Here is a 230,686-nt window from a genome sequence, read left to right on the forward strand (position 1 = left end):
ACCCCTTTCCATTCCGAACAGGGAAGTTAAGCCCGTTTGCGCCGATGGTACTGCTATACCAAGTGGGAGAGTAGGTCGCCGCCTTCCTTGAAGGCCCTTTACACATGTAAAGGGCCTTTTTTTGTTTATACCCCCTTGTTCTCTTCATCTACATTTAATGGGTTTTCTAAAAATTGATATATTTAGAAAAACAACCTTCCAAACCCAATGAGCAACGATCCTCAAAACAAAAAATTCAAGCAATGGCTTGATATTCTACAGCAAGAAAGTTGGCAATTAGAGCTAATCATTTCCGGTTTTGCGATTTATGGACTGTTCATGGTTATTGAACCGATTGAAATCGCAAGTGCAGAAGCACAGAACAACGATAATATGTATCGCATATTTATGATGCAGGGATTGTTGATTTCGTGGTATATACTTACCATAAACCTGTTGATTCATGTAATTTTAAGAGGTTTGTGGATCGGCGCTATTGGATTACGTTATGTCTCTGGAGACATTGATTATGATGAATTGAATTACAGCCCAAAATTTAAAAATCATCTACTTAAGCGAGTTGGTTCTTTTGATAATTACGTAGCCAAACTTGAAAAATATTGCAGTATTATTTTTGCCGTTACCTTTCTATTACTTTTTTATTTGCTGGGTTTATTGGCATTGTCATTTTTATTTACCCTTCTAGGACTATGGATAGATAGCGAAAATACTTCATATACGATCCGCTATTGGGTTGCGATTCCTTTGATAATAGCTTTAGGAATAGGTACAGTTTTGACTTTTATTGACTTTGTCACACAAGGGTGGTTAAAACGAAAAAAATGGACAAGCTGGTTTTATTATCCAATATATTGGCTGTTTAAATACCTAACCCTGTCATTTTTATATCGCCCAATCGTATACAATTTTTTGGATACTAGATTTGGACGCAGATTAAGTCTGGTTTTGGTACCCTTGTATTTGGGGTTGACCATTTTGGCAGGAACAGGGTTCAGTACCTCCAATTATTGGCATAAAGATTTGAGTTCCAATGCATTTATAGCGAATATGGAAAATTATGATGATTCGGTGTCGAAAAATACGACCTATGTCAATTTAGCTTCTATACCTTCTAAAGTAATTACCGATGGATTTTTGAGCGTTTTCATTGTATATGGGCGTACAATTGAAGACGATGTTTTTTATTTTAATGAGAATCTGAAGCCAGAAAAGGACAAACGTGGCTTACATTCTACCTTTCAAACAGGTAAAATAGGATGGCAAGACCGACGAAAGCTTCTTAAGGAGTATATGGCTACACTAAAAGAAATGTACCGACTTAAGATAGATAGTACCTCATATGACTTTGATTTTGTTTTCACCCAAAATAAAAGGGAACAAGAGGGTTTTGAAACCTTTTTGGATATAGATCAGTTGGTAAATGGAAAACATGTGTTGGAAGTGACCAGAAAAGACCATCAAGAGGATAGTGTTTATTATCGTAAGATTATTACAATACCATTTTGGTATTATCCGGAGTAAACCCGGACAACTATTTAATCATAAAAAAGCTAAATATACCCCACCAATATGTTTAATTTAGAGCAAACAAGTAACCCATGAGAACATATCTAGCCTTCTTTCTAATTTGTTTTAGTATTACCATTAATGCCCAGCAAGGCAAATTAAAAGCCTTGGTCGGTGGAACATTGATAGATGGTTTTGGTTCAGAACCTATAAAGAACAGCGTAATATTAATTGAAGGAGAGCGCATTAAGGCAGTTGGCACCATAGCAACACTTCCCGTTCCAAATAATGCAGAAGTCATCTCAACAGAAGGAATGAGTGTCCTTCCCGGACTTTGGGATATGCATGTGCATACGATGATCAATGGCCATGCAGATTATACGTATTGGGACAAAACCTATCCTCCATTATTTGAAGATGTAATCATGCCATCCTCTGCCCATCAACTTTTAATGGCCGGAGTAACTAGTGCAAGGGATTTGGGAGCACCATTAAAAGAAAGTATCTCGGTACGAGATAGAATCAACAATGGCGAAATACCTGGAGCAACTTTATATGTTTCTGGACCCTTTATCCAACATAAACCTTATCCGGGAACTGAAGATTTTCGCTGGGGAGTCAATAGCCCTGAAGATGGAAAACGAAAAATTAAAAAACTGGCAGATGCTGGTGTTGATGTCATAAAATTGATAGATCAAGACCAAATGACCATGGAAGAATTGAAAGCTGTGGTCGATGAGGCACATAAACATAATTTAAAGGTGGTGGCTCATGGTCATCGACCAGAAGAAATTAGAAGGGGATTAAAAGTGGGAGTTGATTGTTTTGAACATACAGGTTTGTCTTCAGCGCCCAAATATCCGGATGATGTCATGGAAATGATCAAGGAACGGACGGCTCAGATGAACAAAGGGCCGTTATTTTGGTGTCCAACCGTTGAAGGTTTGTACAACTATGAATATGTAAGGGATAATCGTGAAAAGTTAGATGATGATTCATGGCACTTGGGTTTACCTGATAGTGTTATTACCGATATTAAAAACAGCATTAAACACCCGGACAGATTGCCATATTTCCAACTTACACCCTCACGAAAGCCCACTTTAAAAACTAAAATCCAACAACTTTTGGATGCTGGAGTTGTGTTGTTAGTAGGTACAGACAGTGGTATTCCCATGAAATTCCATAGCCAATCTACATGGAATGAGCTTGATGTATGGGTGAATGAATTTGGTATTGACCCCATGTATGCGATACGTTCTGCTACCTATTGGCCTGCCCTTTGGATGGGTGTTGCCGATGATGTAGGCACTATCACACCTGGAAAATATGCCGACATTATAGCGGTAGATGGCGACGTTATGCGATATATTAGTTTGTTGCAAGATGTTGATATGGTCATCAAACACGGCAAACGTTATAAATAGGTTTTTTTGACTTCCAACCCCAAAGCTGTTTTACTAGAAGAAAAATGGAATGCATATTCCCATGCAATGGGAATTGTACTTTCGATTATAGGGTTCATTTTCTTTTTAAAAAAGGATTTAACAAGTACACCCTATTTACACAGTAGCATTGTCACCTATAGTATTTCGTTACTATTGTTATTTTCAGCTTCGACGATTTATCACGCTGTGGAGAATCCAAAACTCAAAAAGAAGCTTCGGATTTTGGATCATATCAGCATATATTATTTAATAGCAGGCACCTATACGCCAGTTTGTTTAACCCTTCTGCCAGATTCAAAAGGCTGGTTGTTATTCTATTTAGTTTGGGGAATAGCCTTATTAGGAACTATTTTAAAATTGTTTTTTACCGGAAAATTTGGGGCTTTTTCGTTGGTGCTTTATGGTGTTATGGGCTGGTTGGTTATTATCGATTTGAAATTTATATTGGAAAACATGTCTTCTCAAGGATTATTTTTATTGGCATTGGGAGGAGCTTTCTACACTATTGGAATAGTCTTTTACGCAATCAAGAAAATCCCATACAATCATTTAATTTGGCACTTTTTTGTGCTAGGTGGTGCGATAAGTCATTGGGCGTTGATTTTAATAGAAATCTTGAGTTGATTTGTTTCAAGATTATATAAAATAAGCAATCCCGACTCCTAAGATTATCACCATCAGTTTTCGCAAATTAAACGAATGTCCCTGAGAACTCTCAAATAGAATTATGGTAGATACATGAAGAAATACCCCAATAGCCAAGGCTGTAAAAATGGATGCATAGGCTTCCATCCAGGAAGATTGCGCCAAATAACTTCCGATTGGGGTCATCAATGAAAAGGCAGCAATAAACAGGATAATGGAACTTTTTTTCAATTTGGAGTTGACCAAAAAGATGCTAAGGATAATGGCTACGGGTATTTTGTGAATCAAGATTCCATATAAAATGGAATTATCGCCATGAATCGGCACTCCTTCAATTAACGCATGCACCGATAAACTTAGAAATAGCAAAAGGGGGAATCTGTTCTTTTCCAAATCTAAATGTACATGCCCGTGTTCGGCACCTTTGGAAAAGAACTCCAAGAAAATCTGAAGTAAAATCCCTGCCAATATAAAAACAGCAATTTTTTTGGGACTTTGGTTTTCATATACCTCTGGTAGCAGTTCAAAAAATGTCAGTGCCAATAGAAAAGCCCCACTAAATGCCAGTAATAATTTAATATTCTTCTTGCCTTTAGGCCGAGATATCCAAACGAAAAGAAAACTGGCCCATACGGCCAAAATAGGTGCTATAAAAATCAAAGCAAAGGGAAAATTCATATGCGGTGTTGAAGGGATAAAAATAGCCTATTTTTACCAAAATATTTTTGCTAATTATGGCAGGTAATTTTAAAATGTTGGCCAAAACCTTCTATGGATTTGAACCTATTCTAGCCAAAGAGCTTCGTGATTTGGGGGCTGGCCATGTAAAGGAAGGGGTTAGGAATGTCACATTCGAAGGGGATACCGGATTTATGTACAAGGCCAATCTTTGTTTACGGACGGCATTAAAAATATTTAAACCGATAGCGACTTTTAAGGTATTAAACGAAAAAGAACTATACCAAAACGTTAATCGAATAAATTGGCCCAAGTATTTTGATTGCGGCAAAACCTTTGCCATTGATACCACTATGCATTCAGATGTGTTCAATAACTCTTTATTTGTTTCCCAAAAAGTGAAGGATGCTTTGGTTGATAAATTCAGGGCGGTCGAGCGGCAGCGCCCAAATGTCAATACCCATGATCCAGATGTTCGAATCAATGTCCATTTGTACAAAAACTTTTGTTCAGTGTCCTTGGATAGTTCAGGCAGTTCATTGCACCAAAGAGGTTACCGAATAGCAACCAACATAGCACCCATAAATGAGGTATTGGCAGCAGGGTTGTTACTGAGCAGTGGTTGGGACGGAGAAACGGACTTTATGGACCCCATGTGTGGTAGCGGTACGTTTTTAATAGAAGCGGGGATGATAGCCTGCAATATTCCCGCAAATATCAATCGGGAAAACTATGCATTTATGCATTGGAATGATTATGATGATGAGCTGCATAATAAAATAGTTGATGCCAGTTTAAATAAGACCAGAGAGTTCCATTATAAGATTATTGGATATGATAAGGCACCTTCCGCGGTTCGCAAAGCCCAAGAAAATGTGGATAATGCCAACCTTTCTGAATATATATCCATTGAGCGAAAAGATTTTTTTAGGACGGAAAAACCCATTGATGCAAAATTGCACATGGTATTTAATCCACCTTATGGGGAACGTCTTCAGATAGATGTTGAAGATTTTTATTCAAAAATAGGGGATACGTTAAAACAACAATATCCAGATACCAATGCATGGTTGATTACTTCAAACTTGGAAGCGTTGAAGTATGTAGGACTCAGACCCTCGAGAAAGATAAAAACCTATAACGGGAAACTGGAGTCCAGGTTAGTGAAATATGAAATGTATGCTGGAAGTAAGAAAGCGAAGTTTAACCCAGATGGGCAGGAGGCAAAATCATAAAATTTTGTCTTTTATTTATTCAAATTATTTATCCGACCAAACAGCAAGCTCATTACCCGAAGGATCAGTAAAATGAAACCTACGCCCACCTGGAAAGGAGAAGATTTCTTTCACCACTTTTCCACCGGCTCCAACAATCTTTTCTTGAATGTGTAAAAGATTTTCATGATATAGCACAATCAATGCGCCATTGACAATAGCTTCATCGCTTGTTTCAAACCCACCTTCGAGTCCACTTTCTGAAAATGCCGTATACGTTGGACCATAATCGGTGAATGTCCACCCAAAACAATGCGAATAGAATGTTTTCGTTTTTTCGAGGTCAGAAGCCTTGAATTCAATATAATTGATTGGGGTGTTTTCGGATTTCATGTTGGCAATTTAATATTAGAAAATTACAGCAGTCCTACGTACAGTAATTTAGTTTTGTTCGGGGTCGGATGGTTCTTCTTTTTTCTTATTTGATTTTTTGTAAAAAGGAATTAAATAGGAAATGGAATAGTTATAGTTTACTCCAAAATTACTTCCATCGGTAACTTTGTTGAATCCAGGAATCCAAAGGTTAGGAAAACGTTCTTCTTCCTTATTGGTCACCAAAAACCCTAAACGAGCACTCATACCCACATAAATGTTGGCAAACAGCTCTACTTTGACACCAGCAACAAATTCGAGCCATGAGGCTGTAAGACCACTGAATTCTTCGCTATTTTGTACTCCTGCTAAAAACCCATCTGGATTAAAGAATCTATTGCTGTCAAAAATGTTGTATTCGTTCAACGTTTGGCTAAAACTTGCAACGGCATAACGTCCACCAATGGTAATGGAATTGTTCATACCGAACCAATTTTCATAGCTATTAATTTCAGCTCCAACCTTTAAGTAACTTCCCGAAGAGGTATAGTTGTAGAGCAGGGTATTTCCCAAACCTTCGTTTTGCGTTTTCTCTTCATTACCCAGTTCGGCCGCCAAATACAACTTTTGAGTTAACCTATAATCTCCTACCAACTCCAGACCTGTATAATCTTCATCTGCAAATGACAAAACCAACTTGCTTATGTCCACCCCGGCACGCAGGCCATACTCCTGTTTATATTCAACGGTATCCTTAGGCTGAAGGTCAATGGGCTTATCTTGGCATATTCCGGTAAAGGAAATTGCAAAGCAAAAGAAGCTAATGAAATATCTTAACATGGATATTATTGGAGTTTTCTATAGTTTGTTGCACAATTGTAATGTCTTGAATCCAATTGGAAGCGCTGGCGGGTAATATCACGTCAATCTCATCATAGTTGGCTACAAAGCCACAAGCTCTGGATACAAAAGCCTCACGCATGTTATAGGAAATTGTAAGAGTGTCTATATTACCTGTTTCATCACCGGTAGTGTCATCATCGGCCGAATTTGTTATAAATGCAAATTGGGTACTTGCGGCATCAATACGCAAAGGAATTCCAATGGAGTCCAAACTGCTTGTGCGATCAGCGATGGTGTTGATATTGCTGTCAAGAATGACCTCTTTTATGCGCAAAGCGGGCACATCTTTGGATTGGGTTGTATCATTTATATCAAAAAAACCAATAACCAAAAGGGGAGTATCCCCAGCTACACATATATCATCTTTTTCACAAGAAGCCACATTAAAAAACAAGAAGGCTATCAGTAAGATGGGAAGTATTTTTTTCATGCTAAAACTAAAAATAGATTTCATCAAAAATTATACCCGTTTTTCCAAAAGTACAACATTTTCAACGTGGTGAGTCTGGGGAAACATGTCAACGGGCTGAACCTTGGTAACTTTGTAATTTTCATCCAAAAGAGCCAAATCCCTGGCCTGGGTTGCGCTGTTGCAGCTCACATATACGATTTTTTTGGGTGCTGCCGATAAAAGTTGTTCCACAACCAGTTTATGCATTCCATCACGTGGTGGGTCCGTGATTACCACATCTGGATTCCCATGTTGTTCAATAAATTCATTATTGAATACATTTTTCATGTCACCAACATAAAATTCAACATTGGAAATATTGTTGTTGACAGCATTTGTTTTGGCATCTTCAATCGCTTCTGGGACTGACTCCACACCAATTACTTTTTTTGCATATTTTGAAACAAATTGTGCAATGGTACCCGTTCCTGTATATAGATCATAGACCAACTCACTTCCGGTCAACCCTGCAAAATCCCGAGTTATTTTATAAAGTTCGTATGCCTGTTCAGAATTGGTCTGATAAAAAGATTTGGCATTTATCTTGAACCTTAAGCTTTCCATTTCTTCAAAAATATGATCTCTTCCAGCAAAGCAGATTACCTCTTGATCATAAAGAGTATCATTTTGCTTTTGGTTGATGACATATAGCAATGCGGTAATTTCAGGGAATTTTTGAGCTATATGATTTAGTAACAGTTCCCTTTTTTCCTGGTCATCATCACGAAACTGGATGAGTAGCATAATCTCTCCGGTTGAAGCGGTACGCAACATCATGGTGCGTAGTAGACCCTCTTGTTTTCTTGGATTGAAAAATGAAAGCCCATTTTCAATGGCAAAATTCCGTATCTCTAATCGGATTGCATTTGAGGGATCTTGCTGAAGATGACATTTTTTAACATCTAAAATTTTGTCCCACATCCCCGGGATATGAAATCCCAGTGCATTTCTGTCTTCAATTGGAATTTCGGAATCGATTTCTTCTTGGGTTAACCAGCGACTATCTGAAAAAGAGAATTCCATCTTGTTTCGATAGAAATATTGCTTTTCGGAACCTAGAATTGGGGTTATTTCGGGTAATTCAATATTACCAATGCGTTTTAAATTATTTTCAACTTCCTTCTGTTTAAAAAAGAGTTGATGTTCATAACCCATATGCTGCCATTTGCACCCACCACATACTCCAAAGTGCTCGCATTGTGGGGTAGTTCTTTTATCAGAAAGCGTATGAAAGTTTGTTGCAACACCCTCAAAAAAGGACTTACGCTTTTTGGTAGTTTGTACATCAACTACATCTCCAGGCACGGCATTGGATAAAAAAATCACCCTTCCATCAGGGGCTTTACCAACAGATTTTCCTTTGGCTCCAGCATCGACAACTTCGACGTTCTCAAACGTTATTCGCTTGTTTTTTCTACGCATGGCGCAAAAGTAAGCATAGGTTTTTATACAGAACTACTAACTTGTATAATGAAAAGGATAAAATCTACATTTTTTTGAACCTTTTTAATAATTCAGCGTCTTTGAGTTATATCCGAGCTAATTAAATGCAGGAAAAAGAACGTATAGTTGATGGTAAACTTGTTGCGGATTTTCAATCTGGTAACAAACAGGCATTGATGACCTTAGTGAAACGTTGGCACAAAAGCTTTTGCGATAAAGCGTATTGGATTGTTAAAGACGCGGATATGGCAAAGGATATCGCCCAGGATTGCTGGCAAATCATTATCGATAAGCTTGAAATGCTAAAAGATCCTGAAAGCTTTGGTGCATGGGCAATGCGAATTGTTTATACCAAGTCTATTGATGCCATCAAAATAAAGAATAAAGCAGATACCATGCGTAATCAATTGGCTCAAGAAAGTATTGAGGAAGTTGAATCATCATATACGGAAAGTCTAAAACAAGACTTGCTAAAGACGGTGAACGCATTACCCGAACATCAACAAATGGTTGTCCGTTTGTTTTATGTTCAGGACTATTCGCTAAAGGAAATTAGCAGAATTTTGGATATTTCGATTGGAACTGCTAAATCCAGGCTGTATCACGCTAGAGAAAAATTAAAAACAATAATTAAAAATAGAAGTCATGAAAACTAATATGAAAGACATAGACAAATTAATTAAAGAGACTTTAACTAAAGAAGAGGCTAAGTTTTATGATGAATTGGATGAGCAAAACCTTTTTCAAATGCTTGGCGGATTGTTTAAAGGAAAAAACTCTTGGCTAGCATTGATTATGAATGTTATAAATGCGGTGGTCTTTGGGTTGCTTATTTATTGCATAATACAAACGTTTGATGTGGAAAACACCAACGATTTAATTCTATGGGTAGGAGGTGTTTTAGTATGTTTTTTAACCATTAGCATGTTAAAAATTTATATGTGGATGCAAATTCATAGGAATGCATTAATGAGAGAAATAAAAAGATTGGAGTTGCTGATATCTGCCCAAGTCCAAAAAAGATAGGATGAATGAATCAAATTTGATGAAATTCCCAAATATTTAATATTTTAGCGGCTCTTCAGGGATGATTTCTCTCCCACGCTGCTTTTTCGAGTCCTCGAAAGAATAAAGGTATTGTAGGAATGGTTGTTTTATTAATTTAATTATAACTAAAATGGCTGTTTTAGAGCATTTAACATCGCAACATGCGATAGATTTAGAAAACAAGTATGGAGCCCAGAACTATCACCCGCTACCCGTTGTATTAAGTAGGGGAGAAGGTGTTTATGTATGGGATGTAGAAGGCAACAAGTATTACGATTTTTTGTCTGCCTACTCGGCGGTTAACCAAGGGCATTGCCATCCAAAGATTATTGCCGCCCTTAAGAACCAAGCTGAAAAGCTTACCCTTACTTCCCGTGCATTTTATAATGATATGTTGGGGAAGTATGAAGAATTTGTGACCCAATATTTTGGTTTTGACAAATTGTTACCGATGAATACCGGTGCTGAAGCCGTAGAAACCGCGCTAAAGTTGGCCAGAAAATGGGCATATGAGAAAAAAGGTGTTCCAACAAATCAGGCCAAGATAATTGTGTGCCAAAACAATTTTCATGGCCGTACGATTTCAATTATTTCAGCATCGAACGATCCTGTGGCCACTGAAAACTTTGGCCCGTTTACTCCTGGTATTGTTTCCATCCGTTATAACGATATCAGTGCACTACAAGAGGCATTAAAAGACGAAAACGTTGCTGCATTTTTGGTTGAACCTATACAGGGAGAAGCAGGGGTTTATGTTCCTGCGGAAAATTATATAGGTGAGGCATATGACTTGTGTAAGTCCCATAATGTACTCTTTATGGCAGATGAAGTGCAAACAGGTATTGCAAGAACTGGTAAACTTTTGGCGGTTGACCATGAAGGTATAAAGCCAGATGTGCTGATTTTGGGCAAAGCCATTTCTGGTGGGGTATTGCCTGTATCGGCTGTTCTGGCCAACAATGAGATTATGGAGGTCATTAGACCCGGTAATCATGGTTCTACCTTCGGTGGAAACCCCTTGGCCTGTGCTGTGGCAACGGCTGCCCTGGAAGTGGTAGAAGAAGAAGGGCTGGCCCAAAACGCATCGGAATTGGGAGAGCTATTTCGTAAAGAAATGGAAAAACTCATTCAAGAAACCAATTTGGTACGTTTGGTTAGGGGAAAAGGTCTTTTAAATGCCATTGTGATCAATGATTCTGAGGACAGTTCCACTGCCTGGGAAATTTGTATGGCTTTGAAAGAAAACGGTCTTTTGGCAAAGCCGACCCATGGGAACATTATCCGATTTGCGCCACCTCTGGTAATGAACAGGGAGCAATTATTGGAGTGCGTTTCCATTATTTCAAAAACACTTCGAGAGTTCGAAAAATAGAAAAAAGCCCCATATGGGGCTTTTTTATTATACTATTTTGCTGTTTTTAGGGAGCAGAATTTCCTTCTTTTGTTCTTGCTCTACGCAGTTGACGTTGGATTTTTCGTATTGCGGACTCAATAGATTTTTCAGGTTCAATGATATTGTATTCCCCCCAAAAATCAGGATCGGAAAATCCTATGGCTTCATCACTTAAAATAATCGACTTTTTAATACGGTCCCTGTTTTTCGGAAGCTCACCGCTTAGGTTCTTTTCCCAATCTGTTACGGCCATTTCAGCGGTCATACTATATACTGAATTGAACAGCTTATCATCCCAGTCCACCTTAAATTCAAGAAGCACATTGCTATAACCGTAATACCATCTTCCGCCTTTTTCTCGATAATCTACCCTATAGGCAACCTCAGTGGGCCATACATCTACTTTTGCGGGTTTTCTTCTCACAAAAAGTTTGGCAGCTTTCACCTTATCGGTAATATTAAGCGTATAGATTGCACTCGTCAACGTCTTTTGGTCAACATCTATGAAAAGTTCACCAGCATAAAGTGGTTCCGAAATAGTCTCCAATTGGTCGAACCTAATCACATAAATTAATTTATCATTGATTCTAGTGGACCTGCTGAAGGTAAACCTGTAATTTTGAATGGATCCTTCGGAAAAAATATATTCTGGATATTTCATAATATCCACATATAAGGTATTGAAAGGTCCACCCTGAAGTTTAAGGGCTACCGTATCAAGTTTGCTGTAATCCGTACTTTTTCTTGCTTTATAAAGTTCCACGGCATCTCTGCGTATTGATGTATAGGGAGATTTATAAATATTTACCACAGCTTCAGACAGCGATACATTCCGCTTTCTCTTTTTTATGGTTTCCCGATAAAAAGCGGTCATCAAAGTAGGGTCGTCAAAATAATTATCCCCTTTACGAGCCAACGTTTCCCTAACCAAGGCTCTGGCATCCTTGGGTGCGTTGATGTTCACTTCGGTAAGCTCGGTAACAGAAACCACAAGCGAAATCTTGTTACGATTGGATTTAAGTTGTGCTATGGGAATGCTTTTGCTTTTATATCCCAAAAAAGAAACTATTACTGTGCCATCTTCTATTATGCTATTTGGAATTTTCAATTGAAAACTACCTTCTGTATTGGTAATGGTACTGATATTAGTTCCTTCAACGGAAAGGGTTGCAAATACAAGTGGTTTATTGGAAGAGGCATCCGTAACTTCACCTTTATATTGTGAGAAACTCTCTTGATCTTGAAATCCAAATGCCTTCGAAGTGCCCATTATCATCATAAGACATATGGAAAATGCCAATGTAAGGGTCTTGTGCTGAGGTTTTAACCATGGTCCATTCATAACAACTGCATTTTTTGATTAAAAAACTATTACTCTAAATTAATGATTTTTAATGATATAGCGAATGGATATGTATTCTATTCAAAATGCTTAAATCCACAAATTCGTATACATTACCATGGGTTAAAATTCCATTATCATGATTTCGCTCCTACCATAGTAGCATAAAAAGTGGAAAACTTAATCTACCATAAAAAGGGCATTGGCAAAAAACAGTTTTCCATTTTCCCAGAATCCTCGAAACAACGGATTGTCAACCATATAGATTACTTGACCTTTTCCAAAGGACTCCACTCCGAAAACCAAAGAGTTGCCCACTTTTTTTTGTGCATCACTTCCCGCAAATCCGGAAACTGGTTTGGTATTGCTCTCAAGATAAACGGCATTACCATTTTTTAAGTAATCGTAGCTCTCACTTCCTAATTTTAGGGTAAAATAATCCGTTCCATAACCATAACCTAAAGGATGGGTGTTGTCCACCTTGGTTTTGAAAATTGCGCCGGTGATGGCATTTTTTATGCGTTCCCTTTGGGTATTTTTGTGTGGCTTGGGCTTGTTTTTGGTAGAATCTTTGGGAATTTCTTTCTTTTTGATACTGAATCCTTTTTCACCATCTATTCCATTAATTGAGCCACCCATTGCTATCAATTTTCCACCACTTTTCACCCATTCCTTCAATTTTTTCAATTGATTTTCAGAAATGGCATTGTTGTAATTTCCTCCTGGAAGAATTAGGATTTGATAATCGTTTAAATCCACTTTTCCCCAATAATCACTATCGATAACAGTAAGTGGATAATGCAGTTGCTGTTCAAAAAAGTGCCAAATTTCTCCAAAACGCAGTGTCGAGGTTGGTTTACCAGATAGGATAGCGACCTTGGGTTTTGTGATCATTTGCACATAAGAAGACCCGAAATCCTTTCCTGAGTCTACAAAACCAGTAGGAGTAGATTGTAACTTGACATAATGCTTGGCAGCTATTTCTGTAAGCTTTGGAATAAAATCGTTTTTGTGTTTATTATCAGCTTTTGTTATAATCAGACTTCCTCTCTGATAAGATTTGCCATCTAGGGTAAAAGGATAATGGGTGTTGCGCACTCTAATGCCAGCGGTCAATAACTCGGCCAGAAATCTGGCATTTTTCATGCTCTTCCATTCGGACATATAGGCGTACGCATCTTGACGGATATCACCGTGATTTGCTTGCGAAACCGATTTATTATCCGGCTGTGCATTGATTTGACTGGTTGAGGCTATTGCATCCAATCCGTAGGCATATGGTAAGGACCAAGCGGTAATATCGTAAGTAAGTGAATCGCTCAATTTGGCATTGGGTTCAAACAGCACCTTTACCAGGGTACCTTTGGTTTGGTTTGTGGAAACCACGAGACTGTTATCGGATATAGCAGCACTCCCATTAGACCCTGTGGCATAATTGAACCCCTTGGCGGAGCCTTTGGACGGAGAACCAAACTTAATTTTATGTTTGTTGAGCAAAGCTTTAAGGGCGTCCATTTTATCGGAATTCCCATTAAGCACATAGCTTTTGTACTTGAAACTTCTGTTTTTATAGAATTTCCTGAACTCTGTATTTAATTTATCTGAATTGTTTGAGGACACTTCAATAGTAGATAAACCAGTGGTGTAGTGATGGGCAATTCTATCTTTTAAGGTGAGTGTATCACCAATTTTAGTTATTACTCCAAGACCTCCACGTCCGCTTCCACCTTGCTCATAGGTCATTCCAATGGCACCATTATAGGTAGGGTAGGTGTCCCCATAACTGGGATAGAAAAGATCAAAGATTTCCTTGGTAAAATAGAACCAGCCGTTGGCATCGAAATATTTGGCGTGGTTTTTTCCTAAAGTAACTTGAAAATCACGTTGAAAGTTGGTAATCACTTCGTGATAAGGCTCTGCCGCAGGCGCAAAATAGTATGGATTGTCCACTCCTTGCTCATGGAAGTCGACATGCACGTGAGGCAACCATTCATTATAAACTTTTATGCGGTTTTGACTTTCCACTTGGGTAAGCCAGGCCCAATCTCTGTTCAAATCAAACATATAGTGGTTGCTCCTTCCGTTCCACCAACCTTCATTATGCTCTTTACTATTGGGATCTACTTGATAGGGTGCATTTTTATATTGATTGTACCAATTGCTATATCGATCACGCCCATCTGGGTTGATACAGGGATCCATGATAACCACAGTATTTTCTAAATAAGAACTTTTGCTTGTCAACAAATCGAAAATGGTCTGCATGGATGCTTCCGTGCTTACACTTTCGTTTCCGTGTACATTATAACTTAGCCAAACTATGGCTTTTGATGAATTTCCCGTGCCTTCTGTATCCTTTAAATGCTCTTGTCTTATACTTTCTAGGTTGGAAATATTCTCTGCTGATGACACATAAACCAATAACAGCGGCCTGCGTTCATTGGTTTGGCCATAAACAGTGAGTTTTACCCTATCTGGCGCCTCTTTGGCCAGGTATTCATAATAATCCACCACTTCGTGGTGTCTGGTAAATTCAGTACCAAGTTCGTAACCCAAAAATTCTGAGGGTGATTGTAGTTGAGCCGTTGATACAATTGAAAACAGGAAGAACGATAACAGTAAAATTCTTGTCATTTAGAGTGAATTAGTCTATCCAAATCTAACAATAAATTAACGAACAAGCGGCCTTCTTTAATGACCATTGTCTGCCGTCTTTGAGCAATTAACGTATTTTTAGGAATAGAAAAAAAGAAGAGGTTTATCTTTAGCCCGATATTTCAACTTTAATGGAAGTAGATTGTATACCGTTTAAGGAAACAGGTTATTTTTCCAAACTTATTTGCGATTATCTGGACCAAGAAAAGGGATTGTCACCCTTTTTTAACAGATTTCCTGATATTAAGAACTTCAAGGATCAGATTGAGGAAAAGGAATCCCATTTTCCTGAAACATTTAGACCCATTTTGGTAAATGCACTTAAAGAGCAGCATCAAAATGTTAAGATTTCCGAAGCGACTGCCAATAATATAGCTCTTTTGGGTAATAAAAAGGCGTTTACCGTGGTCACTGGGCATCAGCTAAATCTATTTACGGGACCCTTGTACTTTTTGTACAAAATTATCTCCACGATAAATCTTACAAGGCAGTTAAAGGAGGCATATCCTACATATGATTTTGTTCCCGTGTATTGGATGGCCACTGAAGATCATGATTTTGAGGAGATCAATTATTTCAACTTTAGGGGAAAGAAGGTACAATGGAATCGAGATGCTGCCGGTGCAGTCGGAAAGTTGAGAACAGATGATTTACAAGTCGTTTTTAATACTTTTTCCTCTGAATTGGGTAGTTCTTCACAGGCAAAACAGTTGAAAGAACTTTTTCAACAAGCCTATTTGAAGCATGCGAATTTATCTGAAGCTACACGTTTTTTAGCCAATGAACTTTTTGGAGAACATGGTTTGGTAATCGTTGATGGAGATGATTCTGAATTAAAAAAATTGTTGACCTCATACGCCAAAAAAGACATTTTTGAACATATTTCTTATCAGAAGGTATCGGACTCTATTGAAGCACTAAAGAAAGTCTCCTCAGATTACACTATTCAAGTTAATCCTAGGGAAATAAATTATTTCTATTTGGCAGAGGGAGTCCGTGAGCGTATTGTTAAGGAAGATGAAAGTTACAAAGTTAACAACACCGATATTCAATTTTCACAAGGCGAATTGGAAGAGGAACTCCAAAATCACCCAGAACGATTTTCTCCAAATGTTATTGCCAGACCATTATATCAAGAAGCGATTTTACCAAACCTCTGTTATGTTGGAGGAGGAGGGGAGCTGGCCTATTGGTTGGAACTGAAGTCGTACTTTGAAGCAATGGAAATTCCCTTTCCCATGCTATTGCTTCGTAACTCGGCACTTGTGCTCACAGAAAAGCAGGCCAAGAGAGTAGAAAAATTGGATTTGAAGGTTTCAGATTTGTTTTTAAAGCAGAATAGTTTTATCAATAAGAAGATTAGAGAAATCTCGAATATCGATATTGATTTTTCAGCCCAAAAGAAACATTTAGAGGAGCAGTTCAGCTCCATGTACCAATTGGCAGAAGCAACCGATAAAACTTTTGTCGGCGCTGTAAAGGCACAAGAGGTAAAGCAGAAAAAAGGATTGGATGCTTTGGAAAAACGATTGTTAAAGGCTCAGAAAAGAAAGTTGAAAGATCATGTCATTCGAATGACAGATATTCAAAATGAGCTATTTCCTAACCAATCCCTGCAAGAGCGTCAGCTTAACTTTTCAGAATTGTATTTGGAAATGGGAGAAACGCTTATTCCTACCCTAATGGATTGCCTAAATCCACTTACAGATAAATTTATTGTGGTAAAGCATTAAATTTTAACCCGATTTAAACAGTTGATTTTCAATATATTGATAATTAATTTTATCAAGAAACGCGGTTTTTCCCAAAAAAAGACTGAAATAAGGTAGGGTATCTTTCCACCGAGTTGTTTTATACTTGAAAATTGCTATGAAATTTTCACAAACATGAGTGGTAAACTCATATGTTTAGGTTGGTTTTGATTTTATTTAAAAGCCCCGGAGTGGTTCCCGGGGCTTTTGTTTTTAATACATTTTTTAAAAGAAATCAGTTTCCACAGTTTGATGGGACATCATCAGCTATGGTTTTGGTGTCAATTAATCGATCAATTGTATTTGTACCTCTAACAGTAACTTCGATATAATCATTTCCGACTTCGGTTACTACACCTGTAAATTGGTTAAAAACAAATTGTGTGGTAATTTCATTCCCGGTTAGGGCCTGTCCGTCTTCTTGATAATTTCCTTTGATTCGAAATCTTTGGACAAACGGAATCTTTATATTTTCATAGGTTTGATAAATATCAGCGACAAGGGTAGCTTTTTGTGAGGGCACAATAATACTCCGCTTGGTGGATAAGGTTATGGTTTCTGAGGTTTCAAAGGCACCCGAAGTGGTACTGGTGCGTGTTTTGGATTCGCTGGCGGTATAAGTTTCGGAAACCGAACTGCTAATGGAAGTGCCGACTCCATAAAATTCAGCAGAAATTTCAGATTCCATCCCCACAGTCAAAGAATATTCTTCACTTGAACTTACCGACATCGACTCTTCCCATCCAAAAATAGATGTTGAGGTACGGGATTCTTCAACGCCCACTTCTTGTGATAATTGTCCACTACTACAATTCACCAGGGTGCTGTTATAGGCAAAAGCAGTTCCTGCGGGGGGAAGAATGGGTTGTAAGTGCTTGTATTCTATGGTTTGTATGTCCCAATTAATATCAAAAGCCATAATTCTAAAATAAAGTGGGGCGTTGTCTGTAGTATTTTCATTGGCATTTGGCAAACCACCATTGTTTTGGGCTATTGGGTTCCCTGTTTTGATAGAGGTAAAGGTGTATTGCCCTAGACCTACTTTCTCAACTTTGAATTTATAATTGTCCCTATCTGCTGTATCTGGAGTGTTGCCCCCATTCAATCTACGATTTTCCACACTTTGTATATTTAATCTATTATCGCCATTTAAATACCAATAATAAATGGCATCCCCATCATGAACAGAGATGTTATATACCCCTGGCTCATTTTCCACTTCTTCAAAGAAGAAAGTTGAATAATATTGTGCAGCACCGGGTCCGTTAGGCGGATCAGTTGAATAATCCAATTGATTTAATGTATATATTACCATAGGTCTGTCAACAAGGTTATCTTGATAATGCCATGATGTTGGCGCACCGTAAATATCACTAATCCCTTCTCGGACAACTTGCAAGTAATACGCAATGTCGTTACGTAAATTTATTTGGGCAAACTGGTCTTCGAGATTTTCATTGTCAATTTCCTGCTCATCTGGACTTGATTTAAAAATTACTTGAGAGATTGATGTTGAGGCCAGTTCATTGCCATTTTCATCTTTGATGACTATGGAAATATCTACACCTTTCAGCTCTTCTTTTGCTTCTTCAGATAATTCTTCATTTTTAAAGGATAGATAGGCGATATTGGTAAAAGGGTCTATGCTAACCGTATTTTCTTTTGGAATATCGCTTGCTGTGGCCGCAATGTTAATTTCTGCACTGGTAGGCTTATACCCTTTTTTGGCTATTTCCCTTGCACTGATGCTGAGGCCAATTTCTCCTTCGTCTTTTTCAATTTCATCTTCTGTGACACCATCACGGGTTTCTATTTTTTTGTTGGTACCATTTGGCAGGTTCTCGCCAGATTCATCTTTAGTACACGCTAGTATCGTAATAAGAAGTAATAAGGTAAAAAATCTACTTAATAATTTAATTGTTGTTTTCATCACTTTTTGTTTTGTGGTTAAACTTTTCTGAATGTTTTGTGTGACTCGCTCGGTAAACGGTCTGCAGCCCTTAGCCGAGCAAGACCACAAAACTTGTTATGTTCAAATGCATAACACCACAAACCTAAAACGCTGATTTAGAGCAATGAAAAAATGAGGGTGGACAACAGGTGGACACCTTAAAAATAAGTATGGGACAATAAGTGGACAGCTTTGTTAAAGCCGATATCTAAAGGCTTAACACCAAATCTTGAAGAGAGTCTTCTGTAGTGATGTCCAACTTTTTGCGAAGTCGATAACGGGCTTTTTTGATGCCTTCTGGTGAAATGTTGAGGATGTTGGCGATCTCTTTTGAGGATAAATTCATCTTTAAAAGCGCCAAAAGACGGAGTTCATTTGAAGTGACTTGAGGGTATTTTAATTTTATATTGCTATTGAAGTCCTTATGGACTTCTTCAAAATAGCGTGAGAAATTTTGCCAATTATTATCGTCCTGTAAATCAAAATTGATTGTTCTGATGAGTTGTTGGTACCCTTTTTTGGATTCTTCATTTTCTTTGAGCTCTTGGGCCTTTTGTTTTAAACTTTCCAAAACCTCATTCTTTTTGGCCAAATGCAGCGCGTGGGTGGTCAACTCCTTCTTTTTGAAGGCCAGTTCTGCATCAACTTTCTCTTTTTCGAGTTTGTTGCGTTTCAATTTTTGACGAATACCATAAAATCCAATGAGAGAAAGTACGAGCAAGCCCCCTAAAAGTATTTTTTGTAGTGTGCTTATTTCCGCTTTTTGTTCCAAAACAGTAATTTCTTTGTCTTGGAGCGCGATTTGTTGTTCCTTTTTTTCAGTATCATAAATGGTGCGCAATTCTTCTATTTGTTGCGATTTTTTTGCGTTGAAAATACTATCATTGATAAATTGATGTTTCTTTTGATCCAGATATGCATTCCTATATTGTTGAAGGTCGTGATATACTTCGGCCCTGTTTAAAGCTACTTCAGATAAAATTTCAGCCGCGTTTATTGAATCGGCCAAAGCAATGGACTTATTAAAATATGTGAGAGCCTGGTCAGCGTCACCTTTTTTCATATAGGTGTGTCCCAATTGCTTTAAATTAAGAGCAAGGTCATCCTTTGTTCCAAACTCCTTGTTTATGGGCAATCCTTCCTTGAGAATGGAAAGTGACTTTTCATAATTGCCCTTCTTTTTGTAAGCTTTTCCTAGATTGACCAAAACATAGCCTCTCATTATAGGAACTTCTTTTTCTTTCGCGATGTCCAGGGTTTTTAAAAAATTTTCGATGGCCAAATCATAATTACCAAGTTCTAAATGCACATTACCAATATCTGAGTAGGTATGGCCCATATGTACAACGTCATCTATTCCATCATAAATAAGTAAAGCTCGGTCAAAGTATTCCAAAGCTTTTTCATAATTCTCTAAACCCATTTCAGCATATCCAACCCGAACCGCAGCGGTGGCGGTATGTATTTTAAGTTGTAATGTGTTGGATTTTGAACTTAAACTGTCAAATAGTTTTAAGGATTCAATGGAGTATTTGACTCCAAGGTTATAGTCTCCCTTATTAATATAAGCCAAGGATTTGTTCCCAAGTCTGTTCGCTAGGTTGTCCCAATGTTTATATTTTCTAGAATAATCAATTCCAATATTATAATATTCGATTGCTTTTTGATAATTCCCTGCGGTGTATTCTACGACCCCCAAGGCATTTGTCATTTTTACTATGTATTCTTCGTGATCAATACGTTTAAAAATGGAAAGCGCCTCATTAATAAAGTATCTAGCAGAATCATTTTTACCGATGGTTTGATAATAACCGGCCCCCAAATAGTAATTGGCGAATCCTTCGCCATCCGCAAAATCCAATTTTTTAGAAAGCTTAAGGCTTTGTTCTATATATTTTTTGGCCTTGCCTGGATCCGTATAAAACTCTTCTAAAAACAGTTCTTCCAAGGTGGCGACTTTTAAGGTGTCATCCTTTTGCGTTTTAAGAACGTTTCGGAGGCTATCCAATCTTTGGTTTTCCTGCGCATTCACCCACAAACTAAAGTTGATCAAAAGAAAGAAGAGGAGTTTGGAGGTTTTCATAGCGGTTGGATTACCTTTTAAAAGTAGGTAATAACTTCCAACTTTTTGAAAAAGAATCAGTTACTTGAAAAATTTTATGTTTAAAGTGATAACACCAAATCCTGTAGGGAATCCTCAGTAGTGATGTCCAATTTTTTACGGAGCCTATAGCGCGCTTTTTTGATTCCCTCGGGTGAAATATTGAGGATATTGGCAATCTCTTTTGAGGATAAATTCATTTTTAAAAGAGCCAAAAGGCGCAGCTCGTTTGAAGTAACTTGTGGGTACTTTGATTTTATATTGCTGTTGAAGTCTTTATGGACCTCTTCAAAATAGCGTGAGAAGTTTTGCCAATTGTTATCATCCTGCAAATCAAAATTGATGGTCCGAATAAGTTGCTGATACCCTTTCTTGGATTCTTCATTTTCTTTGAGTTCTTGAGCCTTTTGTTTTAAACTTTCCAATACTTCGTTCTTTTTGGCCAAGTGCAAGGCATGTGTAGTGAGTTCCTTCTTTTTAAAGGCCAGTTCTACATCAACTTTCTCTTTTTCTAGTTTGTTTCGCTTCAATTTTTGACGGATTCCGTAAAAGCCAATAAGTGACAACACCAAAAGCCCTCCTAAAAGTATTTTTTGCAATGTGCTTATTTCCGCTTTTTGTTCTAAAACGGTAATCTCTTTGTCTTGGAGAGCGATTTGTTGTTCTTTTTTTTCGGTATCATATTTGGTTCGCAATTCTTCTACCTGTTTGATTTTTTTCTGTTCAAATACTGTATCGCTGAGTCTTTTAAATTCTTTGAATTCTGCAAGGGCATTTTCATAGTTCTTCAACCCTTCTAAAGATTTAGCTTTTTCCTTATGAATTGAAAATATGAACCCTGGACTGTTGGCTGCTTCCCTGGCTAGTTCCATACATTCATTAAAAGTTTCCAGCCCCTCTCTATATTGACCATTTGAGTTGTAAGCACTTCCTAAATAATATAATGAACGAACCAAAGCTACGGGCCTAGTGGTCTCTCGATGGATTTTGACTGCTTGTTCCAACCAGGAAATGGCTTCACTATAATTTTCTTCGGCTGCAAAAGCCCGTCCCATGTTTCGTGATGCACCACCTTCAAGCATAGAATTCTTAACTTCTTTTGATAACGCAATACTCTCTTTTAAGTATTTTTTGGCTTTTTCATAATCCTTGAGAGCAACATAATTCTGGCCAACAGCATTGCAAGTAACGGCTTGGTATAATTTGTCGTTTTGTTCCCTATAGATTTCTAGAGCCTGTAATGTGTACTCGTTGGATTTTTTATACTTTCCAAAGGTTCCTTCCAAGCTGGCCAGTCCATTTAAAGCATCTGCTTTGCGAAGAGGTTTATCAATTTTTTCATAAATAGATAACGCCTTAAATATATATTCATAGGCTTTCTCCTTTTCACCCTTATACTCATAAAGCCCCCCAACAAAGTTATATTCCATTGCCAATCCGGCAGAATCACCCAAGACCTTCCTTTTCTCAATGTTGTCCAAGGAAATTTCAAGGGCATAATCATATCTAGCTTCTTCAAACTCTAAAATGGATAAGGCGTAATTCAGTTTTATTTCATCCTGAATATTACCTTCAGTTTTAAAAATATCCAGGGCTGCAATGTAGTTGGTTCGAGCAGAATCCACATGACCACGATACTTATAATAATCACCCAAATCATAATGAGCCTCAGCCACTCCGATTTTAAAGTCCAATTGTTGTGATAAACTTAGCCGCTCATGAGCGTAAGCCTTTGCTTTGTCAACTTCTTTGGTAATGGTTTCATCAAAAAGCTCTCCCAAAATGGACACCTTGAGGGTATCATTCGGCAATTGACTATACACTGAAAGTAAACTATCCAGTTTTTGACTTTCTTGAGCAATAATGTTTAAGCAGAAGCTAAACGAAATGAAGAAGAAGAGTTTTGAGGTTTTCATGGAGGTTGGTTTACTTCTTAAAAATAGAGAATAAAAACAACCTATTGAAAAAGAATGGATTAACTAAATAAATCTGTAAAATGAGCCTTTACCTCAAAGAGTGTCGCATCTTGCATAGTATCAAAACGTAGGTCGGCATTACCAACTCGGTCTTCGGGCCCGATTCCCACACTATAAAACCCACCAGCTTTGGCAGCATCGATACCTTTTTCAGCATCTTCGAAAACAACACATTCCTCCGGCTGAAGGTTTAATTTTTCTGCCCCAAAAAGAAAAATATCGGGTTCAGGTTTACTTTTGGTTACACTATGTCCATCACCAACAATATCAAAATATGGCTTGGCGTTTAATTGTTCAAGTACCTTCTCAGCATTCTTGCTAGAACTACCAAGAGCAACGGCAAAACCTTCAGTTCTTAAATGAGTCAATAATTCTTTGGCACCAGGCAAATAATCGTCCGGTGTCATTTCATCCAAACTTTTTACATAGATGTCATTCTTGATATTGGCCAAATCGGATTTCTCCGAATCATCCAAAGAAATGCCATTGTGAGCAAGTATAACCTGTATGGAGTCTAATCGTGAGATACCACGAAGTTGATCATTTATTTCCCGGTCAAAATTCCAACCCTTTTCATCAGTCAGCGATTTCCAAGCTTCAAAATGCAATTCAGCGGTATCGGTAATTACCCCGTCCAAGTCGAAAATAAACCCTTTAATCATTTTGGTGTGTTTAGTAGCGCAAAGAAATGAGGAAAAATGTTAAGAAAAAAACCACAGCACATTATATTATTAAACTTCCATTAATGGCGATTGAATTTTACCATAACCCCAAATTTTCAAGTTTTTTTTGAATATCTGACACAAAATTTGACGGTGTATTGAAGAAAAGATGGGTCTTGAAAGATAGCCAGAATACCTTTTGAAAACCTTGTGATAAATATCCTTTAAAAGATACTTTTTCAACTGCTGCAAATTACTATTTTTGCCCATGCATAACAACGTACTTATCCTAGACTTTGGTTCCCAATACACTCAGTTGATTGCACGACGCGTCAGGGAGCTCAACATTTACTCAGAAATTAAACCGTATAACAATCCTCCAAAGGATTTATCACAATACAAGGCCGTTATTCTATCGGGTTCTCCATTTTCAGTGAGGGGAGAAGATGTTCCACATCCGGATTTATCCGAGATCAAAGGAAAAATACCTTTATTGGGTATTTGCTACGGTGCACAATATCTTTCTCATTTCCATGGTGGAAATGTAGCTCCTTCCGCTACTCGGGAATATGGTCGGGCCAACTTGTCCTATGTAAAGGAAGAAGAAAATTTTATGGATGGGCTGTCCGAAGGAAGCCAAGTATGGATGAGTCATAGCGATACAATTAAGCAATTACCTGAAGGTGCTGTTCATTTGGCAAGTACCCACGATGTTGAAAATGCCGCTTTTCGCATTGAAGGAGAAAAGACCTATGGAATTCAGTTTCACCCCGAGGTATATCATACCAAGGATGGGAAGCAATTGTTGGAAAACTTTTTGGTTAAAATTGCAGGATTGAACCAAGATTGGACCCCGGACGCTTTTATAGAGACCACAATTGCGGAGCTCAAGGCGAAAATAGGAGATGAAAAGGTAATTTTGGGACTGTCGGGAGGTGTCGATTCCAGTGTGGCCGCTGTCTTGTTGCACAAAGCCATTGGTCCACACCTACACTGTATTTTTGTGAACAATGGATTACTTCGCAAAAATGAGTTTGATGGCGTACTTGACCAATATCAACATATGGGATTGAACGTGAAAGGAGTAGATGCTTCGGCACGCTTTTTGGAAGCCTTGAAGGGAGAATCTGATCCTGAAGGGAAAAGAAAAATTATCGGAAGGGTTTTTATCGAGGTTTTTGATGATGAAGCGCATAAGGTAGAAAATGCAAAATGGCTGGCACAAGGCACCATTTATCCTGATAGAATAGAATCCGTTTCGGCAAGTGGAGGTCCTTCAGCAGTAATAAAGAGCCACCACAATGTTGGTGGGTTGCCCGATTATATGAAGTTAAAAATCGTGGAGCCTTTACAGCTGTTGTTTAAAGATGAAGTGAGACGGGTTGGTAAAAACTTAGGTATGGATGCAAGTATATTGGGTAGGCACCCATTTCCAGGCCCTGGCCTTGGAATTCGTATTTTAGGTGACATTACCGCAGAAAAGGTGTCTATTTTACAAGAAGTTGATGCTATTTTTATTGATGGATTGAAAAAATGGGGACTTTATGATAAGGTTTGGCAGGCCGGAGCCATGCTTTTACCCGTAAATAGTGTAGGAGTTATGGGTGATGAGCGTACCTATGAAAAATGTGTTGCTCTTCGCGCAGTGGAAAGTACGGATGGAATGACGGCAGATTGGGTGAATTTACCCTACGAATTTTTACAAAAAACCTCCAATGATATAATAAATAAGGTCAAAGGCGTTAATAGAGTAGTGTATGACATTAGTTCTAAGCCACCTGCAACTATAGAATGGGAATGAAAAAAAGTGTTTTAGTACTCGGTTTGGTTGTTTTTTTAATGGCAACCGTTCAAGTTTTTGCCCAAAACAGAACCACTCATGTGGTTAAAGAGGGCGAAACATTACAAAGTATCTCACGACAATATCGAGTTACCCCATACACCATTTTACAATCCAACAAAGAAATTAAGACCGCGGCAGATGTCAAGGTGAATACCATATTAATTATTCCGTTGGATGGTACTGTTATTAAGGAAGAAGAAAAACCCAAACAAGAAGAGGTACAAGAAGAAGACAAACCTATTGGTTTTAGTAGACATCGCGTAAGAAAAAGAGAAACCTTTTTTGGTCTTACCCAGAAATACGAAATAACCGAAGAACAGCTGAAACGTCACAACAGGCAGTTGTATGCGGAGCCTCTTAAAAAAGGGATGGTACTGCAAATTCCCAAATACCCCGAACGTACCGAGGAAGATGAACGCGAATTGGATTTTGAAACCTATACCGTCCTTCCCAAAGAAACTCGATGGAGCATTGCCCATAAGTATGGGATTACCATCGATAGCATGCTTACATTAAATCCAGATTTGGAGAAAAACTCAAACTATCTTGCCGTTGGCCAGGAATTAAAATTGCCCCGACCCAAAGGTGATAGTTTAGAAGATCAACAAGTAGACCTTTTTACTTCTTTTACAGTTCCTCCTAAACAAACCCTCTATAGCTTGGGAAAAGAGTATGGTATCCCGTCCGATTCCATCGTAAAGCTGAATCCTGAGATTATGAAGCTTGGAGGACTAAAAGAAGGGATGGTTTTAAGATTGCCCAAGAAGAAGGATACTTCAGGAGAGGTCAATACCGAAAATTTCATTTTTTACGAAGTCAAACCCAAGCAAAATATTTTCAGACTTACACAAAACCTTAAAATCACCAGAGACGATTTGTATCGATTGAATCCAGATTTGGAAAATGGACTTAAGGCGGGTATGGTGCTGAAACTACCTAGGGAAAATGCTGATGTGCTGGAAGTAAAAAATGCTTTGATTCTGGATAAAATCAATTTAATTGATAGTGTCAATGTTCAAAATACCCCAAATTTGGTGTTTATGCTTCCGTTTCGATTGGACCGGATAAATATCAATGACAGGAAAAAAACAGTCAATCAAATCAAATCCCGAAGGGATATTAGCTTGAGTTTTGGTTTCTACTCCGGGGCGATGATAGCTTTGGATTCTATCAAAAAACTGGGTGTGTCCGTGAATGTGAAAACTTTTGATACGGAATTGAATCAGGCCAAGGTAAAGGAGATACTTTTTAGAGAGAATCTGAACGGCGTTAATGCCATCATAGGGCCAATTTCTGGCACTGCTTTGGACGAAGTTGCTGTTCAGGCTGCGACAAACAACATACCTGTAATAGCACCTGTTGCCTCGCAGAGACCTCTAAGCCATGGCAATGTATTTTATACCGTACCAACAGAAGCGGTATTGCGTGATAAAATGCTGTCTTACTTGCAAAAAATCCATACAGACCAAAATGTGGTGATTATTGCGGATTCAACCCATCAAGTGGCCCACGATTCAATTCTATCCAAATTTCCAGCAGCCCAAATAGCAAAGATTATCGATAACAAATCACTTCATTTGGATGAATTTTTAATTCAACTTTCCGAAGAAAAGGAAAACTGGGTTTTTGTGGAAACAGACCAAGCCAATATGGTATCGAGTGTTAGTTCTATATTGAATTCAGCCATAACGGAAGAAATGGCCGTAAGAATGTTCACTACCAATCATAGTAATGCTTTTGAGAACGGTGCTGTTCAGGTTACACATTTATCAAAGTTGAGATTTGCATATCCATCCTTTTATAGGGAATCTGGCAATGATGCCTTTACGCATGCCTATAGAAAACGCTATAAAGGATTAAAGCCGGATCGCTATGCAGTGCGAGGATTTGATGTGACCTTTGATATCTTGCTTAAGCTGGCACATAAGAACAACCTTTTTGAAACTTCCAAGATAATAGGGCTTACCGAGTATACCGGAAACAGTTTTGATTACTTCAACAATTGGTCTGTGGGATACTATAATAGAGCTGCCTATTTGATGGAATACGACAATCTGCGAATCAAAGAAATAAAATTAAATGACCTCTAAAGTTACCTATACCGGCGAATTACGAACCACATGTTTACACCTAAGATCAGGTAATGAATTTATTACCGATGCTCCAGTGGACAACAATGGTCTGGGACAGGCATTTTCTCCTACGGATACTGTTGCAACAGGTTTGGCGAGTTGTATGATGACTATGATGGGAATAAAAGCTAGGGATTTGGAAGTGGATCTCGCTGGCGCCTCTTCGGAAATCACCAAACATATGGCAGCAAATCCTAGACGAATTGCCAAAATTGAGGTAAAAATGGAGCTGCCATCCAATATTTCCGAAAAGCATAGGAAGATTTTGGAGAATACCGCAAATACGTGCCCAGTGCATTACAGTTTGCATCCGGATATTGAAAAAGATATAGAATTTCATTGGATAAAATAGTATTCATAACGTGCCTTATATGGTTTGGTTTCTCCGGAAATGCCCAGGAAATTGAAGAAGGAGTATTATGGGACTCCAATCTTCAGCTTAACTGGTCTGATTTCAAAGGAAAGGTACCACCGGCCTCTATACCTGCCGCAACTACTGCAAGTGGTATTAGCTATAAATATTCTGCCAATTTGATTCACCACGAAGTGGAACTGGATTTTGAGGTGAATGCATATTTCTACCCCAATGAATCATGGTACAAGCCAGAAATTTGTGATGATCTTATATTGAGCCATGAGCGTTTGCACTTTGATATTACCGAATTGTTTGCTCGTAAAATGCGGGATAAACTAAACCGCACCTCTTTTTCAGATAATGTAAAAGCTGAAATCCGAAAAATTTACAAGGAAACTCTAAATGAGCTCAAGGAATTTCAAAGTCAATACGATTGGGAGACTAATTTTTCGAGAAATGAGGCTAAGCAATTGGAATGGAATAAGAAAATTACTAAGGCCCTCAATTAGTCCTTGAAGAATTAAATTTCTTCAAAAACATTCATTCCTTTACTGTCTTCTGACCTTGATTGCCATTCAAAATTCTCGATCAGCCTAATTTTCCCTTCGTTTGTGACTGAAAGTTTTCCTTTCGAAGAGCCGTTGTCCAATCTACCATCAATTTGCAATTGACAATAACTAAAATTCAAAATGTTGCCCATCAACTTTCCAACCAAAAATCCTTTGGCTATTTTACCTCCAGCATAATTTGCTTGCACTATATCATCTTCTTGAGTAAAATGAAATACAGTTTCACGGTTTACTACCCCATTTTCTGCAGTTTGGATGACATTCATGCGGATTTGGTGTAGATTGATCATGATTGTCGGGGAGCAGATTACACATCACATCTGGTAAACCCATCCTTCAACGCTTCGATTTTATCTTCCCAAGTAGTGAGAAACTCCTGGGCAACATAACCGGTATATCCAGTTTCCAAAATAGCCTTCATGATTGCTGGATAATACAATTCTTGGGTTTCATCAATTTCATTTCTTCCAGGCACTCCAGCAGTATGGTAATGTCCAAAATAAGGATAATAATTTTGAATACTTCGAATAATATCGCCCTCTTGAATCTGCATGTGGTAGATATCGAATAACAACTTGAAATTATCACTGCCTAGGTGCTTACATAGCTCAACTCCCCAAATGGAACTATCACACATATAGTCAGGATGGTTTACTTGGTTGAAAAGTTCCATCTGGATGACCACCCCGTGCTTCTCGGCCAAGGGCATGATTTTAGAAAGCCCATCCACACAATTTTGCAACCCGACATAATCGTTCATTCCTCTTCTATTTCCACTAAAGCAAATGAGGTTGGTATAACCTGCATCGGCAACTTTTGGGATGATCTCCGTATAATTCTTGATAAGGGTTTCATGGTACTTTGGATCATTCCAGCCCTCTGTCAAACTTATTTCTGCACCATTGCACATGGAGCAATGGATGTCGTATTTTTTCAGCAATGGCCAATCCTTTGGACCAATCAAGTCGATAGCTGTTATTCCCAATCCATTCAATATTTTTAAAAATTCTTCCAACGGATAGTCAGCAAAACACCACTGGCAAACACTGTGGTTGATATTATTCTTTAAGGTAAAATCTTTGTCCATGGGTTTAGATTGTGCTATCGATTTAGTGGTTATCATTGCGGCTGCGCCAACGGCCGAGGTAGAAATAAAGTTTCGTCTTTTCATGGTCGGGAGTTATTGTTGTGGAAAGATAGTACTTTAGGCACTTAAATGAAAGTTAGGCCCGACTACAAAAAGCTGCTAGAATTGGCGCATTATAAAATGCCCTTTGGTAAATACAAAGACAGGTATTTAGTGGATTTACCATTGCCTTATCTGGTATGGTTCAGACAAAAAGGATTTCCCAGGGGGAAACTTGGAGAACATCTAACCACGATGTTAGATATTAAGGATAATGGTCTTGAGCCTATGATCAGAAAAATCCAAAAAGAATTTCCGAAGGAATGATTTAGTTTTCCACTTGCAATTTGTACCTTTACACCCCGTAATAGAAATCCCAAATATGTCACAGACCAAGTACATCTTTGTTACGGGGGGCGTTACTTCTTCTTTAGGAAAAGGTATCATCGCCGCATCCTTGGCCAAACTTCTTCAAGCCAGAGGATACCGGACCACCATACAAAAATTAGATCCGTATATCAATGTAGATCCCGGAACATTAAACCCTTATGAACATGGCGAGTGCTATGTGACCCATGATGGTGCGGAGACCGATTTGGATTTGGGACATTATGAAAGATTCTTGAACGTTAGAACCTCACAGGCCAATAACGTAACCACTGGTAGAATCTACCAAAGTGTGATTGAAAAAGAACGTAGGGGGGAGTTTTTGGGGAAAACGGTGCAGGTTGTACCCCATATAACCAACGAGATCAAGGAGCGCATCCAAATTTTGGGAAAGAGCGGGGATTATGATATTGTTATCACAGAAATTGGTGGAACTGTCGGTGATATTGAATCACTACCTTATATAGAAGCAGTAAGGCAATTGCTTTGGGAATTGGGAGAGAACAATGGAATAGTGATTCATTTGACTTTGGTTCCTTTTCTTTCTGCTGCAGGCGAGCTAAAGACCAAACCTACCCAGCACTCTGTAAAGACCTTAATGGAAAGTGGTATAAAAGCTGATATTTTGGTATGCCGAACCGAGCATGAGATTTCTGATGATATCAAGAAAAAATTGGCACTTTTCTGTAATGTAAAGCAAGAGGCCGTAATTCAGTCCATTGATGCGTCTACAATTTATGATGTACCTATTTTGATGCGACAAGAAGGACTGGACAACGTTGCACTGGAGAAACTTGCATTGCCCAATGCTTTAGAACCTAACCTTGAGCAGTGGAATCAGTTCTTGAACAAACATAAGAACCCTAAACACCAAGTCACCATTGGTTTAATAGGCAAATATGTAGAACTTCAGGATTCTTATAAATCCATTTTGGAATCCTTTATTCATGCAGGTGCTGCCAACGAAGTAAAGGTCGATGTACGCTCCATACATTCCGAACATCTCACTCCCGACAACGTGAATGAAAAATTGGTGGGACTTGATGGAATTTTGGTCGCCCCTGGGTTTGGAGAGCGGGGTATTGAAGGAAAGATTAAAGCGGTACAATATGCCCGAGAAAATAATATTCCCTTTTTGGGCATTTGCCTGGGAATGCAAATGGCAGTTATTGAATTTGCCAGAAATGTGTTGGGCTTGGATGGAGCAAATAGCACCGAAATGGATGAAAAAACAACTCATCCGGTCATCTCCTTAATGGAAGAACAGAAATTGGTCACAGACATGGGAGGAACCATGCGTTTGGGGGCATGGGATTGCGTACTTAAAAAAGATAGTTTGGTACACAAAGTGTACGGTAATACTGAAATAGCTGAACGTCATCGTCATCGCTTTGAGTTCAATGACGATTATAAAACCCAGATGGAAGAAGCAGGTTTGTTGGCAACCGGCCTGAACCCAAAGACAGGATTAGTGGAAGTAATTGAAGTTCCTTCACATCCTTGGTTCGTAGGGGTACAGTACCATCCAGAATATCGAAGTACTGTAGCTAATCCACATCCATTGTTTGTAGGTTTTGTAAAGGCAGTTTTAGCGCAAAAACAGCAACAAACTAATGCCAGTTTGGCATAAACTGCGGTTTTGGACATATATTTGCCACCTAAAAAGGCAGAAAAAGATTTTCACTAAATAACTTTCATGGAAGAAAAGAAACTGGACATCAACTCCATAATAGGATTTGTATTGATTTTTGGAATACTCATTTTTATGTTTTACCAAAATCAACCTACACCTGAAGAATTGGAGGCCCAGAAGGCCGAGCAGGCCAAAATTGAAGCGGAGACAAAAGCTGCGGAGGTAGAAGCTGTAAAAGTAGTGGAAGAGGACAAACCCGCTCCTATTAATTTACAAGACTCGGTGGCCGTAGCCGATTATAAAAGCTCGGTCGGAGCATTTGGCTTCACCACAGCTGCTGAAGGTTCTACCATACTTGAAAATGAAGTACTTTATTTAAAAGTGGACAATAAAGGTGGGCAGATCGTAGAAGCACGGATGAAGAATTTTGTGACCTACGATTCCATTCCCGTGTATTTGATCAAGGATGCCAATGCCAATTTTGGAATAAATTTTTCTACTTCGGACAATAGAGTGCTCAATACAAAGGATTTATTCTTTGAACCATCACTTACCAAAAGTGGCGATAATCAAGTGCTTTCTCTGAAAGCAAAAGTTGATAACAATCGTTTTTTGGAGTACCGCTATGAAATGAAACCCAATGAGTATTTGGTGGATTTTACGGTTCGTTCACAAGGATTGAATGGAGTAGTTAACTCCAGTAGACCTATTGATTTGGAATGGAACTTAAAAGGTATTCGCCACGATAAAAGTGTGCAATATGAAAACCGATATACGGAAATCATGCGCAATTTTGAAGACGGAAAAATCGACTATTTGTCGGCCAACAGTGATGACGAGGAGACAGATGAGGACGTAAAGTGGATTTCATTTAAGCAGCATTTCTTCACCTCTATTTTAGCAACAAAAAAGAACTTTAAAACTGCCAAACTTCTTTCACAAAACTTGGTGGAAGAAGAAAATAAAGAGATAGCGTTTACCAAGAATTTTGAAGCATCGATTCCAATTTCATTGGAAGGCGGAGAATTTTCAGAGAATCTTAATTGGTATTATGGACCTACCGATATCAAGGTGCTTAGCAAGTATGATGAATACGAACTTGAGGATACCATATATTTTGGATGGGGAATCTTCGGTTGGATCAATAGATATGTCTTTACCCCGTTCTATAGTTTCTTAAGTTCCTTTTTACCGTTTGGTATTGCCATTGTGGTAATGACTATTTTGGTTCGATTGGCGCTTTCACCGGTTACCTATAAATCATACTTGTCACAGGCAAAGATGAAGGTGTTGAAACCTGAGATTACCGAGATCAACGAGAAGTACAAGGACAACGCCATGAAAAAGCAACAAGAAACCATGAAATTATATGGTAAGGCTGGGGTGAGCCCAATGAGCGGATGTATTCCGGCATTGATGCAACTTCCGATTTTCTATGCGCTCTTTATGTTCTTCCCTACCTCCTTTGCATTGCGACAGAAATCATTTTTATGGGCAGAGGATCTGTCATCATATGATACCATTTTCAATCTTCCATTTTCAATTCCATTTTATGGAGATCATGTAAGCTTGTTTCCAATTTTGGCATCCGTTGCCATATTCTTTTATATGACTTTGACCACCGGACAGACCATGCAGATGCAACAGCAGCCTGGTATGCCCAACATGAAGTTCATCATGTACCTTTCTCCTTTAATGATGTTGTTCTTCTTTAACAACTATGCTAGTGGGTTGAGTTTGTATTATTTCATCTCCAACTTAATTACCATCTTTATTATGTTGGCCATTAAGAAGTATATTTTAAATGAAGATAAGATTCACGCTCAGATTCAAGAGAACAAAAAGAAACCTAAAAAGGAGAACAAGTTCCAAAAGAAAATGCGTGAGATGATGGAGCAGGCAGAGGAACAAAAAAAAGCAGGTAAAAGATAAACCTGATTCCTGAAAAATAAAAACTCCCCCATGAAACTGGGGGAGCTTTCACCATTGATAGGTATAGTTTGGAAAGATTTGGGACTTCAAAGATGCCACATAATACCTCTTCAAAAAATTAATAGTTGTCAAAGCCCACATTTTTGTATGGTAAAGAGACCTCTTTTGATGTGTCATCGATAAACGGTCAATCCCTTTGGATAAAGTGCTTCGCAAGAAAATTCAGAATCAGATATTTTTGTAATACTTAACCTACAAAACGTAAATGTTTTTGATGGTTTTGAGAGATGATGTTCAGTTAATTAGTAATATCTCTATATAAAATAAGTAGAGACCGTTTTGTATTTTTGCACATTGAAAGTAAAAGATGAAAAAAGTTGTAATTGGACTTTCTGGAGGTGTTGATTCAAGCGTTGCTGCTTACTTGTTGAAGGAGCAGGGCTATGAAGTGATAGGTCTTTTTATGAAGAACTGGCATGACGATTCTGTAATTATTTCTGAAGAATGTCCATGGGTAGAGGATAGCAACGATGCACTTATTGTCGCAGAGAAGTTGGGAATCCCTTTTCAAACGGTGGATTTAAGTGTGGAATATAAAGAACGTATAGTAGATTATATGTTCAATGAATATGAACGGGGAAGAACACCCAACCCCGATGTGCTCTGTAATAGGGAAATAAAATTCGATGTTTTTCTAAAGATAGCACTTCAATTAGGGGCCGATTATGTAGCAACAGGGCACTACTGTAGAAAAGGAACCATTGTTAACAAAGATGGTTCAGAAACGTATCAACTACTTGCTGGCAAGGACCCCAATAAGGACCAATCGTATTTTCTGTGTCAACTTTCCCAAGAGCAGTTGTCCAAGACATTGTTTCCCATTGGTGAATTGTTGAAACCTGAAGTTAGAAAGATTGCCGCCGAAAATGACTTAATTACGGCAGATAAAAAAGATTCACAAGGGCTATGTTTTATTGGTAAGGTGCATTTGCCAGAATTTCTACAGCAAAAATTAAAACCAAAAAAAGGAGTGATTGTTGAGGTTCCAAACGATGCCCAACAATTTGCCCTTACAATGCCCGAGTTTGAAAACAAATCGGAGGTATTAGCTTTTCAGGCCGAAAAACCTGAATATTCTTTGGAAGATGGAAAAGTGGTCGGAGAACATCAAGGAGCACATTATTTTACCATCGGGCAGCGGAAGGGATTGAATGTGGGTGGCACCAAGGAACCCTTGTTTGTGATCGATACCGATGTAAAGAAAAACATTATCTATACTGGGCAGGGAAAATCGCATCCAGGTTTGCTTCGCCATACTTTGTTTGTAAAAGACGACGAACTGCATTGGGTTCGGAAAGATTTAGCATTAAAAGTCGATGAAACTATGGAAATAATGGCGCGAATTCGATACCGACAACCGTTGCAACCCGCTACATTATATAAAACCGATCATGGACTTTATGTCGATTTTAAGGAAAAACAATCTGCGATAACTGAGGGGCAGTTTGTGGCTTGGTATAAAGGAGATGAACTTATTGGCTCAGGTGTAATTTCGTAATATGAGTCAGAACAGAATCACGCAACTTTTCGGAACACAATACCCCATAGTTCAAGGTGGGATGATTTGGACCAGTGGGTGGCGACTTGCCTCAGCCGTTTCCAACGCAGGCGGACTTGGTTTATTGGGAGCGGGGAGCATGTATCCAGATGTACTACAAGAACACATAGATAAATGTAAAAAAGCCACGGATAAACCCTTTGGCGTTAACATCCCAATGCTCTATCCCAATATTGAGGAACTGATGGATATTATTGTTCAAAATGGGATAAAAATTGTGTTCACATCAGCTGGAAACCCCAAAACATGGACCGACTTTTTGAAAAAGAATGGAGTCACCGTAGTACATGTCGTGAGCAGTGTCAAGTTTGCACTCAAGGCCCAAGATGCAGGTGTCGATGCCATTGTAGCCGAAGGCTTTGAGGCTGGAGGGCATAATGGGAGGGACGAGACTACAACAATGGTTCTGATTCCAACCGTAAAAGAAAAAATTCAAATTCCATTAATTGCTGCAGGAGGGATTGCAACGGGCAGAGCTATGCTGGCGGCTATGGTTTTAGGCGCAGATGGAGTTCAGGTAGGGAGTAGATTTGCAGCAAGTGTTGAAGGATCATCCCATGATTTGTTCAAAGAACAAATTGTCTTGGCCAAAGAAGGAGATACACATCTGACCTTGAAAGAATTGGCCCCAGTACGGTTGCTCAAGAATAAATTCTACCAAGATGTGCAAAAAGCCTATGAAAATGGTGCCTCTACAAAAGAGTTAAAAACACTTTTGGGTAGGGCAAGAGCAAAGCGTGGAATGTTCGAGGGTGATTTAGAAGAAGGCGAGCTAGAAATAGGACAAGTCTCCGGATTGATTCACGACATAAAGCCTGCTGAAGAAATTGTAAATGAGATGATGGAAGAGTTTAATCGGATAAAGAACGCACTTAATCGACTGTGATACAGGTTATAACGGAATTTTGCTACATTTAATCGAGAGCATGAGAACACTACTATCAACCTTGCTGGTCTTTATGATCGGTTCGCAGTTATTTGGTCAAATAGAACGAGACAAAGCACTTCATTACTTGGGGGGTAACCTCTTTGGTTTGGCCGGAGCCGGAGTTGCAAAACAAATTTCAGATGGAAACCGGGCATGGACCTTTGTGGGTGCTGTTGTCGGAAGTGCATTGGTAGGTATCGGAAAAGAAGCTGTTGATGCTGGTCAAGAAGGAAACCAATGGGACAATGATGATTTGGCCGCAACTGTTTTGGGCGGGCTTACAGTTGGTGTAACCATTGAAATTTTCTCTAAAAAACGCAACAAAAAAAAACCGATGGGAAGCCTTACTACTCAGCGTTTCAATTCGGATGATTTCAAAATAAATGCTGATGCAAACAAAGCGTTGGCTATTAGCACAGAACTTCCTGCGTTATCCACTTTCGGATACTCAACCATCCGAACAGAATAACACTTCTTTTCTATAGAAGACCCCTCGCTTTAATTTCTAGGTATTTATTGATGGTGTTAATGGTCAAATTTTCTGGTTTGGTCAAGATCGTTTGTATTCCATATTTACGAAGCTCATTCACGATGAGTTTTTTCTCATAAATAAATTTCTCCGCTATGGTCTGTTCAAAAATTTGATGAACCGTTTCCGCATTTTTAGCGGCAAATTCATTGAGCTCAGTATTCTCAAAAAAGATTACAACCAGCAAATGTTGTTTTGCAATAGCCTGAAGATAGGGAAGTTGCCTGTGCAAGGCATCCAAAGTTTCAAAATTAGAGTAGAGCAACAACAGGCTTCTCTGATTTAGATTTCGTTTTATATCAACATATAGTCTGCTGTAATCACTTTCCACAAAATTGGTCTCCAGGTTGTAAAGAGTTTCCAAAATGAGATTCATTTGGGAACTTCTTCGTTCAGCCACTACACGGTTTTCAATTGTATCACTGAAAGAGAACATTCCTGCTTTATCATGTTTTTTGAGCGCAATATTACTGATGACCAAGGTTGCGTTAATGGCATAATCCAAAAGACTCAGTTCGTTAAAGGGCATTTTCATGACGCGCCCTTTGTCTATGACCGAATACACAGGTTGGGATTTTTCATCCTGATATTGGTTGACCATCAGCTGGTTTTTCTTCGCAGTCGCTTTCCAATTTATATTGCGAATATCATCCCCTTGAACATACTCCTTGATCTGTTCAAATTCCATAGTATGTCCAATTCGCCTTATTTTTTTGAGTCCGTATTCATGCAATCTATTGGTGAAAGCAATAAGGTCGTATTTCTGAAGTTGAAGAAAAGAGGGGTATACCGGAACCTCTTGCGATTGGTCGAAACTATATTTTCTGGCAAGAAAACCTATGGGCGATATGGCAAAAACGTTTAAACTTCCAAAGGAATATACACCACGTTCCGTGGGCCTGAGTTGATAATCATATTTTTTTGACCCACCACTTGCAATATTACTACTAAGACCAAAGTCCCTTTTCTGAAATTGAAAGGGTATCTCATCAATAATTTTGATTGCGGTAGGAAATAGATAAGTATTCGAAATTTCCAATTGAATGGGGTTCTCATCCCCGTTGGAAAGTTTATCTGGAAGTATTCTGCGGCCAGCTAAACCTCCTTTTGATGCAAACAGCAATAAAAAATCAACAATAGTAAAGAGTATAAAAACAAAAAAAATCACTTTTACCGCTCCATAGATGTTGCTAAAAGTATAGGATAGCAGAAAAGCAACAATGATTGCCGTAAGGGCGACAAAAAATCGCTTTTTAAAATATGTCTGTTTAAAGATTCTTTTCAAGTCCAGCTTTTATCTTGGTATCTCAATACTTTCCACAATTTGATTTACAACTTGCTCCGCTGTTAATCCTTCCATTTCACGTTCAGGGGTCAAGATGATTCTATGCCCTAAAATAGGGCCTGCAACCTTTTTTATATCGTCTGGTGTAATAAAATCCCTACCGTTTATGGCAGCCAAGGCTTTTGACGCATTCATTATAGCAATGGAAGCCCTTGGGGACGCACCCAGATAAAGATTGGCATTGGTTCGGGTGTTGTCCACGATGGCGGCGATATATTTTAGAAGGTTCTTTTCTACAATAATTTCCTTAATGGTCTTTTGGTATTCTGCAATTTGTTTGGCGGATAATATGGAATTGATAAGATCTTCGGCTAGAGCGTTTTTCTGCTCATGTTTGCTTTCCAATATTTGGATTTCTTCCTCTAAACTTGGGTATTGTACATTGATCTTAAAAAGAAAACGGTCAAGCTGTGCTTCCGGAAGTCGGTATGTTCCTTCTTGCTCAATTGGGTTTTGGGTGGCAAAAACCAAAAAAGGCGGTTTCATATCATACTCCGTACCATCCATGGTAATTTGCCGTTCGGCCATGGCTTCGAACAATGCCGCTTGTGTCTTTGCTGGAGCACGGTTGATTTCATCAATCAGAATAATATTTGAAAACAAGGGTCCTTTCTTGAATTCAAACTCTGAAGTTTTCACATTGAATATGGAGGTGCCCAGAATATCACTGGGCATCAGATCAGGTGTAAACTGAATGCGACTAAAATCGACATTCATGGTTTTTGCCAGAAGTTTCGCGGTTACTGTTTTGGCAACTCCGGGAACTCCCTCTATCAATGAATGGCCATTGGCCAAAATTGAAATGATCAATAGTTCAACCATATCATGTTGACCAATAATGACCTTTCCCAATTCCGATTTTATCTGGGCAACAGCTTCTTGCAATTTGGTAAGATCTACTCTTTGGTTAAACTCCATTGCATCTTCTTGTGGTTCTTTTTCTTCCATTTGTTACTGCTTAAATGCGTTTATTTTTTTTGTGAGTTCAATACTTTCTCCCTCAGTATGTGATTTTTTGTTTTTTAAATGAACAATATACTCCATCAATTCCTTGGTTTCTTTAATTCCCTTTCCAGCTTTGGTCGCTAACATTTGAATGGTTTTTTCGTTAAGTTGACTTGTGTCGACATGATAGCGGTTTCTAATATGTGCCAAAAAATAATTCAGTTTTTTATGGATCAAATCGGTAAAATCTTTATTCTGGTGATAAAGGGAACCTACGGCCTGGGCAAATTCCACAGAAGAATTTTTTAAAGGTTCTATCACCGGGATAATTCGTTGTTCCCGTTTGGCTTTGAACAAAACAAAAATTAATAGTCCGACCATGGTAAGATAATACACCCACTTTAGGGCCTTTTGATTTAAAACAAATCGCATTGGCGAATTTATTACCACGCGTCCCGCTTTTTTGTAATTATCCCAATAAAGAAGGTCTTTGTCCTCCAGATAAGAAAACGTATAGGATACATAATCTTGGTTACCCTTGAGCATATAAAAATTTGAATAGGATACGGGAGTTGTATTCAGTATAAAATAGCCATCGCCAAATTTGGTCTTGATAAAATTGGGTTTAGTGACTTTTTGTGCAGGCTTGTCATCAACAAAATTATCTATAGTATATGTAATATGGCCTAAAATGGTAGTATTGGTTGAATCTACGCTGGTAAAATGTGAATTGAAGTTACCTCTTGTGAGTTCAAAACGCTCTTTACCGATTTTCTTGTTGGTTAAACTCAATACGCTGCTTCCTTCTTTTACCCCATATTCTGATTCAATAGCTATATTCAATGTATCCGTCAATTGCCATCCAAAACCTGTAGCGGCCATGAAAACTGTATTTCCGGTTGCAACATAATCTAGAATTTGATTGGTTTCCTGCTCATCCAAATTGATGTACTCATTGATAAAAATGTAATTGGAACTTATTGAAAAGTCGTTTTTGACCAAAGCATCATAAACACTTTCTTCAACAGTTGTGATTTCACTATTGCCGAACATCTCGGACAATTCACTGTAAAGTACATAACAGCCGAAGGGAATTTTATCCACTGCAGTATAGGATGGCCTCCAATTGATAGGTTTGGGCCTTACAATTTCGGTAATAATGATGCCGAGGACCACAAGGGAGAAAATCGCAACGACTATTTTTGATCGTTTATCCATCGATTATCGAATTAAACTATTTAGAGTTGCAAAATGTGAACTTGTTTTGGTATACCCCATCTCATCAATATGTTGTTCTCCATACCAAATGTATTCATACAGATAAGAAGCTTTTTGAAACTCAGTCTGCAACCTGGCTTCTCCAATTTCCTTTTGATAATCTAAATTGGTTTTCTCAAAATGCCATTCAATAATTTCTTTTTGGGATAAAAGTTTTAGAACCTTTAAGAACTGATACCGCACCGCAAGTCGGTAATCTTTGTTTTCAAGTGCTGATTTCATAAGAGAATCCAAATCCACGGCTTCAATATGTTGCTCTGAAAGGTCAATTTCCACAAGCGATTTGGCCTTTTTGGTGAAAATGGCATTGAATTTTTCATTGACGAACACCCGTATTAAAATAAAAATGACCAAAAGGCCCATTAAACCATAAATAATGTACTCTAATATTATTAGTGTGGTAGGAGAAATATCAATTCCAAAGGCACTTCCCAAAGCTTCCAACAACCATTTGAGAAATCGTGCGAGTAAATTTTGAGATTCACCTGTCTTTACATCATAATTGAATTCGTCACCAGTATATTTTTTACTTAAATCCTCATCCAAACTTCGCTCATAGAGGATAGATTCTTGATCAATAGGTATTGCTATTGAATCATTTTGACCAAACACTGTGACCATGGATAAAAGAAAAAATAAAGTGATGCTGTATTTTGCCACTAGTTGGATTGTCCTATTTGATCAATTTTACTTCTTGTGTTGATGTTATAGGTTTTCTCATGCAGCGCATAAAAAAGAATCCCATTTACAAACTGTGAAAGACATTGCGCATAAACCATTAAAATAAGCAAAAGGCATAATCCTAACGAATAAACAATAGTGGCAACTATTGAACTGGTTACATCTACTCCGCTATCCACTACATGAAAAGTATAGATACCAACTAAAATTCCTGGAATCAATATTATGATGAAAAAAAGGAGTCCATTGAGTAAACCAAGAATGAAATTGACTCCAATCGCTTTCCAAAAACTTTTACTGACAAGATTCCAGCCTTCACCAAAGGCATCGATTACTCCTTTGTTTTCACTCATCATGCTAAAAAAGGAAACTCCGATCCAAGCAGTCATAAAAAATTGGATGATATATTGGGCAAATATCCCCAATAAAGGAATAAAGGCGGAGATAATAGCTACGATCATGAAGACCAAATAAATAGGAATCAGTAGTAAAATGAAAAGTAGCGTGTTTCCGAACCTACTTTTGGTTAGTTCCCAAACCTCTTTTTTATCGAAGGCCATGCCTTTTTGCTCATCATACTTTACCAAATAGGAAGAACTAAGGCTAAAATTTAAGCCGGCTACCAAAATAAAGATGATAACAAACAAAACACTACCGGCAATAATATAAATCCAATAAGCGTCCTCATTAGTTTGGGCAGGTCCGGTCCCTAAAAAATTGCCCTCGGCGGCAATGAGTCCAACAAATCCTGAGACCAACAAATAACTCGTAATGAGCAAACCTATAAGGAAGACTCCATTATAGCTTAAGAAAACATTGGTGAACTTCTTTATGTTTTGTTTTAAAAAATCAAAATATACACTTAGAATATCGCCAAAATCGCGATTTGTTCTAAGTTCAATGTATTTGTCTTTCATATGTTCGATTAACTTTGATTGGGTATATGATGTAGTAATAAATTATTAAAAACAGGGAAGCTCCTATAATTGTAAACGCCAACCAGTTGGGCATATTGGAGTACCGAGTGATGAAACCTTCTATAAAACCCGCAATAATAAAAAAAGGAATTGTGCTTACAACCACTTTCAGTCCAGCTTTTGCACCTTTCATAAATGAAACCCGTCGTGAAAATGTCTTTGGAAATAAAATACTGTTGCCCATAATCAACCCTGCGCAGCCAGCAATAATTATAACGGATATCTCTATGGTACCATGCAACCAAATCTGTTTATTGGCCTCAAAAAAAACATCTTTGGTGTAAAAGAAAGTGATAAATGCACCCAACATTACACCATTGCTAAATAAAACATAAGCTGTTCCGATACTGGTAGCAACACCAAATGCAAAGGCCAAAAAGGCTACACGTATATTATTGATCGTAATTCCCAAAAACGTACCAATTTCACTTCCGCTTTTGTAAATGGCAGTGGGTTCTCCATTGGCAATGTTGTTTAAGGTTTCGTTTACATAAGCGTCTCCCAATATCAGTCGAACAAAGGAAGAATCATTCAATGCCGAAACACTCCCTATTGCCGAGGCGACCAAAAAAATTAGAAAAGCGATTCCTAATGTACGGTGATATTGTTTAAAGAACAGCGGAAACTCACGCACCCAAAAATCAACTATTCTATTTCCAGATTCTTTCTTGTTCTTATAAATTTTTTGATGCGCTTGAGAAGCCAATGAGTTCAGATACAATAAAGTCTTGCTTTGATCGTAATACGTTTGTGCATATGCAAGATCATTGGTCAGTTGAATGTAACCATCTACCAAGATATCTGGGTCGGTAGTGGAACTAAAGGAAAGCGCTTTTTCAAATGCAATCCATTTTTCCTTATTTTGTTTCACAAAGGCGGCCTCGCGCATAAATAGGAATTCGTTAAGTTAAAATTACGTTTATATGGGTAACCTCCAAATCAATACAACGCAAAATGTTAACCTGGATTATAAAATTGTAGGTATTGGAGAAAGAATTGTAGCGTTTATGATAGATGGGTTTATTCTATGGATATACGCTTTTTTGGTCAACATTATTGGTGATGCCCTTGGTTATATTTATGAAGATTCTTGGACCCAAAGAGGTTTGGTAGCACTTATCTTTTTACCCGCCATGTTTTATTCCCTTTTAATGCACAGTATTTTCAATGGGAGAACCGTTGGGAAAATGCTATTAAAAATGCGAGTGGTCCGATTGGATGGAACACCAGTACATTGGAGCAATTATCTTGTCCGCTGGATGCTTCGATTGGTGGATATTTGGATATTCTTGGGATCCATTGGAATATTGTCCATACTTTTCACTGAAAGAAGACAACGGGTGGGAGATGCCGCCGCTGGAACCGTGGTTATAAGTACAAAGAACAAAACCAAGGTTTCCCACACTATTCTGGAAGAGATCAATGAAGAATATACACCACAGTTCACTAATGTCACACTATTGACCGATAAAGACGTTAGATTGATAAAGGATACTTTCCTAATTGCAAGAAGAAGCAATGATTTCAAAACCTTAACCGCATTAAGAGTTAAAGTTGAGAGTATTTTGAACACTAAATCTAATCTATATGATGTCCAGTTTCTAGATACTGTTCTAAAAGATTACAATTACTATACCCAAAAAATGTAAAAATGTTTTACCAAACCATTGATATTTTAGGGACCGTGGCTTTTGCACTTTCAGGTGTACTTGTAGCCATGGAAAAGCGACTTGATTTGTTCGGGGTTTTGATCATAGCCTTTGTTACTGCAATTGGAGGAGGTACCTTACGCGATTTGCTCATTGGAAACACACCCGTAGTTTGGATGCGGGATTTGACTTACGTTTCAACAATTTTTATTACCGTTGTTTTTGGAATATTATTTGTTAACCAGCTTAAATATTTAAGAAAGTCACTGTTTCTATTTGATACGATTGGTATCGGATTATACACTATGGTCGGAATCGAAAAAGGGATTCAAGCCGGTCTTTCTCCGGTAATGTGTGTGGCTTTGGGTACAATGACAGCCAGTTTTGGTGGCGTACTCAGGGATATGCTTTGTAACGAAATCCCGGTGATTTTTAGAAAGGAGATTTATGCAACGGCCTGTATTGCAGGTGGATTCAGCTATTTTCTTTTTGTGAAGCTTCCCATACCCGAAGGGTATGCCTATGTTGCGGCAATTCTATTGGTGATTGCGTTGCGCATTTTAGCCGTCAAGTTTGATATTCGTCTGCCGAACATCTACAAAAAAGAAGTTTGATCAAAGCACTTCGGCCTTCAAGATATATATGTTTTGCCAAGGCCAATCCCCATCACCAACGGGCACATTGTTTATGGCATCGACCACATCCATTCCTTCAATGACCCTTCCGAAAGGTGTGTAAGAACCATCCAAATGGTAAGAGCCTGGTTTGGTGACCACAATAAAAAATTCATAAGGTGATGCTAATTTATGTGGATTGTTGCGTTCACTACTTGGCATCGAAATTGTACCGCGATGATGCTTGTATCCTTTCTTTGCATCTGGAGGAAGCAGATATCGACCTATCAATCTTCTTTTCTTCGAAGTTTCTTTGTCGTCCGAATTTCCACCTTGGATGATAAAATCCTTTACAACTCTATGAAATTGGGTATTGTTAAAATACCCTTTCCGCGCCAGATAGATGAAATTGGCTTTATGATAAGGTACATTATCATAAAGTTGAACCGTAAAACTCCCCATACTGGTCGTAAGTTTCACCTTGTCTTCCTTTACCTCTTTGGCATAATTAAAAAAGAAATCAATGGCATTTTCTTCAGTAAGAACAAATGCTTCTTCTTTTTTTTCTTCAAGAACAGCTTCATCCTTCGGAATTGAATCCGTCTTCGCAACTTTGTGCTCAACGTTGGGATTGTTCTTTTTGGAAGATTCACCACAGGAGACAAGAAAAAATAATAGTATACTTGTAATTAGAGCTGCTTGTTTTAAAAACATGGATTTTAAAGAATTTTATCAACAGGTTTTAAAAATAAAAAATCTACCACTACCCGGTGAGGATTCGCATCATAAAATGTCTCCGGCCATGCGTGCGCAATGGCTAAAATCCAATGAAATTCGCAAAATGAACCCGAAAAGGGCAGGAGTCATGGCCCTTTTTTACCCTGATCTGGATTTTGACACCAAGTTACTTCTGATATTGAGAAAAACATACAACGGAGTACATTCCAATCAGATTGGATTTCCGGGGGGAAAGGTGGAACCACAAGATAATGGACTTTTGGAAACCGCATTGCGTGAAACACATGAAGAAGTGGGTGTGCCCCCTGATGCTGTTGAGGTGGTAAAGGAGTTAAGCGAAGTGTACATTCCACCAAGTAATTTTATGGTAAGTCCATTTATTGGAATCTATCAAAATCCCCAACCTTTTAGTCTCCAAGAAACTGAGGTGGAGGACCTGGTCGAGGTTTATTTGAGAGATTTTTTGGACAAAACCAATCATATCGAAGAAAACCTGACAACTTCTTATGCAAAAAACATTAATGTACCTGCCTATAAACTAAATGGTTATACCGTTTGGGGGGCAACGGCCATGATGATGAGTGAAATCAAAGAACTTTTAGAACAGGTGCTTTAAAGGCTATTTTGTAAATTAGCCTCCTACGCATAAGGTATGGGGCTGTTTAAAGAAAATCCTTTTGGACATATTTTGTTTTTGAAACGATGGTTGATTCGAATTGCCGGGTCGTTTACACACCAGCGCTACAAGGGGTTTAATAAATTAGAAATTGAGGGCTCCCAAATTATTCGAGATCTACCCGAATCAAATGTACTTTTTGTAAGCAATCACCAGACCTATTTTGCCGATGTTGTGGCCATGTTCCATGTGTTCAATGCCAGTCTGAAGGGAAGAGATGATTCCATTAAAAATTTGGGCTACCTATGGAATCCCAAATTGAACATCTACTATGTAGCCGCGAAGGAGACCATGAAGCAAAGTGTTTTGGCAAAAATACTGGCCTATGCGGGCTCCATCAGTATTGAAAGAACTTGGCGAGCAGACGGACAAGATGTGAACAGACAGGTCAAGTTCAGTGATATCAGCAATATCGCCAAAGCCTTGGATGATGGCTGGGTAATCACTTTTCCGCAGGGTACAACTACCCCATGGAAACCATTACGAAAAGGGACCGCTCATATCATCAAACGATATAAACCTGTAGTAGTGCCGGTGGTCATAGATGGTTTTAGACGTTCGTTTGATAAAAAGGGACTTCGCGTCAAAAAGAAAGGGATATTACAATCTATGCATATAAAGCAGCCATTGGAAATAGATTATGAAAATGAATCTATTGAATCCATTTTGGAAAAGTTGGAATATGCCATTGAACAGCACCCATCTTTTTTAAAGGTTATTCCGAAGGAAGAACTGGCAGCCTACGAAGCCGAGCATCAAAAAAGAAGGTATAGCTATAAGGGGGATTAAACTTCCAGCTTTTGTAGTTCGTGATAGTTTCTTCGCAATTTTCTAGTAAGTAATCCGTAGAGTAAAAAGTAAATTCCTCCTAGAATCACTGTAAACAGTACACCAACAATTGCAAAGCTTGCCATGAAAATCCATTTAAGCTTTTCTGGAGGCGTTTCCGATAGTTTTTCTCCCATTTCAAAAGTCTCTGCAATATTGTCACTAAAATAAATACCCACAATTAACATGGCAAAGGTGAGCAACACCATGGATAATGAAAAAAGGACATAATACTTGACTGTTTTTCGGGTCTTCAGAATGTTTGAAGTAAGCTGTTTGGCATTGTCCAGCACCGAAATCTCTCTGTATCGTTTATAGAAAAGATAGATAAAATAAAAGATAACCAGATACTGTAAAATGCTTACTCCCAATATCACATTGGTTAGTTCCAGGTCTGAATAGATGCTCAAGTTATTCCGCATTGAGGGAATTAGATATAGCAAATGGGGAAGTATAAATTCAATAATACTGATGTAAAATATCCATTTGACAATTGATGAAGATTTTTTCCAGATCATCTGGTATATTTCATCAAACGACAGTTTTGGAAGGTGTTCATCCTTTTTCTGCCAGTCCTTTTTCAAGAATTCCAGTTCATCAACCATGCTCTAAGGATTTAATATGGTTCTTAATTTATTCTTTACTCTATTCATTTTTACTCTTGCGTTTACTTCGGTGATACCCAAAGTTTCCGAGATTTCTGCATAATCCTTGTCTTCCAAATACAAAAAGACCAAAGCTTTGTCAATATCGCCCAATTGCTTTATCGCATTATACATGAGTTTTAATTGTTTTTCTTCGGTATCATCATATTCGTCGCTCTTGATCTTAAAAATTACGGAATCGTAATCCTGGGTCTGTACCCTTTTCTTCGATTTTCGATAGAGGGTAATCGCCGTATTCAACGCTACCCGATACATCCAGGTACTGAATTTGGCATCTCCCCTAAACTTTGGATATGCTTTCCATAATTGTATAGTGATTTCCTGGAACAAATCGTTATGGGCATCTCGGTCATTGGTATATAGACTGCATACTTTGTGAACAATATTCTGATTGCTCTCAAGCTCCGTCACAAAACGATGTTCAAGTTCTTTATTCACTATGGTTGGTAAGTTTGCTGTATATGTGTTTAGAAAATGATTTTTGTTACAGCACTTTTTGGTAAATTCTTATTTTCTGTAATCCAAAGCAGGTGGCCTGTCTCCCAAAAGTGGAATATATTCGAAGTCTTCACCTCTTCGTTTTTCCAGTTCTGCCTTGGCTTCTTGGACTATTTTTGGATTCTCAAAAAGGTCCATTGCCGTAAGTGTAATTGCTTTTGCAGCGACCATCATACCCTTTGTGCCAATAGATGTTCCTCCGGCGGCAACAGCCTGCCAACTATGGGCCGGGGTTCCTGGAACCCAGGTTGCTGCACTCAAACCCACCGTTGGTACCGCAAAACTGACATCTCCCACATCTGTAGAGCCATAAGCTCTGGCCTTTTCTTTATAGGGTTGAATGCCAGTAGCTTTATCAATATCCAACTTTTTATACCCAAAACTTAAGGCAATTTTTTCTGCAAAAGCTTTTTCCTCATCGGTATAGGTTATGCCTCCTACTTCTGATAAATTGTCATGCATTAATTTTTGCAAAACAAGATTGGGTAAAAGTTCATGGGTTCCACCGATCATTTCATAATCCATGGTTGTTCCAGTTCCCAAAGCAGCACCTTCGGCCGCCTTTACCATACGATCAAAAATATCAATGACCACATCTCTTCTATTATGACGGGCGTAATAATATACTTCCGCAAAATTGGGGACAACATTGGGGGCTTTTCCACCATCCGTGATTACATAATGGATTCTGGCCTCTTGCGGAATATGTTCCCGCATCATATTTATCATTGCGTTCATGGCCTCAACACCATCCAACGCGGAACGACCCATCTGGGGTGCTCCGGCAGCATGGGCTGAGGTTCCATAAAATCGAAATTTAGCTGATTTGTTTGCCAAAGCAGCACCGGCACTTGCTGCATTCTGTGACCCTGGATGCCAGTGAAGCGCAACATCAACATCATTAAAAAGACCTTCGCGAACCATATAAACCTTTCCTGAACCGCCTTCCTCTGCAGGACATCCATAAAACCTGATCGTACCTTGTATTTTATTTGCTTTCATCCAATCTTTTACCGCAATGGCAGAAGCAGCCGATGCTGTACCAAAAAGATGGTGTCCACATGCATGCCCCGCTGCTTTATTGGCTGATTTTTTTTCAGCAACTGCTTGTTGTGACAAACCTGGTAAAGCATCATATTCCCCTAAAATGGCTATCACAGGAGATCCAGAACCATATTCGGCTATAAAAGCTGTGGGAATGCCAGCTACACCTTTTTCAATTGAAAAACCAGCATCTGAGAGCGTTTTTTGTAATAGTGCAGAACTTTTTTCTTCCAAATATCCCATTTCGGCAAGATTCCAAATTTGATGGGCGATGTCTCCATATTGCTGTGTTTGGGAGGTCAAATTCGCAAGAACGGCATTCTTGTTTTCCTGTGAAAAACCCAATAGCGGAGATAGTGCAATAATCCAAATAAAAAGGTGCGTTGGTCTCATGTCAGTTTGTTTTGTTAGTCAAGTCCTAAATATACTAAAAAAAGCCGTCCCAAAAGTCCATTTCCCAGCATGGGAATGCGTAAATTTGTATACATGTCGAGCATGAATATTCCGCAATCAAGTCTTCCCCGAATCATCATTATTGGAGGTGGTTTTGGAGGTATAGCTTTAGCAAAGAAATTGTCCAAAAAAGAAATACAGGTGGTGTTATTGGACAAGCACAATTATCATACATTCCAACCCTTATTATATCAAGTTTCCACTGGTGGATTAGAGCCGGATTCTATCGCCTATCCCATTCGAAAGGTGTTACAAGGGTACCCCAATTTTTATTTTCGATTGGCCGAAGTTTTGCAGGTTGATACAGAAAACAGGAAAATAGCGACCAATATTGGTGATATTGGCTATGATTATCTAGTGGTTGCCACCGGGTCGGAGACAAATTACTTTGGTAATAAAAATATTGAGGAAAAGGGGATGGCCATGAAAACCATTCCGCAGTCGTTGAACCTTCGGAGTCTTATTCTTGAAAATTTTGAACAAGCTTTACTTACCGATGACTTGCATGAACGGGACGCATTAATGAATTTTGTAATAGTTGGAGGAGGACCCACGGGTGTGGAATTGGCAGGAGCTTTAGCCGAAATAAAGAAAGGAATTTTACCCAAAGATTATCCTGATTTGGATACGCGAAGAGCTCAAATAAATTTGATCCAAGGGAGTGATAGAATTCTTCCCGCCATGAGTGAAATAGCATCCAGCAAAGCTGAACGGTTTTTGGAAAAATTGGGCGTAAATGTTTGGAAGGATATTAGGGTAACGGATTATAATGGGAAACATGTTGCCACCGATGGTGATATCTCTTTTGAGTCGGCCACATTGGTCTGGGCCGCGGGTGTACAAGCAGTTTGTCTTGATGGATTAAACGCCAAGGAATTTCTTTGCAAAGGCAATCGGTTAAAAGTGAATCGATTCAATCAAGTGGAAGGATTTAAAGAAATCTTTGCTGTTGGTGATGTGGCGCAAATGGAGACAGAAACCTTTCCAGATGGGCATCCCATGATGGCACAACCCGCAATTCAACAAGGTGAAAACCTGGGCCAGAATTTAGTACGATTGATAGAGAAAAAGCCATTAAAACCCTTTACCTATAAAGATAAAGGCAATATGGCAACGGTGGGAAGAAATAAAGCGGTTTGCGATTTGCCTAGGTTCAAGTTTCAAGGAGTTTTTGCCTGGTACATTTGGATGTTTGTACATCTTTACTTCTTAATCGGTTTTCGAAATAGGGTAGTGGTCTTTATTAACTGGGTGTACAATTATATCCGATTTGACCGGGAGGCTAGACTTATTATCCGACCATTCAAAAAAGAATATCAGACATCTAAAGAAAAGGAAACAGTCAGTTAAAATCTTCAGCGGATAACTCCTATCTTCTCGGGTGATAAGCGTTTAGCACATCCGCCAAATGCTTACGATTCACATGCATGTATATTTCCGTTGTGGTAATGCTGGAATGCCCCAACATTTGTTGAATGGCCCTTAAATCTGCCCCATTTTCTAAAAGATGGGTTGCAAAAGAGTGTCGGAACGTGTGTGGACTTATATTTTTTTTCTGACCGATTTTTTCCGCCAATTGTTTTATTATGGTAAAAATCATTGCCCTGCTGAGTTGCTTCCCTCTTCTATTCAGAAACAAAAAATCTTGATGCTCCTTTTGAATGGGTAAATGAACCCTTATTTCATTCCTGTAAATGTTGATGTATTTTCTATTTACGGTGCTAATGGGAACAAAGCGTTGTTTGTTTCCCTTACCGGTAACCTTAATAAAATCCTCATCAAAGAAAAGGTCGGAAAGTTTTAAACCGATCAGTTCGGATACCCGGAGACCACAACCATATAAGGTTTCCAAAATAGCCCGATTGCGTTCACCTTCGGGTTTAGAAAGGTCAATTGCGTTGATTAGGTCATTTATTTCATCAATGGAGAGCGTATCAGGCAATTTTCTGCCAATTTTTGGAGTCTCAATTAAGTCCATGGGATTATCATCACGATAATCTTCAAAAACCAAATAATTAAAAAATCCTTTTAAAGCTGAAATGACTCTTGCCTGAGAACGAGGGTTCACCGTTTTTGCAATGGAATAAATAAATTCTTGTATTGTTTCTTGTTGAATTTGGACAGGAGAATCTCCTATTTCATAGGAGTCTAGGTAGTCCATAAGTTTTTTGAGGTCTAAAGAATAACTGGAAATGGAATTGTCGGAAAGTCCACGCTCTATTTTTAAATAATGTTGGTAATCCTGTAAAGCCTGTTTCCAGTTCATGGTTTAAAGATAGCTACAAATATTTTTCTGTTGTGAGCCAAAATATACCATTTGGTCAATTGATATAGCACTTTGGTCAAGTGGGACCAAGCCTAAAAAAATGATTTAAATAGATTCACAACCTGTTTTTGAATAATTGTGCTGACCATGGATTTTTACCAATGTTCAATACTTTATTTGGTTAGGTCACGTTTACCTTTTGGTAAATTTTAACAATTATGAAGAAAATAGTACTAACGATCATTACTGTATTAGCGATAAATCTGTCCATGTCTGCCCAAGACCGGAGCAATATTAAGGCAGGTTTTAATGCGGGCGTTCCCGTTGGGGATGCTGCCGATATTTCCAGTTTTAGTATTGGATTGGATTTTAATTATCATTGGGGTGTTTCAGAATTACTGGATGTGGGTATTGCCGCTGGCTTTATAAATGCATTTGGTGATACTAACGAAGCATCTGGAGGAGGAATTACCATTCAAACAGAGTTTGAGGATTTTCAATTTCTACCAGTGGCTGCTTCTGTTCGAATATACCCGACCTATAGCTTCAAGTTTGGAGCGGATGCTGGATATGCAGTGGGTATAAATGCTGGTAACGAAGGTGGACTATATTACAGACCGGTAATTGGCTACAATATCACCGGAAATACCGAATTGAATGTCTCTTACATTGCAGTTAGCAATGATGGAACATTTTCCATTGCAACCGTTGGGATTTTGTTTTTATTCTAACAAAGCATAACGGACAGATTGAATACAGTTTTATGAGTTGGTTAAAGAAAAGTTTTGGTTAAAATGACCAAAACTCTCAAATCAGTAATTAATAACCATAAATACTCATAAAATGAAAAAATTATTATTTGCATTCACCATTCTTCTTTTCTTTGGAACAGCGGCTAAGGCGCAAACCAGTTATAAGTTTGCTTTGGGACTTGGTGTTGATACGGCACTTGAGGGAGCTACCTTTGTTGGAGCAACCGGCAAGTACTTTTTTTCCTCAAACCATGTTGGTCAGGCCGATCTTGGTTTTGAGGACAAAGCTACCATAATTACCGCCTTATATTCTTATCACAAACAAATTAAGGGTGCATCTGGATTAAGATGGTATACCGGTGCAGGGCCGAGTATTGTTCTGGTGGATGGTTTTGATAACGTGTTTGCCTTAAGACCCCATTTAGGACTCGATTTTAAGATTAATGGGGTGCCTTTTGTTGCTAATTTTGATTGGAGACCTTCAATCGTGCTTAGTGATGGTTTTGATAATGAAGTTGGGGCGTTCGGTTTAGGCCTTCAGTTTGCTTTTAAATAGAAGAGCAACTAAAAAATATTGAAAAGGACGGATATTTCCGTCCTTTTCTTTTTGTTGTATTTTTAACGCATGAAACTGATGATAATCAACGGACCCAATCTAAACCTCTTGGGCAAACGAGAGCCAGAAGTATATGGCAGCACAACTTTCGATGACTATTTTGCCCAATTACAGCAAAAATTTCCTCAGGCCCAACTGGAATATTTTCAATCCAATATTGAAGGAGAATTGATAGATAAAATTCAGGAGGTAGGCTTTGACTATGAAGGTATTGTTTTGAATGCCGCTTCATATACCCACACTTCCGTTGGAATTGGTGATGCAGTTAAGGCTGTAAATACTCCCGTAGTGGAAGTTCATATATCCAATACCCACAAAAGGGAAGATTTTAGACATGTTTCCTACATTTCTTCAGGGGCGAAAGGCGTTATTTTGGGATTTGGCCTTCAAAGCTATGATTTGGCCATTCAAAGTTTTATGTAATCAGTTTGACCTTGGAGATTGACCTTTATATCTGTGCTTTTGATGGATCTATTTATAGGCTAGTTGAAAATTAAGCTGTACTTCCTTTTAAATATTTCTTATCCACGTAAAACGTTCCAAAAGGCAATAGGGAGGCTACAAAAAGTATTATAAAACGCTTGATGCCCCATTTGCGTTGCCAACAAAAAATCAAAGCTAAGAGCACATATGCAATAAAAAGTCCTCCGTGAATGTATCCGACAACTTTATTGGGTTCCAAAATGTCTGCCCAATACTTTAAGGGCATGGTAAACCCAAATAATAAGAGGTACGATATTCCTTCAAGAATTGCGGTTGATCTAAATAATTTCAGCACGTGTTTCTATAAATGGATTACTTCATCATAGGCGTCGGCAACTGCCTCCATCACCGCTTCACTCATTGTAGGATGGGGGTGAACGGCCTTTAGAACTTCATGACCGGTGGTTTCCAATTTTCTCGCGACCACAGCTTCGGCAATCATGTCGGTAACACCAACACCGATCATATGACAGCCCAACCACTCTCCATATTTAGCATCGAAGATTACTTTAACAAATCCATCTGGAGTTCCAGAAGCTTTTGCTTTACCACTTGCTGAAAAAGGAAATTTACCCACTTTTAAATCGTAGCCCTGCTCTTTGGCCTGTTTTTCGGTAAGTCCAACAGAGGCTACCTCGGGTATACAATAGGTACAACCCGGAATATTGCCATAATCCAATGCTTCCACATGCATTCCGGCTATTTTTTCAACACAAAGAATACCTTCTGCAGATGCAACATGGGCCAAAGCTTGGCCGGGAGTCACATCGCCAATGGCATAATATCCTGGAATATTGGTTTGATAGTAATCGTTGACCAAAATTTTATCCCTATCCACCGCGATGCCAACATCTTCCAAGCCAATATTTTCAATATTGGTCTTGATACCGACAGCGGAAAGCAGAATATCGGCTTCCAATACTTCTTCTCCTTTGGAGGTTTTGACAGTAGCTTTTACGCCATCACCTGATGTATCTACATGGGTTACTTCTGCTGAAGTCTTGATTTTCACCCCTGCTTTTTTGAAACTTCTTTCCAACTGTTTGGAAACATCTTCGTCCTCCACAGGAACGATATTGGGCAAATATTCAACAACGGTAACTTCAGTGCCCATTGAATTGTAGAAATAAGCAAATTCAATTCCAATGGCACCACTTCCCACAACTATCATTTTCTTGGGTTGTTTTTCCAAGGACATTGCTTCCCGATAGCCGATCACTTTTTTTCCATCTTGTGGAAGGCTTGGCAATTCCCTGCTTCGTGCGCCAGTGGCAATAATAATATGATCAGCTGTGTACTCGGCGGGATCTCCATGTTCTCCCTTCACCACTACTTTTTTGCCGGGTTGAATTTTCCCATAGCCATTGAGGACCTCAATTTTATTTTTTTTCATCAAAAACTGAATTCCTTTGCTCATTCCATCGGCTACCCCACGACTTCTTTTGATTACAGCATCAAAGTCATGCTCTACCTTTTTGGCGCTCAAACCATAATCTTCAGCATGTTTTAGGTATTCAAAAACTTGAGCTGATTTCAATAGGGCCTTTGTTGGGATACAGCCCCAATTTAGACACACACCTCCCAAACTTTCCTTTTCTACAATAGCTGTTTTGAATCCAAGTTGCGCGGCTCTAATCGCTGTTACATATCCACCCGGACCACTACCCAAAACAATTACATCGAAGTTGCTCATTAGTTTTTGATTTTAGCTGTTAAAAATGAAGTGCAAAAGTACGTAATTCGATGGGCAAATACCAAGGTTTGGTCATGCAGAATTGGAACTGCCAAACATCTTTTTGTTGAAATCCTCGGAACCTCCTTTAGGAACGGACAGGGAGACCCAATCATTTCCCTTAATCATTCGACCAACAAATGCTATTTGTCCTATATGACTGGCATAATGGGCCAATTGTCTATTTACAGCCTCAACTAGGGTATGTTCCTCAGCCCTTATATGGACCTTGGATTCAAAATTTGTTGAATTAACACTTTCCAAGGCATCAAATAGGCATTTCCACCCCTTTTCCCAGGCTTCCAACATTTCGGTTTTGGAGCCATATTCGCCTTCAAACTCCGTATCGCGGTTGCGCCATGTTTTTTCACCGTCTTCGGTCAAAAAGTTGGTCCATCGGCTCAGCATATTCCCGACGATATGTTTTACAATTATGGAAATGGAATTATCGGTTTCCTTGTATTTCCACCTGATTTCTTCTTCGGAAAGTTGGGCGAATGTTTTTTCTCCCATCGTTTTATAGCGACAGAACTCGAATACTGCGCTTTTTAGGTAATTTTCTTGAAAATTCATTCTTCTTCTGGGTCAAAACCAATGCTAATGGAGTTGATGCAATACCGCTGCCCTGTGGTTTCCTGTGGACCATCGTTAAATACATGCCCTAGATGGCCACCACAATTGGCACAGATTGTTTCTGTACGAATCATGCCGTGGGAGGTATCCCTGATATATTCAATGGCACCCTCAACGGCTTGGTCAAATGATGGCCAGCCGCAACCACTTTCAAATTTGTGATCACTTTCAAAAAGTTTGGCGTTGCAGGCCCTACAATGATAATCCCCGTTTTCAAAATGCAGGTTGTATTGACCGGTATGGGGTCTTTCCGTACCTTTTTGACGAAGCACGTAGTATTCTTCCGGTGAAAGCTCTTGTTTCCACTCAGCTTCCGTTTTTTCGATATCGTATTTTTTGTCCATTTACATCTTGTTTAATTCGTTTTCAACCAATTTAGAACAGGAATCCATTATATATTTCAAATAACCCATGGTACCATTTATGGAGCTCAAGTTATCTTGGGCAATTTTGATTCGATCAATCAATTCCGGTTGTTCTAAAAAAGCTTCACTATTGATAGGTCTGCTTACCAACTTCCAGCTTCCATTAGCCAATTGAATTGATATTCTCTTCCATAATGCATTATGCAAGTCCAATTGATATTTTTTGTTATACTCGAACTCGTCCACCGAGTTAAAGAATTTTTCAGCTCGGGGAAAATGGTGTTCATAAAACACAATTAATCCTTGCCTGAGCGAATCGTTGGAAACTTTGTCCAAGCCCACTGATTTGATAGCTTCGTAACCACCTTTATTATAATTGAACTGAACTCCGAAAGACATTTTAGTATATGATTTTAACAACACGGTATCGGGATAGGTTTGTTCAGAAGCAATCATTTGAAGTAATTCTTGAATACCTTCTTGTTTCATTGAAGCCCTTTCTTGCATTATTTCATAAACTTCCAAGTCTGATGTTAGTGCACTGCGTACCTCTTTGAGCATGGTTTTTTCAAAATTTCTGTCCAATTGGTTTTGGTTCCAATTGTTGATTTGCAGAGCAATCAAAATACCAATTACCACAAGGATAATCTCACCAAATGCGTAAAGTAAATATTTGGAAATCCGGTTTTCTGAAAGTAATCGTTTCCGAATTTTTCTAAAGAAATTGATCATGGTCGGTTATTTTGAGCTTTTGATTCCCCAAGATAGCAAATACCACAATTTGATTGCCATTTTCAATCGGGAATAAAATCCAAAGCTACACCGTTGATGCAATGCCTTTTTCCGGTGGTATTTTGAGGGCCATCATTAAAAACATGGCCCAAATGGCCTCCACAAGTAGCACAGTGTTCCTCAGTTCTTGGATAACCTATTTTATAATCCACATCATAGGCAACATTACCTTCAATTTCCCTATCAAAACTGGGCCAACCCGTTCCTGAATCAAATTTATATTCGCTTCTAAACAAAGGAGTCTCACAAGCCGCACAAATGTAGGTGCCCACTTCTTTGTTGTCTAATAGATCACTGGTAAAGGCATTTTCCGTTGCCGCCTTTCGAAGCACATAATACTCCATATCTGTGAGTTCAGCTTTCCACTCCGCTTCAGTTTTTGTGATCGCGTATGCGACTTCTTCCTTCTTTTCATCTTTTGCTGATTTATTATCCTCTTGTGACACACCTTTGCACCCAGAAAGAATAATAATGGCAACTAGTAGCAACTTTTTTCCCATCTTGTTCTTTTAATCAAAATAGACGTTTTTTTTGACTCTTCCTTTCAAAAATAGCTTTAAAAAAAATCCCGCCGAATTTCGACGGGATTTTAAGTTAGCATTCGTGAGGGACTTAGTCCATTTTAATTTTTTTGACATCACTTTCCTTGATGCCTAAAGCTGCCATAACATTGGCTACATTGGATGTATCCATTTTAGATCCATTGGCAAAAACGCTGGGTACAAAAACAATCCTAAAGGATTGATTATCGGTAAAAGCGGTATCTATTGCAGACAGGTCAAAATTTCCATCAATAAAAAGCTCTAGGTCCACAAAAGTGTGAGCCATCACATATTGAATGGTACCTTCTGGTAAAAAGAAACTCTGTGGAATCTGACTCCAGGCGTCTGCCGTGCTTCCATCCGCAAGATCTATAGTGCCATCGAATCGATATACCAAAACAGCATCGGATTCAAAGACCTCAAAATCGGTAACATCGCTAAAGGTTACTAGGGTGCTAAAGATGTTTCCGTCGGCATCATAATCAAAATTGACACCGTCAACTTCAACAACTTGACCTTGGATTCCATCCTGGCCATCAAGTCCGTCCAATCCATCAAATCCGTCAAAACCTGGAGGGCCTTCCGGACCTTCGCATGAGGCTGTGAAGATTATGAGAAATATACCAATTATAGTACTGAATTTATTCATGATTTTTGATTTTTGATTTGTGTACATTCTGTTTGTTTTTCTATCAAAATCAAAAAGCGTTCCATAAATTTTTCCACTATAACGATTTCGGGAACAAATATGCCCTTAAGGCAGGTAAATTGTGGGTTTAATTTCTATATTTATAACAAAGACTAACTAAACTCAACTATGTACAGGCAGCAACGGGTAGTGATTGACAATATCTTGCCGCAACTGGAATCCGGAGATTTTTTTATTAAGCGCACTGTCGGGGAAAGCGTTAGGGTTTCTGCTGATGTTCTACCGGATGGTCATGACGTAATACAGGCGGAATTGCTTTATAAGCACAGCGACCAAAAAAAATATTCGGAGGTTCGAATGGAACATTTGGGCAATGATGAATATCAGGCCACTTTTAATGTTCAACAACAGGGCTTTTATTCTTATAGAATAAGAGGTTGGGTGGATTATGCGCTCAACTGGCAACATGGTGCTGAAGCTAAATTGGCGGATGGACAGCAGCTAAAAAGTGAGCTTTTGGATGGCGTGCAATATCTGAAGTTTTTGGGCAAAAAGGTAGATGCATCCAAAAAGCAAAGCTTAATGGGGTGGATTTCCAAGTTTGAGGATGATTCAGCCTATGACGAAGCAGTGGGTTTTGCGGTTTCAGATGAGTTAAAAACCCTTTTTCTAAAATATCCACAAAGAATTCTAGCCAATGAGAGCAAGGAATTGCGAGTTTATGTTGATAGGAAAAAGGCAAATTTCAGCACTTGGTACGAGTTTTTCCCCCGTTCTTCAGCTCCAAAGCAAGGTGAGCATGGAACTTTCAGGGATTGTGAAAAATTGTTGACACGGATCGCCAGAATGGGCTTTGACACACTCTATTTTCCACCTATCCATCCTATAGGAGAGGTAAACCGCAAAGGAAAAAATAATACGGTAAATGCAAAAGAGGATGATTCTGGTGTACCCTGGGGAATAGGATCAAAGCATGGCGGGCATAAATCCATTCACCCAGCGTTGGGGACTGAAAAAGATTTTAAAAAACTGGTTAAAAAAGCTGATGGATTGGGTATTGAGATTGCATTGGACCTTGCCTTTCAGGCAGCTCCAGACCATCCTTATGTTTCCGAGCATCCTGAATGGTTTAGAAAACGACCCGATGGAACCATCCAGTATGCTGAAAACCCGCCCAAAAAATACCAGGATATTGTAAATTTTTATTTTGAAACCAAAGATTACAAAGCCCTTTGGAACGAACTTTTAAGTGTTGTACTGCACTGGGTTGCGCTTGGTATAAAGGTTTTTCGGGTCGATAATCCACATACCAAACCCTACTATTTTTGGCATTGGCTGATTTCTGAAGTAAAAAAGGATCATCCCGATATCCTCTTTTTGGCAGAGGCCTTTTCAAGACCAAAGGTGATGCAACAATTGGCGAAACAGGGATTTTCGCAATCCTACACCTATTTCACGTGGAGGGTTGGAAAGCATGAACTTATAGAATATGTTACGGAGCTTACCCAAACCGATATGCGGGAGTATTACCGACCTAATTTTTGGCCCAATACACCGGACATCAATCCATATCACCTTCAAGGAGCCAACGAATCAATGCACTTGATCAGATATGCCTTGGCAGCGACCTTAAGTGGTAATCTAGGTATTTACGGGCCGATATTTGAGTATATGGTTACCGACGCCATGCCGGGAAAAGAGGAATATTTGGACTGTGAAAAATACGAAGTAAGACATTGGGATTGGACCATAGAAAATGGATTGACCCACTATATTACCAAAATAAATGAGGCACGTCATAAACATGAAGCGCTTCAACAGACGAACAACATCCGGTTTTGCCAAGTTGAAAATGACAATTTGATTGCATACTATAAATGGAATGATACTAGAACTAGCGAAGTTCTTATTGTGGTGAGCCTTGACTCCCAATACATGCAACAAGGAACGGTGCAAGTTCCACTACAAGAACTTGGGATTCAGCAAGGACAAGGATTACATATTAAGGACGAAATCACCGAAAATGAATATCACTGGTATGATGAATGGAATTTTGTGGAATTACACCCCAATGCACCCTTTCATGTGTTCCAGGTAGTAAAGGATTAACCTAACAAATTAAGTTTGAAGCCACCTTACGAATTCAATATAGCTTGGGAACAGTTGTTGGAAGACGACAATTTTATCGATGTGTTTTTGTCGACCATCTTACAGGATTATGTGGTTCGGCAAAGATGGTATGGTGGAAAATCGAGCAAGCTAAAATATATTGAGTTACAGGAGCATTTTAAGATTCAGCAGCATGGCGAGGTGTATTATGGACTTATTCTGGAAATAAATTTCAAAGAAGCCTTTTACCAACACTATTTTCTTCCGATCGCATTTGTGTCTGATGAAAACTTTGCCAAGAAAGACAGAATTCTACCTTTAAAACTCAATGGACAGGATGGTTTCATCATCGACGCGCTAAATCTAGAAGCCTTTAGAAAATTGGTCTTTGAACGATTGATGACGGCTGAACCCAAAGATACTACCAGGGTGAGATATCATAAAAGCATAAATTTCACTGATACCGAATATATCTCATCGCGTTTTATGGGATTGGAGCAGAGCAATACCTCCATCATCATGAACGATAAATATGTCATCAAGTTTTTTAGACGGATTTACGCTGATAAGAATCCCGATTATGAGATGAGTCGTTTTCTTTCAGAAAAAAAAGAATACAAGAACACCCCGGCATATATGGGTAGTTTGAGCATTATCGATTCCGACAATGCCAATATCACCATTGCCTTGATGCAACAACTGGTTCCCAATGACGGCGATGCCTGGGAATATATGTTGAAAGAGATTGACGAAATTTTTCAATGTTTGGAGCGGAAAAACCTCGATGTAAATTCCCTTCCACAAGTGCAGTTATTCCAAAGACTGCAAATACCAGATGTACCTCCGCAGATAATCGACTGGGCAGGATTGAGCATATTTCTTAAATTACAGACCTTGGCACGCAGAACTGCGGAAATGCATATTGCATTGGGCTCAGAATTTGAAGATACCGCCTTTACTCCCGAACATTTTAATGGAGATTATGAAGTATGGTTGAAAAACCGTTTGCTCTATCAGTTTCAAAATAGGCTGAATACTGTTGAAAATAACATCAGCCGTCTTTCAGGAATGTCCGAAGAGTTGGCGAGGGAATTTTTAGAGCGAAAAAATGAGATACGAAAACGCTTTATCAATTTCGATTGGACCAAACTCAAAGGAGAACGCTTAAGGGTACATGGTGACTATCATTTAGGACAGGTTTTGGTCAAAAATGATGATTTTTATCTTTTGGACTTTGAAGGAGAGCCCGAAAGCACTATTAGAGACAGAAAGGTAAAACAACCCCCTTTGAAAGATGTGGCCGGGATTTTTAGATCGTTCCACTATGCCATTTATGCAACCATTTTCAATAACGAAGGTAAATATCCCTATGCACAAGAAGAACTCTTCCATGCCGGGGAAATCCTGTACACCTACTTCATAAATGTTTTTTATGGGACTTATGTAGACCTTATTCAAGAAAACAATATTAATATTGGGTACACCCAAGAGCGTATTTTTCTTTTAGAATATTGTATGCTTGAGAAAGCCGTGTACGAACTCGGCTACGAAATGAATTCAAGGCCCCTGTGGGCTGTAATACCACTTCGTGGTATTATGAGTATAATCAACAAAAAATAATATGGCTGAAATTATAGCACATAGTCTTTTCACCGACTTCGATATCAACCTTTTTAAATCAGGGAAGCATTTTAGGCTCTATGAAAAATTGGGTTCACACCTTACAATAGTTGATGGTAAAAAGGGCACATATTTTGCCGTTTGGGCTCCTTCAGCCAAGTCAGTCTCGGTAGTTGGTGATTTCAATCATTGGAATACCGAAGCACATAAATTAATGGTTCGATGGGATGGGAGCGGCATCTGGGAAGGATTTATCCCAGGCGTGGACAAGGGCAGCAAGTATAAATATAAAATTCAGTCCCATCATAGTGATATTTGGACAGAAAAAGCGGACCCTTTTGCTCGCTATTGCGAGCAGCCCCCCAAAACAGCTTCAATGGTTTGGGACGCAAACTACAAATGGAAGGATAAAAAATGGATGGACACGCGAGAGGATAAAAATGCCTTGGATAAACCGTATTCCGTTTACGAAGTGCATTTGGGATCTTGGCGTAAAAAAAAGGGTAACGAATTTCTTTCCTATATGGACATGGCCGGTGAGTTGGTGGACTACGTCTCCGAAATGGGATTTACCCATGTAGAATTTATGCCGGTTATGGAATATCCGTATGACCCGTCATGGGGGTATCAGCTTACCGGATATTTTGCACCGACATCCCGTTTTGGAAAGCCAGAGGACTTTAAGTTATTGGTAGATAAATTCCATGAAAAGGGAATTGGGGTGATTTTGGATTGGGTGCCTTCGCATTTTCCTGAAGATGCCCACGGATTGGGCTTTTTTGATGGGTCACACCTATATGAACATCCCGATAGAAGAAGGGGGTATCACCCTGATTGGAAAAGTTTGATTTTTAATTATGGTAGAAATGAGGTCCGCGCTTTTTTGATAAGTAATGCCGTTTTTTGGTTGGATCAATTCCATATTGATGGACTTAGAGTAGATGCTGTTGCTTCCATGTTATATTTGGATTACTCTCGTGAAGAAGGCGAATGGGAACCCAATATATATGGAAATAATGAAAATCTGGAGGCGATGTCATTCCTTCGAGAAATGAATCAAGAGGTTTATGGCAGTTTCAAGGGAATTCAAACCATAGCAGAAGAATCCACGGCGTTTTCAGGTGTTTCCAAGCCAGTTGATTTGGGAGGGCTCGGTTTTGGTATGAAATGGATGATGGGATGGATGCACGATACCCTTGAATTTTTCAAGAAAGAACCCATCCATAGATCCTACGATCTCAATGCGATTACATTTAGCATGACCTATGCCTTCACCGAAAATTTTATGCTGCCCTTTTCGCATGACGAGGTGGTTTACGGGAAGCAATCCTTGCTGTACCGCATGCCGGGAGACGAATGGCAACGTTTTGCCAATTTAAGACTGTTATTTGGATATATGTTTACCCATCCCGGAACCAACTTATTGTTTATGGGAGGTGAATTTGGTCAATCCTCTGAATGGAACTTTGAAGAAAGTTTGGATTGGCATTTGACCCAATATGACTTCCACTCGGGAATTCAGGAGGTGATCAAAGATTTGAACAAAGTCTACAAAACCAATCCAGCGCTTTATGAAAAACAATTTAGTCCAGAAGGTTTTCAATGGATAGAGCACAATGATCAAGAAAATTCAGTGATCTCCTTCCTGCGTAAAGGAAAAGATTCTAAAGATGATATTGTTGTGGCCTGTAATTTTACTCCGGTACCAAGGGAAAATTATAGAGTAGGGGTTCCCAAGACCAATCAAATGAAGTTGCTTTTCAACAGTGATGACAAAAAATATGCGGGAAGCGGATTGGGCAAAAAGACTATAAAACCATCCAAGACCAAATGGAACGGTTTTGACCAATCAGTTTTAATGACTTTGCCTCCTTTGGGAGTGGTTATTTATAGATAGTCGGTTAATTACAACGTTGTAGTTGAGTTGTTATAAACATCGCTTTAATTTGTCATTCTAAAGTCTTTCTTTTGTCAGTCTTAATTAGCCACATATGATTACCAATACTGAAATTGAAAAAAGAGGCAATCAGTACCCAAACCATATAACAGACTTCAAACAAGAAAACGATAAGCTATACTTTACAACTCAAAATGGGGTTGTTTTACAAATAACCATTTTGCGTAACAGCACCATTCGTTTTCGATACGCCACCGAATATGCTTTTGAACCTGACTTTTCTTATGCGATCAGCGAGGATGTAAGTTTGGGGTACAATGAGATTTCGGTAGTGGAGGAAGTTTCACAATATATTGTTTCGACTTCAAAGATCAAGATTCACCTCGATAAATCAAACCTAAAGATTCAAATCCAAAATATAGATGGAACCGCTTTGTTGGAAGATGAATTGGGTTTTCATTGGGAAGAAAACTATAATTATGGTGGTAACATCGTAAAAATGAGCAAGGTCTGCCATACTGGCGAAAGTTATTATGGTATGGGAGACAAAGCCTCACATACCAACCTAAAAGGTAAGCGTGTCAACAATTGGGTGACGGATTCCTATGCCTATGGCAAGGATCAAGAGCCGTTGTACAAGGCCATTCCATTTTATGTTGGACTTAAGGAAAATCTGGCCTATGGTATTTTCTTTGATAATTCGTTCAGTACCTATTTCGATTTTGCTAACGAAAAAAGAAATGTGACCAGTTTCTGGGCCGATGGAGGTGAAATGAACTATTATTTCTTTTATGGCCCCAAAATGAGTAAGGTGGTTGAGGCCTATACCGATTTGACCGGAGTTCCAGAATTGCCGCCATTATGGGCTTTGGGCTTCCACCAGTCCAAATGGAGTTATTACCCAGAAAAAAAAGTAAAAGACGTTGCCTCTGGATTTCGAAAGCGAAAGATTCCTTGTGATGCCATTTATTTGGATATTGATTATATGGAAGGGTTTCGTTGTTTCACTTGGGACAAACAACATTTTCCCGATCCCAAGAAAATGATTGATGAACTCGAGGAAGATGGTTTTAAGACCATTACCATGATTGACCCGGGAATCAAAATAGATCGCGACTATTGGGTGTACCAAGAAGCTATGGAAAATGGCTATTTCTGTCGTCGTGCCGATGGCCCACATTTTAAGGGAAAGGTATGGCCGGGAGATTGCAAGTTTCCCGACTTCACAGATCCAAAGGTTCGAGAATGGTGGGGAGATCTTTATAAAGAAATGATCGCAGACCTTGGGGTGCACGGTGTTTGGAATGATATGAACGAGCCGGCCATCATGGAAGTCCCTACCAAAACAGCCAATTTGGATGTACGCCATGATTACGACGGCCATCCCTGTAGCCATAGAAAAGCACACAATGTTTATGGAATGCAGATGGTTAGAGCCACCTATAACGGTGTTAAAAAATTTATGTTTCCAAAGAGGCCTTTTGTGCTTACCCGAGCGGCCTACGCTGGTACTCAACGCTATTGTGCTACCTGGACCGGGGATAATGTAGCCACTTGGGAACATCTCTGGATTGCCAACGTACAGATGCAACGTATGTGTATGAGTGGTTATTCCTTTGTAGGTTCCGATATTGGAGGATTTGCAGAGCAACCTAACGGTGAGCTGTTTGTCCGTTGGATCCAACTAGCGATATTTCATCCATTTTGCAGGGTACATTCCAGTGGAGACCATGGAGATCAAGAGCCATGGTCGTTTGGAGATGAGATTACCGACATTTTTAGAAAATTTGTCGAGTTAAGGTATCAGTTGCTACCGTACCTGTATACCATGTTTTACAAATACATCAAAGACGGCTTGCCCATGCTTCAATCTTTGGTATTTTATGATCAAGACGATACTCAGACCCATTTTAGAACAGATGAATTCCTTTTTGGCGAACAAATTTTGGTATGTCCGATCCAAGAGCCTAATGCCCAAGGACGTCGAATGTATTTTCCAAAAGGAAAATGGTATAATTATTGGACTGAGGAAATAGTTGATGGGGGTATGGAAAAATGGGTTTCCGCCGAGATACATTTAATTCCGATGTTCGTCAAAGCAGGGTCCATCATACCCAAATACCCAGTTCAACAATATGTTGGGGAGATTGAGATAACCGAACTCCAGTTGGATGTATATTATACAGAAGGGATAGAAAAATCTGTTATATATGAGGACCAACAAGATGGGTATGATTACAAAAAAGGTCGTTATAGCCTTAGAAGATTTAGGCTCCGAGGAAAGGAAAATGAGCTGATCATACAACAATTTAAGGATGGAAACTTCATAACTTCTTACAACAAATTCAAACTAACATTTCATGGATTGCCATTTACAATAGGTACCGTGGAAGTAGACAACGAGAAGGTCAACCTGAAAGACATTAAGTTAAATGGGAACAATGGTATTGAAATAAGCAAGGATTTTACCGAGCTCCATATTATTGGAAAATAATTTTTTGTATTTTCCCTAGACTAAACACTATTAACAATTATGAAGAAGTTGATAATCACAGCTGTGGTCTTTATGACCGTGGCATCATGTAAGACAAATCCATTTACGGGTAGAAGCACGCTCAATTTTTATCCGAACAGCCAGATTTTTCCAATGGCTTTTGCGCAGTATGACCAGTTTTTAACCGAAAACAAAGTTATTGAAGGTACTTCCGATGCTCAAATGATAACAAGGGTAGGTCAGCGTATTTCCTCTGCCGCTGAAAGGTGGTTGGATGCAAACGGTTATCCCGGATATCTGAAGGACTATAAATGGGAATACAATTTGGTGAATGACGAAACCGTAAATGCTTGGTGTATGCCTGGCGGTAAAATTGTTTTTTATACCGGAATTTTGCCTATTACCCAGACTGAAACCGGTGTTGCTGTTGTTATGGGACATGAGGTTGCCCACGCTTTGGCCGATCATGGTGCCCAGCGTATGAGTGCAGGAATGTTACAACAGATAGGAGCGGTTGCTGGGAACGTTGCAATTAAAGACCCTCAAAAGCGCAATACATTTAACCAGGCTTACGGACTGGGTTCAACCGTTGGATTGATGCTTCCCTTTAGCAGAAGTCATGAGACCGAGGCCGATAGGATTGGACTTCAAATTATGGCCATTGCCGGGTACAATCCAGATGAAGCAGCAGAACTGTGGAGAAGAATGAAGGCTAAGTCCGGAGGACAAGCTCCACCCGAATTTATGAGTACACATCCCTCAAATGATACAAGAATAAATAACCTTACTGCATGGGCGCCAGCTGCCAAACAAGAGGCCGCAAAATATGGTGTAACATCATTTAAGTGATAAATTGACCAAAACAAAATAATCATTATGACCACTATCTACTCCTATTTATTTAGGATGTTGGTAGTGGTTTTTTATTTCAATAGACATGGCACGAGCACTCGCATTAAAAGGAAGTAAAAAACTGTTGAATGCTTGGGCATTTTATGATTGGGCAAACTCCGTTTATAGTTTGGTCATATCATCTGCCATTTTCCCCATCTTTTATGGTGCGTTGTTCCGGGTTGCGGAGATTGAAAAGGTTACCATTTTTGGCGGCGAGATTGCCCGTGCTCCTCTGATAAGTTATGTGACTTCATTGGCATTCGTCTTTATTGCCATTGTAACACCATTGGTTTCTGGAATCGCAGATTATTTAGGAAACAAGAAAGTTTTTCTCAAGTTTTTCTGCTATTTAGGCGCCTTTTCATGCATTGGATTGTATTGGTTTTCGTTGGAGAACATCTACTTTGGGCTGATTTGTTATTTCTTCGGTTTGGTCGGATTTTGGGTAAGCTTCGCCATAAACAATTCATATTTGCCGGACATTGCATTTCCCGAACAGCAAGATGGCATTAGTGCTAAAGGTTTTTCAATGGGATATGTGGGAAGTGTTATTCTGTTGGTGTTCAATTTGGCCATGGTCATGCAACCAGCGGTTTTTGGGATCACTGACAGTGGTGGAGAGGTGGCAGAAATAAAGGCCATGAAGTATTCTTTTATTTCTGTAGGTATTTGGTGGATTTTGTTCAGCCAATATACCTTTATGCATTTGCCTAAAGGCAATAAAAGAGAAGGAGCAAGAACTAATATTGTTCTCAACGGATTCAAAGAACTCAAGAGCGTTTGGAAGCAATTGGGTGATGAGACCCGATTAAAACGTTATTTGGGAGCCTTTTTTGTGTATAGTATGGCTGTGCAGACCATCATGCTTATTGCTACCTATTTTGGGGAAGAAGAAATAAACTGGGGTACGGATAGTGAAAGAACAACTGGGCTCATTATAAGTATTCTGGTCATCCAAATTGTTGCCATCTTGGGGGCAACTGTAACCGCTTTTGCATCCAAAGCTTTTGGAAACATACGTACTTTGGTCGTGATTAATGTATTTTGGATTCTTTTATGTGTTTACGCCTATTTCTTGCAAACACCTATGGATTTTTACATAGCAGCAGGACTTGTTGGTATTGTAATGGGGGGAATCCAGGCATTATCACGCTCCACCTATTCCAAATTTTTACCCGAGACTACCGACACCACATCTTTTTTCAGCTTTTATGATGTAGCCGAAAAAATTGGGATTGTAATCGGCACCTTCTTATATGGAGCTGTGGCCCAGCTTACGGGCAGTATGCGAGACAGTACTATCTTTTTAGGGCTTTTCTTCTTAATTGGAGCATTGTTGTTGTTGAGGGTGAATAAAACGAAGAACTGAAATCCAAAAAGCCCCGACCTTAAGATCGGGGCTTTTTAATTTTTGATTGGTAATAAACTCCTAGACTAGCTCAAAATGAAGTTTTATCCTTTGGATATATCTCCAGAACCAGAAGCCTTGCTTTTAATTTTATCTGGGTTTCCGCGATAATGAATATCTCCTGAGCCAGAAACTCTCGCATCGATTGATTGATTTGCGGTAACTTTTATATCTGCTGACCCAGAAACTTGAGCGGTTACATTTTCTGCCTCTAATTCATAAGCACTTACATCACCTGAACCAGAAACCTGAACCTCAAAATCGTTTGTCTTCCCGTTCAATCTAATATCTCCTGAACCAGAAAGAGCTGCCGCTACATTTTGCGCCTGTACAGAAAGGTTAATGTCTCCTGATCCTGACATTCGAGCACTAAAATCATCCGTTTTGATGGTTGTTTTACCTACAATATCACCCGACCCGGATAAAGCTACCGCACTAATGCTCTCTATAGGAACCGTAATATGGATACCTCCATTCCAGTTTGAAGGTCTAAGGTTGACCCCTTTTTCGGTTTTGATGACCAATTTTCCATCTTTAACCTCAGTTTTGATGTACTCCAACAAGTTGGACTCTCCCTTTAAAGTCAGTTCGCCTTCCTGCCCACTTACTAGTTCAACGTCGAACCAACCGGCTAAGGTCACTTCGTCATAATCGCCAACAGAACGATCTATGGTGACAACTTCTCCGTTTCCTTTTACTCTCTTGCCCCATTGGGCATTGGTAATGGCTACCATGCTAAGTGCCAAACCTAATGTGATTAATTTTTTCATGATTGTGTTTTTAGCGTTGTTTTTCGATTTGATTTTTAATTTTGATAAAAAGTTATTCCTCCATAATCACTGGTGATGTAAATAACATTTCCAGAGTTATCCTTGCCATAGTAGCCATTATAGTACTTATCCGATGATTTCTCTTTGCTGACTTGAATTTCGAAATCATCCATTCCGCTGACACCTGCGTATTCTGTAGAAATTTCAAAATCAAAGTAATATTCGGGATGGTACCCAATCTTGATACCAGTATAATCCGTTTTTATATTTATGTCACCAGCGTCGGATGCCATTTCACTAATTTTTATGGACCCATAGTCAGAGTTAATAGAGACATCACCATGGACCGTTCCCAGCTTAACCCCGATATAATCTCCATTTCCTTTGACACTTTGGACTTCCTTGGCCTCAATGGAACCATAATCACTGGAATATTCCAAGTTACCCATTTGGTTGATTACGGCATTGGTGTAGTCTGTCTTTACTATTAAATCACCGGCTTTTTCCACCGTAAATCCCGAATAGTCAGCCATTATCTCCGCACTGTTGATGTAGTCAAACGTGGATCGCGATGTGTAATCAAACTTAAGCTCATTATTTCTACCACGAAGTTCACCAATATCAATTTTTCCGTAATCGCAATTAATTTTAGCATGTCCATCGATACGATCCAAATAAATGTTCCCATAATCATTACTCAAGTGGATATTGTTTTTAACCGGTAATTTTACGGTATAATTTACTTGTACATTTACGTTGTTTCGTTTGCCCCAGTTCCAACCCCAGTTACTTCCCTTCTCCCCAAAAAGGGTTCTTGCGGAAACCAAACTGTTACTGGTTTCAAAGTCCACATCTATTTCGCTAAGTCTTTTTTGGACCTTTTCTTCATTATTTCCGTTGGTTTTGATGTGTATTTCAATCACAATTCGGTTTTCATTCCACGAGGTGAGGTTTAGATTACCATAACTGTTCTTGATCTTCAAAAGAGCATCGGAATTAACATCAAATTCTTTTTTAATGGTCTTTTCCTTGGTATACTTTCCTTTTAATTTTCCATTATTGGCAATGACTGCCAATGGTAAAATCAGAAATGCCAGAAGGGCATATTTATATAGTAAAGTTTTCATCATTGTATGCTTTTAAATTTTTAATATTTTCAATATTGGTCAATACTTCTTGTAATAGATCAATTCTGGTTTGGAAGTTGGTTATCATTGCATTAAGAATGATCTTACTATTCCCGCCATTTACGAGTTCTTGTTCTAATGTGCGATAATTATCTTCCAATTTTTTTAACTGAAATAGCGTGTCATCTACCAATTTGGCCGTTTCAGGAGATTTAACATCCTTTAGTTGTTGTACTTGTTCTTCGATGAGGTTGGCAAAGTAAAATTCGGTCTTGGATACTTCCGGAGAAATTTCCACCACTTGTTCTTTAAGTGTGGGTTGACCGTTGAAAACTTTCAAGCCCAAGGCGCACAACAAAATAATTGAAGCTGCCACGGAAAGTGGTTTCCACCAATTTGTTTTTTGTTTTTTTAGGGTAACAACCCCTTTAGATTGGCTCAATTTCTCCAAAAACCGATCTTGGTGCCCGCCTTTGGGTTCTTCGAGGTTAAATTCACCTTGAAGTCGCTCAAACAGTTGTTCCAAATTATCCTTGCTCATAATACTGCATTTTGGGTCAATTTTTTTCTCAAACTTTCTTTAGCTCTTGAAATAGTTGTTCTACAATTGGCATAACTAATATTCATAATGCCACTGATTTCCTCATAGTCGTAACCTTCGATTAAATGTAAGGTCAAAGAAACTCTGTAATTGTCTTTTAAACTTTTCATGGTTTCCATCACTTTTTGAGCCTTCAGTTCAGTATAACCATTGTGATTTAAAGCAACTTCATCATTGTCTTCGACCTTGTACATTACGTCATCCAAATCCACAGCTTTTGTTTTTTGCTGTTTTCGATAATGATAGATACTGTTGTTGATCACAATGCGCTTTAACCATGCCCCGAAGGTGACATCCCCCTTAAATGTGTGCAGTTTCGTGAACGCGTTCAAAAAAGATTCCTGCATCACATCTTCAGCTTCTGCCGAGTCCTTTACAATCCTAAAAGCAGTGTTGTACATCGCTTTGTAGTATCGATTGTAAATTTCCAATTGTGCACTTTGATTTCCCTTTAGGCACGATTGAAGCAGTGCATCAGTATGTTCATTTTGGCGGCTCAAAAAATGAATGGTTTGTCTTATAGATTGATGAAATTATCAATTGTTACACTTTTTTGGACATTTTTCTTTTTTAATGGCATAAGAATTGCCCATATACCCTTGAAAAAAGACCCAAGCACCCTTGTATTGCTTACTTTTAAGGAGTTACGGTGAGATTGGGTAAATGATGAAAAGAAAAATAGTGGTCATTAATGACAAAATGACCGAAACTAATGATATGGGAGAAATAAAAATTTCAACTTTTGACAATATGTCCCTGCAGGGTTTGGATGAAGATGCCGAATTGATACCACTTCTTACTCCAGAAGATGAGGAGGAAATGAACAGGGAAGTCCTCCCAGAGACGCTTCCGGTACTTCCGTTACGGAATACAGTACTTTTTCCTGGGGTAGTGATTCCTATCACTGCAGGACGAGATAAATCCATAAATCTTATCAAAGATGCCAATAATGGCACAAAAACCATTGGCGTAGTGTCCCAAAAGGATGAGGAAACCGAGAATCCGGGTATAGAAGATATAAACACTTTGGGAACGGTAGCTAGGATTCTTAGGGTGTTGCAAATGCCCGATGGCAATACTACCGTGATCATTCAAGGTAAAAAACGCTTCGAGATTGCTGAGATGGTTACCGAAAAACCTTATTTCACGGCAACAGTGCGTGAAGCGGAGGAGGAACGTCCGGATGAAACAAGTGAGGAATTTGGGGCAATAATCGATTCCATTAAAGAATTGGCTTTTAAAATCATTAAAGACAATCCGAATATACCAAGCGAGGCTACATTTGCCATCAAAAATATTCAGAGCAACTCGTTCTTGATCAATTTTGTGTCCTCCAACCTTAATTTAAGTGTTTCAGAGAAGCAAAGACTTTTGGAGATTCCAAATCTGCAAGAACGTGCCCTTACTACCTTGAAATATATGAATCAGGAACTTCAAAAATTGGAGTTGAAAAATGATATTCAGTCCAAGGTACGCAATGACATGGACCAGCAACAGCGGGAATATTTCTTGCACCAGCAGATGAAAACCATTCAAGAAGAACTTGGAGGAGTTTCTTATGAGGAGGAAGTTGATGAAATGCGTGTCAAAGCGAAAGAGAAAAAGTGGAACAAAAAAATAAAGGAGCATTTTGAAAAAGAACTTTCGAAAATGCAACGCATGAATCCACAGGTAGCAGAATATTCCATACAACGGAACTATTTGGACCTTTTCTTGGATTTGCCATGGGATGAATTTTCAAAAGATAAGTTCGATTTAAAACGAGCCCAGAAGATATTAGACCGCGATCATTACGGACTTGAAGATGTAAAACGTAGGATTATTGAGTATTTGGCAGTGCTGAAACTCCGAAACGATATGAAATCACCCATTTTATGTCTTTATGGCCCTCCTGGAGTAGGTAAGACCTCTTTGGGAAAATCCGTGGCAGAGGCATTGGGCAGGGAATATGTGCGTATGTCCTTAGGCGGACTCCGTGATGAAGCTGAGATTCGTGGACACCGTAAAACCTATATTGGTGCAATGCCAGGGCGAATTGTACAAAGCATAAAAAAAGCTGGTACCTCCAATCCGGTTTTTATCTTGGATGAAATTGATAAACTTGCCAGCAGTCATCAAGGGGACCCTTCTTCAGCAATGTTGGAAGTTTTGGATCCAGAGCAGAACAGCGAGTTCTATGATAATTTCCTGGAAATGGGCTATGACCTTTCCAAAGTAATGTTTATCGCTACGGCAAATAATCTTGGTACCATTCAACCCGCATTGCGCGATCGTATGGAGATTATCAATGTAACAGGCTATACCATTGAAGAAAAAGTGGAAATCGCCAAAAAACATTTGCTACCCAAGCAATTGAAAGAACATGGACTTTCCACCAAAGACTTGAAGATTGGAAAACCCCAATTGGAAAAAATTGTGGAAGGCTACACACGTGAATCCGGAGTACGAAGTTTAGAGAAACAATTGGCAAAAATGGTACGTTATGCGGCTAAGTCTATTGCCATTGAAGAAGAATATAATGTAAAAGTGACCAATGCCAATGTTGAAAAAATCCTAGGACCAGCACGTTTAGAGCGCGACAAGTACGAGAACAATGATGTGGCGGGTGTTGTAACTGGCTTGGCTTGGACCAGTGTAGGAGGAGATATTCTTTTTATCGAATCCATTCTTTCCAAAGGAAAAGGCACACTAAACATTACCGGAAACCTTGGGAAAGTAATGAAGGAGTCGGCCACCATTGCCATGGAATATATCAAATCCAATGCAGATACCTTCGGAATAGATTCGGATGTATTTGAAAAATATAATGTACATATTCACGTACCCGAAGGAGCTACACCCAAAGATGGGCCAAGTGCTGGTATAACCATGTTAACTTCTTTGGTTTCGCTGTTTACCCAACGCAAAGTTAAAAAGAGCTTGGCCATGACCGGTGAAATTACCCTTAGGGGTAAAGTATTGCCTGTTGGAGGAATAAAGGAAAAGATTTTGGCCGCTAAAAGGGCTCGTATCAAGGAAATCATTCTTTGTGAGGATAACCGAAAAGATATCGAGGAAATCAAAGAGGACTATCTTAAGGGACTTACTTTTCACTATGTAACGGATATGAGTGAAGTCATTGACATTGCCGTTACCAATAGAAAGGTAAAAAATGCCAAGAAACTTTAGGAAAATTATCCCCTTGAGGGGACTTTAGGGGTCTTCTTATATCGTAGATTATCTATGCTTTCTTATTTTTGAACCATGGGAAAAATTACTGTGGCCATTGATGGTTATTCCTCCACGGGAAAAAGCACCATTGCAAAGCAACTCGCCAAAGCACTTAATTATATTTATGTGGACACCGGCGCCATGTATCGGGCGGTTACACTTTATGCCATTCAACACAATTATGTAGGAGATCAGGAAGATATTGCCGGTTTGGTTAATGATTTACCCGATATTAAACTGAAATTTGTTCCGAACAAAGCATTGGAAATTTCTGAAATGCACTTGAACGGTAAGAACGTGGAGCGTGAAATTCGAAATATGGAAGTTTCCAGTCATGTGAGTAAAGTAGCGACCATCCCTGAGGTTCGACACAAATTGGTGGAAATGCAACAGCAAATGGATACCGAAAAAGGCATCGTAATGGATGGAAGGGATATAGGAACCGTTGTTTTCCCTGATGCAGAATTAAAGTTATTTATGACGGCATCTCCTGAAGCCCGCGCCACACGTAGATACAAGGAACTTTTGGAGCGGGGTGAGGTTGTTTCCTATGAAGAAGTATTGGAAAACGTGCAAAAGCGGGATTTTATAGATTCCACTCGCAAAACATCACCTTTACGCAAAGCGGATGACGCCATTGAGTTTGACAATAGCGATATGGGCTTGGCAGAACAATTTGAACGTGTTTTTGACTATACCAAAAGGATTATAGCGGAAAAGAGTTAGATTTTTGACCCTCTAATTTTTTAGAACTGCACTTATCGGTCCGTATAACTGTCAGTTACGGGTTAATATACGTAGATTCTCGGTTTAGTACAGACTTTAGCAATTCCGAGTGGATTAGACGTAATTGCGGTCATACATTGTTGTGTGTAGTTTTTTATTTTTCAATTCTACCATAGTTTTTTAACACTTTCAAAACCCATAATGTTTGAATTCCTGCCCATTCTAACTTCGTTCCTTGACTAATACCGTACCAAGTATACCATCGCCCGTCTTCTTTTTGCTTGTTAATTAATTCTTTTATATCAGATTCGATAGTCTCTTTGGTGAATAGCGAATATAGAACGCTTTCAGAAGATGTTGCATAGTTTAAACGATGTGGTTTTTCGTAAAGTCCCCAACCTTCATCAGATTTATCTTCACAAATTACTCCGTTATTCGATATCCAGTTTTTTAGATCATTGATTTTTTTTTTCGCCTTGTCTTGACTTTTGGTATGCTTTAAAAATGTTAACCATCTTGGTACACACAAATAACAAAAAACATGTTTATCCTTTATTCTCTCAAATTCACTCCAAACAAACTCTTCTGCTTTTTTCATCCAAGGAATATCAATCTCGTACTTTTCCAAAATTCCAAGTAGTGGCGCAGTGGTACTTAAAGCCGCCCATTCTTTAACTGTTTTGAAATGCCCTTCGCAAGGGTAATCACTTTTCGGTCTAAACATCCAAGGAATACCACCTTTTTCTGTTGTTATACTTTCAAAATAGGGCATAAAGTCTTTTAGAATGATTTCTTTGGTCAAATAACCAATTTCATCAAGTGTTTCCAGCGCCATTATACTAAACAATGGTTGACTTTCAGGTGATGCTGTATCTGGTTCCATTCCATGTCCAAAGCCGCCATCAGAGTTTCTGTAGGCATACACTGCATGAAAAACACCTTCTTTGTTTCCATTTGCAAAGTGAAAATCAAACAAACGCCTTTCTATCATCCTAGCATTTGTTAATATAAAATCCTTAGCCTTATTAAAACTTTGCTTAGTGAGTATAGTATTCATTTGTTTTAAATCTTTGTTAGTTTCTCACAAAGCTATGATTATGCAAAGTAATAGTATTGTATAAATCGGTCATTATTATTTAAGTCTAAATCACTTGGTTTAGTTCCTGTGTACTTTTTAAGTTCACGAATAAAATGAGGTTGGTCATAATAATGTTGATAAAAAGAATGCCCTTGTTTTATTTGAACTAAGCTTCTTTTAAGTCGAATTATTTTTGAATATTCTTTAATTCCCATTCCAATCATTTCGGTAACTAATCTGTTCAATTGTCTTGAACTTAAACCAACTGTTTTTGATATTTTATCAACAGTAAAAGTTCCGTCTGATTCATCTATAAGTTTAAAGCACTTTTTTAAACGCTTGTCAGGTTCGATATTTTCTGTAAATTTTAGAAATTGTTGATTTAGGTAATTTACAAGTGATTTTGGATTTTTGAGGTTGTTAATCAGTAATTTTTCATTAAGATTAAATTCAGACAATGATGTGATATATTTAGAGTCATCAAGCAATGAATTGATATTAAACTTAAAGATACTTCCAATGGCAAAAGGATGAAAACATATACCCAATACTTCTTCATCTTCAAAATAACTAATTGATGCAGTATTTGTCCAAATCCCAGTTAGTCGTTTATCAACTATTCTACCTTTTTTTAAATTGATAACCAAACAGAAATGACCATCAGGAAAAATATCAAAATGCTTTACTGAATTTGTTCCAATTCTGTAATACCAGTAAGATTGTATGTAATCTTTTAGTCTTAAATCTGTTTCAAATTCGTGAGTTATCATTTACGTTCTTCAAATTACACACAACGTTTAAGATATGGTCGCGTTTTAATGGGTTATATCGACTGATAATTGAAGTTCGGGAATTTTATTGAAAAATCCAGATGAAATGGACAGATACTACTTTTGGAAAAACAAATGCCAAGGGATACCTGATATCACAAAAAAAAGCGCCTTTAAGGCGCTTTTTTAACTACAAATTCTTTTTTCTAGATGTTTGGAATCACCAAAACCTGATCTGGGTGAATCATATCCGGATTTTTAAGGATATTGGTATTGGCCTCAAAAATCTTGTTGTATTTCATGGCATCACCATAATAATGCTTGGCTATTTTGCTTAAAGATTCGCCACTCTGCACCGTATGTCTGTGATAAACGGAATCATCAGAAACTGAAATATTTGCTTTAATGTCGCTTGGGCTCTCTCCGCCAATTTCCTTGATTTTATCCCAAATAGCATTCTTAACATAAGGGGTGTTTGCTTCCCCTTTTATCTTTAAAACGCCGGCGTCTTCAGAAACATCACCATTTTGAATGGCCAATTTCTGTCCAAGGTCCAAAACTGCTTGGTATTTTGCTTTTACACTCATAATATGCTGTATTAAATTTAATGGTTAATAGTAAGAAACAAGATATGCATAAAAGTCACATTTTGACTTAATTTTTCATTAATTATCGACCCAAGTCCGTAAGAGTTTAATAAGGGTTTGTAAAACAAGGAATTAATTGTATTTTTGCACTCCTTTTTAGCAAAGCAGCAGGAGAAAAAAGGATTATAAAAAACTATAACATCTTTCACAGCGATTGTTTAACTCCTGTAGACTCGTGAAATACAAATTAATATCAGCAGATGGCTGAAGAAAAAGCAAAAGTTGAAGTAGAAGAAACTACCGCAACAGCAGAAGTAAAAGAAGAAGTTACCACCCAACAAGATCCTAAGGAATTTTTGGAAAGTTTCGATTGGGACAAGTATGAGGAAGGTATTGAAAAAGTTGATGACAGCAAGTTGAGCGAATTTGAAAAACTTGTTGAGGAAAATTTCGTTGATACTGCCGATGAAGAGGTAGTGAAGGGAAAAGTGGTTCACATGACCGATCGCGAAGCGATCATCGACATCAATGCCAAGTCGGAAGGAGTTATCTCTTTAAACGAATTCCGTTACAACCCTGATCTTAAAGTAGGGGATAAAGTTGAGGTACTTATCGATATCCGTGAAGACAAAACCGGACAACTGGTACTGTCTCACAGAAAAGCAAGAACCATCATGGCATGGGACAGAGTAAACGCTGCCCATGATAAAGAAGAGATTGTAACAGGTTTTGTAAAATGCAGAACCAAAGGAGGTATGATCGTAGATGTATTTGGAATCGAGGCGTTCTTGCCAGGTTCTCAAATCGATGTGAAGCCTATCCGTGATTACGATCAATATGTTGGCAAAACAATGGAATTTAAAGTGGTTAAGATCAACCACGAGTTCAAGAACGTTGTTGTTTCACACAAAGCGTTGATTGAAGCTGACATTGAAGAGCAGAAAAAGGAAATCATCGGGCAGTTAGAAAAAGGTCAAGTATTGGAAGGTATCGTGAAAAACGTTACTTCCTACGGGGTGTTTATCGACCTTGGCGGTGTAGACGGATTGATTCACATTACCGATCTTTCTTGGAGCAGAATCAACCACCCGAACGAGGTTGTTGAACTAGACCAGAAACTGAATGTGGTAATCCTTGACTTTGATGACAATAAATCAAGAATCCAGTTAGGTCTTAAGCAATTGGAGAAACATCCTTGGGATGCCCTGGGTGACGAGATCAAAATTGGGGACAAAGTAAAAGGTAAAGTAGTAGTTATAGCTGATTACGGTGCCTTTATCGAAGTTGCCGAAGGTGTAGAAGGATTGATTCACGTTTCAGAAATGTCTTGGTCTACCCACTTAAGATCTGCACAAGATTTTGTAAAGGTAGGAGATGAGATCGAAGCTGTAGTATTGACCTTGGATAGAGAAGATCGTAAAATGTCGTTGGGTATTAAGCAATTAACGCCAGACCCATGGACCGATATCACTTCCAAATATCCTGTAGGTTCTAAACACAAAGGAATTGTAAGAAACTTTACCAACTTCGGTGTGTTTGTTGAAATGGAAGAAGGAATCGACGGATTGATTTATATCTCAGACCTTTCTTGGACCAAGAAGATCAAGCATCCATCAGAGTTTGTTACTGTAGGTGACACATTGGAAGTTGAGGTATTGGAATTGGATGTGGAAGGACGCAAATTGAGCCTTGGTCACAAACAAACCACTGAGAACCCTTGGGATAAATATTCCAAAGAGTTTGCTGAGGGAACTGTACACAAAGCAGCAATTGCAGAAGTTGTTGACAAAGGAGCTACCGTAAACTTCAATGAAGATATTGTAGGATTCGTTCCTTCCCGTCACATGGAAAAAGAAGATGGTAAAAAACTTGTAAAGGGAGAAGAAGTTGATTTCAAGATCATTGAGTTCAACAAAGACTTTAAACGAGTTGTTGCTAGTCACACTGCTATCTTTAGGGAGCAGGAAGAAAGAAATGTTAGATCTGCCAAAAAGCGTTCTACATCCTCTGACGAAGCTGCACCAACATTAGGTGATGCCAATGCGCAATTGCAAGCATTGAAAGACAAAATGGAAGCTGATTCCAAAAAGTAATCAGACTTTCTTTACATACTAAAGGCCTCGTTGGAAACAACGGGGCTTTTTTATATTCCGTTCATTTTAAAGAATTGTTTACTTTTGTACCCAACTGAGACGGTAGCACAGCAAATGAGTCAAAAAGTACTTCTTACCTCCAAAGAAATCAACATCATACTTCACCGTTTAGCCTGTCAACTTCTTGAAAACCATTTAGATTTTAGTAATACGGCATTAATAGGTATTCAACCTAGAGGTGTTTATTTGGCCGAACGATTGGCTAAAATTCTTCGTGAAGACTATAAGGTGAAGAACATTGAACTCGGTTTCTTGGACATCACATTTTATCGTGACGACTTTGGAAGAGGAGAAAAAACATTAAAGGCAAACACTACCAAAATCGATTTTTTGGTCGAAGATAAAAACGTGGTCATCATAGATGACGTTTTGTATACCGGCAGGAGCATTAGGGCGGCATTGACAGCCATTCAGTCCTTCGGAAGACCGTCGGATATTGAATTGCTAACATTGATTGATAGAAGGTTCAGTAGACATTTGCCCATACAACCCAATTATAGAGGCAGACAAGTAGATGCCATTAACGAAGAGAAAGTGAAGGTGATGTGGCAGGAAAATGATGGAAAAGACATTGTGTATTTAGTAAGCAAATAACAAAGAATGAGTGAATTAAGTGTAGATCACTTGCTAGGAATAAAATATCTTGATAAAAAGGATATAGCACTCATTTTTGAAACGGCCGATCATTTCAAAGAGGTCATCAACAGATCCATTAAAAAAGTACCTACGCTACGTGATACCACTATTGCAAACATCTTTTTTGAAAACAGTACGCGTACCAGACTGTCGTTTGAACTAGCAGAAAAAAGACTTTCGGCCGATGTGGTCAACTTTTCGGCATCCCAATCGTCGGTTAAAAAAGGAGAGACACTGATTGATACCGTAAACAACATCCTGTCGATGAAAGTGGATATGGTAGTAATGCGCCATCCCAACCCTGGGGCAGGTATATTTTTATCGAAACATGTGGATGCCTCAATTATTAATGCCGGTGACGGAGCCCATGAACACCCAACCCAGGCACTGCTCGATTCGTACTCCATAAGAGAAAAACTTGGAGATATCAGAGGTAAAAATGTGGTCATAGTAGGTGATATTTTACATTCCCGTGTTGCTTTGTCCAATATCTTTGCCCTAAAGTTGCAAGGTGCAAATGTAAAAGTTTGTGGTCCTAAAACATTGATTCCTAAACACATAGAATCATTAGGGGTGAAGGTTGAAACTAATTTGAGAAAAGCACTTGAATGGTGCGACGTGGCCAATATGCTACGCGTGCAAAATGAGCGAATGGACATCAGTTATTTCCCATCAACAAGAGAATATACACAACAGTTTGGGGTCAATAAACAACTCTTAAACAGTTTGGACAAGCAAATTGTGATCATGCATCCAGGACCAATCAACAGGGGAGTGGAGATCACAAGTGACGTGGCAGATTCCGACCAGTCCATCATCTTGGAACAAGTAGAAAATGGAGTGGCGATTCGTATGGCGGTAATGTATTTATTGGCAGCAAAAAAGTAGTAAAATGATTTTCAACAAAGAAGGAACAACAACCATTGTTTTTCAAGAAAAGATTTCGCTTTCCACATTTATGGAAAATCTAAGAAAGGCATACCCTAAGTTGAAACATGATAATATTGTGGTAAACCTTTTCTCATTTAGCAAACTAACGACAAATGATATTCTAGAGTTTTTGGATATTTCCAACACCCACAAAAAATCCAATAAATCTTTTGTTTTGGTTACCAACAAAGTAGCTTATAACGAAATTCCGGAAGAAATCAGTGTTGTACCCACAATTCAAGAGGCAAAAGACCTTATTGAAATGGAAGAAATAGAACGGGATCTAGGAATCTAAATTTTAAATCAAAAGTGTTGAATGATAAATTAAGAGCGGAAAAATTTGGAAGCATTTATTTGTTTCTACAATATTCCGTAACCTATTTCCTTTCGCTTTTTCATCCTTCACCTTTCACCCAAATCAAATGAAACTTACTGTTCTAGGCTGTTATTCCGCAACCCCACGCACCTTCACCAATCCTACATCGCAGGTACTTGAGATTAGAAAGCATCTTTTCTTGATAGATTGCGGAGAGGGTACACAAGTTCAACTTAGAAAGAACAAAATCAAGTTCTCAAGGATAAAAAACATATTTATTTCCCATTTGCATGGAGACCATTTTTTTGGATTACCAGGTCTAATTTCCACTTTTAGACTTTTGGGCAGAGAGTCTGCATTGCATATTTATGGACCCAAGGGGATAAAAGAGGCCATTACCTTATTTTTAAAACTGGGTGATTCTTGGACAAATTATCCGTTAATTTTCCACGAACTGGAAAGTAAGGAATCCCAACTCATTTTTGATAATGAAACGGTTAGCGTGCAAACCATACCGTTGGATCATAGGGTATATACCAATGGTTTCTTGTTTAAGGAGAAACCGCTACCACGAAAACTGAATATTGAAGCCGCCTCAAAATATAAAATTGATAGAAACCAGTACAACAACATTAAAAATGGAGCAAATGGAGTACAGGAGAATGGTGAAATCATTTCCAATGCCGATTTGACCAGTGACCCTCCAAAACCTAAAAGCTACGCTTTTTGCAGTGACACTGCCTATAACGAAACCATTTTACCCCTTATAAAAAATGTGGATTTGCTTTATCATGAGTCTACGTTTTTAGAGTCAGAATCGCATTTGGGAGCCAAAACAAAACATGCAACGGCATCACAGGCTGCACAAATTGCTGAAAAGGCAAATGTTGGCAAACTAATATTGGGACATTACTCTACCAGATATAAATCCATCGACCTTTTTAAAGAAGAAGCCTCCAAGGTTTTTTCCCAGGTCGAACTGGCAGATGACGGCAAATCTTTTGAGGTTTAAACTTGTTCCTTTCCCTCTGCAGGGAAAGGTGTTCCACGAAATGGAACGGAAAGGGTAGCTCAATACTATTTTTTCAATCCCCTCCGATTCCAATTAAAATTGGAACCACCTCCCCTTGGGCAAGGGGAGGAGCTTTTTTTGTATGGTTGGCTTGACACGAATTTCGCCGATTTCCACGAACACTTTTTTGAAATTTTTGCTCCTTTCCTGTCATCCTGAGCTGTCACACTGAGCTTGTCGAAGTTTCGACCCTCTCCGTCCCTTCGACTACGCTCATGGCATGTGGGTGAGGAGCCTTTTACATCTCCACTCCTCCTTTGACAGGCTCAGTACAGGCTGCCCTACCTGACAATTGCAAAAACAAACCTATCCAACCTTTTTAATCTCCATTCTTTTGCTGAAATTTGGTAGCCATAAGAATGTGTGATGCAAAAAGACCTGAGCAATTATCGTAAATCATATAAAAAAAGTGAGCTTACCGAGGGTTCCATTAAGGAAAATCCCATGGAGCAATTTCAAAAATGGTTTTATGAAATAGAAGCGACGGATGGATTGGATGAACCCAACGCCATGACGGTTTCAACAATTGGCTTGGATGGATTTCCAAAAAACAGGGTTGTTTTGATGAAGAAATACACCCACGAAGGCTTTATTTTTTATACCAATTATAAAAGCGAAAAAGGGAAGGCTATTGATAAAAACCCAGCCATGTGCCTATCATTCTTTTGGCCCAATATGGAGCGTCAGGTAATTATAAAGGGCAATGCCGAAAAAATAGCGGAAAACCTTTCTGACGGATATTTTGAATCCCGACCAGTGGGAAGTCAACTTGGAGCTGTTGTTTCGGATCAAAGTGAAGTAATTCCTTCAAAAAGGTTTTTGCAAGAGAAATTAGACGCTTTGGAAAAGAAATATGAAGGAAAAGAAGTACCTAGACCCGATTATTGGGGAGGATATTTGGTAAGACCGGTGTCTTTTGAATTTTGGCAGGGCCGCCCCAATCGATTACATGATAGGATTCGATACACACTTCAAAAAGATTTTGATTGGAAAATAGAACGTTTAGCACCCTAATTAGAAAGTATGAAGCGGATAATACTGATGCGGCATGGTAAATCTTCATGGGAATATGAAGTTTCAGACAAGGACAGGCCGCTAAAAGAAAGAGGAATCAACGATGCACATTTGGTATCTGAGGAATTCAACAAAAAGGACATTCAAATTGATTTTGCGTTTTCAAGTCACGCAAATAGAGCATTGCATACGAGCATAATTTTTCTCAGAAACATTGGTTTTTCTTTCGATAAATTTCAAGTCACCGAAGAACTTTATGATTTTTCCGGAGGTAGTGTTCAGAATTTCGTGGAAAATTTGGATAACCAATATGACACCATTTCCGTTTTTGGACACAATTATGCCTTTACATCCCTTGCAAATGCTTGGGGAGATCAGTATATTGACAACGTTCCTACTGCTGGTTTGGTTCAAATTATATTTGATGTAAATAACTGGGCAGAAATTTCAAAAGGAACCACTGAACAAATTATTTTTCCGAAACACTTAAGAGGATAAATGGTAAAAACCAAAAATGAATACGTAAACAGGGAAATAAGTTGGTTGCATTTTAATGCACGGGTACTTCAAGAAAGTGCCGATAAAAGAGTTCCCCTGATTGATAGATTGAGGTTTCTGGGAATTTTCAGCAACAATCTCGATGAATTTTTCAAGGTAAGATACGCTACGGTAAAACGTATTGTTGATGCAGGTAAAAAAGGAAAAAGCGTTCTTGGAGGAGAAAAAGCCAAAGACTTGCTCGAAGAAATCACCAAAATTGTTATCGACCAGCAAGCTCGAAGTCTCGAAATCCTTAAAAGCATTGAAGAAGAGCTTAAAACGGAGAATATTTTCATTATCAACGAAAATGAGGTAAGCGAGAGCCAGACAGAATTTATTAGGGAATACTTTTTCAAAAAGGTCAATCAAGAATTGATGACCATTATTCTGAACGATCTTACCGAGTTTCCACTGTTAAAGGATACTGCGGCCTACCTGGCGGTTAAAATGGTAATGAAAGATGATGAAACCATGAGCGTAAACGGGAATAACCGCTATGCCCTGATTGAAATCCCAAAAGGTATTGATAGATTCATTGTGCTTCCGAAGGAAGGAGATAAAAATTACATCATCATATTGGATGATTTGATTCGATTCTGTTTGGACAGTGTATTTACCATGTTCGATTTTGAATCCATTTCAGCACATATGATCAAGATTACCCGTGATGCCGAATTGGATATTGATAACGATTTGACCAAAAGCTTTATAGAAAAGATATCATCCAGTGTTGAACATCGAAAGATCAGTGATCCTGTCCGTTTTGTCTATGACAAACAAATAGACAAGGATACACTCCAGTTTCTTAAGGACAAGATGAACATTGTAGATACGGATAGCGTGATTCCGGGAGGAAGGTACCATAACAGAAGGGATTATATGGGATTTCCTAGCTTGGGCAGGGAGGACCTGATGTACAAAAAAATAGAAGCCTTACCGGTAAAAGGGCTAAGTATGAAAGGAAGTCTTTTTGAGATGATCAGCCAAAAAGACTATATGATCTATGCGCCTTACCACACATTCAGCTATGTGACCAAGTTTTTAAGGGAAGCTGCGCTAGATCCCAAAGTGAGAAGTATCAAAATCACGGTCTATCGTTTAGCTAATGATAGCCAGGTTGCATCTTCATTGATCAATGCAGCTAAAAACGGGAAGCAAGTTACAGTTCAAATTGAACTACAGGCCCGATTTGATGAACAGGCCAATATTGAATATGCAAACCAATTACAGGCTGAGGGAGTCAAACTGATTTTTGGGGTGCCTGGACTCAAGGTGCACAGCAAAATTTGCCTTGTGGAACGGGAAGAAGCAGAGGGATTGAAAAGATACGGCTTTATAAGTACGGGCAACTTCAACGAATCTACAGCTAAAATATACACTGATTATACCTTATTCACCGCCCATGAGGGAATTTTGAAAGACATGAATCGCGTATTTGAGTTCTTCGAGACCAATTACAAGATCAACAAGTATAAACATCTCGTTGTTTCGCCACACTACACCAAAGTGACCTTCATGAGGTTGATTGATAATGAGATTGAGAACGCCAGGGCAGGAAAAGAGGCCTATATCAAAATTAAGATGAACAGCTTTACTTCGTACAAAATGGTCGACAAACTGTATGAAGCGAGTAGGGCAGGAGTGAAAGTTCAATTGATTATCCGAGGGGTATGTTGCCTTATACCTGGAGTGGAAGGCATGAGTGAAAACATTGAGGCCATCAGTGTGGTCGACAAATTCTTGGAGCATCCAAGATTGTTCATTTTTGGTAATGACGGAGACCCTCACGTATATATATCATCTGCAGATTGGATGACACGAAACCTTGATTTCAGGGTTGAAGTGGGCTGTCCGATTTATGACACAGACATCAAACAAGAATTGTTGGACACTTTTGATATTTCATGGAGGGACAATTCTAAGGCCCGTGTATTTTCGGACAAGCAGGATAATGCTTATAAGCAAAAAGATGCCAATGAACCAGAATTGAGGTCTCAGTTTGCACTTTATGAGTATTATCAAAACCAATTGGAATCCTAAGCCCCTCGCCTTGATAATTCGAAAATTTGCTGCAATAGACATTGGTTCCAACGCAATACGTTTGTTGGTAAACAATGTAATTGAGCAGGAAGAAAAACCCACCACGTTCAAAAAGAGCGAAATCATAAGAGTTCCGGTTCGTTTGGGTGAAGATTCTTTTACCAAAGGGGAAATTTCGGAACACAACCTCCAACGTTTGATCAAGACCATGAAATCCTTTGATTTATTGATGCAGGTCTACGGAGTGGAAAAATATATGGCTTGTGCAACTTCGGCACTGAGAGAAGCCAAAAATGGGAATGAAGTTGTTAAAAAGGTATTTAAGGAATCTGGTGTCAAGATTGAAATAATCGACGGTAAAAGAGAGGCGTCCATCATAGCTTCAACAGATTTAAAAGAGATTATCAAAAAAGACAGGTTGTACCTCTATGTTGATGTTGGGGGAGGAAGTACAGAGTTCACCATTTTTGAAAATGGCAACGTGTTGGTATCCAAATCCTTTAAAATAGGAACCGTTCGAATTTTAAACGGTTTGGTAAATGATGCTGTTTGGCAAGAATTACAGGATTGGATAAAAAGGCATATTCCTGAAAATAGCAAAGTAGAAATAATAGGTTCTGGTGGAAATATCAACAAACTTCACAAAATGTCGGGCAGGAAATTTGATGAACCACTGTCTTACATTTGGTTGAATGCCCAATATCTTTTTTTGAACAGCATGGATTATGAGGATAGAATATCAGAATTAGGGCTGAATCAAGATAGAGCAGATGTTATTATACCAGCAGCTAGAATATTTTTGTCCGCTGCTAAATGGAGCGGAGCTAAAAAGATTCATGTACCTAAAATCGGATTGGCTGATGGAATGATTAAAACCCTTTATTACGAGTAGAATTACCCGTGCATGGTTTCTTTTTTTCCTAGGCTCTCCATTAATTTGGCTTCATATTTCAGCAACTGCTCCCACTTTTTGTCAACCTCTCCCCGATTGCCAAAGGTTCGGGCAAATTTTAGAAACATTGTATAATGATTAGCTTCGCTCACCATCAAGCTTCGGTAAAATTCAGATAATTCGGCATCTTCCAATTCCTCGGAAAGCAAACGGAATCGTTCACAGCTTCTTGCTTCGATAAGGGCTGCATATAAGAGGCGGTGAACCAGATGTGTTTCTCTGCTACCCCCTTTTGGGAAGAATTTCATCAATTCAATAACATATTCATCCTTTCGCTCCCGACCCAAGACCCAACCACGTTTCACAATTTTATCGTGCACCATGTTAAAGTGACCCATTTCCTCACGCGCCAAGGCCGTCATTTCCTTGACCAACTCCGATTTTTCCGGAAAACCTATAATCAATGAAATAGCAGTACTTGCCGCTTTTTGTTCACAATAGGCATGGTCGGTTAAAATCTCTTCAACGTTCTTTTCAACAATATTCACCCATCTGGGGTCGGTAGGTAATTTAAGACCAAGCATACTTTTTGATTTAAAGAACAAAGATAGCGGTATTACGTAAAGAGTTATCAGTTCTCAGTTCGAGTATTTCCGAAGCGCTTAGTACGAAGAAAATGTATTGAGAACTTTTTTTTGGTAGGCAATATGTTCAAAGCAATTGACTTGGTACACTTCTCGATACAATTTCGGCTTGGCCAAAACCACTCGAAGTGACAGAACGATTAAAAATCCAGGTCAAACTCTTTTCTAAGTAAGTCTATTGCAGGATTTTTTTCTTTTAACTTCTGGTATTTTTCTTCGGGAGTAAAAACGAATTTTTTGGCAACCTCTTCATTTACGGTAATTTGCAATGAAATGGAATAGTTGTTCAGTTTTTGTTTGAGGTAATTCATCATAAGACTTTGCTCTCGTTCCACCTCTTTTTTCATGGTGCTGTTCGGAAGCTCAATCCAAATGGTATGCTCGTCTTTTAGCTTGGGCACATCGGTCTGTAAATTACTGGCCAATATTTTGCGTCCCTTATTTTCCAATTGCTGGACAAAATCATTCCAGTGCGTCTGCATGTCCGACACAGTGAAGGCCTCCTTTGGAAGTTCTTCTTCATTTACGGAAGGAGCTTTTACATTTTCATGCGCCTTTTTAGCCTTAATACTGGAAATGGACAGTCCGGAAACCCTGTTTTCCGCAGATTTTAGTTGAATTTTCTTTATGGGTGGGTGTTTTACTTCTATTTGAGCACTAACCTCCTGATGGTGTACTTCGGGCTCTGTCTGAGGTTCGGTTTCAGGTTCTAATTCTGGTTGCTCCGGTTCATATTCAATTGCGGGTTCCGACACAATTTGAGGTGCAATGGGCGCTGCATTATCCTCTTTTTGCGATTTAAAGAACGAAGCCGGGATTATGAATTCAGGCTTTTTTTTTTCTCCATTAAAAGAGATGGAAGCCAATTTCATTAAAGTAAGCTCAACAAGAAGACGTTGATTTTTACTTGTTTTATATTTTAAATCGCAGTCATTGGCCATTTCAAGAGCTTGTAGTAAAAATGCCCTTGAGGTTTTCTTTGCTTGGGACTCGTAATGTTTCTTTACGTCTTCCCCCACTTCCAGTAAAGCAATGGTTTCAGGATGTTGGCATACCATTAAATCCCTAAAATGCGATGCAAGACCAGAAATAAAATGGTGTCCATCAAAACCAAACGACAATGTTTTGTTGAACAATACCAATAGATGTGGAATATTATTGTCCAAAATAAGGTCAGTGGTGTTGAAATATGTATCGTAATCGAGTACGTTCAAATTTTCGGTAACGGCTTTACGGGTCAATTTTTTTCCCGAAAAGCTCACCACCTTGTCAAAAATGGAAAGTGCATCACGCATGGCTCCATCGGCCTTTTGGGCAATGATATGAAGAGCGCTTTCTTCTGCTTCAATTCCTTGCTGTTCAGCAATATATTTTAAATATTCCGAAGCATCTTTCACTGTAATTCGTTTAAAGTCAAAAATTTGACAGCGCGAAAGAATGGTCGGGATTATTTTATGTTTTTCGGTGGTCGCCAAAATAAAAATGGCATGTTTTGGCGGTTCTTCTAGGGTCTTCAAAAAAGCATTGAAAGCAGATTGCGAAAGCATGTGTACCTCATCAATGATATACACTTTGTACTTACCAACTTGCGGAGGTATTCTAACCTGATCTATAAGGCTTCTAATATCATCCACTGAATTGTTGGATGCTGCATCGAGCTCAAATATATTGAAGGCAAAATCCTCATCTTCCAGTTCTGTACCATCCTGGTTAATTTTCTTTGCAAGAATACGAGCACAGGTTGTTTTGCCCACCCCTCTGGGACCACAAAAAAGTAGCGCCTGAGCCAAATGATTATGATCAATGGCATTTAGGAGGGTATTGGTAATAGCTTCCTGTCCCACAACATCTTTAAAGGTCTGTGGACGGTACTTTCGAGCCGATACGATAAAAGGTTCCAAATCAGGAAAAAATTAGCATTAATACAAATATAAAAATAGGAGCTTGCAAAGTGCTATTAGCATTAAGGAGGAAGCTATTTTTTATTAACAATTGAGTTACCTTTGCATCAGCAGGCCACCTTATCGCCCTGTTCTGGACCACGTTCAGAACATGGAGGAAAGTCCGGACACCATAGTGCAGCGTAGCGGATAACATCCGTCCGTTGAAAAGCGAGGACCAGTGCAACAGAAAGCAAGTACAGTTCGGCTGTAGTGAAATCATGTAAACTCTATGAGGTGAAACGTCATGTAAACCAATGTTTGAGGGTTGCACGCCCGAATTGGAGGGTAGGCGGTTCGAGTTTTTGGGCAACCAAGAACCTAGATAAATGATAAGGCTCGACAGAATCCGGCTTATGGCCTGCTTTTATATAATACAAAAGCCATAATAGCATTGTGGCGAAAATTAGCTCATACTTTTGCTAATTGGTAAAGAAAGAAAACAGTGATTCTCCATTGGTTTTCGATGTATTTTCCTTCAATATCACCAACAAATTGGGTTTCTGTCAATCCTAAACCGCTATATATCAATTGTATACTTAAGGTTTTTACTTGGAGTAGTAGCTTTAATTCATGATTGCTTTTTGGATCATAGTAATTCTAGCAACCTTAGCCCTTATTTACATTTGTTCAAGGCTGATGAAATTTGTCAATCCTTCAAAAAATTTGGAGATAACCCATGGTAACCAGGGTGAATTTTGTCAATTTCTGGATGAGAGTCATAAATACTTTGATTAGCCTGTGGATTTATTTGTACTTAGGGTAATTTTCTTAAAGTGGTCCAACAAGGAATTTAAATTCTAAACAACCTTAAACATGATTTCTACATTTTTAATTTTCCTGTTTATCTTTTTACTTTATGTTCTGGGCGTATTGTTGGATGACTTTATTGGCAGGAATGGGAGATTTTGAACATGGAAACAAGTATTTCTATTGTTCAAAGAAACTAAAGACACTTCCACCATATTTTCTGAATTCCACAAAGTGGGGATTGTTTGACAAGTCCGTTCGGTCGGAATGCTCTATGATCAAAAGTCCATCCTCAAGCAGCATTTTTTTCTCAAAAACCAAATCCGCAATTTTGTGAAATTGATCTTCCTCAAAATTATAAGGAGGGTCCGCAAAAATTAGATTGGCCTTTTCCTGAGTTCTTTCCAAGAATTTAAAAACATCCGATTTGATACAGCTTATGGAAAAATCCAATTCTCTCGATATTTTATTGATGTACTGTACACAGCCAGCATAACTATCCACGGCGGTAATGTTCATTGCTCCACGAGATGCAAACTCGAAACTGATGTTCCCAGTTCCTGCAAAAAGGTCCAAAACCTTAAGTTCATCTATATAAAAACGATTGTTCAGGATATTGAAAAGACCCTCTTTGGCCATATCGGTTGTGGGTCTGACCGGAAGTTTTTTTGGAGCGATGAGTCTTTTGCCCTTATATCTACCCGAGATGATACGCACTACAGAGAGCTTAAAGTTGTAAAATCAATAGTCTGTGTTTCCAATTGCTCTAACGGGTAGGTTGGGTCTATGGGTACGAATACTGAAACATTTCGTACGTAGCGATGGCATAAATCAAAAATGGCATCACCTTCCTCCACCGAACCAAACAGCTTAAGCTGTACTTTTTCCAAGTCGATATGCAGCTGCTCCAATCCAAAAAGCAAGTAGTAAAGAAAATCTTCAGCGGTTTTATATTCGAAATGATTGTAAAAGAGAAGTTTTTTATCTGAGATTACGACCATTTCCATCTCTTTGTCAGAAACTTGCACGTAGCATACAGGTTCGGCAGAAGCCCTTGTTTGATTCAATAAGGTTGTAATCAAAACCGTGCCACTGTGTTTAAACTCAAATTCTCCGAAAAGGTCAAAAATGTAATTGTTTATGTTGGCAAATGGCACATAAACATTGACTAGATCATAATTGGAAATCTCGTCATAAACAATATGGTCCGTAGCCATTATTTTGGCATTGAACTTTAAATAATTGGGAAGTTCTTCCTTGTTAAAAAGTGTTTTGGGAACCAGACTGAACAATCCACTTTTATGAATGACCACTACTTCAGAGAACTTTGTTTGGATACCGTCTACCTGATTGAGAAGAGATTTCAACTCCTTTAGCATCAAATAGGGAGTGGAAGGTGTTTTAAACGACACTTTTTCAAATGCCAATATTTCATTTGATATAGTATCCAAAACACAAAAAGAAAGTCCATTCAAACCAATTTGAATGGACAGTTTCTTAAAAGTATTTTCGGTTTCGGCCTTCGGTATATTATTGGTCTTTTCTGTCATAAATTGGAGGCCAGTTTCCATTGGTGCTCACATCAGTAAGAGAGCCTACTATAATTTCTGTGCCATTTACTTCTTCAACACTTTGGTGGGCATTTTCACGCGCCAACAAATCTGCAGGTTGGTCGTATAGCACTACGTTTTTAGCAATTTTGGCTTCAAAAACGGGAGCTTTGTACCCCTGCTTATCAATAATATCAGCTTTCATCGCAAATTTTTCCTCTCCTTGCGCTCCAGGAACGTTCATCATGGTCTTATAACTATCATTATTTTTAAACAATGAATCTCTTACCTTGACAAAGCCCAAAGTATCAATAATAATGGTATCAACTTGTAGATCAATTTGATATACTTTGTTGTAACGCATAAATGAAGAATCTCTTTGCTGCGTGATGGTGTAGTTGCCAGTATCTACAAATTGAATAAGGCTGTTGAAATTACTTGCGAATCTACCGTTTACGGTTTTATACGCTTCTTGTGAATCTCTAATGTCCTTCAACTTGGCGATAACTTTGGAAAATCTTTCTTTTCTGACCTTTTTAAATTCGATAGGGGCGTTGATGGATTGATAAATTTTGTAGCCCAAGAAAATGCTCAAAAGTCCGAATGCAATAACTAGAATCGGTTTTATCTTTTGTGGCAAAAACCTATCAATTAGAAATACTAGGCCTATGGTCAGGAGGCATATAACTACAACTATAAGAATTAAACTTAACATACTAATTTTTTCTTTGAGAGTTAATTTAGCGGTTACAAGCAAATCTACAATTTTTTTTTAATCACGAAACTTTTTGCTTTAAAAATCCATGCTATCTTTAGGTGCTTATGAAAGACCCTACTTCCAGTGGATTTTTAACCCTCCTTAAGGATAAATTTCCTCACGAACCTACATTGAAACAAGCTACGGCCCTAGACAAACTTTCTAGATTTGTTTTAGAGGGCAAGCGGGATGGGCTGTTTCTTTTAAAAGGATTCGCAGGTACCGGAAAAACTACCATAGTGGGCACCTTGGTAAACAGCCTCTGGAAAATTAAGATGAGCGCGGTACTCTTGGCACCTACGGGAAGAGCTGCAAAAGTGATGTCTTCCTATTCTAAGAGTCACGCATTTACCATTCATAAGAAAATTTATTTTCCAAAAAAGCAAGCCGGCGGAGGCGTACAGTTTGTTTTGGCTCCGAACAAGCATCGTAATACACTTTTTATTGTTGATGAGGCTTCGATGATACCCGATACACCTGCGGATTCCAAACTTTTTGAAAATGGTTCATTGTTGGATGATTTGATGTATTATGTATACTCTGGCCATAATTGCAAGCTTTTGTTGATAGGTGATACCGCCCAATTGCCTCCAGTAAAACTGGATATGAGCCCCGCTTTGGAAGAAGGAAGACTTTCGCTTAACTACAATAAAGAAGTAGACACCTTGGAACTGGATGAAGTAATGCGGCAAGAAGATGATTCAGGAATACTTTTTAACGCCACCAATCTAAGAGAACAATTACAATCGGAGTATTTTGACGAATTCAAATTCAACGTAAGCAGATACGAAGATATCGTGAGATTGATAGATGGAACCGAAATACAAGAAGCTATTGATTCTTCATACGCTGAAAACGGAAAAGAAGAAACAGCCATAATAGTAAGATCCAATAAGCGGGCCAACCTGTACAATAAGAATATAAGAGAGCGTATTTTGTTTTTGGACCATGAAATCGCGGTTGGAGATTATATGATGGTGGTCAAGAACAATTATTTTTGGTTAAGACCCAATTCGGAAGCCGGCTTTATAGCAAATGGTGATATTATTGAAATTTTGGAACTTTTCGCCATTAAGGAACTATATGGATTTTCATTTGCTGAAGTAAAAGTGAAAATGGTGGATTATCCGAACCAAAAACCCTTTGAGACGGTTCTATTATTGGATACCATAAATGCTGAGACCCCTTCATTATCGTATGAGGATGGAAACAAGCTCTATCAAGAAGTGTCCAAGGATTATGCCCATGAAAAATCAAACTACAAACGATTTTTGGGTGTAAAGAACAACAAATATTTTAATGCACTTCAAGTAAAATTCTCATACGCCATTACCTGCCATAAATCTCAAGGAGGGCAGTGGAACACGGTATTTGTAGAACAACCCTATTTGCCGAACGGTCCAGATAAGGATTATCTACGATGGTTATACACAGCTGTTACAAGAGCCAAGCAGAAACTATTCCTAATCGGATTTAAAGATGATTTTTTTCTTGACTAGGAATATCCTATTTTAGACATGACCATGAGCATGAATCCAGATACCATAATAAGCATATTTTTAGGCATAGGCCTAGCCGCCTCAGTTGGATTTAGGGTATTTCTCCCTCTTTTCTCACTAAGTTTGGCAGCTTATCTGGGGGTATGGGAACTCAATGAAAATTGGCAATGGATAGGAAGCATTGCTGCCCTTATTGCCTTTGGGGTTGCCACCATTGTAGAAATTTTTGCGTACTTTATTCCCTGGGTGGACAATGCCTTGGATAGTTTGGCAGTTCCCTTAGCTGCAGTAGCCGGTACCGCTGTTATGGTATCGACCGTTGCCAATCTAGATCCAGTAGTCACTTGGTCCTTGGCAATAATTGCGGGAGGGGGAACTGCAACAGCCATTAAAGGCGCCAATGCTGCCGGTAGATTAACCTCCACTGCTACCACAGGCGGAATTGCAAACCCAGTAGTATCAACCATCGAAACAGGAACTGCCGTGGCAGTTTCAACAGCCTCTATATTAGTTCCACCGATTGCAGCCATTTTGGTCATTGTGATTTTGGTGGTTATTTTCAGAATTTATCGCAAATTGCGGCCAAAACGGTAGTTTTGACCATAATATAGAAGTAGTGAAAATAATTTCATTGATTCCGGCGAGGTACCAAGCCTCAAGATTTCCCGCAAAACTGATGCAAGATTTAGGCGGAAAGCCTGTGATTGTTCGCACATACGAAGCTGCGGTTCAAACAGGACTTTTTGACGAAGTCTACGTGGTAACCGATAGCCAAATCATTTTCGATACAATTTCTGCCATCGGAGGCAAGGTGCTGATGAGCAAAAAAGAACATGAAAGTGGCAGCGATAGAATTGCGGAGGCCGTAGTTGCTTTGGATGTGGATATCGCAATCAATGTGCAAGGAGATGAACCTTTCATAGACGGGGAAAGCTTGAAAAAAGTTATAGAGGTCTTTAAGAATGATGATGACGAAGAGATAGATTTGGCCTCGTTAATGACTCCTATTACCGATTGGGAGGAAATTGCAAATCCGAATACAGTTAAGGTGATTGTAGATAATCAAGATTTTGCGCTGTATTTTTCAAGATCACCCATTCCCTATCCAAGAGATGAAAGTGTTGATGCCAAATATTATAAGCATAAAGGAATTTACGCCTTTAGAAAAAGAGCGCTGCTCGATTTTCAACGGTTGCCGATGTTGCCCTTAGAAGCCAAAGAAAAAATTGAGGCCATCCGATTTTTGGAATACGGAAAAAAAATAAAAATGGTGGAAACACACGTCACCGGAATAGAAATTGATACCCCAGAAGACCTAGAACGAGCCCAAAAAGCATGGAGATAGATTATAACAACATAAAAGTAATCGGCTTTGATGCCGATGACACCCTCTGGGTAAACGAAACCTATTTTAGGGAAACAGAGGAGCGGTTTGCTGAACTCTTGGAAAACTATGAGACCAAAAACAAGGTAGATCAAGAGCTCTTTAAAATTGAGATGCAAAATCTTGAAATCTATGGATATGGAATAAAAGGTTTTGTGCTTTCCATGATTGAATCTGCCTTGGACCTTTCCAATAACAGAATTTCACAAGAAACCATTTTAGAAATTCTTGACCTGGGCAAAAAAATGATTTCCCATCCTGTCGAATTGTTGGATGGGGTAGAGGAAGTCTTGGAAAAACTACACCAGAAATACCGCTTAATAGTACTTACAAAAGGAGATTTATTGGACCAAGAGCGGAAATTGGATAAATCAGGAATATCTAAGTACTTTCACCATGTAGAGGTACTCAGCGACAAAAAAGAAAATAATTATAAGAACCTACTAGATCATTTGGAAATAAATGTGGATGAGTTTTTGATGATTGGCAATTCGTTAAAATCCGATGTATTGCCTATCTTGAATATTGGGGCCAAGGCCATCCATATCCCATTTCATACGACATGGGCACACGAAATGGTCGAAGATGCACATCAGGTGAACGGTCACCTGAAGTTGAACAGTTTAAAAGAAGTTCTCACGTATTTGAACAACCAATGAAAACAAAAAGTAGTTTGAAAAAAGAAATTACATCGGACAAGAATACCCAGTACCGCAATTTCCCCATGGTACCGAGGGTGGTTTTTGGCAAAGGCAGTTTTTCCCAATTGGGAGAGGTATTATTACCCAAACGCAGAAATTCAGAGGCACCTTTTATTTTTTTGGTGGACGATTTTTTCGAGAATACCAAAATAATAAACCAGATTCCTTTGATGTTCAATGATGAACTCATCTTTATTTCTGCAAACGAGGAACCAAAAACCGGACAGGTTGATGCCTTGGTGGCAAGAATACAAGAAAAATTTGGAGAATTACCCTCTGGAATAGTTGGCATTGGAGGTGGAACATTACTGGATTTGGCCAAAGCAGTAGCTATAATGTCCACCAACAATGGTAAAGCCAGCGAATATCAAGGCTGGGATTTGGTTCATAAACCGGCATTATACCATGTGGGAATTCCTACCATAAGCGGAACCGGAGCCGAAGTGTCAAGAACTACAGTTTTGTTGGGCCCTGACAAAAAACTTGGAATCAATTCGGATTACACCACATATGACCAAGTGATTTTGGACCCCGATTTAACCAAGACCGTTTCCAAAGAACAATGGTTTTATACAGGAATGGATTGTTATATCCACTGCATAGAATCATTAAATGGAACCTACTTGAATGCATTCAGCAAAAGCTATGGTGAAAAATCCCTTGAGCTTTGTATGGATGTTTTTCTCAAAGATATTCCAGAAGCAGAATCGCGTGACAAGTTAATGATGGCATCGTGGCATGGAGGCATGAGTATTGCGTATTCCCAAGTGGGTGTTGCACATGCCATGAGTTACGGTTTGTCTTATCTATTAGGCATAAAACACGGTTTGGGCAATTGTTTGGTATTTCAACATCTAGATGAGTTTTACCCCGAAGGAGTACGGTACTTTAAGAAAATGATGAGAAAACAATACATAGAACTTCCTACAGGAATTTGTGCGAACCTAACACAAAACGATTTTGACATCCTTATTAACGTAGCCCTTAGTATGGATGCATTATGGGAAAATGCCCTGGGAAGTGATTGGAAAAATAAGGTTACACCCGATTGTTTGCAAAATATCTATATGAAAATATAGGGTTTAAGCCATTGGGCTTATATAACTAACTCGGATTACATGCACAAACTAGCTAGGTTTTTGTACTTCAAAGTATTGCGTTGGAAGTTTGTAGGCACTTTTCCTGACTTGGATAAATGCATAATAATTGTAGTTCCGCATACACATTGGATGGATTTCTTTTTAGGACTCTTGGTCAGGAAAGTGATCAATAAAGAAATGAATTACATTGCCAAAAAGGGCCTTTTTAAACCTCCTTTTGGCTGGTTTTTCCGTTGGACCGGAGGAGCGCCGATAGATCGTAGCAAAAATTCCAATACTGTCGATAGTATAGCCCAAATTTTTAATGAACGAAAAGTTTTTCGATTTGCATTGGCTCCGGAAGGCACTCGTAAAAAGGTTACAGCACTAAAAACGGGGTTTTATCATATCGCTAAAAAGGCACAAGTTCCCATTGTGATGGTGGCATTTGATTTTGGAAAGAAACAGGTCAAAGTTTCGGAACCAAAATATCCAACCGATGATATTCAAAAAGATTTTAAGGAAATTCGAAGCTTTTTTAAGGGCGTAAAAGGCAAGGTGCCCGAATACAGTTACTAGGTTTTGTTCAGCTTCTTTTCAGGTTTTGGTTTTTCCACTTTTTTCGTATTACCTGGAAATACTAAATTGGTACTGGAGTACGAACTTCCAAAGGTGAGCGCAGCCGCATATACTTGCTGTATGGCATCTATTACTTGATGCTCTGAAAGCTCTTTAAGCGGATGGGTATAAACGGACCATAGAACCTCATCGCTTAAGGCATACTTCACATCCAACGCCGAATGAAAATTGGCTACAAGTGCATTTAAAAGCTCTTCTTCTCCAATTTTTTCTCGTTCAATAATGGGTGAAATGATTCGCATTCGATTGGCATTCTCATCAAAAACACAAATCAACATGGCTTCATTGAATAGAAATTGGTATGAATTGCCATTAGTTTTGACGGTATCGGCTTCTTTTTCAATAATCTCATAGAGTTTGGCAGCGGTCATTTCCTGAGCTTGAACGGACACCATAAAGAGTAATAGAATACTTGAAAATAGAATACGCATGATGGAAAGTTTAAGTTTTGGTCGCTTGAATGTTCAACTCTTTACAAAGATGCAAGGTTTGAAGGGTAGTCTACTCTTTCATCGCGTGGTATACGTTCTGCACATCATCATCCTCCTCGATCTTCTCCAATAGCTTTTCAACATCGGCCACTTGTTCGTCGTTAAGCTCCTTTGTTACTTGTGGAATGCGTTCAAAACCAGAGGAAATTATTTCAATTTCACGGGATTCCAATTCCTTTTGAATAGCTCCGTAACTTTCGAAAGAAGCATAAATATGAATGCCATCCTCATCAACAAAAACCTCTTCGGCGCCAAAATCAATCATTTCCAATTCCAACTCCTCCGGGTCCATGCCTTCCCCGTTAATTGTAAAGTTGCAGGTATGGTCAAACATGAATTCTACGGAACCAGAAGTGCCCAAACTACCATTGCATTTATTAAAATAACTGCGAATATTGGCAACGGTACGGGTATTGTTGTCCGTGGCGGTCTCTATTAAAATAGCAATGCCATGGGGAGCATAACCCTCAAAAAGGACCTCTTTGAAATCCCCTTGATTTTTGTCAGAAGCCCTTTTAATTGCCCGTTCAATATTGTCTTTGGGCATGTTAACGGCTTTCGCATTTTGAATAACCGCGCGTAAACGGGAATTTGAATCTGGATCAGGGCCACCTTCTTTAACGGCGATAACAATATCTTTTCCGATTCTGGTGAAAGCTTTGGACATTGCTGCCCAGCGTTTCATTTTACGTGCTTTTCTAAATTCAAATGCTCTTCCCATGTATTTTTTTGATTATGGACGGGGACAAATTTAGCAAAAAATGCTCCTTTGACAAGTTGAGTGACTAATATGCTGATTAGTTGTTTCCAACAATGTTTTCGATGCTTTGGGCGAGGTCAAAATCGTATTGGGTGATGCCCCCAGCGTCATGGGTGTTTAATTTTATGGTAAGTTGGTTATAGACATTTTCCCAATTGGGGTGATGGTTTTGCTGCTCCGCTTCAAAGGCAATACGGGTCATTACGGAAAAAGCTTCCTTAAAATCCTTGAAAATAAAGGACTTGGAGATGCTCTCATTTTCATAGGTCCATCCGTCAAGATTTTTAAGCTGATTTTCTATTTGGGTTGAAGTTAGTTTTTTCATCTTTTATTTATTTTTTATTCCAGCAATTATACGAATTGGTAAATCATTTTCTTTGGGAGGAATAGGACATGAGTAGTTCTTATTGTACGCACAATATGGATTATAAGCTTTGTTAAAGTCGATAACGATGGTATCGCCATCCGGTATTTCCAAATCTATAAACCTTCCGCCGCCATAAGTTTCATTTCCGTTGGTAAGGTCGGTGAAGGGCAAAAACAAATGATTTTTATATTTCTCCGTCTCCCTAAGTTTATGGTTTTGATAAATGTTCAATTTGTGTGTTTTGCCATTTATTTTGAATGTGGCAACCCCATAAATTTCGTAAGTAGGTAATCTATCAGTTGAGGTTTTCATCAAAAAGGGAACGGCATCCACTGCCCTGTCAAATTTTGCCTCTACTTTAAAGTTTTCATCGATGTCAAAAAAATAATGTCCTTTAAATTTTTTAAAATCCTTTTTTGTCAACGGTGATTTTTCTTCATCGCCGTAAAAAGTATTTAGCTCATTTTGAAATTCAATGACTGAGTCTTGGTAGGTTTGGCCAATACTTAGATTCATGCTAAATAAAAAGCTAACAAATACTAATAATCTCATTTTCAATTTCTGGTTTTAATTTAAGTCCCATTTTTGGTTTAGACAGGGTAATTATGAATATTGTCCATTACCCATCCACTGGGAGATGGTGATCTATAATCTCTTGATATTTTATCCACAGATTTTTAGGCAGTTTATTGTGCTTGGGCAAAGCGGCCAGATAACGATCTTCGTTGGTGGTAAAAACACGCTTTAAAATGGGATGGTAGTTGCCCATTTGTTTGATGATTTCTTTAATGAATTCTTCATGTTGAATCAAATCCTTGCTTCCCAAATGGAAAATACCTGTTTTGTTCCGGTTGATGAGGTAATGGATTTGCTGCGTCAACCGGTCATCATTAGTCACATTAATGATTAGATTAGGAAACACCTCAATAGGTTTGTTGTTTTCCAAACTCTCTTTTATTTCCTTTACCCGTGGGGACGTATTTCCAAAAACCATGGGCACACGAAGAATGGCGGTTTTTTCCTTTGGCAACCTCATCATCATGTTCTCTATCTTGATTTTAAGCCTTCCAAATATACTTTCGGACAACGTTTTGTCGTATTCGTAGGAAGGAAACTTGCTATATGCATCAAACACATTGGCTGAAGAGACGAAATACAGTTTCGTCTTATTTTTTATGAGATACTCCATCATATGTTCGTGGGCCTGTATCTGTGCACCAAAATCACCACGGAGGGCGGATATGATGAAGTCAGGGCGAACATTTTCCAAAAGGCTAACGATGTCGTCCTCCCGCATATCATAGCGTAAAAACTGTCCATTATCACCATAAACCGTACTATGACAGTAGGTGCCGAAGGTGTTGAAATAGTTGCAGAGTTCTTTATAAATGGCATTGCCAATAAAACCACTGGCTCCCAGAATAAGTATCTTCTTTTTCTTTTCCAAACATTAAAATATTGACAACCCTGTCATGGTTGTTAGTTTTTCCAGAGCCATCATGCCTAGCTTGGAATTTCCTTTTTCATTAAGCCCAGGAGACCATGTAGCTACACAAAACTCATTGGGCAATAAGGCTACAATTCCGCCTCCAACACCACTTTTACCCGGCAGTCCAACCTCAAAAGCAAACTCACCTGCTTCATCGTAAAAACCACAAGTAAGCATTATGGCATTGATACGCTTTACTTTGGACAAATCGAGATAATTGTTGTTTTGAAGACAATTGCCCCGATTCATAAAAATATAAAAGACCTTGACCAATTGCTCGCAAGACATGCTTAGGGAACAACAATGGAAATAGAAATCCAATACCGTTTCAACATCATTTTCAAGATTGTTGAAAGATTTTATGAGATGGGCCGCAGCGTAATTTCGAAATCCAGTTTTTCTTTCAGAAAGTGCTACACTCTCATCAAATTTTATGGAATCGTCACCAGCTATTCTTCGAACATATTCCAAGAAATCAGCTTTGGGATTTTTTAAATTGGATACCAAAATATCTGATACTACTATAGCACCGGCATTGATCAACGGATTCCTTGGAATCCCATTTTCCATTTCCAAAAGGGATAAATGGTTGAAGGGGTCACCAGAGGGTTCAACACCGACTCGTTCCCATATGCGCTCGCCCAAAAGGGAGTACGCCATGGAAAGTGATAATACTTTAGAAATACTCTGAATTGAAAATCTTTCATCTGAATCTCCAATATTATTTGCTATTCCGTCTTTGTCCAAAATAGACATTCCAAACTTGTTAGGATCTATACAGGACAGTTCTGGAATATAGCTTGCCACTTTGCCCTTATCGGTCTGTTTGGAGACTTCTAGGGCAATGGTGCTTATAATGGATTCAAAATCAGGCATTATTTTTTATAAAAGGGCAATTTTACCACCGTGGCAGGGACTTGGTTCTTTCTAATTTGAATAAAGACCTTGCTGTCAACCTTGGCATTTTCAATGGTTACATATCCTAATCCTATTCCTTGGGAAAGCGAGGGAGACATGGTTCCTGAGGTTACTGATCCAATTTCCGTTCCGTTTGCGTCAACGATGGCATAACCTTGTCTAGGAATCCCTTTTTCATCCAGTTGAAAAGCAATAAGTTTCTTTGAAGGACCCTCTTCTTTTTCCTTAGCCAAAGCTTCGCTGTTCACAAAATCTTTGGTGAATTTGGTAACCCATCCTAATCCAGCAGCAAAAGGGGAGGTAGTGTCGTCAATATCGTTTCCGTAAAGACAATAGCCCATTTCCAAGCGTAAGGTATCACGGGCGGCAAGTCCTATTGGTTTGATGCCAAAATCAGAACCTGCTTCCAGAACCTTGTCCCAAACTTGTTTTACCTCATCGTTTTTACAGTAGATTTCGAACCCGCCAGAACCGGTATATCCAGTTGCGGAAATAATTACGTGCTCAATTCCGGCAAAATCGGCTACAACAAAGTTGTAGAATTTAATTTCGGATAGGTCTATCGACGACAATGATTGCATAGCTTCTACGGCTTTTGGCCCTTGAATGGCAAGCAAGGAATAATCCTCGGAGATGTTCTTCATTACAGCTCCGATGACTTCATTATATTTTGAAATGTGGTTCCAGTCCTTTTCAATGTTAGAGGCATTGACAACGAGCAGATAAGTTTCCTCCTTCACTCTGTAAACGATAAGATCGTCCACAACTCCTCCTATTTCATTCGGTAGATATCCGTACTGTGCTTTGCCAACTGTTAGTTTTGCGGCATCGTTTGAAGTCACTTTCTGAATAAGTTCCAAGGCATTTGGACCTTCAATCAAGAATTCACCCATGTGGGATACATCAAAAACTCCAACAGCTTTTCTAACCGTTTCGTGTTCAACATTTACCCCTTCATAGGAAACAGGCATATTGTAACCCGCAAAGGGAACCATTTTTGCACCCAACGCAATATGGGTATTGCTCAAGGCAGTAGATTTCATATTCAATAATTTTGCTGGGGTAAATTTATTGAATTCGCAATAGCTGATACTACATTCCAGCCAATGTTTTCAACAAACTTTTGTGAATTCTAGCCTAACCTTCAAGTAGATAGGTTTTTAGCTCTTCATAAGTTGAAATCTTAATGGATTTTTTATCCTTTCCCATTACTTTTTGGATTTGGGGAGGAATTTCAGGCGAGATTTCAAGAGTTTCTTCAACAACATCCAAAAACTTGACAGGGTGGGCAGTTTCCAAGAATATACCGTAGGTATCTGGATTGGCTTTTTGATACTCCTTCAATCCCAAATAACCTACTGCACCGTGAGGGTCGGTAACATAATCTGATAAGGAATGCACCTTTTTCATGGCTTCCCTGGTTGTTTCATCTGAAAATGAATAGGAAGAAAGATTTTCTTTTAGTGCATCAAAATTATCTTGGTACAAATGTCTTATCCGGATGAAATTACTTGGATCACCTACATCCATAGCGTTGGAAATGGTGGCTTTGGAAGGTACGGGTTGGTAAACTCCCTTTTTCATAAACTTGGGAACCACATCATTAACATTGGTCGATGCCACAAAGTGTTTTACGGGCATGCCCAGTTTTTGGGCAACCATTCCAGCACAAATATTTCCAAAATTTCCAGAGGGAACGGAAAAAACCATCTCCTTTCCTTTGGAAGAGGCTTGTTTATAAGCAAACAAAAAGTAGAACAATTGCGGAAGCCATCTTGCAATGTTGATGCTATTGGCGGATGTAAGCTTTTTGTGATCAGTTATTTCAGTATCCAGAAATGCGGTTTTGACCATGCGCTGGCAATCATCAAAAGTACCATTGACTTCCATGGCCACGATGTTCTGTCCCAAGGTGGTCAATTGTTTTTCTTGGATGTCACTTACTTTTCCACTTGGATAAAGAATAACGACATTTACACCCTCAACACCTAAAAAGCCATTGGCAACGGCACCACCTGTATCGCCTGAGGTGGCCACCAGAACGGTCACCTCTGTTTTTTCCCCTTTGGAGAAATAACCCATGCAGTTGGCCATGAACCGGGCTCCCACATCCTTAAAGGCCATGGTTGGACCATGAAAAAGTTCAAGGGTCGCTACGTTTTCCTCAATTTCAACAATGGGGAAATCAAAATCCAATACGTCGGATATGATATTTTTAAGGACATCATCAGGAATTTCACCTTCTACAAATTGATGAATGGCCTTGAAAGCAATCTCATTATTGGAAAGAGCAGTGATATTATCAAAAAACTCCTTTGGAAGTGGTTCAATTCTTTCTGGAAAGTATAATCCCTTATCCGGAGCAATTCCTGCTACAACGGCATCTTTGAAAGTTGCCTGTATTTTTGGGTTGTTTAGACTGTAAAAGTTCATAGGTCAGGATAATCTTTTTACGCCTTGAGTATTGACTTTGGATATATGAATGTCGAAAGGAATTCCGATGCTTTGATACGTTTTATGCATAGATTCGGCCACTTTTTTAGCGGTAGCCTCTCCCTTGCTCAATGCAAAAATGGAAGGCCCAGATCCGGAGATTCCACTTCCCAAAGCCCCGGCTTTGGTTGCATTTAATTTTATATCATCAAAAGCTGGAATCAATATGGAACGAATGGGTTCTACAATATGATCTTGTAGTGAGCGACCAATCAAATCATAATCCGATTGAAAAAGTCCAGCTACAAGTCCACCCAGGTTACCCCATTGTTTGATTCCTTTTTCCAAGGTGATATTGGTTTTCAAAATTTTTCTCGAGTCGGACGTTTTTACCTCGATCTGGGGATGTATCACTGTGGCAAAAAGTTCTTCTGGAGTTGGTAAAGGGATAATATCCAATGGCTCATAGCTTCTTACTAAAGTAAAACCGCCATAAAGGGCGGGCGCTACATTGTCGGCATGGGCCACATCACTGGCCAATTTTTCACCTTGCATCGCAAATTGCACCAATTCCATGTTGGAAAATGGCTTGCCCAATAATTCGTTCATGGCCCAAACGGCACCTGCGGAACTAGCAGCACTGCTACCAATACCACTCCCTGGCTTTATTTTTTTATCTATTTCAATTTCAAATCCACCGTCGTAATTGCTTTTTTCAAGTAGGGCCAAACCGGCTACCCCGGAAACATTTTTGGAAGTTTCCAATGGCAAATCTTGGCCAGTAATTTTGCTGATGAAAATCCCTTTTTTTGAAATTTTTCGAACAATCATATCATCGCCAACAGCGTCCAAGGCCAATCCTAGAACATCAAATCCGCAGGAGACATTGGCTATAGTGGCCGGACAGAAAACCTTGATTTCTTCCATCTTAGAAGTTTCCAATTCTGATTATATCGGCAAAGATACCAGAAGCTGTGACTTCCGCCCCGGCACCCGCTCCTTTTATGATCAGGGGTTGACTCGGATAGCGTTCTGTGAAAAACAGCACAATGTTGTCACTTCCTTCCAAATTGTAAAAATCATGTCCTTTTGGAATCTGTTGAAGTCCAACTTTGGCCTTGCCATCTTCAAATTGTGCAACGTATTTAAGCTTGCTGTTGGTATCGGTAGCCTCTTTGTACATTTTTTGGAAATCCGACTCATATTTTTTCAAGGATTCGAAAAAGGCTTCATTAGAAGCTGTTTCCAGACTTTCTTTGGGAAGAAAGGATTCATTTTCAATATGATCTATATCCAATGCATTGCCACTTTCCCTTGCCAAAATGAGAATCTTTCGCATTACATCAATACCACTCAAATCGATGGTTGGGTCCGGTTCTGTATAACCTTCTTCCTGAGCTTGTTTTACAACATCGTGGAAAGTAACTGAATCATCAAAATTGTTAAAAACAAAGTTTAAGCTCCCAGAAAGTACTGCCTGAATTTTGTTTACTTTATCCCCTGATGCTATCAAATGCTTTAGTGTGTCAATAATGGGAAGTCCTGCACCAACATTGGTCTCAAATAAAAATGGAGCGCCGTATTTTTTGGCCAACTGTTTTAGGTCTTTGTAATAATCATAATCGGATGAGCAGGCTATTTTGTTACAGGTGACCACCGAAATGCTATTTTTTAAATAGTCAGGGTAGCTTTGTGCGACTTCTCCGCTTGCGGTGTTGTCTACAAAAACACTGTTTCGGTAATTAAATTCCTTTATGGTGTTAAAAAATGCTTGTTTGTCCGCTTTTTGTCCATTGGACAATGCTTTTTGCCAGTTTTCAAGTGCAATGCCATCTTCATCAAAGGCCATGGTTCTTGAATTGGCAATACCAATGACCCTGATGTTAAGTTTAAGCTCTTCCCGTAAATATTTATTTTGCTGCTGAATCTGTGCCAAGAATCTTGAACCAACATTTCCAACTCCCATTACAAAAAGGTTGAGTTGTTTTATGTTTTCCTCAAAAAACCGTTCATGTAACGAGTTGAGTGCTTTCTTTACATCGGCTTTTTTAATTACGGCAGAAATATTGCGTTCAGAAGCTCCTTGAGCAATAGCTCTGATATTTACATTGTTTTTACCCAGGGTGCTAAACATTTTACCACTTAACCCCTGGTGACTTTTCATATTATCACCGACTAGGGCAATAATGGCCAGGTCTTTCTCGACAATAACGGGTTGAATTTTGTTAGTGCTGATTTCGTATTCAAAAGCTTCATTCACGGCACTGATGGCTTTTTCCACATCTTCATCGGAAATACCCACGCAGATGGAATGTTCTGATGAAGCTTGGGTAATGAGCACTACACTGATGTTTTCTAAGGACAAAGTCTCGAAAAATCGTTTAGAAATACCAGGAATACCGATCATACCGGGTCCTTCTAAAGAAAGTAGGCTAATTCCGCCTACATGACTGATGCCCCTAACTGTTTTTCCATTACCGTTGGTGCTTTTTGTAATCTGTGTCCCGGAATCTTCAGGAGCAAAAGTATTTTTAATTACAATTGGAATTTCCTTATTGAGCACGGGTTCAATAGTTGGAGGGTACAGTACCTTGGCACCAAAATGGGAAAGCTCCATGGCTTCTTCGTAGCTGATATGTTCCACACATTTGGCTTGCTTTACCAATTTGGGGTTTGCTGTGAACATGCCGCTGACATCGGTCCAAATTTCCAACACTTCGGCATCTTGTGCGGCTGCTACTATTGCGGCGGTATAATCCGAACCACCTCTACCCAAGGTAGTGGAATCACCAAGTTGACTTGATGCTACAAAGCCAGGTAAAACCGTAATTTTATGGGAAGCTTCTTTAAAATAAATAGTACAGTTTTGGTTTGTTACTTTGAAATTGACATTGGCCTTTCCAAAGTTGTTGTCGGTAATTATCAACTCCCGGCTGTCCTTCAATGCAGCATCTAAGCCCTCAGCTTTAAAATATTCACTGATGATAAATGATGAGAGCAATTCGCCATAGCTCACTATTTTATCGGATAGTTTTGGTGTGAGTTCGCCAATTAAAAATGAGCCTTCCAAAAGTGTTTCCAGAATATTCAGGTCGCTTTTGACTTGGCTTAAAATACTGCTCTGTTTTTGAACTGGAATAAGCTCTTTTATGACTGCAATATGCCTTTTTTCAATATCCTGAAACTTATTTTTATAGGCTAAATCTTGGTTTGCGGCCAAGTCGGAGGTATTTAGCAAAAGGTCGGTCACTCCGCCGAATGCCGATACCACTACAGCTGTTTGGTCGGCTTTAATACTCGCAACAATGGATTTAACTTTATGTGTATTTTCCGGATTGGCTACCGAAGTACCACCAAACTTTAAGACTTTCATGACTAATTATGTTGTAAAATGTTGAAAATGGTTTAATTAAAACTGACGGAAATAATGTGTAGACTACCCCAAAGGGGTGATAATTGTCAAAGTGAAGAAGGATGAATTGTTTTTCATCATTAAGGGGTTGATATCCGTTAGATTAAATTGCATCGTACAATATTCAAGGTCAAAAGTAGTACTTTTGAATGCTTCATCAAATGATTCTAAAATTTTTACGAAATCAATAGTAATTGTTAATTTTTGTTGCTGAATGAAAATTTTTACTGCCGAGCAAATATATCAAGCTGATAAATTCACAATAGCCAAACAGCAGATTACCAGTGACGAACTCATGGAAAGAGCCGCGCTTAAATTGTTTGAATGGATGCATTCCAGACTTCAGGGCGCTCAGGTTACCATTCATCTTTTTTGTGGAATAGGGAATAATGGGGGAGATGGTATTGCGTTGGCAAGGCACTTACAGGAACATGGTTATACCATTAAGGTCTATGTGGTAAATTATAGTGAAAAGCGCTCGAAGGATTTTCTTCTAAACTTGGAACGATTGAAGGATAGAAAGATATGGCCCGAATTCATCAATGAAGAAACGTGCCTGCCAGAGATTACACCAAATGATATTATTGTTGATGCGATTTTTGGTATTGGCTTGAATCGCCCACCAGAAGCATGGGTGGGCAAAATAATTCAACATATCAATATTTCTTCAGCTTTTGTACTTGCTGTGGACATCCCTTCAGGATTGCCAATGGACAGAAAACCCGCAAGCCCAAATCATGTGATTGAAGCGAGTTATGTTTTGAGTTTTCAGGTGCCCAAACTGGTTTTTTTTCTTCCAGAAACTGGAATTTATGTCAATCAATGGGAGGTACTTGATATTGGATTGGACCAGGAATTCATTTCTACTGCAGAGAATCAGTACCAACTTATTGGGAAATCGGATATTTTGGGTATGTACCGACCCCGACTTAAGTTTTCCCATAAGGGAACCTATGGACATTCGGTGATAATCGGGGGTAGCTATGGAAAAATAGGAGCGGTACAATTGGCAAGCAAGGCGTGTCTAACAACTGGCAGTGGTTTGGTTACGGCCTATGTGCCTGAGTGCGGCTACCAATCTTTGCAGACATTGGCTCCAGAACTTATGGTTTTAACGGATGATGAGGATGATAAAATTACCAAAATCGATATTCCTTTTGCACCCTCGGTGTTAGGAATAGGCATGGGGATGGGCACGGAGGATGATACTGTAAGCGCATTCGGAACATTATTAAAGCAAACTACAACTCCAATGGTCATTGATGCGGATGGGTTGAATATTTTAGCCAAAAACCCCAAATTGTTGAAAGATGTTCCGGAACAATCTGTACTAACCCCACACCCCAAAGAACTGGAAAGATTGGTTGGGAAATGGAGTGATGATTTTGAAAAATTGAAAAAGGCAAAAGATTTTGCAACTAACCATAAATGCGTGTTATTGATTAAAGGCGCCCATACGATAGTTGTTGGTCAACAAAAAAGTTATATAAATACTACGGGCAATCCCGGACTCGCCACGGCAGGAAGTGGGGATGTACTCACAGGAATGATTACAGGGTTAATGGCTCAAGGATATGAATCTTTGCATAGTGCCATTTTTGGAGTCTATTTGCACGGATTGGCAGGAGATATTAAAGCTTCAAATGTTGGATATGAAGCATTAAATGCCTCAGGAATAATTGAAAATATCGGTACTGCTTATATGGAGTTGCTTAGACCACCCGAAAGAACGAACCCTAAAGAAGGAGAAGCTTAAATCTTATTCTTCTTTTTGCTGCTTTTAAGCCTTTTCTTTACCCAGGCCAGAGCATTGTCGAACTCAATAAAGAATTCCATGTTCTTTTTGTAGAAGAGTTTTTCAATCTTAAAGTTGTGCATATCAATTTCCTTCTTGGAAACTATAGCAAAGGCTATTAAGTTTTTCATTCCTCTGAGGTAATTATATACGGTGGGGTCTACGGCATAAGAATTTTTACGAAGGCTTATGTAGCCAAAATTCTTGTCCCTAAAATGTATTTCTGAAATTCCGATGATTTGATAGGTGCGTTCTAGTGTAACGGTGGCGCCTTCTTCAAAAGTAGCAACCATATAATCGTCAAAAACCTGAACACTTCCAATATCTAACTGGTATTCTCGTACAACAACAGCTTTCCTTGTAGAAGCAAATTTCATTCCCCAAATAATTATAGTGTCTCAAGACGAAAGTATGGGGAAAGCCCAGAGACGTGAAAAATAATAGATTAAAAGCTTAAATATCGTATGTATGGCAGTTTTGGGTACAAAAAAAGCCGGCTGTGAGCCGGCTGTATCAATTGTATACTAATGCTATCCATCGGCCTTTGGAGATTTCTCCGGCTTCTTTATGGTGATGCTCAGTTCTTCTTTTTTCTCGTCCAATTCGATAAAAATACTATCCCCTTCAGCAAGCTTAGAATTTACGATTTCCTCAGCAAGGGCATCTTCAATATATTTTTGAATGGCTCTTTTTAAAGGTCGGGCACCATATTGTTTGTCAAATCCTTTATCCGCAATATAATCTTTGGCTTTATCGGATAATTTAAGATCGTATCCTATGTCCTTGATACGCTCATAGAGTTTGTTCAACTCAATGTCGATAATCTTATGAATATCTTCACGTTCCAGCGGATTGAATACAATAACATCGTCTATTCTGTTCAAAAATTCTGGTGCGAAGGCCTTTTTCAAAGCGTTTTCAATTACACTTTTTTGGTGGCTGTCGGCTTGAGCCTTTTTAGCAGCTGTACCGAAACCTACGCCTTGACCAAAATCCTTTAACTGTCTTGCCCCAATGTTTGAGGTCATGATAATGATTGTATTTCTAAAGTCAATTTTTCTACCCAGACTATCTGTCAAATAGCCATCATCCAAAACCTGGAGCAGCATATTGAAAACATCTGGATGTGCTTTTTCAACCTCATCTAAAAGAATAACTGAATACGGTTTACGCCGTACTTTTTCCGTGAGCTGTCCGCCTTCTTCGTAACCCACATATCCTGGAGGCGCTCCAACCAATCTGGAAATCGCAAATTTCTCCATGTATTCACTCATGTCAATACGGATAAGGGCATCTTCAGAATCAAAAAGTTCCTTGGCAAGAATCTTGGCCAATTGTGTTTTTCCAACACCTGTTTGACCTAAGAAAATAAATGAACCGATAGGCTTGTTTGGATCCTTAAGACCAGCACGATTTCGTTGTATGGCTTTGGCCACTTTTGAAACGGCCTCATCTTGACCAATTACAAATCCTTTTATGAGATTTGGAAGTTCGGCAAGTTTATTACTTTCTGTTTGTGCAATTCTGTTTACTGGAATTCCGCTCATCATGGAAACCACATCTGCAACATTATCCTCAGAAACCGTTTCGCGATGTAATTTGCTTTCTTCTTCCCATCGTTCTTGGGCTGCTGCCAATTCCTTTTCCAATCTTTTTTCGTCATCGCGAAGTTTGGCCGCTTCTTCGTATTTCTGCTTTTTGACCACACTGTTTTTAAGCTCCCTTACATCGTCAAGCTGATTTTCAAGTTCCAAAATCTGTTTTGGAACATCCATGTTCACAATATGAACTCGGGATCCAGCTTCGTCAAGGGCATCAATGGCCTTATCTGGTAAAAACCTGTCAGTCATATAACGGTTTGTCAGTTTTACACAGGCTAAAATCGCTTCATCGGTATAGTTTACGTTATGATGATCTTCGTACTTACCTTTGATATTCATCAAAATCTCGATGGTTTCCTCAACTGTGGTAGGTTCAACCATAACCTTTTGAAAACGTCTTTCTAAAGCACCATCTTTTTCTATATACTGGCGATATTCGTCCAACGTGGTCGCTCCTATACATTGAATCTCTCCTCTTGCCAGTGCGGGTTTGAACATATTGGAAGCATCTAAACTTCCGGTTGCACCACCAGCACCTACAATGGTATGTATTTCATCAATGAAAAGAATAATGTCGTCATTCTTTTCAAGCTCGTTCATCACAGCTTTCATTCGCTCCTCAAACTGACCACGATATTTGGTTCCTGCAACCAGCGAAGCCAAATCCAAGGTAACTACACGTTTGTTATATAGAATTCTAGAAACTTTTTTGTTGATGATTCTTAAAGCCAAACCTTCGGCTATGGCACTTTTGCCCACTCCGGGTTCTCCTATGAGCAAGGGATTATTCTTTTTTCGTCTGCTTAAAACCTGCGAAACACGTTCTATCTCTTTTTCCCTACCAACAACTGGATCAAGCTTATTGTCTTCTGCCAATCGGGTAAGATCCCGGCCAAAATTATCCAATACGGGAGTTTTGGATTTCTTGGTCCCTTTTTGGGAAGAACTGGAACCAAATGTACTTTCTTTGGAATCACCGGTGTCTTCAGGGTCGCTTGGGAAAGAAGATTCGGCTTGCGGCGAATCCAAATAATCATCATCGCTGGTGATCATAGATTTAAATTGATCCTTCACATTATCGTAATCTACCTTTAACTTATGTAAAAGTTTTGTGGTGGGGTCGTTTTCGTTTCTGAGTATGCACAGCAACAAATGTGCTGTGTTAATTGAAGAACTCTGAAAGAGCTTGGCTTCTAAAAACGTGGTTTTGAGTGCACGTTCGGCCTGTCTCGTCAGATGCAAGTTCTTTTTGTCCTTTTGGATTGTTCCGGTATTTGGGTTGGCCGGGCTAAGAATTTCCACTTTTCTTCTCAAGTGGTCCAAATCAACATCCAAGGCGTCGAGGATGTTTATGGCCTTACCGTTACCATCACGTAAAAGACCTAGCATCAAATGTTCAGTTCCAATAAAATCATGGCCTAATCTAAGGGCCTCTTCTTTGCTATATGCTATTACGTCTTTTACTCTTGGGGAAAAATTATCGTCCATACATTACCTTTTCAGCAATTAAAATTAATAAAAGTATCATTACCGTAGTCAAATACTGTACCCATAATCGATAAACTTGTTGTAAAAGTCGAAATAAAACGCATTTTTGACAGAGTTTAACAAAGTTTTATCAGCATTTCTTCCTACAATTATACTGTTGATAATTTTTTTAATAAAGTAGAGCGCAACTGTTTTGAAAGGTACGATTTTGCGTATATTGCCGTGATATTTTAACCGCAAAAAACAATTGGATTTTAGCATGGCTGAAGGAGAAAAGTTAATTCCTATCAACATTGAAGATGAGATGAAATCTGCCTACATTGATTATTCAATGTCGGTCATTGTGTCACGTGCTCTGCCAGATGTCAGAGATGGACTTAAACCTGTTCACCGAAGAGTACTTTTTGGTATGCACGAGCTGGGTGTAAGATCTGGTAGTGCGCATAAAAAATCTGCCCGTATTGTTGGGGAGGTCCTGGGTAAATATCACCCACACGGTGATACTTCGGTATATGATGCTATGGTACGTATGGCCCAGGAATGGAGCCTTAGGTATATGTTGGTAGATGGCCAGGGTAACTTTGGGTCGGTAGATGGCGATAGCCCTGCGGCAATGCGTTATACCGAGGCAAGAATGCGCAAAATAGCTGACGAGATGTTGGCAGATATCGATAAGGATACTGTAGATCATCAGCTCAATTTTGACGATTCCTTGCAAGAACCTACGGTTCTTCCAACCCGTGTACCTGCTTTGTTGGTGAATGGAGCTTCGGGTATTGCGGTGGGTATGGCCACCAATATGCCACCACATAACCTTTCTGAGGTTGTGGACGGAACAATTGCCTACATTGACAACAGCGATATAGAGATTGACGAGCTTATTACGCATATAAAGGCTCCAGATTTTCCAACAGGAGGAATCATATATGGTTATGATGGCGTCAAAGAGGCCTTTCATACAGGTAGAGGTCGTGTAGTTATGCGTGCCAAAGCTACTTTTGAAGAAGTACAAGGACGTGAGTGCATTATAGTGACCGAGATTCCATATCAGGTGAACAAAGCTGATATGATCAAGAAAACGGCAGATCTTGTCAATGACAAAAAGATTGAGGGTATTTCTACCATCCGGGACGAGTCGGATAGAAAGGGTATGCGTATCGTTTATATTCTTAAAAGAGATGCCATTCCGAACATAGTGTTGAACATGCTTTACAAGTATACGGCACTGCAATCTTCATTTAGTGTCAATAACATTGCATTGGTCAAAGGAAGACCACGATTACTCAATCTGAAAGAAATCATCCACTATTTTGTGGAACATCGACATGAAGTAGTTGTCCGAAGAACAAAGTTCGAGCTTAAAAAAGCGGAAGACCGTGCCCATATTCTTGAAGGACTCATTATTGCTTCTGACAATATTGATGAGGTAATTGCATTGATCAGGGCATCTTCTAATGTCGAAGATGCTAGAAATGGCTTGATGGAACGGTTTAAACTGACCGAAGTCCAAGCGAAGGCCATTGTAGAGATGCGCCTTAGACAACTTACCGGGTTGGAGCAGGACAAGCTTCGTGATGAATATGATGAATTGCTCAAGACCATTGAAGATTTAAAAGATATTCTTGACAAGAAAGATCGTAGAATGCAGATCATTAAAGATGAGCTGCTGGAGATCAAGGAGAAATATGGAGATGAAAGAAGATCTGAGATAAACTTTGCAGGTGGTGACTTGAGTATCGAGGACATGATTCCAGATGAGCAGGTGGTTATTACTATTTCCCATGCTGGTTATATCAAAAGAACACCTTTATCCGAATACAAGACCCAAAATAGGGGTGGGGTTGGTCAAAAAGCATCTTCGACCAGAAATGAGGATTTCTTGGAACACCTTTTTGTGGGAACCAACCATCAATATATGTTGTTCTTTACCCAAAAAGGAAAATGTTTCTGGATGCGGGTATATGAAATTCCAGAAGGAAGCAGAACTTCCAAAGGAAGAGCTATTCAAAACCTTATCAATATTGAAAAAGAAGATAAGGTCAAGGCATTCATTTGTACCCAAGACCTTAAGGATGAAGATTATGTGAATTCGCACTATGTGATCATGGCAACCAAGAAGGGTACCGTTAAGAAAACATCTTTAGAACAGTATTCAAGACCCCGTCAAAATGGTATCAATGCCATTACAATTAGGGAGGAAGACGAATTGCTTGAAGCAAAACTGACAACCGGAACAAGTCAAATTTTCCTTGGATTAAAATCAGGAAAAGCGATTCGATTTGAGGAAGGCAAGACTCGCCCAATGGGAAGAAATGCTTCCGGTGTTAGAGGTATTTCTTTGGCCAATGACAAGGATGAAGTCATTGGAATGGTATCCGTGCACAATTTTGAAGATGACATCTTGGTTGTTTCCGAAAATGGATATGGCAAACGTTCAACAATAGATGATTATCGGGTTACGAACAGAGGAGGAAAAGGAGTAAAGACCATTTCTATCACGGATAAGACCGGCGGTCTAGTGGCCATAAAGAATGTTTCTGATACCGATGACCTTATGATTATCAATAAATCAGGAATTGCCATTCGAATGGGTGTTGAAGATTTACGTGTTATGGGAAGGGCTACCCAAGGGGTCAGACTTATCAATTTAAAGGATAAAGATTCTATTGCCGCCGTTGCCAAGGTGATGAAAGATGAAGATGCGGTTGAGGAAGTGGATATCCTTGATATTGAGGTGAATGGAGAAGATGGCACGGCAATTGATAATGATACCGACGAAAAGAATAACGATAAAGAATAATCATAAACACTAATAATTACATTTAAAATGAAGACTAAATTTTTAATGCTATTAGCAATAGGGGTTTCAACAATGGGATTTTCCCAAAAAGTTGAAATCAAGGCTGCGGAAAAGGCGCTAAAAGGAGGAGATGCTACCAGTGCAAAAACTTCCATTGATAGCGCCGCCTCATTGATCGATGCTGCTGACGCCAAGACCCAGGCGCAGTATTATGCTGTAAAAGGTAATGTTTATGCTGATCTGGCCAAAAAAGGAGATGCAACAGCATTTCAACCAGCCATTGATGCGTATAAAAAAGTAATATCTGTTGAAGAAACCAGCGGAAAGGCAAAGTATACCACAGTTGCCACACAAAGCCTTGCTCAAATAACATCCGATTTGATCAATGCTGCTGTTGAAGATAACAACAACAAAAAGTTTGATGATGCCGCTGACAAATTGTACTTAGGATATCAATTGAGTCCAAAAGATACACTGTACCTCTACTATGCGGCAAGTAGTGCTGTTAACGGACAAAACTATGAGAAAGCGTTGACCTACTACAACGAACTTAAAGATATAGGGTACGATGGAAGTGATGTTACATACACCGCGGTAAATATTGAAACCGGAGAGGTGGATACCATGGATAAAAATACAAGGGACCTTTATGTAAAAGCAGGAACCCACAAAGACCCAAAGGAGGAAAATAGCCCCTCTAAAACTGCGGAAGTTGTTAAAAATATCGCATTGATCTATCAGCAATTAGGAGATAACGACAAGGCTTTGGCGGCCTATGCCGATGCTAGAACCGTTGATCCAAATGATGTTAACCTTGTACTTGGCGAAGCCAATTTGCACTATGCAATGGGTGATAAGGATAAATTTAAAGTGTTGATGTCCGAAGCATCAGGAATGGAGCCAGATAATGCCGATTTACTTTATAACATTGGTGTAATCAATATGGAACAAGGTAATTTGGAAGATGCTAGAGACGCATACCGTAAAACCTTGGCTGTTGATCCAGGATATATTAACGCATTGCTGAACCTTTCCACAACTTACGTAAATGAAGGAAATGGTCTTATTGATGAAATGAATACGCTTGGAAGTTCTAGAGCTGACATTGCTCGATATGATGAGTTGAAAAGCCAAAAGGATGATTTGTTCCTTGAAGGTGCAAAAGTTTTGGAAGATGCTTTAAAATCCAACCCTGACAACCAGGGTGTGCTTTCTCAGCTAAAAAATATTTACGGAGCTTTGGGAGATACGGATAACTTTATGCGTATTAAAAAGCTTTTAGGAGAATAATCAATTGATTTTCCTCAAAAGAAGCCCCATTTTATGGGGCTTTTTTTATAGTATTTTTTTAATGACCCTAAGTTTGTGGGTATATAATTTTTCTTCGGTGTTGAATATACCGGTGTGGTCCAAACGGTCTATACGCACATGGCCATTGACATGTATAATATAGTTGTCTTTTAGAATAATTCCCACATGATCAATAATTCCCTCGTTATCATCAAAAAAGGCCAAATCACCTGGTTCACTTTCCTCAATAAAGCTTAAAGCTTCACCTTGTTTGGATTGGGCTTCGGCTTCCCGTTTCAACCCATATCCATTTATTTTATAAACCATTTGGGTAAATCCGGAACAATCAATTCCAAAAAGAGTTTTTCCACCTTTTTGATAAGGCGCCTTCAAATACAATAATGCTGTATCTGCCAGGTGTTCTTTCTTTAATTGACTATCTATTGAATTCCCTTCAAAAGTATGATTCAATAAATCGGCAACTGAAACTACCGAACCCAATAGAATTGGAAGTAACATTTCGTCCTTTGTATAAATGTGGGAAATGATGTCTGAAGCAACCTTGGTAGCAGTCTGTGTATTCAATCTTTCAAAATCATCCTCTTCAACGAATGTTATTTGATTATTGTATACCCAACCTTCGCATTGGTCATAAGCTACCCTGATACGACTCCAAAGCTTTCTTTTTTCCAAAACTTTGAAATGATCTCCGTATAAAAGTTGAGACACCATTTCAGTATTGTCATCCGAAGATATACGAATGGGAACAACGCTTAAATGGCATACTCCGTACTGCATCTGAAGTCGCTAAGCGAATTAATTTCTTTCAAGGATAATTGCGGAAGCACCTCCACCACCATTGCAAATTGCCGCAGCTCCTAACTTGCCATTGTTCTGCATGAGCACATTTAGTAATGTAATGGTAATTCGTGCCCCAGAACAACCCAGAGGGTGCCCCAAGGAAACGGCTCCCCCATTTACGTTTACATTGGAATCGTTTAGACCCAAAAGTTTCATATTGACAAGACCAACAACAGAGAAGGCTTCGTTGAACTCAAAAAAATCGATATCATCAATAGATACTCCAGCTCTATCCAATGCCTTGGGCAATGCCTTGGCAGGTGCGGTAGTGAACCATTTGGGTTCCTGTGCAGCATCTGCATAAGCTTTTATAGTGGCTAACGGACTTAGATTTAATTCCTTGGCCTTTTCCTCGCTCATAAGTACAACAGCAGCGGCACCATCATTAATTGTAGATGCATTTGCGGCAGTAACAGTACCCTCTTTGGTAAAGGCAGCGCGCAAAGCTGGAATCTTTTCCATTTTTACATTTTTGTATTCTTCGTCTTCGCTTACAATTACCGGCTCCCCTCTACGCTGCGGAACTTCCACGGGTACAACCTCATCAGCAAACTTACCTGCATTCCAAGCTGCCGCCGACCTTTCATAGGATTGAATCGCAAAAGCATCTTGATCCTCACGGCTAAAATCATGTTTAACCGCGCAGGCATCAGCGCAAACGCCCATCGCATTCTGGTCATAAACATCGACCAATCCATCCTTTTGCATACCATCAACCAAAGTGGTTGGACCAAACTTATGTCCATTGCGCATGTGTACGTAGTGCGGAATCAGGCTCATATTTTCCATTCCACCGGCAACAACAATCGAATTTTCGCCAAGAGCTATGGATTGTGCTGCTTGCATAATGGATTTCATTCCAGATGCACAGACCTTGTTGATCGTTGTGCAAGGAACTGAATCAGGTATCCCAGCATAAATAGCAGCCTGTCGAGCAGGTGCCTGTCCGGTGCCGGCCTGGACCACATTTCCCATTAAAACTTCTTCAACCTGATCGGGGTTTAAACCTATTTTCTCCAGAGCGCCTTTAATGGCAATTGCTCCCAATTTAGGGGCAGGAACACTGGACAAAGCGCCCATAAAACTACCTATTGGAGTCCTTACAGCGGATACGATTACGACTTTATTCATGTATGCATTTTTACTGTTGCGAAAATACTAAAATTAAATGCAATGCTTGTAGGTTTAATACCTGCCATACTTCTTATTTATATTTTCTATTTTTGAATCATTAGCGCATAGTATGGGAAAAACTTTAGATAATGTTTACAAGCATCAATCACTTGCCTACAAGTATTTTCTCTATGTAGTTACAGTCGCATTAATTGTGTTTTTCTTTCCTAAAGGGGGCAAGTTTAAATATGAATTTCAAAAAGGGAAACCTTGGCAATATGAGAACCTGTACGCTCCCATTGATTTTTCTATAAAGAAAACAGAAGAAGAGATTGTTAATGAGCAGCAATCCCTACGTGATAATAAGGTTGACTATTATTCATTTGATGACGCCATACCTTCAAGAGTAAAGGAACTTTTGGAAAATGAACTTCGTGGTTTTTCAGCAGCTAATAGTTTTTCCAATACGCAGAGTGAAATACTATTAAATACAGGAATTGACGTTGTTGACAGCGTGTACGCACTTGGGATTTTTAAGGAATTGCCAGCTGCAAGTTCCGTTTTGGTTATTAAAAATAACGAGGCAAAACTCTTGGGAGTCAACAGTTATTACAGCTTGGAACGGGCCAAAGAACTAGTCATCCGGATCCTTAATCAGAGAAACGATCGAATTGCTTCCATTCTTAAAAATGTAATGCCCAAAACATTGGAATCAAATCTGGTATACGATAGGGCACTTACAGAAAAGGCTTTGGCGGATGAATTGGGTAAAATTTCCTTTACCAGAGGCGAAGTGTCCGAAGGGAGTCTAATAATTGCCCAGGGAGAGGTGGTCGAAGCCGAAAACTTTAAAATATTAAACTCTTTAAAGGTTGAATTTGAATCTGAACTTTGGAGAGGCAACAACTACTACTTTATAATTTTGGGATATACCATTTTGGTGGCGCTGGTATTGATCATGCTGCTTCTTTTTTTAAAACGTTACCGAGAAAATATCTTTCAGAACAACAATAAGGTCACATTTATCTTTGTGAACATTGTATTAATGGTTTTGGCCACCACCCTTATGGTCAAGAACAATGAAAACTATGTTTATGTTGTACCCTTATGTATACTGCCCTTGGTGTTGAAAAACTTTTTCGATGCCAGATTGGGGCTATTTGTACATGTTTTAACCGTATTGCTATTGGGATTCGTAGTTCCCAACAGTTTTGAGTACATCTTTCTGCAAATTATTGCGGGAATAGTAACCATTTTAACGGCTTCTGAATTATATAAAAGAGCCAATCTCTTTATTTCAGTTGGGCAGATTACCCTAATATACATTGTTGGTTATTTTGCTTTTCATGCCATACATGAAGGCAATCTAGATAATATTGAATGGATTTTGTTCGGAGTTTTCGTGCTCAATGGATTGTTGACCCTGTTTGCCCAACCTTTGATTTATATCTATGAGAAAATTTTTGGTTTAATATCAGATGTTTCACTTTTAGAATTATCAGATACCAACTCCAAGCTTTTAAAAGAATTATCGGATAAAGCGCCCGGTACCTTTCATCATTCCCTTCAAGTGGCAAATTTGGCAGAAGCGGCCGCCAATGAAATTAATGCCAATGCCATGTTGGTGCGAGTGGGGGCTTTGTATCACGATATCGGTAAAATGAGCAATCCCACTTTCTTCACGGAAAATCAGATTACGAGCGTGAATCCGCATGACGATCTACCGCCACGGGAAAGTGCTAAGATTATTATTGACCATGTGATTCATGGAATTGAAATTGCAAGAAAAAATAAATTGCCAGACCGTATTATCGATTTTTTACGAACGCACCATGGCACTACACTGGTTTTCTATTTTTATAAACGACAACAAGAACTTGAGGGGGAGGCCAATGAAGCTAATTTTAGGTACCCAGGCCCGATACCATTCTCTAAGGAGACGGCAATTTTAATGATGGCGGATGCGGTCGAGGCCGCCTCAAAAAGTTTGAAGAACCCTACGTATTCCATTATAGATGAATTCGTGGAAAAAATTGTAAGAGGGCAGATGCAAGCCAACCAATTTTTAAATGCCAACATTACTCTTAAGGAAATTGAAAAGGTCAAAATGGTTCTGAAACAAAAATTGACCAATATTTACCATTTACGCGTGGAGTACCCCGAATAGTGCTGTTAATTAATTAGTTACGGAATGATTTTTGTGGTATATTTATTACAGTATATCCTTCAAAAATGAAAATAACTGCCTTCCTTTCGTATCTATTATTTTTTCTTTATTCCAGTTTAGTGATCTCGCAAGGAGACAAACACTATGCGAACAAATGGGAAACCTTTTCCTCGACCTTGTTTTTTCAGGAGGATATGGTCCGGGATTCATTAATCAATTGGCAAGAAGAAGTGCTCTTACATTTGTCAGATACACAACCAGAAGAAAAGCAAACACTGTTTTTTAAAAGTTATTTAAGAATAGGCAAGGATAAAATCCGAAGCAGTGCTAGCAAAGTGCTCATAGTGGACCTTGTTAATGATAATAACCAACTGGTGAAGCGGCAATTTCATCAAATTTTGGATGGTATGTCAACTGGGCAGTTGCAGCTTCCCAAAAACATAAAAAAAGGTGTGTATTATGTAAAAGCTTACACCAGATGGATGCGGAATTATGGCGAACAATTTTATGCCAAAGAGCGGATTCATGTTGGAGGTACAAGCAATGAGACAAATTCTCCTACTAAAAAAGAATTGGTGGTATACCCTGAGGGAGGCAACTTCATAGTTGGTCTTAAAAATCATATACTTTTCAAGGGTTCCGTTGATGGTGAAGGAGCTACTGGATCACTGGGTCATATTGTAGATGAAGAGCACCAAGTGGTTTCCACAATTAATATCATTAAAGACGACATGGGAAGTACTATTTTTGAACCAGAAAAAGGTAAAACATATTACGTTCAACGTGCCAACGGCGAAAAATATACCCTTCCTAAACCCCTTGATCAGGGCTTCCTTCTGCAAGTGAATAATCTTGATCCTAGTATTGCAAAAGTTAAGGTTACAGCTTCCACTGGTCTTGCAGGAAAAACAGTGATGTTGAAAGGAGTGCAAAAGGGGATAGTATATTTTGAACAGGAACTGGTGTTTAGTCAAAGTGCGATAGTCAATCTTGATTTACAAAAAAAAGCAATCCCTTCTGGAGTGTTGATGTTAAGACTGTTTGATGAAGCTGAAGAAGAAGTGGCAGTAAGACCAATTTGGATTGATGCGGAACAACTGAATATTACAGTGGACCAAATCCAGGATGAATCGGAAAGCAAAGTGTTCCAATTAAAGGTGTTGGACAGTAGAAATCAACCCGTTCAAACGGAATTGGCTGTTAGTGTTGACGGTTCCCATATAGACAATGACTTTGGCTCACCTAAATATGGGTCGTTTCAAGCAACCAGAAATCGTCGCTACGTTAAGGACATTGACCTAGTCCTTTCTAAAGGTGTGATAGATAAAAAAGGGGAGAAGGAAAAAATACCATCAACAATTCAGTTTCCAATACAAAAAGGATTGGAATTATATGGTTATGCGTATGATTTGGATAACAAATTACTCAAAAACACAACCATTCAAATATTGGCAAATTCTGAAAATGAGCCTTGGATAACAGAATTGGAGACAAACGCAAACGGACAATTAAGATTGGAAAATCTGCAATTTTATGGTAAAGCGGACATGGTTTTTAGAACAAAAGGTGCAGATACCAAATCTAGATTGGTCAAAATTGTGCCAATAGTCGAAGAAAAACAAGAACATTCAAAATCGTTGTCCAAGTTCAAAAAGAAACAAGGGAAAAAGCGACTTTTCGAGGCATCTGTTTGGCAACCTGTGGATACCACAAATTTAATTGAGTTGGATGAAGTACAGGTTAATGAAGAATTGATCAATTCTGAAAGGAATAATTCTTTGTATAACCTTGAACCTAACTCGACCATTTTTCAAAATCCAAAACAACCAATGCCTTTGGTAGATTTGGTGAGAAGAATACCCGGAATTTTGGTTACAGATGATGGGTTTAGAAAAAGTGTTCTGCACGTTAGGTCGTTTACCTCATTCAGATCAGTTATCCCACCATTGTGGGTTATTGATGGGACAATATTTAGGGGTAATCCAATAGATTTGATAACTGCACTTGAAATTGAAAGAATAGAATTTGTTATCGGACCAGAAGCCGCAATATTTGGCAGCAGAGCTACAGGCGGGGTTATTTTAATTTATACCAAGAGTGGAAGTGGGGTAAATTATGTCCCCAGAAAGGAAGGTCAATTGGTTTTTCAGGGATATGAACCCATTATTGGTTTTGATGAGTATGAAAGTCTGAAAAACTCACAAAAAATCAAAAAAGAGGACGCTGTTCTCTATTGGAATCCCAAATTAAGAACCGATGAAAATGGCGAGGTCATTGTAAAACTAAATCGACCTTTATCAACGGAAAAAGTCAGAATAAAGGCAACGACCGTTTCAAGAAATGGTAAGGCAGGCGCTATTGATGTTATTATAGATAATTAGATGACAGTTTGTGCCCTTTTGTTGATTATCAAACATTTCAAATTGTATTGACAAATCGCCAGATTGATTTCAGTAAAAAAACAAAAAAATAGTTGCGTTCTTTCAGATGAAAAGGTACATTTGCATCCGCATTTTCAAGATGTACGTTCATAATAAAATGTTAGGAGAGGTGCCGGAGTGGTAACGGAGCAGATTGCTAATCTGTCGACGCGTAAGTGTCGCATGGGTTCGAGTCCCATTCTCTCCGCAATTTTTCTTAAAGATTAAATAGATAATCATTCGGGGTGTAGCGTAGCCCGGTTATCGCGCCGCGTTTGGGACGCGGAGGTCGCAGGTTCGAATCCTGCCACCCCGACGAAAGCCGAATCGTAAGGATTCGGCTTTTTAATTTAGGATTATTAAGGTCGCGTAGCTCAGCTGGATAGAGCATCTGCCTTCTAAGCAGACGGTCGCAGGTTCGAATCCTGCCGCGATCACCAGTATTCATAGGGCCTCAGAGAGTTTCTCTTTCTGAGGCTTATTTTTTTGCAAACAATTTGCAAACACTTAAGATAAGGCTATAGATTTAACATTTTTTAACACAATGGATGTATCATTCAGATTTAAGCGAGTGAAACGAAGTTTCACGCTGCAAGCCCCAAATCTTGCCCTAACTAATACTACTGAGCGAGGTGTCATTCCTTAATTTGCTGTAAAAAAATCTAGTACTTATTGGAGGTTTCAGAGGTTTTACAGTAAATACCCATTTTGGTAACCATGAAATAAAGCAGCTTTCAATTCCAAATCAAACTTAATTCACGATTATCAATTTCTGCAATAAAATCATGTTTTTGCAACAAACTTTTTCAATGTTTTCTGCATCTACCAGAGTTTTTGCAACAAAAAACAGAATACACTGCTGGCAACTGAAAATTAGTAAACACATTGATTTTACTAGCTTTTTGGCCAGAAATTGAGCAACGTAGCATCGCTTTAGCGTGCTACCCTCTCGCTATACAAAATTGGCCTACTTCATAGTCCAAATTTTGAATACCTAAACGGCTTCCAGAAACAAAAAGTAGAATGCGCCCTATCGGATTTTTGTTTGACGCTTATCTACCCCGAACACTACAAAAATCGGATAGGAACCGTGCGCAAAGTTTTTAGGTAAGGATTTGGGGTCATAATGGATAAAGTGCGGTATCTTTTTGTCCTAAAAATCGTTCGATTTATGCGACTTTTAAAAAGTGGCATAAGCTAGGAATGTATATTTTACCACAGTTTGCTATTTGAGCGATTATTTGTTTCAAATACTGTTACCCTTATGTAGCAAAAATATCGTTAGCATCCTTAAAACTTTTGAACTCCAACATATACCCATTGGGGTCTTGGACCAAAAACGAAAGATGCTCTCCTGTTTGATCTTCCATGAAGGTGGCTTCTGTGGTCACTTCAAGATCCATTTTAAAGAGCCGGGTATAGAGCTCCCCCCATATATCTACGGTCACTATTACTCCAAAATGAAAAGATGGCAAAATAAAATCATCAAGTTTATAATTTTTAAAATCAAAATTAAAATAACCTGCTTGCGTAAAGGTTAGCTGGTTTCCATACAAATCAATATCCAACCATTTCTCAGTACTTCTTCCTAATCTGGCCCTTATAATATCTATATAAAAGGCCCTGGTTTCCTCAATATTTCTACAGGGCAATGCGAGGTGAAACTTGGCGTTCATAATTGTCTTTGCTTTTTTGTTTTCTTCCTATGTTCTTAAAATATGCCTTTGTGGCCATACGGTCTGATTTATCCATAAACTCAACTGCTTTCTTCCAATTCAGCCAAAGCACCGTTTCGAATTTATGTTTTTCCAAAACCTTGATTTTTGACGGCTTTAAACTGATATAATAGTAATTTTTGTTTATGATTTCTGTATCCGTTCGCTTAATGTGGGACAAGTAAAATTGAACCTGTTCTTCAATAAGCTTCAGCGTTATTTCTTCACCTGTTTCCCTAACAAGGGCCTCTTCTTCGGTTTCTTTTCTTTTTTTAACACCTCCGGGCAAGGTATATATAATGGGCTTACCAACTTTTTTAAGTACCATGATCTTGGTTCCACTAACAGCCAGTAATCTTGACTTGACTATTTTTTTCATATTCCTTTGTTTGTTGAAAGGGGGCAGGAAAAATAGCCTACCCCCAAAGGTTTGAGTTAGTTAACCAAATCAAGGTTTACAATGATATAAATATCGTATTCCTCATCATTTTCGTCAATTTCCGTATCCATCCAATAGGTAATCTCAAATTTCTTTCCTACAAACTTTTCCGAATCCAGATTATATTTCTTTGAAGCTTTTACATCAATATCTGAAAACTCGTACTCCAACTCATCATCATCAATAAATGTGTAAACGCCCTCTTCTATACCAACATAAGCGGCTTCGATGATAAATTCCTGAGTTTCCGGTTCGTTGACCAAAGCTGCCAACAGGGTAAAAATGATAAAAACTGTTTTCATGTTTCTATGTTTTAAAAAGCGGTCTTTTTTAGCCCATCAACTTATTCTTCCTCAAAATCTTTGGACTCAGTAATATTTATTTCGTCCTCGGGCGATTCTTCATCATATTCCTCCATGGCCATGGTCAATCGCTTACTTACTTTTACCAAGTACAGGGTGTCTTCTGTTTTGACCTCAATGCATTCCACCCATTCTCCTTGGGCGTTTCTGAAACTTATGATATCCCGATCTCCGTACCCATCGGCATATTTTTCCATGATAAGATCTAGGATATCCTTGTTCAATTTCTTATAATCTACAATTACTCGTTTTAGGGCATTGTTTCTCTTACTCTCTTTCATGATCACATGTTTAATAGGTATGCAAAAACCAATGGGGCCACTATTGTGGCATCACTTTCAATTATGAATTTTGGGGTATTTATGTCCAGTTTTCCCCATGTAATCTTTTCGTTTGGTACAGCTCCCGAATAGGAACCATAACTTGTGGTGGAATCACTTATCTGACAGAAATAGCTCCAGAAGGGCGTATCGGTCTCATCCAGGTCTTGGTACAACATCGGAACCACACAAATTGGAAAATCGCCTGCAATTCCTCCTCCTATCTGAAAAAATCCAATGCCATTTTTGCTATTGTTCATGTACCAATCTGCCAAGAAGGTCATGTACTCAATTCCCGATTTCATGGTGCTCGCCTTAAGTTCTCCTTTGATGACATAACTGGCAAAAATATTTCCCATGGTACTGTCTTCCCAGCCGGGAACAACCATGGGCAAGTTGGCCTGGGCAGCAGCAAACATCCACGAGTGTTGTATATCTATTTCATAATGTTCCTCTAAAACACCGGACAACAACAATCGGTACATGAACTCGTGCGGAAACAAACGTTCCCCATTTTCATCGGCCTGCTTCCATATCTTATAGATATGTTTCTGCAAACGGCGGAACGCTTCTTCTTCTGGGATGCAGGTGTCAGTAACCCGGTTGAGCCCACTTTCCAACAAATCCCATTCATCTTGTGGGGTCAAATCACGATAATTGGGTACCCTTTTATAATGCGAGTGGGCCACCAAGTTCATAATATCTTCCTCTAAATTGGCTCCTGTACATGATATGATATGCACCTTTTTAGTACGGATGATTTCGGAAAAAATCTTACCCAGCTCTGCTGTACTCATGGCCCCGGCCAACGACACCAACATTTGGGACCCCTGCTCCAATTGGGCTTCATAACCCTTGGCCGCATCAACTAGGGATGCGGCATTGAAATGCAAAAAGTGTTTCTCCAGAAACTGGGAAATTTCCCCTTTATTTTTCATCGAATTGTTCTCCATTCCTTTCAAATTTTTCAAAATTGTAGGGTTGTTCATATTCATCCTCAACTTCTTCCATGTTCTGTTTGAATTTGTAGCTCAACATTTTGTAGTAAAGTTTTGCGGCCAAAAAATCTGAGGATTTCTCCTTTTCATTAGGGCAGAGTTCCACTATATCAAAACCAACTACATTGCATTCGTCAAAAATTCGTTTTAGAAATTCAAGGGTTTCGTACCAAAAAAGTCCTCCGGGTTCAGGTGTTCCGGTGGATGGAAGAATTGAGGGGTCCAGAGCATCCAAATCAAAAGTTATATAAACATTGTCCGTCATCAAATCCAAAACATTGTCCATCCAATAATCATCGGACATTATTTCATGAGCAAAAAAGACATGATCGCGGTTCATGACCGATACTTCCGATCGATCCATGCTACGAATACCTACTTGAACCAAATTTGTAGTCTGAGAGGCTTCATACAAAGCGCAGGCGTGATTGTATTTGGAGCCATTGTATTCCTTTCGTAAATCAGCATGTGCATCAATTTGGAGTACTGTCAGTCCTTGATATGCTTCATTGAACGCCCTAATGGCGCCTATGGAAATGGAATGCTCCCCACCAATCATGGTGACCATTTTTCCTCGGCTGATAAAATCTTTTACCTCCTTATGCACAGTATTGACCATGTTTTCCGGTGAATCGAACCCATCCAAGGTCTCGGTCAAATAAATTCCCTCCCGATATACTTCGCTATCGGTTTCAATATCATAGAGCTCCATATTTTCTGAAGCTTCCAAAAATGCTTCTGGGCCTTTATCGGCCCCTTTTCCCCAAGTACTGGTGCCATCGTAGGCCGCCGGGATCAACACCAGCTTGGACTTTTCCGCGGATGCATACTCCTCGGGTATTCCAGCATAGGTTCTTGTTAGTTTCATCTTGATTATAGTTTATGGTTGATAGACCATTTTTTTGTTTCTTAAAATTATGGGTTCTGAAACCTTCGGTTTGCCGTAGCCCAAAATGGAAAGAAAGTCTCCAGCGGTCTGCTGTTCGGCAAAAACACGGGTCTTTAGGTTTCCTTCAACATCTTTATCTATTAAAATATGCTTGGGCTGGGGAATCAAACAATGTTGTAAACCACCAAAACCACCTATGGTCTCTTGGTAGGCTCCTGTATTGAAAAAACCTACATATAATGGCCGTTCCTTTTTGAACTTGGGAAGGTAGATGGCGTTCATATGTTGCTCCGAATTGTAATAATCGTCACTGTCGCATGTTAGCCCCCCCAACAACACCCTTTCGTATTCCTCGTTCCAGCGATTAAGGGCGAGCATGATAAATCGCTTGCTAATGGCCCATGAATCTGGAATGGTTGTTATGAACGAGGAATTGATCATGTTCCACTTCTCACGGTCGTTCTGCTGTTTTTGATACAGGATTTGATAAATGGCCCCACCACTCTCACCCACAGTGAAGCTGCCAAACTCGGTAAAGATTTCTGGAACCTCAACATTTGCTTCTCGGCATGCCTGATTGATTTGGTTAACAATCTCATCCACCATATACTCGTAATCGTAATCAAACGCCAGTGAGTTTTTAATGGGAAAGCCTCCACCAATATTCAAGCTATCCAGTGTAGGGCATATTTTCTTTAGGTTGATGTATACTTTAAGACATTTTAAAAGCTCGTTCCAATAATAGGCCGTGTCCCTAATTCCTGTATTGATAAAAAAGTGGAGCATTTTTAGCTCAACTCTTGGATTGTCCTTAATGGCCTTTGAATAAAATGGAACTATATTCTTATAGCCAATACCCAATCTTGAGGTATAAAACTCAAATTTGGGCTCTTCTTCAGAGGCAATTCGGATTCCCACCTTGAAGTTTCCTTGAATTTCATTCCCAAGTAGATCAAGTTCTTCAAAATTATCAATGATAGGGATGCAGTTTTTGTGTCCTTTGTTTATGAATCGGGCAATTTTTTCAACATATTCATCCCTTTTGAAACCGTTGCACAGAACATAGGTCGAATCTGAAATCTTGCCCTCCGCTTTTAAGTGTTCCACAATATCAATATCGAACGTAGAGGAAGTCTCGATGTGGATATCGTTCTTGAGCGCTTCGTTCAGAACGTGTTCAAAATGTGAGCTCTTGGTGCAATAGCTATAATGGTAAGTACCGGAATAGCCATGTTTATGGATTGCGGTCGAGAACCACTTTTTGGCCCGTTGGATATTCTCGGATATTTTTGGGAGATAGGTGAACTTAAGGGGTGCTCCATAATGGTGAATCAATGCCATTAGATCAATCCCATGAAAGTGCAAATTGTTTTCCGCAAGCTGAAACTCCCTTTGCGGAAAATCGTAGGTCTGTTCGATCAAATCGATGTATTTGGTCTTCATCTGTATTTCGCATTAATAAAAAAGTGATTAAGGGTCGTGGAAATTGACCAATCTCAAATGCGGAATACATAAAACCTATCAGGCGTAGAACCAAAAAATCGTAGATACAACCTACGGTAAGAAGAAAACATTTCGGAAGTCAGCCCTATTATTCGGTGTCCTATCCCTAAGACGGCTTTTTGGGTAGACTTCCTTATCCCCATTGGCCCGAATTTGAAAGAAGTTTTCAAAATAAAAGGCAATGCGTCCGATTAGGTGGACTCATTTACTTAAAGTAAACATAGTAAAAAAATCAATCCAGTATCTGTTTTTGAAAATTTTTTAGAACTATCTACTAGATTCTGGTTAGTCTTTATTGGTTCCTTAAAATGGCCGTTTTACAGGACTATTCCAGGAAAAGCTGACTATTTTATTTGAATGTCCCATCCTTGGTCTCATTTAATAGTTTCGTTAATTAACCTTTTATGGGACGCCTATTTCATTAAAAAGGATTAAAATGTACTGCACAAAGGCGAAACTTGGTTTAGTTATATAGCAGCCACTAACTTTTCATTATAATCATCTAGAATATTAGTTGGTAAGGACTTCAAATAAATCTGTGTAGTATTCAGTTTGCTGTGCCCCAGCATGGCAGAAATGGCTTGCAGGGGTACATCATTTAACATTGCTTGGGTTGCAAAACTGTGCCGTGAAACATAAGTGGTCAATTTCTGTTCAATACCACATAATTCTGCGATAGTCTTTAAACCCCTATTATAACGTTGACGTTCCCATGAGATTTCCCGCTCTTGTAAAGCGGGATCTTCTCGTTTAATAATTGGAAAGATATAGCTGTCCCTGGATTTTCCCATAAGATATATATTTAGAATTTCTGCAAGTTGATCGGTAATTTTTATGTCATATAATTTACCAGTTTTCTTTCGCCTAAATTTTATTCGATCATTGATTATATTATCCACTTTTAAATGGGCCATATCAGTGAAGTTCATGCCATACAACAAAAAGGAGCAGATAAAATAATTACGGTATCGGAACAAGACCATGTCCTTGGGAAGTTCCAAAGTAATTATCTTTCTAATGTCTTCTATGGATAATGCTCTTTTCTCTGTAGGCGTCTGACGAATAGTGTAATGAATAAACGGGTATGCTTCGCTTTCAATTAAACCTGCCTTGATACCTTTATTATAAATAGCCTTAATGGCTCTTAAATATGAAGACAGACTGTTTACACTATTTCCTTTTGCGTAATGGTAGCGTTCAAATCGTTTAATGAAATCATAATTAAGCTCATTGAACTTTAAGTCCTTTCCCTTAGTAAAAGTTTTTAAAACAGATACTATGCCGGAGTAGTTCCTGGCAGTGCCATAACGATGAGCTGCCTTCAAATCTTCAGCTAAAGATTCACCATATTTATAAAAGGAATCATAGGTGCTATTTCTGGTTATTCTATTTTTAACCTGGGTAATTGACAAATAGTTGAGTTTGCCTTTATCATACAATTGATTAATAATGTCATTGGCCCTAGCTTCCTCTTTCAGAAGTAACGTATTCAACCTTGCAATAGAATCTACTTTGGTGTACGTTTTTTTTATAGTACATTTTCTGGAGTCCCAATATTTTTCTAATATTGAATATCCCGTAGAAATTGATGTAGTTTTTCGAAGGTGGGTGAGGCGAAAAATGATAGGGTAGGAGCCATCTCTTTTTGCTCTTCTAGTATCTAATAAAAGGGTTAAATACGTCCTCATATTCTTCAAGGTACTAAAAAAATTTGCAAACAATTTGCAAACAAAAGCTTGATATCAAATGACATGGTTTGATATTATATCTTATTTAAATGTCTAAAAATCAATTGATTATATTGAATTTTCCATTTTGAAGAAATGAGCTTACGGGCACTTCTAAGCAGACGGTCGCAGGTTCGAATCCTGCCGCGATCACAGGTAATAATTAAGCCTCAAAAGTGTTTCACTTCTGAGGCTTTTTATTATTTACACTTTGACTTTCCTTCAAAGTACTCTTGCACCTAATGGTTGTATGATCATGCAAAGAAGAAATTCCATATTAAGGTTTTAGGTAATCAAATGTATTCACAACCTCATATTTCAGACTCCGTTTCATAAACTCGTTCAAAAATGCTGTGTGACTGCCTCCCGATAATATAAATACCCTGTCCTTTTTTGTGAGCGGTAATCGGTTGAGGTTTGAATAGATTCTGAGGTTTCTTTGATAATATTTTGCAGCCTCGTCAGCGCCTTCAAAACTATTTTTGGTCCCGACATAAGTCAAAATATCGGCATTGGCGGTAATGAGAAAATCCAAAAATTTTGGATGGTTCATCCGAAAAAGTTTTTCTTTTAAGGACAATCCTTCTTCAAATATGTTCAAACCGGGAATAGCTTTGAACGGGTCGGATTGAAATTCATTATAAGTGACAGAATCAATCGCATTGATCAACTCGGTGTTGATGTTATAATTGTATTCCATTCTATGGTCAATCCCATATAATTTATCTATATCGTTTATTCTTCCCACCTCAAAGGCAACCAACCCGACTTCACCATAATATGTTGATGTTTGTTTTGGGTTATTTAAATATTGGTCGTACTCTTTGTTTAATTCCTCGTTTTCACTAATAGGTACTTCGACGCATATAACTGTGGGTTTGAAGCGGGATATGATTGTTGCTATTTCTTCTGCATCTTGCTGATTTTTTTGGCTTTCCGCATCAAATTCAATGCTAGCCGCATCGGAGGTCGTATTCATATGGAAAGTCGCAAAATTTAGGACTTTTATTTTATCCGATTCAATTTCAATTACGATTTCCTTTGAAGTTGTTTTATCTACTATTTGTTCTTTTTGATTGCAGCTATAAAAGAATAAAATTGCTATAAAAAATAAGTTTTTCATTGTTGATCTATTGGTCAATGTTTATCTCGAAATAGGTGTTTATTATATTGTAATGCTGTACTTGAGAAAAAGTTTTACTATTAATATGGACGCAAAAATTGACTGAATGGTTGTCTTTCGAATTTTTTAATTTTCTCTTTTGACCGATAGTTACAAAAATTGGCATTCAAATCTCTTGTTCATTGTAATTCGTGCCAACTCTAACTTCTGTTTAAGATGTTGGGCATCAATGGTGTTTCCGTTGTTTATACAATTGGTAATATCCCCAAGCGGCGACACTCCCGATGAAAGAAAATACGGCCAACATCCAAAACACATGCTGATGTCCTTCGGCCCCCGGGGAGTTATCTAAGAGATAGCCCATTGCGGGCCCTGCAAATATGTCCGGGGTATATCCTATCAGTGAAATAAGGCCCACAGCCGTTCCGGTAAGAACCAAGGGAATCTGACCTTCCCTCATTACGGCAAAGTATAAGGAGCGAGCAGCATACACACCTGCTGCAATGATTAAAATTGATATAAAAAACAAAATTGTTGCCGAATGCGAAATCATTCCTGTAGCGAACAATAGTGCACCGAAAAATGAAACCACAAAACTTACGACCAGCCAGTATGTAGTTTGTGTACGGTCTGCCAGTATTCCAATAAGTACTCCGATAACCGGCCGGATATATAATAAAAAAGTGCCCACCTGAGCTGATTGCACTTGATCATAGAGCATTACGTCTTGTGCATACAATGAAAAAACATCGGTGATTTTGTAACCCACATAAGCACATAGAATTATAATCATTAACAACCATACGGAAGGTAACCGTGAGACTTCTTTTATTTGTGAGATCGTGATTTTCTCCAAAATAATCTTCTTTTCCGATTGAAGGTCCATTTTCATGAAGAGCCACACCAATAGCCCTACCATGAAAACAATTCCGGAAGATATCAGAATCACATACTTAAAGGCCGCCCTATTTTCAACGACTGTAGCCTGTGAAACATCTGTAGTTATAAACCATGAAAAAATAAGTACACCCATAGTTCCGAACAGCGCTCCCACTAAACCACGCCCTCCATCCAAAAAACCGAAAGCCTTTCCTTGGGAAGTGGACCCGCCCCATACGCGGGTTGCCTTGATCATCGGAGCCCAGAATAAAAATATTGTTGTAAAACCCCAATAACCATAAAGTGCTTTTAATACTTCGTAACCGGGAAAAGTGGCATAGACCAATCCCCCCAGGGCCGTCATCCATAGCGCTACTGCGATTAATTTTCTTGGAGGGAGCTTATCGGCCAAAGGGCCTCCAAAAAGGTAAGATAACAATGCTATTATTCCATATACGGAGAAACATATTCCTAATTGTGTATTGTCCAAGTTAAATACCTCCAGGACTGTGGGCCTGAACACTCGTGAAAGAACAAATGGAAGAATAAATACAGATTCCCCTGCCAAAATGAGTAGTAGGAGAAAGTGCCAAGGCGCTTTTTTTTGATTCATGGAGTTTTGTGAACTAAACTTTTATACCTGACGATATTCATAACTCCCTAAAAATAGCACTTTGCTTTGATTTCCAAACTGGAAACACTGGAGTAATTGGATGTTCGCTCTGATATCAACTTTTTTATTCTAAACTTTGGATGTAAATAGAAGCTTCCAAAAAATTTCTCCGGGTTTTATAATTTTTTTCCTTGGTAAAATCTACATGTATTATTTCTCCAAACCCAGAATGTTTTTCAATCGAATAAATTGCTTTTAAAATGGAAGGAAAACTACCTCTAAGAGTGAAATTATAGGTAATAAAGTTAGTTTCATTCTGTTTGGAAATATGTGCAGGATTATAATCTATGAGCGAAAGTTGGTTTTTGGAAACCTCTTGATTAATGATTCGCAACAAATTATTCTCCATCGAGGTATTGTTGATGTTTAAATCTTGCAGTACCGTATCCAAATACGCTTCTTTTTTGGACAACAACGACAACTGTTGGGGGATGTTTTTATATAAACCTTCCTCTTTAGTTAAAGCTCCATATTCCCTTTTTAATGCCAAAGTATTGGAAATAGCTAATTTATAGCACAACAAGAGCGACAACAAAATCAATAAGATCAATACTATATTCTTTTTCCTAAAACCCGATAGCATTAATTTGAATTTTAAAGTTTGAACTGTTTCGGCTTTTATAATCGAAATCTTTGGTCTCAATGGACTTCACCCATTCAAATGTCTCAAGCTGGGTAAGCCATAAAGAGAAATCTTCACTGTTTGTACTGGTGCCCATCACCATTATTTTATGCTCCAATAATTCAATGGGTTTTGATTCTTGCGGTGGTTTTTTAAATGGCTGATAGAGTAGTCTTGTCAACAAAATACTTGATGGCACGGTAGCTCCAATTTTATCAAGGTAAAAGGATGCTTTCGAATTGGAAACGGATAATACCGCGTCTACCTTTTTTTCCTTTTCGGCAACTTTTTGCTGCATAACAAGAAGACTGTTTTTATTGGTGGTGCTGTAGGACAAATTATCTTTTAGGGATTGTACGTTGTTAAAATAAAAATTGAAGAACAAAAAATTTACAAGCAATAGAATCAATATAAATGCCAATGAAGAACGCAAAAGAATATAAAAAACTCGTTTGTTTTCAAACGCTCTACGCAGACTTTTAACGATGGCGCCAAAGTTGGAATCAGTATCAACTGAATTAAATAGAAATTCTAAAACCCCAGAAAAGGCTAACAAAGCTGAATTTTCAACGTTCAGACCGTTGATATTATATGTTGATGGCTGAATGCTTTTTGTTTTCGTAATTGCAATTTCATTACCAGAATTTTGTGGTAGTCTTATTTCCTCGGAATTGGTAAAAACTACATCCTTATTAAGATAATCGAGGATTGTACGTAGCGAACAAGCACCCAAAGAAAAGCCTACCACGCTAAACTTAAGTTCTTGAAGTTGCTCCAAATAGGCGCCGATAGTACTTTTTTTAACAACACTTATTACAGACTGATTCTTTAGTTTAGAAATCTGAAAATAGAAATTATCCAGATTCAAACCTGGGAATTTGTTTTCAACAGCCGCTCGGCCTTCATATTTTGATTTAATTTCCAATGTTTTGGTTATAACGTCGGCTGCATTATATACCACATATATGGGAGTTGCGTTTTTAGCAAATTTTGAAATATGGCCAAGGTCATTAAATGTTTGACTATCAGTAATATCAAGTTCTCCTTTTTTTCTTTTAACCTCCAATAGGCGAAACGAGATGCTTTCATCAATCTGATAGACCTCTAAAGCATAAGAGGTAATTCCTTTGGAGAAATATGTTTTTAAAAGATCAAACACTAATAGATAACTGTTGGTTTAATAAGAATGGTCAACTTTTGTCTGGAGTCTTCTCTTCTTCTTTTGCTGAACAACCACTTAATAACGGGTATCCTGGCCAAAAAAGGAACACCGCTACCAGAATCGTTTTTCACTTTTTCTTCAAGTCCTCCCAATATGGCCAAATCTTGATTTTGCATTCGAATAATAGAACTGAATTCCCTTGAGGTCAGCCCAGGAGGTGCATCTTCGTCGATACGTTCAGAACTAAAATCAGACTGTATCACATTAATGTCCAAAGTAACCTGTCCGTTCCCAGAAACCAATGGTTTTATACTTACAGCCAATTCGGCATCTATAGGTTGAAAGTTGCGTATCTCTGAAGCTGTGGGTATCTGCGACCCAAAAAAGTTCTGACTTGTGACAACATAATATGTGGTTTCTCCAATGGAAAGATTGGCACGATGCCCGTTTAAAGTAGAAAGTTTGGGTGTTGATTTTATTTTGATATTACCGTTGGCTTCCATGGCCTTGATTGTGGCAAAAAACTCTGGAACCACACGCCCAATGTTAAAGGAACCGAAGCCATCAAAGCCTCCTATGATTTTATTGACAGTTTTTGCCCCCAAGGTCAAATCGGTCTGTGGAAAGATTCCCCCTGTGGTTTCAACCGGCTCATCTCCAATTCCCCAACTAATTCCGGTTTCAATAGTTGCCGATTTCCTTACTTCGATGATCATAACCTCAATCAACACAACCGGAACGGGTCTATCAATCTGTTTTATGAATTTTTTGAACCTGTTAATGCTAGCTGCAGGTCCACTTATCAAAAAGCTGTTCAGTTCATAATCAATTTTAATGTCCAGATCGGCAACCACATCATCAGGCAGAATGCTGACTATAGCCTCGGCATTGGAGGAATAATCACCAAACTGGTTGTTTTGGGTATTGATTCTTCGGGTGTTGTTGGAGTTTTGCCTTAAGTTCCCTTGGTTGTTTCCAAATCCATTGGCTTCATTTTGAAATCCTCCTCCCCCCACATAATTGACTCCACCTGTAATAGTTCTTCCAGCTGATCTTCCATAGCCAGTGGACTGCATCGGGTCTCCTAAAAGCTCTACGGACCGATGCATCATTTGGACAATTTCCAATTTCCTTACACTTAACTGGTCAGCGGTGCCAAAGAAATAGCGATCATTTTCTTTTTTAAATGTAAAATTTGAACTGTTTAGATTGGGAGCGGGTATTGCGGCCGCCCTGCCTTGATTTTGATTGCGATTTCTGTTTTGTGGTTGCACATTTTGCTGTCCATTAGTAGCTGCGCCAACAGTGGGTTGAACGGTTTCGCTTTCAAATATTTTTGTCAGCAGTTCATCGTAATAGATTTGTTTTGCCTTGAAGGTGACGTTACCCGCTTCAGTCAGCGGAGTTGCCACATAAACATCCAGATCTAAATCCAAACTAATTTCTTGCACAATGTCGGCAATAGGAACATTGTTAAAATCTACATCCAATATTCTATTTACGGTATCCAATACCTGATAGTAAAAGTTCTCACCAGCAATACCGCTACGAGAAGCTCGCCCATTGTTAGCATCAGTGTTGTCTGCTTGGTCAAACAAGTAGAATCCATCCCTTGATTTGGAATAGGTAAGATTATTGGCCTCTGCAATATTTTTCATGGCAAGATCCAACGGAACATCTTTAATGTAAATGGACAAAGGTATATTCTCCATTCCTTTGGAATACAATAGGTTTTGTCCGGAAACGTCTATGATTTTTCGGAACGCCTTTCCCAGAGGGTCCCCTTTTAAATCCATGGAGATTAGATTGTTCAAGGCATCAAAACTTACAAGTGCTTCCCTTTCTGGAATGATTTCAGGTGGGGGCTGATATTTAAGAATGGAAAGAATGTTTCCGGTGAAATTAATATCCAGTCCATATTGTTTGCATAAGAAGACCAGCAAATCCGCTACGGTAACATTGGAGAAATTATTAACGATGTTTATTCCCTGTAAACTGGGGTCAATGTTGAGGTTTATTTTATGAACCTGTGAAACCGCCAGGAGAAAATTGGATAATGATACACTGTTTACATTGATGTCGAGTTTTAGGTTTTCAGAAAGTCCCGGATTATCAACGGCCAGCGACTCCAGGTTGTTCTGGATATTTTGTATCCGCGTTTCTTCTTCTTGTGAAAAAGCAAAAAGGGACAAGGCTAAAAAAATGAATATGAGGTTCTTCTTCATGCGATCAGTTGGTTAATAGGGGATATATTTCCTCCACCGAGGTAATGCCCTTTTTCATCAAGGAAAGTGCATTGTCCTTTAAGGTCTTAATTTGTTGTTCTTCAAAATATTCTTGTATGTCTAGAACATTGTTCTTTATATGCGGAATCAATGATTTATTTATGGGGATAATCTCATAAATGGCCTTTCTTCCATTGTAACCTGTATGGTGACATTCTTGACATCCAACCGGGGAAAAATGAAACTTCAAGTCTTTTGGAGGATCAAAACCTTCAGGAAACAACTCGTTTTCAATAACATCTTGTCTTTTACATTGGGAACAAAGCTTCCTAACCAAACGTTGGGCAACGCTGATGTTTAAAGTACTGGCTATAAGAAATGGGGGAATGCCCATATCAATCAATCTTGAAATGGTGGCCCATGCAGAATTGGTGTGTATAGTTGATAGTACCAAATGGCCCGTTAAGGCCGCTCTAATGGCCATATTGGCCGTTTTCACATCACGGATCTCACCGACCATTATAATATCTGGGTCTTGACGCAAAAATGTACGTAAGGCACTGGCAAAGTCCAATCCAATATTTTCTTTCAGCTGTACCTGGTTAACTCCTTCCAGCGTATATTCAATAGGGTCTTCAATGGTTAAGATATTGGTCTTTGCATCGTTCAACAGTTTTAATGTGCCATAAAGCGTGGTGGTCTTTCCTGAACCCGTGGGCCCTGATATTAAGACAATTCCATTGGGATTTTTAATTCCCTCTTTATATCGACGAAGTTCGGGCGCATTAAAACCCAAATCTTCCAAACTTACCGATTGAGTATCCTTGTTTAAAATCCGTAGCACAATTTTTTCGCCAAAAAGCGTGGGCAGCGATGAGACCCTGATATCAAACTCTGTATCGTTATGCTTTACGGTAATTCTCCCATCTTGGGGCAATCTTTTTTCTGCGATGTCCAAACCTGCCCTTATCTTGATCTTATTTACGATGGTTGGATATTCATGTATGGGTACGTTGAACTGCTCTACCAATTTCCCATCCAAACGAAAACGAACCCTGCACTGGGTCTCATAGGGTTCAAAATGAATATCGCTACTTCCAATGGCCTTGGCATTGATCAATATTTTTTCTAGAAAATCGGGAGTATAGTGAAGTTCACTATTTTGGCTAACCTTGGCCTGTCGGTAATTGGCGGTCAAAAAGTCCTGAAGCAGTGAAGATTCCAATGTTTCCAATTTCAGAGGGAATTCCAAAACGATACGCAATTCGGATATCAGGCCCTCCAAGGATGTAGAATCCGTATAAAAAGTTAGTACTCCATCCAGCTTTTCTTTGGGAACAATTCTATAATGAAATGCCTGCTCAGCAGAAATACGTTGCACAAGTTCTGGTGCCAATCGTAATTTCTTTTCCTTAATATCCATATAGCGGTGGAGATTGAAAAATTAGGTTATATATGAAAACCAAAATGAGAAATAAACCCATCAATCCAGCCAATGGAACGGTCCGTAGGTGCAATCTTTTTTTAGAAACAAGAAATAAGAGTAATGCAAATAAAATGGCATTTGCAAAGAGGATAACAAATGTTACCGTTGGAAAACCCAAAGCGAAGGCATAAAAAAACAAAATATCGCCCAGCCCTAAACCATGGTTTAAAAATTTCTTTTTGATTATAATCCGGGTAAACAAGTACAGCACACTTATGATCACTGAAACAAATAGCGTATTTAACAGGATATAATTAAAAAAGGCCAAAGGAGCGGCAGTATTTAAAAAATGAACAAGCCCTAATAGAATTATGACCAAAGGAAACAGAAACCAATACACTTTACGTTCCTTGAAATCCTGAACTGTAATGTAGCCTAAACAAATCATGGTCAAAATTGTTAATGCAGCGGTCAATCTTTCGTAATTTGCTTAGGGTTACCGTTTTCATCTACTTCCCACACATTGAACACACCATCTCCATCAAAATCGGTAATAGCCTCTGCTCTGGCTTTAAAGGTGGCGTTATCGGCGCTCAAAATTTCATATACATAATTGGCAGTTCCGTTTTCCTTAACAGTTCTGGGAGGTTCAAAGTCCAATTCCCCCATCACATGGGAATATTTACTGTGCATATACCTATAGGTAGTCTGCGCATTGTAAATGGCTTTTAACTGCACCTGCGCCTCAACACTTTTTGCCTTGGAAATCAACGGCATTAAGTTGGGAAGTGCCAATAAAAGAAGTATGCCAATTATTGCCAGTACAATAAGAGTTTCTTGAAGATTTATGGCTGGGATCTTTGTTTTGGGGAAGGGAGCGCGCTTTTTTTTCATACCATACATGGTTACTCTGGCATCTATTATTTTTTAGTATCTGTTGATTTTAATCCTACCTGAAATGTAATTTTTTTCTTGTAATTATCTATGGAATATTCGATAAATATTTTCAGATTAACAATTCAAAAAGTTATCAACAGATTGAAAAGGGTTTAAGCTTTTAGTTATCAGTAAGTTGAATATTCTTAATGGACTTTATTGATATTTGAAATCATAATTATTCACAAAACACCTTGAAAAAGTTTAGAATAAAAAGGTAATTTTCTTACATAAATTGAATTTTAACCCTAACCTCATTTCAAGTGATGCCCACAACCTCAATTAAAAAAACAGCATTATTATTCATTTCCCAAGAAACTTTTATCCAAAACTATCCTGACAGCTGCACTTGCAGATTAAAGTCGGGATAAACAAAGTACTAGTTTATCATTTTGTTTGTGCAAAAAGAAGAACTGGACCTTAAAATTTGCGTCAATTTATAAATCGACCTAAAAAATCGGTTGACTTTTTTCAGCTTACCTACAGAATCTTGTAAAATTACTTACAATAAAATACTGGCATGACCTCAACCAAATTTCAAAGCCTCTCAGAATGGCTGTCTATTTTGAATATTATAAAAAAACATTTTGAACTAACGGGTATTAACAACACCTTTTCACGTGTCCTTTTAGTGACCATGTTCTTTGTTTGCGCAACTGTTATTTCTCAAACCAATTTGGTTCCTTCCAGTGCTAGAATACCAGAATTGAAGGCATGGATAGATGCAGAGGAACAAACAGGAGCGGATGGCTCTCTGATTACCACCATCACCGATCAAGCCCAAGTTATTACAGGTATAACTGTGGAGGGATCAATCATGTTAAATGTGAGAAGTGATGGAAAAAAGGAATTCAGTTTTGCCGGTTCCAATAATGCAATCAATTTAGGGCAACCAACTGTATTGGATTTTACCCCAGGCACGGATGAGTTTACTATAATGGGGCTTTTGGGAACAGGAGTTCCAAGTCAAGGCGTTTTTGTGTGCAAAGGGATTTCAGGTGGTTCATGGCAATATGGTATAGATGTTACACAGAATAAATTCTGGACCAGCATTGGTAATCCTTCAGATAAATACTTTATCCAAAGTGATGGATTGGTAAATGAGAACATCCATTTTACTCTTGTGGTTAAACAAAATGAATCAAGTCTATATTTGGATGGCCAGCATATTGAGACTAGAGGAAGTGGAAGTATAGGAACAACTACACAAGATGTCGATGTCTTGATAGGGTCAAGACGTGCGAACGCTGATAATACTGGTTTTGGATATGAATATTCGGATCACTTAAGGAATGTTGGATTATTTAGCAAAGCACTTTCCACTTCAGAAATTCAGGCCATTTATACTGATTTGACAAACCCATCTTCAGATACCCAGGCGCCCACTACCCCGGCATTGACCAGTGCAGGCCAGACCGACACTACGGCCGATCTTTCCTGGAATGGTGCAACGGACAATGTTGGTGTAACGGGCTATAAGATTTTTAAAGATGGGAACCTTGAGGCCACCTTGGGCAATGTTAACGCCTACCAGGTAACAGGCCTTACAGCTAGCACAGCGTATAGTTTTACCGTTACAGCGTTGGATGCAGCAGGAAATGAGAGTTCAGCAAGCAATGCAGTTTCCATCACCACAGATGCAAGTTCCGGAGGAGGTTCGGGAGGTTCCGTGTGGTCAGAGTCCAATTCCGTGGCCAGTTATAGTGGTGATGTTGCCATAGGTACATCAGCCGTGCCCGCTGGTTACAAAATGGCCATTGATGGTAAGTTGATCACGGAAGAGGTCAAGGTACAGCTCAGTGGCAACTGGCCGGATTATGTCTTTAAGGAAGACTATGACCTACCCACTTTAGAAGAGATTCAAAAACATATTGAAGAAAAAGGGCATCTGCCCAATATTCCGTCGGCAAAGGAAATAGAAGTGAATGGAATTGAGCTTGGGGCAATGAACAAATTGCTGTTGGAGAAGATTGAAGAATTGACCCTATATATTTTACAACAGAGTGAAATGAACAAATCATTGGTGGAAGAAATAGCAATCATTAAAAAAACGATTAATGAGAAACCTTAAAATTCAATTACTGTTTGTGTTGACCTTTTATATGGGTTTTATCCAAGCCCAGGAAATCTCCATTGTGGCATCATCTTCTAGTGCAGATGATGGGAACGTGGTCTCAAATTCATATGACAATGACTTAAATACTAGATGGAGTGCGTACGATCATGGACAATGGGCTCAATTTGATTTGGGTTCCTCACAAAACTTCAATGAAATTCAAATTGCCTTTTATGCGGGTAGTATACGCACGTCCACTTTTGACATACAAGTTTCAAATGATGGTTCCAATTGGACTACGGTTCAAAATGGTCTGGTCAGTAGTGGAGTCACAACTGAACTAGAAAGTTTTGCCTTATCCAATCAGAATAGTCGATATATACGCTATCTGGGTTTTGGAAATTCTGTTAATGGATGGAATAGCCTGACCGAAGTAAAAATAATAAACAACATTGTGGCAGATACCCAAACCCCAACAGCTCCAACTCTTTTAGGCACTGCTCAGACCGACACTACGGCCGACCTTTCCTGGAGCGGTGCAACGGACAATGTTGGTGTAACGGGCTATAAGATTTTTAAAGATGGGAACCTTGAGGCGACCCTGAACAATGTAACTACTTATCAAGTGACCGGGCTTACAGCCAGTACAACATACAGTTTTACTGCATCAGCATTGGATGCGGCAGGTAATGAGAGTTCAACAAGCAGTGCGGTTTCCGTCACCACAAATACCAGTTCAGGAGGAGGTTCGGGAAGTTCCATATGGTCAGAGTCCAATTCGGTAGCAAGTTATACTGGAGATATAGCAGTAGGTACGACCACTGTTCCTGCTGGATACAAAATGGCCATTGATGGTAAGCTTATTACGGAAGAGGTACTGGTACAACTAAGTGGCAATTGGCCTGACTATGTCTTCAAAGAAGGTTATGATTTGCCCACTTTAGAAGAAATCCAAAAACATATCAAAGAAAAAGGGCATTTGCCCAATATTCCATCAGCAACAGAAGTCAAAGCCAATGGTATTGAACTTGGGGAGATGAATAGGTTACTCTTGGAGAAAATTGAGGAGTTGACACTGTACATCTTACAACTTAAAGAAGAAATCAATTTGCTAAAGAATAAATAATTATGAGAAAAAATCTATCACTACCCACCCTTATCATATTGGTTTTTTGGGCAGGCAATAGTATAGCCCAATGCCCCGATCAATTAACAAACCAAAGTACCTCAATCACCCTGTCACCTGGCTATCCACGGGCTTATACCACAGCAACGGGCGTACAAATTGGTGCTTCATGCGGGCTTCACATAGTTGGCGACTTAGGTGCGACATGGGCGAGGTATGAAATTCCCATAAATGTTGCTGACAATGGACTTGTATCAGGAGACCAAATTGAAATTTCTATGGATGTCACCAATGCTACCGCAAATTTTATCTATGATGTGACAAACAGTGGGACTATTTTGGACTCGTCCGCTTTACCCGTATTGGGTAGAATAATAACGGTGCCCTCGGGTGCCACTACCTTGCTCATTCGGTTGTTCACCAATAATAACCAAAGTGATGTCAGTGGTTCATTTGATATTAGTAACCTAAACGTCGCTAAAGTGGGAGCAGGAAACAATGACAGCCAAGCCCCAACAACCCCCAACCTAACTGCCACAGGGCAAACCGATACCACAGCCGATCTCTCGTGGAGTGGAGCAACGGACAATGTCGGCGTAACCGGATATAAGATCTTCAAAGATGGAGCTTTGGAAACTACTCTGGGGAATGTGAATACGTATCAGGTTACAGGGTTGACATCAAGCACCGCATATAATTTTACGGCAACGGCTTTGGATGCGGCTGGGAACGAAAGCCCAGCAAGTAACATAGTGGCTGTGACCACAGATACAAGTTCGGGTGGAAGTGACACTCAATCTCCAACAGCCCCAACTCTTTCAAGCACTGTTCAAACTGATACCACGATTGACCTCTCTTGGAGTGGGGCTACTGATAATATAGGCGTAACAGGCTATAAGATTTTTAAAGATGGCACCATTGAGGCCACCTTGGGCAATGTGAACACTTATCAAGTGACCGGGCTTATAGCCAGTACAACATACAGTTTTACCGCATCAGCATTGGATGCGGCAGACAATGAGAGTCTTGTCAGCAGTGCTGTTTCTGTCACCACCAATGCGAGTTCTGGAGGAGGTTCGGGAAGTTCCGTTTGGTCGGAATCGAACTCCGTTGCCAGCTATAATGGTGATGTGGCCATCGGTACTACTGCTGTTCCGACTGGATACAAAATGGCCATTGATGGCAAGCTTATCACGGAAGAGGTCAAGGTGCAGCTCAGTGGCAACTGGCCGGATTATGTCTTTAAGGAAGGCTATGACCTACCCACTCTAGAGGAAATCCAAAAACATATTGAAGAAAAAGGGCATTTGCCCAATATACCATCTGCCGTGGAAGTAATGGCCAATGGATTTGAACTTGGGGAGATGAACAAACTACTGTTGGAGAAGATAGAGCAGTTAACACTCCATACAATTAGGCAGCAGGAGTTACTCCAAAAACAACAGAAACAGATGCAAAACCTTCAGGAAGAGGTTTTCAACCTAAAAAAGAGTCACAACTAAATAATTATAAAACATGGGAAGGACAATTTTATTCAATTTCATAATCCTTTTTATCCTATCCGGTAATTTGGTCAATGCAAAAACAACAGTCGAAACAGAAAAAGAAATCATCGAAGAGGAAATGTTCGCGTTCCCTGGATGGAATCGCAAACAAGCCATTGATATTCAGTCAAGCAAAGTGTATGGCGCTATTTCACATATTGATTTTCCTGTTCTCATTACATTAGACCATCTTAACAGCGAAATTGTAGATGGTGGGGCTAACTCAGCCCTCAACGGAGGAGGGGACATCCGATTTTCCAGTGATTCAGCAGGCAATAACCAATTGGCAATAGAGGTAGTGGAGTTTATTACTAGTTCCACTGCTTCAAATCGTAAATGCCAAATATGGGTAAAGATCCCAAGTCTTTCCGCAACCACTAACACAACGATTTATATATGGTACAACAAGACTGGTGAGGTACAACCTGCAGCTAGCTCTACCTATGGAAGTGAAGCCGTCTGGTCTGCGAATTATGTTTCCATATGGCATATGGAGGAAAACCCAGGAGCAACTACCCCTCAAATTAAGGACAGCGGTGCTGCTTCCAATCATGGAACATCTGTTGGAAGTATGGAAACCAATGACAGTCAACAGGGACAAATTGGAAATGGAGTTGTCTTTAATGGAGATAATCAACTAATCAATGTTGGCAACAGCTCCAGTTTGAACCTCACGTCCAATTTTACCATTTCGGGCTGGTTCAACCCGACCCATTTCCATGACTTCTATGTTATGGCAAAGCGAAGTGAAACTGTTAGTAATGGGTATAATATTCTGCCACAAGCGGAGCAGGATTTAGAATATTTCGATGGGAATATTCAAGATACTGGTTTGAACTACAATATTAATCAGTGGAATTATGCGGTTATAAAGATGAATTCCAATGGAAATGGAATTATAGCTTTTTTGAATAACACATTTTCAGCGGAAATCACGGTCGCTACACTTCCAGATGGATTAGGGCAAAATCTATATTTAGGAGGAAGAAGCTCCAATACTTTGGAAATCGGAGGAGAACTTGACGAACTTAGGGTATCCAACACCTATCGTTCCAATGGATGGATTTCTACTGAATACAACAACCAATTAAACCCTTCCACGTTTGCTTTCGCCGGAACCCCCGAAAGTGTTTCTGGTGGGGGAGGCGGTGACACCCAAGCTCCATCGGCACCAACCAACCCATCAAGTCCTGGCAAATCTGATACTACGGCCGACCTTTCCTGGAACGCAGCCACTGACAACGTCGGTGTTACGAATTATAGAGTATACAGGGACAACAATCTGGAGGCCACCTTGGGTAATGTTGGAACTTATGCGGTAACCGGTCTTATGGCCAGCACTACATATAGTTTTACCATTACGGCTCTGGATGCCGCCGGGAACGAGGGTCCTGCCAGTACCGCAATTTCGGTGACCACTGATGCCAGCTCTGGGGGAGGTGGCTCGGGAAGTTCCGTTTGGTCGGAGGCCAACTCGGTCGCCAGTTATAGTGGAGACGTGGCAATAGGGACTACAACGGTACCCACAGGATATAAAATGGCCATTGATGGAAAGTTGATTACGGAAGAGGTCAAAGTGCAGCTTAGCGGCAACTGGCCGGACTATGTCTTTATGGAAGATTATGATCTGCCAACTTTAGAGAAGATACAAAAACATATTAAAGAAAAAGGGCATTTGCCCAACATTCCATCTGCTAAAGAGGTAGAAGAAAATGGGGTAGAACTTGGTGAGATGAACCGATTACTGTTGGAGAAGATTGAGGAACTCACTCTTTACATGCTGCAACAACAAAACGAGTTAAAAAAACATAAATCAATAAACCAAAAGCTTGAAAGAAGGCTCAATCAATTAGAAAACCTATTAAGGACTGATGAAAAAAAAGAAAACCAAAAACCAAAACAAAACAGAAAATAACATGAATAAACTTCCATTATACATATCCATTCTCGCATTGATCGCAAGTTGTGCGGCTTTTTTTCTATCGTTTTCAAAATCCGAATTGGTATATGTTGATATCAATAAGTTGGTAGAAGGATATGAAAGGACAAAGTTAGAACGTGAGGTTTTTGCTGAAAAAGCCAACACTATGAAAGCTAATGTAGATAGTTTAATGGGCAATTGGCAAACGGAATTGAAAGCCTATGAAAAAGAACGACTTTCCATGACAAAGAAGGAGCTGGATTTAAAACAAAAACTATTGCAAAGTAAACAGCAGCAAATCAACAATTACCAGCAGGCCATTCAAAAACAGATTCAAGAGGAAGATCAGAAAATGACACAGACTGTGTTGAATGACATCAATGGATTTGTAACGGATTATGGAAAAGAAAATGGATATAAAATTATCCTAGGTGCCAAAGGGGATGGAAATATTATGTACGCGCAAGATGCTTCAGATTTAACCCAAACCATATTGGATAAACTTAACGATGAATACCAAGGAAAATGAGCAGGTATAAATCAATCCAGAATTTGAAGTGGAAAACCAAGGTGTTTTTACTAAGCATGCTTGTAGCGCTTCCTATTTCATCCTGTGGTGAAAACGATTTTGATTCCAAAAAGGAAATGCTAGCCTATTTGGCCGATGAAGAGAACGGATTCATTAAAACCAAAACGGTTAAAGGAATCGACTATTCCCTAATGTACCGCCCCACCGATTTGATGGTACAGCATGAGTTGTCCGAGAACCCTGGGGATATTGAAATAGCAAAATTTAGGGAAAAGTATAAGGATTACCTGTATTTCAATTTATCACTTGGAAAGGGCGATAGGGAAATACTAACCCATAGTTTAAAGGACAAAAGTAAATATAGACAGCTATTACATCAACTTTCCTTTAATATGAAAAATAGAATAACGGTTTCAACCCAAAAAAGAGATACGGTGCCTGTTATTGATTGCATATATCCGAGAATGTACGATTTGGATGGAAAAAACATGGTACTGTTCCTAGTGTCCAAAACTGACAAAATTCTGCAAACGGAGTTTTTAAACATTGTCATTTCGGATATGGGACTTTCTACCGGGGAGGTTGCTTTTAAGTTTCCTGTGGATTTAATAAAGAAAGAACCAAAACTAAAATTTTAGAAGAGATTTTGAAGACCACAACACTCATATTACTTGTTTTATTGACCTGTTTGCATTCTTTGATTGCGCAAAAAACTGAGGCCACAATACTATTCAAAAATGGAGAAGTGTTAACAGGATTGGCAAAATTCAAGGGCGAAGAAAAAATAATATTCAGAAAGACCAAAAAGTCTGAAAAACAAGTTTTTGAGCTTGATTTGGTAGACACTTTGAAAGTGCACCAAAAGGAAAGAAGCATTACTTATACACAGGTAAGGATAAAAGACTCAGAGAAACCCAAGGTTTTGGAAATGGTCTCAACAGGTGAAAAAGCAACACTTTTTAGAAAAATTTCCGTGGGGTATAATCCTGGAGTACCTGCACCAGGTGGTTATGGAACAGGAGCAATACCTACACATTATTCCATTAGCAGTTCCTATGTAAGAAAAGCAGGAGAAGATGAAGCAGTTTACTTGGGAAATAACCAACTCTTTTCCAAGAATTTTAAAAAGGGTGCAACGGAACTTTTTCAGGACTGTCCCTCCCTGATCAAGAAAATTGAAAATAAAGAGTACAAAAAGAAAGACATAAAAGACATCATCGAATTCTACAATAATGAGTGCAATTAAAAAAAGGACAATGAAGAACCGAACCAAACGATCACACAAATTAATGGCCATTTTCTTGACCATGATTTTTATGCCAAGTCTATTGCCCGTGAACTATGTTTTAGCGTCCAATACAGGGCCCAACGCTCCGGAAGCGGCAGGTTTTGAACCTGTCGATGCCACAGATATGGTAAACTTGGGAACAGGAGATTTAGCTTATACCCTCCCGCTAATGGATGTGGATGGCTTTCCCGTGACCCTCGCTTATCATGCGGGTATTACTTCTACTTTGGATGCCTCTTGGGCCGGCTTGGGTTGGTATCTGAATGCCGGGGCAATCAACAGACAACAAATTGCTGTACCCGATGATTGGTATGCTGGTACGGCCATTAACTTTATCTCCTATGAAAATGCTGAAACTACTTATAATATTGGTGTTGGATTCACTGGTCAAGCTGCTGAAATAGGTGTTGGCATTTCCTGGGGAGGCAGTAAAGGGTTGCAAGGATCCGTAGAAGCTAGTGTGGGATTAAAAGGAATGTTTGGGGTAGGTGAAGATGAAACAGGGCTAGGTTTAAGTGGAAGCTTGAACACTGATGGAGGGTATTATATTGGGGCATATGCAAGGGCAGCTGTAAATGGTTCCAGTTCAGATAGGGTTTCAGCCAATATAGGATATTCTTCGGGAGGTGATATTAGCGCGAGCATTGGCGCAAGCAATGGATTTTCCAGCACAGGTATTGGTTATAGCACCAGTGGCACTTATTCCATAAATGCTGGTGCAGGAGGAGGCACAGGTGGAGCAAGTCTAAGCACTGGAAGTTTTTCTTCCGGGGATTATGACGTTTCGGTAAGTAGTCAAGGATTTAAAGTTTCAGCACTAGCTGTTGGAATTCCCTTATATGTAAAATTTGGAAAAACCAAGATTAAATATTCCCTCAGAAAGGGGTATAAGGATATTGCTTTTGGGAGTATGTATTCTTCCGAGGTTCCTGACTATTCTAGTCCAAGTTTTAATGCACCAGATGGTAATTTTAACGATTATCAGAATCGTTATGTGTATATGGATGTTTATGAACAGCCTTTGCCTCAGGAGGAGGCAGAATTTATAACTGACTTTAGACCTAATGAGGAAAAACTCAACTTTACCTATGCAGGATACGATAATTTTGAGGTACAGGCCAACGGTATCAATGGGCGGTTACGTCCAAGGTTGTTTGACAATGTAACACTTTTTAATAGAGGGTTTAACGCTGCTTCTACAGATACCGCCGACAGGAAAAACCATGTGTTTTATCATAATTCAGGTAAAAACGCCACTCGCGAATTGGGTTATAATACCAATACCCAAATGCAAATGTATTTTGAAGGAGCTTTTTCAGACAAAGAAATTATTGCTCCCAGCAATTATGATTTTATAGGAAGTAGTTTATATAACTTAGTTGATGACCCTTTACCAGAATCTGATAGTTTTTCAGGTAACCCGAACAATAGAGCCACTACACCATCTTATGTTGAGGTCTTTACTAATGAGGAGTTGTATCAATATGACGTTCAAGGATTGTTTGCTAACGGAACTTTAGAAGAGGTAATAGAACCGGAAAGTCTTCCGTTCAATCAACGCAACAATGCTGACTTGGTAGACCCTAAAGGAATAGGAGCTTATAAAATAGCTTCACCTGATGGAAAAACTTATCATTTCACCCTTCCTGTTTATCATTTTGAAACGGCCAAGCGTACACTGTTAAGAACCGCAAATCAAGACCCCTATAGCCCTAGGGATGTCTCTGAAAGTCGTCAGTATAACAAATATGCTACCCACTGGTTGTTGACCGCAGTAACGGGACCAGACTTTGTAGATGTAAACAATGATGGGAAAGTAGATGAAGGGGATTATGGCTATTGGGTTCGATTGGATTATGGCAAATGGTCTGATGGTTATACCTGGAAACAACCCTACGAAGATGACGCACGGCTATATACCACTAATCAGTTATCAGAGATTGACGATGAGGATTTTGGATATTTCTCGTTTGGAAGAAAGCAGTTGTACTATTTAAATAAGATTGTATCCCGTGAACATACTGCTCTATTTGTAAAGGATATTCGGCATGATGCGGTGGGCAAGACCATGAACTACAAATTCACCAACCAAAATGCAGGGTATAATGCCAACATTGGGGTAACTGGAAGCCCTGGACCGTTAAACCAATCTGACTCTAATTTGCATGTACAAGAAGGTAATCCAAATGACTCTAGCGATGACGGAGTTCAGTATGAAAGAGAATATACCTTGCGGTTGGATCGCATTGCCCTGGTAAAAAATAATATAGCATCGTCAATACAGAACAATTCCGGTAATGGTTTGGGTAATCAACTCAACAGTTATACAAAAGACCAGGTGGTGGATGGTACTTGGAACTCTCCCGATTTTCAAAATGCGTATTCTTCCAATTATCAATACTTGTTACACCAGGAAGACAATGTGTTGGACATCAAAGATTTTGAAGCTTCGGGAATTCAATCCAATGTATTACGGGAAGTCCGTTTTCAACACAGTTATGATCTTGCAAAAAATTCATCCAACTCCATAGTATCAGTAAAAAACCCCAGTAAAGGGAAATTGACCTTGGATAGATTACACTTTTTGGGTAAGGGTGAAGCTGATTATATGCCGCCGTATGCCTTTGAATATTACGATGAGGAAAAAGAAAATATATCTCTGGAGAAAATACGTGAAGATGTAATAGGGAATGGTAGTGAAAATGATACATATTACCGTCAGAATTACATAAAAGAACGTAAAAAATTTGTGGATAATTGGGGTTATATTCAAAATGATGAAGACCGTTGGAGTCTAAAAAGTATCAGGCTTCCTCAGGGCGCCACCATCAATTTGACCTATGAAGAGGATAAATATTGGACAGAGGCTTTTTCAAGAAGGTATTGGGAAGATAATTTGGAATTTGCGGTCAAAAGAGACGGAAATTCTGTGCCTGGGTCTTTTATGTATGTTTATGTAAGAAACGAAGAAGGTATTCAATCAAACGCTCAAGTAAGTTTTGATGACTATTTCATAGTTGGAGAAAAATCGTTTTTGGATTTATGGATTATCAGAACCTATGATGAGGGTATTTTTTCAGAAGACTTTCTAGGAGGGATTGATTTGCCTGGCGAATATGACTATGATGTTGTTGTCGATGAAATTACTTCGGATAATATACTTGTACTAAAAGTTTATCGGGATCCGCTGAATCCTTTAGACTTTTGTCCACCATCATCTTCATCGACTAGATGTGACACTCAAGCGGTTATTGATAAATCCAACTTTTTTGACCCTGCTCTATTAGCTTATTTTGATAATGAAGGAAAAGGTTCAAACCAACATGTTCCTTTACCAAGAGGTCAGTATGAAAATAGTGTTGGAGATGGTGCAGACCATCACACCATGTCTTATAAGTTACTTGCGAACAAAGTCCCCGACGATGAAATAGGGGGAGGTTTGCGCGTCTCCAAAATTGAAACCATTTCTAGCGATGGTAATATTGGTGTGTTGGAATACAATTACAACTTTCCGGATGACCATGAAAGAGCCGGTCGACCCTCTGGTATTACCTCCTTTGCTCCTGTTGACGGGTTTCAATTTGTACCCTATCAATCGGAATTACCGAGCCCTGGGGTACAATACGAATATGTGACGCTATATCGTAAAAATGCCAATGGAACTATTTTGGACTATACTCGTTATAATTTCCATGTATTAAAACCTGCTTTCAACATTTTTGATGAAAATATTGAATTGGAAGACAGTGACAATACCTCCAACCCTTACGAGGAACCCATATTTAAAACAGAGGTGATGACGGATGCCAATGGTTCTATGCAGGGTAAACATATTGGCGTACATGTCAATACTGCCATTATCGGTCAGTTCAAAAACATTGAACAGTATAATACGCATGACCAACTTATATCCCAGGTCAATTATGATTATATCAATGGAACAAAATTGGACAGTATTGGTAAGGGTCGAGTTCAGGAATCCTTTAATAGCCTAAAATCGATTTTTGAGACTGATAATGATGGCAACAATCCAGTTTTGAAAAACCGTCTTTTGAGTGTTTCTACTCGAACAGATTATAGTAACCTCCTTAAAAGGGTAACCAACAATGCCAATGGGCAGACCACTTGGGTGGAATATGGTGACGTTGATCCTGTATTGGGCAGTTTTAGGGAAAGTAGAACATTACGACCTGACAGAAGTGTAAAAAGGGATTATCGTATCCCTGCCTATTCAGTGTATCCAGATATGGGCCCCAAAGCTTTGGATCCTATTGACAATAAAAATATGCTCACCCAAGAAGCCATGACCTTGAGCGATGTGGATTTGGATGCCAATCTTACGGATGATAATCATCAATGGATGACAACTAGTGCCTCGGTAACTACTTGGCGCAATAGTTCAGTGTATGATAATGAAAGTGCACTGACCAATGATGGCTTTTGGCGAAAACACGAATCCTATTTATGGAAGGAGGCCCTCGATGCCAATGGAACATTTGGAAGAGAAGTTACTCAAGCTGACTTTAGTTGGTCCGGAGCTCAATCCAATTCAGAATGGCAGAAGATAGTTGAAACCACTCGCTATGACCATTGGTCTTCGCCTTTGGAGGTCAAGGATGTCAACGATAATTATATCTCCACTAAAATGGGAAATGAAAATACCAAGGTGTATGCCTCGGCCAATGCTGCATACAATGAAATGTTCTACTCAGGAGCTGAAGATTTGGTAGGCTCCAATTTTGGCGGCCATGTGGGCAAAGGTTCTGCAACCCAAAACAGCACTAATGTCCATACGGGGGGTTATTCCATGCAGCTTAATTCTGGTCAAAATGCCTTTGTAGTATCTGTTACCGAAGGGAAAACAGACCGTTATAAAGTTTCATTATGGGTCAAGTTTGGAGGCGAAGATGCCGCTAAGCTTCGGGTAGCCGGAAATACTATTGAACCTAACGTGGCAGAAACAGTAAGGGCCGGTGATTGGATGCAGTTGAACTATTATTTCACGCTCAGCGGGACACAAACTGCGGAAGTATTCAGTAACGGGGGTAACATATATGTGGATGACTTTAGATTGCACCCCGTGACCAGTGCAATGAACACTTTTGTGTACAACCAATGGGATGAACTCACCCATATACTTGGACCCAACAATTTGGCTACACAATACGAATATGATGAAGCGGGCAGACTTGCCAACACCTATAGCGAAGTAATAGACTTTAATGGTGACGGTACAGGAGGGTTTAAACAAATAGAAAGTTACAATTACAATTATCAAAATGTTGGAAACTAAAAAAACATATAAAATGGACACATATAAAATTTCACTAAAAACAGCATTGTTGATTTTGATGGGTTTTATAATCCAAGGGTTGCATGCACAGCAAAACCCAGATCCACAAATATTGGTTGGGACTTGGACTTTTTCAGATGCTCCTTCGATTGCTAAAATGCCACCTGATATACAACTAGATTTGACTACATCGTCTGATTTACAAAGCCATGTTGCAAATTTCTATACAGGAAGACAATTGCTTTTTGAAGCTAATGGAACTTTTTCGATTGTATTGATCACCGGGCAACGATTTGACGGGCAATGGTCACTTCAGGGAAGTACATTGACAATTGTTGGGAATGATGGTAGTGTCACGTCCCATCAGGTAGGCGCGGTGGATAGCACTACACTTCTGTTGCTTGCAGAGGTAGGTTCTAATCCTGACAGTCGACCGCTTTTTCCCGAATTATATTATTTGAAAAACTAATACCTCCCAATAATGAAAATCTTGAAAACAATTATTAAAAATGGTATTTTTCCACTCTTTTTCTTGGCCGTTAGCGGACTGCAGGCGCAGTTTGCTATTGGTGGGCAAAGCAGTACGGATGTTGGTGATACTGAGACCTTCAATATATCAAATAATGGAGGTGGAACAATAATAAACACCCAATGGAGTGTGGTTACTTTGAGTCACACCATAGTTTCAGGTCAGGGTAGTACAACTGCCAACATTAAGTTCAATTCAGTAGGGTCGGGACAAGTTAAGGCCACCGTTTTGAACAGTTCTTTCAATTCTTCATATTTGACCAAACCCTTTACTGTAAATGGCACTGTTGTGGGTCAAGTAAGCATTACTTCTGGTCCTACATCTCGTTGTAAGGGTGCTGGAACATCAGATTATAATGCAAGTGCAACCAATGCAAATAGTTATAGTTGGTCAATAACCCCCGCATCGGCCGGTACGATTAATAGTTCAGGAACTGTTACCTGGGATAGTAATTATGTTGGAACGGCTACAGTTTCTGTAACTGCACATGGAGATAACAACAGTAGCACCAATGCTTCTAGGCCAGTCACCGTAAATGGGCCTGATTTGTACGTTCCTGATGAAGTCCAAAATAGCTGTAGTAATCCGTCAAGCGCCATCATACATGCCAACAGTAGTAACATAACCCCTGGTGACCCTTTAATGCAACATCGTCTGTATACAGCTGCAAGTGGTGGCTCGCCACAATTCGGAACACCGATGGGAGGCGCTAGTTATATTACAGAATTTACGGTTACCCAAGCTGGTGATTATTGGATAAGTGCCTTATATGACGGTTGCGAGACATCAAGAGAAAAGGTAACGGTGACTTTTAAAAGCAACACTACGCCAACATTGACCCTTGAAAACATGAGTGGAGATCAATGTGGATCTTCCGCCAGTTTTGTGTTACGGGCCATTGGTGGCGTTTCTGGAAATGGATTGATTTGGTACGATGCTCAGTCGGGAGGCAACCAGCTTGCAACGGGTAGTACATATACTCCGACAATAACCACAACTGGGGTAACCTCTTTTTGGGTTGGCGGCACCTTACAAAGCCCTTTAGGCTGTACTTTTACAATTGCTAGAGAACGTATTGATGTCACTTTAAATGCTACACCTTTAGAAGCTACGGGAACCAATCCCCCGGCCAGGACTTGTACGGGAAGTTTTACCTTGAATGCATCCCCAGGGACTAACGGAAATGCCATTCGCTGGTATGATGCTCCAACTGGAGGGAACGAAGTGGGAACAGGAACAAGTTTTACTGCCCAATCCATAAGCACAACTACATCATATTATGCTGAGACTTATCATACTACTGCGGGCTGCGTATCGGCAACTAGAAAGGAATTTGTGATGGAAGTAATCACCAGTGAATTTCCTTTGGTTGTGACCGCAACAGGAAACGATTGTAGCAACCCTACACAGGCTACCATTAGTGCTTATAGCGGAGGATATCTAACCAGCGACCCGCTAATGGAACATCGGTTGTATACTGTTGCAACAGGTGGCACGGCACAAACTAATGGTACTCCAAATGGCTTCGCCACGGATTTCACCGTAATATCAGAGGGTGATTACTGGGTAAGTGCCTTTTATAATGGTTGCGAGACTCCAAGAGAGCAAGTAACAGTTTCTTTTACAAGTAATGCACCTCCAACCTTGACATTATCTAATATGAATGGAGCACAATGTAGTCCAAATGCAAGTTTTACACTTCGTGCCATTGGAGGTGGTAGCGGAAGTGTATACAACTGGTACGACGAAGAAAGTGGAGGAACCCTATTACATACGGGAGATACCTATACACCAACATTGGACTACTCCGATACCAACAATGGTCTAAAATCCTATTATGTAAGGGGGACGTTGGAGAGTGCTTTAGGGTGCAACTTCCCTATTACGGGTATAAATGAAGTTCAGGTCACAGTGAATCCCGAAGTTGGCATAGCCTCAGGAGAAGACCCTTTTGCTAGGGAAGGTGCTGGAACGTTTACCTTAAATGCCGAACCCGGAACCGACGCTGATGGAATATATTGGTATGATGCGCCAACTGGAGGGACCTATTTGGGGGAAGGAACTGAATTTGTTACCCAATCCATAAGTACTAGTCAATTTTTCTATGCGGAAAGTTTCAATTCAGTTTCAACCTGTAGATCATCTGAGAGAATAGCTATTGAAGCCATTGTGCTTCCTGCCACTTGGTATACCGATAGTGATTTAGATGGCTTTGGTGATCCCAGCAGTGTTGGGGTGCAGAGTTATACTTCACCCTTTACAGGAGCAGTGACCAACAATTCTGATTATTGCCCTAACACTTATAGCACAACCAACAATGGCTGTCCAAATGATTTTGAAAACCTTAATTGGATTACGGCCAAAGCTTACGATATTGACGGCACCTTAAAAGCTTCTTCCAAATCCTATTACAATGATTTGGGCAAACTGGAACAAACGCAAACCGTGGATATTGAGGAAAACCGAACATGGGCTTCACAGATTGTATTTGATTCCCATGGACGTTCCGCGGTGCAATCCTTAAGTGCTCCCAATGGTTTGTCGGGAACCTTCCAATTTCAGCCTGATTTTATGCAGAACAATTTGGACCAAACATATTCCCTGGCAGATTTTAGTAACACATCCCAAGATCCAACAATAGTTGGGCAAAGTATTAACACTCTTGGTTGGTATTATAGTAATAGTAACGATGATGATTTTTACCCTGGGAATGATTACCAGGATATTACCGATCGTCCCTTTTCCCGTACTATTTATAGTACGTTAAATCCCGGAGGAGTGCTAAAAGCTGTTGGAGGAAATAAAGTTGACATGGATGGCGATGGAACAGTCGATTCATGGCCGCAGAACTATACCTTTACCATGCCGGCCACCGCTGAGCTCACCTTAAGTGTTGCTTTTGGGGACAACGCTTACCAAAACGTAATAACAACCAAAACGGTAAGTCGTGATGTGCATGGCAATGAAAATGTGGTCTTTACTGATAGTGAAGGCAAGGTATTGGCCGCTGCTCGGAGTGGAGGGGCCAGTATCTCCAATTATATGAATCACTTTATTGGGGAACAGGGCTATGTGGATATCCATATTCCACAAGGACTTGCCGGGCTTACTTCATCTAACGGAGGTGCACTTCAGGTGTTTGACATGATTACGGAAACCTTGTACACGGGAACCTTGGGAACATTGCCCAGCGGTTTTTATCGAATTGCGGTGACGGACCCAGATAATTATGATGCTGAAAACAATCCTATTTCCGTGGGATACCGGGTGAATTACTACGATTATAGCCTGAATGAATACGACAAGGCCGACCGTTTGGTAAAATCCTATCAACCTTTGGGAACAACCAAGGCTGCCAAACCAGTAACCACTTATGACTATAATTCGCTGGGACAATTGACACATACCGATAGTCCTGATGAAGGAGAAGCTTGGTTTAAATACCGTGAAGACGGCCAAATACGGTTTTCCCAGAACAGCAAACAAAAAGATCCCAATGAAGATGACAATTTCGCCGATGCAGAATTCTCCTATACGGAGTACGATACCTTTGGTAGACCTATAGAAAGTGGGGTTTTGGTGAGCACAGGCTTCGATGCAGCCGACCCGGATGGCGCTTTACCAGCGGGAACCAAAAAAGAACAACAGTTCACCACTTACGATATTGCCGATGATGCCGCTCTGGCCACTGCTTTGGGTTCCCGTTCAGGAGACTATCCCTCCCAGAGTTTTGTGGCGGGCAATGTGGCCCATACGGCCAATGACATTAGTGAAACTTGGTATGCCTATGATATTTACGGCAGGGTAAAATGGCTGGTACAGAACATACAAGGATTGGGTGCCAAGACCATGGATTATACCTACCACCCCACCACAGGTTTGGTGACCCAGGTCATTTTTCAGAAAGGGGTGACCGGAGAACAATTTGTACACCGTTACGGATATGATGTCAAGGATCGCCTGTCCACTGTGGAGACCTCTTCCGATGGCGGTACTACCTATACACTACAGGCTGAGTACAGCTATTACGAAACGGGAGGACTGAAACGGGTAGATCTAGCTAACGGTGCTCAAGGAGTGGACTACGTCTACAACTTAGCGGGGCAATTAAAGAGCATTAACCACCCTGGCTTAAATGCCACTGATGACCCAGGAGGAGATGCGAATGATCTGTTCGGGATGCAACTGGATTATCACAATAATGATTTTGAGCGTGGGCTGCCCAATATTGGTCAAACTACTTATGGTACCGACCAATTTAATGGCAACATCAAAGGGGTGCGCTGGAGCAATGGCTATAACACAGGTGCCACAGAATATGTATACAGCTACGACCGTAACAACTGGCTCACCGCAGCAGACTTTAACCCCAGCAACCAAACAGGGAGTTTACCAGAGACCTTACCGCTCTCAGGTAATATCACTGGGGATCAACCATCCGCTGGCAGCATTACGGTTACCGCGGATGCAACAATTACAGGACCGAGTACGTTGCGTATTGACCCTAGTGGTGCAGGGTTTAGCGCTGGTGATTATGATGTGACCAACATCACCTACGATGCCAACGGAAACATACAGAGCCTAAAACGTAACAAAGGTTCCCAAGATGGCGATAACGCCATGGATGATTTGAGCTATACCTATAAGACTACGCCCCAGGATGGACCTAACCAATTGTTACAGGTTACCGATGCCGAAGGGGATGTTACCGGGGCCAATGATGATATTGGTACCCAGGCGGCCAACAACTACAGCTATAACAAAATTGGCCAGCTGACCCGTAACAATGCGGAGGATATTGATTATTTTTACAATGCCAGTGGACTGGTGACCGAGGTGTGGCAAGCCGGCCAACCCGCGGTGAAGTTCTTTTACAATGATCGTAACCACCGAACAAAAAAGGAAACCTATACCAGTGGCACACTACAGTATACTACGCATTATGTAAGGAATGTGGCCGGGCTGACCATGGCCATCTATAATGATTTTGGCGGTAGCGTAGCTCTTAAAGAGCAAGCTGTATATGGCTCAGGTAGAATAGGTGTCGCATATGCAAGTTCGAGCGCAGTCGAGAACAGGGACTATGTCTACGAACTTACCGACCATTTGGGTAATGTGCGGGCTGTGTTTACCAAAAGTGGCAGTAGTGCCAATGGAGAAAGCTATACGGATTACTACCCATTTGGGATGCAGATGCCCGCGAGGGGATTATTGGGCCCTGAAGGATACCGTTATGCCTTTCAAGGGCAGGAAAAAGACACGGAAACAGGCAAAGAAGCTTTCGAATTACGTTTATGGGATAGCCGTATTGGACGTTGGTTGACAACAGACCCTGCGGGACAATATTATTCACCCTATATGGGGATGGGTAACAACCCAATAAGTCGGATTGACCCAGATGGGGGACAGGATTGTGAATGTAAAGATAAGAAGCCCCCTAAGTTTGATTACTGGGGTAGGTTTATGGCATTGTTTTTTGGAAAGCACAAATTAAGCGATGTCAAGGAACAATTTGATTCTGGGAACGTGACTAGAGCAACAGAAATGTTGAATTCTAATCACGCCACAATGGACTTGGCCAATGAAAATATAAAGCTGGCCACAGAAATAATAACGACTATTGAGCCAACAGGTTTGACAGCTTTGGCTTATGGGTTAAGCGATGGAGAGTATAATTTTGATGATGGCATTAATACTTTTTCAATCGTACCTTTCGGTAAGGGTCTAAGATTCCTAAAATATGCTAACAACAGCGAAGAATATGTTTTCATTTATAAGGCATATAAAGAAACTGGGATATACTATGGTCAAACTATAGATATGGCTAAAAGATACCCAAAAAGTGTTCGTGACGATATTAATCCGGAGGAATTACTTAGAGTGCCAAAACGAATTGCAGATGCTGTGGAACAGCAATTAATTTCAATTCATGGGACAACTAAATATGGAAATGGTTTGTCGAGTAACAAAAGATTGCAAATGTCTTTAAAAAGACAAATTAAAAATAATGTACTAATGCAAGAGGCTCTGGATTATTTGGACGCAAAGCTTGGAGATACATGGGTCTTAGATGTTATGAATTAATTTTTTTGATATAAATGAGAAAAATTGAAAGTGGAACAATTTTAAGTTTAAAACTTGAACATAATTTGGGTAAAACTTTTTTAAAGGTTGTAAATTTTGATGACTTAAGTGAGTTGGATTTATCAAAAGGTTTGCACTTGGCATTATATTCTTATCAATATATTCTGAGCGGAAGTAATAGCTTTAATTTGAATGATTTTAAAAATGCCACAGAATTAGTTGGGCCATTATTGACAAGTGATATTATTTTTGCTATTAGACAGGGATTTTACGAAAAAATAACATCTTGTCCACTCCGAAATTATGAAAAAAAGATACCAGCAATGAAATCTTTCGCACCTGCTGCTTTTGAGCCTCGTTACGAAGAAAATGCAATTCATTGGAAATATTTTGAGAATGGTTCTCCGTTTGAATGGAGAAAATCTAACTATGATGAAGTTAAGCATCTTGAACGGAATACAGCATACAATTATAAACAGATAACAACTAGATTATCAATGGAATTAATCCGAAAACGAGGTGAGGATATTGGCGATTTTTATGACTTGGATAATCCTTATTTTAAGAGTATTCATCAAACTGTCATATTTACCATGGAATTTGATAAAGTACCAGATGATAGAAAGGGGATTGTAGGATGATATTAATTCCTCCTCCGCTCCCGCTAATCTGAGACTAGTGGAGTATGAGTAAGCAAAAAATAACAAACAAGCCACGGCAGTATTGTCGTGGTTTATTTTAAACCAATAGATAATTTGAAATCAAAAAATAATTAATGAAAATATCTAAAATTTTACTGATAACAACTTGCTTATTATTCGGAGTCAATATATATGGACAAAACAATGTGACCTTTGGTATTAAGGCGGGCTATCAGCGTGCAGGCTTTATTAACAGCAACTCAACCTTTTTGGATAATAACAGGTTTCAGGTTGGTGGGCTGGTGGAATGGGAACAAACCCCGTTTTTTGCCTTGCAAGGAGAGTTGTTGTTTGAACGAAAGGGCGGCTTTTTGGTCTTATTTCCCAATAGTCGGTTCAGAACTAAAATAGATACCAAATTGGACTATATAAGCTTGCCGGTTTTGGGCAAGTTGGCCTTGGTCAAAGGCGTGGCCTTGGAGGCAGGCCCCCAGCTGGGGTTCCTTATTGGGGATAGTGGGAAGGTAGTTTCTGATGGCAGTGACTTTGAATTACCTGATACCAATTTTATTGAGCTTTCTGTAAATGCAGGTTTTCGGTTTACCGTATTGCAACATTATTTTATGCAAATACGGGGCAACTTAGGATTAACCCAGGTTTTTGATGGCTTGGAAGATTCAGATCACAAAAATGTTGCGCTAAAAGTTTCGTTGGGATATATGTTTTAACCCGTTGTGCATTTCGATAATAAATCAGGATAAACCGTCAGTTCCTCCGCTCCCGCTAGTTTACAACTAGTGGGTTGTATCTTAAAATCATATGGTTGACGTTATAGCAAGTAGTGAAATGATAATGATATGAAAATAAAAATTTTAGTATTGTTTTTAACAATAGGGTGTATGGCCACAGCCCAAAAGGGTAAATTTTCTGGCGTATTGTCCTATCCTATCCTTATAGGGGATAATTTTGTAAACACCAATTATAAAGGCAATATAGATCTAGGCGCCCAATACCGTTTTGTGACCAGTGAGTTTCTAAACCTTGGTATTTCCGTCAATGTGGGATTCTATGCTTTTGAGAACGAAAATTTTACCGTACAGCCCGATATCAATGGTCGTTTTGTACATCCCCGGCTTTTTGGCGAACTCCATGTGGGCCGATTGCGCGTACAGCTGGGTGGGGGCTATGGGTTTACCTCTTTCCGTACCGAAAATGCCATAGGGCCTGGGGAAGTGGAAAAGGTTAGGGACAATTCCGATGGTGTCAACATCAATGGAGCTATTTCTGTAGATATTGTTCAAGGGTTGTTTGCCATGGCCCAATATGATTATATAAAGATCAAAACCTTCGGCAGTTTGGCCGATACCGATTTTAACCGGAATATAGGCTTGGTAAAATTGGGTTTTGGGTATCGTTTTTAAATACTTAATTATGAAAAGAACATTTTTAACATTAGTGCTGTTTAGTTTTGTGCTAGGCCTTGGTGCCCAAAAAAAGGCCAAATGTGTGGTCATTACCCAAAGTGGCACGGAAATAACAGGATATATAAAAAGGTATAAACCAACTTACCAAATGGCAGGGGGGTTTGATTTGCTTAAAAACGATAAAAAAATGAGAATTTATCCAAAAAATGTTGTAACAGTCACTATCAATGATACCCTTGTATATCATCCTATCGTGATAGGAAATGAAGGTACATATTTAATGCACTGTTTAATGGATGGAAAACCACTCTCATTATATGAACACTTGAGAAGACGTGAAATTAACACCTCAGGAAATGGTGCTACCACGGCGTACATCACTGACTTTTATTTAAAGAAAAAAGGGGAAGCCAATTTTGTTGATTTGGGAAAACTACGTAGGAAGCCAGAAGTTTTTTTCCCGAACGCCCCTGCTTTGCAGGAAACCATTAAGGCCACTAAAAAGAAGGACATTGCCCTTCCCAAATGGGTAAAGCAGTATAATGAAATAGTGGCCAGTCAATAGGTGGGATTATAGATGAGAAAAATGGGCTGCATAAAAGTAAAACCGTATTGTCAAACTGAGCTTGTCGAAGTTTTTGAGATTCTAATTTTATGAGGTCTTCGACGGGCTCAGACTGACAATTTTATCCTTTAAGCTATATCCGTTATTTGAGCATAGGTATGTCTTACCTTCACCCTTAACCTTTCTTCCGGCGCATCAATAACAAACTCCAACACTAACTTTTCAGCCTCTATTTCCACAATACCTTGGGCAAGGGGTCTGGGCAGTTGCAGCATTTCGCTTTTGTAGTTTAAGTTTGCGGTTGGAGTTGCAAACCGGAAAGAAAACCGGAACGCAATATTGTCCACCACATCCATTTTGGCAAGGGAGTTGGTTTTTAATCTACGGATAATGATCCTGCGATTGTTCCTTTGAAATTGTCGCAAAAATTTACCGTTTTGGTAGGTCTCAATTTCCAATTGGGCAAAAGTGATTTCCAAAGTGTTTGTAGAACTCTTTTCCAAAAAGTTCTTGATCTTCCCTAAAATATTGGACATAGCATGGTGGTTTTTCCAAATTAGAGGGGTTATGCGGAGCGCACACTTCCAAAAGTATCAAAATTATTTCATTTAACACATGTATGTGGTAAATAAATTGTTAGTCATGGTGCAAATTGGGTCATGCGAAGAAAATACACCCAAGAAGATTTAGACTTTTTAAAAATATTCGGAGAACATCTTCTGGAATTGCGTGAAAAAGCTGGACTTTCCCAAGCAGCATTGGAAACCGATGCCAAGATGTCTAAAAACCAAATCGGTAGAATTGAACGAGGCGAAATAAGCACTTCGATCACCAACCTAAATTTTATTGCCAAAGCTTTAAATATTCCAGTCAAAGACTTGTTTGATTTTTGAGTTCTTTTCCGGTGGAATAGGTCGGGAAAACGCTGGGATTCTGGTGAACACTTTGCGATTCATATATAGTGTCAGGTCGAGCTGTCATCCTGAGCGAAGTCGAAGGGCGAGACCTAATTTAAACGATGAGGTCGTGAGATTTCTCGCTTGCTCCTTCGCTCAGGATGACAGCTCGAAATGCCATTTCGGTACTTTTTGTCATTTCGAAGGAGTAAAGCGACTGAGAAATCTACCGATATTGGATGAAGATTTCCCAGAAATAGCTGTAAATCCAGCGGAAGTGCGTTTTGCAAAGCAAAAAAGAGCATGGAGCGTTTAGATTTATCAGCGTTTTGGTGATAAGGTCACCAAAATTTCCTTGAAATCTTCTTGAACTTTTGGCTTGGTCTATCCTGAGCGTAGTCGAAGGGTTTTGTTTCAAGACAAAATGAACAGAAAACAACTCATATTTTCAAGATTTCGACCAACAAAAACAAACATAAATTCTACAACCAAACTTTTAACATAAAAACCCAATTATAAGGCAAAATTATCCCTTTAAAAATGGGATTTTAGCCCGTAATTTCTGTATTTTAGTCTATATATTGACTACATGAAGCAGATAAATAAACTGATATTGATAGTATCTGGAGCCCTACTCTTCTGGAACTGTACTACTTACAAGGCCCAAAAGCAAGAAGCTCAATTAAACTTTCCCGAACTGGGCACCCTGATCAAGACCAAAGGTGATTTATGGTACTCGGCCGCAGAGCAGATTGGCGTACCCGATTGGTCCGAACTAAAAGTGGCTGTGAAGCAAATACCCTTTAACCGGCAGAGCTATATCAACTATGCAAAGTATATGCAACAGGCAGCCAAGATCAATACCATTTCTTACAACGATTCGTTGCCCTATAAACCCAAATATTTGCGCCTACAATTGTTAGATCAGTTGGGTCTTGCCCAATTGTTGAACCAAGAGAAGCATGATGCATTACGTTCCTATATCTCCAATGATGATAGCTATAAATTTGTAACGGGTCTGAACATCACCGTTCCCGAAACAGAAATGCCCGGTTTTTTGCAAGCGGAGGCCATTCAATTACAAAAGGATAAATACAATAATATCGTGTTGGTAGTAATTCACGGCGAGCATGAAAAACAATACTTTTTCTCCGAACTTCAGGTTTTCGACTACCAATATGCCCATTTTTGTTGGGGTGAGGACCAATACCACAATATGATCATAGAAAATCTGGTCTCCGAAGGGCAAAAATGCCCCAAGGGTACATACTTAAAGGCCTCCAAAGTAAACGGAGACAAAGCATACCTCAAATTCTGACCCCAATGATGAACAAATTTAAGATAAGCCTTGTCCTAATTTTGGCCGTTTTACACAGCTGCGAGGACATTTTGGAAGTGCCCGATATTTCCAACCAAACCGTTACCGTTTTTGCTCCTTTGAACAATACGGTAATTAATGGCAACGACATCAGTTTTAACTGGGATACCGTGGAGGATGCTAGCAGTTACCGATTTCAATTAGCAGCACCCAACTTTGAAACCACTCAACAATTGGTGCTGGACAGCATATTTGAAGTGGACAGTTTGGGTCGCGTTGGCACCCGTATACAACGGACCTTGGTCAATGGTGACTATGCTTGGCGCATTAGGGCTTTGAACAGCGATTACCAAACGGCTTATACCCTCAGCAATTTTCAGGTGGACGGTGATGAAAATCTGGATGTGACCCCACCGAATACCCCACAATTGGTAGCTCCGGCAAATGGGGCTTCACAAAGTGAAGCGACGGTAAACTTCTCTTGGACCCGGGAAGATGTTCCAGGTACCGCAGAGCGTGACAGCATCTTTATCTATTCTGATGAAAGCTTGACAACCCTTTCAACCAAAGCCTTGGGGGCCAATAAAACACACAGCGCTAATTTGGCCGCGGAAACCTTTTATTGGGTGGTGAAAGCCTATGACGCTGCGGGCAATGAAAGTGATTTGAGTACCACCTTTAACTTTACCATCAGCAATTGAGCAAAAACACCAAAACATACATATTACTAGGTGCTGTGTTGCTCATTTGGGGCATCATAGGTTTTAAGGTGTTCAGCGCTATGTCACCAGAACCTGAAGCTCCTGTTTTGGCCGATAATTTCAACTTTAAACCCAAAGAACAGGTCAAAAAAGACACTTTTAGCATTTTGGCAGATTATAGAGATCCTTTTTTAGGGACAATGCCACCTTCCAAAAAGAAACCCAAGGCCAAAGGAGTTGCAAAACCAAAGGTGCAGTTACCGAACATTAGTTATACGGGCCTCATCACGGACCAAAACACCAAAAACCATATCTTTTTTGTGACCATTTCAGGCAACCAATACCTGATGCGCAAGGGCAATGTGCAAGCTGAAGTTACCTTAGTGAGCGGTTCGTCCAAAAACATTCGGGTGCGCTATAAGGGCATTGTAAAGACCATACCCCTTCAAAATGCTACGCAGTAAAAAACTACGGGCAGGCTCGCTGCAATTTGTACTGTTCATTGGAGCAGTAATTGCTGTGTTGCTAATGACGTTTGTGTTATTGCATCAAACCCATTCCTTATTTGATAAAAAGACTTCCAAGACCATTGACTTGGTCAAAAGCACAGATTTGGCACTTCGGCAGGCAATGAAACAAAAAATAAGATTGAACGATTCGGTGTCCATCGATCTAAAACAGGAAGATGGGATCAGGGTCACCGTTATAAAATCCCATTGGGGTATTTTTGAAAAATATGTGGTGGTTTCCCAATTCCAAAAGAATAGATTTTCCAAAACAGCGCTGGTGGGTGGGGGAATGGATCAAGATTTTTCAGCACTTTATCTAAAAGATAACGACCGTCCCATGGTCATTGCCGGAAAGGCCAAGATTACGGGAAATGCCTATTTGCCCAAACAGGGTATTCGTCCCGGAAGCATTCGGGGGCAGTTTTATCAATTCAACAGACCTGTATACGGAAATGTAAAACAGAGTACCAAAACCTTGCCTCCTATTGATACTGAGCTACGAACCTATATTAAACAAGTACAATCCAAGGTATTAGGCGCATCTGGTGAAAATACTATTCGATTTTCCAGCAGGTTGCAATTGACGAATTCCTTCAAATCACCAACCCAGTATATTCATGGGGATGTTTTACGACTGTCCGACTGTAATTTGGTTGGAAATGTGGTGATCATGGCAAACCAAAAAATTATGGTGAGTAATGATTCCAATCTTCAAGACGTGTTGCTTATTGCCCCTGAAATTGAGATAGAAGACAGATTTAGTGGAAGATTGCAGGCAATTGCTTCCAACCGAATTGAAGTGGGTAATCGCGTTAATTTGGAATATCCGTCAGCATTGGTGGTCGATAGGGGAAGTAGGCCGAATCATAAAGAACGCAGAAAACCCAATATTGAAATAAAATCTGAAACAGTAATAAAAGGCATTATCGCCTATTTTGAACGGAGCGAAGAGAACCAGTTTTTTCCGCAAGTAGTTATCTCTGAAAAGGCTGCTGTTTATGGTGAGGTATTTTGTGAAAAGAACCTGGAGCTGAAAGGGGACATTTTTGGAAACGTGACCACCAATGCCTTTATGGCCATGGAAAATGGCAGTGTGTACCAGAACCACCTGTTTGGAGGAACCATAAATACCGAATTTTTGCCCCAACAATATGTGGGCCTATTGTTGAACAAGGAAAAAGCAGTGGCAAAATGGCTTTATTGAAAAAAAAGATAAAAGCATCGACCTTAATGGAGACTATGGTGGCCACGGTGCTCATTGTGGTCATTTTTATGCTGTCCAGCCTTATTTTAAACAACCTTTTCACTGCTCAAGTTCGAGGAAATCTTCAACCGGTAAAAACTCATCTTGATGAAGTGGAATATTTATATTCCACAGGAAAATTGATAATTCCCTATTACGAGGAATGGGAGGATTGGAGTATCAGTATTGAGAAGGAAAATGATGGAACAACTCTAATAGAGGCCAAAGAACAAATTGGAGAAGAAGCACGAACCTTAAAACGAATCGTAAATCATGCCAATGGGTCCTAAAAAAGTACAGGCATTTACCTTGAGTGAGATGTTGGTGGTTTTGTTACTGACCATCATCGTGGTGGGTCTTGCTTTTTCTATTTTGGGACTGGTACAAAAACAGATGTTCGGCATACAGGAAAATTATGAACACAAAACGGCGGGGAACTTGCTTCGGCAGGCGCTATGGGTGGATTTTAATTCCCATTCGCAAATTATGCTCTCTGAGAAAACGGGTTCCATACAGTTGAGCAATGAGATGGGTGGGATGTACTATAGCTTTTATGAAGATTATATCGTTCGGGATTTGGATACAATTTATACGGATTTTAAGCTTGGAAAGCTGTATTTTGAAGGTGATGAGGTGTTCGAAGGAAGTATTGATGCACTTGAATTGTCCACTGATGGGGAAAAAGAAAACAACAAGCGGATTTTTGTCTATAAAAAGAACGCAGCGGCTGATTTTATGAACTGATGGGATTTAATCTGGAAAACATATCAACAACAAAAGCCCAAAGTAGGAGTGGGGCCGAAGTAAAAGAAAAGGTTCCATTGTTGGAAAGGGAACTGACCTTTTTTGGTAAATCCTTTTCCAATAAAAAAAAGGAAGATTTTTATACAGAACTTTCGGTGTTGCTTAAAGCTGGAATCACTCTAAAAGAAGCACTCCAACTTATTGAAGAAGGCCAAAAGAAGGAACAGCAAAAGAAATTGTTCAAAAGTCTTGGTGAAAGCTTGCTTTCCGGGTCTAGTTTTTCCGAAGCTATAAAAGAAAAAAAGGAGTTTACCGAATATGAATATTATTCCATTAAAATAGGGGAGGAATCGGGAACTTTGGCGACCATTGCAACCGAATTGGGGTCGTTTTTTGCCAAAAAGAATGAACAACGTAGAAACCTGGTCAATGCACTTACCTATCCGGTAATCATATTGGTAACGGCCATATTGGTGGTCGTTTTTATGCTGCGATTGGTGGTTCCCATGTTCCAAGATATTTTTAAACAGAACAATGTGGAATTACCTTGGATAACCCGTTTTATCGTATCTGTTTCCGATTTTATTGAAGACTATGGGTTGTGGATGCTATTACTCATCATAGCAATGCTGATCCTGCGAAAAGTGCTTTTTGGCCATGATGGATTCAAAAAACGAATGGATTATTTGCTTTTACGAATACCCTATTTGGGAAACTTCATAAAATCTGTGTATTTGGCTCAATTCACCAGGGCCATTAGTTTGCTTACGGCATCAAAAGTACCTGTGCTAAATAGTATTGAACTAGCTGGTAAAATGATAGAGTTTTATCCCCTAACCGATGCTCTAAAATCCGTGACTGACAAAATAATGCAAGGGGAAAGTTTGAGTAATAGCCTTAGGGGGAATAAAGTTTTCAGTAACAAAATGATTTCAATGGTCAAAGTTGCTGAAGAAACCAATCAAACCGAATTTATGTTTGAACGTCTCAACCAACAATATAGCATAGAAGTACAACAAAAATCCAAATTGCTGAGCACTTTGTTAGAACCAATGATCATTCTGGTGGTGGGAATATGTGTCGGGGTAATATTGGTGGCCATGTACCTGCCCATGTTCAAATTAGGCAGTGTATTAGGTTGATTCGATTTTGCAGTTATTCGGAGCTATTCTTTAATTGATTCATAAATCCATCATAGTTTTATCCAAAAGAAATAGTCCAATCCCGTTTAGAACAGGAGATTGCCAGAAAATCAATTTTCTGGATTATGTGGAATAAAAAATACTTTCCTACCCTTGTTATTTGCTGGAGTATAATTATCGCTGGTTGCACGCATTCAATTGAAGTGCAAACCTATAGTAGCGAAGTTCATGATTTTGTATTGGAAAAGATTACCGATAGCATTCGAGTTCCATTTGGGATGACATTTCTACCCGACGGTAATATGTTGGTCACAAATCGATTTTCTGGAGAACTCATTCGTGTGGACATCGATTCGGGGAAAAAGAAAGTGATCCAAGGCGTTCCAAAATCGTTTTCCCGTGGAGATGGTGGAGCATTGGATATTCTCCCGCATCCAAATTATGAGGAGAACGGCTGGCTCTATTTTTCACATTCCTTTGGAGATTCGATTAACAGTTCCATGGCCATTGACAGGGCCAAACTACAAGGCGATACCTTGGTAAACGTCCAACGCATTTTTAGTGCTTTTCCATTTTACCCATCGCCGAGTCATTATGGTTCCAGAATGGCTTTGAAAGATGGATATCTGTTTTTTACCATGGGTGACCGTTATGATCTAATGGATTCAGCACAAACCTTAAACAATCATCTGGGTAAAGTGATGCGAATCTTTGATGATGGTCGAATACCCAAAGACAACCCTTTTGTGGACGTGGAGCAAGCCAAACCTGAAATTTGGAGTTATGGCCATCGCAACCCTCAGGGACTGACCCTACATCCAGAAACCAGCGAATTATGGTTGCATGAACATGGACCAAAGGGTGGAGATGAACTCAATTTAATACAACCGGGTTTAAATTACGGATGGCCGGTAATATGCCATGGCATTGATTATGATGATACCCCAATCAAGGATGGAATCACACACAAAGAAGGGATGGAACAACCCATACATTACTATACCCCATCCATTGCCCCAAGCGGTATGACGTTTTACGATGGAAACAAATTCAAAGAATGGCAGGGGAATCTTTTTATCGGAGCCATGGCCTTGACACATTTGAACAGATTGGTTTTTGAAAAAGGAAAAGTGATTCACGAAGAACGATTGTTGCTAGATTTTGGAAAACGAGTACGGGTGGTAAGGCAAGGTCCGGATGGTTTCATATATATAGGCGTAGATGGCGGTGCCATCTATAGGTTGAAACCAGTTTAAATACCTCAATGCTCATTTCACCCACCGCCAATAGTATTGCTTACGAAAAAATCACGAAAACCTTTTCGAAAAAGTTTCGTAAATCCTATATTAAATATAATTACCTGACAGTCAACTATATAAATAAACTTAACGATTTAGTCATCAATCGATTTCTTATATAGCTTATCCATTAATTCTGGCTCCGAACTGCTTTTGGGCTCAACATTTTTTACATTTGATTGATTCCATCAATGTAGAAATCAATGTATTATTTGGGTATTGACCTTGGAAGTTCATCCGTTAAAGTGGCTCTTATCGAAAGTAAGAGCGGCAAGTCCGTGGGTGTTGTCCAAGTCCCTGGCAAAGAAATGTCAATCCACGCTCCCAAAAAAGGATGGGCCGAGCAAGAACCCGAAGATTGGTGGAACTACGTTTGCGAAGGAATAAAAAAAGTGAAGAGTGCGCATAAAATTCAAGCAAAGGAAGTTATTGGGCTTGGAATCGCATATCAAATGCATGGACTTGTCCTATTGGATGAAAAGGGGCAATCACTTCGTAAATCCATTATTTGGTGCGATAGTCGTGCCGTTAAAATTGGCAATGATGCATATATTGGCATAGGCAAAGATCACTGCGATAAACATTTGCTGAATTCCCCAGCCAATTTTACGGCGTCCAAATTGAGATGGGTCAAAGACAATGAACCTGAAACGTTCAAAAAAGTCTACAAATTCATGTTGCCCGGTGATTATATTGCCTATAAGTTCTCCGGAATAATGAATACGACCATTTCAGGTTTGTCCGAAGGCATTTTTTGGGATTTTGAACAAGAGGAAGTTTCCAAAGATATTATGGACTATCATGAATTTTCCTCCAATTTGATTCCAGAAACGGTAGACACTTTTGGGGTGCAAAGCAAAGTTTCAGAAAAGGGTGCAACAGAAAGTAGACTTCTTAAAGACACTCCAATACTGTATCGCGCCGGAGATCAACCCAACAATGCCCTTGCCTTAAATGTATTCAATCCTGGAGAAGTTGCTGCAACTGGCGGAACATCGGGTGTTGTTTATGCCATTACCGATAATCTTTCGGTAAAGGAGAGCTCTCGTGTGAACAATTTTGCACATGTCAATTATATAAGGGGAAAAGCAAGGAATATTGGTAAATTATTGTGCATTAACGGAGCTGGAATCCAATATAGATGGCTGCTCAACAATTTGGCCGTTTCTTCCTATGAAAAAATGAACAAGTTGGCCCATGAAATTAAAATTGGTTCAGACGGCCTGTGTGTCATTCCCTTTGGGAATGGTGCCGAACGAATGCTTTTAAACCAGGATATTGGAACAAGAATCTTGAATCTTGACCTCAATAGACATACAAAAGCACATATTTGTAGGGCTACGCTCGAAGGTATTGCTTTTGCATTTGTGTATGGTATGGAAATTATGAAATCAGACGGTATTGATTCGACAGTTATCCGCGCAGGGAATGACAATCTTTTCCGTTCTAGGATTTTTGCTGAAACTATCTCAACCTTGACCCAACAAGAAATTGAAATTTACGATACCACCGGAGCGATTGGAGCTGCCAGAGCTTGTGTAATTGCAGCCGAAGGATATGATACATTTTCAAATTTCACAAAGAACGATTATGTGATGACCTTCGCTCCGGATGGAAACAAAGCAGCATATAAAAAGGCATATGATAATTGGAAAAAAGAACTCAAACTAATAATGAACAAATAGCATTTCTAATATGGCACTTTTAGGCGATACCGAATTTTTTAAGGGAATAGGGGAAATCAAATATGAAGGATGGGATTCTGATAATCCCTTGGCTTTCAAATATTACAATCCGGACCAAATTGTTGCAGGAAAGACCATGCGGGAACATTTTAAGTTTGCCATGGCCTATTGGCATACCCTCTGTGGCACCGGTGGTGACCCTTTTGGGCCAGGAACCAAGAATTTTCCATGGGCTGTTTCATCAGACCCTATAAAAGCAGCAAAGGACAAAGCTGATGCGGCCTTTGAGTTTATCACCAAAATGGGCTTTGGCTATTATTGCTTTCATGATTATGATTTGGTTGCAGAAGGAGATACTTTGTCAGAATCAGAAGATAGAATCCACAAAATTGTGGAATACCTGCAACAAAAACAAAAGGCCTCGGGGGTAAAACTGTTGTGGGGTACCTCCAATTGTTTTTCACATCCAAGATACATGAACGGGGCGGCTTCCAATCCCGATTTTAATGTTGTGGCCAGAGCGGGCGCCCAAGTAAAGATTGCTTTGGATGCAACCATTGCGCTTGGAGGCGAAAACTATGTTTTCTGGGGTGGTCGAGAAGGCTATATGTCTTTGTTGAATACCGATATGAAACGCGAACAGGACCATATAGGCCGCTTTTTAAACATGGCAAAAGACTACGCAAGAAGTCAAGGTTTTAAAGGAACTTTCTTTGTGGAGCCTAAACCTATGGAGCCCACAAAACATCAATATGATTTTGATGCTGCCACATCTATAAACTCAATCCGTGAATACGGATTAGAAAACGATTTTAAATTGAACATCGAGGTCAACCATGCAACTCTGGCGCAGCACACTTTTCAACATGAATTGCAAGTTGCAGCCAATGCTGGTATGCTGGGTAGTATAGATGCCAACAGGGGTGATTATCAAAATGGATGGGACACGGACCAATTTCCAAATAATGCAATGGAAGTTGCTGAGGCGATGTTGGTTTTCCTAAAATCTGGCGGACTTCAGGGCGGAGGAATAAACTTTGATGCCAAAACACGAAGAAACTCAACAGATTTGGAAGATATCTTTCTGGCGCATATTGGAGGGGCGGACACCTTTGCCCGCGGCTTGTTGATTGCGGATGCCGTAATACAACAGTCACCCTATGAATTCCTTTTGAACAAGAGGTACGCTTCTTTTGATTCTGGAAAAGGTGCTGATTTCTCCAAAGGAAAGTTGTCCTTAACCGATTTGTACAACTATGCCGGTGAGCATGGAGAGCCTGAGCAAATAAGCGGCAAGCAAGAATTGTTTGAGAATATTTTGAATCAGTATACCTAAAATATATGGAATCCATTTTGGAAACGGCAGATTGGTGGGTGCTGGCAGCATATCTTTTGGCACTGATAGGAGTTGCTATTTGGGTAGTGCTCCAAAAGAATAAAAACACAGAAGATTACTTTTTGGCCGGGCGAAACGTGGGCTGGTTTGTGATTGGCGCCTCCATTTTTGCTTCCAATATCGGTTCAGAACATGTTGTGGGATTGGCAGGGACCGGTGCCGAATCTGGGATGCCAATGGCACATTACGAACTACATGCTTGGATTGTATTGCTCTTGGGTTGGTTGTTTTTGCCATTTTATTTCAGAAGCAAAGCGTTTACAATGCCCGAGTTTTTGGAAAAACGATTTGATAGTCGTTCAAGGTGGTTTCTTTCCGTTTTCTCGTTGGTCGGCTATGTGATTACCAAAGTTTCGGTAACCATTTATGCTGGCGGTATTGTGGTTTCTGAACTCTTGGGAATCCCTTTTTGGTATGGAGCTATAGGAATTGTGGTTTTTACCGGGGCTTATACCATAATAGGAGGGATGAAGGCCGTAATTTATACCGAAACACTGCAAACGGTCATTCTTATAGCCGGATCGTTGGTCATTACTTATTTGGGCTTGCAAGAAGTAGGAGGATGGGAAGAGCTTCGCTCCGTGGCCGGAAGTGAACATTTTAATATGTGGCGACCCATTTCAGACCCAGATTTTCCATGGACCGGAATGTTGTTTGGGGGGACCATTGTTGGAATCTGGTATTGGTGCACGGACCAATACATCGTGCAGCGCACCTTAGCGGCCAATAATATTAAAATTGGAAGAAGGGGAGCTATATTTGGGGCTTACCTTAAGTTGTTGCCCATCTTTATTTTCCTTATCCCAGGAATCATAGCCTTTGCTCTTGCCAAACAAGGTGTGTTGACCTATGAAAAAAGTGATGAGGTGTTTCCAGTACTTGTAAAAACATTGCTTCCCGTTGGGTTAAAAGGATTGGTGGCCGGTGGATTGATGGCTGCGTTAATGAGTTCTCTTGCCTCTGTATTTAATTCATGCTCAACTATTTTCACTATTGATATCTATAAAAAATTAAAACCGCTTACTGCGGAAAAAAAACTCCTGCAAATTGGAAAAGTGGCTACGTCAATTGTGGTGATTTTGGGTATTATCTGGATTCCCATCATGGAAAAGATTGGTGGAGGGGTGTTATATCAATACCTTCAAAGCGTACAATCCTATATTGCTCCGCCCATAACCGCAGTTTTTTTGTTGGGAATTGTTTGGAAACGGGTAAATTCAAAAGCAGCTATTGTAACCCTTTTTTCGGGATTGGTAATGGCAGCACTTCGTATTTTGGCCGAAATATATCAAACAGACCTCTCTGGGGTTCTTTTATCCTTTGCCACAATCAATTTTGCCCATATGGCAATTTTCATGTTCCTTTTTTCATTGATGATTTGTATTGGGGTTAGTTTAGCCACCAACCCTCCGGATTATGCATTGATCAAAGGACTTACTTTTGGAACACTATCGAACAAGGACAAACAATTGAACCGTGAAAGTATATCCGTTATTGATGTTGTACTTTCACTGGCGCTTGTTGCAGTGGTAATTTTCATTCTGGCATATTTTACTGGGTGAAACGTTTCGGATTTGTGAAATCTGTGGATTATGAAAAAACTTACCTTAAAAGATATTGCCTCACATTTTGGTGTGTCCATTTCCACGGTTTCAAAATCACTTAAGGACAGTGCAGAGATCAGCAAAGAGGTGAAATTCAAAATACAAGAATTCGCCAAGGAAAATCATTATAAACCCAATCGAATTGCCCTTAATCTGTTGAACAAAACCACAAAAGCCATTGGGGTTATTGTACCTAATATTTTAAATTATTTTTTCACCCAGGTTTTTTACGGAATTGAACAATCTGCCAATGCCCGGGGTTACACGATTATAAGTTGCATATCGGATGAATCTTATAAAAAGGAGCTTCAAACTGTTGAATTGTTAGGGTCTGGTATAGTTGATGGACTCATTCTATCACTTTCAGAAGAAACACAAGCAAAGAGTAAAACGGAACATCTTCAGAATATTATCGAAAACCAGATTCCCATGGTTTTATTTGACAGGGTCAGCGAACAGGTAAATTGTGATAAAATTGTAGTGGATGATTTTGAGGCTGGATACAATACCACAAACCATTTATTAAAAACCGGCTGTAAAAAAATAGCCATTATTTCCACCATTTACAATTCAAGTGTGGGTAAGCTAAGGGTCGAAGGTTATAAAAAGGCATTGAAAGAAAACAACTTGGATTATGAGCAAAAAAATGTGGTCAAAGTTGGTAGAAATGACGATTTACAACTTTTGATATCGTTGCTTTTGGATGATAAGGAAATTGATGCCATCATTGCTTTGGATGAAATGACCGCTGTGGACACCCTGAATATTTTAAAATTAAAAGGAATTGCAGTGCCCAATGAAATATCGATTGTTGGCTTCACCAATGGTAGATTATCTAAATATGTGTCTCCTGCACTGACCATGGTGAGTCAGCACGGAAAGTATATTGGGGAACTAGCCGCCAACATTCTTATAGATCGCATCGAATACGAAGGAGAGATGCCGTTTACCACCAAGTTGGTTAAGACCAGCCTCATTGAACGGGATTCAACCAAGAGAATCGAATGATCCGTCTTTGACTTCGTAGCGCCAAAGATTATTTTCAATTATTTTTTAATCAGAGTTTGTGGTTCTTCCATTTTTTCATTCCTTCGAGACTTAATTTTTTTGAAATGACACTATTTGTTGATATGGATGAGGTGCTAGCCGACACCTATGGAGCCCATTTGGAACTATATAAAGAAGAACATGGTGTGCAACTCAACTTATCTGATTGCAACGGTAAAGAAGCTTGGCAATGCGTGCCCAAAGAACATAGCAAGCAAATGATGAACCATGCTTGGCAGGTTGGTTTCTTCAGAGATTTGGATCTTATTAAAGATAGTCGGGAAGTAATGGCTGAACTCGATAAAAAATATGAGGTTTATATCGCTTCGGCTGCGATGCAATTTCCCAATTCCTTAAAGGAAAAATCAGACTGGTTGGATGAATTCTTTCCATTCATTCCATGGGAAAGACGAGTGCTTTGCGGACATAAATTCATATTAAAAGGAGATATTTTAATAGACGACCGGGCATATAATTTGGAAAGTTTTGATGGTCGCTCCATTATGTTTACCTCGCCCCACAATACCAACACCAATGGATTTGAACGTGCAAATTCTTGGAACGAAATCGCGGATAAACTTTTGTAACTTAGAGCATGCTATTACCAAAAATACTGCGTGTCCCTATTTTGTTATTAAGTCTTTTTCTATTGCAAGGTTGTGCTGCCCAATCAAGACTCATCGAAGATGAGATTCAGACAGTGAACACCGAAAACTTAAAATATTACCTGTACTATCCCGAAGGGTACGATTCAGATATTGAAAAAGAATTTGGTCTCTTGTTGTTTTTACATGGAGGAGGTGAATCCGGTGGTAATTTAGAAGAAATCAAAGAAAATGGACCGCCCAAGCTCTTGGTTGAAGGGAAACAATTTCCATTTTTGGTACTTGCACCCCAAAATCCCCATAAGAAAAAATGGTGGAATATTGAGGCCGTAGTACAATTGTTGGATTCGGTTACTGAGACCAATAGAGTGGACAAAAGAAGAGTTTATTTAACAGGTTTAAGTAGAGGTGGAAGCGCTTCTTGGAACCTTGCAGCGCAGTATCCAGATAAGTTCGCTGCCCTAGCCGTTGTTTGCGGTATGGCCCCGCTACCATATGCCCATTGGATAGATAAGGAAATGCCTATTTGGGTTTTCCATGGAGACCAAGATGAGGTGATTTCGGTGGAAGAATCGGATAAAATGGTGTCCAAACTGCAGCAAATGAACTATGATGTGAAGTATACGAGGTACAAAGGGGTAGGACATAACTCATGGAGTAGGGCGTACACCAATGATTCCCTCTACACATGGTTTAATCAACAAAAAAGGAACGATGAATAAACTTTTGCCTTACGTTTTACTTATTGTTTTGTGCTCATGCAAACAAAAGGAACATAAATCAGAAGATGTAGTTGATTCAGAAAGTAAATCAAAGGAAATTGAGGTAATTGATTCGGTTTCCCAACCGGTTTTGGAGAAAACCTTTAAATCCTTCGAAGGTCTAGCGGATACAACCTTTGTTAGATTGGCAGATTTCAGTGACGACTTTGCCTACGATATGAGATACGCAACGGAGAACAATTTTTTGAAGGCCAAGGTATATGATTGTGCGGAATGCTATACACGGGTGAAAACGGCCAAAGCACTTATTAAGGCCAATGACACCTTTATGGAAAAGGGAGTAAAAATCAAGTTTTTTGATTGTTACCGGCCCAATTCGGTGCAGTACAAAATGTGGGCGATTGTTCCCAATCCGCAATATGTGGCCGACCCGGTTAAAGGTTCCATTCATAATAAGGGTGGTGCCGTAGACATTACTTTGGTTGATTTGGAAGGAAATGAATTGGACATGGGAACTGATTTTGATTTTTTTGGAAAAAGAGCATACCATGATAATCTTGACCTTCCGGAGGAGATTCTTGTCAATAGAAAATTACTAAAAGAAACCATGGAGGCCTATGGTTTTTGGTCAATCAGAACAGAATGGTGGCATTATAATCTATCTGCGGCTTCCAATGACAGGGTTGCTAATTTTAAATGGGAGTGCCCGGATTAAGCTTTTTGCATAGCAATACCATCAATTTGTCGTTTACATCGGTGGTAAAAAAGAGATAGCTTTCCCCACCATCCTTTATTTTATGTTTTTTACGAAGCTCCGCTACAGGGATTGGAAAATTTCTGGAGGTGACGTTGGCTTTGGTGATGCCCAAATCTTTTATGTTCCTTTTGGAATATGGTATCGTTTTGATGATTTCAAATCTTCTTCCGGGAAAGTCGACCCAATCAGTTGAGGTATACAAATGAGAATGCTGATGCAGTTTTTTTAATCCAAAAGTATTGGCAACTGATTTAAACCCACCAGATTTTAAAATGGGGGAATTGGGTTCGTACAAATATGTTTCTGGAGCGCCAAGAGTAGATGTGGTTTCTTGTTCTTCTTGTAGTTTAAAATCAAACACCTCCTCATATCCTTTTACCAAATTGACCGTCTTAATGGCTATGTCTCCATCAAATCCATACGCTAATACAAAAAGAAGCTCCTTTACATCATTATGGAGAGCAACAACATGGACTTCCTTTACAAAATCTAGTTCCTTAATCCCTTGTGAAATATCAAGAAGCGGAGAAGTTTTCACAAGAATATTCGTGGTCTTTTCAAAAATAGAGGGGAGGTATTCTGGTAAATTGGGAATACAATCTTTCAGCAAGAAAACTTTTCCTTTGCTACCACTTCGGCGTGAAGGGTCAATATAGACCCAATCAAATTTTTGATTGGATTTTTTTAAAAGTTCAATTCCATCTTCTGAAAAACAGCTGATGTTTTTCTGACCCAAAACCTCAAAATTGTACTTGGCAATTTCACTGAGTTCAGGATTGATTTCGCAATGAAAAAGATTTCTTATTTCTTTGGAAAAAAAGTAGGTATCCACACCAAACCCACCAGTAACATCCAATAGTGTTTTTCCACCTATCAACCGTGCTTTATAGGCCGCCGTCCGTTCTGAACTGGTCTGTTCAATGTTGCGTTTGTTTGGGAAATAAATACCTTCGGTATTGAACCAAGTTGGGAGCTTGTCCTTACACTTTTTTTTGGCTTCCAACTGTTCGGCGAGTTCTTTTTGGGAAATGCCCTCGAAAAGCTGCTTCTTTAGCAAAACTGACATGATGTCAGCATTCCAATTATTATTTATAAAATCTTGAACACCAGTATTTAATATCAATTTATTCAAACTGACACTATAAATTTTTGGTTAGCTTTTTTACAAAGGTATTTTCGGCTAAAAATTCCTTTAAAATCACTTTTATAGCTGTATATCCGGGTACCGCAACCACCATTCCAACCACACCAAAAACAAGCCCGGCAATAATAATGACCAAGAAGATTTCCAGTGGATGTGACTTCACGCTGGTTGAAAATATAAAAGGCTGTGAAAAGAAATTATCTATAAGTTGACCTATTGTCAAACCGAGTAAAACATAAAGCGCTTTGGGTAAAATTACTGTGCTAAAATCGGCACCTAAAAAACTGGTCATCGTGAGGGTGATCATAATGGCTCCGCCAATGATGGGACCGATGTACGGAATAATGTTGAACAACGCACATAGGAACGCAATAACAATGGCATTTTCTACGCCAACGATGAGCAAGGCAATTGTGTAGATGACAAACAAAATAAAAAGTTGAAGGAGGATGCCCGCAAAATATCTTGAAAGCAATCCATTGATTTTATCGACGGATTTTACCAAGTTACTTTCTTTATTGTCCGGAACAAAAATCAACATACCATTTTGAAACAGCTTGCTGTCTTTCAAAAAGAAAAAGGAAATAAAAAGTACTGAGAAAAGACCAATGCTAAAACTGCTCAGTGTGTTCACAAAGGAGTTAAGGAAGTTTGGAATGAAACCCAAATCAAGGCCTTCCAAAACATTTTTTTCCAAGTCAGAATCCTGTATAAGATCATTGACATTATCCGATGTTGCTCCAAAATATTCCAAAATTTGAAGGTATAGAGTGTTCACATCAGCTTTTAGGGCTTCAATATCCAATAACGAGAGGTTCTTGCTCTGTTCGGAAATGAGGGGAATAAACAAGGCTAGAATCCCCATAAAAATAGCCAACATCAAAACCATTGTCACGATAACGGCCAGCGTATTTGGAAATTTTAATTTTCTTCTTAAAAAGAGAACAATTGGCCTGCCTAGCAAGGCTATGACCGCAGCAATGGCTAAATATGCCAAAACGGATTGTATCTTGAAAAGAAAATAGCCCAAGAGCACCACTCCGGTGATTATAGCTACCGCCCTTATAATTCCATTGGCTATAATTTTTGAATTCATGTGCTAACTTTTAAACGCGTATTCCAAAATATTGGCGCCCATTTGTAATGCTTTTAATCTGACTTCTTCGGGATCGTTGTGAACGGAGGGGTCTTCCCAACCATCGCCAAGGTCGCTTTCAAATGTAAATAATAACAACAATCTTCCTTCTTCAAAAATTCCAAGGGCTTGGGGTCTTTTTCCATCGTGCTCATGGATTTTTGGTAGCCCTTCGGGAAAAGAATAGCGCTGGTTGAATATGGGATGGTCTGCGCCAAGTTCTTCCAGTTGTTTTTCAGGAAAAATTTTCTCTAACTCCCGTCTCAGATAGGGTTCCATGCCATAATTATCATCAATATGTAAAAACCCACCGGAAAGGAGATAGGTTCTCAAATTTTCTGCCTCCTCATCTGAAAAGAAAACATTACCATGACCGGTCATGTGAAGATAGGGATATTGAAAAATGGAAACACTGCCCACTTCGACAGCTTCTGGTTTTTTGTTGATTTTGGTTCCGATGTTATCGTTGCAGAATTCAATGAGGTTGGGTAAGGCCGTGGGGTTGGAATACCAATCACCCCCACCTCCATATTTTAGAATGGCTATCTGTTGTGCATTAGTATGTGCAATCACAAAAAAAGTTAAAAAACAGCTCAAAAGGGTAAGTTGTCTCATGTAGGTGCGAATAACTTAGTAATCAAAAGTACAGTATTCATGTTTAAAAAAATCTTAATTCCTTCATTTGCATTTTTTGGAATGTCGTTGTTGGCTCTTATTACCGCTAGAGTGGAAGATCGGGCCATGGAGGTAAATAAAATTGAAAAGAGCGCATATAACCCTGTGGTGGTGTTAGAACTTTTCACTTCCCAGGGCTGTTCCAGTTGCCCCCCGGCGGATATGTTACTCGAAAGGGCCAAAAAACAATATCCTGAAGAAGTTTTTGCCTTGTCGTACCATGTAGATTATTGGAATTATATTGGATGGGAAGACCCCTTTAGCAAGTCAATATTTACAAGAAAGCAGAGGGATTACAATCGTAAATTTAAATATCGAAGTAACTATACTCCACAATTGGTTGTAAATGGAAAGGAACATTTTGTAGGCTCCAATAGTTCCAAATTGACCTCAAACATCGCAACCTATAGAACCGAAAAAACTGCGAACAAGGTAGTGCTCAAAAATGTTGTCACATCAGATTTTGGTATTTCATTTGATTTTGGTGTGAATGGAAATTTGGAAAGAAAACAGCTCAGGGCGGTTTTGGTTTTGGATGAACGTACAACATCTGTTAAGCGAGGTGAAAATAGAAACCGAACCTTAAAGAACAGCAATATCGTTGTTGCTGAAAAATATATTGCCTTGCAATCATCGGGAGGAAAGTCTTCGATCTCCATACCAAACATTGTATCTAAAGGCGAAGATTTGACCTTAATGCTACTTGTTGAGGCTGATAATCTTGATGTTACCGCTGCCGCAAAAGCCTCTGTAAAGCTTTAATTGTTGATAATGGAAACTGTGGAACAGGCTACTATGGCAGCGGTTTCTGTTCGTAGGCGGGTGTTGCCGAGCGAAACAGGTACAAATCCCTTTTCTTGAGCCATTGAAATTTCCGAAGCACTAAAATCTCCTTCGGGGCCAATCAATATGGTAATATCTTTATCGGCCGCGACGCGCCTTTTAAATTCCATTTTTTCGCCTTTATCACAATGTGCAATAAACTTTAACCCTTTTATTTCTTGCTTTAGGTATTGCTTGTAGGTGATAGGAGGGTTCAATTTGGGCAAAAAGGTTTGTAGGGATTGTTTCATTGCTGATTGAAGTACTCGTTCCATTCGTTCCATTTTCAGGGTCTTTCGTTCGGAACGCTCACAAATTATAGGTGTAATTTCATCGACACCAATTTCAGTGACTTTCTCCAAAAACCATTCATATCGGTCGTTCATTTTGGTTGGGGCAACCACCAAATGCAAACTATAACGTTTGGGTATACTCTTGTCTTCTGAAACTATTTGAGCTTTACATTTTTTAGGGTCTGCTATAAGAATTTCAGCTTCAAAAAGGTATCCCCTCCCGTTGGTAATATGCAAAATATCGCCCTCTTTTTTACGGAGTACCTTAACGATATGTTTACTTTCTTCCGCAGAGAAGAAAAATTGCTTAAAACTATTATCAAGTGTGGGATTATAGAATAGTTGCATTTAGTTTAATTTACTTTTTGCGTGTTCCAGACCTAATTCTATCCAGTTTTGTAGTTGTTCTTCGGTTTTAAAACCTTCCGGAGAAACAAAAATGAATTCTTTCATGGGTTTTCCTGTGAAATCCATGGGTCTAACAAATTCTTGTTGCAGGATATTTTCCATTTTGGAGCCAATCACTCGAACCATCAAATCATTTTTAACAGGTCCGACGGTCATTTTCCCTTGATATAGGAAAGCTACACCACCAAACATTTTCTTTTCGGTAAACTCTTCCGGAAAAAGGCTTATCGCATTGCGAATTCTTTTTGCTAATACTTCATCATATGCCATAATCCAAAGTTACAGGTTCAAAAATCAACTTCCAATGGTATAACGTGCTTTGGCCGCAACTTTTTGGTCCGTGAACCTCCCTTCAAGGAATTTCAAATAGCCAACAATTCCAATCATTCCTGCATTGTCGGTGCAATAGGAAAACTTGGGAATATAGGTTGTCCATCCCATTTTTCCTTCCAATTCCTTTAATCTAGCCCTGATTCCAGAATTTGCAGCAACCCCTCCACCGATGGCAATTTGCTTTATCCCCGTTTGTTTTACGGCAAGCTTAAGCTTATCCATTAATATTTCCAAAATGGTATGTTGTACCGAAGCACAGATGTCTTTGATATTCTCAGAAACAAAGTCAGGATTCTTTTTAGTTTCCCGTTGAAGAAAATATAGGATACTGGTTTTTAACCCACTAAAACTAAAATTCAGGCCATCGACTTTTGGTTTGGGAAATGGAAATGCCCTAGGATTTCCCTCTCGAGCATATTTGTCTACCAATGGTCCTCCGGGGTAAGGCAATCCCATAAGTTTGGCACTTTTATCAAATGCTTCGCCAACGGCATCATCCAAAGTCTCGCCCAAAACTTCCATATCAAAATAACCATTGACCTTTACAATTTGGGTATGTCCGCCACTAATGGTCATGGCCAAAAAAGGAAATTCTGGTGCCTTCATATCTTCATCTTCAATGAAGTGGGCCAAAATATGGGCTTCCATGTGGTTTACCTCAATTAGAGGAATATCAAGTCCAAGGGCCAAGGATTTGGCAAAAGAAGTTCCTACGAGCAGTGAACCCATAAGCCCGGGACCTCGTGTAAAAGCTATGGCCGATAGTTGTTTTTTATCGATATTTGCTTCGGCCAAGGCTTGATGTACCACTGGAACAATATTTTGTTGATGCGCCCTAGAAGCCAATTCTGGGACAACACCTCCATATTGCTTGTGTATTTCTTGTGTTGCAACCACATTACTCAATACTTTTGTATTGCATAAAACGGCTGCAGAAGTATCGTCACAAGAAGATTCTATTGCAAGAATGTAATTTTTTTTGATTACCACTGTTTTTGGAACAAAAATTGGTCGAGCAAAGGTAAAACATAAAGCCCTATCAGAAAACTTAGGAAAATACTGATTCGTGTACTATTGGCAATTCTGCTGATTATGGTCTTGGGCTCCCTTATTCTTTCCATTCCGGCGGTACAGACCAAGATGGCCAAATATGCCACTAAATCACTCAATGAAGAGTTTGGCACCAATATCCAAATAAACCGATTGGGGCTGTCCCTATTCAATTTAAACACGGGCATCAAGGGTATTTATGTTGAAGATTACAAAAAGGACACTCTCGTATATATCCGAAAGCTTTCAACCTCCATTTTAAACATTCGGAACATGGTGAATGGTAAACTGGAATTTGGCGATATTGACGTGGAGGGATTATTTTTTAATTTAAAAACTTACGAAGGCGAGCGCGATACCAATTTGGATGTGTTTGTTGACAAATTGGATGATGGAAAACCAAGAGCGCCCGGTACACCGCCATTTTTTATGGCGTCGGATGAAATTCAGATATCCGAAGGAAGGTTTCGACTTTCCGATGAAAATCAAGAGATAGAAGAGACGTTGAACTTTACCAATATGAATGTCTTGGCAACTGATTTTCAGATTTTGGGCCCCGATGTTTCCCTCAACATCCAAGACCTTTCATTAATGAGCAAAAGGGGAATTGCGCTTGAAAAACTCGCTACAAACTTTAAGTACACCAAACAACAAATGCGGTTCGATTCTTTAAGAATCAAAACCAAAGAATCAGAATTAAAGGGCGATATGACCTTCAACTACAATCGTGAAGATTTGGCCGAATTTGTTGATCGTGTTCAGATAGAAGCGGATTTTGATGAATCAACCATCGCAATGAACGAGGTGAACAGTTTTTATAACGAGTTTGGAAAAGACAAACAGGTTTCACTATCTGGGAGCTTTAATGGCGTTTTGAACAAGTTGATAGTAAAAAGTCTATTCATTCAATCCGAGAACACCGGAATTCGTGGTGATTTTGAATTTGACAATATGTTCAGTAAGGAAGCTCCATTTATAATGAGGGCCGATATGAAGAACCTTACCTCTAGTTATTATCAGCTCAGGTCAATTCTTCCGAATATTTTGGGCAAGAACATACCATCATCATTTCAAAAGTTGGGGCAGTTCACCATTCGCGGAGATGCCGAGGTAACTGAAACCTCCTTGGACGTCCAAATCAATTTGAACACAGATATTGGAAGCAGTTATACCGATCTTCAAATGACCAATATACAAAGCATTGATGATGCCTCATATATTGGGTTTATCTCACTTATAGATTTTAATTTGGGAAATTTCATTGAAGATGACCAGTTGGGATTGGCATCTATGGACGTGAATGTGGAAGGAAAAGGTTTTATTGCCGAATACTTGAACACCGAGGTGATTGGCCAGGTGTATAAATTGGAATACAATGATTATGAATACAATGACCTAAGAGTATCTGGAATATTAAAAGAGCAGCTTTTTGATGGTTCGCTGGTGAGCGGTGATGCGAATTTCAAATTTGATTTTAAAGGGTTGGCAGATTTTGGAGCGGATGAGAACAAATTCAACTTTATAGCCTCAGTAGACCATGCCGATTTAAAACGGCTCAATTTTATCAATGATAGCGTATCCATCTTTAAAGGGAACCTAAATATGGATATTGAAGGGAGCACCCTGGATAATATCATAGGTCAAGTTCGATTTTCGAATACCACATACCAAAATAAAAATCAGACCTATTATTTTGAGGATTTCGCGGTCTCATCATCATTTGACCAGGATACAATAAGATCTATCGAAATAAATTCTCCGGATATTATTACGGGCTATGCAAAAGGAAAATTTCGGGTCGATGAACTTGGACGCCTGATGCAAAATTCCATAGGAAGCATCTATACCAATTACAAACCCTATGAAATTTCGGAAGGACAACAACTGAGCTTCAACTTCAAGATTTATAACAAGATCGTTGACGTGTTCTTTCCAGAGGTAATTTTTGGGGCCAATACCTTTATTAGAGGGGACATTGTTTCGGATGAAGGAGATTTTAAACTCACCTTTAAATCTCCAAGCATTAAAGCCTATGGAAATGATTTTGATAACATTGAACTTAAAATCGACAATAAGAACCCACTCTTCAACACTTTTGTCTCCGTAGAGGATATGTCTACCATCTATTATGATGTAAAAGATTTCAACCTGATAAACACCACACTAAAGGATACACTGTTCTTTAGAACGGAGTTTAAAGGAGGGCTTGGATATGACGATAGGTATAACCTGAACTTTTACCATACGTTCAACAAGGAGAACAAGTCGGTGATAGGTCTTAAAAAATCAGACATCAATTTTAAGGGTAATACTTGGGTATTGAACAAGGATGCCAATAACAAAAACAAGGTGATAATCAATAGAACCTTGGATAGTATTCGAATTGAAGATGTGGTCATGGACAATGAAAACAGGGAGCAGATTCGTTTACGTGGAGACTTGGCCGACTCTACCTACAAAGATCTGGACCTTCAATTTAAGATTGTGTCCCTGAACAAGATTACACCTATCATAGATAGCCTAAAGTTGGATGGATCTGTTGATGGTTTCCTGAACATTTTACAAAAAGACGGTAAGTATTTGCCCACTTCAAGTTTGAACATTTCAGATTTCAGCGTTAATAATAGGCGTTTGGGGGATTTGGAAATCGGAATTTTTGGTAACAATGACCTTTCACAGTTTGGGGTAAGCACTTGGTTAAATCAAAATGGCCTCGAAAAAATGAGCGTCAATGGAAAGGTCACTAATCGGAATAGAAAACGGGAACTTGATTTGGCCGTAAACTTTACCGATTTTGACTTAGAGCCTTTTAGTCCATTGGGAGAAGACGTTATTTCCAATATACGGGGAAAGTTAAATGGATTTGCTAAAATTACAGGTGCCGTTGCCAATCCATCCATAAATGGGACCTTAAGTTTAAATGACGCGGGCATTGGTATTCCATACCTAAATGTTGACTATAATTTTGCCCCATATTCGAGAGTTCGGCTTTTTGATCAGACGTTTTATTTTGAAGAGATTGGACTTTCTGATGTTGAGGAAGGTACAACGGCTACGCTGGACGGAACTATAAATCATACTGCTTTTGGTGATTGGTCCCTGGATCTAGATGTGGACACCAAGGACAACCGTTTCATGATCCTGAATACCAAATTTGAAGAAGAGGCATTGTATTATGGTACCGGTTTTATCAATGGCACCGGAAGTATTTATGGGTCCACCGATGCACTTAACATTTCTGTAGATGCAACTACTGCCGAAGGCACTTCGCTAAAAATACCTTTAAGCGATGTTACCAGTGTTGGAGATTATTCCTTTATCAATTTCATTGAAAAAGGAGCATCAGAAACCTTTAGTGAAGAACGGATTTTACAAGACTATCAAGGTTTGGAAATGGCATTTGACCTTGATGTAACACCAGATGCCGAAGTTGAAATTGTGGTGGACCAAGACACGGGTAGTTCCTTAAAAGGAACAGGGGAAGGAATTCTTTTGATAGAAATCAACACCAACGGCAAATTTAATATGTATGGTGAATTTGTTGCCGTAACAGGAGAATATAACTTTAGGTACGGGGGCGTTATTGATAAAAAATTCCAAGTACGTCCAGGAGGGACTATTCTTTGGGAAAGAGATCCTTTGGCTGCCCAGTTAAATTTAGAAGCCGTGTATGCCCTAAACGCCAATCCGGCCCCACTTTTGGATAATCCGGGTTATACCGGAAGAATACCCACGGAGGTTGTAGTTCGATTGGACGGGGAGTTGGAAAGCCCAAATATTAATTTTGATATTGATTTTCCTGGTACAAACTCGGTGGTGCAGTCAGAGCTGGAATACAGACTCCAGGATCCTACGATCAAAGAACGCAATGCCTTTTTCTTGTTGGCTCAAGGAACCTTTGTGAACGAACAGACCGGAATCAATCAACAAGCGGTTACAGGTAACCTCATTCAAACCGCATCAGGCTTGCTCAACCAAATTTTGGCCGGCGATAACGATAAATTCAATCTGGGTGTTTCTTATGAACAAGGCTACAATGACCCCAATGCCGAAATTTTGACGGAAGACAGGATAGGGGTAACCGTATCTACACAAATCTCTGATAGGGTTTTGGTGAACGGTAGAGTAGGGGTTCCCGTGGGCGGAGTATCAGAAACTGTGGTGGCTGGCGATGTAGAGGTTCAGGTTTTATTGAACGAGGAAGGGACCCTAAGCGCCAAGATATTCAACCGTGAAAACCAAATTCAGCAATTTTTGGCCGAAAGGCAAGGGTATACCCAAGGAGTCGGTCTTTCGTATCAGGTTGATTTTAATAGCTTTAAGGAATTAATGCAAAGAGTATTCAAAAAGCGAAAAAAAGAAACCGTTGCACCCAAACCGGAACAGTCTACTGAAATTATGGGAAAAGATAGTTTGATACGATTTATCCCCAAGAAAAACACTATCAAAAAATAGCCTTTTCAAAATTGCATTTTTCGTAATTTTTCCACATGTATTTTACGAAAACGTTTGCGAAACCCCTTGAAAATAAATTAGTTAATAAGTCATTCGTAAATTAAATAAAGTTTCCTAGTTTTGGGCTCTTAAAATTTTGAATGGCAAGAGAAATTAAGAAAATAGCAGTGTTTACATCAGGAGGAGATTCTCCTGGAATGAACGCGGGAATCCGCTCAGTAGTTCGTACATGTGCCTATTTGGATATTGAATGTGTTGGTATCTATAGAGGGTACCAGGGAATGATCGAGGGCGATTTCAAAACTTTGGATGCGCGTAGCGTAAACAACATCATAAATAAAGGGGGGACAATTTTAAAATCTGCCCGTTGCGAAGAGTTCCGAACCAAAGAAGGTCGAGCCAAAGCGCATGAGCAATTATTAAAAGAAGGCATCGATGCCTTTGTGGTAATAGGAGGGAATGGAAGCTTTACAGGAGCCCTATTATTTAACGAAGAATACAACTTTCCAATAATGGGAATTCCCGGAACCATTGATAATGATATTTTGGGATCCACCTATACGATAGGTTTTGATACGGCGATAAACACCGTGGTTGAGGTAATCGATAAGATCAGGGATACAGCAAGCTCACACAACCGTCTTTTCTTTGTAGAAGTTATGGGACGGGATGTAGGGCACATTGCTTTGAATGCAGGTGTTGGAGCCGGTGCCGAAGAAATTCTGATTCCTGAACAGAACTTGGGCCTTGAACGACTGCTCGATTCACTTAAGCGAAGCAAAAAATCTGGTAAGTCCTCAAGTATCGTGATTGTTGCCGAAGGTGATAAAATAGGAAAGAACGTTTTTGAGCTTAAAGAATATGTCGAGGAGCACTTACCGATTTACGATGTAAGAGTGTCTGTGCTCGGACACATGCAAAGAGGTGGAAACCCAACATGTTTTGATAGGGTTTTGGCCAGTAGAATGGGTGTAAAGGCAGTAGAAAGCCTTTTGGAAGGAAAATCCAACTATATGGTGGGTATACGAGACAACAATCTTATTCTTACCCCCATAAGCGAAGCCATAAAGGCACATACGGAAATAGACGAGGAGCTCATTCGGGTTTCAGATATAATGACTACATAATAAAAATTAAATACAGTAAAATGTCAAATTTAAAAATAGGAATTAACGGATTCGGTAGAATAGGAAGATTGGTGTTTAGATCCACCGTGGAAAGAGATGATGTAGATGTTGTCGCTATCAACGATTTGTTGGATGTGGAACATCTTGCATATCTTTTGGAGTATGATTCAGTCCATGGAAGGTTCAAAGGAACTGTGGAGATCAAGGATGGAAATTTGGTGGTGAACGGTAAAACAGTTCGTATCACGGCCGAACGTGACCCTAAAAATTTGAAATGGGATGAAGTTGGTGCAGATATCGTTGCAGAATGTACCGGAATCTTTACCACATTGGAGACTGCGCAGTACCATATAGATGGCGGAGCCAAAAAAGTGGTTATCTCAGCACCCTCAAAAGATGCACCGATGTTTGTGATGGGTGTTAACCATGATGAAGCAAAAGCATCAGATACTATTGTATCAAATGCATCATGTACAACCAATTGCCTCGCACCGATTGCAAAAGTATTGAATGATAAATTTGGAATCGAAGAGGGGCTTATGACAACGGTTCATGCCACAACGGCTACCCAAATGACTGTTGATGGACCCTCAAGAAAAGATTACAGAGGAGGTCGTAGCGCATTGTTGAACATTATTCCAGCATCAACTGGAGCAGCAAAAGCCGTGACCAAAGTTATTCCTGAGCTTTTAGGAAAACTTACAGGGATGGCCTTTAGAGTGCCAACAGCTGATGTTTCTGTTGTTGACTTAACGGTTAGACTTGAAAAAGAAACCTCTTATGATGAAATCAAGAAAGCTTTCAAAGATGCTTCTGAAGGAGATTTGAAAGGTATTTTGGGATATACAGATGAAGCGGTGGTTTCACAGGATTTTGTTGCAGACCCTCGAACCAGTGTTTTCGATGCAGGAGCGGGAATGGAATTGAATTCCAAATTTTTCAAGGTAGTTTCTTGGTATGATAATGAGACTGGTTATTCAAATAAATTGGTTGACTTGGCACAACATGTAGCAAGTCTATAATTTAGTATCTTACAAATAAGTCCTGAAGAGGAAGCTATTCCTCTTCAGGATCCAACCTAAAACCTGATTTATGATATTGATTGTGGACAGTGGGGCGACCAAATCTGACTGGATTGCACTTAATGATAAAGGAGATCAACTATTTCTTACACAAACTCTAGGATTAAGCCCTGAAGTTCTTACGAGGGAGGTTATCGAAGACCGCTTGGCGAACAACTTTGAGCTTTCTAAAAATAAGGATGAAGTAAATCAGCTATATTTTTATGGTGCTGGATGCGGCACTGATCGCATGAAAAAGTTTTTGAAGGAAATCTTTAAGGACTTTTTCCCCAAAGCAAAAGCTGAGGTAAGAGAAGATACCTTTGCCGCTATATATTCCACTACCCAAATTGGTCATCAAGGTATCGTTTGTATTCTTGGAACTGGTTCTAATTGTAGCTACTACGATGGCCACCAACTATTTCAAAAAGTTACTTCCTTGGGTTATATTTTAATGGATGATGGTAGTGGTAATTTCTTTGGCAGAAAACTGCTACGTGACTATTATTTTCATAAAATGCCCCAAGATCTGGGGATAAAGTTTGCCAAGGAATACAATCTTGAAGCGGATGTGATCAAAGAGAACCTTTACAAACAACCTAATCCAAATACCTATTTGGCCACCTTTGCAAGGTTCATAATTGAAAATAAAGAACACCCATATTGTAAAGGCGTAATCGATAAAGGTTTGCAGCAGTTTGTGAACAACTACATCATGCAATTTGAATTGGCCACAAAGGTTCCCATAAGCTTTGTGGGTAGTATAGCCTATTTCTTAAGGGAAGAATTGGCCACTGTTTTAGAGCGTAACGACCTTATTTTGGGTGTGGTTCGCCAACGACCTATAGAGGGATTGGTTGAATTCCACAAGAAAACTATTTAATAGCGATCATAGAAATCTCAACGTTTACGAACTTGGGAAGATTTGCAACCTCCACCGTTTCTCGAGCCGGAGCTGTTTCAGCATCAAAATAACTGCCATAAACTTCGTTGATTTCTGAAAATTGATGCATGTCCTTGATGAAAATGGAAGTTTTGATCACATTTTCAAAGGTCATTCCGGCTTCATCTAAAATGGCCTTCAAGTTTTCCATGGACTGCCTGGTTTCCTTTTTAATATCTCCTTCTACCAAAGAACCAGTGGAAGGATCAATTGGAATCTGTCCAGAAATATAAAGTGTATCCTTAATTAGCACCGCTTGGTTATAAGGCCCGATGGGTGCCGGAGCTTTTGAGGTATTGATTATTTTTTTCATGACTGAAAAGGTAAGAATAAAATAAATTATCTTCTAAATGGTTGACTTCGATTTTCCCATTTAAGATCGCTAAGAAGTGAACTCTTTATCCCGATAAAAAAGTACCATCGCTCAAATCTACCAAAAGGTGTCCAGTCAAAATTAATGCGAAAACTGTCCAAGTCCCTATTAAAACTAAATCGGGTATCGGTAAAACCTTTGTTTTTAAAATCATAACCCGAGTTAAAGCCTACATCCCATTTGGGGGTAAGCTGAATATTGCCCGAAAACATCAACGAATGATTGGTGATTTCGCTTTGTCTATTGTTGTTGTTATAGGAAGCCACATAGGTAAGCCTCATGTCCCATGGCGTTTTGTTGCCATAAAGCTCATTTTCTATCTCTTCGTCATCTTTTTCGCTCCCTCTCCCTCTCCCTCCAAAGAAATCATCATTATCCCTAGATCCTTTTAACTCAAATGGATTATCACCATAATTTTGATTGTTTGTATCAGAATCCTGGTCCTTTTTCTGGCCTCCTTTCTGGAACATTTCACTGTTTAACGAAAACCCGGTGTTTAACCGTGCCGAAGTCAGTCGAACCAAACCTCCTCCATTATTTACGTTAAAAGTATTTATTCGTCGACCATTGTTGTCAATGGCATAGGGGTCAAAAGTTGCAGCAAAGTTTATCGGGACATTTTTAATTATCTCTGTGGCCCCACTAAGATTGATGGGACTCAATTTTAACGAATCTGCCTCAAAATTATAACTTGCATTCAGAGTGAGGTTACTTAATATGCTTACTTTTTTGGGTTCGATGGCCGTCGAATCCTTGTCGCGAACTTTGGCCTCCAGCGTATTTTGCAACGAAAAGCTAAGCGAATTGCTCTTGCCAAGCGAAGGTCGTCCATAAATACTGGTTTCAAATGGGGTGTATTGCACATCATTTCCATCGCCATCCGTATAAGAATCATAAAATTGTTCGAAAGATGGTGCATAGCTGTAGCTAATAGATGGTCGCATGACATGTCTTATCGCCTGAATCTTTTTGTCTTCACCAAAAGTGAAAGTTCCATATAAGGCAGTTCCGATACCCACGCCCAGATTATACCGATTAAAACGGTCGAATCCTGGAATGGTATCCGTGATGATACCTTGTTCTTCATCAAACCTGCGCCGAACAGTTTCAAGGGTCCATACATCTTCGTAGTTTCCACTTAAGGACGTACTCAAGTATTTGGCTATCTTAAAGTTTGTACTCAATGGAACTCGATGTCTTGCTCCTACTCTTGCTCCCTCAAACATTTTGCTCGTAAAAAAATCCTCTTCTGTTGTTGTTATACTGTTTTGGGCATTCACATCATACTGAAAATTGATATTTTGAACAATCCCCTTTTTTATTCCATCTCTCTTGGCAAATGGAAAAACTCGTTCCATACTGGCTTGAAGCGTGGGCAAGGACATTTGTATGGCCTGCGTACGCGAATTTTGTGTATGTGTAAGTGTTAAACTGGCATTAACTGAGGGATAGGCAGGAAACGTCTTCGAATAACTTATAGATGAGGCAAATGTATTGGTCTGGGAATTATTCCGGTTAACTTGATTTAATGAATTGGTAAAAAACTGACTACTACCAAGGTTTACCGAGGCAGAAAAACGCGAAAAGGGATTCGATTTTGGATCTTGGGTATGCTGTATCCGAATATTGTAATTGCTGGTTCGACTAAAATCATCAAACCCTTTTTGACTTTGAATCAAATTCTCAAAACTAAAATTGACCGTACCCCTAAATTTATAGCGTCTGTTATATATAGAATTGCCCCTGAAACCATAACTTCCATTGGTGTAAAAATCCCCTGTGAGGCTTAAATCTACATACTCACTGATCGGTAAATAATACCCCCCATTTTGAAGAAAGTATCCCCTCTGGGGATCATTACCGAAGGTTGGGAACAACAACCCTGCTACCCGCCCTTGGGTCAATGGAAAATATGCAAAAGGTAAAGCAATGGGCGTGGGAACATCCACGATATAGATATTACTAAACCCAGCAATAATTTTCTTTTTGGGAACAAATTTGGCCTTTCGTACCCTAATGTAATAATCTGGATCTATGGTATCTTTTGAAGTGGTGAGTTTTCCTTCATTTAAAAAATAGACAGAATCATTTTCTTTTTTTGTGATTTCGGCATACACTTTCATGGCGTCAGAACCTAATTGACCAAGACCTGCCTGCTGTTCCGTTCTAGAATTCCAAATAAGCGCTTTTTGGGTGTCAAAATTAAATCGGATGGAATCTGGACGTACCTCGTTGTCACCTTGTTTAAAGAAGGGAAGTTGTGAATAAGTTCCGGTTGAATCTCTTAATCTACCTGCGTATACCTCGTTTTTAATATAATCCATTACAATTACACCAGCTTTGAGCTCGGTATCCTGGTAATAAATCTCTGCCTCGTTGTACAGATATATTTTGTTGTCTTTTTGACTTAGTTTGACATAATCCTTAGCCTTATATTTGATCTTATCCAATAAGAGCGGTTGCTTGCCTTGTACGGTATCCACTTGAGCTGAATCAAGTGCAATAGAGTCGTTTAGGATGTTTGGGGGAAGCAACGGAGCCGAAATAGAATCCTCCACTATTTTTATGGGCAAAGGCTTGATTAGATCCTCTTGGGCAGCAAGTTTTGCCATACCGCCGAGGATAATAAATAGGAATACTAAAAGGTGTTTGTTTGCTTGCAACGCGATAAATCCTATTTTTGTGGAAGTTTGGCTCAGTTTTTGGGATCAAACTTACATATATTTTTGTTCCGATTATTGTGGATTACAATATTTTTAACCTTAAAAGAATACCATAATTACGCAGTTCTTATGAAAAAAAGTCAGTTAGGTTTTTTAATTTTTATCATCGCAGTCCTACCCCTGACTTCGTTTACCAAAAATGATACCGAAACCCCTCCCAAAGATAAGTTTGTGGTGGTTTTGGATGCAGGCCATGGAGGTCATGATCCCGGCAACTTAGGTAATGGGTATCTAGAAAAGAATATAGCACTTGCCATTGTACTAAAGGCTGGTGCTGAATTGGAAAAGAACCCAAACATTAAAGTCGTTTACACCAGAAAGGACGATACTTTTGTTAATTTATTTAGACGGGGCGAGATTGCAAATCAGTCTAAAGCCGATCTTTTTGTTTCCGTTCATTGTGACTCCCATGGATCCGATGCAAACGGAGCGGGCACTTTTGTTTTGGGTCTGCATGCAAATCGTCAAAATTTCGAGGTGGCCAAAAAGGAAAACTCGGTAATCTATTTAGAAGATAATTACGAACAAAAATATGCCGAGTACGATATTAATTCTCCTGAATCTGTAATAGGGCTTACTATTATGCAGGAAGAATTTTTGGAACAAAGTATTATGTTGGGCAAGAAACTGCAGGATAACTTTGCCAAACGCTTACGCAGAAAAGATAGAAAAGTTAAGCAGGCTGGCTTTATAGTGTTGCACCAAACTTTTATGCCCAGCGTTCTGGTGGAGGCCGGTTTTTTGACCAATAAAAATGAAGGGACCTATCTGAACTCCAAAAAAGGACAAGGGGAAATGGGAAAGGCCATAGCTGATGCAATTGTAGCCTATAAAACCGATATAGCTAAAGGTTTTGAAGCTGACAATACTGCCGTTGTAATTGAAGATTCTTCCGGAGCCTTGCATACTACTTCAAAAGAAGAACAAAAAATTCCTGAAAAAGAAGAGAAAACGGTAAGCACGACTACATCGGAGGTTGCATCTTCTACCAAAAAAGTGGAAAACATAAAACCACAGACTAAAAGTGATGTAGTTTTCAAAGTGCAACTAATGGCCAGTGCGAAGAACATTGCCCTTAAAGGTTCAAATTTTAGAGGTTTGGACATTTTGTCAAAAGAACCATATAAAAATCTGTTCCGATATATGTATGGAAATGCAAGTTCCTATAATGATGCCAAGCGGCTAAAATCCAGGGCAGATGCCAAGGGATATACTACTTCCTATATTGTGGCTTATAAAAATGGAACGCGGGTATCGTTAAAAGAAGTCCTTAAATAGGAATAAATTACATAGCTCCTTTGTTAAAAATATTCCTAATTTTGTTAGGAACAGAAAACAGAATCTTTTGAAACTATCAAGGGAAGTTAAGACTGGGATTATTGTACTCACTGGAATCCTGGCATTCATTTTTGGCCTGAGCTATCTAAAATCATCCTCATTGTTTGAAAACCATAAAACATTGTACGCGGTTTATGACCATGTGGGTGGAATTCAATCAGGTACCCAAGTAACCATCAATGGAGTAGTTGTGGGAAATGTAGTTGGTATTAAGTTCAAAGACAATAAATTTAAATCCGTCGTCACATTTTCAGTGAATGAAGGATATGAATTCTCCAAAAATAGTAGCGCTGAAATTTACGACACCGGAATCATCGGGGGGAAAGGAGTTCAAATCCATCCAGTTTTTGATGGTGCTCCCATGGCAATATCTGGAGATACACTAAAATCCAGTATCAAACCTGGACTTACAGCCTTGGTGCAAGAAAAATTAACGCCACTACAACTAAAAGTTGAGGGAGCGGTTTCGCATGCAGATTCATTATTGATCAATGTAAATGATGTGTTGGATGATCGCACCAGATTGGAACTGCGCCAAAGTATAGCTGGTTTAAATGAACTGATCAGTTCTTTCAAATCGAGTGCCGATAAACTGAATACACTCTTAGAGTCCAATAAAGGCCAATTAGACCGTTCTTTAAAGAACGTGGACAAAATCACCGGCAATTTTTCAAAACTGTCAGATTCCTTGGCAAATTCAGGTCTTGCTGAAACCGTTGCCAATTTTCAAACTACAGTAACACGATTAAACAATGTGTTGGGTAAGATTGAACAGGGAGAAGGATCCTTGGGTAAATTGGCCAATGATGAAAAACTTTACGAAAATTTGACGGAGGCTTCAAAACAGTTGGATCTATTGTTGCAAGATTTTAGACTTAATCCCAAGCGGTACGTGAATGTTTCCGTTTTTGGCAAAAAGCAAAAAGACTACGAGCTTCCCGAAAACGATCCTGCCGAACAAAACCAGAATTAATATATGGAATATTTGCCCAATGTTCTTTTTGTCATCGCCTTGGTCATCGGCATTGGCTTTTTTACCAAAAACATAAAAAAATTGTCCAGAAACATCAAGTTGGGAAAAGATGTGGACGTTAGCGACAACAAACCCAAACGTTGGAAAAATATGGCTCGAATAGCCTTGGGTCAGACCAAAATGGTTGTTAGGCCTGTCGCTGGATTGCTGCATATTCTTGTTTATGTTGGTTTTATTATCATCAATATTGAAGTTCTGGAAATCATTATCGATGGTATTTTGGGCACACATCGCATATTCGCACCATTAGGTGCACTCTATGATTTCTTGATAGGTTCTTTTGAAATTTTGGCCTTATTGGTCATAGTAGCCGTTGTAATATTTTGGATTAGAAGAAATATAATTAAGCTTCAGCGGTTCATCAAACCTGAGATGAAAGGTTGGCCAAAAAAGGATGGAAACATGATTCTATATATAGAATTTGTGTTGATGCTGTTGTTTTTGACCATGAATGCAGCCGATTTTCAATTACAACAATTGAATGCTCCCCATTATACTAAGGCAGGAGCCTTTCCGATTAGTCAATTTTTGATGCCAATTTTTGATGGGATGTCAATCTCGTCCCTCCTTGTGGTTGAAAGAACGGCATGGTGGCTCCATATTTTAGGCATTCTGGCTTTCCTAAACTATTTATACTACTCAAAGCACCTTCATATTCTATTGGCCTTTCCAAACACCTATTATGGAAAATTGAAACCACAAGGAGAGTTCAATAACTTGGAAGCTGTTACAAATGAGGTAAAATTAATGATGGATCCATCAGCTGATCCATATGCGGCCCCTGCCGAAGATGCTCCGGAACCAGAAAAATTTGGAGCTTCTGATGTAATGGACCTGAATTGGGTTCAATTACTTAATGCATACACCTGTACGGAATGCGGACGATGTACCTCCGAATGTCCGGCTAACCAAACAGGAAAGAAATTATCGCCTCGAAAAATAATGATGGATACCCGAGATCGATTGGAGGAAGTGGGCAAGAATATGGATGCAAACAAAGGAGTGTTTGTGCCTGATGGCAAGCAACTACTTAACGACTACATTTCTACAGAAGAACTCTGGGCCTGTACAACATGCAATGCATGCGTTCAGGCATGCCCGGTAAGCATAGACCCGTTATCCATAATTGTGGAAATGAGACGATATTTGGTGATGGAACAGTCTGCAGCACCAACAGAATTGAACAATATGATGTCTAATATTGAGAACAATGGAGCACCATGGCCCTACAACCAAATGGACCGTTTAAACTGGGTGAACGAATAAATCTTGTACTATGAGTGAAGAACTTAAGGTAAAAACCATGGAAGAATTCCTAGCTCAAGGTACGCAGCCAGAAATATTGTTCTGGGTGGGTTCAGCTGGCAGCTATGATGATAGGGCTAAAAAGATTTCAAGGGCTTTCGTGAAAATACTCAATCAAGCCAATGTCGAATTTGCGGTTTTGGGACCCGAGGAAAGTTGTACAGGCGATGTGGCCAAACGGGCCGGGAATGAGTTCTTGTTTCAAATGCAGGCCATGATGAACATAGAAGTTTTAAATGGCTATGAAATTAACCGTATTGTAACCTGCGACCCACATTCTTTCAATACCCTAAAAAATGAATATCCAAGTTTAGGCGGAAACTATGATGTTGTTCACCATACACAATTCATTAAAGAATTACTGGATAGTGGACGCTTGTCCTTAACCGGTCAGGAATACAAAGAAAAACGAATTACATTCCATGATCCATGTTATTTAGGAAGAGCCAACACTGTATTTGATGCACCAAGAGACGTTCTCAAGAAAACCAATGCGGATATTGTTGAGATGAAACGGCACAAAAAAACAGCATTGTGCTGCGGTGCTGGAGGAGCTCAGATGTTCAAGGAACCGGAAAAAGGTGATATGGATATTAATGTATTGCGCACAAAAGACGCCTTGGAAACCAATCCCAATATTATTGCAACAGGATGTCCATATTGCAATACCATGATGACGGACGGAATTAAAGCACACGAAAAAGAGGAAAGTATTACCGTTTTGGATGTGGCTGAACTTATCGCAAACTCTATTTAAAATGTTAGTTGATTTTAAGTCCTTACCGGACACTTCAAGAATATGGATTTACCAATCCAATCGTAGTTTCTCAGATGTAGAGTTGGAAGAAATAAAAAGCAATCTTTCCAGTTTTTTGAATGAATGGACTGCGCACGGCAGCGAATTATGTGCTGGTTTCGAAATCAAATACAAGAGATTTATAATTATAGGGTTAGATCAATCCAATGCCGGCGCATCTGGCTGCTCAATTGATGCTTCTGTCCATTTTATACAACAATTGGAACAACGATATAATGTTAGCCTGTTGGATAGAATGAACGTATCCTTTAAGCAAGGAGAGTATGTGGCCTATAAAACGCTAAAGGATTTTAAAAAAATGGCAAAAGACAAGGCTATTTCTAAAAACACCATTGTATTCAACAATTTGGTGGCCAACAAATTGGAGTATTTGGAGCATTGGGAAGTACCTGCAAGTGAGAGTTGGCATTCACGATTCGTCTAAGAATATCCCTAATTTGTCTTAATAATTGTGCATTCCTCGATGAAATGCAATATTTTTATGCGTTGTAAGTTCATGTCCTAGACAAGATATTTATGCGGATAAACCTTTACTTTCCCATTTTCTTATTGGTTTTGTTAAGCGTCAATGCTCAGAAGAGCCCATTGACAGCTAAAGATTCCTTGTTACAGCTAAGTTGGGTGGAAGCCAAATACGATAGCATGTCACTCGAAGAACGAGTGGGACAGTTATTTATGGTAAGTATTGCCTCAAACCAAGATAAATCCGCTGCAAACAGAATAAAAGAACTTATTAAAAACCATCACATCGGAGGGATTGTATTTTTGCCCGGCGGGCCAGGTAGACAGGCAAATCTTACCAACGAATTTCAATCCGAATCAAAAACACCTTTGTTAATCGCGTTGGACGCCGAATGGGGTCTTGCAATGCGCTTAGATTCGACATATGCTTTTCCATGGAATATGACCCTGGGAGCCATTCAAGACAGTTCTATTATCGAAAAGATAGGATTTCAAGTAGGCAAACATGCCAAACGACTTGGAGTTCATATAAATTTTGCGCCAGATATTGATGTAAACAATAACCCTAACAATCCCATTATAGGAAATCGTTCTTTCGGTGAGGACCCACTCAACGTGGCTCAAAAAGGAGTGGCCTTTATAAAGGGAATGGCAAAAGCAGGAGTTTTATCTTGCGGAAAACACTTCCCGGGCCATGGTGATACCGCCACAGATTCACATAAGGCATTGCCCGTGATTAATTCAACCCGTCAACAGTTGGATTCCATAGAACTCTATCCATTCCAAAGGTTGATTGATAGCGGATTAAGTTCCGTAATGGTAGCTCATTTGGATGTTCCCAATTTGGAAATTATTGATGGATTGCCCTCTACCCTGTCTGAACAGATAATATCTGGAGTCTTAAAGGAAGAAATGGGCTTTGAAGGCTTGATCTTTACAGATGCCTTAAATATGAAGGCGGTTTCCCAATTTGCTCCGGAAGGAGAAGTAGAATTGGAGGCGTTTAAAGCTGGAAATGATATGCTTTTGATGCCCGAAAATGTGCTAAAGGCTAAGGAAAAACTTATTGAGGCCTATACAAAAGGGATAATCAGCGAAAATCGGCTATCTCATTCCGTCAAGAAAATCCTAATGGCTAAATACAAGGCAGGTTTGGATAATTACGAACCCATAGATTTAGAAAACCTTCATGAAGATTTGAATGGTGTTGAAAATGATGTCATTTATGAAAAAGCCATAGAGAATGCAATTACTGTTGTCAAGAACAACTTTTCGCTGCTTCCGGTAAAAAAATTGGAAAACAAAAAAATTGCATACGTACAATTTGGTGATGACTCTGGCGAAACATTTTTTAAAACCATGACCAAATATGCCAATGTCACTCACATTAAAGCAATGGATGCAGCGGGGTACAAAAAGAAATTGGCCGATTTCAATTTGGTGGTCATTGGATTTCACAAAAGCAATAAAAGCCCTTGGAAGGCGTATAAATTTTCAAAAAACGAACTGTTCTGGCTACATGAAATAGCCAATCTAAGAACCAGTAATACCATTTTAAGCGTATTTGCCAAGCCATATGCACTTTTAGACGTACTTGACTTCAGAACCATAGATGGGCTGATCATGGCCTACCAGAATAGCAAAATGGCCCAGGAATCTGCGGCGGAGGTTATTTTTGGCGCTATTGGTTCCAAAGGTAAGTTGCCCGTTTCTGCCCATCCCGAATTCCCTGTGAATACTGGAGTTGAGTTAAAACCTCTCCAACGTTTAGGGTATAGCATTCCTGAACGCGTGGGCTTAAGCTCATCCCGATTGGCGATGGTGGATACCTTGGTCAATGCCGGATTGGATTCTTTAATGTTTCCTGGCGCACAAGTGTTAATTGCGAAAAAAGGAAAAGTAGTTTACAATAAGAGTTTTGGCAAACCTACATACGATTCCAAGGAGAAAATAAAGGGAGAACACATCTACGATTTAGCTTCATTGACCAAAATACTGTCCACTTTGCCCTTAATTATGAAAATGGAGGAAGAAGGCAAAATTGCGTTGAACGATACCTTCAAGGATTTAATTCCTCAGTATGACTCCACAGAGCTTAAAGATGTTACGGTTCTAAAGGCGTTATCACATTATGGACGTCTTCCGGCATGGATTGCATTTTATATTGACACTTTGAGCAAAAGTCGAAAGCCTTCGAATCAGTTTTATAGGAATGCACCAACCGATGGTTTTTCATATAAGGTGGCTGATAACTTGTATCTCACCGATACCTACAAAGATTCAATTTACAATCGCATTGGGAGGCAGAGTTTAAAATCGAACCGTTATCGCTACAGCGATGTTGCCTATTATATCTTCAAAAAGTATATTGAGGATACTTATAATGAACCTTTGGACAAATTAATTCAAGAGTTTTTGATCAATCCTATGGGGCTAGATCATACCACGTTTAATCCATTGGAAAAATTTCCCAAAGAAGCAATTATACCATCGGAAGAGGATAACTATTATAGGTATCAAACCGTACAAGGTTATGTGCATGATATGGGTGCAGCTATGCAAGGTGGAGTAGGGGGACATGCTGGTTTGTTCAGCAATGCGATGGACGTCGCCAAAATTATGCAAATGTATCTCCAGGGAGGTGTTTATGGCGGAAAACGTTTTTTGACCGACCGGACTATTAAAAAATTTAATACCTGCTATTTTTGTCATAAAGATGTGCGCCGTGGGGTTGGTTTTGACAAACCTCAATTGAAAGAAAGTGGACCGACCTGTGGTTGTGTCTCACGCAAGAGCTTCGGCCATAGCGGGTTTACCGGAACGTACACCTGGGCGGACCCAGATGAGGAATTGGTTTATGTGTTTTTATCCAACAGAACCTACCCATCGTCCAGTAACACCTTGCTGATTAAATCGGGACTTCGAACTAGAATTCAGCAAGCGATTTATGATTCCATTATAAATTAGGCATAAAATATTGCCTTAGATTTGTTCTTATGAAGATAGCTATAGTTTGTTACCCCACCTTTGGAGGTAGTGGCGTTGTAGCCACCGAGTTAGGAATTGCGCTTGCCGAAAGAGGACACGAAGTGCATTTTGTTACATATAAACAACCAGTACGACTGGGACTTTTGAGCAATAATGTTCATTTTCATGAAGTGCACGTCCCAGAATACCCTCTTTTTCACTATCAACCTTATGAATTGGCTCTGTCCAGCAAATTGGTAGATACCGTCAAAATGTACGGGATAGAGTTATTGCATGTTCATTATGCAATTCCTCATGCGTATGCTGGATATATGGCAAAAAAAATGTTACAGGAAGAGGGAATTTTTGTTCCTATGATCACAACATTGCACGGAACGGATATTACGTTGGTAGGGAAGCACCCTTTTTATAAACCTGCGGTGAATTTCAGCATCAATAAATCGGATGTGGTGACCTCCGTTTCGGAAGGATTAAAGAAAAGCACCTTCGAGATTTTTAATATTGAAAAGGAGATAGAAGTAATTCCCAATTTTATTGATTCGTCAAAATATCAAACCGATTATACGGATTGTCAACGTTCATTGATGGCCAATGAGGATGAGAGAATCATTACACACATTAGTAATTTTAGAAAAGTAAAGAATATCCCAGATGTAATTCATATTTTTTATCGGGTTCAGAAAGAAATTCCAGCTAAACTTATTATGGTAGGGGAAGGACCTGAAAAAGAATACGCCGAACAACTTTGTGATGATCTTGGTCTAAAAGATAGGGTAGTGTTTTTAGGAAATAGTAATGAAATTGACCGCATACTTTGTTTTTCAGACTTATTTCTGCTTCCATCCAAGTCGGAAAGCTTTGGTTTGGCAGCATTAGAAGCCATGATCAACCGGGTTCCAGTTATCTCCAGCAATACCGGAGGCATACCTGAAGTAAATAAGCAGGGAATTTCTGGTTTTCTTGCAGATGTTGGTGATATTGATGAAATGGCATCCAAAGCAATGCACATTTTAAAAGATGATACGGCGTTGGAACAGTTCAAGGAAAATGCCCATAAAGTAGCTTCTAAGTTTGATATACTGAATATTTTGCCGCTGTACGAAGAAGTTTATGAAAAAGCCTATAAATCCAGATTTAAGAACACTTTTTGATAGATGAAATATATTTTGATCATATCCATTATCTGTCTGGCATCTTGTAAAGCTCAAAAGGAGACCAAAATGAATGCAGGTCACACATCTGATTTCGAATTGGTGGCGAGTGATGCCTACAGTGGGATTGATTCTTATGAAGCGGCTGTAATCTCGAATGCCAAGTCGTTAAACAAGTTCTATTCAAGAATCAACAAGACTAGAAAACCAGGACTTCCGGTACCCGTTGTGGACTTTTCAAAAGACGTACTTGTAGTAATGTGTTTAGGAGAACAAAAAGGTGAAACAACACCAAAATTGGCAAAATCTGATCATGAAGATGGAATTGTGATAACCGTGGCACTTTCAGAACCCAATGACTCCAATATTAAGGAAAACCCTATAATTTCCTACCCCTTTTACATTTATAAATTACCAACCACTTCCAAAGCGATAAGTATCCAAAAACAAGGATTTTAAACGAAGCTAGAATTTCCATTTTAAGCGTCTTATCGAAAATAAAAGCACTTCAAAGTACAAAGCGAAAATTTAGGATAGTGTTGATTTAGCTTTGTCGTGAAAAGAACCTCAAATCTTATTCATATGAAAAGTGTAAAACCTCTCGTTGTGGCACTTATTTTGTTTAGTTCCCTGCATATGGCTGGTCAAGATGTCCAGCTTACCAAAAAAGATAGTATTGTATACAGTTATTGGATGGTTACCTTGGGAACAAATTTTGTAGATGATTCTGGAGATGAATTTGGAAAGCTATTCGACCTTAGCGAAGGATGGCATGCAGTTCCGTATCCTTCTCGTGCCAGTATTGGTCGTTATTTTGAAAACGGACTGGGATTGGAGGCCATTGCCAGTTATAATAAATATGATGCAGGAAAGATAGTGGACAATGCCGTAAATCCAGAAGATGTGGATTATTTGGCTTTGGATTTTCGTGTAAGTTACGATTTGAATAAGATATTGGGTGAAATGGGCTTTTTTGACCCCTATGTGGGTATTGGTGTTGGTTACACCGATGCTAACAATCAAGGTAGGGGTACCTATAATGCTGCAGTAGGTTTTAGAACCTGGTTTTCCGACCATTGGGGATTGGATTTTAGCTCAACAGGGAAATGGGCCATGGATACCGAAAATGCAACGAACCATATTCAACATGCGGTAGGTGTTGCCTATCGATTTAATGTTAAAAAAGGACTTTCCCGAAAAGGAGAGGAAAAATTGGCTTTGCTCAAGGAATTGGAGGAAGAGCAACAACGTGTTCAAGATTCTATTGCTGCAAGGCAAAAAGCTGATGAAGAGGCCCGTTTGTTAGCAGAACGATTGGAAAGAGAGAAAGAAGCAGCCCGTTTAGCAGCTGCGGAGAAGGCTAAAAGAGATGCTGAGGATGCAAGGTTGGCTCAAATTAAAAAAGCAATTGATAAATTGTCCAATGTCTATTTCAAACTGAATTCATCTTTTCTTACCACAAATGATAAAGCCATATTGGATAAATTGGTAGACTTAATGGAGGATACGCCAAGTTTGGTCATTGAGATAAATGCCCATACAGATTCTAGAGGAACAGATAAATATAATCAGTGGTTGTCTGAAAAAAGAGCAGAGAGAACGGTGAAATATATCTTATCTCAGGGTATTTCAGAAGACAGAATTAAACATGATGCCTTTGGTGAAACTCAATTAACCAATGAGTGTGCGGATGGAATCAATTGTCCTGAGAAGAAGCATAGTGAGAATAGAAGATCAGAGTTTAGGATTGTCAAATTTTGATTCAAAGAATAAAAATTATAATCAACCAAAAACCAAAAACATAAATGGTCATTTTAGGGCTTAATTATTACTTTCATGATTCATCCTCCTGTATTGTCAAAGATGGCAAACTTATTAGGGCAATTGAAGAAGAAAGATTAAATAGGGATAAACACACAAAACAATTTCCAACACTTTCGGCCGAGAGATGTTTAAAGGATTCAGGGTTAAAATACTCTGATATTGACCACATTGCTGTTTCCATAAAGCCCAAACATAATTGGGAGAAAAAATTACTGTTTGTGCTATCCAAAATGTTTGGAATGTTAAGGTCAAAAAGTTTATTGCGATTCATTGCCTATCAAATTGGGCATCCTTATATGAAGCAAAAAGACTTTTGGAATTGGTACAACAAACATTGGGGAAAATCCAAAAATAAGCCCAAAGTACATTTCGTTGAACACCATTTATCGCATGTGGCAGGATCATTTTATGTTTCTCCGTATGAAAAAGCAGCACTATTAGGTATAGATGGGGCAGGAGAATGGGCAACAACTTGGATTGGTTATGGAGAAGGGAATAAAATCAATAAAATTAGCGAGAACTTTTTTCCACATTCACTGGGAGCGTTCTATGAGATTGTGACTTCATTTTGTGGATTCAAACCAAATTATGATGAGGGAAAGACAATGGGACTGGCGCCTATGGGCAACCCTGAGACCTATAAAGCACAAGTAGAAAAGATAATTACCGTTGATAAGAATGGGCGTTTCCATATGGACTTATCTTTTTTCAATCCACAGTATGTAGGTTATTCGGAAAAATTTATTGAAGTTTTTGGTGAACCTAGAGCTAAGAATGCTCCGTTCGAGCAAAGACATAAGGACGTTGCGGCGGCTTTTCAGCGCGTGTTGGAAGATAAGGTTTTGGAAATTTGTGACATTCTTTATACCAAAACCAAAGCCGATTACCTTGTGATTGCTGGTGGGGTTTCTTTGAATAGTGTAATGAATGGACGGATAGTCAGGGAGAGCAAATTCAAAGATGTTTACGTTATGCCGGCAGCTGGTGACAATGGCACCGCGTTGGGAGCAGCATTTTATGTGTACAATGGTGTCCTGGCAAATAAGCGTATCTATATCCACGATGATCCATATATCGGCACTTCTTACTCAAACGCAGAAATCAAAAAAGTACTTGATGGAGCAAAGTTGAGGTATGAGTATGTGGAAGAAGTATGTGATTATGCTGCAAATCTTTTGAAAAATGGAAAAATCATTGGTTGGTTTCAAGGCAATATGGAAGTAGGTCCCCGCGCTTTGGGAAGTAGGAGTATTTTGGCCAATCCGGCATTTCCTGATATGAAGGACAAAATCAATGCTGAAGTCAAATTTAGGGAAGCATATAGGCCATTTGCACCTTCCGCAATAGTGGAGGCAAAAGATGAGTTTTTTGACCTTGAAGTAGAGGCGCCATTCATGCTCAAGGTTTGTAATGTGTTGGAAGAAAAACAAAAGGTCATTCCTGCGGTAACCCATGTAGATGGTAGTGCACGTCTACAAACGGTAAGGCGCGAACTTCATCCTAGGTATTACGATTTGATTAAAGCTTTAGGAGATAGAACAGGAGTTCCTGTGGTACTGAACACTAGTTTTAATATCCAGGGTGAACCTGTCGTAGAATCTCCTAAGGATGCTATTCGATGTTTTTTCTCTACAGGATTGGATGTATTGGTAATAGGCAATTTTATATTGACCAAAAACTGATAAACCATGCTATTCAACTCGTTAGAGTTTTTCATTTTTCTTCCTATAGTTTTTGTTATTTATTGGTTTGTTGCCAATAAGGGCATAAAACTCCAGAATGTATTTATAGTTTTGGCTAGCTATGTATTCTATGGTTGGTGGGATTGGAGATTTCTATCTTTAATAGCCTTTAGTACGGTAGTCGATTACAGTATTGGTCTCATTTTAAAAAATGAAAAAAAGGATAAAACACGAAAGCTATTGTTGTGGCTTAGTTTGTTGGTGAACCTTGGATTTTTAGGGTTCTTCAAGTATTATAATTTTTTCGCAGATAGTTTCGTTGAAGCGTTTTCGTTTTTTGGACATCAGATCAATGGCCGTTCGTTGAATATTATTCTTCCTGTAGGTATAAGTTTCTACACATTCCAAACTTTGAGTTACACGATTGATGTTTACAAAAGAAAATTGCAACCTACCTCTGATTTTATGGCTTTTGCTGCATTTGTCTGTTTCTTTCCCCAATTGGTGGCAGGTCCAATCGAACGGGCTACCAACCTGTTGCCACAATTTTTTAAGAAAAGAAAGTTTACCCATGAAAAAGCTATTGATGGACTTAGACAAGTAGCTTGGGGTCTATTCAAGAAAATAGTCATCGCAGATAATTGCGCTAAATATGCAAATCTAATTTTTGACGGTTATCAAGAATACAATACTGGAACGTTAATTTTGGGAGCATTTTTCTTTGCTTTCCAGATTTACGGAGACTTTTCGGGGTATTCAGATATTGCCATAGGAATTTCCAGATTATTTGGATTTGACTTAAAACAAAACTTTGCTTTCCCTTATTTTTCAAGGGATATAGCAGAATTTTGGAGACGATGGCACATTTCCCTATCTACTTGGTTCAGAGACTATTTGTACATACCTCTTGGAGGGAGTAGGGGAGGAACAGCAATGAAGGTCAGAAATACATTTATAATATTTGTGGTCAGTGGATTTTGGCACGGCGCCAATTGGACGTTTATAGTCTGGGGAGCTTTAAACGCTCTTTACTTTTTGCCACTATTACTAACAAATAAAAATAGGGTGAACACCAATTTAGTAGCTGAGGGAAAGTGGTTGCCAAGTTTAAAAGAATCGTTCCAAATCATACTTACTTTCGTCTTGACCCTAATTGCTTGGATATTCTTTCGTGCTAAAAGTGTCTCAATGGGTTTTGATTATGTAATAGGTATATTCTCTTTTAAATCACTTCAAAAGCTTACAATAGATTACGAAGCAAGCATTTTATATCTCCTTTTGTTTTTTATCTTGATTGAATGGATAGGTAGACAATCAAAATACGCTATTGAAAGGATAACAATTTTACCTAGATATTTTCGCTGGAGCTTTTATTTTGGATTAGTTATACTAATGTTTGTATTTACTGGAGAACAACAGCAATTTATTTATTTTCAATTTTGATCATGAAGAAATTTATTAAAGAAATAGTATTCTTTTTGATTATCGGTTTGGTCATAGGTGAAATCATTGCTCGTTTCTTTTTTCTTACCCCTACTATTCCAGAAAGTCAAATAGACAGATTTGGAATTCAAAAGTATATACCTAACCAGGCGGGTTACTGGAAGGGAGGATTGCACAAATGGCAAATTAATGAAAAAGGTTGGCCAGGGAAACTTCCAGAAAGCTTTGACAACCTGGTTACGATAATTGGTGATTCATTTATTGAGAACTTCGAGAATCCAGAAGAATGCCATCAAATGGATTACCTTAAAAAAGCACTGGCAAAATACAATTATACGGAGGCTTCAAGATCAGGGGTTTCTTTTATTGAGGCCTTGGAAATTTCTAAGCAATTAGATTCCCTGAATCCGAAAGTACAATTAATCTACATAAATGAAACGGATTTTAGCGAGAGTGTTTTACAGATTAAAAGATTACCCAATATCACTCAAATGGATTTGGATAACAATTTAATTACTTATGGCAAAATGAAAGCACCTGGTTTAAAAAAAGTGCTTTATAGTTGGAAGTTGGCTTTCTATTTGTACAGAAGATTCCAACCCTCCTTAGCTCAAATAAAACCTGCTAAGTCAAATGTTAAACCCAACCAGTCCATCTCAGATAATTTCAATCATTTCGAAAAATTGATTGGTTATGCAAGAAAAAATTATAATCTGGAAAAAATTGTTATTGTTTTACGACCAGATACCAATAAAGAATTCCGCGAGTTCTTAAAACTTCACGTCTTGAATGTGATCCAGCTAGATAATTCAGAAGATGATAATTGGTCTTTTGAGCATGATTACCATTGGACTTGTTATGGACATGAACGGGCATCTTTGCAAGTAGTTGAATATTTAAAGAAGTTATAATGCTGTTTAACTCATTTGAATTTTTTGTTTTCTTACCAATAGTCTTTCTAGCCTATTGGTTCATTACATTCAAGTCGTTAAGAGTGCAAAATGCTTTAATTGTTACCGCCAGCTACGCTTTCTATGGCTGGTGGGATTGGCGTTTTCTTTCTTTAATTGTTTTTAGCACCTTGATAGACTATGTTGTAGGACTAGCATTGGAAAAAGAAAGTGGTCTAGGGCGAAGGAAATTGTTACTTTGGTTTAGTCTAGCAGCTAATCTGGGTTTTTTAGGATTCTTCAAATATTATAATTTTTTTGTTGACAGTTTTGTAGAAGCATTTTCTTTTTTTGGTGGTGAAATTAGCGGCCGTTCGTTAAACATAATCTTACCAGTGGGAATAAGCTTTTACACCTTCCAAACCTTAAGTTACACTTTAGACATTTACAAGAGAAAACTTGAACCTACCAAGGATTTTATGGCTTTTGCTGCGTTTGTATCTTTTTTTCCTCAACTAGTTGCAGGACCTATTGAAAGGGCTACGAACTTATTACCGCAGATTAGCAAGAAAAGAGTTTTTTCATATGAACAGGCTAGTAGTGGCCTAAAACTTATTATATGGGGCCTTTTTAAAAAGGTGGCCATTGCTGATTCGTTGGCGCCAATTGTGGATGATATTTTTTTAAACGCCCAAGATTATCCATCGAGCACCTTGGTTTTAGGTGCGGTCTTTTTCGGATTTCAAATTTATGGGGACTTTTCTGGATATTCAGATATTGCCATAGGAACCGCCAAGCTTTTTGGTATAGAGTTGATGTCAAATTTTAAATTCCCTTACTTTTCCAGAAATATTGCAGAGTTTTGGCGAACATGGCATATATCCTTATCAACTTGGTTTAGAGATTATATATACATTCCGCTCGGGGGTTCCAGAACAACTAAAAAACTTGTTATACGAAACATTTTCATCATATTTTTGGTTAGCGGTTTATGGCATGGAGCCAATTGGACTTTTGTGATTTGGGGAGGTATTCATGCACTTTTGTTTATTCCTTTGTTCCTTTTCAATAACAATAGGAAGTATATTGAAAATCCAGTAGGAGCAAACAATCGTTTTCCATCCTTAAGGGATTTATTAAATATTACTACTACTTTCGGTTTGGTTACTTTATCCTGGATTTTTTTTAGAGCAGAATCGCTAGCACATTCATTTACTTATTTGGGACGATTGTTTTCTGACCTTTCATTCAAGGAATATGTTCATCCCTTGGGATATAGAATGATTGATTATTTTATCCTATTGATTTTTTTTATCATTTACGAGTATATAATTCGAAAGGATGAGCGAAAACCATTCAATTTTAAACATAAAACAACTAGGTTCCTAATGTATGCTTTGGTCGTTTTGGGCATAGTTCTGTTTTATGATAGTGGTGTTGACAGGTCGTTTATTTATTTTCAGTTTTAACAATATGGGAAGATTTATAATAAAATTTTGTTTGTACCTCTTTCTAGCTTTTTTATTTCTAGAGGCAACGGTTCGGATATTTCATCTACACAATGATAGCCCTGATTGGTATTTGGACGAGAACAAAATGTACAAACGGGTACCCAATCAAGAAGGACATGCTGTTTTTGGAAACAGAAGGCAGCAATTTTCACCATTTAGAATAAATGCTGCAGGATATAATTCATACCGTGAATTTGAGCCTACAGAAGATGGCGTAGAGGTTGCAATATTGGGAGATTCGTTTATTGAAGGGCTGCACCAAGATTATCGAAATTCCATTGGAAGAAAAGTGGAAAGGGGGCTGTCAAATGTTCATATATACGAATACGGACATTCGGATTTTGATTTGGCAGATCAAATGTATTTGGTCCATACAAATAAAGAAGAATTTGAAAAGGTTGATTTTATAATTTATGAACTCAAATATTACAACGATCTTCTTCGCAGTGAATATTCTGTAAAACCTAGAAAAGTGGTTTTTCCACTTTTAAGACACTCCAAACTACTAGTATATTTATTGGATATTGGAATGATTGACCCCGTAAAAAGAATTCTTAGAAAATTGAGTATCGGTCAAAAGCCAAGAAAAGACATAGAAGATAACTTGACAAAGGACCTCATTTTCATGGACAATTTTATCAAATTGAACTCCAAGTATGGATTGGAAAAAGATAAAACTGCCATTTTATTGGATACAAGACAAACAAATAAGGCCTTTTTGGATTATTTAGAAAAACATGGAATTCATACAATTGACTATGGACGAGGGTTCGAAAAATCCACCAATAAGCCTACAACATTGATTTATGACCAGCATTGGAATGATCATGGACGTAACCTAGTAGCTAATGAAATCATAAGTTTTTTCAAAAAAAATCAATTATTAGAATAATCTATTGAACATATGAACCCATTTTTTCATAAGGAATTCACTAAAAACTGGTTGAAGTTTTTTGCAACTGGTAAGAAACCTGTATACTATAAAAGTGTAGGTCCTTTGGGTTTTATTAAAAGTTGGGCGCCACGGTTGTATTATAATATTGGACGTAACATAACCAATGGTCTCACATATAATCTTTATAAGGGACAAAGCGATATTAGAAAGAAGGTGTTTTTGGTTTATGACGTAATTCCGTATGTAGCTGAGTTAAGTAAGGAACAACCTAAAAACATAGGAGTTAAAAAAATAAAACAATATAAGGGATATCTTACTCGTTTTACCGAATACAAAGACTTCAATGATTTTTTATCGGGGCATTATTCTTCCTCAACCCGAATGAAACTTCGCAAAAATGAGCGAAAGCTTAAAACCAATTTTAATATTGAGTATGAAACTTTGTTCGGAGACGTTTCAAAACAGAGGTATGAAAACTTAATGGATTATGTTTTTGAGCTTATAGAGTCTCGGTTTAAAAACCTAAGGTTGGACAATGATATTCTGCACAAAAAAGAATACTACCGAAAGCTTTTTTATGATATGATACTGGGCAAAAAGGCAATCATTCATATGATTTGTCATGATAAGCAACCTATAGCAGTTTCTTTGTCATTTCTCTCCGAAAGCTCTTTATTATACGCGATAAATACTTTTGATACAAGGTACCGACGCTATAATCTAGGCCATATATCAATTCTAAATATGGTAAAATGGTGCTTTGAAAACAATATGGACATTTTGGACTACTCCAAAGGGACCTATGATTATAAATTACGGTGGGCAAACGAAACATATTGTTTTGAGAACCATATTATTTATGATAAAAACTCCATGTTATGCAAATTTATAGCCTCCTTACTGTTTAATTACTTTAGTCTTAAACAATATTTAAGAGATAAAAAGTTTAATGAAACGTATGTTAAGTTCAAGTTTTTCTGGAATTCAAAGCGAAAGAACGCTGAGATGGGAAGTGCAATAAAAATCGAAGATATTGACGAAGAAAGGTTGGTAGAAGAATTGTATGAAAAGATAAGTCATGAGCAATTATCAAATTTGGACATAGCAGGAAAAGTGTATGATATGCTTTATTCCAAACCCCAAAGTATGGATTCTGTCCAAATCTTAAAGCACAAGAACGGATTGGAATATGTTGTAATTGCTAATGGTATAAGGAAACGAATAATTTTGGATCCAAAATCTTTATAGTAAGTTTCATATGAAAAAAGGCAAACTGGTCATATCATTGGATTTTGAATTATTTTGGGGGGTTAGGGACAAAAGGACTCTGGATAGTTATGGGGAATCCATCGAAAAGGTACATACTGTAATGCCTAGACTATTAGATTTATTTGATAAATATGGTGTTAAAGCAACATTTGCTACCGTAGGATTTTTATTCGCAAAAACTAAAAATGAATTAGAAAAGTTTTCGCCTGAAGAAAAGCCCAAATACAAAGATGCAAACTTGTCCCCTTATGGCGATGATGCTATGCGTTTGGTAAAAGAAAAAAATGAGCAAGATCCCTATCATTATGCACCCAAGTTGATTGAAAATTTACTTAATGATGGTGTACATGAGGTAGGAAGCCATACTTTCTCTCATTATTATTGTTTAGAAGAAGGTCAGAATGTTGGAGATTTCAAAAGAGATATTGAATCCGCCCTAGCCATATCTTCAGAATATGGAAATAATATAAAATCCATTGTATTCCCTCGAAACCAAGTTAATAATGCTTATTTAAAGGTATGCGCGGAAAAAGGCATATCCTCATATAGGGGAACTGAACGGATTTGGTTCAACAGTCCCGAGAGCGAATTAAAAACTACACTTTTAAAAAGAATATTTAGAACATTGGATTGTTATATAAATATATCTGGTCACCATACGTTCTCTTTAAATGAGGTTTCAAATGCATATCCATACAATATTCGCTCAAGTAGATTTTTACGACCCTATAATAAGAAACTATCTTTTTTGGAGTTTATGAAACTGGGAAGGATAAAAAGAAGTATGACATATGCGGCTAAAAGAGGTGAAATATACCATCTATGGTGGCACCCGCACAATTTTGGAGGCAATACTGAGGAAAACTTTGCCTTGTTAGAAGAGATTTTATTGCATTATTCAAGAATGAACCAGAAATATGGATTTGAGGGAGCTACAATGTCCGAATTGTCCAAGGAGATAAGTATGATGGAAACTAAGACCACACCCGTTTAAAACAGCAAAGATGAACCCATTTCTGTCAAAGAATTTTATTGATATATGGTTGCAACATTTCGGTGGTAATTCTAAACCGGAGAGTTTCGAGTTTATTTCGCCTCAAAGCTTTTTGAAAAATAAAAACTCCTTATTCTATTATAACGTCGGTAAGAACTTGACCAATGGCACGGAGTATACCATAACACCCGGTAAATTGGACTTCAAAGGGAAAGTTTTTCTTATTCACGACGTACATCAGTTTTTTCATGAGGATCAAACCAATATTCTGAAAAGATTGAAAATTAAAAAAGTTCCTCAGTACAAGGGGTATCTGTCCAAATTGGAAGGGTTTTCAAATATTGATGAATATCTAATGGCAAACCTTTCAAAAAGAGGTAGATATAAGGTAAGGGATGGTGAGAAAAAGCTAAGAAAACAAAGTGATCTAGATTTTAAGGTGTTCTATGGAGCATTGACCAGGCAAAAATATGATGAAGTAATTGGCGCTTTTTACGAACTTTTGGGTAAAAGGTGGGACGACTTAGGAAAAGATAATGACATTTTAAGAGATCGTAATTATTACTCCGATTTGGCATATGATATGATATTAGCCAAGGAAGCTTCGCTGAATGTACTATATGCAGACAATAAAATAATAGCCGTTTCTCTCTGTTTTCTGTCAACAAAAGTGCTTTATTTCGCAATTACTTCTTTTGACTCGGATTATGCCAGATTTTCTCTTGGACACATATTGATTGGTAAGATTATAGTATGGTGTTTGGATAATGGGATTGAATATTTCGACTATTCCAAAGGAGATAATGATTATAAAAATAGATGGGCAACTGATAACTATCTATTTGAAAATCATATACTTTACGATAAAAAATCTTTAAGAGCGTTTTTAATTGGCAATTACTTGTATTTATTTTATAGGATTAAGCAAGAACTAAGGGAAAAGAAGTTCAACGTTCTTTATTCAAAAATTAAGTACTTTTTAAAAAAGAACAAGTCTTAAAGATGCAATATTTAAATAAATAAAAATAATATTCAATCAACTGGTTTGGCCACATATTTCCTTCACCGAAAATGTTACGGTTTCGTCGTGTAATTTCATGTTTTGAATGGGAAAATACTAGGTTTGTTTTTTGATTGCCTAAAAGAAAGTTTAATTTTTTCTTATGATAAAAAAGTTACGGTCGTTCAGTTGGACATGGTTTGAAAGAAAATCATCTCAGCGTTATATCCCAGAAATTGATGCATTACGATTTTTTGCTATAATTCCTGTGATGTTGGTTCATTTTAGCGGTGCATTATTGACCCACAATGATAGTTTTGACAGAGCTTTGATTGATGAAGGAAATGCTGTTAGGCAAGCATTATTACATGGAAATTATGGGGTACATTTATTCTTTGCCATAAGTGGATTCATTTTGACTTTACCATTCATCAAAAGAAAAAGAAGCGAACTAAAATTCAAAAAATATTTCATAAGAAGATTGGTCCGAATAGAACCACCCTATATTATAGCTATTACCTTATTTCTTCTAGTTCATATTTTTTTAAAGGAGCAGAGTATAGTCTTTTTGTTGGAACGTTATTTAGCTTCCTTTTTTTATGTGCATAATATTGCATTTATGAACAGTTCATATATTCTACCGGTAGCTTGGAGTTTGGAAATTGAAGTTCAGTTTTATGTTTTGATGCCTTTGTTCATTATGCTTTTCAAAATATTTGACACACCATACTGGAGATACTTTATTTATGCAAGTTTGTTGCTCTGCTCAATGTATTGGGATATATTTCCATTTACCGATTTGAATCAGTATATGAAGTTCTTTATTGCTGGAATACTTTCAGCAGATTTGTATATAAATAAGGTTTTTAAACGTCAAGCTTTTTGGGATGTAATATTTGTAATCTCATTACCCTTGTTTTTTTCTTTTGATAACAACTGGTTAAGATTTATTTGTTTGTTCGGTATAGTTACTTCAGCTTTAAATTCGGTTTATCTAAGAAAGCTGCTATCCAACAAAATAATAACCATAATTGGGGGGATGTGCTATTCACTCTATCTGTTACATTACCCATTGTACCATTTAATGATGAAGGTTTTTACCAATAGGCTGACTTTCTTTGATACCTTTGAAATGAATTATTTAGTGCAGGGTCTGATTTTTGTGCCTTTTTCGATATTGCTGATTAGTGTATATTTTATATTGATAGAAAAACCTTTTATGGTTCTAAGTCAAAAGGTTGGCAAACCTTTAGCTAAAAATAGCACTCAAGATGTTAAAGTAACCTGAGATAAATTGCAATTTCCACTAATTTATTAAAGTTTAGGGATCACAACTTTATTCTTTAATTGCTTAAATTTTTTACGGATTGTAAGATATTGCATGAAAGTGGGTGTTGTATAAGAGTTTCCGTAAGCTTGTGGAGTTTTATTTTCAAAGTAAGATAGAAAATCTTCTACCACCATAAGCAACCCCTTTGTAGATTGTAACCATACCTTGGCGTAGGTATTTGCTACCGTATCGGCAAGTGTGGGCCGAAAGGTTATTGGAAGTATTTCTTTTAACAAGATATTACCGGTATCTATGTGACGGTCAATAGCATGTATGGTATAACCCGTATGTGAAGAATTATTATGGAGCTGCCATATTACTCCAATTGCATTCTGGTATTCTGGTAGTTCTTCATAATGTATATTGATCATACCGTATTTGGGTACACTATACACCTTTCTTCCAATATAGGTGTTTCCAATACTGATACCAAGATCGACATTTGCATTTTCAAAAAGAGACACCGTTTCCGGACAATTGATGCTAGTTGTGGATTTAAAAGGGATATCATATTGTTTGCAAAGCGCATCAATGGGTTTAATATTCAAGTACCCAAAAGTTTTATTTGTATACCATTTACGCATGCGAATACCGTTCAATGCTCCCAAGGGACCCACTTTGATCAATTTTTTTAGCCTACGGGAATAATACTTTTTTTTGTTAGAGACCTTACCCTGGTTATAAACGACCATCTTAATGTCAATCTTATCAGAAGTTATGAGTTCTTCTAAATGCAAAGAGGCACTGCCCAATAAATTGCTTGTTAATATAATTACATCCATTGCATTACATTACATTACAAATTCATATATACATTACAATACCACTTCTGAAAGCAATAGAATGTCCAAACAGCGTCAGAACTATCTTCTTTTCCTGACAAATGGTTAACAACCAACTTTTGTACAGTTTCTAAATTAAAAATGTTTTGCTCGGTTAAAAACCCAATCTCTGTGTACGATTCAAGTTCCTTCTTTAATCCGGACCTTAGCCAATCCCCGATGGGAGTGTTAAATCCTTGTTTGCTTTTTTCCAGAAAATCATCGGGAAATTGATCTTTAAAGGCTTCTTTGAGAATGAATTTTTTGTTCCAGCCTTTGAGCAAAAATGTCTCAGGAAGCTTAGATGTGAAATCCCATATTTCTTTATTTAAAAAAGGAGCTCTACATTCTAGTGAAGCCAGCATGCTAGTCCTATCAACTTTGGGTAACATCCCACCCTCAAGGCTTAAAATTTTATCTATCAGTCTATAATCCGTTAAAGACTTTGGCTTTTGTATTTTTGATTTGTCTTTGTACCCCGAAAATAACTCCGGAACATACTTTTCTTCCCGCAGTAGCTTTTTTAGTTTCCTTTCGGTATTCCCCAGTGAAATAATATCCCAATAATACTGGTTTTCATAGTTAAAGGTGTTCATCATTTTTTTTGCTTTGTAGCGACGTCCTTTCTTGTCATCAGATGTACTTAGCAAAGGGGTGGTAATTTGTAACAAGGCTTTGTGTATTCCTTTTGGAACTATTCTGGTATATTTTTGATTGAGTTCACCCATATAATATTTGTTATATCCTCCAAAAACTTCATCACCGCCATCACCGGTTAAAGCAACCTTAACATGCTCTCTTGTTTTTTTGGAAATAAGGTAAGTTGGAAGCGCAGCAGAATCGGAGAACGGCTCGTCAAAATTGTTCAAAATGGAATGGATATCATTTTTTAGATCATCCTCATCTATAATAAATTCATGGTGATTGCTCTGGATTTGCTTTGCAACTAGCCTTGACTTATCAGATTCATCAAAAGAAGCCTTTTTAAAGCCGATGGAAAAAGTGTTTATTTTTTCTTCCCTACTTTGGGCCAAACAAAGTGAAACGATTGACGAATCAACACCACCGGATAGGAAGGTTCCCAAGGGTACATCAGATATGGACCGACTGTCAACACTTTTTAAGACCAAATCCCTGACTTTGGACTTTGCATCATGAAAGGAAATATCATTGAGTTCCTCTTGATTTGTGGTTTGATGTATTTTTTTGATTTCCAGGTGGTGATCCTTTACGTCGTAGCTTATATAATGATTGGCCTCCAGTTTGCTTACACCAGAATAAATGGTATGTGGTGCTGGGATATAGGTAAGCCTAAAATATAAATTTAATCCCTTTGACGAAATTTTTGGTTTTTCAATATGTGGAACAATTGATTTTAGCTCGGAAGCCCAAATAAACTGGTTGTCATGATTTGCATAATATAGTGGCTTTTCTCCAAAAAAATCTCGCGCAATAAATATTTTGCCCTTGGTCTTATCATAGATACTAAAGGCATACATACCGTCTAATTGGGTAAAAGCGGCTTCTCCATCAAGTTCGTAGAGACGAAGGATTACCTCGGTATCACTATTTGTTTTGAAAACCACACCGGACTTCAAGAGTTTTTCTCTTAGCGGTCTGTAATTGTATATTTCACCGTTGAAAACAATGATCAATTGATCGTGGTTAGCATAGATAGGTTGTTTTCCTGTGCTCAAGTCAATAATGGACAATCTTCTCATCCCCATTGAAATACCGCTACCTGAACCTGAAAGCTCGGTAAATATGCCATCTTCGTCAGGGCCGCGATGAAATATAGACTGGTTCATCGAAGCAATCTGTTTTTGGAGTTGATCTAAATCAGAAAGATTCTTTTTAACTATTCCATTAATTCCGCACATACGTGAAGTTTAGCTTTTAATAAATTCGTTGAAGACTTTATAGATGCCATTAAGTTCATAATCCTTGGCTCTTTTTAAACTGAGTCTGCTCAAACGTTCCCTTTCAGATGGATTTTCCGTTAAATAGTCAAGAGCCTTGGAAAGCCCCAAAGAATCATTTACCTCTACAAGGATTCCATATTTACCCATAAAAAAGGATCCTTTATCGATTTTCACCTCTAAATTTTCATTTATTAATTCCTGTGGCCCAGAAAGGCAATTAGTAGAAATACAGGGTAATCCTGCTGCCATTGCTTCAAGCAAAGCATTTGGAAAACCTTCGGTTTTAGACGAGAGTACAAAGCAATCGTTTTCAACCAAAAAATCATTAACATTTTGAATACCTCCGCCCAATAACCTAACATTTCTATTGAGCTCTAAATCAGAAACTTGCATTTCAATATTCTTTTGTAGGGGTCCCTCTCCGATAATACTTGCCACATATGTATAATTTGAAATGCCAAGAGCTTTTATAATAGAGCCTTGATTTTTTCTATCGATCAACGACCCCACAGTAATTACTTTCATCATATCTATATTAGATGCAAGCGTTTCTGACTTTTTTGTTTTCTCAGGAAGTTCTATTGGGTTGTAAATTACTTCTGTAGGAATTCGTATACCAAAATTTTCTTTTAAGTCCTTATTAATATAAACTGAATTTGAGAACAACTTATAACATCTATTATACAAGAGAGGATAAAAAACCTTGGCGATATAAAGCGATATTTTTTTCGAGGTGTTGTTAGATGGGTAACCCCGCTCACTCACAAAAAAACGAATTGATGGATTAAATAACGAACTAATACCGTTTATGAAGTTCGGATATGGCAAAAACGAAATTGCATATTCAATTTTTCTTTTACGCAGTAGGGAATTGTATTTCCATAGGATTAAAAAAGACTGCAGTAGTTTTATGAAAATTGAACTTTCACTCGACCCTTTTGTTAAGCCGATAACCTTTATTTCAGGTGGGATATCGTAATGTCTCTCTTTAAAAAGCAAAAAAAGCGTTACGTCATAATCATCTTTCAATTTTTTGAGCAACAGACTTATAACTTTTTCGGCACCTGCTGAGCCCATTCCCAGATTAATTATGCTAAGTTTAGGTTTTATCTCGGTCATTTCTGATTTTAATTTTTATATATTTTAAAAAAAAGGCTTTCATACTGACCTATAATTTCAGGTGAATTAAATTTATTTACAACCTCATTTCTTATACTTTGAGGACTCCAGTCAACCTTTTTCATTAATTTATTCAAAAATTCGATTTCATCTTTAACTAAAAAACCGTTTACACCATTTCTGATGATTTCTTTTGTTCCACCAGGAACATCAAATGCAATTACTGGAGTTCCCACGGAGCAACTTTCAAGTAAAGCATTTGGAAAACCCTCAACATAGGAACCTTGCAAAAATAAATCGTGGGATGTTAAAAATTGATAAACATCATTCGTGAATGGAATAAAATTAATGTTTGGTAGTATGCCTAAAGCTGTAGCTTCTTCATATATTCTTTCCTTAAGTGAACCTTCCCCAACAACAGTATATTCATATGGAAAAGGTAGCTTGCTCAGAATCCCCAATAATCTTAAGTGCCCTTTAACTTTCTCTAACCTACCAATAGTGATGTATTTGGGAACCTCATTCTTCTCGATTTTAATTTTAAGATCTCTTAATGTAGTTATAGGATTGTTAATTATACTTAGCTTTTCTGGGCTTACATCATAGTTTTCCATCAAATCCATTGACATATCTTTAGATTGACATATTATAGCATGAAATCTTCTATAACTTTTTTTAATCATTGAAGTAATAAATATTTTCTTATTGTTTCGGCTGCCTAAAATGGTAGCTTCCCGAGCAATAAACTTGGTTTTTGGAAAAAAGAACGAAATGATGGCAATGGCTATGTTTAGATGGAAGATGCTACTGACAACTAGGTTGGGTTTTACACTTTTCAGTTGATGAATTAACTTTGGAACTGCAAAGAGTACTCTGGTTGAATTTAAATAATTGACAGGGATTCCCTCCACAGCGAATTTTGCATCTTTTTCGAAGCCTATAATAATCAAACTGCTATTGAATTTTTCTTTATCAATATTGGAAGAAACAAATGAAATAATTCTTTCGGCCCCCCCTGCAGCTAGTGAAGGAAGCACAAAAACTATGTTTATTTTTTTATTCAAATTAAAAATTTCTTGGTGAAACCTTGAGGCGGATACTATGGCGATCTATACGTGCTTAATTATTCGTTTAATATCTATTTCCTTAATTTTTTTTGCCGGATTGCCGGCTACCAATATATGTTCTTCATCAAAAGATTTGTTGACCACTGCGTTGGCCCCTATAGCGATGTTGTTGGCAAGCACTATGTCACCATAGATTTTTGCTCCTGGAGCAATGTAAATATTGTCGCCTAGTTGTGGTGCCTTGCTGCTTCCGCCGGAGGCTCCTATATTGACACAGGCATGTATTCTACAGTTTTTTCCAATTCGGGCATTTTGATTTACAATTATGGTTCCGTAATGCGCTATGGATAGTCCAGGACCAAATACGTTTTCTGGTATGGTAAACCCTAGACGTAAGGATAATCTTTTATAGCGAAACCTTAGAAAATAGTAACGCATATCACCCCATTTTGTTGTTTTCGTATTTCCTACATATTCTACTTTTCGCAGCAGTTTTTGAAATTTGTAAATATAGTTTGCTACAACAATCAAACGTAGCTTTTGCAAAAAGTTGAGATTGGACATACCAAGGGCATGTCGATCTTTATCGAGATATTCCTTATACAATTTTCTTGAGGTTATCATTTTCCTTCTTGTTTAAGAACAGCTTGTGCTTTATCAATCTCAAATTGCGTCCACATGGTTAAAAACGTGATATAATAAAAGTTGAAAAAATTATGATTTGTCAACAAGAACATGGACAAGCATATCATTAATAAAAACAAATGAGGTTCTTGTTTAAAAACCTTAAAACTACGAATCAATAGATAAGCTATGAAAGTGATAAAAAGTAAAAATGGCACAAAGCCTGATTCACCTAAAACCAATAAATATGTATTATGCGAACCAATTTGGGAACTTGATGTAATTCCTTGAAAAGTTCCATATCCGTTGCCAAAAATTGGATTTTCCAAGATTTGATCATAAAACCTGGCCCAAGTATCTACTCTTGAATCTTCATTTAGTTCTGATGTGGATACTTTTTCGTTGCTTGCAAGAGCTCTTAATTGTTGAAACCTTGGATTTTTAAGTCCAACACTTTCATCTATAACGATAAGGGTAAAGAAAATACCAAGCCCAATGGCAAACACACGTATATTTTTTATTGAGATCTTTATAGAAATTAGATTTAGAAGAATCCATAGCACAATAAAAGTTCTGGAAAAGGTTAAAAATCCCATTAAGGATACAATAAACTGACTTAGTAATCTTAATTTTTGAGTTTTTATCCCGAAAATAAGACTATAGCAAAAGATACAGATAAAACCGGCAAGATTTGGATTGAGGTATAAACCACTATATCTTCCAAAGTTACTAGGGAAAAACATTGCATGAATGCCAATACTAATACTGCCAACAAAAAGAAAGTAGAACAGTTCATTTTTGGTGATTCTCTTAACCAGTTCATAACCGCAAAATACTATTACGAAATACTTAACTGAAGCTAAAATGAAATAGTCATCTGTCCCCAAATAGTTAAAAGAAGAGAAAAAATAGTATAAGAAGCCAATCGTAAGCAGCCAAAAATTGGGTTTTGAGACTTTTTTAATTTTTATGAAAAAGAACAATAACAAAAGCCCAAAAGATAGCGCGTTGGCAATACCTCCTACGGTAAAACCATAAAATGCGACTCCAGCGGCAGCTAAGTTCAATAATATTATACCAAAAATGCAGAGCTTAAGAAGTTTCATTTCTTCCAGCGATAAGTTTATATTGGTGCAAAGTATATATCAGGTAAATAAGGCTATTTACAGTAAAGATAATGGTAGTGCTTATTGCCAATCCATAGATTCCATACTTTTTTATCAAGATAATATTGAGTATTATGTTAGCAACCAGTTTGACAAAAGAAGCCCAAGCCATGAACTTGTTCTTGTTAATGCTGGTTAAAAACTTTACCAGTATATGGCCGCATAGGTAAAAAGGAACATAAATCAGGAAAATTATCTGGATATTGGAAACGACACCGGTGTCTTCCTGCGTAAACTCGTTGCGTTCAAATAAAATTCTTATAATATCATCAGAGAAAAAGATAATAAGACTGACAATCGTTACTCCAGCAACAAAAATAAACTTCAACATTTTGAACAAGTGTTGAAACCCATTCTTTGGGTTGTCCATTATCATTCTAGAAAAATGTGGTAGCAATACATTGCCAAGGGCTACCATAGATATTCCAAGAATAAAGGAAGGTATCTTAATACCATAGTTTAATGCGGATATAGAACCTATTATTAATTGAGCTGCAAAAAACTGGTCTATAAAATTATTCAAGCCCGAAAGAAAACCCGAAATGATTTTAGGAGGAAATTGCCGAATCATCTCCCTAATGTTGTCATTGAGTTCAAACTTCCCTAAATGAATTAGGTCGTGTTTCCATGCGTAAAACAGAACTACCACGAAGCTGGCCATGCTTCCTATTAATGTACCATAGGCCAGCACATTTTCATGGAATACATTGCTAAGTAAATAAATGCATAATAAAATGGAAATAGGTGTTAAAATATCTGTTATTGAAGTAATGAAATACTTATTGTCAATTTCTAAAAGTCCTTTGAAAATTGATGAAAACCCCCAAAAAACAAGACATGGTAAAACTATAAAAAGCTGTGATTTGATAAGATTGTAAAATACATCTGTATGGTTTGGAAAAATCAATTCCAGAATGAAATTTGCAAATATAAAATTGAAGAGTATTAAAACAATCACAATGAAAAGCATGATTGCTACCACGGTTGATTGAAAGGATTTACGATTCTTTGTAGTATTTAATTCAATAATGTAATTGGGAATGAATATATTTTTAAGAGAATCTATAAAAACGCTATTAATAAAGGAAGGAATCAGAATAGCAATAAAAAAAGTATCCAACAATTCGGAAAGACCAAATTTAGAAGCTATTACCGATTCTTTAAAAAAACCAATACCCTTTGCAAAAACTGTTATACCGCCGACCAACAAGATATTCTTGAAATATTGCTGCGAGAGTGTATGGACAATCTTATCTTGTATGTTTTTTACTTTAATTCGCATGCTAGAGCTTACTGAGTTTTAAATCAGATTAATTTTTCAATTACCTCATCCCATTTGGTCATTAAATAATCCGAAGCATATTTTTTGCTATTTTCTATACTGTTTTCGCCAAACTTTTTTTGCAGCATTTCATCAGAGATAAGTTTTTCTAGCATCTTTTTCAGTCTTTGCGCTTGATGTTGAGGTATGAGGAATCCATCATGACCATCTGTAATGATATCCGAGGGCCCAGAAGGGCAATCGACCGATATGCAAGCCAAACCAAAATACTGTGCCTCGATTAATGCATTTGGAAACCCTTCATAGTTGGAAGTAAAGACAAACACTTTTGATTGGTTATAAAATTTGGCGATATCAGTTTGATTTCCATGTAAAATTATTTTACCCTTCATCTGGTTCTTGACTATTAAAGATTCCAAATTTCCTCGTTCAGGGCCTTCTCCAACAATGTGTAATTCCCATGTTTCAGGATTTATTTCCGAGAATACCTCGACTAGCAATTTTTGATTTTTCACCTTATGAAGCCTCCCAACATTGAGCACTATATTTTTCTTAGGTATGCTTTGTTTTCTTTCTGCAAGTCCTATGGAAATAGGGTTTGGGAGTAATTTAATTTTGTCAACACCCAAGTACTTCTTATAGAAATTTTGAACAGCTGAAGTTTGTACAATTAGACAATCAGCAAATGGATAAAAAATTCGCCTAAAGGTTTTCCAAAACCCATTGATGGTTTCGTCAAGTACAGGATTGGTTCTTTCACTAATAATACAAGGAATGCGATTTATTCTTGACGAAATTACCGTTAAAACGTTGATTTGGGTAATAAACCCAATAAGCACATCGGCACCTTCCTGTTTTGAAAGGTCTGTGATTTTTTTGGCCAGTTGAAAATTAAGCTTGATGGATGACAGAAAACCAGTAGAATTACTGTTTTCCTGTTCAAAACATGAAACTATTTTTACATTTTTGTCTAGGGCATAAAATGGGCTAGATTCGAAAGAGGTAATAATGGTAACATGGTATTTGCCAACTAGGTTATTTGATAGTGTAGAAATTACACGTTCGGCGCCGCCCGCAGAGAGTTTTCCAATTACAAAAACTATTTTTTTTTTGATCACATTACAATTTAATTACCTCATTTGTGGACTACTTATAATCGTTTGTCGACAGTGTTAAGGTCAAGTATTCCTTTAACATCATATAAAACACCGTTTTCGACAATCATACTTTTAAAGTTAAGTTCTAGAAACTCTTTATGGGCCACTGTAAGCACAACGGCATCAAACTTGTACTCAGGTAATTCATTGGTCATGTCCAAGCCGTACTCATGCTTTACCTCATCCTTAGCCGCCCATGGATCATATACAGTAACGGAAGCACCATAGCTTAATAGATTATTGATTACGTCAATGGCCTTGGTATTTCTAACATCAGGACAATTCTCTTTAAACGTAACTCCAAGAACAAGTATGTTGGCTCCCTTGACTTTAATATCATTTTGCACCATCAATTTTATCACTTCACTAGAAACATACTTGCCCATTCCATCATTCATTCGTCTTCCTGCTAGAATAATTTCTGGATGGTATCCAAATTCTTGAGCTTTTTGCGCTAAATAATAAGGATCGACTCCAATACAATGCCCTCCTACCAATCCAGGTTTAAAAGGCAAAAAGTTCCATTTTGTTCCTGCAGCTTCTAAAACATCATGGGTATCTATATCCATTAAGTTGAATATTTTGGCCAATTCGTTGACAAAAGCAATGTTGATGTCTCTTTGGGAATTTTCAATTACTTTGGCGGCTTCCGCAACTTTTATAGTAGGGGCCAAATGTGTACCCGCGGCAATTACAGAAGAATACAATGCATCCACGCTTTTTCCTATTTCAGGTGTGGAACCAGAGGTAACTTTTAAAATTTTTTCGACAGTATGTTCTTTATCACCAGGATTTATTCGTTCTGGAGAATAACCCACATAAAAATCCTCGTTGAATTTTAGACCACTGACTTTCTCCAGTACAGGAACACATTCATCCTCTGTTACTCCTGGGTAGACTGTAGATTCATAAACAACAATATCTCCTTTTTTAAGCACTTTACCTACAGTTTCACTGGCTTTATATAAAGGAGTAAGTATAGGTCTGTTTGTGCTATCAACTGGGGTTGGTACCGTAACTATAAAATAGTTGCAATCTTCAATCGATTCTAATTGGTCCGTGCAAAACAATCCCTGGGTCATATTTGAATCACCCTTAAGTACACTTTGTAGAACATCATTATCCACTTCAAGAGTAGTATCAACGCCAGACTGGAGTTTATCAATTCTTTCTTTGTTGATATCAAATCCGATGACAGGATATTTGGTAGCAAAAAGCCTTGCTAAAGGCAACCCTACATATCCTAATCCAATTACCGCAATTTTTGTGTTTTCCATCACTTAGTTTTTACCGATTTGATAATACTCAAACCCAATTTCTTTTAAAACTTGGTCGTTATATTGATTGCGCCCATCAAAAATTATAGGCTGTTTTAGTTGTTTTTTGATTTCATGGAAATCGGGGGATCTGAACTCTTTCCATTCAGTAAGTAAAATCAATGCATCAGCATTGGACAAGGTTTCATATTTAGAATTGTAGAAAGAAACTTCATCAATATCTTTCAAATAAAAATGTTTGGCCTCATCCATTGCTTTTGGGTCATAAGCATGAATTTTAGCTCCACGCTGCACCAAATCATTGATGATATAAATTGCAGGAGCTTCTCGCATATCATCGGTTTCTGGTTTAAAAGCTAGCCCCCATACTGAAAATATTTTCCCATTTAAATCATTTCCGAATTTGTTTACTACTTTTTTGGCGATTACCATTTTCTGCCTATTGTTTACGTCTTCTACAGCACCTATAAGTTGGGTGTGATAACCATGTTCCTCCGCTGTTTTTTTTAAGGCTTTTACATCTTTTGGAAAACAAGACCCTCCATAACCACTACCCGGATAGATAAAGCTGTAACCGATTCGACTATCTGAACCAATACCTATACGTACTTTATTAACATCTGCGCCAACGAGTTCACATATATTAGAAATTTCGTTCATAAATGAGATTTTGGTAGCTAACATTGCATTGGCAACATATTTAGTCATTTCAGCAGAGCGAACATCCATGGTAATTAAACGATCCATACTGCTCCTGAAAAAGGGGGCATACAGTGAACGCATTTTTTTAGTGGCTTGTTCATTGTCAGAACCTATGACTACACGGTCAGGCTTCATAAAATCACTTATGGCATCACCTTCTTTTAAAAACTCAGGGTTGGAGACTACATGAAACTCAATATTCACCTTTCTTTCTTCTAACTGCTTTTTTATGGTCTCGGTAACTTTGTCTGCGGTTCCAACTGGGACAGTTGATTTGTCAACAATAATTAGTGGTTTTTGCATGTATTGACCTATATCTTTGGCAACTTGTAAAACGTATTGTAAATCTGCGGAACCATCTTCCCCCATTGGAGTGCCAACTGCGATGAATGCAATATCACATTCGCCGAGATGATTTTTTAGATTAGTACTGAAATGCAGTGTATTGTTATTTACATTTCGTTTAGCCATAGCTTCCAGGCCAGGCTCGTATATGGGTATAATACCATTTTTTAAGTTTTCTATTTTTTTGGTATCAACATCGATGCACGTAACATTATTGCCCATTTCGGCAAAGCAAGTCCCACTTACTAACCCTACATAGCCTGTTCCTATTACGGTCAAATTCATTTCTTGTTATCTTTTAGTGTTATCGTTAGATTCAATGTTAAGTTAAGAGGATAACGATTGGGTTCTACAATTATTTCAAGTTTTCCCAATACCAGTCAACTGCTTCCCCGAGTCCTTTTTTAATATCAAATTCGGGACTATATCCTAATAACTTCTTCGCTTTGTCAATAGAGGCCAAGGAATGGGGGACATCTCCTTTTCTGTTGGGTCCGTAGCTCACTTTTATACTGCCAATTTTAGAATCAAAGGTACTTAGATACTTTTTCAGAGAACTGACGAGCTCGTTTAAATCTGTCCGTTCCCCATACGCCACGTTATACACGGTGTTAACTGCTTCAGGATTGTTCGTTACAATTGCCCGGATATTCATTTGAACAACATTGTCGATATAAGTAAAGTCTCTGGAATAGCTGCCATCTCCATTTATTGTAGGAGACTCATGATTCATCAATTGCATTACGAATTTTGGAATTACCGCTGCATATGCACCATCGGGGTCTTGCCTACGTCCAAAAACGTTGAAATACCTAAGTCCGATGGTTTCCATTCCGTAGGTCTTACCGAAAATATCGGCATAAAGTTCATTTACATACTTAGTTATTGCATAAGGCGATAAAGGCTTACCAATTTTATCTTCTAGTTTGGGTAGACTTTTGGAATCTCCATATGTTGAGCTGCTTGCAGCGTATACAAAACGCTTAGTTTTGGCATCTCTGGCGGCAACCAACATATTTAAAAATCCAGATACATTTACATCATTGCTGGTTATGGGGTCGTTAATAGACCTCGGTACAGAACCTAACGCCGCTTGATGTAGTACATAGTTGACTCCGTTACAAGCTTTATAGCAGTCTTCAATGTTTCGAATATCACCTTCAATTAGATTAAAATTGGGGTTATCCATAAATGGATTGATATTTTTCTTTTTTCCAGTGGAAAAATTATCCAAACAAGTCACAATGTTACCGTTTGCCAAGAGAGATTCACAGAGATTGGATCCAATAAATCCTGCTCCTCCAGTGACCAGGATGTGCAGATTTGGATTAAGGTTAAGTGTCTTGATATTCATTCTTTGGTTTATAGTTATTGCGGGCAAAATTCAGTAAAAAAAACTTAATTACAATCAGTTTTATTTTAAATACCATTAAATCCGATAAACAGATTTTTTATACTCCTAAACAAGGTCAGGTCATCCGCTTTTGTTTGACACTTATTTTTTTTTGTAAACCAATTAGAAAAGTATTGCTGGAAATAAAGTGATTATTTTTTATAAAAAGTTTTATACCAATCTATAAATTTGGCCACCCCGGTTTCTATGGGAGTATTGGGTCGGTATCCATAATCTGTAATAAGATCATCAACATTGGCCCATGTTTTTTCAACATCACCTGGCTGCATGGGTAGCATCTCTTTTTTGGCCTTGATATTTAGATTTTTTTCTATGGCGTCGATAAATTTCAGCAATTTTACAGAGTTGTTGTTACCGATGTTATAGACCTTATAAAGTTGATTATTATCTTTTCTGGATTTAACCGGTTGTTCAATCACCCTTAACAATCCCTCTATTATATCATCTATGTAGGTAAAATCTCTTTCCATTTTACCCTCATTGAATACTTTTATAGGTTCTTCGTTCAGCATGGCATCCGTAAACAAGAACATAGCCATATCGGGTCGGCCCCATGGTCCATAAACCGTAAAAAAGCGTAAGCCTGTAGTTAAAAACCCATATAGAT

201 protein-coding genes, 3 tRNA genes, 1 rRNA gene and 1 other RNA gene (1 of these 206 cut by a window edge) are annotated in these 230,686 nt (G+C 38.8%); 112 read left to right on the forward strand and 94 right to left on the reverse strand.

Annotation, left to right across the window (positions count from 1 at the left end):
• The 4 genes from rrf to IAG46_RS00020 form a co-directional block, all read left to right on the forward strand.
• Positions 1-87: ribosomal RNA gene (gene rrf / locus IAG46_RS00005) — 5S ribosomal RNA — on the forward strand; the annotation flags it as partial.
• Between the two features lie 120 nt (positions 88-207).
• Positions 208-1,521: a hypothetical protein gene (locus IAG46_RS00010; RefSeq protein WP_190808272.1), complete on the forward strand. Its 1,314-nt coding sequence runs from the start codon at positions 208-210 to the stop codon at positions 1,519-1,521.
• A gap of 77 nt (positions 1,522-1,598) precedes the next feature.
• Entirely contained in the window at positions 1,599-2,933 is a 1,335-nt protein-coding gene (locus IAG46_RS00015; protein WP_190808273.1) for an amidohydrolase family protein, read from the forward strand.
• A gap of 6 nt (positions 2,934-2,939) precedes the next feature.
• The gene (locus IAG46_RS00020) at positions 2,940-3,578 is read left to right on the forward strand and encodes a hemolysin III family protein (protein WP_223826527.1); all 639 of its coding nucleotides are present in this window, start codon (positions 2,940-2,942) and stop codon (positions 3,576-3,578) included.
• A gap of 12 nt (positions 3,579-3,590) precedes the next feature.
• Here IAG46_RS00020 and IAG46_RS00025 read toward each other — a convergent pair whose 3' ends face one another.
• Positions 3,591-4,277: a ZIP family metal transporter gene (locus IAG46_RS00025; RefSeq protein WP_190808274.1), complete on the reverse strand. Its 687-nt coding sequence runs from the start codon at positions 4,275-4,277 to the stop codon at positions 3,591-3,593.
• Between the two features lie 56 nt (positions 4,278-4,333).
• Between IAG46_RS00025 and IAG46_RS00030 the strand changes: the two genes are divergently transcribed.
• The gene (locus IAG46_RS00030) at positions 4,334-5,512 is read left to right on the forward strand and encodes a class I SAM-dependent RNA methyltransferase (protein WP_190808275.1); all 1,179 of its coding nucleotides are present in this window, start codon (positions 4,334-4,336) and stop codon (positions 5,510-5,512) included.
• 24 nt (positions 5,513-5,536) lie between these two features.
• Here IAG46_RS00030 and IAG46_RS00035 read toward each other — a convergent pair whose 3' ends face one another.
• Genes IAG46_RS00035 through rlmD form a run of 4 tightly spaced genes read right to left on the reverse strand, consistent with a single transcriptional unit; the run spans position 5,537 to position 8,639 of the window.
• Positions 5,537-5,884, reverse strand: coding sequence for a VOC family protein (locus tag IAG46_RS00035; RefSeq protein WP_190808276.1), 348 nt, complete (start codon positions 5,882-5,884; stop codon positions 5,537-5,539).
• Positions 5,885-5,932: 48 nt separating this feature from the next.
• Positions 5,933-6,703, reverse strand: coding sequence for a DUF6048 family protein (locus tag IAG46_RS00040; protein ID WP_190808277.1), 771 nt, complete (start codon positions 6,701-6,703; stop codon positions 5,933-5,935).
• Positions 6,684-7,196, reverse strand: a complete 513-nt coding sequence (locus IAG46_RS00045) for a DUF6452 family protein (RefSeq protein ID WP_190808278.1) — start codon at positions 7,194-7,196, stop codon at positions 6,684-6,686. Before IAG46_RS00045 ends, IAG46_RS00040 begins: the two co-directional genes overlap by 20 nt.
• A 30-nt stretch (positions 7,197-7,226) precedes the next feature.
• Complete coding sequence (rlmD, locus tag IAG46_RS00050; RefSeq protein ID WP_190808279.1) at positions 7,227-8,639, reverse strand: 23S rRNA (uracil(1939)-C(5))-methyltransferase RlmD; 1,413 nt, start codon at positions 8,637-8,639, stop codon at positions 7,227-7,229.
• A 125-nt stretch (positions 8,640-8,764) separates the two neighbouring features.
• Here rlmD and IAG46_RS00055 point away from each other — a divergent pair, with 125 nt between their 5' ends.
• The 3 genes from IAG46_RS00055 (at position 8,765) to rocD (ending at position 11,079) form a co-directional block, all read left to right on the forward strand.
• Positions 8,765-9,316 (forward strand): RNA polymerase sigma factor, encoded by a 552-nt coding sequence (locus IAG46_RS00055; RefSeq protein ID WP_190808280.1) that lies wholly within the window; start codon positions 8,765-8,767, stop codon positions 9,314-9,316.
• Positions 9,306-9,686, forward strand: coding sequence for a DUF6768 family protein (locus IAG46_RS00060; protein ID WP_190808281.1), 381 nt, complete (start codon positions 9,306-9,308; stop codon positions 9,684-9,686). Before IAG46_RS00055 ends, IAG46_RS00060 begins: the two co-directional genes overlap by 11 nt.
• A 151-nt stretch (positions 9,687-9,837) precedes the next feature.
• Entirely contained in the window at positions 9,838-11,079 is a 1,242-nt protein-coding gene (rocD, locus tag IAG46_RS00065; RefSeq protein WP_190808282.1) for an ornithine--oxo-acid transaminase, read from the forward strand.
• Positions 11,080-11,125: 46 nt separating this feature from the next.
• Here rocD and IAG46_RS00070 read toward each other — a convergent pair whose 3' ends face one another.
• Together IAG46_RS00070 and IAG46_RS00075 are read right to left on the reverse strand one after the other, a co-directional pair.
• Entirely contained in the window at positions 11,126-12,379 is a 1,254-nt protein-coding gene (locus IAG46_RS00070; RefSeq protein WP_223826604.1) for a carboxypeptidase-like regulatory domain-containing protein, read from the reverse strand.
• 243 nt (positions 12,380-12,622) lie between these two features.
• Positions 12,623-15,076 carry a M14 family zinc carboxypeptidase gene (locus IAG46_RS00075; RefSeq protein ID WP_190808284.1) on the reverse strand — a complete coding sequence of 818 codons (2,454 nt, stop codon included), beginning with the start codon at positions 15,074-15,076 and terminating at the stop codon, positions 12,623-12,625.
• A gap of 152 nt (positions 15,077-15,228) precedes the next feature.
• On the opposite strand from IAG46_RS00075, the gene bshC reads away from it, so the two are divergent.
• Positions 15,229-16,830 (forward strand): bacillithiol biosynthesis cysteine-adding enzyme BshC, encoded by a 1,602-nt coding sequence (gene bshC / locus IAG46_RS00080; protein ID WP_190808285.1) that lies wholly within the window; start codon positions 15,229-15,231, stop codon positions 16,828-16,830.
• 253 nt (positions 16,831-17,083) lie between these two features.
• Here the strand turns inward: bshC and IAG46_RS00085 are convergent, their stop codons facing one another.
• The 4 genes from IAG46_RS00085 to pgmB form a co-directional block, all read right to left on the reverse strand.
• Positions 17,084-18,778, reverse strand: a complete 1,695-nt coding sequence (locus tag IAG46_RS00085) for a hypothetical protein (RefSeq protein WP_190808286.1) — start codon at positions 18,776-18,778, stop codon at positions 17,084-17,086.
• A 229-nt stretch (positions 18,779-19,007) separates the two neighbouring features.
• Positions 19,008-20,882, reverse strand: coding sequence for a tetratricopeptide repeat protein (locus IAG46_RS00090; RefSeq protein ID WP_190808287.1), 1,875 nt, complete (start codon positions 20,880-20,882; stop codon positions 19,008-19,010).
• Between the two features lie 80 nt (positions 20,883-20,962).
• Entirely contained in the window at positions 20,963-22,816 is a 1,854-nt protein-coding gene (locus IAG46_RS00095) for a tetratricopeptide repeat protein (protein ID WP_190808288.1), read from the reverse strand.
• Between the two features lie 59 nt (positions 22,817-22,875).
• Positions 22,876-23,538 carry a beta-phosphoglucomutase gene (gene pgmB, locus IAG46_RS00100; RefSeq protein WP_190808289.1) on the reverse strand — a complete coding sequence of 221 codons (663 nt, stop codon included), beginning with the start codon at positions 23,536-23,538 and terminating at the stop codon, positions 22,876-22,878.
• Positions 23,539-23,806: 268 nt separating this feature from the next.
• Here pgmB and guaA point away from each other — a divergent pair, with 268 nt between their 5' ends.
• The 4 genes from guaA to IAG46_RS00120 are packed head-to-tail and all read left to right on the forward strand — an operon-like array spanning position 23,807 to position 28,377.
• A complete protein-coding gene (gene guaA, locus IAG46_RS00105) occupies positions 23,807-25,339 on the forward strand; it encodes a glutamine-hydrolyzing GMP synthase (RefSeq protein WP_190808290.1) in 1,533 nt (510 codons plus the stop codon).
• Positions 25,336-27,471 carry a LysM peptidoglycan-binding domain-containing protein gene (locus tag IAG46_RS00110; RefSeq protein WP_190808291.1) on the forward strand — a complete coding sequence of 712 codons (2,136 nt, stop codon included), beginning with the start codon at positions 25,336-25,338 and terminating at the stop codon, positions 27,469-27,471. Before guaA ends, IAG46_RS00110 begins: the two co-directional genes overlap by 4 nt.
• Positions 27,461-27,865, forward strand: coding sequence for an OsmC family protein (locus IAG46_RS00115; RefSeq protein ID WP_190808292.1), 405 nt, complete (start codon positions 27,461-27,463; stop codon positions 27,863-27,865). Before IAG46_RS00110 ends, IAG46_RS00115 begins: the two co-directional genes overlap by 11 nt.
• Positions 27,853-28,377, forward strand: coding sequence for a DUF922 domain-containing protein (locus tag IAG46_RS00120; protein WP_190808293.1), 525 nt, complete (start codon positions 27,853-27,855; stop codon positions 28,375-28,377). The genes IAG46_RS00115 and IAG46_RS00120 overlap by 13 nt, the downstream gene beginning before the upstream one ends.
• A gap of 11 nt (positions 28,378-28,388) precedes the next feature.
• Here IAG46_RS00120 and IAG46_RS00125 read toward each other — a convergent pair whose 3' ends face one another.
• Positions 28,389-28,727, reverse strand: coding sequence for a hypothetical protein (locus tag IAG46_RS00125; protein WP_223826528.1), 339 nt, complete (start codon positions 28,725-28,727; stop codon positions 28,389-28,391).
• 17 nt (positions 28,728-28,744) lie between these two features.
• Positions 28,745-29,608: a hydroxypyruvate isomerase family protein gene (locus IAG46_RS00130; protein WP_190808295.1), complete on the reverse strand. Its 864-nt coding sequence runs from the start codon at positions 29,606-29,608 to the stop codon at positions 28,745-28,747.
• Between the two features lie 45 nt (positions 29,609-29,653).
• Between IAG46_RS00130 and IAG46_RS00135 the strand changes: the two genes are divergently transcribed.
• The 6 genes from IAG46_RS00135 to IAG46_RS00160 all read left to right on the forward strand — a co-directional run bounded on the left by IAG46_RS00135 (position 29,654) and on the right by IAG46_RS00160 (position 36,530).
• A complete protein-coding gene (locus IAG46_RS00135; RefSeq protein WP_190808296.1) occupies positions 29,654-29,890 on the forward strand; it encodes a DUF3820 family protein in 237 nt (78 codons plus the stop codon).
• Positions 29,891-29,945: 55 nt separating this feature from the next.
• On the forward strand, positions 29,946-31,580 hold the full coding sequence (locus tag IAG46_RS00140) for a CTP synthase (protein WP_190808297.1): 1,635 nt from the start codon (positions 29,946-29,948) through the stop codon (positions 31,578-31,580).
• Positions 31,581-31,646: 66 nt separating this feature from the next.
• Positions 31,647-33,515: a membrane protein insertase YidC gene (gene yidC, locus IAG46_RS00145; RefSeq protein WP_190808298.1), complete on the forward strand. Its 1,869-nt coding sequence runs from the start codon at positions 31,647-31,649 to the stop codon at positions 33,513-33,515.
• A gap of 367 nt (positions 33,516-33,882) precedes the next feature.
• Positions 33,883-35,073, forward strand: coding sequence for a tRNA 2-thiouridine(34) synthase MnmA (gene mnmA / locus IAG46_RS00150; protein WP_190808299.1), 1,191 nt, complete (start codon positions 33,883-33,885; stop codon positions 35,071-35,073).
• Position 35,074: 1 nt separating this feature from the next.
• The gene (locus IAG46_RS00155) at positions 35,075-36,019 is read left to right on the forward strand and encodes a nitronate monooxygenase family protein (RefSeq protein ID WP_190808300.1); all 945 of its coding nucleotides are present in this window, start codon (positions 35,075-35,077) and stop codon (positions 36,017-36,019) included.
• 40 nt (positions 36,020-36,059) lie between these two features.
• Positions 36,060-36,530, forward strand: coding sequence for a hypothetical protein (locus IAG46_RS00160; RefSeq protein ID WP_190808301.1), 471 nt, complete (start codon positions 36,060-36,062; stop codon positions 36,528-36,530).
• 10 nt (positions 36,531-36,540) lie between these two features.
• On the opposite strand, the gene IAG46_RS00165 is transcribed toward IAG46_RS00160, so the two are convergent.
• From IAG46_RS00165 to IAG46_RS00190, 6 genes are read right to left on the reverse strand one after another with little or no spacing between them, the layout of a single operon-like run.
• Positions 36,541-37,875 (reverse strand): DUF58 domain-containing protein, encoded by a 1,335-nt coding sequence (locus IAG46_RS00165; RefSeq protein ID WP_190808302.1) that lies wholly within the window; start codon positions 37,873-37,875, stop codon positions 36,541-36,543.
• 9 nt (positions 37,876-37,884) lie between these two features.
• A complete protein-coding gene (locus tag IAG46_RS00170) occupies positions 37,885-38,883 on the reverse strand; it encodes a MoxR family ATPase (protein ID WP_190808303.1) in 999 nt (332 codons plus the stop codon).
• Positions 38,884-38,886: 3 nt separating this feature from the next.
• The gene (locus IAG46_RS00175; protein ID WP_190808304.1) at positions 38,887-40,098 is read right to left on the reverse strand and encodes a DUF4350 domain-containing protein; all 1,212 of its coding nucleotides are present in this window, start codon (positions 40,096-40,098) and stop codon (positions 38,887-38,889) included.
• A gap of 3 nt (positions 40,099-40,101) precedes the next feature.
• Entirely contained in the window at positions 40,102-40,779 is a 678-nt protein-coding gene (locus IAG46_RS00180; protein WP_190808305.1) for a hypothetical protein, read from the reverse strand.
• Between the two features lie 38 nt (positions 40,780-40,817).
• Complete coding sequence (locus IAG46_RS00185; protein ID WP_190808306.1) at positions 40,818-41,756, reverse strand: hypothetical protein; 939 nt, start codon at positions 41,754-41,756, stop codon at positions 40,818-40,820.
• Positions 41,737-42,705: a stage II sporulation protein M gene (locus IAG46_RS00190; protein ID WP_190808307.1), complete on the reverse strand. Its 969-nt coding sequence runs from the start codon at positions 42,703-42,705 to the stop codon at positions 41,737-41,739. Before IAG46_RS00190 ends, IAG46_RS00185 begins: the two co-directional genes overlap by 20 nt.
• Before the next feature lie 34 nt (positions 42,706-42,739).
• On the opposite strand from IAG46_RS00190, the gene IAG46_RS00195 reads away from it, so the two are divergent.
• Both IAG46_RS00195 and IAG46_RS00200 read left to right on the forward strand, forming a co-directional pair.
• Entirely contained in the window at positions 42,740-43,465 is a 726-nt protein-coding gene (locus IAG46_RS00195) for an RDD family protein (RefSeq protein ID WP_190808308.1), read from the forward strand.
• A 2-nt stretch (positions 43,466-43,467) separates the two neighbouring features.
• Positions 43,468-44,079, forward strand: a complete 612-nt coding sequence (locus tag IAG46_RS00200) for a trimeric intracellular cation channel family protein (protein WP_190808309.1) — start codon at positions 43,468-43,470, stop codon at positions 44,077-44,079.
• On the opposite strand, the gene IAG46_RS00205 is transcribed toward IAG46_RS00200, so the two are convergent.
• Positions 44,080-44,793 (reverse strand): peptidylprolyl isomerase, encoded by a 714-nt coding sequence (locus tag IAG46_RS00205; RefSeq protein ID WP_190808310.1) that lies wholly within the window; start codon positions 44,791-44,793, stop codon positions 44,080-44,082. It lies immediately after the preceding gene.
• Between IAG46_RS00205 and IAG46_RS00210 the strand changes: the two genes are divergently transcribed.
• Positions 44,792-45,433: a CoA pyrophosphatase gene (locus tag IAG46_RS00210; protein ID WP_190808311.1), complete on the forward strand. Its 642-nt coding sequence runs from the start codon at positions 44,792-44,794 to the stop codon at positions 45,431-45,433. The two genes, IAG46_RS00205 and IAG46_RS00210, sit on opposite strands and share 2 nt — an antisense overlap.
• 36 nt (positions 45,434-45,469) lie before the next feature.
• A complete protein-coding gene (locus tag IAG46_RS00215; protein WP_190808312.1) occupies positions 45,470-46,282 on the forward strand; it encodes a 1-acyl-sn-glycerol-3-phosphate acyltransferase in 813 nt (270 codons plus the stop codon).
• Here IAG46_RS00215 and IAG46_RS00220 read toward each other — a convergent pair.
• From IAG46_RS00220 to IAG46_RS00230, 3 genes are all read right to left on the reverse strand, one after another.
• A complete protein-coding gene (locus IAG46_RS00220) occupies positions 46,279-46,926 on the reverse strand; it encodes a hypothetical protein (protein ID WP_190808313.1) in 648 nt (215 codons plus the stop codon). The two genes, IAG46_RS00215 and IAG46_RS00220, sit on opposite strands and share 4 nt — an antisense overlap.
• Before the next feature lie 3 nt (positions 46,927-46,929).
• Positions 46,930-47,424 carry a sigma-70 family RNA polymerase sigma factor gene (locus tag IAG46_RS00225; RefSeq protein ID WP_190808314.1) on the reverse strand — a complete coding sequence of 165 codons (495 nt, stop codon included), beginning with the start codon at positions 47,422-47,424 and terminating at the stop codon, positions 46,930-46,932.
• Positions 47,425-47,493: 69 nt separating this feature from the next.
• Complete coding sequence (locus tag IAG46_RS00230; RefSeq protein WP_190808315.1) at positions 47,494-48,921, reverse strand: amidohydrolase; 1,428 nt, start codon at positions 48,919-48,921, stop codon at positions 47,494-47,496.
• 102 nt (positions 48,922-49,023) lie between these two features.
• On the opposite strand from IAG46_RS00230, the gene IAG46_RS00235 reads away from it, so the two are divergent.
• The gene (locus tag IAG46_RS00235; protein ID WP_190809715.1) at positions 49,024-50,331 is read left to right on the forward strand and encodes an NAD(P)/FAD-dependent oxidoreductase; all 1,308 of its coding nucleotides are present in this window, start codon (positions 49,024-49,026) and stop codon (positions 50,329-50,331) included.
• Positions 50,332-50,350: 19 nt separating this feature from the next.
• Here IAG46_RS00235 and xerD read toward each other — a convergent pair whose 3' ends face one another.
• Positions 50,351-51,247: a site-specific tyrosine recombinase XerD gene (gene xerD / locus IAG46_RS00240; RefSeq protein WP_190808316.1), complete on the reverse strand. Its 897-nt coding sequence runs from the start codon at positions 51,245-51,247 to the stop codon at positions 50,351-50,353.
• A gap of 218 nt (positions 51,248-51,465) precedes the next feature.
• On the opposite strand from xerD, the gene IAG46_RS00245 reads away from it, so the two are divergent.
• The 3 genes from IAG46_RS00245 (at position 51,466) to aroQ (ending at position 53,038) form a co-directional block, all read left to right on the forward strand.
• Positions 51,466-51,978, forward strand: a complete 513-nt coding sequence (locus IAG46_RS00245) for a hypothetical protein (protein WP_190808317.1) — start codon at positions 51,466-51,468, stop codon at positions 51,976-51,978.
• 112 nt (positions 51,979-52,090) lie between these two features.
• Positions 52,091-52,555, forward strand: coding sequence for a hypothetical protein (locus tag IAG46_RS00250; RefSeq protein WP_190808318.1), 465 nt, complete (start codon positions 52,091-52,093; stop codon positions 52,553-52,555).
• A 69-nt stretch (positions 52,556-52,624) separates the two neighbouring features.
• Positions 52,625-53,038, forward strand: coding sequence for a type II 3-dehydroquinate dehydratase (gene aroQ, locus IAG46_RS00255; RefSeq protein ID WP_190808319.1), 414 nt, complete (start codon positions 52,625-52,627; stop codon positions 53,036-53,038).
• A 70-nt stretch (positions 53,039-53,108) separates the two neighbouring features.
• Here aroQ and IAG46_RS00260 read toward each other — a convergent pair whose 3' ends face one another.
• From IAG46_RS00260 to IAG46_RS00290, 7 genes are all read right to left on the reverse strand, one after another.
• Entirely contained in the window at positions 53,109-53,393 is a 285-nt protein-coding gene (locus tag IAG46_RS00260) for a DUF3817 domain-containing protein (protein ID WP_190808320.1), read from the reverse strand.
• 6 nt (positions 53,394-53,399) lie between these two features.
• On the reverse strand, positions 53,400-54,791 hold the full coding sequence (lpdA, locus tag IAG46_RS00265) for a dihydrolipoyl dehydrogenase (RefSeq protein WP_190808321.1): 1,392 nt from the start codon (positions 54,789-54,791) through the stop codon (positions 53,400-53,402).
• A 72-nt stretch (positions 54,792-54,863) separates the two neighbouring features.
• Positions 54,864-55,403 carry a DUF1572 family protein gene (locus IAG46_RS00270; protein ID WP_190808322.1) on the reverse strand — a complete coding sequence of 180 codons (540 nt, stop codon included), beginning with the start codon at positions 55,401-55,403 and terminating at the stop codon, positions 54,864-54,866.
• Positions 55,400-55,807, reverse strand: coding sequence for a peptide-methionine (R)-S-oxide reductase MsrB (gene msrB, locus IAG46_RS00275; protein WP_190808323.1), 408 nt, complete (start codon positions 55,805-55,807; stop codon positions 55,400-55,402). The genes IAG46_RS00270 and msrB (IAG46_RS00275) overlap by 4 nt, the downstream gene beginning before the upstream one ends.
• On the reverse strand, positions 55,808-56,560 hold the full coding sequence (locus IAG46_RS00280; protein WP_190808324.1) for a DUF6090 family protein: 753 nt from the start codon (positions 56,558-56,560) through the stop codon (positions 55,808-55,810).
• A gap of 62 nt (positions 56,561-56,622) precedes the next feature.
• Positions 56,623-57,120 (reverse strand): peptide-methionine (R)-S-oxide reductase MsrB, encoded by a 498-nt coding sequence (gene msrB / locus IAG46_RS00285; protein WP_190808325.1) that lies wholly within the window; start codon positions 57,118-57,120, stop codon positions 56,623-56,625.
• Between the two features lie 112 nt (positions 57,121-57,232).
• Entirely contained in the window at positions 57,233-57,811 is a 579-nt protein-coding gene (locus tag IAG46_RS00290) for a collagen-like protein (protein WP_190808326.1), read from the reverse strand.
• 168 nt (positions 57,812-57,979) lie between these two features.
• On the opposite strand from IAG46_RS00290, the gene IAG46_RS00295 reads away from it, so the two are divergent.
• From IAG46_RS00295 to IAG46_RS00320, 6 genes are all read left to right on the forward strand, one after another.
• On the forward strand, positions 57,980-59,920 hold the full coding sequence (locus IAG46_RS00295) for an alpha-1,4-glucan--maltose-1-phosphate maltosyltransferase (protein WP_190808327.1): 1,941 nt from the start codon (positions 57,980-57,982) through the stop codon (positions 59,918-59,920).
• A 15-nt stretch (positions 59,921-59,935) separates the two neighbouring features.
• Entirely contained in the window at positions 59,936-61,540 is a 1,605-nt protein-coding gene (locus IAG46_RS00300) for a trehalose synthase (RefSeq protein ID WP_190808328.1), read from the forward strand.
• A 1-nt stretch (position 61,541) separates the two neighbouring features.
• Positions 61,542-63,437 carry a 1,4-alpha-glucan branching protein GlgB gene (gene glgB / locus IAG46_RS00305; RefSeq protein WP_190808329.1) on the forward strand — a complete coding sequence of 632 codons (1,896 nt, stop codon included), beginning with the start codon at positions 61,542-61,544 and terminating at the stop codon, positions 63,435-63,437.
• A 94-nt stretch (positions 63,438-63,531) separates the two neighbouring features.
• Positions 63,532-65,931, forward strand: coding sequence for a glycoside hydrolase family 31 protein (locus tag IAG46_RS00310; RefSeq protein ID WP_190808330.1), 2,400 nt, complete (start codon positions 63,532-63,534; stop codon positions 65,929-65,931).
• A gap of 39 nt (positions 65,932-65,970) precedes the next feature.
• Complete coding sequence (locus tag IAG46_RS00315; protein ID WP_190808331.1) at positions 65,971-66,780, forward strand: M48 family metallopeptidase; 810 nt, start codon at positions 65,971-65,973, stop codon at positions 66,778-66,780.
• A gap of 88 nt (positions 66,781-66,868) precedes the next feature.
• Positions 66,869-68,194, forward strand: coding sequence for an MFS transporter (locus IAG46_RS00320; RefSeq protein WP_190808332.1), 1,326 nt, complete (start codon positions 66,869-66,871; stop codon positions 68,192-68,194).
• 83 nt (positions 68,195-68,277) lie between these two features.
• Here IAG46_RS00320 and IAG46_RS00325 read toward each other — a convergent pair whose 3' ends face one another.
• Genes IAG46_RS00325 through IAG46_RS00340 form a run of 4 tightly spaced genes read right to left on the reverse strand, consistent with a single transcriptional unit; the run spans position 68,278 to position 71,231 of the window.
• Positions 68,278-69,003: a head GIN domain-containing protein gene (locus IAG46_RS00325; protein ID WP_190808333.1), complete on the reverse strand. Its 726-nt coding sequence runs from the start codon at positions 69,001-69,003 to the stop codon at positions 68,278-68,280.
• Between the two features lie 35 nt (positions 69,004-69,038).
• Positions 69,039-70,130: a hypothetical protein gene (locus IAG46_RS00330; protein ID WP_190809716.1), complete on the reverse strand. Its 1,092-nt coding sequence runs from the start codon at positions 70,128-70,130 to the stop codon at positions 69,039-69,041.
• The gene (locus IAG46_RS00335; RefSeq protein ID WP_190808334.1) at positions 70,111-70,671 is read right to left on the reverse strand and encodes a hypothetical protein; all 561 of its coding nucleotides are present in this window, start codon (positions 70,669-70,671) and stop codon (positions 70,111-70,113) included. The genes IAG46_RS00330 and IAG46_RS00335 overlap by 20 nt, the downstream gene beginning before the upstream one ends.
• Positions 70,668-71,231: an RNA polymerase sigma factor gene (locus IAG46_RS00340; RefSeq protein ID WP_190808335.1), complete on the reverse strand. Its 564-nt coding sequence runs from the start codon at positions 71,229-71,231 to the stop codon at positions 70,668-70,670. Before IAG46_RS00340 ends, IAG46_RS00335 begins: the two co-directional genes overlap by 4 nt.
• A gap of 217 nt (positions 71,232-71,448) precedes the next feature.
• Here IAG46_RS00340 and lon point away from each other — a divergent pair, with 217 nt between their 5' ends.
• Both lon and cmk read left to right on the forward strand, forming a co-directional pair.
• Positions 71,449-73,899, forward strand: coding sequence for an endopeptidase La (lon, locus tag IAG46_RS00345; protein ID WP_190809717.1), 2,451 nt, complete (start codon positions 71,449-71,451; stop codon positions 73,897-73,899).
• 75 nt (positions 73,900-73,974) lie between these two features.
• Positions 73,975-74,667, forward strand: a complete 693-nt coding sequence (cmk, locus tag IAG46_RS00350) for a (d)CMP kinase (protein WP_190808336.1) — start codon at positions 73,975-73,977, stop codon at positions 74,665-74,667.
• Positions 74,668-74,821: 154 nt separating this feature from the next.
• Here the strand turns inward: cmk and IAG46_RS00355 are convergent, their stop codons facing one another.
• From IAG46_RS00355 to IAG46_RS00365, 3 genes are all read right to left on the reverse strand, one after another.
• The gene (locus IAG46_RS00355; protein ID WP_190808337.1) at positions 74,822-75,724 is read right to left on the reverse strand and encodes a hypothetical protein; all 903 of its coding nucleotides are present in this window, start codon (positions 75,722-75,724) and stop codon (positions 74,822-74,824) included.
• A 38-nt stretch (positions 75,725-75,762) separates the two neighbouring features.
• Positions 75,763-76,515: an AraC family transcriptional regulator gene (locus tag IAG46_RS00360; RefSeq protein WP_190808338.1), complete on the reverse strand. Its 753-nt coding sequence runs from the start codon at positions 76,513-76,515 to the stop codon at positions 75,763-75,765.
• 206 nt (positions 76,516-76,721) lie between these two features.
• Positions 76,722-77,102: a LysM peptidoglycan-binding domain-containing protein gene (locus tag IAG46_RS00365; RefSeq protein ID WP_190808339.1), complete on the reverse strand. Its 381-nt coding sequence runs from the start codon at positions 77,100-77,102 to the stop codon at positions 76,722-76,724.
• A gap of 260 nt (positions 77,103-77,362) precedes the next feature.
• Between IAG46_RS00365 and rpsA the strand changes: the two genes are divergently transcribed.
• The 9 genes from rpsA (at position 77,363) to IAG46_RS00410 (ending at position 86,695) form a co-directional block, all read left to right on the forward strand.
• A complete protein-coding gene (rpsA, locus tag IAG46_RS00370; RefSeq protein WP_190808340.1) occupies positions 77,363-79,195 on the forward strand; it encodes a 30S ribosomal protein S1 in 1,833 nt (610 codons plus the stop codon).
• Positions 79,196-79,309: 114 nt separating this feature from the next.
• Positions 79,310-79,849 (forward strand): bifunctional pyr operon transcriptional regulator/uracil phosphoribosyltransferase PyrR, encoded by a 540-nt coding sequence (pyrR, locus tag IAG46_RS00375; RefSeq protein ID WP_190808341.1) that lies wholly within the window; start codon positions 79,310-79,312, stop codon positions 79,847-79,849.
• A gap of 6 nt (positions 79,850-79,855) precedes the next feature.
• The gene (locus tag IAG46_RS00380; protein ID WP_190808342.1) at positions 79,856-80,779 is read left to right on the forward strand and encodes an aspartate carbamoyltransferase catalytic subunit; all 924 of its coding nucleotides are present in this window, start codon (positions 79,856-79,858) and stop codon (positions 80,777-80,779) included.
• Between the two features lie 4 nt (positions 80,780-80,783).
• Positions 80,784-81,116 (forward strand): ribonuclease Z, encoded by a 333-nt coding sequence (locus tag IAG46_RS00385; protein ID WP_190808343.1) that lies wholly within the window; start codon positions 80,784-80,786, stop codon positions 81,114-81,116.
• Positions 81,117-81,243: 127 nt separating this feature from the next.
• A complete protein-coding gene (locus IAG46_RS00390; RefSeq protein WP_190808344.1) occupies positions 81,244-82,149 on the forward strand; it encodes a ribonuclease Z in 906 nt (301 codons plus the stop codon).
• Positions 82,150-82,575: 426 nt separating this feature from the next.
• The gene (gene pdxH / locus IAG46_RS00395; protein ID WP_190808345.1) at positions 82,576-83,223 is read left to right on the forward strand and encodes a pyridoxamine 5'-phosphate oxidase; all 648 of its coding nucleotides are present in this window, start codon (positions 82,576-82,578) and stop codon (positions 83,221-83,223) included.
• 9 nt (positions 83,224-83,232) lie between these two features.
• Positions 83,233-83,721: a histidine phosphatase family protein gene (locus tag IAG46_RS00400; RefSeq protein ID WP_190808346.1), complete on the forward strand. Its 489-nt coding sequence runs from the start codon at positions 83,233-83,235 to the stop codon at positions 83,719-83,721.
• Positions 83,722-85,803 (forward strand): polyphosphate kinase 1, encoded by a 2,082-nt coding sequence (ppk1, locus tag IAG46_RS00405; protein WP_190808347.1) that lies wholly within the window; start codon positions 83,722-83,724, stop codon positions 85,801-85,803.
• The gene (locus tag IAG46_RS00410; protein ID WP_190808348.1) at positions 85,772-86,695 is read left to right on the forward strand and encodes a Ppx/GppA phosphatase family protein; all 924 of its coding nucleotides are present in this window, start codon (positions 85,772-85,774) and stop codon (positions 86,693-86,695) included. The genes ppk1 and IAG46_RS00410 overlap by 32 nt, the downstream gene beginning before the upstream one ends.
• Before the next feature lie 2 nt (positions 86,696-86,697).
• Here the strand turns inward: IAG46_RS00410 and IAG46_RS00415 are convergent, their stop codons facing one another.
• A complete protein-coding gene (locus tag IAG46_RS00415) occupies positions 86,698-87,279 on the reverse strand; it encodes a tRNA-(ms[2]io[6]A)-hydroxylase (RefSeq protein ID WP_190808349.1) in 582 nt (193 codons plus the stop codon).
• 200 nt (positions 87,280-87,479) lie between these two features.
• Positions 87,480-89,240 (reverse strand): DNA polymerase III subunit gamma/tau, encoded by a 1,761-nt coding sequence (locus IAG46_RS00420; protein ID WP_190808350.1) that lies wholly within the window; start codon positions 89,238-89,240, stop codon positions 87,480-87,482.
• Positions 89,241-89,347: 107 nt separating this feature from the next.
• Here IAG46_RS00420 and rnpB point away from each other — a divergent pair.
• An RNA gene (gene rnpB, locus IAG46_RS00425) (RNase P RNA component class A) lies at positions 89,348-89,651 on the forward strand.
• A gap of 558 nt (positions 89,652-90,209) precedes the next feature.
• On the opposite strand, the gene IAG46_RS00430 is transcribed toward rnpB, so the two are convergent.
• The 3 genes from IAG46_RS00430 to IAG46_RS00440 are packed head-to-tail and all read right to left on the reverse strand — an operon-like array spanning position 90,210 to position 92,207.
• Entirely contained in the window at positions 90,210-90,746 is a 537-nt protein-coding gene (locus IAG46_RS00430; protein WP_190808351.1) for an RsmD family RNA methyltransferase, read from the reverse strand.
• The gene (locus IAG46_RS00435; RefSeq protein WP_223826529.1) at positions 90,746-91,579 is read right to left on the reverse strand and encodes a DUF3822 family protein; all 834 of its coding nucleotides are present in this window, start codon (positions 91,577-91,579) and stop codon (positions 90,746-90,748) included. The genes IAG46_RS00430 and IAG46_RS00435 overlap by 1 nt, the downstream gene beginning before the upstream one ends.
• Complete coding sequence (locus IAG46_RS00440; protein ID WP_190809718.1) at positions 91,560-92,207, reverse strand: hypothetical protein; 648 nt, start codon at positions 92,205-92,207, stop codon at positions 91,560-91,562. Before IAG46_RS00440 ends, IAG46_RS00435 begins: the two co-directional genes overlap by 20 nt.
• Before the next feature lie 194 nt (positions 92,208-92,401).
• On the opposite strand from IAG46_RS00440, the gene IAG46_RS00445 reads away from it, so the two are divergent.
• The 6 genes from IAG46_RS00445 to IAG46_RS00470 are packed head-to-tail and all read left to right on the forward strand — an operon-like array spanning position 92,402 to position 97,578.
• On the forward strand, positions 92,402-93,835 hold the full coding sequence (locus IAG46_RS00445; protein WP_190808353.1) for an ATP-dependent RecD-like DNA helicase: 1,434 nt from the start codon (positions 92,402-92,404) through the stop codon (positions 93,833-93,835).
• Between the two features lie 30 nt (positions 93,836-93,865).
• Positions 93,866-94,429, forward strand: a complete 564-nt coding sequence (locus IAG46_RS00450) for a DUF4126 domain-containing protein (RefSeq protein ID WP_190808354.1) — start codon at positions 93,866-93,868, stop codon at positions 94,427-94,429.
• 22 nt (positions 94,430-94,451) lie between these two features.
• The gene (gene kdsB, locus IAG46_RS00455) at positions 94,452-95,180 is read left to right on the forward strand and encodes a 3-deoxy-manno-octulosonate cytidylyltransferase (RefSeq protein ID WP_368668158.1); all 729 of its coding nucleotides are present in this window, start codon (positions 94,452-94,454) and stop codon (positions 95,178-95,180) included.
• Positions 95,171-95,878, forward strand: a complete 708-nt coding sequence (locus IAG46_RS00460; RefSeq protein WP_190808355.1) for an HAD family hydrolase — start codon at positions 95,171-95,173, stop codon at positions 95,876-95,878. The genes kdsB and IAG46_RS00460 overlap by 10 nt, the downstream gene beginning before the upstream one ends.
• A complete protein-coding gene (locus IAG46_RS00465) occupies positions 95,875-96,999 on the forward strand; it encodes an iron-containing alcohol dehydrogenase family protein (RefSeq protein WP_190808356.1) in 1,125 nt (374 codons plus the stop codon). Before IAG46_RS00460 ends, IAG46_RS00465 begins: the two co-directional genes overlap by 4 nt.
• A gap of 39 nt (positions 97,000-97,038) precedes the next feature.
• Positions 97,039-97,578 carry a 1-acyl-sn-glycerol-3-phosphate acyltransferase gene (locus IAG46_RS00470; protein WP_190808357.1) on the forward strand — a complete coding sequence of 180 codons (540 nt, stop codon included), beginning with the start codon at positions 97,039-97,041 and terminating at the stop codon, positions 97,576-97,578.
• Here IAG46_RS00470 and IAG46_RS00475 read toward each other — a convergent pair.
• The 10 genes from IAG46_RS00475 to thrA all read right to left on the reverse strand — a co-directional run bounded on the left by IAG46_RS00475 (position 97,575) and on the right by thrA (position 107,469).
• The gene (locus IAG46_RS00475) at positions 97,575-98,069 is read right to left on the reverse strand and encodes a hypothetical protein (RefSeq protein ID WP_190808358.1); all 495 of its coding nucleotides are present in this window, start codon (positions 98,067-98,069) and stop codon (positions 97,575-97,577) included. The genes IAG46_RS00470 and IAG46_RS00475 overlap by 4 nt on opposite strands.
• A 70-nt stretch (positions 98,070-98,139) precedes the next feature.
• Positions 98,140-98,850: a YebC/PmpR family DNA-binding transcriptional regulator gene (locus tag IAG46_RS00480; RefSeq protein WP_190808359.1), complete on the reverse strand. Its 711-nt coding sequence runs from the start codon at positions 98,848-98,850 to the stop codon at positions 98,140-98,142.
• 76 nt (positions 98,851-98,926) lie between these two features.
• Positions 98,927-99,214 (reverse strand): 4a-hydroxytetrahydrobiopterin dehydratase, encoded by a 288-nt coding sequence (locus IAG46_RS00485; protein WP_190808360.1) that lies wholly within the window; start codon positions 99,212-99,214, stop codon positions 98,927-98,929.
• A 3-nt stretch (positions 99,215-99,217) separates the two neighbouring features.
• Positions 99,218-99,808 (reverse strand): DUF1684 domain-containing protein, encoded by a 591-nt coding sequence (locus tag IAG46_RS00490; protein WP_190808361.1) that lies wholly within the window; start codon positions 99,806-99,808, stop codon positions 99,218-99,220.
• Positions 99,809-99,875: 67 nt separating this feature from the next.
• On the reverse strand, positions 99,876-100,703 hold the full coding sequence (locus IAG46_RS00495; RefSeq protein WP_190808362.1) for a sugar nucleotide-binding protein: 828 nt from the start codon (positions 100,701-100,703) through the stop codon (positions 99,876-99,878).
• A 3-nt stretch (positions 100,704-100,706) separates the two neighbouring features.
• Entirely contained in the window at positions 100,707-101,621 is a 915-nt protein-coding gene (locus tag IAG46_RS00500; RefSeq protein WP_190808363.1) for a glutaminase, read from the reverse strand.
• Positions 101,621-102,706: a glycine cleavage system aminomethyltransferase GcvT gene (gcvT, locus tag IAG46_RS00505; protein WP_190808364.1), complete on the reverse strand. Its 1,086-nt coding sequence runs from the start codon at positions 102,704-102,706 to the stop codon at positions 101,621-101,623. The genes IAG46_RS00500 and gcvT overlap by 1 nt, the downstream gene beginning before the upstream one ends.
• A 94-nt stretch (positions 102,707-102,800) precedes the next feature.
• Positions 102,801-104,096, reverse strand: coding sequence for a threonine synthase (thrC, locus tag IAG46_RS00510; RefSeq protein WP_190808365.1), 1,296 nt, complete (start codon positions 104,094-104,096; stop codon positions 102,801-102,803).
• Between the two features lie 3 nt (positions 104,097-104,099).
• A complete protein-coding gene (locus tag IAG46_RS00515) occupies positions 104,100-105,023 on the reverse strand; it encodes a homoserine kinase (protein WP_190808366.1) in 924 nt (307 codons plus the stop codon).
• Between the two features lies 1 nt (position 105,024).
• Positions 105,025-107,469, reverse strand: coding sequence for a bifunctional aspartate kinase/homoserine dehydrogenase I (gene thrA, locus IAG46_RS00520; RefSeq protein WP_190808367.1), 2,445 nt, complete (start codon positions 107,467-107,469; stop codon positions 105,025-105,027).
• Between the two features lie 253 nt (positions 107,470-107,722).
• Between thrA and IAG46_RS00525 the strand changes: the two genes are divergently transcribed.
• Positions 107,723-109,264, forward strand: a complete 1,542-nt coding sequence (locus tag IAG46_RS00525) for an NAD(P)H-hydrate dehydratase (RefSeq protein WP_190808368.1) — start codon at positions 107,723-107,725, stop codon at positions 109,262-109,264.
• On the opposite strand, the gene IAG46_RS00530 is transcribed toward IAG46_RS00525, so the two are convergent.
• Both IAG46_RS00530 and IAG46_RS00535 read right to left on the reverse strand, forming a co-directional pair.
• Positions 109,261-109,680, reverse strand: a complete 420-nt coding sequence (locus IAG46_RS00530; RefSeq protein WP_190808369.1) for an STAS/SEC14 domain-containing protein — start codon at positions 109,678-109,680, stop codon at positions 109,261-109,263. The genes IAG46_RS00525 and IAG46_RS00530 overlap by 4 nt on opposite strands.
• Positions 109,681-109,833: 153 nt before the next feature.
• Complete coding sequence (locus tag IAG46_RS00535; protein ID WP_190808370.1) at positions 109,834-112,392, reverse strand: ATP-dependent Clp protease ATP-binding subunit; 2,559 nt, start codon at positions 112,390-112,392, stop codon at positions 109,834-109,836.
• Between the two features lie 259 nt (positions 112,393-112,651).
• Here IAG46_RS00535 and gyrA point away from each other — a divergent pair, with 259 nt between their 5' ends.
• Positions 112,652-115,192 (forward strand): DNA gyrase subunit A, encoded by a 2,541-nt coding sequence (gene gyrA / locus IAG46_RS00540; protein ID WP_190808371.1) that lies wholly within the window; start codon positions 112,652-112,654, stop codon positions 115,190-115,192.
• 27 nt (positions 115,193-115,219) lie between these two features.
• Positions 115,220-116,482, forward strand: a complete 1,263-nt coding sequence (locus IAG46_RS00545; protein WP_190808372.1) for a tetratricopeptide repeat protein — start codon at positions 115,220-115,222, stop codon at positions 116,480-116,482.
• A 45-nt stretch (positions 116,483-116,527) separates the two neighbouring features.
• On the opposite strand, the gene IAG46_RS00550 is transcribed toward IAG46_RS00545, so the two are convergent.
• Both IAG46_RS00550 and IAG46_RS00555 read right to left on the reverse strand, forming a co-directional pair.
• Positions 116,528-117,280 (reverse strand): C40 family peptidase, encoded by a 753-nt coding sequence (locus IAG46_RS00550; protein WP_190808373.1) that lies wholly within the window; start codon positions 117,278-117,280, stop codon positions 116,528-116,530.
• Positions 117,281-117,298: 18 nt separating this feature from the next.
• Positions 117,299-118,474 (reverse strand): acetyl-CoA C-acyltransferase, encoded by a 1,176-nt coding sequence (locus IAG46_RS00555; RefSeq protein WP_190808374.1) that lies wholly within the window; start codon positions 118,472-118,474, stop codon positions 117,299-117,301.
• A gap of 112 nt (positions 118,475-118,586) precedes the next feature.
• Between IAG46_RS00555 and IAG46_RS00560 the strand changes: the two genes are divergently transcribed.
• From IAG46_RS00560 to IAG46_RS00580, 5 genes are all read left to right on the forward strand, one after another.
• Positions 118,587-120,623 (forward strand): HD family phosphohydrolase, encoded by a 2,037-nt coding sequence (locus IAG46_RS00560; protein WP_190808375.1) that lies wholly within the window; start codon positions 118,587-118,589, stop codon positions 120,621-120,623.
• Positions 120,624-120,688: 65 nt separating this feature from the next.
• Positions 120,689-123,004 carry a TonB-dependent receptor gene (locus IAG46_RS00565; RefSeq protein ID WP_190808376.1) on the forward strand — a complete coding sequence of 772 codons (2,316 nt, stop codon included), beginning with the start codon at positions 120,689-120,691 and terminating at the stop codon, positions 123,002-123,004.
• 163 nt (positions 123,005-123,167) lie between these two features.
• Positions 123,168-123,251 (forward strand) — tRNA-Ser (locus IAG46_RS00570).
• A 33-nt stretch (positions 123,252-123,284) separates the two neighbouring features.
• Positions 123,285-123,359 (forward strand) — tRNA-Pro (locus IAG46_RS00575).
• Positions 123,360-123,406: 47 nt separating this feature from the next.
• Positions 123,407-123,483, forward strand: a tRNA-Arg gene (locus IAG46_RS00580).
• Between the two features lie 822 nt (positions 123,484-124,305).
• Here IAG46_RS00580 and IAG46_RS00585 read toward each other — a convergent pair.
• The 16 genes from IAG46_RS00585 to IAG46_RS00660 all read right to left on the reverse strand — a co-directional run bounded on the left by IAG46_RS00585 (position 124,306) and on the right by IAG46_RS00660 (position 140,000).
• Positions 124,306-124,719, reverse strand: a complete 414-nt coding sequence (locus tag IAG46_RS00585; protein WP_190808377.1) for a VOC family protein — start codon at positions 124,717-124,719, stop codon at positions 124,306-124,308.
• The gene (locus IAG46_RS00590; RefSeq protein ID WP_190808378.1) at positions 124,685-125,137 is read right to left on the reverse strand and encodes an NUDIX hydrolase; all 453 of its coding nucleotides are present in this window, start codon (positions 125,135-125,137) and stop codon (positions 124,685-124,687) included. Before IAG46_RS00590 ends, IAG46_RS00585 begins: the two co-directional genes overlap by 35 nt.
• A gap of 56 nt (positions 125,138-125,193) precedes the next feature.
• Positions 125,194-125,499, reverse strand: coding sequence for a hypothetical protein (locus tag IAG46_RS00595; RefSeq protein ID WP_190808379.1), 306 nt, complete (start codon positions 125,497-125,499; stop codon positions 125,194-125,196).
• Positions 125,500-125,540: 41 nt separating this feature from the next.
• Positions 125,541-125,840, reverse strand: a complete 300-nt coding sequence (locus tag IAG46_RS00600; protein ID WP_190808380.1) for a hypothetical protein — start codon at positions 125,838-125,840, stop codon at positions 125,541-125,543.
• Positions 125,841-125,842: 2 nt separating this feature from the next.
• A complete protein-coding gene (locus IAG46_RS00605) occupies positions 125,843-126,817 on the reverse strand; it encodes a deoxyhypusine synthase family protein (RefSeq protein ID WP_190809720.1) in 975 nt (324 codons plus the stop codon).
• Entirely contained in the window at positions 126,807-127,745 is a 939-nt protein-coding gene (gene speB / locus IAG46_RS00610; RefSeq protein WP_190808381.1) for an agmatinase, read from the reverse strand. Before speB ends, IAG46_RS00605 begins: the two co-directional genes overlap by 11 nt.
• A 12-nt stretch (positions 127,746-127,757) precedes the next feature.
• Complete coding sequence (locus IAG46_RS00615; protein WP_190808382.1) at positions 127,758-129,209, reverse strand: arginine decarboxylase; 1,452 nt, start codon at positions 129,207-129,209, stop codon at positions 127,758-127,760.
• A 527-nt stretch (positions 129,210-129,736) separates the two neighbouring features.
• Positions 129,737-130,957, reverse strand: coding sequence for a site-specific integrase (locus IAG46_RS00620; RefSeq protein WP_190808383.1), 1,221 nt, complete (start codon positions 130,955-130,957; stop codon positions 129,737-129,739).
• A 316-nt stretch (positions 130,958-131,273) separates the two neighbouring features.
• Positions 131,274-132,119 carry a DUF5694 domain-containing protein gene (locus tag IAG46_RS00625; protein ID WP_190808384.1) on the reverse strand — a complete coding sequence of 282 codons (846 nt, stop codon included), beginning with the start codon at positions 132,117-132,119 and terminating at the stop codon, positions 131,274-131,276.
• A 226-nt stretch (positions 132,120-132,345) separates the two neighbouring features.
• The gene (locus tag IAG46_RS00630) at positions 132,346-133,611 is read right to left on the reverse strand and encodes an MFS transporter (RefSeq protein ID WP_190808385.1); all 1,266 of its coding nucleotides are present in this window, start codon (positions 133,609-133,611) and stop codon (positions 132,346-132,348) included.
• Positions 133,612-133,735: 124 nt separating this feature from the next.
• Complete coding sequence (locus tag IAG46_RS00635; protein WP_190808386.1) at positions 133,736-134,254, reverse strand: hypothetical protein; 519 nt, start codon at positions 134,252-134,254, stop codon at positions 133,736-133,738.
• Positions 134,238-135,452: a hypothetical protein gene (locus IAG46_RS00640; protein WP_190808387.1), complete on the reverse strand. Its 1,215-nt coding sequence runs from the start codon at positions 135,450-135,452 to the stop codon at positions 134,238-134,240. The genes IAG46_RS00635 and IAG46_RS00640 overlap by 17 nt, the downstream gene beginning before the upstream one ends.
• Complete coding sequence (locus tag IAG46_RS00645) at positions 135,452-137,680, reverse strand: type II secretion system protein GspD (RefSeq protein WP_190808388.1); 2,229 nt, start codon at positions 137,678-137,680, stop codon at positions 135,452-135,454. The genes IAG46_RS00640 and IAG46_RS00645 overlap by 1 nt, the downstream gene beginning before the upstream one ends.
• A gap of 4 nt (positions 137,681-137,684) precedes the next feature.
• Positions 137,685-139,103 carry a GspE/PulE family protein gene (locus IAG46_RS00650; protein WP_190808389.1) on the reverse strand — a complete coding sequence of 473 codons (1,419 nt, stop codon included), beginning with the start codon at positions 139,101-139,103 and terminating at the stop codon, positions 137,685-137,687.
• The gene (locus IAG46_RS00655) at positions 139,093-139,581 is read right to left on the reverse strand and encodes a hypothetical protein (RefSeq protein WP_223826531.1); all 489 of its coding nucleotides are present in this window, start codon (positions 139,579-139,581) and stop codon (positions 139,093-139,095) included. Before IAG46_RS00655 ends, IAG46_RS00650 begins: the two co-directional genes overlap by 11 nt.
• Positions 139,578-140,000, reverse strand: coding sequence for a general secretion pathway protein GspG (locus IAG46_RS00660; RefSeq protein ID WP_190808391.1), 423 nt, complete (start codon positions 139,998-140,000; stop codon positions 139,578-139,580). The genes IAG46_RS00655 and IAG46_RS00660 overlap by 4 nt, the downstream gene beginning before the upstream one ends.
• Before the next feature lie 562 nt (positions 140,001-140,562).
• Between IAG46_RS00660 and IAG46_RS00665 the strand changes: the two genes are divergently transcribed.
• From IAG46_RS00665 to IAG46_RS00730, 14 genes are all read left to right on the forward strand, one after another.
• The gene (locus tag IAG46_RS00665; protein WP_190808392.1) at positions 140,563-142,113 is read left to right on the forward strand and encodes a fibronectin type III domain-containing protein; all 1,551 of its coding nucleotides are present in this window, start codon (positions 140,563-140,565) and stop codon (positions 142,111-142,113) included.
• Positions 142,100-143,224 carry a discoidin domain-containing protein gene (locus IAG46_RS00670; RefSeq protein ID WP_190808393.1) on the forward strand — a complete coding sequence of 375 codons (1,125 nt, stop codon included), beginning with the start codon at positions 142,100-142,102 and terminating at the stop codon, positions 143,222-143,224. The genes IAG46_RS00665 and IAG46_RS00670 overlap by 14 nt, the downstream gene beginning before the upstream one ends.
• A gap of 2 nt (positions 143,225-143,226) precedes the next feature.
• A complete protein-coding gene (locus IAG46_RS00675; protein ID WP_190808394.1) occupies positions 143,227-144,726 on the forward strand; it encodes a fibronectin type III domain-containing protein in 1,500 nt (499 codons plus the stop codon).
• A 13-nt stretch (positions 144,727-144,739) separates the two neighbouring features.
• The gene (locus tag IAG46_RS00680) at positions 144,740-146,683 is read left to right on the forward strand and encodes a DUF2341 domain-containing protein (RefSeq protein ID WP_190808395.1); all 1,944 of its coding nucleotides are present in this window, start codon (positions 144,740-144,742) and stop codon (positions 146,681-146,683) included.
• A 1-nt stretch (position 146,684) separates the two neighbouring features.
• Entirely contained in the window at positions 146,685-147,218 is a 534-nt protein-coding gene (locus IAG46_RS00685; RefSeq protein ID WP_190808396.1) for an OmpH family outer membrane protein, read from the forward strand.
• Positions 147,215-147,856 (forward strand): hypothetical protein, encoded by a 642-nt coding sequence (locus IAG46_RS00690; RefSeq protein ID WP_190808397.1) that lies wholly within the window; start codon positions 147,215-147,217, stop codon positions 147,854-147,856. The genes IAG46_RS00685 and IAG46_RS00690 overlap by 4 nt, the downstream gene beginning before the upstream one ends.
• Before the next feature lie 8 nt (positions 147,857-147,864).
• Positions 147,865-148,464: a hypothetical protein gene (locus tag IAG46_RS00695; RefSeq protein ID WP_190808398.1), complete on the forward strand. Its 600-nt coding sequence runs from the start codon at positions 147,865-147,867 to the stop codon at positions 148,462-148,464.
• A 10-nt stretch (positions 148,465-148,474) separates the two neighbouring features.
• A complete protein-coding gene (locus tag IAG46_RS00700) occupies positions 148,475-153,799 on the forward strand; it encodes a hypothetical protein (protein ID WP_190808399.1) in 5,325 nt (1,774 codons plus the stop codon).
• A gap of 13 nt (positions 153,800-153,812) precedes the next feature.
• Positions 153,813-154,268: a hypothetical protein gene (locus tag IAG46_RS00705; RefSeq protein ID WP_190808400.1), complete on the forward strand. Its 456-nt coding sequence runs from the start codon at positions 153,813-153,815 to the stop codon at positions 154,266-154,268.
• A gap of 12 nt (positions 154,269-154,280) precedes the next feature.
• Positions 154,281-160,412 (forward strand): RHS repeat-associated core domain-containing protein, encoded by a 6,132-nt coding sequence (locus IAG46_RS00710; protein ID WP_223826532.1) that lies wholly within the window; start codon positions 154,281-154,283, stop codon positions 160,410-160,412.
• Between the two features lie 14 nt (positions 160,413-160,426).
• Positions 160,427-161,053 (forward strand): hypothetical protein, encoded by a 627-nt coding sequence (locus IAG46_RS00715; protein ID WP_190808402.1) that lies wholly within the window; start codon positions 160,427-160,429, stop codon positions 161,051-161,053.
• A gap of 134 nt (positions 161,054-161,187) precedes the next feature.
• Positions 161,188-161,781 (forward strand): porin family protein, encoded by a 594-nt coding sequence (locus IAG46_RS00720; RefSeq protein WP_190808403.1) that lies wholly within the window; start codon positions 161,188-161,190, stop codon positions 161,779-161,781.
• A gap of 129 nt (positions 161,782-161,910) precedes the next feature.
• Positions 161,911-162,474, forward strand: a complete 564-nt coding sequence (locus IAG46_RS00725; protein ID WP_190808404.1) for an outer membrane beta-barrel protein — start codon at positions 161,911-161,913, stop codon at positions 162,472-162,474.
• Between the two features lie 10 nt (positions 162,475-162,484).
• Positions 162,485-163,042, forward strand: a complete 558-nt coding sequence (locus IAG46_RS00730) for a hypothetical protein (RefSeq protein ID WP_190808405.1) — start codon at positions 162,485-162,487, stop codon at positions 163,040-163,042.
• A gap of 128 nt (positions 163,043-163,170) precedes the next feature.
• Here IAG46_RS00730 and IAG46_RS00735 read toward each other — a convergent pair whose 3' ends face one another.
• Complete coding sequence (locus tag IAG46_RS00735) at positions 163,171-163,578, reverse strand: hypothetical protein (protein WP_190808406.1); 408 nt, start codon at positions 163,576-163,578, stop codon at positions 163,171-163,173.
• A gap of 123 nt (positions 163,579-163,701) precedes the next feature.
• Here IAG46_RS00735 and IAG46_RS00740 point away from each other — a divergent pair, with 123 nt between their 5' ends.
• From IAG46_RS00740 to IAG46_RS00815, 16 genes are all read left to right on the forward strand, one after another.
• Positions 163,702-163,935 (forward strand): helix-turn-helix domain-containing protein, encoded by a 234-nt coding sequence (locus tag IAG46_RS00740; RefSeq protein WP_190808407.1) that lies wholly within the window; start codon positions 163,702-163,704, stop codon positions 163,933-163,935.
• A 592-nt stretch (positions 163,936-164,527) separates the two neighbouring features.
• On the forward strand, positions 164,528-165,256 hold the full coding sequence (locus IAG46_RS00745; RefSeq protein WP_190808408.1) for a hypothetical protein: 729 nt from the start codon (positions 164,528-164,530) through the stop codon (positions 165,254-165,256).
• A gap of 5 nt (positions 165,257-165,261) precedes the next feature.
• On the forward strand, positions 165,262-165,957 hold the full coding sequence (locus tag IAG46_RS00750) for a hypothetical protein (RefSeq protein ID WP_190808409.1): 696 nt from the start codon (positions 165,262-165,264) through the stop codon (positions 165,955-165,957).
• Complete coding sequence (locus IAG46_RS00755; RefSeq protein ID WP_190808410.1) at positions 165,954-166,421, forward strand: hypothetical protein; 468 nt, start codon at positions 165,954-165,956, stop codon at positions 166,419-166,421. Before IAG46_RS00750 ends, IAG46_RS00755 begins: the two co-directional genes overlap by 4 nt.
• A complete protein-coding gene (locus IAG46_RS00760) occupies positions 166,408-167,670 on the forward strand; it encodes a hypothetical protein (protein ID WP_190808411.1) in 1,263 nt (420 codons plus the stop codon). Before IAG46_RS00755 ends, IAG46_RS00760 begins: the two co-directional genes overlap by 14 nt.
• Positions 167,658-167,999 carry a hypothetical protein gene (locus IAG46_RS00765; protein WP_223826533.1) on the forward strand — a complete coding sequence of 114 codons (342 nt, stop codon included), beginning with the start codon at positions 167,658-167,660 and terminating at the stop codon, positions 167,997-167,999. Before IAG46_RS00760 ends, IAG46_RS00765 begins: the two co-directional genes overlap by 13 nt.
• Positions 167,989-168,453: a type II secretion system protein J gene (locus tag IAG46_RS00770; RefSeq protein WP_190808413.1), complete on the forward strand. Its 465-nt coding sequence runs from the start codon at positions 167,989-167,991 to the stop codon at positions 168,451-168,453. Before IAG46_RS00765 ends, IAG46_RS00770 begins: the two co-directional genes overlap by 11 nt.
• Entirely contained in the window at positions 168,453-169,595 is a 1,143-nt protein-coding gene (locus tag IAG46_RS00775) for a type II secretion system F family protein (protein ID WP_190808414.1), read from the forward strand. The genes IAG46_RS00770 and IAG46_RS00775 overlap by 1 nt, the downstream gene beginning before the upstream one ends.
• Positions 169,596-169,720: 125 nt before the next feature.
• A complete protein-coding gene (locus IAG46_RS00780) occupies positions 169,721-170,851 on the forward strand; it encodes a PQQ-dependent sugar dehydrogenase (RefSeq protein ID WP_190808415.1) in 1,131 nt (376 codons plus the stop codon).
• Between the two features lie 245 nt (positions 170,852-171,096).
• Complete coding sequence (locus IAG46_RS00785) at positions 171,097-172,578, forward strand: xylulokinase (RefSeq protein WP_190808416.1); 1,482 nt, start codon at positions 171,097-171,099, stop codon at positions 172,576-172,578.
• Between the two features lie 10 nt (positions 172,579-172,588).
• Entirely contained in the window at positions 172,589-173,914 is a 1,326-nt protein-coding gene (xylA, locus tag IAG46_RS00790; protein WP_190808417.1) for a xylose isomerase, read from the forward strand.
• A gap of 5 nt (positions 173,915-173,919) precedes the next feature.
• On the forward strand, positions 173,920-175,536 hold the full coding sequence (locus tag IAG46_RS00795) for a sodium:solute symporter (protein WP_190808418.1): 1,617 nt from the start codon (positions 173,920-173,922) through the stop codon (positions 175,534-175,536).
• A gap of 30 nt (positions 175,537-175,566) precedes the next feature.
• A complete protein-coding gene (locus IAG46_RS00800; protein WP_223826534.1) occupies positions 175,567-176,586 on the forward strand; it encodes a LacI family DNA-binding transcriptional regulator in 1,020 nt (339 codons plus the stop codon).
• 104 nt (positions 176,587-176,690) lie between these two features.
• Entirely contained in the window at positions 176,691-177,212 is a 522-nt protein-coding gene (locus tag IAG46_RS00805; protein WP_190808419.1) for a 5'(3')-deoxyribonucleotidase, read from the forward strand.
• Positions 177,213-177,220: 8 nt separating this feature from the next.
• Complete coding sequence (locus IAG46_RS00810; RefSeq protein ID WP_190808420.1) at positions 177,221-177,952, forward strand: PHB depolymerase family esterase; 732 nt, start codon at positions 177,221-177,223, stop codon at positions 177,950-177,952.
• On the forward strand, positions 177,945-178,667 hold the full coding sequence (locus IAG46_RS00815) for a M15 family metallopeptidase (protein WP_190808421.1): 723 nt from the start codon (positions 177,945-177,947) through the stop codon (positions 178,665-178,667). The genes IAG46_RS00810 and IAG46_RS00815 overlap by 8 nt, the downstream gene beginning before the upstream one ends.
• Here IAG46_RS00815 and IAG46_RS00820 read toward each other — a convergent pair.
• From IAG46_RS00820 to IAG46_RS00830, 3 genes are read right to left on the reverse strand one after another with little or no spacing between them, the layout of a single operon-like run.
• On the reverse strand, positions 178,645-179,841 hold the full coding sequence (locus tag IAG46_RS00820; RefSeq protein ID WP_190808422.1) for a class I SAM-dependent methyltransferase: 1,197 nt from the start codon (positions 179,839-179,841) through the stop codon (positions 178,645-178,647). The two genes, IAG46_RS00815 and IAG46_RS00820, sit on opposite strands and share 23 nt — an antisense overlap.
• A gap of 7 nt (positions 179,842-179,848) precedes the next feature.
• Complete coding sequence (locus IAG46_RS00825) at positions 179,849-180,949, reverse strand: AI-2E family transporter (protein WP_190808423.1); 1,101 nt, start codon at positions 180,947-180,949, stop codon at positions 179,849-179,851.
• A gap of 3 nt (positions 180,950-180,952) precedes the next feature.
• The gene (locus tag IAG46_RS00830) at positions 180,953-181,603 is read right to left on the reverse strand and encodes a DUF4159 domain-containing protein (RefSeq protein WP_190808424.1); all 651 of its coding nucleotides are present in this window, start codon (positions 181,601-181,603) and stop codon (positions 180,953-180,955) included.
• Between the two features lie 39 nt (positions 181,604-181,642).
• Here IAG46_RS00830 and IAG46_RS00835 point away from each other — a divergent pair, with 39 nt between their 5' ends.
• On the forward strand, positions 181,643-182,425 hold the full coding sequence (locus IAG46_RS00835) for a thioredoxin family protein (RefSeq protein ID WP_190808425.1): 783 nt from the start codon (positions 181,643-181,645) through the stop codon (positions 182,423-182,425).
• On the opposite strand, the gene IAG46_RS00840 is transcribed toward IAG46_RS00835, so the two are convergent.
• The 3 genes from IAG46_RS00840 to tsaD are packed head-to-tail and all read right to left on the reverse strand — an operon-like array spanning position 182,422 to position 184,509.
• A complete protein-coding gene (locus IAG46_RS00840; RefSeq protein ID WP_190808426.1) occupies positions 182,422-183,126 on the reverse strand; it encodes a 16S rRNA (uracil(1498)-N(3))-methyltransferase in 705 nt (234 codons plus the stop codon). The two genes, IAG46_RS00835 and IAG46_RS00840, sit on opposite strands and share 4 nt — an antisense overlap.
• Complete coding sequence (locus IAG46_RS00845) at positions 183,127-183,456, reverse strand: TfoX/Sxy family protein (protein WP_190808427.1); 330 nt, start codon at positions 183,454-183,456, stop codon at positions 183,127-183,129. It abuts the gene before it with no gap.
• Between the two features lie 24 nt (positions 183,457-183,480).
• Positions 183,481-184,509 (reverse strand): tRNA (adenosine(37)-N6)-threonylcarbamoyltransferase complex transferase subunit TsaD, encoded by a 1,029-nt coding sequence (gene tsaD / locus IAG46_RS00850; RefSeq protein WP_190808428.1) that lies wholly within the window; start codon positions 184,507-184,509, stop codon positions 183,481-183,483.
• A gap of 102 nt (positions 184,510-184,611) precedes the next feature.
• Between tsaD and IAG46_RS00855 the strand changes: the two genes are divergently transcribed.
• From IAG46_RS00855 to IAG46_RS00870, 4 genes are all read left to right on the forward strand, one after another.
• Positions 184,612-189,024: a translocation/assembly module TamB domain-containing protein gene (locus tag IAG46_RS00855; protein ID WP_190809722.1), complete on the forward strand. Its 4,413-nt coding sequence runs from the start codon at positions 184,612-184,614 to the stop codon at positions 189,022-189,024.
• Between the two features lie 140 nt (positions 189,025-189,164).
• On the forward strand, positions 189,165-190,151 hold the full coding sequence (gene pfkA, locus IAG46_RS00860; protein WP_190808429.1) for a 6-phosphofructokinase: 987 nt from the start codon (positions 189,165-189,167) through the stop codon (positions 190,149-190,151).
• A 20-nt stretch (positions 190,152-190,171) separates the two neighbouring features.
• On the forward strand, positions 190,172-191,173 hold the full coding sequence (gene gap / locus IAG46_RS00865; RefSeq protein WP_190808430.1) for a type I glyceraldehyde-3-phosphate dehydrogenase: 1,002 nt from the start codon (positions 190,172-190,174) through the stop codon (positions 191,171-191,173).
• A 70-nt stretch (positions 191,174-191,243) separates the two neighbouring features.
• Positions 191,244-192,095: an N-acetylglucosamine kinase gene (locus tag IAG46_RS00870; RefSeq protein ID WP_190808431.1), complete on the forward strand. Its 852-nt coding sequence runs from the start codon at positions 191,244-191,246 to the stop codon at positions 192,093-192,095.
• Here IAG46_RS00870 and IAG46_RS00875 read toward each other — a convergent pair.
• The gene (locus tag IAG46_RS00875) at positions 192,088-192,468 is read right to left on the reverse strand and encodes a RidA family protein (protein ID WP_190808432.1); all 381 of its coding nucleotides are present in this window, start codon (positions 192,466-192,468) and stop codon (positions 192,088-192,090) included. The genes IAG46_RS00870 and IAG46_RS00875 overlap by 8 nt on opposite strands.
• Positions 192,469-192,494: 26 nt before the next feature.
• Positions 192,495-195,140 (reverse strand): putative LPS assembly protein LptD, encoded by a 2,646-nt coding sequence (locus IAG46_RS00880; RefSeq protein WP_223826535.1) that lies wholly within the window; start codon positions 195,138-195,140, stop codon positions 192,495-192,497.
• Positions 195,141-195,320: 180 nt separating this feature from the next.
• Between IAG46_RS00880 and IAG46_RS00885 the strand changes: the two genes are divergently transcribed.
• The 18 genes from IAG46_RS00885 to IAG46_RS00970 all read left to right on the forward strand — a co-directional run bounded on the left by IAG46_RS00885 (position 195,321) and on the right by IAG46_RS00970 (position 217,141).
• Positions 195,321-196,529, forward strand: a complete 1,209-nt coding sequence (locus IAG46_RS00885; RefSeq protein WP_190808434.1) for an N-acetylmuramoyl-L-alanine amidase — start codon at positions 195,321-195,323, stop codon at positions 196,527-196,529.
• A 67-nt stretch (positions 196,530-196,596) separates the two neighbouring features.
• Positions 196,597-197,562, forward strand: a complete 966-nt coding sequence (locus IAG46_RS00890) for an MlaD family protein (RefSeq protein ID WP_190808435.1) — start codon at positions 196,597-196,599, stop codon at positions 197,560-197,562.
• A gap of 3 nt (positions 197,563-197,565) precedes the next feature.
• Positions 197,566-198,888, forward strand: a complete 1,323-nt coding sequence (locus IAG46_RS00895) for a (Fe-S)-binding protein (protein ID WP_190808436.1) — start codon at positions 197,566-197,568, stop codon at positions 198,886-198,888.
• A 10-nt stretch (positions 198,889-198,898) separates the two neighbouring features.
• The gene (locus tag IAG46_RS00900) at positions 198,899-199,684 is read left to right on the forward strand and encodes a (Fe-S)-binding protein (protein ID WP_190808437.1); all 786 of its coding nucleotides are present in this window, start codon (positions 198,899-198,901) and stop codon (positions 199,682-199,684) included.
• A gap of 1 nt (position 199,685) precedes the next feature.
• The gene (locus tag IAG46_RS00905) at positions 199,686-200,168 is read left to right on the forward strand and encodes an ABC transporter ATPase (RefSeq protein WP_190808438.1); all 483 of its coding nucleotides are present in this window, start codon (positions 199,686-199,688) and stop codon (positions 200,166-200,168) included.
• A gap of 92 nt (positions 200,169-200,260) precedes the next feature.
• On the forward strand, positions 200,261-203,173 hold the full coding sequence (locus IAG46_RS00910; RefSeq protein WP_190808439.1) for a glycoside hydrolase family 3 N-terminal domain-containing protein: 2,913 nt from the start codon (positions 200,261-200,263) through the stop codon (positions 203,171-203,173).
• A 29-nt stretch (positions 203,174-203,202) separates the two neighbouring features.
• Complete coding sequence (bshA, locus tag IAG46_RS00915) at positions 203,203-204,345, forward strand: N-acetyl-alpha-D-glucosaminyl L-malate synthase BshA (RefSeq protein ID WP_190808440.1); 1,143 nt, start codon at positions 203,203-203,205, stop codon at positions 204,343-204,345.
• 3 nt (positions 204,346-204,348) lie between these two features.
• On the forward strand, positions 204,349-204,804 hold the full coding sequence (locus IAG46_RS00920; RefSeq protein WP_223826536.1) for a hypothetical protein: 456 nt from the start codon (positions 204,349-204,351) through the stop codon (positions 204,802-204,804).
• Between the two features lie 123 nt (positions 204,805-204,927).
• Positions 204,928-206,106 (forward strand): OmpA family protein, encoded by a 1,179-nt coding sequence (locus tag IAG46_RS00925; RefSeq protein ID WP_190808442.1) that lies wholly within the window; start codon positions 204,928-204,930, stop codon positions 206,104-206,106.
• A gap of 44 nt (positions 206,107-206,150) precedes the next feature.
• Positions 206,151-207,851 (forward strand): carbamoyltransferase C-terminal domain-containing protein, encoded by a 1,701-nt coding sequence (locus IAG46_RS00930; RefSeq protein WP_190808443.1) that lies wholly within the window; start codon positions 206,151-206,153, stop codon positions 207,849-207,851.
• 6 nt (positions 207,852-207,857) lie between these two features.
• A complete protein-coding gene (locus IAG46_RS00935; RefSeq protein WP_190808444.1) occupies positions 207,858-209,294 on the forward strand; it encodes an MBOAT family protein in 1,437 nt (478 codons plus the stop codon).
• 2 nt (positions 209,295-209,296) lie between these two features.
• On the forward strand, positions 209,297-210,205 hold the full coding sequence (locus tag IAG46_RS00940) for a hypothetical protein (protein WP_190808445.1): 909 nt from the start codon (positions 209,297-209,299) through the stop codon (positions 210,203-210,205).
• Entirely contained in the window at positions 210,205-211,653 is a 1,449-nt protein-coding gene (locus IAG46_RS00945) for an MBOAT family protein (RefSeq protein WP_190808446.1), read from the forward strand. Before IAG46_RS00940 ends, IAG46_RS00945 begins: the two co-directional genes overlap by 1 nt.
• A 4-nt stretch (positions 211,654-211,657) precedes the next feature.
• Positions 211,658-212,587, forward strand: a complete 930-nt coding sequence (locus tag IAG46_RS00950; protein ID WP_190808447.1) for a hypothetical protein — start codon at positions 211,658-211,660, stop codon at positions 212,585-212,587.
• Positions 212,588-212,599: 12 nt separating this feature from the next.
• On the forward strand, positions 212,600-213,838 hold the full coding sequence (locus tag IAG46_RS00955; protein WP_190808448.1) for a GNAT family N-acetyltransferase: 1,239 nt from the start codon (positions 212,600-212,602) through the stop codon (positions 213,836-213,838).
• A gap of 37 nt (positions 213,839-213,875) precedes the next feature.
• Positions 213,876-214,853: a polysaccharide deacetylase family protein gene (locus IAG46_RS00960; protein ID WP_190808449.1), complete on the forward strand. Its 978-nt coding sequence runs from the start codon at positions 213,876-213,878 to the stop codon at positions 214,851-214,853.
• 10 nt (positions 214,854-214,863) lie between these two features.
• A complete protein-coding gene (locus IAG46_RS00965; RefSeq protein WP_190808450.1) occupies positions 214,864-215,853 on the forward strand; it encodes a GNAT family N-acetyltransferase in 990 nt (329 codons plus the stop codon).
• A 163-nt stretch (positions 215,854-216,016) separates the two neighbouring features.
• On the forward strand, positions 216,017-217,141 hold the full coding sequence (locus tag IAG46_RS00970; RefSeq protein ID WP_190808451.1) for an acyltransferase: 1,125 nt from the start codon (positions 216,017-216,019) through the stop codon (positions 217,139-217,141).
• A gap of 26 nt (positions 217,142-217,167) precedes the next feature.
• Here the strand turns inward: IAG46_RS00970 and IAG46_RS00975 are convergent, their stop codons facing one another.
• The 12 genes from IAG46_RS00975 to IAG46_RS01030 form a co-directional block, all read right to left on the reverse strand.
• Positions 217,168-217,965 carry a formyltransferase family protein gene (locus IAG46_RS00975; RefSeq protein ID WP_190808452.1) on the reverse strand — a complete coding sequence of 266 codons (798 nt, stop codon included), beginning with the start codon at positions 217,963-217,965 and terminating at the stop codon, positions 217,168-217,170.
• A 14-nt stretch (positions 217,966-217,979) separates the two neighbouring features.
• Positions 217,980-219,884, reverse strand: a complete 1,905-nt coding sequence (gene asnB / locus IAG46_RS00980; RefSeq protein ID WP_190808453.1) for an asparagine synthase (glutamine-hydrolyzing) — start codon at positions 219,882-219,884, stop codon at positions 217,980-217,982.
• A gap of 9 nt (positions 219,885-219,893) precedes the next feature.
• Positions 219,894-221,045, reverse strand: a complete 1,152-nt coding sequence (locus IAG46_RS00985) for a glycosyltransferase (RefSeq protein WP_190808454.1) — start codon at positions 221,043-221,045, stop codon at positions 219,894-219,896.
• An 8-nt stretch (positions 221,046-221,053) separates the two neighbouring features.
• The gene (locus IAG46_RS00990; protein WP_190808455.1) at positions 221,054-222,109 is read right to left on the reverse strand and encodes a glycosyltransferase; all 1,056 of its coding nucleotides are present in this window, start codon (positions 222,107-222,109) and stop codon (positions 221,054-221,056) included.
• Between the two features lie 45 nt (positions 222,110-222,154).
• A complete protein-coding gene (locus tag IAG46_RS00995; protein WP_190808456.1) occupies positions 222,155-222,736 on the reverse strand; it encodes a serine O-acetyltransferase in 582 nt (193 codons plus the stop codon).
• A complete protein-coding gene (locus tag IAG46_RS01000) occupies positions 222,733-223,842 on the reverse strand; it encodes an O-antigen ligase (RefSeq protein ID WP_190808457.1) in 1,110 nt (369 codons plus the stop codon). The genes IAG46_RS00995 and IAG46_RS01000 overlap by 4 nt, the downstream gene beginning before the upstream one ends.
• Complete coding sequence (gene murJ / locus IAG46_RS01005; protein WP_190808458.1) at positions 223,829-225,184, reverse strand: murein biosynthesis integral membrane protein MurJ; 1,356 nt, start codon at positions 225,182-225,184, stop codon at positions 223,829-223,831. Before murJ ends, IAG46_RS01000 begins: the two co-directional genes overlap by 14 nt.
• A 23-nt stretch (positions 225,185-225,207) precedes the next feature.
• Positions 225,208-226,302 carry a glycosyltransferase family 4 protein gene (locus IAG46_RS17720; RefSeq protein WP_190808459.1) on the reverse strand — a complete coding sequence of 365 codons (1,095 nt, stop codon included), beginning with the start codon at positions 226,300-226,302 and terminating at the stop codon, positions 225,208-225,210.
• 32 nt (positions 226,303-226,334) lie between these two features.
• Positions 226,335-227,618, reverse strand: coding sequence for a nucleotide sugar dehydrogenase (locus tag IAG46_RS01015; RefSeq protein WP_190808460.1), 1,284 nt, complete (start codon positions 227,616-227,618; stop codon positions 226,335-226,337).
• Positions 227,619-227,621: 3 nt separating this feature from the next.
• The gene (locus IAG46_RS01020; protein ID WP_190808461.1) at positions 227,622-228,950 is read right to left on the reverse strand and encodes a UDP-glucose/GDP-mannose dehydrogenase family protein; all 1,329 of its coding nucleotides are present in this window, start codon (positions 228,948-228,950) and stop codon (positions 227,622-227,624) included.
• A 70-nt stretch (positions 228,951-229,020) separates the two neighbouring features.
• Positions 229,021-230,019, reverse strand: a complete 999-nt coding sequence (locus IAG46_RS01025; RefSeq protein ID WP_190808462.1) for an SDR family oxidoreductase — start codon at positions 230,017-230,019, stop codon at positions 229,021-229,023.
• A 191-nt stretch (positions 230,020-230,210) separates the two neighbouring features.
• On the reverse strand, positions 230,211-230,686 hold the final stretch of the coding sequence (locus IAG46_RS01030; RefSeq protein ID WP_190808463.1) for an NAD-dependent epimerase. 550 nt of this gene lie beyond the right edge of the window; the window shows 476 of its 1,026 coding nt (coding positions 551-1,026); its start codon lies off the right edge, out of view — the gene reads right to left on this strand; it ends in the stop codon at positions 230,211-230,213.

Origin of the sequence: Flagellimonas sp. S3867 (assembly GCF_014698935.1) — a bacterium.
GTDB lineage: Bacteria > Bacteroidota > Bacteroidia > Flavobacteriales > Flavobacteriaceae > Flagellimonas.

Coding starts and splice junctions, on each gene's coding strand:
- IAG46_RS00975 (WP_190808452.1), bottom strand. CDS start 217,965: ATGGATGTAATTATATTAACAAGCAATTTATTGGGCAGTGCCTCTTTG.
- IAG46_RS00830 (WP_190808424.1), bottom strand. CDS start 181,603: ATGAGACAACTTACCCTTTTGAGCTGTTTTTTAACTTTTTTTGTGATT.
- IAG46_RS00210 (WP_190808311.1), top strand. CDS start 44,792: ATGGATTTTAAAGAATTTTATCAACAGGTTTTAAAAATAAAAAATCTA.
- IAG46_RS00360 (WP_190808338.1), bottom strand. CDS start 76,515: ATGATAACTCACGAATTTGAAACAGATTTAAGACTAAAAGATTACATA.
- IAG46_RS00270 (WP_190808322.1), bottom strand. CDS start 55,403: ATGAATTTTCAAGAAAATTACCTAAAAAGCGCAGTATTCGAGTTCTGT.
- IAG46_RS00905 (WP_190808438.1), top strand. CDS start 199,686: ATGTTAGTTGATTTTAAGTCCTTACCGGACACTTCAAGAATATGGATT.
- pyrR (WP_190808341.1), top strand. CDS start 79,310: ATGAGTCAAAAAGTACTTCTTACCTCCAAAGAAATCAACATCATACTT.
- IAG46_RS00480 (WP_190808359.1), bottom strand. CDS start 98,850: ATGGGAAGAGCATTTGAATTTAGAAAAGCACGTAAAATGAAACGCTGG.
- IAG46_RS00620 (WP_190808383.1), bottom strand. CDS start 130,957: ATGAGGACGTATTTAACCCTTTTATTAGATACTAGAAGAGCAAAAAGA.
- IAG46_RS00470 (WP_190808357.1), top strand. CDS start 97,039: ATGCACAAACTAGCTAGGTTTTTGTACTTCAAAGTATTGCGTTGGAAG.
- IAG46_RS00685 (WP_190808396.1), top strand. CDS start 146,685: ATGAATAAACTTCCATTATACATATCCATTCTCGCATTGATCGCAAGT.
- IAG46_RS00115 (WP_190808292.1), top strand. CDS start 27,461: ATGACCTCTAAAGTTACCTATACCGGCGAATTACGAACCACATGTTTA.
- IAG46_RS00500 (WP_190808363.1), bottom strand. CDS start 101,621: ATGCCTGATTTTGAATCCATTATAAGCACCATTGCCCTAGAAGTCTCC.
- IAG46_RS00690 (WP_190808397.1), top strand. CDS start 147,215: ATGAGCAGGTATAAATCAATCCAGAATTTGAAGTGGAAAACCAAGGTG.
- bshA (WP_190808440.1), top strand. CDS start 203,203: ATGAAGATAGCTATAGTTTGTTACCCCACCTTTGGAGGTAGTGGCGTT.
- IAG46_RS00460 (WP_190808355.1), top strand. CDS start 95,171: ATGGAGATAGATTATAACAACATAAAAGTAATCGGCTTTGATGCCGAT.
- IAG46_RS01020 (WP_190808461.1), bottom strand. CDS start 228,950: ATGAATTTGACCGTAATAGGAACAGGCTATGTAGGGTTAGTAAGTGGG.
- IAG46_RS00970 (WP_190808451.1), top strand. CDS start 216,017: ATGATAAAAAAGTTACGGTCGTTCAGTTGGACATGGTTTGAAAGAAAA.
- lon (WP_190809717.1), top strand. CDS start 71,449: ATGGGAGAAATAAAAATTTCAACTTTTGACAATATGTCCCTGCAGGGT.
- IAG46_RS00750 (WP_190808409.1), top strand. CDS start 165,262: ATGATGAACAAATTTAAGATAAGCCTTGTCCTAATTTTGGCCGTTTTA.
- IAG46_RS00895 (WP_190808436.1), top strand. CDS start 197,566: ATGGAATATTTGCCCAATGTTCTTTTTGTCATCGCCTTGGTCATCGGC.
- yidC (WP_190808298.1), top strand. CDS start 31,647: ATGGAAGAAAAGAAACTGGACATCAACTCCATAATAGGATTTGTATTG.
- IAG46_RS00730 (WP_190808405.1), top strand. CDS start 162,485: ATGAAAAGAACATTTTTAACATTAGTGCTGTTTAGTTTTGTGCTAGGC.
- IAG46_RS00070 (WP_223826604.1), bottom strand. CDS start 12,379: ATGATGATAATGGGCACTTCGAAGGCATTTGGATTTCAAGATCAAGAG.
- IAG46_RS00170 (WP_190808303.1), bottom strand. CDS start 38,883: ATGGAAGAAAAAGAACCACAAGAAGATGCAATGGAGTTTAACCAAAGA.
- IAG46_RS00390 (WP_190808344.1), top strand. CDS start 81,244: ATGAAACTTACTGTTCTAGGCTGTTATTCCGCAACCCCACGCACCTTC.
- xylA (WP_190808417.1), top strand. CDS start 172,589: ATGGCACTTTTAGGCGATACCGAATTTTTTAAGGGAATAGGGGAAATC.
- IAG46_RS00785 (WP_190808416.1), top strand. CDS start 171,097: ATGTATTATTTGGGTATTGACCTTGGAAGTTCATCCGTTAAAGTGGCT.
- xerD (WP_190808316.1), bottom strand. CDS start 51,247: ATGAACTGGAAACAGGCTTTACAGGATTACCAACATTATTTAAAAATA.
- IAG46_RS00885 (WP_190808434.1), top strand. CDS start 195,321: ATGAAAAAAAGTCAGTTAGGTTTTTTAATTTTTATCATCGCAGTCCTA.
- msrB (WP_190808323.1), bottom strand. CDS start 55,807: ATGGACAAAAAATACGATATCGAAAAAACGGAAGCTGAGTGGAAACAA.
- IAG46_RS00855 (WP_190809722.1), top strand. CDS start 184,612: ATGGTCTTGGGCTCCCTTATTCTTTCCATTCCGGCGGTACAGACCAAG.
- IAG46_RS00125 (WP_223826528.1), bottom strand. CDS start 28,727: ATGATCAATCTACACCAAATCCGCATGAATGTCATCCAAACTGCAGAA.
- IAG46_RS00875 (WP_190808432.1), bottom strand. CDS start 192,468: ATGAAAAAAATAATCAATACCTCAAAAGCTCCGGCACCCATCGGGCCT.
- rocD (WP_190808282.1), top strand. CDS start 9,838: ATGGCTGTTTTAGAGCATTTAACATCGCAACATGCGATAGATTTAGAA.
- IAG46_RS00565 (WP_190808376.1), top strand. CDS start 120,689: ATGAAAATAACTGCCTTCCTTTCGTATCTATTATTTTTTCTTTATTCC.
- asnB (WP_190808453.1), bottom strand. CDS start 219,884: ATGTGCGGAATTAATGGAATAGTTAAAAAGAATCTTTCTGATTTAGAT.
- thrA (WP_190808367.1), bottom strand. CDS start 107,469: ATGAAAGTCTTAAAGTTTGGTGGTACTTCGGTAGCCAATCCGGAAAAT.
- IAG46_RS00365 (WP_190808339.1), bottom strand. CDS start 77,102: ATGAGTGTAAAAGCAAAATACCAAGCAGTTTTGGACCTTGGACAGAAA.
- IAG46_RS00320 (WP_190808332.1), top strand. CDS start 66,869: ATGGCACGAGCACTCGCATTAAAAGGAAGTAAAAAACTGTTGAATGCT.
- IAG46_RS01000 (WP_190808457.1), bottom strand. CDS start 223,842: ATGAAACTTCTTAAGCTCTGCATTTTTGGTATAATATTATTGAACTTA.
- IAG46_RS00045 (WP_190808278.1), bottom strand. CDS start 7,196: ATGAAAAAAATACTTCCCATCTTACTGATAGCCTTCTTGTTTTTTAAT.
- IAG46_RS00645 (WP_190808388.1), bottom strand. CDS start 137,680: ATGAAGAAGAACCTCATATTCATTTTTTTAGCCTTGTCCCTTTTTGCT.
- IAG46_RS00450 (WP_190808354.1), top strand. CDS start 93,866: ATGAATCCAGATACCATAATAAGCATATTTTTAGGCATAGGCCTAGCC.
- IAG46_RS00735 (WP_190808406.1), bottom strand. CDS start 163,578: ATGTCCAATATTTTAGGGAAGATCAAGAACTTTTTGGAAAAGAGTTCT.
- IAG46_RS00715 (WP_190808402.1), top strand. CDS start 160,427: ATGAGAAAAATTGAAAGTGGAACAATTTTAAGTTTAAAACTTGAACAT.
- IAG46_RS00910 (WP_190808439.1), top strand. CDS start 200,261: ATGCGGATAAACCTTTACTTTCCCATTTTCTTATTGGTTTTGTTAAGC.
- IAG46_RS00965 (WP_190808450.1), top strand. CDS start 214,864: ATGAACCCATTTCTGTCAAAGAATTTTATTGATATATGGTTGCAACAT.
- IAG46_RS00590 (WP_190808378.1), bottom strand. CDS start 125,137: ATGAAAAAAATAGTCAAGTCAAGATTACTGGCTGTTAGTGGAACCAAG.
- IAG46_RS00625 (WP_190808384.1), bottom strand. CDS start 132,119: ATGAAAAACTTATTTTTTATAGCAATTTTATTCTTTTATAGCTGCAAT.
- IAG46_RS00670 (WP_190808393.1), top strand. CDS start 142,100: ATGAGAAACCTTAAAATTCAATTACTGTTTGTGTTGACCTTTTATATG.
- IAG46_RS00585 (WP_190808377.1), bottom strand. CDS start 124,719: ATGAACGCCAAGTTTCACCTCGCATTGCCCTGTAGAAATATTGAGGAA.
- glgB (WP_190808329.1), top strand. CDS start 61,542: ATGGCTGAAATTATAGCACATAGTCTTTTCACCGACTTCGATATCAAC.
- IAG46_RS00545 (WP_190808372.1), top strand. CDS start 115,220: ATGAAGACTAAATTTTTAATGCTATTAGCAATAGGGGTTTCAACAATG.
- IAG46_RS00015 (WP_190808273.1), top strand. CDS start 1,599: ATGAGAACATATCTAGCCTTCTTTCTAATTTGTTTTAGTATTACCATT.
- IAG46_RS00635 (WP_190808386.1), bottom strand. CDS start 134,254: ATGCTATCGGGTTTTAGGAAAAAGAATATAGTATTGATCTTATTGATT.
- IAG46_RS00950 (WP_190808447.1), top strand. CDS start 211,658: ATGGGAAGATTTATAATAAAATTTTGTTTGTACCTCTTTCTAGCTTTT.
- IAG46_RS00380 (WP_190808342.1), top strand. CDS start 79,856: ATGAGTGAATTAAGTGTAGATCACTTGCTAGGAATAAAATATCTTGAT.
- IAG46_RS00935 (WP_190808444.1), top strand. CDS start 207,858: ATGCTATTCAACTCGTTAGAGTTTTTCATTTTTCTTCCTATAGTTTTT.
- IAG46_RS00740 (WP_190808407.1), top strand. CDS start 163,702: ATGCGAAGAAAATACACCCAAGAAGATTTAGACTTTTTAAAAATATTC.
- IAG46_RS00030 (WP_190808275.1), top strand. CDS start 4,334: ATGGCAGGTAATTTTAAAATGTTGGCCAAAACCTTCTATGGATTTGAA.
- IAG46_RS00900 (WP_190808437.1), top strand. CDS start 198,899: ATGAGTGAAGAACTTAAGGTAAAAACCATGGAAGAATTCCTAGCTCAA.
- IAG46_RS00315 (WP_190808331.1), top strand. CDS start 65,971: ATGAAGAAGTTGATAATCACAGCTGTGGTCTTTATGACCGTGGCATCA.
- IAG46_RS00385 (WP_190808343.1), top strand. CDS start 80,784: ATGATTTTCAACAAAGAAGGAACAACAACCATTGTTTTTCAAGAAAAG.
- IAG46_RS00595 (WP_190808379.1), bottom strand. CDS start 125,499: ATGAAAACAGTTTTTATCATTTTTACCCTGTTGGCAGCTTTGGTCAAC.
- IAG46_RS00710 (WP_223826532.1), top strand. CDS start 154,281: ATGAAAATCTTGAAAACAATTATTAAAAATGGTATTTTTCCACTCTTT.
- IAG46_RS00190 (WP_190808307.1), bottom strand. CDS start 42,705: ATGCGCGAGGCCGCCTTTGTGAAACAAAATAAGGAAAAATGGATTGCA.
- IAG46_RS00700 (WP_190808399.1), top strand. CDS start 148,475: ATGAAGAACCGAACCAAACGATCACACAAATTAATGGCCATTTTCTTG.
- IAG46_RS00130 (WP_190808295.1), bottom strand. CDS start 29,608: ATGAAAAGACGAAACTTTATTTCTACCTCGGCCGTTGGCGCAGCCGCA.
- lpdA (WP_190808321.1), bottom strand. CDS start 54,791: ATGAGCAACTTCGATGTAATTGTTTTGGGTAGTGGTCCGGGTGGATAT.
- speB (WP_190808381.1), bottom strand. CDS start 127,745: ATGAAACTAACAAGAACCTATGCTGGAATACCCGAGGAGTATGCATCC.
- IAG46_RS00325 (WP_190808333.1), bottom strand. CDS start 69,003: ATGAAAAAATTAATCACATTAGGTTTGGCACTTAGCATGGTAGCCATT.
- IAG46_RS01025 (WP_190808462.1), bottom strand. CDS start 230,019: ATGAATATCAAGACACTTAACCTTAATCCAAATCTGCACATCCTGGTC.
- IAG46_RS00355 (WP_190808337.1), bottom strand. CDS start 75,724: ATGAATACTATACTCACTAAGCAAAGTTTTAATAAGGCTAAGGATTTT.
- IAG46_RS00200 (WP_190808309.1), top strand. CDS start 43,468: ATGTTTTACCAAACCATTGATATTTTAGGGACCGTGGCTTTTGCACTT.
- IAG46_RS00805 (WP_190808419.1), top strand. CDS start 176,691: ATGACACTATTTGTTGATATGGATGAGGTGCTAGCCGACACCTATGGA.
- IAG46_RS00055 (WP_190808280.1), top strand. CDS start 8,765: ATGCAGGAAAAAGAACGTATAGTTGATGGTAAACTTGTTGCGGATTTT.
- IAG46_RS00945 (WP_190808446.1), top strand. CDS start 210,205: ATGCTGTTTAACTCATTTGAATTTTTTGTTTTCTTACCAATAGTCTTT.
- IAG46_RS00465 (WP_190808356.1), top strand. CDS start 95,875: ATGAAAACAAAAAGTAGTTTGAAAAAAGAAATTACATCGGACAAGAAT.
- aroQ (WP_190808319.1), top strand. CDS start 52,625: ATGAAACTGATGATAATCAACGGACCCAATCTAAACCTCTTGGGCAAA.
- cmk (WP_190808336.1), top strand. CDS start 73,975: ATGGGAAAAATTACTGTGGCCATTGATGGTTATTCCTCCACGGGAAAA.
- IAG46_RS00940 (WP_190808445.1), top strand. CDS start 209,297: ATGAAGAAATTTATTAAAGAAATAGTATTCTTTTTGATTATCGGTTTG.
- IAG46_RS00090 (WP_190808287.1), bottom strand. CDS start 20,882: ATGAAAACCTCCAAACTCCTCTTCTTTCTTTTGATCAACTTTAGTTTG.
- IAG46_RS00870 (WP_190808431.1), top strand. CDS start 191,244: ATGATATTGATTGTGGACAGTGGGGCGACCAAATCTGACTGGATTGCA.
- IAG46_RS00075 (WP_190808284.1), bottom strand. CDS start 15,076: ATGACAAGAATTTTACTGTTATCGTTCTTCCTGTTTTCAATTGTATCA.
- IAG46_RS00765 (WP_223826533.1), top strand. CDS start 167,658: ATGGCTTTATTGAAAAAAAAGATAAAAGCATCGACCTTAATGGAGACT.
- IAG46_RS00845 (WP_190808427.1), bottom strand. CDS start 183,456: ATGGCATATGATGAAGTATTAGCAAAAAGAATTCGCAATGCGATAAGC.
- IAG46_RS00220 (WP_190808313.1), bottom strand. CDS start 46,926: ATGGTTGATGAACTGGAATTCTTGAAAAAGGACTGGCAGAAAAAGGAT.
- IAG46_RS00085 (WP_190808286.1), bottom strand. CDS start 18,778: ATGAAAACAACAATTAAATTATTAAGTAGATTTTTTACCTTATTACTT.
- IAG46_RS00810 (WP_190808420.1), top strand. CDS start 177,221: ATGCTATTACCAAAAATACTGCGTGTCCCTATTTTGTTATTAAGTCTT.
- IAG46_RS00485 (WP_190808360.1), bottom strand. CDS start 99,214: ATGAAAAAACTAACTTCAACCCAAATAGAAAATCAGCTTAAAAATCTT.
- ppk1 (WP_190808347.1), top strand. CDS start 83,722: ATGGTAAAAACCAAAAATGAATACGTAAACAGGGAAATAAGTTGGTTG.
- IAG46_RS00415 (WP_190808349.1), bottom strand. CDS start 87,279: ATGCTTGGTCTTAAATTACCTACCGACCCCAGATGGGTGAATATTGTT.
- IAG46_RS00525 (WP_190808368.1), top strand. CDS start 107,723: ATGAAAATTTTTACTGCCGAGCAAATATATCAAGCTGATAAATTCACA.
- IAG46_RS00630 (WP_190808385.1), bottom strand. CDS start 133,611: ATGAATCAAAAAAAAGCGCCTTGGCACTTTCTCCTACTACTCATTTTG.
- guaA (WP_190808290.1), top strand. CDS start 23,807: ATGCATAACAACGTACTTATCCTAGACTTTGGTTCCCAATACACTCAG.
- mnmA (WP_190808299.1), top strand. CDS start 33,883: ATGAAAAAAGTTGTAATTGGACTTTCTGGAGGTGTTGATTCAAGCGTT.
- IAG46_RS00250 (WP_190808318.1), top strand. CDS start 52,091: ATGAAAAAATTATTATTTGCATTCACCATTCTTCTTTTCTTTGGAACA.
- IAG46_RS00555 (WP_190808374.1), bottom strand. CDS start 118,474: ATGAATAAAGTCGTAATCGTATCCGCTGTAAGGACTCCAATAGGTAGT.
- IAG46_RS00290 (WP_190808326.1), bottom strand. CDS start 57,811: ATGAATAAATTCAGTACTATAATTGGTATATTTCTCATAATCTTCACA.
- IAG46_RS00675 (WP_190808394.1), top strand. CDS start 143,227: ATGAGAAAAAATCTATCACTACCCACCCTTATCATATTGGTTTTTTGG.
- IAG46_RS00530 (WP_190808369.1), bottom strand. CDS start 109,680: ATGAAATTTGCTTCTACAAGGAAAGCTGTTGTTGTACGAGAATACCAG.
- IAG46_RS00490 (WP_190808361.1), bottom strand. CDS start 99,808: ATGAGATTATTAGTATTTGTTAGCTTTTTATTTAGCATGAATCTAAGT.
- IAG46_RS00140 (WP_190808297.1), top strand. CDS start 29,946: ATGTCACAGACCAAGTACATCTTTGTTACGGGGGGCGTTACTTCTTCT.
- IAG46_RS00920 (WP_223826536.1), top strand. CDS start 204,349: ATGAAATATATTTTGATCATATCCATTATCTGTCTGGCATCTTGTAAA.
- IAG46_RS00705 (WP_190808400.1), top strand. CDS start 153,813: ATGGACACATATAAAATTTCACTAAAAACAGCATTGTTGATTTTGATG.
- IAG46_RS00985 (WP_190808454.1), bottom strand. CDS start 221,045: ATGACCGAGATAAAACCTAAACTTAGCATAATTAATCTGGGAATGGGC.
- IAG46_RS00660 (WP_190808391.1), bottom strand. CDS start 140,000: ATGAAAAAAAAGCGCGCTCCCTTCCCCAAAACAAAGATCCCAGCCATA.
- IAG46_RS00995 (WP_190808456.1), bottom strand. CDS start 222,736: ATGATAACCTCAAGAAAATTGTATAAGGAATATCTCGATAAAGATCGA.
- IAG46_RS00835 (WP_190808425.1), top strand. CDS start 181,643: ATGTTTAAAAAAATCTTAATTCCTTCATTTGCATTTTTTGGAATGTCG.
- IAG46_RS00930 (WP_190808443.1), top strand. CDS start 206,151: ATGGTCATTTTAGGGCTTAATTATTACTTTCATGATTCATCCTCCTGT.
- IAG46_RS00410 (WP_190808348.1), top strand. CDS start 85,772: ATGAGTATTATCAAAACCAATTGGAATCCTAAGCCCCTCGCCTTGATA.
- pfkA (WP_190808429.1), top strand. CDS start 189,165: ATGGCAAGAGAAATTAAGAAAATAGCAGTGTTTACATCAGGAGGAGAT.
- IAG46_RS00725 (WP_190808404.1), top strand. CDS start 161,911: ATGAAAATAAAAATTTTAGTATTGTTTTTAACAATAGGGTGTATGGCC.
- IAG46_RS00955 (WP_190808448.1), top strand. CDS start 212,600: ATGAACCCATTTTTTCATAAGGAATTCACTAAAAACTGGTTGAAGTTT.
- IAG46_RS00095 (WP_190808288.1), bottom strand. CDS start 22,816: ATGAAAACCTCAAAACTCTTCTTCTTCATTTCGTTTAGCTTCTGCTTA.
- IAG46_RS00605 (WP_190809720.1), bottom strand. CDS start 126,817: ATGAAAAATAAAGGGGAAATTTCCCAGTTTCTGGAGAAACACTTTTTG.
- IAG46_RS00330 (WP_190809716.1), bottom strand. CDS start 70,130: ATGAAAACTTTACTATATAAATATGCCCTTCTGGCATTTCTGATTTTA.
- bshC (WP_190808285.1), top strand. CDS start 15,229: ATGGAAGTAGATTGTATACCGTTTAAGGAAACAGGTTATTTTTCCAAA.
- IAG46_RS00160 (WP_190808301.1), top strand. CDS start 36,060: ATGAGAACACTACTATCAACCTTGCTGGTCTTTATGATCGGTTCGCAG.
- pgmB (WP_190808289.1), bottom strand. CDS start 23,538: ATGATTAAAGGGTTTATTTTCGACTTGGACGGGGTAATTACCGATACC.
- IAG46_RS00135 (WP_190808296.1), top strand. CDS start 29,654: ATGAAAGTTAGGCCCGACTACAAAAAGCTGCTAGAATTGGCGCATTAT.
- IAG46_RS00205 (WP_190808310.1), bottom strand. CDS start 44,793: ATGTTTTTAAAACAAGCAGCTCTAATTACAAGTATACTATTATTTTTT.
- IAG46_RS00195 (WP_190808308.1), top strand. CDS start 42,740: ATGGGTAACCTCCAAATCAATACAACGCAAAATGTTAACCTGGATTAT.
- IAG46_RS00665 (WP_190808392.1), top strand. CDS start 140,563: ATGACCTCAACCAAATTTCAAAGCCTCTCAGAATGGCTGTCTATTTTG.
- IAG46_RS00185 (WP_190808306.1), bottom strand. CDS start 41,756: ATGAAAGACAAATACATTGAACTTAGAACAAATCGCGATTTTGGCGAT.
- pdxH (WP_190808345.1), top strand. CDS start 82,576: ATGCAAAAAGACCTGAGCAATTATCGTAAATCATATAAAAAAAGTGAG.
- IAG46_RS00720 (WP_190808403.1), top strand. CDS start 161,188: ATGAAAATATCTAAAATTTTACTGATAACAACTTGCTTATTATTCGGA.
- murJ (WP_190808458.1), bottom strand. CDS start 225,184: ATGCGAATTAAAGTAAAAAACATACAAGATAAGATTGTCCATACACTC.
- IAG46_RS00215 (WP_190808312.1), top strand. CDS start 45,470: ATGGGGCTGTTTAAAGAAAATCCTTTTGGACATATTTTGTTTTTGAAA.
- msrB (WP_190808325.1), bottom strand. CDS start 57,120: ATGGGAAAAAAGTTGCTACTAGTTGCCATTATTATTCTTTCTGGGTGC.
- IAG46_RS00745 (WP_190808408.1), top strand. CDS start 164,528: ATGAAGCAGATAAATAAACTGATATTGATAGTATCTGGAGCCCTACTC.
- IAG46_RS00560 (WP_190808375.1), top strand. CDS start 118,587: ATGGGAAAAACTTTAGATAATGTTTACAAGCATCAATCACTTGCCTAC.
- IAG46_RS00825 (WP_190808423.1), bottom strand. CDS start 180,949: ATGAATTCAAAAATTATAGCCAATGGAATTATAAGGGCGGTAGCTATA.
- gyrA (WP_190808371.1), top strand. CDS start 112,652: ATGGCTGAAGGAGAAAAGTTAATTCCTATCAACATTGAAGATGAGATG.
- IAG46_RS00230 (WP_190808315.1), bottom strand. CDS start 48,921: ATGAGACCAACGCACCTTTTTATTTGGATTATTGCACTATCTCCGCTA.
- rlmD (WP_190808279.1), bottom strand. CDS start 8,639: ATGCGTAGAAAAAACAAGCGAATAACGTTTGAGAACGTCGAAGTTGTC.
- IAG46_RS00600 (WP_190808380.1), bottom strand. CDS start 125,840: ATGAAAGAGAGTAAGAGAAACAATGCCCTAAAACGAGTAATTGTAGAT.
- thrC (WP_190808365.1), bottom strand. CDS start 104,096: ATGAACTTTTACAGTCTAAACAACCCAAAAATACAGGCAACTTTCAAA.
- IAG46_RS00515 (WP_190808366.1), bottom strand. CDS start 105,023: ATGGAAGAAATCAAGGTTTTCTGTCCGGCCACTATAGCCAATGTCTCC.
- IAG46_RS00840 (WP_190808426.1), bottom strand. CDS start 183,126: ATGCAACTATTCTATAATCCCACACTTGATAATAGTTTTAAGCAATTT.
- IAG46_RS00445 (WP_190808353.1), top strand. CDS start 92,402: ATGAAAGACCCTACTTCCAGTGGATTTTTAACCCTCCTTAAGGATAAA.
- IAG46_RS00280 (WP_190808324.1), bottom strand. CDS start 56,560: ATGATCAATTTCTTTAGAAAAATTCGGAAACGATTACTTTCAGAAAAC.
- IAG46_RS00310 (WP_190808330.1), top strand. CDS start 63,532: ATGATTACCAATACTGAAATTGAAAAAAGAGGCAATCAGTACCCAAAC.
- IAG46_RS00335 (WP_190808334.1), bottom strand. CDS start 70,671: ATGAGCAAGGATAATTTGGAACAACTGTTTGAGCGACTTCAAGGTGAA.
- IAG46_RS00025 (WP_190808274.1), bottom strand. CDS start 4,277: ATGAATTTTCCCTTTGCTTTGATTTTTATAGCACCTATTTTGGCCGTA.
- IAG46_RS00925 (WP_190808442.1), top strand. CDS start 204,928: ATGAAAAGTGTAAAACCTCTCGTTGTGGCACTTATTTTGTTTAGTTCC.
- IAG46_RS00110 (WP_190808291.1), top strand. CDS start 25,336: ATGAAAAAAAGTGTTTTAGTACTCGGTTTGGTTGTTTTTTTAATGGCA.
- IAG46_RS00475 (WP_190808358.1), bottom strand. CDS start 98,069: ATGCGTATTCTATTTTCAAGTATTCTATTACTCTTTATGGTGTCCGTT.
- IAG46_RS00155 (WP_190808300.1), top strand. CDS start 35,075: ATGAGTCAGAACAGAATCACGCAACTTTTCGGAACACAATACCCCATA.
- IAG46_RS00010 (WP_190808272.1), top strand. CDS start 208: ATGAGCAACGATCCTCAAAACAAAAAATTCAAGCAATGGCTTGATATT.
- IAG46_RS00815 (WP_190808421.1), top strand. CDS start 177,945: ATGAATAAACTTTTGCCTTACGTTTTACTTATTGTTTTGTGCTCATGC.
- IAG46_RS00400 (WP_190808346.1), top strand. CDS start 83,233: ATGAAGCGGATAATACTGATGCGGCATGGTAAATCTTCATGGGAATAT.
- rpsA (WP_190808340.1), top strand. CDS start 77,363: ATGGCTGAAGAAAAAGCAAAAGTTGAAGTAGAAGAAACTACCGCAACA.
- gcvT (WP_190808364.1), bottom strand. CDS start 102,706: ATGAAATCTACTGCCTTGAGCAATACCCATATTGCGTTGGGTGCAAAA.
- IAG46_RS00180 (WP_190808305.1), bottom strand. CDS start 40,779: ATGGTCACAGTGTTTGGTCAAAATGATTCAATAGCAATACCTATTGAT.
- IAG46_RS00780 (WP_190808415.1), top strand. CDS start 169,721: ATGTGGAATAAAAAATACTTTCCTACCCTTGTTATTTGCTGGAGTATA.
- IAG46_RS00770 (WP_190808413.1), top strand. CDS start 167,989: ATGGGTCCTAAAAAAGTACAGGCATTTACCTTGAGTGAGATGTTGGTG.
- IAG46_RS00795 (WP_190808418.1), top strand. CDS start 173,920: ATGGAATCCATTTTGGAAACGGCAGATTGGTGGGTGCTGGCAGCATAT.
- IAG46_RS01015 (WP_190808460.1), bottom strand. CDS start 227,618: ATGGAAAACACAAAAATTGCGGTAATTGGATTAGGATATGTAGGGTTG.
- IAG46_RS00760 (WP_190808411.1), top strand. CDS start 166,408: ATGCTACGCAGTAAAAAACTACGGGCAGGCTCGCTGCAATTTGTACTG.
- IAG46_RS00245 (WP_190808317.1), top strand. CDS start 51,466: ATGAAGAAAATAGTACTAACGATCATTACTGTATTAGCGATAAATCTG.
- IAG46_RS00615 (WP_190808382.1), bottom strand. CDS start 129,209: ATGAAGACCAAATACATCGATTTGATCGAACAGACCTACGATTTTCCG.
- IAG46_RS00550 (WP_190808373.1), bottom strand. CDS start 117,280: ATGCAGTACGGAGTATGCCATTTAAGCGTTGTTCCCATTCGTATATCT.
- IAG46_RS00295 (WP_190808327.1), top strand. CDS start 57,980: ATGTACAGGCAGCAACGGGTAGTGATTGACAATATCTTGCCGCAACTG.
- IAG46_RS00680 (WP_190808395.1), top strand. CDS start 144,740: ATGGGAAGGACAATTTTATTCAATTTCATAATCCTTTTTATCCTATCC.
- gap (WP_190808430.1), top strand. CDS start 190,172: ATGTCAAATTTAAAAATAGGAATTAACGGATTCGGTAGAATAGGAAGA.
- IAG46_RS00775 (WP_190808414.1), top strand. CDS start 168,453: ATGGGATTTAATCTGGAAAACATATCAACAACAAAAGCCCAAAGTAGG.
- IAG46_RS00235 (WP_190809715.1), top strand. CDS start 49,024: ATGAATATTCCGCAATCAAGTCTTCCCCGAATCATCATTATTGGAGGT.
- IAG46_RS00535 (WP_190808370.1), bottom strand. CDS start 112,392: ATGGACGATAATTTTTCCCCAAGAGTAAAAGACGTAATAGCATATAGC.
- IAG46_RS00880 (WP_223826535.1), bottom strand. CDS start 195,140: ATGGCAAAACTTGCTGCCCAAGAGGATCTAATCAAGCCTTTGCCCATA.
- IAG46_RS00060 (WP_190808281.1), top strand. CDS start 9,306: ATGAAAACTAATATGAAAGACATAGACAAATTAATTAAAGAGACTTTA.
- IAG46_RS00175 (WP_190808304.1), bottom strand. CDS start 40,098: ATGGATAAACGATCAAAAATAGTCGTTGCGATTTTCTCCCTTGTGGTC.
- IAG46_RS00040 (WP_190808277.1), bottom strand. CDS start 6,703: ATGTTAAGATATTTCATTAGCTTCTTTTGCTTTGCAATTTCCTTTACC.
- IAG46_RS00650 (WP_190808389.1), bottom strand. CDS start 139,103: ATGGATATTAAGGAAAAGAAATTACGATTGGCACCAGAACTTGTGCAA.
- IAG46_RS00035 (WP_190808276.1), bottom strand. CDS start 5,884: ATGAAATCCGAAAACACCCCAATCAATTATATTGAATTCAAGGCTTCT.
- IAG46_RS00435 (WP_223826529.1), bottom strand. CDS start 91,579: ATGACAGAAAAGACCAATAATATACCGAAGGCCGAAACCGAAAATACT.
- IAG46_RS00800 (WP_223826534.1), top strand. CDS start 175,567: ATGAAAAAACTTACCTTAAAAGATATTGCCTCACATTTTGGTGTGTCC.